The organism is Nonlabens ponticola (assembly GCF_003966335.1).
Taxonomy (GTDB): domain Bacteria; phylum Bacteroidota; class Bacteroidia; order Flavobacteriales; family Flavobacteriaceae; genus Nonlabens; species Nonlabens ponticola.
On the sequence record NZ_CP034549.1, the window covers coordinates 726887 to 957572 of the forward strand.

The window sequence follows — 230686 nt, forward strand, 5'->3', positions numbered from 1 at the left end:
CATTTAACATCCTGCTTGAAAGGCTATGAATTGCTTTGCTACAAAGTCGTTGTAGGGTATCTTTACAACCCGTTAAAAACGACACATTTGAGTGAAGTGCAAGCCATAGAAAAATCTCCTGGAATACTGGCAAATTATGTGGAAATCACAAAGCCTAGGTTATCCATCGTGGTGGTTTTTTCATCGATCGCTGGATACTTTCTAGGTGCCGAAAACTATAGCTGGATCACTATTTTACTCCTATGTATAGGTGGCTATTTTCTGGTAGGTTCTTCAAACGTTTTCAATCAAATCATCGAGCGCGATCGTGATGCATTGATGAAGCGCACCATGAATCGGCCTATTCCTACGGGTAGAATTGCGGCGAATCATGCATGGATTTATGGTCTTGTCATGGCGCTGACTGGTGTGTATCTATTATTCTTGATCAATGCTGCTACTGCATTTTTTGGTGCATTAAGTATTGTGTTGTACGCAGCAGTGTACACGCCATTAAAAACTAGAACTCCGTTATGCGTGTTTGTTGGTGCCTTTCCTGGAGCGATTCCTTATATGTTGGGTTGGGTTGCGGCGAGTGGTGATTTTGGCATTGAGCCAGGCACATTATTTATGCTACAGTTTTTCTGGCAGTTTCCGCATTTCTGGGCGATAGGATGGATGCTTGAGAACGACTATAAAGCTGGTGGTTTCAAGATGTTGCCCACTGGTGCGACAGATAGAGGAACGGCCATTCAAATTGTTCTTTACACGATCTGGACGATTATGGTGTCGTTGATACCAGCCTTTGGCGTAACGGGTGATTTATTCATGACGCCTTGGAGCGCGGCATTAATTTTATTGTTGGGGCTTTGGTTCTTGTACTATGCGATCAAATTATATAAAGAACGATCCAATGAGGTAGCGCGCAAATTGATGCTGGTGAGTGTGAGTTATATAACGTTGATTCAAATCATCTACGTGGTAGATAAATTTTTAAGATAATGAGTGAGGTTGCAGATTTACCTATGAAACAGCGCATCGCGCGATCCAAAAAGCAAATGATGTGGTTTGCCATTGCAAGTCTGGTCATGATGTTTGCGGGTTTGACTAGTGCCTATGTAGTAAGTAGTGCCAGACGTGACTGGGTTGATATAGATCTACCACAGGAATTTTATTACAGCACTGGTGTTATTTTATTAAGCAGCTTGACATTGTTTCTAGCAAAGCGCTTGATCCTTAAGGGTGATCGTGCGGCTGGAATGATTTTTACCGTGGTGACTTTTGTTCTGGGTACCACGTTTGTGGTAATGCAGTTTGCTGGATTTCAAAGCATTATTGATATGGGTTATCGCTTTACTGGTGCAGCAAGTAATGTAAATGCATCCTTTATATACGTGATTGTTGCGGCTCACCTGGCGCACATCGTTGCTGGACTCATTGCGCTTCTTGTGATGACTGTTCAAACATTGAGAAGTAAATACACGCCTGATAATATTTTAGGATTTGAGCTAGGCTCCATGTTTTGGCACTTTGTAGACGTATTGTGGATATACTTGCTGCTATTTTTAGCCTTTGCGAAAGATATTTTTTAAACCTATTTTTGCCACTTATTACTACTAATTAAGAATTATGGAGACTACAGTAGCTGCTACTGGTACAGAAGGCCAAAAATGGGGTGGCGGCACAAAGCCGCTAGGAGTGAGTTATGGTAAGATGATGATGTGGTTCTTCATCCTGTCAGATGCACTTACATTCTCAGGTTTTCTAGCCGCATATGGTTTCTCTCGTTTTAAGTTTATCGAGGAATGGCCTATCGCAGATGAAGTTTTTAACCACTTTCCATTTTTACATGGTGTCGATGCACCTATGTTTTATGTGGCATTAATGACCTTTATTCTTATTGGTTCATCGGTTACGATGGTACTAGCTGTTGATGCAGGTCACCACATGAATCGCAAGAAAGTTGCTCTTTATTTATTACTTACTGTCATTGGTGGTTTGATCTTCGTTGGCTCACAGGCCTGGGAATGGGCAAACTTTATTTCAGGAGAATATGGTGCTGTAAAAACTCGCGGTGGTAGAATTCTACAATTTGTTGATGCAGATGGCAAACGTGTGGCGCTGGATGAGTTTGTGTCTGTAGGCGATAGAGATTTTGAGGCTTATGGAGAAAGTGAAGGTATATGGTATGAGACATCTGGCGATATAGGTAGTACTTATACTATTGATGAGGTACGTGAAGGTTTCATGGCAAATCCAGATTTATTAATCCGTACCACGCAGATTGTGGTCAATGAAGAAACGGGAGCGTCTGAGAAACTCATACTTTCTCGTGACGAGTCCATGTTCAAGCTTCAAAAGCAAGCAGTAAGCGTGGTGGAAGGTGCTAATCTAGAAGAGAATGAATATGGCGCGCCACTATTTGCAGATTTCTTTTTCTTCATCACTGGATTTCACGGTTTCCACGTATTCTCTGGAGTTGTATTTAACTTGATTATTTTCTTCAATGTTTTATTAGGCACTTATGAGCGCCGTGGACATTATGAGATGGTAGAGAAAGTGGGATTGTACTGGCACTTTGTCGATCTAGTTTGGGTATTTGTATTTACCTTCTTCTACCTAGTTTAATTTTTTAAGATATCACGATGGCAGATCACGCATCACATACAGAACATAAGCTAGAAATCTTTAGAGGTCTAGTGAAATTTAAATCAAACATCCAGAAAATTTGGGGTGTTTTGATATTCCTATCTATAGTTACCATCATTGAGGTAGCTTTAGGTTATATCAAACCAGACTTCTTGAATGCAGAGTTTCTGGCGCTTAAATATCTTAACTGGATATTCATCATTCTGACATTGGTAAAGGCTTATTATATCACTTGGGATTTCATGCACATGCGTGATGAGGTAAGTGGTCTGCGCAAAGCAGTAGTATGGACAGCGGTATTCCTGATCATCTATCTTATTGCCATCCTACTTGTAGAAGGTGAATATATCTATCAAGTTTACAAGAATGCAGCTGTAAGTTTTGACTTCTAGAAGCCACTAATACACTAACATTACAGGACGGATTTTCCGTCCTTTTTTATACCATCGATGTCAGCAAGTAACGATCCTAATAGCATCAAAAAGGTCAACCCGATTGCCAAGTATTTTGTGCTCATTGTATTGTTTGCCTTACCGCTGGTCGCTTATCTATTTTTTCTACAAGGCAAGCATCATTTTGATACATTACCAGTTGTAAACGATCAAGTTGCGGAGCTTAATGACTTCAAGACCATCGAGGGTAATGCAGTACAGCTAGCAGATAGCGTTACCATCATTACCTTTTTAGGAAATAAGCCTTATGAGCGACTGGGCTACGTTTCAAATCTTAATGAGAAAATCTATAAAGAATTTCACGAGTTTGACACATTCCAGATGATCTCTATCGTACCGCAAAGTGGGCTAGAAGACATTGCCGAGATTAAATATCAAATGGCAACTAATACCGATGTTGAAGACTGGCACTTTATCACAGCGACTGATGAGCAGATTAATAATTTCGTCAACTCACTAGAAGTACAGAAAGAATTGAATACTGATTTATCATCAGATTTTGCCTATGTGATCGATAAAAATGCAGCACAACGTGGCAGACCTAAAGATGATGAGGAAGACGCCGTCTATGGTTATGATACCAGCTCCATCAATGATTTACAAAAGGTCATGATTGACGATGTGCGCGTTTTGTTAGCCGAATATAGATTTGCCTTCAAAGAAAATCGGGACAATAAATTAAAGGACGATGAGTAAAAAAAGCGATACGCCTTATTATGTAGGATTGGGAATTGTCATATTGATATTTGGATACTTTGCAGTGACTAACGTGATCGATTACATAGAGAAAGACAAAGTAGTGGATAGTAATCGTAGCGTCGATAGAGATCCAGTCGCAGATAAATTTCTCGTCAAATTCAACAAGGTTCCAGACTTTGAATTTATAAACCAAAATGGTGATACCGTCACGAATGAAACGCTTTTAGGTAAGGTCTATATCGTGGATTTTTTCTTCACCACTTGTCCTACTATCTGTACGCCCATGAGTCGCAATCTCTCGCAGGTTACCGATAAGCTTTCTAAATATGATGACTACAGGTCTGTATCCATAACTATCGATCCACAAAATGATACGCCAGCCGTGCTTAAAGAATATGCTGATAGGTATCAGGCAAATGACACTACTTGGTATTTTTTGACAGGTGATAAAGCGGCCACCTATGAGCTGGTCCAGAAAGGTTTCAATTCTTATGTTGGTGAAAGCGATGACCCAGCTATACGATTTGAGCACAGTGGTAATTTTGCACTGGTAGATCGCGATGGATACATAAGATCACGCAAGGATGCTCAGGGAAATCCTATTTATGTTTATAGCGGTATTACAGAGCAATACAGCGAGGCTCAATTAGAAGAAATCATGGATGATGCAGAAACACTTTTAAATAAATAAGATGCTAGAAAAACGTGGCCCAGCGATCATCATCGCTATTTCTATCATAGTCCCAATCGTCGTGGTAATCCTCATGTTTTTGCCAGAGCGATATAATTTTCTAGGTATTGAAAGTGGCATGTTTCCCTTGTTTCATGCGATACTCAACGCCATGACTGGTTTACTGCTCATCACAGGTTTTAGTTTAATCAAGTCTGGTAACAAGACAGCTCACCGTGCCGTGATGACGACTGCATTTGTACTTAGTGCCGTTTTTCTAGTCAGTTATGTTATTTCAAAAATTAGCAATGAGCCGGTACCGTATCCGGACGACGCACCGCTCAAGTGGTTGTATTTATTCATCTTGTTGACACACATCGTACTTTCGGGAATCATTTTGCCGCTTGTTTTATATACCATGTATTTTGCCTGGAACAAGAAATTTGAAAAACACAAGATGATCGCCCGATGGACTTTTCCCATCTGGTTGTATGTGGCGATTACGGGCGTTCTGGTGTATGTTTTCATGCAACCTTACTACTAATCTAGTCCTATGAAAAAGTGGTTGTTTCTGTCAGTAATTTTTTTCTATTCCGCTTTCGCGAAAGCGCAATGCGCCATGTGCCGCGCCGTTATTGAAAGTCAAGGTGACACCGCACAGGCAGAAGGCCTCAATAACGGAATCACTTATCTTATGATTTTCCCATACCTGCTAGTGGGCGCGATCATCTACATGATCTACCGCAGCACGAGCAAGCGAGAGACGAATTAACGGTTTCTTAACAGGCTAACTGTAACTATTCCTGCTTTTTAAGGTCTATTATTTTAGAGATTTGCAACACTAGACCTAACCATCCATGATCGAAATCAAAGATTTACACAAATCTTATAAAACGGGTAACAACTCGTTGCACGTATTAAAGGGCATTGACTTTTCAGTAAAGGAAGGTGAGTTGGTTTCTATTATGGGTTCATCAGGTTCTGGTAAATCTACCTTACTCAACATTCTAGGAATGCTTGACGAGGCTGATGAGGGTTCTTATACGCTGGACAATACACCTATCAAAAACTTGAACGAGAAAATTGCGGCGCAATACCGCAACAAATTTTTAGGTTTCATCTTTCAGTCATTCAATCTTATAGGTTATAAAACTGCGGTGGACAATGTTTCATTGCCATTATACTATCAGAAGGTAAGCCGTAAGGAACGCGATGAGAAATCCATGTATTATCTAGAGAAAGTAGGACTTGCTGACTGGGCAGACCATTTACCCAACCAACTTTCTGGTGGTCAAAAACAACGTGTCGCTATAGCAAGAGCACTCGCGAGTGACCCTAAAGTTCTACTTGCCGATGAGCCTACTGGAGCACTAGATACCAAAACTTCATACGAAGTAATGGATCTTATTCAAGGCATAAATGATGAAGGTCGTACCATTCTTATTGTGACTCACGAGCCAGACATTGCAGAGATGACCAAGCGCATTGTCAACCTCAAAGACGGACGCATCATTGACGATACTCTAGTGAACCAGGTAAAAGCTGCAGCCCATGTTTAACATCGAGCGCTGGCAGGAAATATTTGAAACCATACGCAAGAATAAATTGCGCACCTTTCTCACGAGCTTATCAGTAGCTTCTGGGATCTTTATTCTAGTGATACTATTGGGTTTTTCAACAGGAATCGAGACTGGCGTGCGTACTGAATTTGAACAAGACGCCACCAATAGGATTTCCATCAATGTACGTACGACTACCAAAGGTTACAACGGCTTAAACCCAGGAAGAAGATTACAACTGCGCGATGCAGATTATGACAATCTCAACGCCAAATATGAGAATCAGATTGAGTACAAGACAAGCGTCTATTCTATCTGGCAATCACAAGTGAATTACAAAACCCAACAAGGTAATTATCGAGTGCAAGGTGTCTCACAAGATCAGCAATGGATTGAAAATGCTACATTATCTGACGGGCGATTTATAAGCCCAGATGACATTGCAGAATCCCGTAAGGTAGCTGCAATAGGTTATCAAATGAAGCAAGATCTTTTTAAGGATGAAGATGCCATCGGGAAAACGGTGTTGATCAATAACAATGTGAACTTTACCGTGGTAGGTGTTTACACAGATCCAGGTGGAACTCGTGAGGAGACACGCATGTTCATGCCTATCACCACAGCACAGCGAGTTTTTAATGCTGGTAGTAATATTGATCAAATTGCTTACACCGTTCAACCTGCAGCAACCTTTGATGAGACGGTTGAGCTTAGTGCCGCAATGAAAGAATCCATAGAACAAGACTTAAGGACCAGATTTCAGGTCGCACCTGATGATCGTGTCGCCATACGTGTGGACGATACACTAGAAGAGGCTCAGCAGATATTTGGCTTGATTGCCACCATCAGATCTGTGTTTTGGTTCATAGGTATAGGTACAATCATCGCTGGTGTGGTAGGCGTCGGTAATATTATGCTTATCGTTGTTAAGGAACGCACCAAAGAAATTGGGATACGTAAAGCGCTAGGTGCCTTGCCTAGTGAGATAATATGGATGGTGCTTCATGAATCTATTTTTATTACCAGCATTGCAGGATTGATAGGTTTGTTTCTAGGTGTTGGTTTGTTAGAACTTATATCACCACTGGTAGAGACAGATTTCATCAAATACCCTAAGGTAGATTTCACCACTTCAATCACCACAGTAGTAATTCTGGTAGTTGCTGGTGCGCTAGCAGGATTTTTTCCCGCGCGACGTGCTGCAAACATAAAACCTATTGAAGCTTTAAGAGACGAATAATATGTTTAGTAGAGATAGATGGAATGAGATACTGGAAGCCCTTAACTCAAATAAGTTAAGGACGATACTAACAGCATTCGGTGTTTTCTGGGGAATTTTTATTCTAGTAGCACTGCTTGCGTTGACAAACGGTTTGCGCAATGGGGTTTCATCAGATTTTGGTGATCGAGCGACAAACACCATGTTTATGTGGGGCCAATCTACGAGCATGGCTTACAAAGGATTGAACAAAGGCCGTCGCGTACAGTTCAAACTCGCTGATGTTGATGCACTAAAATCCAAAATGCCTGATTTACGCATCGTGTCACCACGATTGCAATTAGGTGGTTATCGTGGTGCAAATAATGTAACGCGTGGCGATAAGACAGGAGCGTTTCAAGTAAACGGCGATTATCCAGAGTTCAAGCAACAGCAACCTATGGATATTCTAAAGGGTCGTTGGATTAATTATTCTGATATTGATAAGTTGTTGAAGACAGCTGTAATCGGTACTGGTGTAGAGAAAGCACTATTTGATATAGGTGAAGAACCTATAGGTCAATACATAAGTTTGCAAGGAGTGAACTTTAAGGTGGTCGGTGTTTTTGATAATCCAAACAGTCAAGGAGATAGCGAGGAAGAAGCCAATAATATATTTATCCCGTTCACAACATTTGGTAAGGCATTCAACTCTGGTGACGATGTAGGCTGGATGGCCATCACGGCAAACGATGATGTGAGCATGACAGATTTGAAGCCGCAAGTGCTTTCCATCATGCGTGAGCAACGCGGCGTTCACCCTAACGATATGCGAGCCATAGGAAACTTTGACCTCGCAGAGCAGTTTGCAAAATTCACAGGGCTATTCGATATTTTGAGTTTTGTGGGCTACTTCGTGGGTGGCTTGGTATTACTTTCTGGTGGTATCGGTATCAGCAATATTATGTTGATTGTAGTTAAGGAACGCACTAATGAAATAGGTGTACGTCGTGCACTAGGCGCCACACCATGGGATATTAAGGCACAAATCTTACAGGAATCAATTGTATTGACTTTGATGTCAGGATTGGCAGGAATTGCTTTTGCCGCTGGTATGATTTGGGTAATGAATTATTTACTGGATCAAGCTGGTGAAGTAGATAATTTTGCAAATCCATCAGTAAATATTACCGTGGTCATCATTGCACTCATCATACTAATTATTGCAGGCTTGCTCGCAGGCTTTATACCATCATCACGCGCCACTACTATGAAACCAGTGGATGCTTTGAGAACCGAATAAAAACAAACAACTAACAAAAGAATGAAACGTACAGGAACCGTCATATTATTAGCCGTGATATTTCTCGCTGCAGCCATAGGAATTTGGTACATCTATGTCAAGGATCTTGAGGATCCAGAGGTGTACACGACTGAAGAGGCAAGTGAGCAAACTATCATCAAAGAGACCGTTGCCACAGGAAACATAGTTCCTATGGAAGAAGTCAATATAAAGCCTAACATCTCAGGAGTGATCGATAAGATACACGTTGAGGCTGGTGATTTTGTAGAAGCTGGTGACCTCATTGCAGAGATCAAAGTGGTACCTAACATCAACTCGCTTACCAGTGCAAAAAATAGTATCGCGCAACAGCGTACTTCTGTTCAAACAGCAAAGCTGGCGCTGGACAATCAGCAAGCGATCTATAATCGCCAGAAAGAGTTGTTTGAAAAAGGCGTGATTTCTGCAAATGATTTTGACCTTGCTCAAAACAGCTATAATAATGCCTTACAGCGCTACAAGCAAGAACAGGTATCATTGCAAGGCGCTAGCCAGAATTTTGATATCATCAAGACAGGAACCACTTCTGGTTTAAGTGAGTATGCAAATACAAACGTACGCGCTACCGTTTCCGGAATGGTGCTCGACGTTCCCGTAAAAGAAGGAAATCAGGTTATCGAAGCAAATAACTTTAATGAAGGAACGCCTATCGCCACGATTGCAGACGTTACCAAAATGATTTTTGAAGGTAAGGTCGATGAGAGCGAGGTAGGAAAAATCAAGGAAGGCCTGCCACTAGAGATCACTGTTGGAGCATACAATAACAAGCGCTATGATGCTATTCTAGATTATATCGCGCCCAAAGGTGTTGCCGAAAATGGTGCCATACAATTTGCCATTAAGGGAACCTTGAAAGAAATTGAGCGCGACAGTAGTTTTGTGCGTGCAGGATTGAGTGCCAACGCCAGTATCATCCTGGATAAGGCAGATAAGGTGCTTGCCATCAAGGAGGCACTGGTACAGTATGATCCAGAGACTAAGAAACCATACGTAGAGATTGCTACAGGAGATCAGACTTTTGAACGTCGCAACATCGAGCTGGGTTTAAGTGATGGAATATACGTTGAGGTCAAGGATGGAATTACTAGCGCGGATAAGCTCAAAGTATGGAACCCACTTAAGGCGCCACAAGGTCGTGGCGGCTATGGCGGCTAATTTTGTAACAAATTAGAAAATCACCACACAAACAACCATAATTAGATCATGAAAAATACATTTATATGCATGTTGATTTTGATGTGTTCCGCTTTCGCGAAAGCGCAATCATCAACAATCACCGCAACACAAAAAAAGTGGACTCTTAGAGAATGTGTCGAGTACGCGCTGGAGAATAATATCAGTATTAAGCAAAGTGAGCTCAATCTAGAAGCGGTAGAAGCAGACAAATTGAGTGCCTTGGGTAATATGTTGCCATCACTTAATGCAAGCAGTAGTATTTCAGAGAATACTGGTTTGAGTTTTAACCCAGTAACCAACAATGCACAAACGACCACCTTTTTATCAGTCACAGGTCGTATCAACGTAGGCTATAACTTATTTGATGGTTTGCGTAATATCAGACAGTTGCAGCGTGCAAAAATTTCTGAGCTGTCTAGTCAGTATCGTCTGGACAAGATGAAAGACGACATCTCATTGTTTGTAGCCAATAACTACCTGCAAATTTTAACCAATAAAGCAAACCTTGAAACGCTTACCGCTCAAAATGAGGTAACTCTTGAACAGGTCGAGCGTACTGAAGAGTTAATCGAGGCTGGTCAATTACCTCGTGGTGACCTACTAGAGATACGTGCTCAAAATGCCACTGAGCAACAGCAGATAATCGTAGCGCAAAACGCGGTAACTATCAGTAAGGTGAGTCTTGCACAATTGCTGTTGATTAAGGACTATGAAAATTTTGATATAGTCGACAGTGATTTTGAAATCACCGACGAGAGTTTTGCTAATAAACCAGTAGGTGAAATCATTGCCGCTGCTGAGGATAACAGATCAGAAGTAAGAATTGCCGAACAAGACGTGGAACTGGCAGAGAAGGATCTTCAAATTGCTCGTGGTGCTTATTACCCGACTATTGGAGCGTTTTTTGGATATGATACCCGTTATACCGATGCAACATCTTTTGATCAACGCATCGATCAAGACAATCCATTTAGAACAGAGCAAATAGGTGTGGTAGAGGAGACCGGTCAAAGTGTAGTAGGTCAATTTCCTAACACTCAGACAGTCATTGTAGGAGCAGATCCTTTCATCGAGCAATTATACCAGAATGATGGTATCGGTTACGGGTTTTCTCTCAGTATCCCAATCTTCAACGGCTTCAGCGTACGTAGCAATGTGCAGCGCAACAAAGTAAATGTCAAGCGAGCGGAGTTTCAACTAGAACAGGCAAGGCTTGATCTTGAAAGCAATGTGTATCAAGCTTATGTGGACGTACAAGGGTCACGTAAATCATACGAGGCTGCGAAAACTGCTCTTGAATCTCAAGAACTGGCCTATGATTATGCAAAGGAGCGATATGATGTAGGGTTGACTAATGCATTTGACTTTAGTCAAAGTAAGCTGCGATTGAACAACGCAAAAATCAATTTGAATCAGGCAAAGTTTGATTATTTATTTAGACTTAAGGTGCTAGAACTTTATTTTGGAATAGAGCCTAACGAGATAAAACTATAGTAATGAAAAAAACAATACTCATAACATTAGGCGTCATAGCATTTCTAATTGTAGCATTTTTTGCCCTGAAGGCTGTTGGTATAATCGGTGGTGGCGATAAAGGTACCCTAGTAGAGACCATGAAGGTAGAGCGATCTACTATCGTGCAAACGGTAAGTGCTACAGGTAAAATAAAACCAGAAATAGAGGTTAGCATATCGCCAGAGGTTCCTGGCGAGATCATCGCATTGCCTATTAAGGAAGGTGAAGCAGTAGAAAAAGGACAGTTGCTAGCTAGAATAAATCCAGATCTTCTCGAGTCAAGTGTTAGCAGAACAAGGGCTGGACTATCAAATGCTAGATCAAACTATGCACAAGCACAGGCAAGCCTTACCGAGGCTGAAGCCAATTATAGACGAAGCGCACAATTATTTGAAAAAGGTGTCATCTCTCAAGCAGAATTTGATAGTGCCAGAGCAAATCTTGATCGAGCCAAAGCATCAGAAAGAGCTGCTTACTTTGGAGTTCAAAGTAGTGCTGCAACTGTTAATGAGGCAAGTGATAACCTAGGTCGTACAAGTATTTTTGCACCAATGTCAGGAACTGTTTCCTTACTAGCAGTAGAATTAGGAGAACGAGTGGTAGGAACACAACAAATGGCAGGTACAGAATTACTGCGCGTTGCAGACCTTTCTCAAATGGAAGTTGAGGTTGACGTGAACGAGAATGACATCGTCAAGATCAATGTTGGCGATAGAGCACTTGTTGAGGTTGACGCTTATGGAACTCGTCAATTTGATGGTGAGGTAACTGAAATTGCAAACACTGCCTCACAGGCATTGAGCGCAGATCAAGTGACCAACTTTAAAGTCAAGGTGAGAATCCTATCTGACAGCTATGCAGATCTAGTTGGCGATAAGGAAAACTATAGTCCATTTAGACCAGGTATGACAGCAGTTGTAGATATCATTACCGATGAAGCAATTGATGCAGTAGCAGTACCAATAAGCTCCATAGTCGTAAAAACAGATACTACTGCGAGCTTGAGAAGAAAAGAAATCACTGTAGATTCTGAGAAATTTGAATGCGTTTTTGTCAATGAGAACGGTAAGTCAGTATTAAAGGTAGTAGAAACTGGAATTCAAGACGATAGGAACATCGTTATAAAAAGTGGTGTAGCATTAGGAGATGAGGTTATCACTGGTCCATATAGAACCGTGACTGATGTCCTTAAACCTGGAAAAACGATTAGGGTAAAAGGTGAAAAAAGCGCCGAAGAAGATACTACTGAAGAATAACGCTACTTCTTGAAACCTATTCTTTGCATAGAAACTACCTCTACTAATTGCTCAGTAGCGCTTGCTGTTGAAGGTAGTCTTCTTCCTAATAATTATGGTTTAAAGGATTGTCTAGATCTACTTGAAGACAATAGCGACAATTATCAGCACGGTGAGCGATTGCACATCTTTATCGATGAGATATTAAAACGTAATTCTATAGATCGATCAGATCTTACAGCAGTAGCTATAAGCTCTGGCCCTGGAAGTTATACCGGATTACGCATAGGTACAGCAGCGGCCAAAGGATTATGTTATGCTCTCGATATACCCTTAATTTCTATCGATACGGTCAACTCTCTATCTGTTATGTTAGAGCCAGATCAACAAGCTAGTTATGTTGTCCCAATGATAGATGCAAGGCGCATGGAAGTTTATACCGCGGTTTTTCAAGATCATAATTTAATTACTCCTGTAAATGCGATGATTCTTGACACCAACTCGTACCAGGACATAAGAAAAGGCAAGGACGCTGTTTTCATAGGATCAGGCGCCACAAAATTTAGGGAGTTTCTACAGGACAATACTAATAAGTACATTGATAGGTTGCCTAGCGCTATAGGAATGTGTTCTTTAGCGATGGCAGCGCATAAAAAAAGCGACTTCGTCAAAGAAGTCGCTTATTATGAACCGCTATACCTTAAAGAATTTAAGGCGGGTTAATTTATTTCTGTAGGCTTAAGTAATATGCAATTACTTCTGCTAGACCTTTTCCTTCATCGTCAAAATCAATATCACGATCCTTTATGAAAGCTTTCAATTGCTTTTCATTTTTCTCATTCAAAGATTTCAAGCTTCTCTTTTTATGATTCTTGATTTCCTTGATCATTCCTTTTTCAATAAAATAGAAATCATCAGTTTCAAGAACACGAGGTCTGGATTGACTAGAGTAACTAGATTTCTGTGCTTCACTCATATCTTGGATAGAACGTTGGTAGCGTCGTACTAAAATTGTTTCTTCGTCAAATGGCTTAATAATTTTGAAAATGCCATCAAGATCGTTGCTTACATCAGCGAAGTTCAAGTATTGAAACCTTTCTTTTCCTAATTGAATCACATAGTTAGGATTGTTAGGAATAGCTCTAATCCCTTTACCATCTGCTGTTTCTGAGAATTCAATACGATCTTCGAGAACATTATACTTCATATAATATTCAGCACCAACACCATCGGGCATAATAACGATTCCTTTAATCCAGTCGTCATATAAATAAGCGCTACCGTCAAAAGTACCGTCATTCATTTCAGAAATTATGGCTTCCTTATTAAGGGCAAAACCCGAACCGCCACTTCCTGCTGCTGATGAGATGGCTATATCGCTCTGCGCTGATCCTGCAAATGAAATCGCCGCTGCAGCAATGAATAGAAATAAATTTTTCATGATAATAATATTTTATTGGTTATAATATTTAGAATCAAGAACCATACCGAAAGTTTAATTAACCTCGAACGTAATTTTTACGTTCACGCGATAATCTGTGATTTTATTATCAGTTACATGGGCACTTTGCTCATTGATATAAACAGATTTAATATTCTTCACGCTCTTTCCTGCGTGTGCAACCGCCTTTTGTGCTGCATCTTCCCAGCTTTTCTCACTGTTTGCTAATACTTCAATTACTTTTAAAACTGCCATAATATTTGTTTTTATGATTATATCCTAAGGTAGGATTTTCAAAATCAAAAAGACTTAGGCAAATCTTAAAGTTACCCATTGAGAGCAACTACGCGCCCTATCTTTCCAGGGATCATCTCTTTGAGCATAGTCTCAATACCATTGCGCAAGGTCATGGTAGAGCTAGGACAACCGCTACACGCACCCTGTAAAATCACTTTTACTTCTTGTGTTTGCTCTTCATAGCTGTCAAAGACTATATTCCCACCATCGCTTGCAACGGCTGGCTTTACATACTCATCGAGAATTTCAACGATCTTTTTAGAGGTGTCGCTCAAATTCTCAAATTTTGGTAGACCAACATCTTCACCTTTTTTGATTCTAGTGCCTGATTGCTGTTTTGATTGACCTATCTCGTCACCGTTTTCTAGTGACTCCTTGATAAAGCCTCTTATTTGATTATTGACTTCTGCCCACTCAACAATATCGTGTTTATGAACCGATAAGAAGTTCTCATCTACATATATTTCCTTTACAAATGGAAACTGGTATAGCTTTCGCGAAAGCGTGCCAGCCACAGTATCCTCAACTGATTTAAATTCTTGTTGCTCCACGACCAGCTTCTTATTAGCTACATATTTCATGACCGAAGGATTGGGTGTTGCCTCTGCATAAATGGTAATAGCTGTTTTCTTGACGCGTTCTAGGTCTTCATTAGGCAATAAAGGTGTGTCGCCATTGAGGTACTCCTCAATCTGAGCTGCTACGGCATCTTGAACATCTTGCCACTGCACGATGTCATAGCGCTCAATGGCAACAAAATTTTGTGCCAGATAGACCGTTTTAACAAATGGCAGATGAAACAACTGCTGCGCTAGTGGCGATGGTTTGGCCTCATCAATGTTATTGAACTCATAGCTATGGTTCTTTACAAGGAACTCATTGCTCTCAAATTTGACTATTGCCTCGTTTGTAGTTTGTGTTACTTTGATAGTGTGTGAACTCATGATAAAGCGTTGAGCTGCAAAGATAATTACTCATCATGCGGTGCAACCACTCATGAGCAATTTATAATCTATGACCTAATCGAATTCTAGTATATACCGTCAATCGTGGATTCTAACTATTATGCAATATATTTGATCTTTAGATTTCATTAAGAAATTAATGGGGTTCAGAGATAACATAACGATTGCATAGTCGTTTGTAGATGACACGTTTTATTGATGAGAAAACTTTTACTTTTATTGTGTTGCGTAGCCATGGGCCATTCACTAACTGCTCAAGAAGGTATACCGGTTTATCAAGATTATTTAATGGATAATCTATACCTGTTGCACCCATCTATGGCTGGTGCTGCAAATTGTGGAAAAGTACGTGGTACCGCAAGACAACAATGGTTTGATCAAGATGATGCACCTAATCTACAAACCTTGAGTTTTAATACTGCTGTAGGTCAAAATAGTGGTATCGGTGCTATATTATTTAACGATCAAAATGGTTATCATTCACAGACTGGTGGTTACCTATCTTATGCCTATCATTTAAATGTAGGTAATGGTTTTGAGAATTTAAGTCGGGTATCTTTTGGGGTCAATGTAGGTCTGGTACAAAGTAGGCTTGACGAGACTTCTTTTGATCAAAGCAACTTTGACCCAGTTATTGCTGGCGTGCTTGTAAGCGATTCTTATTTTAATATTGATGTAGGCGCTTCCTATCTTTTCAATGAATTCTTTATCCACGCTACAGTTAAGAACGCCATTTTTCAAAATCGCGAGATCTATTCAGAAGGATTTGAGAGCACCAATCAACTACGTTTTGTGGCATCCACAGGATATCTTTTTGCACCTCGCGGCTCACAATGGCAGTTTGAACCATCAGTATTATATCAACGCACTGATAGGACCAAAGAACAATTTGTAGACCTCAATGCCAAAGCTTTTTATGACTTCAACGAGTCCACGGTATTGTACATGGGTGCTTCTTACCGTCAAAGTTTTGAAGGTGCAGAATTTAGAGACGGCACTGATATTCAAGAGCAAAACCTTTCCTTACTATCACCTTTCATAGGTGCCAAGTTCAATAACTTTACCATAGGTTATACGTATAGTTACCAGTTTGGTGATGTGACCTTTGATAGCGGTGGTTTTCATCAGATCACTTTAGGTATCGACTTTCTATGTAGAAAAGATCGCTGGAGTTGTAACTGTCCAGCAGTCAACCTATAATTTTTTCTAGATGCGCAAATTGCTCAACGAGGAGCTGGATCGATTAACTAACGATGAATATATCGCCAGCAATAAGACGCCACTTATAATCATACTTGATAATGTACGCAGCCTAAATAATGTGGGTAGTGTCTTCCGTAGTGCAGATTCTTATCGAGTTGAGAAAATCATCTTATGTGGCATAACAGCGCAACCACCACATCGTGAAATACGCAAGACCGCACTAGGCGCGACGGAAACGGTTGCTTGGGAATACATTGAGGATCCTGTACAAGCAGTGAAACAACTCAAGGAAAACGGATATACCACTTGCGCTATTGAACAAGCAGATCGCTCGCAAAATCTTTACAATTACCAACCAGAACGCGGCCAGAAAATAGCCATCGTTCTAGGCAATGAGGTGCAAGGCGTGCAGCAAGAAGTGGTAGATGTTTGCGATCATGTTATTGAATTGGATCAATATGGTACTAAGCATAGTTTGAATATTGCTGTTTGTGCAGGTATTGTCATTTATGACCTGTTTAATAAGATTAGTCGGTTAAGGTAACGCGCTGGTGATTTGCCCGAGCACATTGAGGTAATCTTCTTGATTATTTACAAAATCCAGCTCGCTCACATCAATCACCTTGACATTTAAGCCTTTTTGCGAGCGTATAAATTCGGCATAGCCTTGCTGAATCTGGGATAAATAGGCAGCCTCAATATTTTGCTCATAGTCGCGACCACGTTCTTTGATGTTCTCTAGCAGTCGATCTTCTGTTTGATATAAATAGACGTACAAGTCTGGTTTAATCAATTCCTTGTACATCATGTGAAACAGGCGCTGGTATAAAGAATATTCCTGAGCATTCAACGTGATTTTACTGAAGATGAGTGACTTGATCACATAATAGTCGGCAATCTTAAAGTCTGTAAAGAGGTCTTGCTGTGCGACGTCATCACTCAACTGCTGGTAACGATCTGCAAGGAATGACATCTCTAGCGGGAACGAGTAGCGTTCTTTATCCTCATAAAAAAGCGGCAGGAAAGGATTGTCTGCAAATCGTTCCAGTACTGGTTTACCATTAAAATCGGCGCTTATCTTGTGCGTAAGACTCGTCTTACCAGATCCTATATTTCCTTCAATCGCTATAAAATTAACTTTATGCAAAGGGTAGCGATCTCGAGACAAGGCATTGCTAAAATTTGAGTTAGTTCTCAAATCATTTTTCAACGCTTCAACTTGCTCATTATGTGATTGAAAATCCTTGATCTTTACTCTCGCAATAGGATGCATGGCGTCACCGGCAATCTCCTGCAAGGGCTTCATCACAAAATCACGCTCCAGCATGTGTGGATGCGGTATTTTCAGGTCTGCCTGATCAATAATTAAGTCGTCATACAGCAATATATCGAGATCGATAACTCGGTTCTCATAAGACTTACCTTTCTTGGGCTGGCGACCCGTGTCTCGCTCTATTTGCTGCAGGATTTGCAGACATTCTCTAGGAGATTTATGCGTGTGGGCAAGTAAGCAACTGTTTAAAAAATCGTCACCTACAAATCCTGCTGCTGGCGTCTCATAGACCTGTCCTACCGCGATGATCAATCCCAATCGCTGCTCAATAAAGTCAACGGCATAGCATAGATGCTCAAATCGATCACCTTGATTACTGCCTAATGCTATGAAAATCTTATGGTTATGAATTGTAGAGATGACCGTGACTTTTGCTGCAAATTAACTATAAATGCGCACTCTATTTTTACTTTTATGCCCTTATGAAACAACTGCAGGGAAGTAAGTTGAGATTAGCGCATCGCATCTATCTGGTGCTGGCGGCACTCTTTATTTGCTCCCTTGTTGTCTCAAACTTAATCTTCCAAAAATTTTTTTATTGGAATCCGTTTGGTCTCTTCCGTTTTGAGATTTCTGTTGGATTGTTGCCTTATCCGATTACATTCTTGATAACTGATCTAGTGAGCGAGATTTACGGTAGGCGCAAGGCAAATGATCTTGTTTTGGCAGGAATATTTGCCTCGGTTTTTAGTCTAGGCATTATTTATGTTGCAGATAAAGCACCAGCGATTGAAAGCAGCGCCATTCAAGATGCGTTGTTCACTAAAGTTTTTGGAGCGACCACGCTAGCCGTGATTTCCAGTATGATGGCATATTTGTTTGCACAATTTGTAGATATACAGATCTATCATTTCTGGAAAAGAGTTACTAAAGGCAAGATGTTATGGCTGCGCAACAACCTGAGCACCTTCTTCTCGCAGTTTGTTGATACCATGAGCGTGTTACTGCTGCTGTGTTATGCAGAGTTATTACCGTGGGAAAAATTCTGGCCACTACTGGGTGCAGGTTTTTTATTTAAGGTGCTGGTGGCCTTACTGGATACGCCATTGCTATACGCTGGTGTTTATGCCTTTCAACGCCTGTTCAAACTAGAGCGTGGCGAGGAACTATTAATTGATTAAAAATATTACATGAAAAAGATATTTAAAATTTTAGGTGTTGTATTGCTTGCGGTAGTGGCCTTTGTGATCGCTGCTCCATTTTTTCTACAGGATCAAATTGCTGAAATCCTCAAAAATAAACTCAATGAATCACTCAATGCCCAAATAGAATTTGGCGATGTGGACCTGAGTTTTGTGGCCGCTTTTCCAGATGCGCGACTCAACATTGAGGATATTTCTATTATCAACAAGGAGCCTTTTGCAGGTGACACCTTGTTCTATGCACAAGAGGTAAAACTAGATATGCCGCTTTTTGACGTTTTTCATGACGCCAGTGAACCCATCACGATCAACGAGCTAATTGTCAATCAGGCAGTAGCAAGGTTGCAAGTCAATGAGAATGAGGTGGCTAGTTGGGATATCGCTTTCGCGGAAGCGGAACAACCACAAAAACAGCAAGACACGACATCAGGCTTTAATTTTAATCTCAAGCACTACGAGATCAACGATTCAAAGTTTACCTATGAAGATCTAGTGACCAAAAACTTATTGATCCTCAATGAGATGAACCACAGCGGTAACGGTGATTTCTCGCTTAATTCCAGTACGCTGGAAACGGCGACCACAGCGTTGGTAACCTATGAATTAGAAGATATCGAATATTTAGCAAGTCAACGAATAGAGCTGGATGCAGATATTCTGATGGATCTTGATGAGCAAAAATTCACCTTTAAGGATAACAAGGCGCTGGTTAACGACCTGGAACTAGAAATGGCAGGATATGTTGATATTGAGGATGACTACAATATGATTGATCTCACTTTTAAAACACCATCGTCTGATTTCAAGAACTTTTTTGCGGTGATACCTCAAGAATACAGATCAAATCTCGATGGTATGACGACAACGGGTGATTTTACCGTCGATGGATTTATACGTGGAGAAGTGGACGAGAACCGCATACCAAAAATGAATATCGCGATCAAATCAAACAACGCGAGCTTCCAGTATCCTGATTTGCCACAAAAGGTGACCAACATCTACATTGACGCACAATTGGTCAATGATACAGGCAATGTTGATGATACTTATTTTAATGTAGCAAATACCTCATTCAACATAGGAGCAGATCGATTGCAGGGAAATGCCATGATACGCAATTTAACCAGTAATATGAATGTTGCGTTAAATGCAAAAGGTGACTTGAACCTAGGCAAACTTTCACAATCATTCCCATTGCCAGAAGACCTGGATCTGGATGGTAAGTTGGCTCTAGACATGGCATCGCAGTTTGACATGGAGAGCATTGAGAAAGAACGCTATGAACGCATCAAGACTCAAGGTAAAGCTACTCTTACAGATTTTAAATACATAGGTGCCGCGTTTGAAAATCCGTTCTTAATCAAACTGGCTGCGTTAGACCTTGATACCAGCACTATTAAATTGCTTGCATTTGATGCGCTTACTGGCAATACAGATATCCAGGCAACTGGTAGCATCAACAATTTGATAGGTTTCTTGATTCAAGATCAAGGATTGAAAGGTAACTTCAACCTGCGATCCAGCACATTTGACGTGAGCGATTTCATGGAAGAAACTACTGAAGTTACATCTGCCAATCAAAAATCTACAGCAGCAACCCAAGAAGCCATCAAGATTCCTGCATTTCTCGATGCCAACCTTGATTTTGCCATCAACGAGGTGCTATATGATGGATTAACGCTGAAAAATGTGAGTGGCGTCGCCATCATACGTGACGAGACCATCATGATGAATAATGTGCGCACTAATATTTTTGGCGGTGCGATAGGTGTTGATGGATCAGTAAGTACGCGCGGCGAGCAACCTGTTTTTGACATGAACTTAAACATGAAAGACCTGGATATAGGTCAATCATTTCAAGGATTTGATATGTTCCAGCAGTTCGTGCCTGTCATCCAGGCGCTTGAAGGAAAAATCAATACAGATATTCAGGTTAAAGGAAATTTGACAAATGAATTATCACCCGTACTTACCTCCATTCAAGGTGGCGCTTTTGCGCAGTTGTTGACTAAGGAGTTAAAACCAAGAACTGTGGCGCTGCTGGATCGCCTGGATGAAAAGCTATCTTTTATCAGTCTCAAAGACATTGATATACGCGAGCTGGCGACAAATCTCAAGTTCCAGGATGGTGCGGTGCAGGTCTCGCCATTTGATTTTAAGGTCAAGGATATCGTCGTTACCGCAAGCGGTCGTCATAGCTTGACAAATGAGATGGATTATGTACTCAATCTTAATGTACCGGCGAGATATTTTGGTAAAGAAGGTGCCCAATTACTAGCCCAACTAGAGGACAACGAGATTGATAACATCGCCGTGCCATTACCTGTACGTCTAGGTGGAGCGATAAATAAACCTAGCGTCAATGTTGATCTACAAGCTGCTGTTACAAATCTTACCAACCAGATTGTAGCGATACAGAAGCAAAAATTGAAGGATAAAGGCGAGGCCGCTCTTGGTACCGCAGTAGATGATATTATTAAGGGTAAGAATCCGCTAGATAATGTTAAGGATATTATCAAGGGTAAAAAGCCGGCAGTAAGTAGCGACACCACGGCCGTCTCAAAACCAGCGGATAGTGTGAAGACGGTACCGCCGGCGAGAGATCAAGTCAAAGAAGCGGCTGGTAGCTTGTTGCGCAATTTGATGAAGAAGAAAAAGGATAGTGTTTAATCTACTTTTAATTCCACGACATATCCTTCATGACTGCGCACATTCATGACTTTACCATCTTCAAAGATCAGGTATTGACCCTTGATTCCTTTAAGTTTACCAGCATGTTGAGGTGTTTTTGACAGGTTCACGCTCGTTACTTTTTCAGGATATTGTAGCACGGGAAAATTGATGTGCGTTTCAGCTTTGGGATCCACGATATATTGTTGTGCCTCTTGAGGTATTAGGTCGATTATGCTTTCGCGAAAGCGTAACAAATCAACATCTTCAATACTATTAGTAAGCATCTTGCGCCAGTTGGTCTTGTCTGCCACTTTTTCCTTGAGGGCAACCTCAGTAATCCCAGCGAGATAACGGTTGGGTGCCTCGACAATGGCAACTGCTTCATGTGCGCCCTGATCAATCCATCGAGTAGGCACCTGCGTCTCACGTGTCACGCCTACCTTGACGTTGCTGCTGTTTGCCAGATAAACAATGTGTGGTTTGAGCTGTACGCGTTTTTCATATTCTAGATCACGGTCTTCTTCACCTAGATGAGCTCTACTTAATTCTGGATTCATGATCCACTCGCCAGCTTGTGGTATGCTAGAAAAGCAGTCATAGCAATAACCTTGACGCCATATTTTTTTATCCAGACCACAGTTAAGGCATTCATTAGCAACATGCTTGATGCTTATGTCATGATCCAGTAGCTGATTGACATGCACAAAATCGTCCTTGAAAACAAGGTAATATTGAACTGTATCCTGAAGTTCTGTCTGCATCTTGCGTATGGTGCCGCTTGTAATCATTTTGAGGCTTTTTTAAACTAAAAACTAAGTATATTGCCTCAAAAATACTTTAAAGCTAGAACAGCGTGGCGATTCCGTTAATCAATTCTGTAGTATCCTGGTTTCTCAAGAAGCGTATCCACGATATGGAGCTGTTCATGAAACATCCACAGGAGCTACAAGATAACCTGCTAGGTGAGCTCATAAGTCACGCAAAGAATACCGAGGTTGGCAAAAAGTATGGTTTTGAAAGCATCACCAGTTATGATGACTTTAAAAATCAAGTCCCGATTACAGAGTATGCTGATGTTCAAGATTTACTAGAACGATCTCGTGCTGGTGAGTCCAACATCTTCTGGCCAGAGCCCATAAAATATTTTGCCATGTCTAGTGGTACGACCAGCTCGCGCAGTAAGTATATACCTGTAAGTGAGCAATCATTGCAGGATTGTCACTATGCCGCAGCAAAGGACTTGCTGTGCATGTATTTGAACAACAATCCAGAATCACAGCTTTTTACAGGTAAAGGGCTGCGATTGGGTGGCAGTAAAAAACTGGATAAGGCTGCTGGAACTGCCGCTGGTGATTTGAGTTCGATCTTGATTGACAATATGCCATTCTGGGCAGATTATAGCTCGACACCTAGTAATGAGGTCGCCCTAATGGCAGATTGGGAAACCAAGATGCCAGCGATTGTTCAAGAGACCATTCATGAAAAAGTAACCAGCCTGGCTGGCGTTCCCTCGTGGATGATGGTATTGCTCAACAATGTTCTTGAAACTACTGGCAAGGACAATATCCTAGAGGTATGGCCCGATATGGAAGTGTTTTTTCATGGTGGTGTGAGTTTTGATCCTTATGTGGAGCCATTTAAGAAGTTGCTACCTGATAGTGAGATCAAATATTATGAGACCTATAATGCTAGTGAAGGCTTTTTTGCCATACAGGATCAAAATGATTCAAAGGATCTCTTGTTAATGCTGGACTATGGTATTTTTTATGAATTCCTACCTATGTCCACCTACGGCACGGCTCAAGAAAAGGTCGTGACGCTGGATCAAGTAGAGTTAGGTGAGAATTATGCCATTGTCATTACTACAAATGCTGGATTGTGGCGCTACAAAATAGGTGACACCGTGCGTTTTACCAGTGCGTCGCCCTACCGTATCAAAGTCACTGGTAGGACAAAGCACCACATTAATGTTTTTGGCGAGGAACTAATCATCGAGAATGCCGAAGAAGCCCTGAAAAAAACCATGCAAGAAGTTCCTTGTTCTATTAAAGACTACACGGTCGCACCTATTTTTATGGAAGGAAAAGAAAAGGGCGCGCATGAATGGCTTATTGAGTTTGAACAGCATCCAAAAGATGAGCAACTCTTCAAAGAAGTTCTAGACCAGCAATTGCAGCAAGTCAACAGTGATTATGCGGCCAAAAGATATATGAATACCACTTTATCTGCACCTACTATTCATGTCGCCGCACCGCAGACGTTTTACCACTGGCTCAAGTCCAAAAACAAATTAGGCGGACAGCATAAAATCCCAAGATTATCTAACTCTAGGGATTATCTCGATGAATTGCTCAAGATTCATCAAAGCGCGGCTACTGCGAGCAACAATTAGAGGTAATAAGCTCATATTTAACGGCTATAATTTTTGTATCAAGTCGTAGCATCCTACTTTTGCTTATTCAAATTTATTCTAAATAAGAGTTGGGAAAAACCATTGCACAGTTGAAGCGAGGCGAGATTGCCATCATCAAGGATTTTGAGGAGACAGACGTACCGCTCAAACTACTTGAGATGGGTTGTTTGCCAGGTAATATTGTAACCATGATGCAAAGCGCGCCGTTTCAGGATCCTATCTACTTAAATGTGAACGGCACGCATCTCGCCATACGTAGGGAAACGGCTCAAAAGATTAATGTAGAAACCTATGTCTAGATCCATCAATGTTTCTTTAATCGGCAATCCCAATACTGGTAAAACATCGTTATTTAATAGGCTAACGGGTCTCAATCAAAAAGTAGGTAACTATCCAGGAATTACTGTTGAGAAAAAAGAAGGAATTTGCAAACTGGATCGCGGTTTCAAGGCTCATATACTTGATTTACCGGGAACCTATAGTTTGAACACGTCATCACTGGATGAAAGTGTTGTAGTAGAGACTTTGCTCAATAAACATGATAAGGATTTCCCTGATGTGGCAGTCGTGGTATCTGATATTGAGAACTTGAAGCGAAATCTGTTACTCTTCACCCAAATCAAGGATCTTGAAATACCTACTATACTTGTCATCAACATGGCAGATCGTATGGAGCGCAAGGCCATCTCGCTAGATATTGACTTGATGGAAGAAGAGCTCAATACTAAGGTCGTACTAGTAAGCGCCAGAAAAAATCAAGGTATTGATGATCTTAAACAAGCCATTACAGAATATAAAAACCTCACCGTGGCGCCTTGTCTCAATGCCAGCGTCATTGATGTAGATTATTTCAATAGGCTGCGCAAGACTTATCCCAACCAGCTTACCTACAAGCTATGGTTAGTCATTACACAAGATGTCAATTTTGGTAAAATTGATCGTGGTAGGGATAATGATCTTGATCGGGTTAAGAAAAGCAGCTTTGAGATCAAGTCAGAGGCAGACCTCAAACGTATGCAGCACAAGGAAACGGTGGTGCGCTATCAATTTATCAATGGCCTGCTTAAAAAAGTACTTTCTATTGATACGATAAATGCAAAGGATTTGAGAACAAAATTGGATCGCATATTACTTCACAAGGTTTGGGGTTATGCCATATTCTTTTTGATTCTGTTGATCATATTTCAAGCGATCTATGACTGGTCATCATATCCCATGGACTGGATCGATGAGAGTTTTGCAGCATTGAGCTCGTTAGTAAGCGATAGTCTACCTGCAGGGCCATTCACCAGCCTAATCGCTGAAGGTATTATTCCAGGATTAGGCGGTATTGTGATTTTCATACCGCAAATTGCTTTTCTTTTTTTCTTCATTGCCTTGCTGGAAGAAAGTGGTTACATGAGTCGCGTAGTTTTTCTCATGGATCATATCATGAAAAAATTTGGTTTGAGTGGTAAAAGTGTCGTGCCACTCGTTTCTGGAACAGCTTGCGCCATTCCTGCGGTGATGGCCACGCGTAATATTGAAGATTGGAAAGAGCGATTGATCACTATTCTAGTCGTGCCATTTACAACCTGCAGTGCGCGATTGCCCGTTTACCTCATTATTATTGCCCTGGTTATTCCTGATCGAGATATCTGGTGGATCTTTAATCTGCAAGGGCTTGTGCTTATGCTGTTGTACTTGTTAGGATTTGGTGCGGCGATTTTTAGCGCATGGGTGCTCAATAAAATTTTACCTATTGATCGCAAGAGCTTTTTTGTCATGGAAATGCCTGCCTATAAATTACCCATGCTCAAGAATGTTGGGATTACTGTAGTAGAAAAAACCAAAAGTTTTGTGCTGGGTGCAGGTAAGATTATCATGGCTATATCCATTGTTTTATGGGTACTTGCCAGTTATGGAGTAGGCGATGATTTCAATAATGCTGAGCAAATTGTAATACAACAAACTGCAGGGCAAGATCTATCACAAAAGGAACTAGATCAAAAAATTGCTTCTTACAAGCTAGAGCATAGTTTTATAGGCTACATTGGTAAAGGTATCGAGCCTGCTGTGCGGCCACTAGGTTATGACTGGAAAATAGGTATTGCGATTGTAAGCAGCTTTGCAGCGCGCGAGGTATTTGTAGGTACATTGGCAACGATTTACAGTGTCGAGAGCAGCGAGGAAGAAACAATCAAGAATCGCATGAAAGCAGAGACTAATCCAATTTTGGGCGGTCCGCTATTCAATTTTGCTAGTGGTATCTCGTTGTTGTTGTTCTATGCATTTGCCATGCAGTGTATGAGTACCCTAGCGATCGTAAAACGGGAAACAAATGGCTGGAAATGGCCAGCGGTTCAATTTGGCGCCATGACGATCATTGCCTACTTTGCTAGTCTAGGCGCTTATCAATTGTTGCAATAGGTGAATGATAATTATGCTTTCGCGAAAGCGTAACAACGACAAATTTAAATGCAGATAATACAATACTTATTAGTCATCATCACCGTGCTGGCTGCGCTAGGCTGGTTATTGCGCAAACAATTGTTCCCGTCGCGACATGATAATTCAAATTGTGGTGACGGCGATTGTGGTTGTCACTAGTCAGACTTTTTCATGGTCATAGGTATCAAGTAGTTGTTTTGCGGCCTCATTAGATATCTTCAAATTATTAATGACAACCTCGCATTCTTGACTATTTTTCTCCTTATCATAGGTAATGTTCAGCATAGACAGGTATTGAAAGTCTTCTCTAGCTTCATAATGTATCTCGACGATACTGTAGCTATTTCCTCTACCGGCAGATAGATCTTTAATCTTTTCAACTGGATTTGAGTACAACTCATGAACAAAGTTTTGTGCGCCTGTGACAACTCTAAATTGCTTCTCTAAGCGCAATGTTGGATACCAATGGTTGAACTTATCGCTGTACGGTTTAACCACTTGCTTCATCATAATTAAAACTGGATAGCCAATCAAAATAATTAATTCTAATAACCAGATGATCAGTAAAACAGGTCCATCGACCTTTATCCCGAATAATTCATAATAGCCATCGGTGAACAGTAGTTCTATGTTGGCAAAGAATGATTCTGTATCTACAAGCCATTCAAATGAAATAAGATAATCGGCTGGTGTGAGAAAGCTGTCATTAAAAAGGTACTGCATGGTTCCTAGCCATTGTAGCACCCAAACTATAAATCCAGTTGCTGCAACAAAGGCAACTCTCAAAATCTTACTTCTAATTTTCAAAATCTTGAAAACTTCCATAGTCAATCTATGGATAATCATACCTGAACCTAGAGCTGCTAGAAAATTTAAGTAGATAAAAGGATTGACTGTTGTCACCATTGAATAGAGATACCCTAAAACAAAGGCGATGATGGTATTTAGCGCAATTGCGATAATCAGGTTTGTATTTTCTGTACTATTTGATTCCTGATAAAATTGTGGTGTAGAATTCATGTAATTAGTTAAATCGCTAAAGTAATAATCATTAGAATTGGAACTACAAAAAAAGCTCGTTCTAGTAGAACGAGCTTTTAATTCTTAAGAAAATCTATTTATACTACTGTATAACTCTAACGTTTACAGCGTTCATTCCTTTTTTTCCTTCTTTTTCTTCATACTCTACTTTGTCACCTTCTCTAATCTCATCGATTAGGCCAGTCACGTGTACGAAGCAATCTTGATCTGTTCCATCTTCAACGATAAATCCAAAACCTTTTGACTCGTTGAAAAATTTTACGGTACCTTCTTTCATTGTAATAAATTGTAATAATTAAGTTCCAAATGTAGATAGATTATTTCGGCAAAATTGTTAATAACTTATTTATTTTCAATTTTGTAGGATTTATAAGCGCTAGAAACAACTATTTTGGCTTGCCAGCGATATAGGTGGTAAAGCCTTTGACACTGCGGTCGTACATGACGATACTGCCAGCTACTGATACATTGAGACTCCTAGGCGTATTAAATTTTACCAGATGGTGGGATTTTTCAATAGCCAGATTGCTCAATCCATGATCTTCTGCACCTAGTAAATAAACACAATTGCGTGGATGTTTAAAATCCTGCAGCAGTTGGGCATCGTCCACAAATTCAATGCCTACCAGCATCGCACCTTTAGGTAAATGTTTATAGAAATCTTCAAAAGTCTTATAATGAAAATAGGGTATGGAATCCACTGCATTGTGCGTATCAGACGCTTGTTTTGCATATCGCTTGCCTATGGTGTAGATAAAGCTTGCGCCTAGATTTTGTGCGCTGCGCCACAAGACGCCCAAATTCTCTGGTGTTTTACCGTTCATGATACCTATACCAAAAAAGCCGCTCTCTAGATTATCTGTGTCTTGATTCATACACTGGTAGTTTTTGTACTTACAATGGCGATGCCCAATCGCAATGTGCCATAGTCAATCTTACCATCTAGGTGTTCATATAAAGGTTTGAGTGCGGTATCATTCTCAAATTGTGGATAGGCTTTTTCTATGAGCTCTAGGTCTGCGGTGTCGATCAATTTCTTGATATCAACATCACCGTGTGAGGTAAAACGTTTTGATAAATGCGATAAGATGGTGGTAGGTGCCAGCTCACGTGCAGTCGCTATTTCTTGTACTGTTTTTCCATCCCAGAAAGCTCTTACAGATTCCATGACGGTATCTTTTTTGGGTGACTTCTTTTTCTTCTTGGGTTTGGGCATCATATCGCGATAGATAAATTCGCCGTCACGAGCGTCTTTATAGTCTTCCATTAATTTGAGAAAAGCAGGCCCGTACTGATCATGTTTGTGTGAACCAACACCGGTAACATCTGCAAATTCATTGTCGTCTAGAGGTATTCTGGTGGCAATGTCTGTGAGTGTCGCGTCGCTAAAAATCATGTAGGGCGCGATTTGCTCTTTTTCTGCTAGCTGGGTTCTCAAGCTCTTGAGTGCGAGGAACAATTCCTCGTTGGCCCTAGAAGGGATAGCATTGGCCTGAGCGATTTTTTTATTTGCAATATCGCTAGCTTTAGGTATTACGGCTAGCGAAACCTCTCTACCATCAAATAACACTTCTTTTCCTTGTGCGGTTACTTTCAGATGATTCTGCTCGTGGAAGGCTATTTCCATCAGGCCTTGATTGATCATTTGTATGATGTATTGTTGCCAGTCGTTCCAGCTGGTATCACCACCAGCGCCATAGGTCTTGATTCCTTGAAAGCCGCTTTCCATGACGGTAGCGTTTTGTGCGCCGCGCAGTAGATCGATAAGTAGATTAAGCGAGACGCGCTCGCCTGTGCGCAGCAAGGCACTTAGTGCTTTTTGCGCATTTGTAGTAGCATCAAAAAAGTCTGGCTTGTTAAGGCAAACATCGCAATTGCCGCAGTCTTCTTCTAGATATTCATTAAAATAGGACAGCAGCATGCGTCTGCGGCAAGTAAGTGCCTCGGCAAACTGTTTCATGCGTTCCAGTTTTGCGATTTGTACCTGTGCATTGCCGCTACCATCTGCAAAGCGTCGCAGCTGGATCACATCTGCATAGCTGTGAAACAACAATGCATGACTATCAATGCCATCGCGACCGGCGCGACCTATTTCCTGATAATAGCCTTCAATATTTTTAGGCATATTGTAATGGATCACAAACCGCACGTTTGATTTGTCGATTCCCATTCCAAAAGCGATGGTCGCCACTACGATCTTTATCTCGTCTTCAATAAATTGTTCCTGTATGCTTTCGCGAAAGCTAGCTTCCAATCCGGCATGGTATGCCGCGACAGAGTATCCACTAGCACTCAACTTACCTGCAATGCTCTCACAGGTCTTGCGGCTCAAGCAATAAATAATGCCAGATTGATCTTGATAATTTTTGAGAAATCGCTGTATTTGCGTGAGTCGATTATTGCCAGGACGTACCTCAAGCCTGATGTTGGGCCTGTCAAAAGAAGAGACGTACTCACCAGCATGGGCAATGGCCAGTTGTTTTTTGATGTCTGCACGTGTGGCACGATCTGCGGTAGCGGTAAGTGCGATGAGCGGCGCTTGCGGATAGCTGGTTTTTAAGTAAGCTAGTTGGGTATAAGCTGGTCTAAAATCATGACCCCAAGTGGAAATACAATGAGCTTCATCAATAGCGATGAGTGATACAGTCGCCTGTTGTAAATGATTGTTTAAAAGCGAGATACTTTCTGGCGCCACATAAATCAATTGCAGTGCACCAGCGGCCAGTTGTCGATAAAGATCTTCTTGCTGTGCAGCATCTTGTGTGCTATTGAAAAAGGCAGCGGCTATACCATTAGCCTTTAAGGCGTCCACTTGATCCTTCATTAGCGCGATGAGTGGTGAAATTACCAGCGTGACGCCGTCTAGCATCAGGGATGGCAGCTGGAAACACATGGATTTACCACCACCGGTAGGCATGACGACCATCAGGTCCTTACCGGCTAGGACATCATCGATGATTTCTTCCTGCAGTAGCCTGAAGCTATCATAACCAAAATGTTTCTTGAGAATTTCTAATTTTTGTGTACTCATGATATTTGTCTGTATGGCGTTTATAAAAAGTAGGATATAAATTTACAATGCTTACAGTTAAATGTCATGCTGGGTTTATCACCTTAACATGACTGGATTATAGTAACTTGCTATCTATTATTTCTATCAGTCCAGAATTATGAAATCGTACATACTATTTGTTCTAGCTATAGTAATCCCAACAATAGGTTGTGCCCAGTCTGGTGCAGTTGATGAGTATAAATATGTGGTGGTTGATAATCAGTATGAATGGCAAAATGAAGCCAACCAATATCGTCAAAACGAACTCATGGAGTTCCTGCTTGAAAAGTATGGATTTAATGCGTTGCGCAACAATCAGGTGATGCCAGAAGATCTGAATCGCGGTACCTGTAACGCACTAGCCTTAAAAATGGACAAGTCTGGAACCTTGCGCGTTGATCTAGATGTATGGTTAGAAGATTGCAATGGGAACAAAGTTTTTACCACCAAAACAGGAACTGGTCGCACCAAAGATTATAAGATCGCGTATAACGAGGCGATACGCGAGGCATTTGAGTCTTTTGAAGAATTGGATTATGAGTATACACCTAACTCAAAGGAACCGGCTAAAATAAATCCGCTAACTGCAGAATCGCCAACGCTAATTGCAAATAAGGCAACTGCGGAGAAAAGAAAAGTTATTCAAAAGGAAATTGAGGTCAAGGAAGTCATTGAAGACATCAAGAATGAATTACCCAATGAGAACGATCCTGAAGTGACTAACGAACCAGCTGGTTATTCTAACCGCTTAGGTTATAAGGTGATTTTCAACGACTCAAAAGGCAGTTTTGAAGTGTTCTTAAAAGATCAGAAAATAGGTCGTGGACGCAAATCCACCCATGGCGTTTACCTACTTTACACAAACGATTTTTCAGGAATAGCCTACATGAAAGGTGATGTACTGGTTTTAGAATACGAAGCTACCGCTGGCGTTCCAGAGATAATGCTGCTCACGACCAGTAATTAAACGTGTTTGCCTACTTCAAATCCATGCTTTCCTAAGAACTGGTTACCACTATCAATCGCATCACTTTCTAGTTTGGTCGCCATGCTGTCGTTCCATCTATTTAAATAGCCGAATAGCGAGATGACACCTAACATCTCAACGATCTCGCCATCATCCCAATACTTGTGCAGTCGATCTTGAATTTCTTGATCCACGGCATTAGGCACCTGGCTCGCAGCAAGTGAGAAATCCAGTGCAGCACGCTCCGCATCGCTAAAGGCTGGATGTGTCCTGTATTCCCAGATGTTGTACAGTTGTTCTTGTTCTGCGCCATATCGTTCTGCTGCTCTTATCGCGTGTGCTTGACAGTATCGACAACCTGTAGCATTGCTAGAAACCCACGCAATCATGCGTTTGAGCGCGCTGGTCACACGACCTTCATTTGCCATGACTGCCTTATTCAAGTTGATAAAAGCCTTAGAAATTGCTGGCCTGCGCTGCATGGTAAGCACGCTGTTAGGGCAAAAACCTAGCGTTTCATTGAAAAAGGTTGCTAGCTCCTTGGTTTCTGGATCATGATCTGGATTCAATGGTGTTACTAGTGGCATATAACGGATATTTGTAGCCAAGTTAGTAAATTACCATTCAACATAACTTTGTCAATTACCACATGCGCTGGACACTCAAACCTGCTCCTGATCCTAGTAAAACCACCCAACTTGCTCAAGAGCTTAAAATTGATGAGGTACTGGCTGGTTTGTTGGTGCAACGTGGTGTTGACGCTTTCGCGAAAGCAAAATCATTCTTCAGGCCATCTCTTGACGACCTGCATGATCCACTCTTAATGACAGACATGCAAGCGGCTGTAAAACGTATAGCTAAAGCTGTGGCAAATCAGGAAAATATACTGGTGTATGGCGACTATGACGTGGACGGTACCACCAGTGTAGCGCTGGTTTCATCTTTTTTGCAATCGTATTATCCTAATGTAGCTACCTATATTCCAGATCGTTATGAAGAAGGTTACGGCGTGAGTTATCAGGGAATTGATTATGCCCACGACAATGATTTCTCGTTGATCATAGCTCTAGATTGTGGCGTTAAAGCCGTTGATAAAGTAGCTTATGCAAGTGAGAAGAATATTGATTTTATCATCTGCGATCACCATAGACCTGGCAAGAAATTACCTGAAGCTATAGCGGTTCTAGACCCAAAACGTGATGACTGTGAGTATCCCTATGATGAATTATGCGGTTGTGGTGTCGGTTTCAAATTGTGCCAGGCCATCGTGCAAGCAAACGATTGGGATTTTGATTTACTCATTCCTTATCTAGATCTAGTAGCTACCGCTATCGGTGCAGATATCGTCCCGATTACAGGTGAAAACAGGATTCTTGCGCACCATGGTTTGCATGTGATAAATTCAAGCCCGCGTGCTGGATTCAAAGTGATTATTGAGAATATGAAACTCAAGAACAAATTCACTATTACAGATGTGGTTTTCAAGATCGCACCACGCATCAATGCCGCTGGTCGCATGAAACATGGACAACACGCTGTGAGTCTCATGACTGAAACTGATGAGCTATCTGCTAAAACCATGGCACTGGAGATTGAAGAATTCAATAGCGATAGAAAAAGTGCCGATCAATCAATAACAATAGAGGCGCTTGATCAAATTGAGGCGTTAGGAGAACAAGAACGCTACACAACAGTAGTGTATGATGCGAGCTGGCATAAAGGAGTAATAGGAATAGTTGCCAGCCGCTTGATTGAAAGATATTATCGACCTACTCTAGTATTTACAAAAAGTGGTGACTATCTCGCTGCAAGTGCACGCAGTGTCAAGGGATTTGATGTGTATAATGCTCTAGAGCAATGCGGTGATTTGATCGAGCAATTTGGCGGTCATAAATATGCAGCAGGTTTGACCTTAAAAGCAGAAAACTATGATGCGTTTAAGGCTCGATTTGAGGAAGTGGTTTGTGCCACAATTTTAAATAAGGATCTAGTCGAGGAAATCAAAATAGATAGCATTTTACCGCTAGCAAGTATCAGCCCAAAATTCTACCGTATTCTCAAACAAATGGAACCATATGGGCCCGGAAATATGACGCCTATTTTCATGACGCAACAGGTTCAGGACACTGGCTATGGTAAATGCGTGGGTCATGAAGATGCTCACTTAAAGATACGAGTTACAAAACCTAATGATTCTAAACACGATTACAATGCGATAGGTTTTAATCTAGGTTCAAAATGTGATTTAATTGTAGATAAGAAGAAATTTGATATTGCTTACAGCATCGATGAGAATGAGTGGAACAACGAGGTAAGCCTGCAATTGAGATTGCGAGACATTAGCTAGCTTGCTTTTGATCTACCACTTTCAGAATGTTCGATAAACTTTTAGGTGTTACTGGTTTAACTACAAATTCTTTAACTTCCTTATATAGTTTTGATTTGAGTTTGTCGTTAGGATCAATTGAACTACTTACTAAAAAGATGATTATCTGATCCTTGTGTGGATAGTGAATAAATGAATCCAAAAATTGCCAACCATCCATAACGGGCATGTTGATGTCGAGCAATATCACATCAGGTATGTTGGCAGGCTCTATATTAATTAGCCTATCGATGGCTAGCTTACCATTGCCAAAAGTTTCTAATTGATAAGGCCTTCTAAATTTACCGATCATTTTTTTAACGGTAAACGTAAAGATCTTATCATCGTCAACAAGCCATACCTTACTCGCAATCATACTTATAAGGTAATTCTAAAGGTGGTTCCTAAATTTTTCTTGCTGCGTACTCCTATGGTACCGCCCATGGCTTCTACTTGATTTTTAGTCATATAGAGTCCTATGCCACGAGCATCTTTATTGCCGTGAAAAGTCTTATACATACCAAAGACCTTGTGGCCATTGCGCTTCATATCAATACCGGTACCATTATCTTCAAAAACTATCAGTGATTTTCCATCTTGTTTTGTGGCACTAATTTTTATAAAGCTAGCAATGTCTTTTTTTCTGTATTTAATACTATTAGTCATCAAATTGAGCAAAATACTTTCTAGATAAGCTGGTGAAGCAGATACTACAAAGTCATCATCAATATTGATGTGTACATCTACTTGATTCTCTTTAATCTGTGAGCTTATGTTATCCATGACTTTGACAATATTGTCCTTGAGGTAGATATTGCTCAGTTCAATCCTTTCTGTATTTACCGCAACAACGTCATTAAGGTGACCTATAGTTTCTGTTAATTGTTTACTTGATGAGCTCAGTAGCTGGATGATGTTGTTCTTGTCATCCTCGTTTTCTTCTTTTTGATATAGATGTAACAATACCTCAAAATTACTGGAGTGAGATCTCAGGTTGTGACTCACAATGTGGGCAAAGTTCAACAATCGCTCATTTTGTTGAGCAGTAAATTTGGTAAAAGCCTTTAATTCTTGTTCTTTGTCTTTGAGCGCTGATATATCAAGAGCTTGAATAATCAAGTCAATAGGATCACCATTCTCATCTTCAATCAAGGTTCCTACAATGGAACTAGCAACAAATTTTCCCGTGGATCTCTTTAATTTGATTTCTAATTCAAGATTATTTACCTTTTTATTGAGCAAATCTGTAACAGCATTGAATAAGCGTGGGAATTCATCTTTAGAAACCATTTGTTCTAGAGACATCCTCATGAGCATATCTGCATCATAATTGAGCAACGAGCTTATACTAGGATTTACAGCACCTATTTGTAAGGAGACAGGATCAACTACAAGCATACCAACACCTGAGGCGTTGAATAATTCTTCAAATTTGCGTAGTGCGGCGCCATAAGCCCTGTCTACATAAACCTTTTCTGTAATATCTTCAAAAGTTCCAAATTGACGAACGCATTTACCGTCTACCATTTCAGCCTTCATGACACTGCGCACCCAGCGCTCGTTGCCTTTTGCTGTAATTAGTTGTAACTCTACGTCAAATTCCTCACCAGTAGTATAGGATCGTGTGAATAGATCAGTCACCTTTTCCTGCGATGCGCCAGGTTTGTAAAAGCTTAATCCCGTGGCTACATCTGGAACAAAGTCCACAGCGACCTCATGGATTTTCTTTGTAGTATCAGACCAATATAATTCTCCATTAATATGATTGACTTCCCAGCTCCCTATTTTAGCCTTATCTGCTGCATCAAGTAATAGTTGGTGCTCTTTATTATGTCTAGCTTGTTCTTCAACAAAGTCAGTGATATCCTCGCTGTACATAATCACACCAGCTATCTCTCCATTACTTCTATGAGGCTTGATCGACCACTTAATCCATTGAGTGGTACCATCTTCTCTCAAGAATGATTGACCATCACTGTGTTCTTCGGCTCCATTTAATATGCGTTGATGCTTATCACGCCATTCTTTACCTATTTCAGGGAAAATCTCATAATGTTGAAAGCCGCGCAAGTCTGTTTTGTCTAGATTATAATCGCTGCACCATTTTAAGGAGTGTGCGAGATATTTCAAGTCATTATCTAGGTATGCGATAGCAACAGGAGCTTGATAAAGTTGCTCGTGCAGCGCCTTAAAAGATTGATGAGGGATTTCTTTCATGACATTAAAATAGGTAACTTAATTTGTTAACAAACGTTAATGAAAAACGCATCAACATTTTAATCGATAAAAAACAATTAAATAAGATAAAAAACAATAGTTGTTGTAGGGTAAAGGTATTTCACCGAACCAAAGTTTAGAATTTATCTAATTTTAGATCAATTCCATTGAATACTCCATAGGTGTAATGCGTGATCCAATCACCTAGATTTATATACTTTGAGCTTTCTGATAGTTCAATCTCCAGCGGTAAATGTCTGTGGCCAAAGATGAAGTAGTCATAATGTTCATCTTCTAATTTCTTGCGGGCATATTGAGCCAGCCATTCTTGATCTTCACCTAGAAAAATAGCATCGTCGTCGCCTGAGATCAGTTTATTCTTGACAGATAGATGACGAGCTAGCCGCACACCTATATCGGGATGGATCCATTTAAAGCACCACTGGAAGAATTTATTGGTAAAGATCTTTTTCATGCGTTTGTAACCCTTGTCACCAGGTCCTTTGCCATCGCCGTGGCCTATAAAAAACTTCTTACCGTTGAATTCAAAAACCTGAGGCTCGTGATAAACAGGTATGCTCAGCTCATCCTCAAAGTAACCGAACATCCACAGATCATGATTACCCACAAAAAAATAGATAGGAATACCGCTATCTCTGATCTCGGCCAGTTTTCCCAATACGCGCACTTGACCTTTAGGCACCACCGTATCGTACTCATACCAGAAGTCAAATAGATCGCCCAGCAAAAAAATCGCTGCTGCATCCTTTCTAGCCATTTCCAGCCAATCCAGAAATTTACGTTCACGAGGTTTGCTCAGTTCCTGAGTTGGTGCACCCAGGTGATTATCGCTTGAGAAATAGACTTTTTTTCCTTCGGGAATCTGCATGCAGCAAAGATAGTGTTATGCACTAATTGTTTGATAGCAGTAAGTTTTGATGGGATTACGCTTTCGCGAAAGCGTAATAGTCAAAAATCACACGTACTAAAAGTAAGGGCAGCCTATCTGCAAACAAACTGCCCTAACAAAACAAACCTAACAACTACTACCTGCGCACGGTGCCTCTAGGGAAAGACTGTTGCACATAGTTTTGAAAGTTCTGTGATGCTGGTGCTGTTGCGGCACCTGCTGTAGCAAACAAAGGTTTTAATGTGAATGGTGCTGGAGAATTGTCTGGCACTGGCTCAAGACTGATTACCACGTTACGACCTACCACACTGAATGGTAAACTCTCACCATTTGGCAGATTGTTGAAGAAATCCTCGCCAGGTACTGGTGGTCCTGCATTGTTTTCTGTCCCGCTAAATCCATTATCATCATCTCTATCACCAAAGTCGGTAAAAGTTCCTGTACTCAATGGGCCGCTATCACCTATTACCCAGCCTTCATAAACCCAACCTTCTGGCAATTCAGGTAGGTCTAGATTTGCCGTAGGTGGCATCCCTGGAGAACCGAACCATACGCCAGCCTCATCATTACCATTGTTACCATTAAGTTCATCAGTAGGTGTTCTTAGGAAAAAGCTACCTGCTGCATCAGAAAAATCACCTGGTGCTGGGCCAAAATCTGTCGATAATGTAACAGTATCACCATCAAAGCTACCTGCTAGGTACTTGACATCGCTGGGCGCTGGATCGTTATCTGGCGACGGTTCAATAGTTAGGATAAATGCGGTGGCTGCATCCAGATCATCTTGGGACACCTCAAAGTCTGTGGTGCTCAGGTCACCATTTGCATTTACATTAAAGGTTCCTGTGGTAACGGGCACGCCATCTACCATGACCCAACCTTCATAAGCATAATCAGGTCCTAGATCATCCAGTCCTTGAATGTCCAGTTTAAGATCTGCCGTCTGGTTTGTGGATACATCATCATCGTTGTCAGAACATGCTCCTAGAGCAAGAGCGACAATTGCTAGGGTTAAAAGTGAATTTTTCATTGTTTATATAATTTGTTATTGTTGATGTAAATAACAGGAGATGATGTAACACCAGTGTTGCAAGAAATTAAAAGTATTATCACGGCCTGTGATGCTTTTGTGATATACTTATAGTTCATTTATTCCAGCTTATGAAAACACTGATCATAGAAGACGATAAGGAACTTTCAGACCTGCTTGCCCTGCATGTGGACGATCTGGATACAGAGATCATACAGCGTTATGACGGCCAGTCGGGTCTGGAAGCAGCACTGGAAAACGACGTGGATTTGATCCTGCTGGACATTACTATGCCTAAACTGGATGGTATAGAAGTATGCAAACGCATACGCAAGGAAAAGAATACTCCTATAATAATGGTTACTTCACGCAGCGAGGAAATTGACAAGGTCCTGGGTCTGGAAATAGGAGCAGATGATTACATCACAAAACCATTTTCCATACGTGAACTCAAGGCACGAATCAAGGCTGTTTTAAGAAGAACGGAAAGTGTCAAAAGTACCGAGCAAAAGGATTCACAAGACGTATTGCAATTCACAGATTTAGGCATTGATATTCCCATGAGAAAAGTGATGGTGAGAGGCGAGCGCATAGAATTATCACCTAAAGAATTTGAGCTGCTGGTAGTACTGGCAAGCAACCAAGGTAGGTCCTTCTCGCGCGGCGAGTTGCTCAACATGATTTGGGGTTACAATTTTTCAGGTTATGAGCATACGGTGAACTCTCACATCAATAGATTGCGCATTAAGGTAGAGAAAGACATGAGCGCACCAGAATACATACTGACCACTTGGGGCATAGGCTACCGATTTAATGAAGAGATATGAAAAAGAAGTTTGTTCTTAAACTCTGGTTGATCATAATAGGTCTGGTAGGATTGATGGCGGTGGCTTATGCTGCGATCACCACACATTTTCAGCGTAGTCTACAAACGCAGGTGCAGCAGGAGTTGCACGCGACACTCGCACAAGACCTGGTGGATGAGAAATTTAAAGATGATGTGCCCTTTAATGCAGATGGCAGTGTGAACAAAGCTTTCTTTGGTGATTTGATGCACAACATGATGGCCATAAATAGGACGATTGAGATTTACCTTCTTGATGAGTCGGGTCGCATTTTATACAGCGTTGTTCTCGATCCCAAAGAGAACGATGCCGCTCAATTGGTGCCATTAGAACCTATACAGCAGTTTATTAATCGGGAAAACGGTGAGGTCATCAAAGGTGTCGATCCTACTGATCCAGGTAACAAAAAGATTTTTAGCGCAGCACCTTATTCCACTGATCTAGGCGACGGCTATGTCTATATAATTCTTGAGGGAAATAAACTAGCCAGCGTTAATGCAAGCATCCTTGATACAGAGTTGGCAACCTTTACGCTTTGGCTACTAGTGATTACTTCGCTTTTTATCATGGCAATAGGTCTAGGTGCGGTAACGCTGGTTACCAGAAACCTGCGTCGCATGACAGCAGTCATCACAGATTTTAGAGATGGCGACTTGCAGGCGCGCATCCTTAATCCTAGTGAGAGTGACTTTCCAGTTTATGCACAGGCCTTTAATGAAATGGCCAACACGATTACTTCAAACCTAGAAGAATTAAAAGGCGTTGATGAATTGCGCAGAAACCTAATCGCAAATGTTTCTCACGATCTGCGCACGCCACTCGCCATTATTAGAGGCTATGCCGAAACCGTAAAAGATAGCCTGCAGGATTTACCTCTTGAAAAGCAGCACAAATATTTGAGCATCATAGAAAGCAACAGCCAGAAACTTACGGGATTGGTAGAGCAGCTTTTTGAATATTCAAAACTGGAAGCGAGACAAATTCAGCCGCATAAAGAGCATTTCTCAATTTCAGATCTGGCGCAGGATATCATCGTCAAATATGAATTGCTTGCCAAAGAAAAATCCATTGATCTCAAGCTCAATAAAGCACAAGAAAATATAATGGCTCATGCAGATGTCGCTCTTATGGAGCGCGCCATTGAAAATCTGCTGCAAAACGCTATTAAATACACCCAAGAACATGGCGAGGTCGTCATCGACATCCAACAAATCGGGACTGATTGTAAAGTCTCTGTCATTGACAATGGCGCTGGAATAGAAGAAGAGTTCCAGAAATCCATTTTTGCCAGGTTTCAAACCGCACCATCCAGCCGTGGTCAGGGCACAGGAATTGGTCTAGCCATCGTCCAGAAAATCATGGAACTGCACGACACAACTATTGAGTTGGTAAGCCGCAAACAGCAGGGCAGTACTTTTAGCTTTATGCTACCTGCCTGATTCCCATTTTTAGGTAGTCTTGTTTGTGATAATTACGCTTTTGCGAAAGCGTAACAACCCAACAACATCTTGCATTATATTTAAGCATGATCAATAAACGCCTGCTTATCAAAAACTTGCTAGCTCATCTGGATGAGAATAGTTTTTATGACAAGAAACTGCGCATTGATCTAGGCAACAAAGAGGGCAAGGCAAAATTCCTCAAACACATCTGTGCGCTGAGTAATTCAAACCCGCATAATAACAGTTATATCGTCATCGGGATTGATGACAAGAAAAATGAAATCCTGGGCACTGAATTTTTTGATGATTCTAAACTGCAAAATCTGATCAATGCCTACCTGCAAAATGCGCCGCAGGTCATGTATGAAAATATCGCATTTCCGCACTTGTCGTCTGACAAGGTCGTGGGTTTGGTAACCATAAATGCTCAGGAAAAGGTGACCGCACTGCGCAAGAATATTTGGAAATACTACGGTGGCGCAGTGTTTTATCGAGATGGTAGTATCTCGATGCCCAAGGATTTTGGCGGTATGCCCAGCGTCAATAATCCTGCAATTGTTGAGCAGCTAGAAAAAAAAGCCAGTAACAATATCGAGCTCACGCTGGATCGAGTCATGCAATTCATGGCGCGGGAACAACAAGGCCTGCACACGGCTTATAAAGTTTTTAAAGAGCAGTTTGTCATTTGCTGGAGTGGTAAGGTAAAAGAGCGCAAAAGTCAAGAGTATTTTAATAGGGTAGATATCGAGCTGGTCAACGAGCAAGTGCGCCTGTTTTATAGTGCTCTGGATGAGGTGCAGATATCCTACAACGATGATGAGTTTTCCATTCTAGAATATGTGGAGCTCAGCGTGGGTGACAAATCATCCTATTACCCATTGGAGCGCAAGACTTTAAAGTTTGCACCTAATGGCACCTACAAACTCACGTCTAAAATTTTGTTCAATCCTCCGTATTATGATCGCAAGACCTTGCATCATATCTACAATTCAAACCTATCACTGTTGCACAGCATTGCTTCTGGACATCCTTTAAATGAACGCCAACTACAGGACTTGAGACGCCTTCCAGAAACTATGCTGGTATGCAAATTCAACAATGTAGGCGAGCCTATTGACAAGATGAAAGCCCACAAAAACTTTCTCAAAACTTTCCCAGATACTTATGAAGCCTATAAGGAAGCCCTGCGTATCTTGAGAAAAGTAAAATACAACTCGTGAGAACCATAGTCATAGGCGACATCCACGGTGCACATCGCGCCCTTACCCAATTACTAGATCGATTACAACCACAACCAGACGACTGTCTCATTTTCCTGGGCGATTATGTAGACGGCTGGTCACAGAGCTATGAGGTACTGGAGTTTTTGATCACGCTTTCGCGAAAGCGTAAACAGCAAAATCACACTGCACCGATCTATCTGCGCGGTAATCATGATGAGTTGGTGCTCAATTTTCTCGTTAAAGATGAGCGCAATGAGCAGTGGTTGCATCATGGTGGGACAAGCACAGTCGAAAGCTATGCCAACAGAAGCGATGCAGATCGTGCAAGGCATGTCGCATTCCTAATTGACGAGTTGCTAGATTTTCTAGAGTTGGACGGTAATGGATTTTTCCATGCTGGATTTCACAACTTGCATGGACCGCACTATGAATACTATAAAAACTTGCCCTATTGGGATCGCACCCTTTGGGAAATGGCCTTGTGCATAGATCCCAACATGTCACCAGATAATGACCGCTATCCTAATAGGCTCAAGATGTATAAGGAGATTTTTATAGGCCACACGCCTACCACACGACTAGGTGAAATGAAACCCATTCACGCTGCCAATGTCTGGAATGTGGACACTGGCGCAGCCTTTCTAGGACCGCTAACGGCTATGTGCATAGAAACCAAAGAAATCTGGCAAAGTGATCCAGTCCATACGCTTTACCCTAATGAAGATGGTAGAAATTAAGTGAGCTTTATAATACTTGTCATGCTGAGTTTATCTCAGCATCTCCTTGCTGTTACTTAAAGTATTAATCTACTTATTCACTCTGTCATGCTGAGGCATCTCAGCATCTCTATCCTCAAATCATAAATCAACTTGAGATCCTGAAACCAGTTCAGGATGATATTAGTAAAATCTGACTTGAGCCAAAGACCTCAAAATTTCCTAATTTCAAACCATCAACCTTAAAATCAGATCCCATGGGAATTTTTGATAAGATAAAAGAGAAATTAAGCCACGAGTTTATTGACATTGTCGAGTGGCTGGATTATACAGATGACACCATCGCGCATCGTTTTGAGCGTTATCAGAATGAGATTAAAAATGGCGCAAAACTCATTGTGCGTGAAGGACAGACAGCCGTATTTGTCAACGAGGGCCAGCTGGCAGATGTATTCAAACCTGGAACCTATGATCTGACCACACAGAATCTGCCTATTCTGTCAACACTTAAAGGATGGAAATATGGTTTCAACTCACCTTTCAAGGCTGAGGTCTATTTTGTCAACACGCATTTATTTACCGATGAAAAATGGGGAACCAAAAATCCAATCACACTTAGCGATGAACGATTCGGATTGGTAGAGATCAGAGCATTCGGAACCTATGCCTTTAAGATCGCCGATGCTGGTAAGTTTATCGTGGACATCGTAGGAACAGATAACAACTTCACGAATTTTGAAATCAACGAGCATCTCAAAAGTTTGATCGCCACGAGGTTTACCGATACGGTAGGTGAGGCGAATTTACCTATTGAATTGTACGCCGCAAATACATCTGAATTATCAGAAACCTGTCGTGAGGTGATGATGCCTGAGTTTATGAGTGTAGGTATCTCGCTAGAGAAATTCTACATAGAGAATGTATCCATGCCAGAAGATCTCAAGAAAGAGATTTTTGAATACAGCCGCATCGATAAGATTGATCTGGATAAACTCACAAAATTCAAAACTGCTAAAGCTATCGAGGCTGCAGCAGCTAATGAAGGCGGCACCGCAGGTGCAGGAATGGGAATGGGAATGGGTTTTGTGCTCGCGCAGCAAATGGGCGGTATGATGTCACCACAAATGGGTGGACAACAAAACATGCAGCAACAGCAGCAAGCAGCTGCAATGCCACCACCTATGCCACAAGCAGTCCAATATTACTACGCTAGTAATGGATCGCAGACAGGACCAGTGCCATTTGAACAACTGCGAGCGTTGTTTGCTGGCAGAACTATCAACAGAGATACACTTATCTGGAAAAGTGGTATGGAAACTTGGAAGCCACTGAATGAGGTTGAAGAACTCAAGCAATTCCTAGGAGGTAACACGCCACCGCCGTTGCCGTAGTCGCTGTGCGACAGATTGCCAATTTCTTATTGTCCATTTGTTTTGCAAATCTTCCTTTTTTTAGCGCTTTAGTTAGAAATTGGCAATCAAGTTTTACGAAGTAAAGCGCAAATCAGCAATAGGCAATAGCGTGAACCAACCATGATTTTGTGAATACATCAACCTTAAATTCTGAAAGAAAGAAGTCCTGCATCAATTGTGGTGCAGAGCTTACCTATGAACCTGGAACAGATACCATAACTTGTGATTATTGTGGTCATAAGGAAGAGATTGACCAGACCGTCCAGCCTTTTGAGGAACTGGAATTACATAAGTATTTGGATTCCACGGGCTCGCAATCACATTCGGTCGAATTGTCCATGCTGCAATGTTCCAATTGCGGTGCTACCCAGCATATTGAGGAAAACTACAAATCCGTGCATTGCGTGTATTGCACATCACCACTGATTATTGAGGATCAATATCAAGAAGAATGGATTTTGCCTGGCGCTGTATTGCCATTTCAGTTTAAGGTGGACAAAGCACATCAGATTTTCAAAAAATGGGTTGATAGCTTGTGGTGGGCACCCAACAATTTACAGCGAGCCAGTCTCAATCCAGAATACACCAAAGGTCTCTATGTTCCCTACTGGACGTTTGATGCGCAATTGGTTGCGGACTATAAAGGCCAGCGTGGCGATCATTATTACATCGAGGTTTCTAGAGGTTCTGGTAAAAACCGCAGAACTGAACGAGAACGTCGTACCGATTGGTCACCAGCATCGGGAACGGTTTCAGGCTTGGTAGATGATACCTTAGTCAAAGCCAGCCAAAACAAATCACGACAAATTCCAGCAAAGGTCTCACGATGGAAACTGGAAGCGCTTAAAACTTTTGATACCAACTATTTGGCTGGATATGTTACTGAGAAATATACCATACCACTCAAGGATGGTCATCTTACAGCAAGTGAGAAAGCTAAAGAAATCGCCATTAATTGGATACGCCGTGACATAGGTGGTGACGAGCAGCGCATTACTAAGATGGATATGAAACTATCAGATGAGACTTTTAAACATGTCCTACTGCCGTTGTACATCAGTTCCTACCAGTTTGACGGTAAGCGGTATAACTTTTATATAAATGGGCAAACGGGTGCCATCCATGGCGATAGACCCTATTCATTTTGGAAAATCTTTTTGGCGATTTTGGCAGCAGTCATTGTGATAGGCACTATTGTTTATTTGACCAATTTTTGATTTTGGATAGGTAATTATAGTGATCACGCTGCTTCGACTACGCTCAGCATGTATTTCGCGAAAGCGGTATCTTAAAATTTATCTTCTTTATGAATAACATGTTATGCTATTCCATATGAGTGTTTAATTAAAAAAGCACAGTCAAATGTTATGACTGTGCTTAAATGCTATTACTTGTTTGTCGCTTTACGTACTAAAGCTGGAAATTGTTCGGCTTAACTCACCTGCTTTTTGAAAATATAACGAGTTACATATATACCGTTAGAATCACCGTTGCCGCTAAAGCTTTCTACACCGCTGTTGACAAAGGCCAATTCCCATCCTTCTGAAGCAAGGTCATTGATCTTTGAGGTAACCACAGCATCGTTTGCAGCAATATTCTGAAATCTGATACCTGCAATATTGAAGAAGTTGAGCAACTTAGTTTCTTCAAAATCCTTGACACGTATATCCTTGCGACTGGATTTGTTGCGTTCATCATCTTCCTCGCTGCGCGAACTCGTATAATCTCTAAAGTCACGATCTTCGGTACCAAAAATCATTCTAGATCTACCTATACCACTAGGCACGATGGACTCGATGACAGTCACGGTCTGGTAAACGTAAGTAGGTGCGCTTGTTGCGACTTGTGCTTCTTGAGCATTAACAAACGTACTAGAAATGAGGGCAGCGATTAGAAATATAATTCTGTAAACCATTTTGAAAAATTTAAGTTAGTACAGCTAAATTATTGATTTAAGCTTATTTCTTACAAGTCAAATTTAATTCCTTGCGCTAGCGGTAATTCGGTTGTGTAATTGATGGTATTGGTTTGTCTTCTCATGTAGACTTTCCATGCATCGCTACCTGACTCGCGGCCGCCGCCTGTGTCTTTCTCACCACCAAAGGCGCCACCTATCTCTGCACCGCTGGTTCCTATGTTTACATTGGCAATACCACAATCAGATCCAGCCACACTCAAGAAGCGTTCTGCCTCGCGCAAGTTGTTAGTCATGATGGCACTGGATAATCCTTGCTTTACACCATTTTGAAGTTCTAGTGCATTGTTCACGTCGCCACTGTATTTGAGTAAATACAATACTGGAGCGAAAGTCTCATGCTGTACAATTTCAAAATCGTTTTGTGCCTCTGCAATGGCTGGTTTTACATAGCAACCGCTTTCATAACCATTACCAGATAACATGCCACCTTCCACGATTACTTTACCGCCTTCTTGAACTACTTTTTCAAGAGCATTCTGATAACCTTTAACAGCATCCTTATCAATTAATGGACCTACATGATTGTTCTCATCTAGCGGATTCCCGATTTTCAATTGTTTGTAGGCGTCAACTACTGCATTCTTTACCTGATCATACATGGATTCATGAATAATCAGGCGTCTGGTACTGGTACAGCGCTGTCCAGCAGTTCCTACGGCGCCAAATACCGCACCGATGACCGTCATTTTTACATCGGCGTCTGGTGTGACGATTATAGCATTGTTACCACCTAATTCCAATAAGGATTTACCCAATCGTTCACCTACTTTACTGGCCACAATCTTACCCATGCGAGTTGAACCTGTTGCAGAAATAAGCGGTATGCGAGAATCAGTAGTCATCATCTCACCAACCTTGTAATCACCGTTGATTAAACAAGAGATACCTTCTGGCAGCCCATTTTCTTTAAGGACTGTTGCAATGATATTTTGGCAAGCAACTCCACATAAAGGCGTTTTCTCGCTAGGTTTCCATATACAAACGTCTCCACAAACCCATGCCAGTGCAGTATTCCATGCCCATACAGCTACAGGAAAATTAAAGGCACTGATAATTCCAACTACACCTAGTGGATGGTATTGCTCATACATTCTATGTCCTGGACGTTCAGAGTGCATGGTAAGTCCGTGCAATTGGCGTGATAGACCTACTGCAAAATCGCAGATGTCAATCATTTCTTGAACCTCGCCTAGACCTTCTTGATAGGATTTTCCCATCTCATAGGAAACCAGTTTTCCCAGCGGCTCTTTTAATCGACGTAATTCTTCACCAAACTGTCGCACGATCTCACCACGTTGCGGTGCTGGCATCATGCGCCATTCCTTAAATGTGTCGTGAGCTGTGGTGATGACTTTCTCATAATCTGCAGCGGTGGTGGTGGTCACGCTGGCGATTTTCTTACCGTCAACTGGCGAGTGAGAATGTATCAATTCACCATCACCAAAATGCTTATTTCCTGTTGAGGTACCATGATTGGTATCTTTAATTCCTAATTGTTTGAGAGCTTTTGGGATTCCAAAAGCGCTTGCTATATCTGACATATTGATTTATGTAAAGTGATTAGTCTAGCTTTTCAGCTAGTTTTTTGAATACCTTTTTAGGGTTTTTGTTCTCATAGAGAATATCATAGACCGCATTGAGAATGGGTGTTTTGGCACCATGCTCTTGATTGATTTCGTAGGCACTTTTAGTAGCGTAATAACCTTCGGCAATCATGCTCATTTCCAATTGTGCGCTGCGTACCGTGTAACCTTTGCCTAGCATGTTACCGAATAACCTATTCCTAGAAAAAACGGAATATCCCGTAACCAACAAATCGCCCAAATAGGCGCTATCGTTGATATTGCGTTTCATTTTATGGACTTTCTTGATGTAGCGCTTCATTTCCCTAATAGCGTTAGACATGAGTACACTCTGGAAATTATCGCCATAGCCCAATCCATGCGCGATACCAGCGGCAATTGCATAGATGTTCTTAAGGACTGCAGCATACTCGGTACCTATAATGTCGTCGCTTATTTTACAGTTGATGTAGTCGCTTTGAAATTTCTCAGCCAGCGCGGCTGCTTTCTCTTCGTTTGCAAAAGCAACTGTTAGGTAGGAAAGACGTTCAAGAGCGACCTCTTCTGCATGACATGGGCCTGTGATAACGCCAATATCCTCTAGGTCGATATCATAGTGTTTGCTAAAATGCTCACCAACGATCAATCCAGTTTCTGGTACGATACCCTTTATCGCACTCACCACGGTTTTTCCTTCAAAGGAAACGGTAAGCGGTTCTAATTCCTTGTAGAGAAACGCGCTGGGAATCGCAAAAATGCATACATCAGCATAGCCTACTATTTCATTGATGTTTGATGATAATTTGAGTTTGCTGGTATCAAACTCCACTCCTTGCAAATAGCTGGGATTGTGATCATTGCGTTTAATGTGTTCAATGGCATAATCACTGCGCATGTACCAGCCTACTTCCTGCATGTTCTCGCACAACATTTTGACAATGGCTGTTGCCCAGCTACCACCGCCTAAAACTGCAATTTTCTTGAATTCTTCCATAGAGTTAGTTGTACTCAAAGGTAGCATTTTCAAGAGTAATCTATAACGTTGTAGCGACTGCCCACTTGCCCATGGTTTTTCATGTGTTATGTAGATGGATGTGATTCAGCTTTCGCGAAAGCGGAATTATAAAAACCGGTAAACAACAGAAAAACAGATGTTTATAAAAATGGCATGATTTTCGAAAACGTTATAGTGAATTTAAAAATCAAATATTATGAAGGCAATAACTACTTTTTTGGGCGGTCTCGCACTTGCCGTTACTTTGACTAGCTGTGAGGCAGATGTAGTGATAGGTAATCCAGTAGTGGAGCCTACACTAAATGAAATTATGGAGTCGCACGAGATCTGGTATTTGGATTTGAATAGCTCTCAAGGACCACTAGATGTGCCGTTTATGACGCGTGCGTTTACCCTGAGTTTTGATTATGGGACTTTGTTTGCAAACAATAATATAGCAGGTATAGGTAGAGCTGGTGCAGGATTGGGTATTGATGTAGGTGCTTATGATGGTTTTGGCGATTTGTTGACGATCAATCACGATCTCGATGGTATCCATGAATTTAGAGTGATCGTGAGAGATTTCAATAGATTAGAATTGCGTGATCTGGTCTCTGGAACTCGATACTTTCTAGATGGTTACAGTGTCAATAATTTTGACTATGATCGATTGTTCTACAACAACATCCAGTACTTCTTACAAGAATACCAGACTTGGGAAAAAGTGTATACTAGTAATGAAGGTGCGATCAATGAATTTGACGAGGAAAATTTCTTGAGATTTTTACCAGGAAGCGATGCAGATATTTTTCAAAGTTCTAAGGATAGAAATGGAACCAATGCTGGTAACTTATTCTATGATTATGAAGGTGAATATTGGGTGGAAGATGTCACGCCAGGCTCGCTTAACAAGCATTTAACGCTCGATTATGATTTTATAGGCAATGATTATTTCGATCTTTACGTGATTGATGATGGGACTATTGAACTATTTCATGAATCATCGGGAACTACCTATGAATTCAAGGGTAAAGGTAGGATCGTTATTAAAAATAATACTGGCAGTAAATCTAGGTTGCTAGATGTAAATCGCTCTAGAGAAAAGAAAAAATAAACTCTACGGAGTTTGAAGATTTGGTTGGTTGGAAGCCGCCTGATGACTTACTGGTCACGGGCGGTTTTTTTATTTGTAGAAATTCATTTCTTCTATGTATCGCTGCACATCATCGTGCATGAAATATCGCAAGTCTTTGCTTGCCGCTATCCCATCGCGTATCATGGTAGATGAGATCTCCATAATAGGTGCCTCAATCCTAGTTATGGATGGATGGTTTTTAAGTTCATCAGGCACGTCACCAGGCGATATTCTAGGGTACACGATGATGCTGTACTCATCCAGAAGTGTTTGATAGTTTTTCCACCGTGGTAGGCTTTTCAAATTATCTTCTCCCATGATAAGTGTAAAATCGTAGTCGGGATATTTTTCAGTTAGATGAGCAAGCGTATTTACCGTGTAGTTAGGTTGTGGTAAATTGAATTCAATATCACTAGGCTTGATCTTATCATAATCATCAACGGCTAGATGCACCATGTGAAGACGCTGTCTATCGTCCAGCAAAGTGTTTTTCTTCTTATGTGGATTATGTGGCGTGACTACCATCCATATTTGATCTAGATCACTATGTTCAACCAGATAATTTGCAATGGCAAGATGGCCTATGTGTATAGGGTTAAAGGTGCCAAAATACAATCCTATCTTACTCTTCTTCATGACTAGCTACTGGAGCGTTTATGTAATCTTGCACGACGCGATAAGCCTTATTTTTTGCCTGATCTAGATCATCATTTTCTATAATGACGTCAAATTGAGGTGCAGTTGCCATTTCGGTACTTGCCTTTGCAACGCGCATGGCGATCTTCTCTTGGCTTTCTGTTTTTCTTTTCTTGAGTCTTATTTGCAGCTCATTGATGGACGGTGGCTTTACAAAAATCGCAATCGTGCGATCAGGAAATTTTTTCTTGAGTCGCAAGCCACCTACCACGTCGATGTCAAAAATGACATTTTTACCTTGAGCCCATAACCTTTCTACCTCAGTCTTGAGTGTGCCATAGAATTGATCTTTATAGACCTCTTCAAACTCTAGGAACTTTTCATCACGTATGCGTTGCTTGAACTCTTTTATACCAAGAAAATAATAATGAACACCATCGATTTCACCTTCACGAGCTTCTCTGGACGCAGCACTTATTGAAAAGGCTAGATTGAGTTCCTCTTGTTTGAGTAAATGTCTTACCAGGGTGGTTTTACCTGCACCAGATGGCGCACTGAATACGATAAGCTTAGGTACGTTATTCATTACAGCACGTTGAGTAGTTGTTCTTTTATTTTTTCCAGCTCATCTTTCATTTGAACCACTAGTTGCTGCATGGCAGCATGGTTTGCCTTGCTACCTATGGTATTGATCTCACGACCTATTTCTTGAGAAATAAAAGCTAGTTTTTTTCCTTGAGATTCCGGAGCATTCATAGTTTCCAGAAAATACTTCAAATGATTTTCTAGCCTTACTTTCTCCTCTGTAATGTCGTATTTCTCTAGGTAATAGATTAGTTCTTGTTCAAAACGATTCTCATCTACCTTTTCCTTAAGATCGATCACAGCTTTTTCTAATCTTGATCGAACATCAGCAAGTCGTGTCACATCTTCTGATAAAATTTGATGAAGTAGATTTTGGATGTTTTGAATTCGTTCATTAAAATCACTTTCCAGAACTTTTCCCTCTTGAGTTCTGAAGGATTGCACTTCTTGCAAGCATTGCGACGCTAGATCTAACACTTTTTGTAGATCATCTTTGGATACCTCGTGACTGCCAGAGGCAAAAATATCTGTAAAACCAGATGCGATTTGGAGTAGGGTAGCATCATCGACACTATCAGTTCCAGGCACTTGTTTAAGTTGCTGGATGTAGCTGGCAAGCTTATCGGGATCTAATGCCTCTACATTGCTGCTATCCGTGCTTTCTACATGCAGTGAGAAATCTATCTTACCACGTTTAAGCAGTGATGCGATGAGCTTTCTTATTTCTAGCTCTTTACCGCGGTAGTCTGACGGCATGCGCATATTGAGATCGATATTCTTGCTGTTGAGCGTGCGTATCTCAATAGTGATCTTATGTGATGAGGTTTGAGTGACTGTCTTCCCATAGCCAGTCATAGAGGTAATCATGCAATCTATTTTAGACTGTCAAAGATAATTTAAACTAGCAGCTAGTTAAAATCATATTCCTCGTCTGCAATCTTGTTGCGCAATCTACTTAATGATTGTTGTCTAATGCCTAGATAAGAGGCGATATCCTTGAGAGGTAAGCGCTCCTCAATCTCGCTAAAACGCTCCATGAACTTCAAATATCTTTCAGTCGCGTCACGAGTTATCATCCTTGCTTTTTCATCCAGCATATTGTGATAACGTTGCAGCATCAATTTGTGAAATGCTGGCGAGAGGCCTGGATACAATTTATTCATGTATTCAAAATCTTGATATTTAAAACACATGACTTCACCTGCTTCAACACAAGAAATTTGAAGATTAGAAGGCGTTTGATCTATAAAGCTGTACATCGATGTCATGACATCATTATCTGCCACAAAGCGTATGGTGTGCATTTCTCCTTTTTCATCTATAATACTGCCCTTAAGTATTCCAGATTTAATAAAGTAGATATTGTCGCATACCTCACCTAGATGTAGTAAGATTTGCTTCTTCTTTACTTTAACGACCTCCAGCATACTGAAGATCTCATTTGCATAAGTTAAAGAAGGCCTATCACCATCGCCCGTTAGATCGTGAAGGAATTCTGGTAGTTCCATTTAGTTACTCTTTTCACTGACAAAGATGATAAATCTTAGTTGTATAAACAACATATATTGAGATTAATACAAGATACTGTCCTTAGGCTCAACAGGTTCGGGAAGCTCTTTCTCATCAAGAATGTCACGCAAATCAATCTCTATTGTCCTACATAAAGCCGTCATAGGGACATCATTTATTCTACCTTCAAACGGGTCTTCACTGTTATCACCCACTACTTCCATGGTACTAAAAATCCACATGACCAACACAGAAAATGGAATTTGTAGGAAAATGAACCACGGTTGCATATCAGGATCGAGAATGGAAGTGGTGTGCTCGTCAAAAACGTTGAGCATACCAAAAGGTAGCAGCAGGATGAAAATCCACGTAAAAACCTTGGTAAAATAGCCATATTGTCTAGGGAAAGGTGTGTTTTTAATACGCTCGCATTTACCCTGTAGATTATAGAATTCTTCTAGGCAGCTGTGCATCTGGTCTTCCTGGAACCCATCAAGAACGCCAGCCTTGCGAAGGCGTTGAATAGTTCTCGCTTGATTTTTTACTAGATGCGTGGCTGGATTGACTCTATTCTTAAGATCAGCAAACTCACGCATCGGTACAAAGTTGTAGGCCTCATTACAGGCGATATTACGCTCCGCATGTTTGTCAAACATTTTTTCAATGGCTCTAGTTTCTTTGATCGCCCAGGATTTGGGTTGACGCAATTGTACTCTTAAGGCATTGATCCATGCAATGTGACGGTAGATAAGTTGTTTTTGTTCCTTGTACTGCTGTTCTTCATCGTCCATTTCTATGAAGCTTATTGCTTGTATCGCCCAGGTACGACTATAATTAACGATGCCACCCCAAATTTTACGACCTTCCCAAAATCGATCATAACTCTGACTATTTTTAAAACCTAAGTAAAACGAAACTGCAATACCGATGACGGTTAGTGGCTGGAAAGGAATAGCAAGAAACTTCCATCCTAGGAATTGATAGATGGAGAAAATAACGCCACAATAAACTGTAAAGATTAAAAGATTGAGCCAGCCATATTTGAGAATGATGCTCCACTCAATGTTGCGTTTGATATACATAAGGTCGTGATTGGTTTCGTAAATTTAGCCCATTGATTTTTAATGGCTTCGACACTACTTTCAACGAGATTACTTACCGTAGCGCAACAGGAACTCGTCCTGAATAGTGGTCATGGTCTGGTACATTATGCTTGCCTTGAAATTATAGATCATGAGGTATCGATGATCGATATATCGGCATCTCACATCATAATCACCAGCAGCAATGCAATCACAGCGCTTAAAAAAATCCCTAGAGACCTAATACAACAGGTTTACTGTGTAGGTGAGAAAACTGCAGCGCGAGTAGAGGACATGGGTTTAAAACCAGCTATCGTTTCTAGCAATTCAACACAACTGGCTCACGCCATTTCACAACATCATCCTACACAAGAGTTTCTGTTTCTATGTGGCAAGGATCGACGCGAGGAATTGCCAGCTATTCTCAAGAAGAATAATGTCCTTTTTAAAGAGATAATCGTCTATGAATCGGTGATGGTTCCCAAGAGCTTTGATCGTAAATTTGCAGCAGTTTTGATGTTTAGTCCTCGTGGCGTTTATGCTTTCGCGAAAGCTAATAACGCACAACCAGACAACGTTATATGTATAGGCGAGACGACCGCTCAAGCAGCAAGAGAAATTTATAAGGTCGTGCACGTTGCCACCAAGCATACGGTAGAAAACGTCATAGTAACCGCTATTAAAGTATTGAACAATGATAAAAAATGATTTATTTCTAAGAGCACTGAGAGGTGAAACAGTAGAGCGACCACCAGTGTGGATGATGCGACAGGCCGGACGTTATTTGCCAGATTTCATGAAGCTTAAAGAGAAATATGACTTTTTTACACGTTGCCGCACGCCAGAGCTAGCTACTGAAATTACCGTCATGCCCATTGAACAAATAGGCCCAGATGCTGCGATCTTATTTTCTGATATTCTCGTGATACCACAAGCCATGAATATTGAGGTTGAGATGCGACCTGGTGTAGGTCCATGGTTGCCCAATCCCATAAGAACTGCAGCAGATCTTGACCGTGTGGTCGTGCCAGATGTCAAGGATTCCTTGAGCTATGTGATGCAGGCTATTGATATGACCAAGGATGCTCTCAACGATGAGGTACCGCTCATAGGTTTTGCAGGATCGCCATGGACTATTTTATGTTACTGCGTGCAAGGACAAGGAAGCAAGAATTTTGATAAGGCAAAAGAATTTTGTTTCACCCAGCCGCAAGCAGCGCATGAGTTACTGCAACGCATAACAGATACTACCATAGCTTATTTGATAGAAAAGGTAAATCACGGCGTCAATGCCGTGCAGGTTTTTGATTCTTGGGGTGGCATGTTGTCACCAGTGGATTATCAAGAATTCTCGTGGAAGTACATACAGCAAATCATCAACGCATTGAAACCTTATACTGAGGTGATTGTTTTTGGTAAAGGTTGCTGGTTTGCACTTAACGATATGGCCAAAAGTGGTGCCAGCGCACTAGGCGTCGATTGGACCTGTAGCGCACGCAACGCTCGATATCTTTCGGGTGGTGAAATCACTTTACAAGGAAATTTTGACCCATCACGATTATTCTCACCACCTGCGACCATCAAGAAAATGGTCAAGCAGATGATAGATGAATTTGGTAAGGATAAATTTGTAGCAAACCTAGGTCACGGAATATTGCCCAACATTCCTGTGGAAAATGCGCAAGCCTTTGTGGATGCTGTAAAGGAATATTGATGAGTACGTTCCTGCGCAAATACAACAGGTTCTTGCTGCGCCTATCGCCACAGAGCAATTTGGTGTATGGTTTCTTTATCTATAATCTTATAGGCTTTTTGCTGTTATGTTTGCCTTTTGCGCGCAAAACATCCTTGTCGGTCATTGATGTCTTATTTGCATCTACCAGCGCTATATCTACCACTGGATTGCTGACATTAAGCATGCCAGATGATTTCACCTTTTTTGGGCAGTTTGTGATCATGCTGTTATTTCAAATAGGTGGTATAGGTTACATGACCTTTACCACTTACATACTGCTTAATACTAATAAAAAGGCGAGTGCCTGGCGCCAGCGCATCCTAAGCGCAGCTTTTTCATTGCCGGATTCTTTGAAGCTTAAGCCATTTTTAAAATCTGTAATTGTATTTACTGTGATTTTTGAAGTAATAGGAACTATATTTTTTTACATAGGTTTTGCAGATCAGCCTTGGGGTTTCTGGGAGCGATTGTGGAATAGTTTTTTCCATAGCGTAAGCGCGTTTTGTACTGCTGGTTTTAGTCTGTTCAATTCTGGATTTATTGATTATGTCGGTGATGGCTGGATCAATTTTACCATTAGCTTGCTGGCCATCTCTGGTTCCTTAGGCTTTATCGTGTTTACGGATCTCTGGATGATGGTGAGTAAGAAAAAGCACAAATTAAGCTTCACCTCAAAAATAATCGTCTCGGGTTTTGTGTGCTTATTACTGGCAGGTACCAGTATTATGTATTTTGCAGAGCCTGTCATCGCCAGTCTAAAGGCGCCTGGAAGATTTTATGCGGCTTTCTTTCAATCCATGTCTGCGATGACAACGGTAGGTTTCAATACATTGGATTTTGGATCTTTTGGACTTGCCATTACCATGATCACCATCTTATTAATGTATATAGGCGCGTCACCTTCAGGAACTTCAGGTGGCTTAAAAATCACAACGTTCATAGCTAGTATTGCCTATCTGCGCAGTAGGCTCAAAAACTGCAAGGATGTTTTGTTCCTCAATCGATTCATACCAGAGCAAAGAGTGCATGTGGCAGTTTCAACCTTTATTTTTTATTTGATGATAAGCTTTTTAGGAATTTTGTTGCTCAGTTTCTCAGAAGATTTCCCGTTAGACCGCATTGCGTTTGAGACCTTATCTGCTCTGGGAACCGTAGGATTGAGTACAGGCATCACAGGGGACTTGACGATTTTTGGTAAGATTGTGATCATTATATTGATGTTTATAGGTCGCTTGGGTGTGTTGACCTTTGGTCTGGCCATAAGCCGCACTTATATTGCTACAAATCATGAAACCAAAGAAGACCTAGCTATTTAACAATGATCAAAAACGCCCTTAAAGCTCTAGCAGATTACAGACATAGCTTCTCACTGATGAGTAAACTCAAGCTGTGGCAATACTTTTTGGTGCCTATGTTGATCAGTTTGCTGTTTGGGATATCTATTATCGCAGCGGCTTACGGATTGTCAGATAATCTAGGTAGGCTGATTGCAAGAATGTGGATCTGGGAAAATGGTCGCGAAGTTGTGGAAACCACCGCAGCCATCGTCAGTGCTTTGCTGATTATCCTATTGGGTTTTATCACCTATAAACACGTGATCATGGCTTTGAGTGCACCTTTCATGTCGCCAGTAAGCGAAAAGATGGAGCGTCACCTTTTTACTGAACTTCATGAGGACATTGTACACAGAAAGACTAGTAATACATCTCAACTCATAAGAGGTTTACGTATCAACTTGCGCAATCTACTTTATGAACTTGCTATTACACTGCCGTTATTATTGCTCAGTTTGATACCTGTGATCGGGATTGTATTTGCGCTTTGCTCTTTTTTTATACAGTCCTATTATGCGGGTTTTGGTAACATGGATTATACGCTAGAGCGTCATTTTAATTATAGGGATGGCGTTCGTTTTGTCAAGAATAATAGATGGTATGCAGTAGGTAATGGAATCGTATTTATGGCTGTGTTGCTGATTCCGGTGGTAGGTATTATCCTTGTTTTACCTCTTTCCGTTACCGCTGCAAGCAAGACAACTCTAGAATTGCTTAGAAAACAAAAACAACTTACAGCCACCGCTCATACTTCAAACAACTAAATTATGCAGTCACAAAAAGATGACTTCTATAAATTCATTACAGAACTTCAGGGCACAATTACATCAAAGCTAGAAGCAGTAGATGGATTAGCTGTTTTTAAAGAAGATCTTTGGGACCGTGCAGAAGGTGGTGGTGGCCGCTCCAGAGTAATCGAGAATGGAGCTGTTTTTGAAAAAGGTGGTGTTAATATTAGTGCGGTGCACGGCGCTTTACCAGCTAGTATGCAAACTTACTTCAATGTGCAGGACGCAGATTTTTATGCGACAGGCCTCAGTCTCGTGATACATCCTGAAAACCCTATGGTGCCTACCGTGCATGCCAACTTCAGGTATTTTGAAATGTACGATAGGACAGGTGCGATGGTGGATTCTTGGTTTGGCGGTGGGCTGGACTTGACGCCTTATTATTTGTTTGATGAGGATGCGATACATTTCCATCAGGTCTGCAAGGACGCCTGTGATCGCCATGAAGTTGCCGATTATGAGAAATTCAAAAAGCGTTGTGATGCTTATTTCCATAATGCACACAGGCATGAGGCTAGAGGTATTGGTGGTTTGTTTTATGATTATTGCCGCCCTACGGATGGTCACAATATGAAGGACTGGCTGGAGTTTCAGATGGATATGGCCTCTCATTTTTTAGATGCTTATGTTCCCATTGTTGAACGTAGAAAAGACATGAAATACTCTCAAGAACAACGCGACTGGCAGGAAATACGTCGCGGTAGATACGTTGAGTTTAATCTGGTTCACGATAAGGGAACCTTATTCGGCCTCAAGACAAACGGCCGCATGGAAAGCATCTTGATGAGTTTGCCACCAGTCGTTCAATGGAAATATGATTATCATCCAGAGGCTGGTAGCGAAGAAGCCAGACTTATAGAGGTTTTACAAAACCCTAAAGACTGGATCGCTTAATTATCACTGGCAAACCACTCTGCATAGCTGGTTTCAGTCTCGCGCAGTCTTAAGGAGTGCAACTGGATATTTACAGGTAATCTGTCCTTGATTTTTTGTGCAAAATCCTGAATCATCATCTCGCTGGTAGGCTGGTAGTCTGCCAGGATTACATCGTGACCGCGGCCAGCAAGTTCTTTGGCAAGTTCCACATGTGGCGAATTTTTATTGAAAACGGTTGCATGATCAAAGGGATCAACGATTTCTTCTTTCACGATTTTTTTCAAGTCGCCAAAATCGATCACCATACCATGTTTCACATGCGACGTATCCATGATAGGTTGACCTATCACGGTCACGGCCAGTTTGTAACTGTGCCCATGAACATTGCGACATTTACCATCATAACCGTGTAGGGCATGACCGCTCTCAAACGTGAATTCCTTGGTAATACGTACGTTTCCCATTATCTATTCTTAAAAAATTTCTTGTAGATGAGCACCACGATCAATACAATGGCAATGATTAGAAATATACCGACGCCACCCATGAATCTTGATAACTGTATGAACCAGTTTTCTTCCAGCAATAATGCAATCATGTCTTTAATTTGTGCAAAGATAGTTAGTTTGAATAGTGTTTTTTGAGGTTGTCACGCTTTCGCGAAAGCAAAATATCCATCCATCTATCCTGCAAGAGACTTGATTTGTTTCTTGAATTTAATGTGCAAAATAATGGCACGACCCATCATCCATAGGAAGAATGCGATCCAGATGGCTTTTAATTCCAGGCCGAAATAGTCCAGCGTGTAAATCGCAGGAATAAATAAGGCAACGGTCACGACCAGCAGCAAATTGCGCAGGTAGGACGCCTCGCCCCAACCTTTGAAGATGCCATCATAGACAAAGGCCACGGCATTGATGGGCTGCATCAATAGGATGATGAAAAAGGTTTCTATGAACAGACTTATGACCAGTCGATCATCAGTAAACCAGCCACCAATATAGTTGTACAATATGGTGAGAATCCCAACCAAAACTGTGGCGACCACCACGGCAAACGTATTTGTTTTTCTGGCAAGTTCCCGTAAACCATTTCCATCACGTGCGCCCATGAGCCTACCGCCTATGGCGTTACCGGCATTGGCAAAGCCGTCAATAAAGAAAGAAAAGAACAACCAGATATTCATCAAAATAGCGTGTGTTGCCGCCACTTCTACACCATAATCATTGGCAAACCTGTAGGATAGGTAGATGCAAACGTTGATCGCTACGGTGCGCAGGAAAAAGTTGAGCGTCAAGAGTATGTGACGTTTAAGGTTAGGGTGTGGTTTCCAGTCCAGGCTCAACGAAAAATCGGTTTTCTTGAAAAAGAAATAGATGGCAACCGCAAGCATGGTAGCTTGTGCGATCAGACTGGCTAATGCCGCACCTGTCAGTCCCATAGGATCTAGGATATCTTGAATGCCGTAAACCAGTAGGTAGTCTAGAACAACATTTACCAAAGCTCCAGCTATACTGGCTGTCATGGCCCAGCTAGTATTTTGCAAGCCTCTGAAAATCCCGAAAATCGCAAAAGCACTTAATGTCATAGGAAAACCTATTGCTCTGATTTGGTAATATCCAGCCGTCATTTCAAGTACTTCACCTTGAGCGTTGTAGAGATCAAAGATGAACGTTGCCAGTGGTGCAGTCACTAGATAAATCAGAATACCTAACGAGATATTGATCCAGATCACTTGCGGAATGAGTGCATTGATTTTTTCCAGTTGATTCTCACCCAAAGCTGTTGAGACGATGCTTGAAATAGAGGTTTTGGTCTGTGCGAGCGTCCAGATAATGGCACTTAAAAACGTTCCAGCGAGACCAGCTGCCGCAAGTGCGTTAACCGAGTCGCCATCCATGTTCCCGATCACGGCAATATCTGTGATGCTTATCACAGGCTCTGCAATGCCAGCCAGTATAGCTGGAAACGCAAGTCTTAAGATGTTTTTGGTTGTTACCGTAGGTGCTGTCATGCGTTTACAAACTTACAGCGATTTGAATTTGTATGATGCCGTAAGAATACGGCTGGCAAGACTTATATTTGCGCTTAAATTTTGGGGGATTAGCTCATTTGGCTAGAGCGCTTGCCTGGCAGGCAAGAGGTGACCGGTTCGAATCCGGTATTCTCCACTCTATAAAACGCAATCATTCTGATTGCGTTTTTTTATTCGCGGACCCGTTGGATTCAAAATCCAATGCTTCATAATGTTTTACTTGGGTGATATTTTCTATAAGCACCTTTGAGAAGTGATTTGGATTATGATACTATCAATTCAAAATGCTTTTTTAAAAGCTCAATGGGTGTTCTATGTCCGTTCTCTTCAAAGGTGTGCTTGTAATTGGCATTAGCCTTATTTAAATAGTCAATGGTTTGCGTGGGAATGACGATATCATCTTTTTCGCCTAAAACCACCGTGTGCAGAATTGTAGTGTTAGTTATTCTATCTACTTCTGGCTTTTCTACCTGATTAGGTGCTAGCGATGGATTGAATAGCAGCGTAGGGATACCAAACTTATTACCTAGATGATAGGCGAGATGACCACCCATGGAACTCCCTATGATCAGAGCTACATCATGCTTTTCCAATAAACTTGAAAGCTGCGAAAATATGGTTGATCCTTCTACTTTATAATTTAACGCTGGATGGTAAACATGGTGCCCATTGTCTTTGAGCCAAGAAACCTTGGGTGTCTGATGACTGCTCATGAGTCCATGTAGATAAAGTATGTTCATTTATTGAGTTTTGATCTAATGCTCAAGAATTTTATTTGTTACGCTACTTCTAATTCTCCTTGAGGAAATTAATACTGCACTGCACCGCTAACCGTAAATCTGCTGGTAATAGCTCTGATTGCCATGGGTGTGATGCTCCAAACACATGGTTTGCATTCATAATTAGTGATAACTCAGTCTGGTTGCCAGCTTGATGTAATCGATGTGCATCTTTCACATCAACAGTAGGATCTGCTGTGCCGTGTATGATTAAGTGCGGGACATTAAGTTTACTAGTTGCGTCACGAATATTTAGGTTTTGTTCATTCTCCACAAAGTCCTCATACATCTGATAATTAAATGGCATTTCCTGTTTTGTACGGCCGTTTTTCACGTAGTAGACACCATTTTTTTTCCATTGTTTAAGCTCAGTGCCTTTTGGAAATCGCTCTTGATAATCTGCCACGCCTGCAAGTGTAATGAGTTTTTGAATACGAGAATCGTTAGCTGCTGTGATGGTGGTGATACCACCAGCTCTTGAATGACCCAATAAACTGATTTCCCCTGGATCATATGGCAAATCACTTAATTCCAACCAATTCAAGACGTGCTGTAGATCTTCTAACTCTTTTGAATAGTTGTTCTCGGCAAAAGCTTCCAAGTCTGGAAAGTCAATGGGCTGCTGTGGCGTACCACCGTTATGTGAGAAGTTAAACTTGATGAATAGGAATCCCGCTTTCGCGAAAGCGGAACCCATCAAATCCCATGCGCCCCAATCTTTGAAACCTTTAAGGCCATGACAAAAAATAACGACTGGCAATTGTGATGTAGATTCATGAAATTTATAATCCAATAAAATAGTCTTGCCATCGCTTCCTGCGATCTCAACATTGCTTCTAGTGTTCATCATACTTCTTTTTCTGTAAGTGGTTGGTTCATATCAAACAGTTCTTTGATGAGTGCGATGAGTTGTTGTTCAAACCTGTCCAATACCTCATGGTCGATGGAAGACTTAATCACTGTTCTTCCTTGTTTCTCAGTAAATGAGATCAATCCATCGCTGAATTTTTTAAAACTAATGATGCCACCTGTTGCCGTGTCAAAAACCTCCTTTTTTGAGTAGAGGTATGCGTACATGAGTACTTGGAAGGCTTTGGCGCGTTCATAGTCAGTTATCAGCGCCTCATAATCAGCTGGATCGACTGACACTTGAGTCTTAGTGGCATTACCTGATTTGTAATCAATAATTCTAAGCTCACCATCTACTGTATCAATTCTATCCACTTTACCATGTAGTTTAACTTGTCCTATCTCAGGAATATCTATTACGGTTTCTAGTTGTTGTTCAACACTTTTAATGATCAATTCTTTGCCTTGTTTGACAAGATCTGCATCTGCTGCGACCATCATTTTTATGTAATGATGCGACACTTCATAGATCAATTTATTCTTACCCAGTGGCGTGCCACTCGTGTCATAGCACTCTTTGTATGCCTTGTCAAGTTCATGTTTAATACGCTGGCGTATGGCTTTAAAATCTTCATCGATTAAAATCTTGCCTTGCACGGGTTGATACAATTTGTCCAAAGCCTCATGGATGATGTTACCCATCGTGTTAAAGGCAATATCCTCTTCTACATCATCCATTTGCGAGATGCGCATGATCTTTTGTGCAAAAAAATCAACAGGATTGCGTACATAACTAGTCAGCGCTGATGGTGAGAAACCATTTGCGGCAATCTGCTTGAGTCTTTTTAAGTAAGCTTCCGTTTTAGGTACCTCAATAAGTGATGTCGTTACCGGATTTACCTTGCTATAATAATTGATGGATTTGAGTATGTGAGCGTCTGGTTTATCTACTTCTAGCTGTAGCAAGAATCTGCTTTTCTCGCCGCCACCCAGTGTATCGCTCTCTTGATTATAAATAAAGGTGGCGCTGTTGCATCGATGCAACAATCGATAAAAATGGTAGGCATAAATACTGTCTTTATCACTGTAAGTAGGCATACCAAATTGCCTTTTCATCTCATAAGGAATGTATGATGACTGCGATTTTCCTGCTGGCAGCGTACCTTCATTGACAGATAGCATGATGATGTTTTCATAATCCAGCGCCCTTGTTTCCAATACACCCATGATCTGTAATCCTTGAATAGGCTCGCCAATAAAGTCGAGATTTTTAAGCGGCAAAACTTGACGCAGTAAATAAGTGAGTGTCTTGAGGTTCTCAATGTTTTCATGATCTCTAGTAAGAACGGCCAGTTCTTGAATCACTTCTTTCATAGCAAGTAATTGCTCTAGCTGTAAAGGATCTTTGGTTTTACCAACAATGGATTTTTTTAAGAGCTCAATCAACTCAAAACAACGTTCAATGATTTGTTGTGGTTGGGTTATAGTATTGAGTAGCAAACTAATCGCCGTGTCTTCCTTGAGGTCAAAAGCATCGTTGGTCACATAAATAATGTTCTTTTCTCTGATGACCTTGAGTAGCTTTTGGCTTTCTACTGGCGACAGCAAATTCACAAAGGGACTTTCTAAAACCCTAACAACATTCTTAAAATAGAATCCTTGATCTGTTCTCTCTCGATGTAACTTGAATAAATCCTTGAATAGTGTCGCGATAGGCAACTTGTCAAGGCTCAAGCCCATTGTGACATTATAGTTGCTAACATTCTTGGGTAATGCCTGTAAAAATGGTAGGAGCAACTGCTCGTCAGCTAATATGATAGCCGTTTTTTTGAGTTCATCTGGCTCGTAATGTGATATCAATTCACTTGCCGCTTGTACCATACCTAAGTTGCCGGTAGCTCCAATAACTTTTAGATTCTTAGATCCAGAGTAATTTTGCCTGATTTGCTCAAATGGATGTGATTCATAAAACTTCCAGTTGGATTTGAACTCACGCATAAATTTGCTCGCCTCATGGTAGTTGCGATCTATGAAATAGGCATCTGCATCCCAGAATATGGAGGCTTGTTTATCTTCTAGCAGCTGCTGTACGATTTGCGACTCTGCGGTGTTGAGTGCATTGAGACCTAGAAAAATGTAATTGTTTTGTAAAGTTGTTTTTGAGGATTTTGCTTTCGCGAAAGCTAACCTATAAGCCAGCCCTTGATAAGCAATATCATTTTGTTTACAAACGTCTACCATTGCGCGATAGTAGCGGTGTAGTTTCTTCCAAAAGTCAAGATAGTTAGTGACCATAGGAGTTTTGGTAGCGTCTAGTGACCAGTGGCTTGTGGTGTCTAGCGCCTTGTAATTTCCTAGGTAATTGAAAAATCCTTCTGGATCGACCAGGTAGCGATCTATCTCGTTGAAGTCTTTTAAAATAGTAGGTGCCCAGCCTATAAATGCCTCAAAGCTATCTTGTTTCTCTTTGGGTTCCACGTCTAGGTAAGCTTTGTAGAAATAAGGTAGTATCTCTAAATCGGGTAGTATTTGAACTTGAGATAATTGCTCTACAAATTCCTGGATACTAAGCGTGGTAGGTTCAAAAATAGGTGGGTCAACCCTACTTATGATAGATCTATTGATCATGAGACCTACACGTCTACTGGGAACTACATAGGACTGTTCTAGCAAATTGTTTCCAGCAGCAGTCAAGTCATCAAGCACTTGATCTATAAAAGTGATCATAAACGTAATGTTATATTCCTAAAAATAGGGCATAAAAAAACGCCATCCAGCTGGATGGCGTTTAATTAAATGTTCAACTACTAATTAGTTATCCTTAACTAGGTTGATTTCTGTTCTTCTGTTTTGCTGTCTTCCAGCAGCAGTTTTGTTAGTTGCAATAGGTTGCTCCTCACCAAAACCTTTAGCGGTCAATCTGTCTGGGTCAATACCACCGTTCACTAGGTATCTCATTACAGAGTTTGCTCTCTCATTAGATAATTTAAGGTTGTAAGCGTTAGAACCTGAACTATCTGTGTGTCCTTCAATGAAGAATTCTGAATCTGGATACTTCTCAAGGATATCAATGATATCTTGTAGTGTCTCTGCAGACTCTTGCTTGATTGAAGACTTGTTCAATTCAAACAAGATAGTACGTGCATAAGCGTTTAATTGCTCTTGCTCTTTTACAGTTGGTTCCGCTGGACGTGGGCAACCGTTAAGTTCTGCCACACCAGCCTCATTAGGACATGCGTCATCTTTATCAGCAATACCATCGCCGTCAGTATCAGGACATCCATTGAATTTAGCTAGACCAGCTTCATTAGGACATTCATCATCTTTGTCTGCGATACCATCACCATCAGCATCTGGACAACCATTAAGTGCTGCAAGACCAGCCTCATTAGGACATTCATCGTCTTTGTCTAGGACGCCATCACCATCAGTATCAGGACAACCGTTAGTTTCAGCAGGACCAGCAACTAGAGGACACTCATCCTCGCTGTCTTTGATACCATCACCATCAGTGTCAGGACACCCGTTGAATTCAGGAAGACCTGGAGTCTCTGGACATTCATCCTTGTTGTCAGGAATACCATCACCATCAGTATCTACAGCGCCCCATGCAAACTTCACACCAGCAAAGTGCTGGAAGTGCTTAGGATTTGTATCTTCAAATGCATGCTTATAAGTGGTTTGTAGATTGAAGAAAATGTTGTCAATCAATTTGATATCAAAACCTACAGAACCATTAAAAGTTCCAAAGCTTGATTCGTCACCTAAGAACTGGTAAGAACCACCAACACCTAAATAAGGTCTGAAGATGTCGCCATTCCATAGTTCGTTAAGCTGATATTTCAATCCACCATCAAGACTAACATAAGTTAATTCATCAATTCTCATATCACCTGCACGATCGATCGTGTTAGCAGAAAACGCACCTGTAGCGACAATACCATCACCTACATAGTATCCTACTTCTACACGAGCTGGGATTTCAAGAAAGTTGTAGTGCTCTGTGTTGAAGAATTCATCAAAATATCCTCCTAGTCCTTGATCTTCTTCACCAACTGGGTATAGGTCAATGGCATTAACACCTACGGCTACTGCCCAGCGGTTGCTCTCATCTTGAGCGGTTGCAAAACTAGCAGAGAATAACACTGCAGCTGCAACAAAAATTTGTAATAAGTTTTTCATGTTGGGTTATTTAGGTTTACAAGGCAGCAAAACTAATTATATCACTGCACTTAAAAGTAATATTGATCAAAATTATCCTAATGAGCAAAAATCAGGGGTAATAATTTGTTAATTTTTGATAACATCTAGTGATTTCCCTACCTTTTCAAAGGCTTTTACTGCTTTATCTATATGTTCTTTTGAATGTGCGGCGCTTAGTTGAACGCGTATTCTAGCTTTCTCTTTAGGTACCACAGGATAGAAGAACCCTATGACATAAATACCTTCTTCTAGAAGCATGTCTGCCATATCCTGAGAAAGTTTTGCGTCATACAACATCACAGGTACAATAGCGCTCTCGCCATCAACGATATCAAATCCCAGCTGTTGCATTTCTTTCTTGAAATAAGCTGTATTGTCTTGTACCTTTTTTATCAAGTCGGTGCTACTATCAATAAGTTCTAGTGCTTTAATGCTTGCACCAACGATTGATGGAGCTAATGAATTAGAGAACAAGTATGGACGCGATCGCTGTCTCAGTATTTCAATTACCTCTCTATTGGCACAAGTATAGCCACCCATGGCGCCACCTAGGGCTTTTCCTAGAGTTCCTGTAACAATGTCAATGCGACCTAGAACGTTTTTGGCCTCAAGACTACCGCGACCGGTATCTCCTAAGAATCCAGCGGCGTGACATTCATCTACCATGACAAGAGCGTCATATTTATCTGCCAGATCACAAATTTTGTCAAGCGGTGCAAGAATACCGTCCATACTGAAAACACCATCAGTAACAATTACTTTGTGGCGAGCACCATTTTCATTTGCTGCAATCAATTGCTTCTCAAGATCTGCCATGTCTGCGCTAGCATATCTGTAGCGAGCGGCTTTACATAAACGAACGCCATCAATGATCGACGCATGATTGAGTGAATCAGAGATAATAGCATCTTCCTTAGTCAATAGTGGTTCAAAAACACCAGCGTTGGCATCAAAACAAGCAGCATAAAGTATAGTGTCTTCCATACCATAAAATGCAGCAAGTTTTTGCTCTAATTCTTTATGGATGTCTTGAGTACCACAAATAAAACGCACGCTACTCATCCCAAATCCATGAGTATCAAGTGTATCCTTTGCTGCCTGGATAACCTCTGGATGTGAGGAAAGTCCTAGATAATTATTTGCACAAAAATTAAGAACCTCACTTCCATCATCAAGTGTAATAACTGCGTCTTGAGGTGATGTAATGATGCGCTCTTTCTTAAAAAGACCGTCCTCTTTTATCTGTGCGATTTCCTGTTGTAAGTGCTCTTTTATTTTACCGTACATGGATGTTGTTATTTATTGCAAAGATATAATCTGCAGGCTTGTTAGTCCCATTTCTCCACCTGCATCTTATCGGTGTAAACAAGGATACGATCGCCTGTCTCAAATCCCAATTGCTGCATTAAATTCATGTAGCCATTTACCTGACTCTTATGATCGTTACTGGGTTCACCTGTTTTATAGTCTATTATAGTAGCTTGATTATTATCAAATATGACACGATCTGGAATAGCTTTATGCCCATCTGGCAGTAAAATGGATTTTTCATTTAAAGCATTAATCCCATTGCTATAATAATCGCTTAATTCTGGATGCTGGACAACTGCCGCTATTGCTTTTTTGAATTCTGCTTTTTGATCATGTGATAGACTGTGGTCACGATCGATTCGAGAAGATACGCTATCTAGGTCATCTATGGTATTGATCAAGGACAAGTAAAAGTGTAGCTGTGTTCCTTTATCTATGGCTTCCAGTGCATCGTCTGCCCATAATTTTCCTTTTCTTGTGGATAGTTCTGGTTGTTGATTGCCGTCGCGCACGTTATAAGATTCTACAAGTACGCTGGCTTGCTTTTCTTCCACTTCAGTCTTTCTAGCGGGATTACCCCTAGAATAAATTATGCTTCCGGATTCAGTTTTATTCTGCCAATCATGGCTAGTAATGTATTGCGTCAATAAACTTGAGTATGTTTCTTTTTTACCGTCCTTGTCTGTTGCAAGAATATATAACTGCTCTGCGGCACGAGTAAAAGCAACATATAAGGTGTTTATTTGATCCATTTCTACACGTGCCATGTGTTCGCGATAAAGTAACGGCGCTGGTTCTGGATAGGATTCACACTCTTGTTTCAACGAGATATAAACATGATCAAATCCAGAAAACTCTACTGCGTCAACAGGCAACCAGCCATGTGCGTCACGTGATTCATCGATTTGCTCGTCACAGTATGGCACGATGACTACGGGAAACTCTAATCCTTTTGCCTTATGAATGGTCATTATGGTCACGGCTTCTGGATCTTGAGCCGCTGGGACGCTCAACGATGATTGCTTGAACTCCCATTGCTCGATAAAGCTTGATAAACTGCTTTCAAATCCTTGTGAGAACTCATAAACATGTTCTAGGAACGCCTGCAGCCTGATGTCGTAATCCTGATTTAATTGCAATCTGGCGACTACTTTTTCTGTGGCTTGAAATAAGTTAGCTTTCGCGAAAGCTGAAAAAACATCATCATCGCCACTAGTCAAAGAGCTGCTAATTTTCTCTAGACTTTTTGACAAATGGGCGTCTATGAAAGAATGAATATCCTCGATCTTTTCAAGCTGCGCATACTGCATCAAAAAATGGAACAACGGCTCTTGCTGTGTTGGGAATTGGCTTACTCGCATGATAGCGATGAGCAACTGGACTTTGGGCGAGGCCGCTACCATAAGACTATCTGCAGATACCACATTCATGCTTTGCGACACAAGATACCTAGCCAGTTCATCGCCCTGTTTTTTCTTGCGTACCAACACACAGATCTCATCAGGTCGATAGCCTTGTTGGCTGGCAGTCGTGATGCAATTTTTAACGTGTGGCGGATACATTGTCGTGAGGTCTGGATCATCAAAATCGTTTGTCTCACTTTCTGGATCCAGCAAATGATATTCTAGGTAACCACCATCTTTGGAGGTAGGTTCTTGATGTAAATAATTTTCATACAAATCCTCGTAAGCGGCGCCAGACAATAGATTGCCGTAGAATTTGAAAAAGCCATTATTGAAATCAATAATGTTTGAATAGCTGCGCCAGTTAGTTCCTAACGACTGGTTTTTCTTTTGCAGCATGAACAGGTCGTCCTTGTTAAGTATATCAAGAAACTGATCTGCATCGCCGCCGCGCCATCTATAGATAGATTGCTTTGCATCACCTACCAGCATTAGCGAACCGCGAGAGCCATCTTCACGTTCCTGTACTAGTGGGTTTTCAATAAGTGGCATGAGATTACTCCACTGCATGCGGCTGGTATCCTGAAACTCGTCTACAAAGTAGTGGCGATAACGCTCGCCCAATCGTTCATAAATAAAGGGCGCTGGTTGATCTTTTATTTGCGCAGATAACAGCCCATTAAATTCATAGATGGGTACGATTTGCTCTTCATCTTTAATCTTGTCCAGCTCTTGTACAATCTCGTTGAGAAGCGATAAAGGCGTCAAGTTGCGCATGATGTTGGTATGCAGTAAAACGGTACCGTAGGCTCTTGCATAAAAAGTAGCTAGCTCCACAAGATCATCTCGCATCCCTTCAATCTCACTAGTGGCTGCTGCGTTTGCAGCCTTATTGGCGAGAGTTGCTGTCGCCATGTCTTTTACATATCCAGTTTCCGGATTTATGCTAAATAAACCATCAGCACACTGCATGATGAATTTATAGACCCGAGATGCTTTATAGAAGAAGTCGTCAGGCTGTAATCCAGCACTTTGAATACGTCTGGTTATTGATTCAGTTCTCGTTTTGAGTTCTTGTGCTAATGATTCATTTTGTTTATTGAGATTTTTTTTGAGTTGGAGAAAATCGTCAACAGATTTGCTTTTTAATTGCTGCAGGAATACATAGTGATTTTCACTCAGAATAAGTTTTGCGATACTGTGTAAATCGTACTCTATATCCCAACTTTTACCATCATCAATTTTGCTTAAGGTAAAATCTACCAGCAACTGTGTGAGTTGTTTGTCTCTGCCGGCTCTGGATAGCAGGTTATGAATTGCTTTGGATAATAATTGATCGCTGTCCAGCTCAATCTCAAATCCATCAGGAAGCTGTATGTCACGCGCAAAAGTTCTTAGAATCCTATGACTAAAACTATCTATAGTCACAATATCAAAAGCAGCATAATCATGCAATAATCGTTGCTGGATCTTGATGGCTTTTTCCTGCAACTGCTTGTCATCAAAGCCACAAGTTTGCTTGATGTGATCAGCGATTCCTTGCAGGTCTTTTGGTACAGGTTGTTTCGTTAAGTCATTAAGGTTGTCGAGGATGCGCTTTTTCATCTCGCCCACGGCCTTATTAGTAAACGTCACCGCTAGAATATTGCGGTATCCTTGATGATGCGGACTTTTAAACAGCAGCGTCAAGAAATCACGTGCTAGAGTATAGGTTTTACCAGATCCTGCACTGGCACTATAAAAGGTGGTAGAAGCTGTGGACATATCTCAAAGGTAGCATGTTTTTCAGTTGGATTATGAGAAGAAAATAAGATGAGTTTTTGTATTCATTTTTCTCATTATAATAATTGATTTATGATCCAATTCATACCGATGTTTATGCGTGCTGTTACATAAATATTTCATGCCTATTAATAGCGCGTGTAAAGATTCAAGTTCAAGTTCAAGTTCAAGTTTTAGCATTAGCGACTAGTGCCAATGTTTAAGTATATTATAACACGCTGGATTTCACAGCATCGCATTCTGGTAGTAACTTTATATAATTAGAATATTAACCTTAAAAACTAAACGACTATGTCATTTGAGTTACCAAAATTAAACTATGCGTACGACGCGCTAGAGCCACATATAGATGCACAAACCATGGAGATTCACCATTCAAAGCATCACCAAGGCTATACTAATAAATTAAACAATGCCATTGAAGGCACAGATCATGAAGGCAAAACGATAGAGAATATCTTGGCGCACCTTGACATGGATAATAAAGCTGTTAGAAATAACGGTGGTGGCTTTTATAACCACAGATTATTTTGGAATGTAATGTCACCTAACGGTGGTGGACATCCATCAGGAGATTTAAAAACAGCTATCGAGTCTGACTTCGGGAGCTACGAGAATTTCAAGGAAAAATTTGCCGAGGCTGCCAAAGGCCAATTCGGTTCTGGATGGGCATTTCTATGCGTACATGAAGGCGGTAAGCTAGAAGTATGTAGCTGCCCTAACCAAGACAATCCATTAATGCCTAAAACAGGATGTGGTGGCACACCAATTCTTGCGCTTGACGTATGGGAACATGCATACTATCTAAAGTATCAAAACAAGCGCCCAGATTATGTAGAAGCATTCTTCAACGTCATCAACTGGGAAGAAGTTGAAAAACTATATGCACAGAATAAGTAATCTGTAGCTTTGTAAAATTTGAAATCCCATCAAGTTGAGTTGATGGGATTTTTTATGCGTAATCTTATTTCAATCAAATGGCTTAGCATAAGCCTGGTTATAAATCACCCGATATAACCCCGAAATAGCTCGCGACTACGCTCGAGCAAGCATTTTCATTAATAACTAATTACTGACAACTAATCAATAAGCCCTTTCATCGTTACCCTCGTAAAAGTTGATAAAGGCGCGATTGACCACTCGATTACCACCATCAGTAGGATAGTCGCCTGTGAAATACCAGTCACCTAGATTTTTAGGGCAAGCCTTGTGCAGATCTTCTACTGTTTGGTAGATGATTTCGACTTTGGCGTTGATGTCGTCGTCCGTAAGTAGTTCACCTATCTTATCGCTTATTTCTTCATCGGTGAACGGGTCGTATAATTCCTTGACATAATTAATAACGTCACGATCTTCAAATTCTAGCTGCGATTTACATTTATTGTAAATTTCTTCCAGCACCTTACTAGTACCGCGATCCTCATGTAAAGCGAGTGCTGCTTGAAATGCCACGAGACCTTCCAATCGCGCCATATCGATACCATAACAATCTGGATAACGTATTTGTGGTGCGCTGGACACGACTACAATTTTTTTAGGATTTAAGCGATCCATCATCTTTAAAATGGATTTTTTAAGTGTGGTACCTCGCACGATGGAATCGTCGATGATGACCAGATTGTCGCTGGATTTTACCACACCATAGGTCACGTCATAAACGTGTGCCACAAGATCATCACGCGATGAGTCTTCTGTGATGAAGGTTCTCAACTTGGCATCCTTGATCGCTATCTTTTCGGTTCTCAGCTTTCGCGAAAGCGTAACTTCCACCTGCTGCGCCGTGAGTTTTCCTTCACCTGCGAGAATGGCATCACGTTTTTGCTCATTAAGCACTTGATGTGCCGCCTCAATCATACCGTAAAACGAAGTCTCGGCCGTGTTAGGTATGTATGAGAATACGCTATTGTCGATATCGTGATCGATCTTTTCCATGATTTTAGGGAACAGTAGTTTCCCTAGCATCTTGCGTTCTTGGTAGATTTCTGCATCGCTACCGCGAGAAAAGTAGATGCGTTCAAAACTACAAGCCTTGCGTTCAAGCGGCTTGCTGATTTGTTCCAAACTTACTTTACCACTTTTCTTGATGATAATCGCCTTGCCTGGATCCAACTCATGTACCTCGTCAAACGGCGCGTTGAAGGCTGTCTGAATTACTGGTCGCTCACTAGCAACAACCACAACTTCATCATCTTGATAATAATAGGCTGGTCGTATGCCTGCAGGATCACGCAGTAAAAAGGCGTCGCCATGTCCCATGAGGCCACCCATAGCATAGCCACCATCCCAATCGCGGGCACTTTTACGCAGCACTTTGGCAACGTCAAGCTGCTCGGCAATTTTTGGAGAGGCATCGATTTTGGTAAGGCCTTCTGCCTTAAATTTCTTGTAGAGTTTGCGCACTTCACGATCTTGAAAGTGACCTACTTTCTCCATGACGGTTACTGTGTCCGCCATGTCTTTAGGATGCTGACCTAATTCTACTAGCTTATTGAATAACTTGAACACATTAGTCATGTTAAAGTTACCAGCCATGATCAGGTTGCGGTGCATCCAGTTGTTTTGACGCAGAAATGGGTGAACTGACTCGATACTATTCTTACCAAAAGTCCCATAACGCACGTGACCCATGAGCAACTCACCTACATAAGGTATATGCTGTTTTTGGGCGGCGACATTATCCTTGAGCTCTGGTCGTGCCTGCATCTCATCATTGATACGCTCATTGATCTGTGCAAAAATATCTTGAATAGGCTGCGCCTGATTGCTGCGCACTCTTGAGATGTATCGCTGGCCTGGCTTCACATCCAGCTTAATGCTGGCAAATCCAGCGCCGTCCTGACCACGGTTGTGCTGCTTCTCCATCATCAGGTACATTTTATTGATACCATAAAAAGCCGTACCGTATTTTTCTTTGTAAAATTCCAGCGGCTTGAGCAGTCGTATCAGGGCGATACCACATTCATGTTTCAATTGATCACTCATATATTTGGGCAGCGATAGGGTTTAAAAAAAGCCCGAGATGATCCCGAGCTTGTTGTATTAATTAGTAATCTCAAATTTTGTGAGCGACTTGAATTGCTCTAGGCGCTTATTGATCTCGTCGTTTGTGACAGTCTGCATTCTCTCGGTTCCAAATTTCTCTACCGCAAAACTGGCAAAGTTTGAACCGTAGATAATGGCTCTCTTCATGTTCTCAAAGCTGTAGTCCTTACTTGCAGCCAGGAATCCTGCAAATCCACCAGCAAAGGTGTCTCCAGCACCAGTAGGATCAAAAACTTCTTCCAGTGGCAATGCTGGCGCAAAGAAGATGTCTCCATCATGAAATAATAATGCACCGTGCTCACCTTTCTTGATGACTACATACTTAGGACCCATCTCGTGGATCTTTTTGGCAGCGGTCACAAGACTATATTCTCCTGATAGTTGTCGTGCCTCTTCATCATTGATGGTTATGACATCAACCTTGGCGATGACTTCTTTAAGCATATCCAGCGCACTATCCATCCAGAAGTTCATGGTGTCCAGAATATGCAGGTCTGCATCTTTGGTCTGCTCGATAACGCCCAGTTGTACTGCTGGATGTAGGTTACCTAGCATCACCACGTTTGCATTTTTGAAATGATCTGGCACCACTGGATTAAAATCTGCAAGTACATTGAGCTCGGTTGCCAGTGTGTCGCGCGTATTCATGTCGTTATGGTACTTACCACTCCAGAAAAAGGTCTTACCATCTGCTACGATCTCAATACCTTCTATATTCATACCTCGATCTGTAAGCATGGTCAAATAATTCTCAGGAAAATCACCACCTACAACACTTACAAGACCTACTTCTGTATTAAAATGGGATGCCGCTAGACCAATAAAAGTTGCTGCACCACCTAGAATTTTATCTGTTTTACCAAAGGGTGTCTCTATCGCGTCAAACGCCACCGTACCTACTACTACTAATTTACTCATCAACGTGTTTTTGTAGCACAAAAATACTCAATTTACATGGCAATATGAGCGATGCCAATCACGGTACATTATAGCGTGATAGACAAGAATTTAAATGGATCTAGGTCTAGTCAAACTTTGAATTATCGTCGAGCGTTTGTTGCAATCTTTTTCAATTCATCGCTCTCAATTCGTGACTTGGGATAGTCAGTATTGCTTATTTCAATCATGGCAACGGCTATTGTTTTAGGTTCAATGGTGCGGTATTTTTTAAGACCTCCAAAAAGCAGCGGATCAAATACTTTCTGCACCTTTTTCCAGGCTGCCTCAAACGGTCGCTTCTCATCGCGATCACCACCTATAAGCGCTGGCTGGACAAAATAGGCGTTCTTAAATCCTAGGTTTTCAATGTCTCGCTCCATTTCACCTTTGCCCTTGTTATAGCGATAGCGGCTATCAGGATCTGCACCCATTGCAGATATTGCGGTAACCGTGTCCATTCCGCTTGCGAGTGCAGTTCTTGCGACTGTAAGTGGCAAGTCGTGCTCAATGCGGTAATACTCATCTGGGTCAGGAGTTTTGGCTTGCGTTGTGCCCGTACATATATACAAATGATCTCCCTTAAGGTGCTGCGCGTATTGCAGTGGCTCAAATAGATCCACTTGATAATTCTCGTGTTTTGGGTGGTTGTTTTGAATTTGCTTTCGCGAAAGCGTAATAACTCCATCATACCTGCTATCATCCAGCAGCATATCTAGTAACGTTGATCCTACTAGTCCTGTTGCGCCGATTACTACGGCTGTTTTTTGCGCATTTTCCATGTTTTAAAAGTAATCAGAGCACAGGTTACATTGTCTTAGTACCATGCTAATTGATACCAAAAGATGCGACGGTTGACTTAATTTTGAGCATGGAATGGGATGGCCGCAAGATAATTCATGTAGATATGGATGCTTTTTATGCGTCTGTAGAGCAGCTGGACAATCCAGAATTGAAAGGTAAACCGCTTGCGGTAGGCGGTAGCAGCAAACGTGGCGTGGTAGCTGCTGCTAGTTATGAAGCCCGCAAATATGGCGTGCGCAGTGCGATGCCCAGCGTGACCGCAGCTAGATTGTGTCCAGATTTGATTTTTGTAAAAGCTAGGTTTGATCGGTATCGAGAGGTCTCGCAGCAAATACGGGACATATTTCTGGATTATACAGATCTGGTAGAGCCATTATCGCTAGATGAAGCCTATCTGGATGTTACCCAAAACAAGCTGGATTATCCCAGCGCGACCATCATTGCCTATGACATAAGGCGCAGGATTTATGAAACGACTGGTTTAACTGCAAGCGCTGGTATCTCCATCAATAAATTTATCGCCAAAGTCGCCAGCGATTACAACAAACCCAATGGCCAAAAAACCATCACGCCAGATGAGGTGTTGCCATTTCTTGAAGCACTGGAAATCCGCAAGTTTCATGGAATCGGTAAAGTCACCGCTCAAAAAATGTATCAACACGGTATTTTCACGGGTGCCGATTTGAAAGGCAAGTCCCTAGAATTCCTAGCCGAACACTATGGCAAGAGTGGCGCACATTATTATAACATCGTGCGTGGTATTCACAAAAGTACCGTCAAGCCAGACCGTATACGCAAGTCACTGGGCGCAGAGCGCACCTTTAGCGACAACATATCCAGTGAGGTTTTCATGATGGAACGCCTGGACCAGATCGCTGAGGAAATCGAGAAACGATCTGCTAAAAGCGATGTCGCTGGAAAAACAGTCACGCTTAAAATCAAATACAGCGATTTTAAAACTCAAACACGCAGTCGCACGGTAGATCATTATGTCAACAAAAAGGATGACATCCTTAAAATCGCCCAAGACCTAGTAGGCCAAGAAAAATTTAGAGAAAGCGTTCGATTATTAGGCTTGTCCTTAAGTAATCTAAATACCGAGGATAAACTCCAAGATGAAGAACCCGTTGAGGTGCAGCTAGAGTTTGAGTTTTAAGATTAGCCGCTCTGATAAATTCTGAATAATCTGTTCTCCAAAAGACAAGTTTCAGAATCATTTTTACAACTTCTAATCTTCTAATCTTCTAATCTTCTAATCTTCTAATCTTCTAATCTTCTAATCTTCTAATCTTCTAATCATCTAATCAACTAATCAACTAATCAATTACTCAATCTCACTCACACGCAATGTATTCACCATTCCTTTATCGGTCACTGGCATGGCTGCGAGGTTGATAAGGAATTCGCCTTTCTCAACGTAACCGTGATCTTTTGCAAACTTGTTCACATCATCAATAGTCTCGTCTGTACTTACAAAACGATCATAATTGAATGCTTGAACACCCCATAAAAGACTCAACTGCGTCAATATCCGTTGGTTGCTAGTAAAGGTCAAGATATGCGCCGCTGGTCTCCACGCACTTATCTGGAAAGCCGTATAACCAGAGTTCGTCATGGTTGTGATAGCTTTTGCGCTTATTTCATCAGCCATTTTGGCGGCGTGATAGCAAATGGATTTTGTGATGTAGCGTTTTGTCTTGATGTGCGGTGCATCGTGAGGGACACTTATCAGCTCGCTATCCTCAACACTGCGACAGATACTTGCCATCTTCTCAATCACCTGCACAGGATATTGTCCAACGGATGTCTCACCAGAAAGCATCACCGCATCAGCGCCATCCATGACGCTGTTGGCCACATCATTCACTTCAGCACGAGTAGGCGTGAGACTCGTAATCATGGTCTCCATCATTTGTGTTGCGATGATTACAGGAATACGAGCTTTCTTTGCTTTGAGTACTAACTGCTTTTGAATCAATGGTACTTCATGTGCAGGAATTTCCACACCTAGATCACCACGTGCCACCATCAAACCATCACAATAGGCAACAATCTTATCGATGTTTTGTACCGCTTCTGGCTTCTCGATTTTTGCAACGATCGGAATCTTATTTTCAGAATGTTCCTTGATTAGGTCTTGCAGTTCGATCAAATCACGGCTGTGACGTACAAAGGATAATGCCATCCAGTCTACCTGTAATTCACAGGCAAACTTTGCATCCACGATGTCTTTTTCAGTCAATGCTGGTAATGAGACATTGGTTTGCGGCAGGTTCACACCTTTTTTGGAACGCAGTGGTCCACCTTGAATGACTTTGGTCAGTACGTTTGACTCACCATCGGACTTTACCACTTCAAAGATCAATTTACCGTCGTCTAACAAGATGCGCTCGCCAGCCTGAACATCCTGCGGGAATTGATCATAATTCATATAAACGCGAGAAGCGGTACCTTTAAAGGGCTCACCAGTTGAGAATGTGATTTCGTCGCCTGGTTGCACAACTACTTCATCCTTCATGACGCCTACACGCAACTTTGGGCCTTGTAGATCACCTAAAATACCTGTAGCAAATCCATGTTCTTTATTCAAATCACGTATCATTTGAACGCGCTCACGCACGGCGTTGTGATCTGCATGAGAGAAGTTGATACGGAAAACGTTGACACCAGCCTTTATCATGTCCAGCAAAACTTCTTTTTTAGAAGTAGCAGGTCCTAGTGTGGCAACGATTTTAGTCTTTTTTGTATTCATTTATTCAAATATTAGGTGGTCAGCATTCTTAATAGACATGGTGTCTAGTTGATAAACTGAAATTACTTGGGGTATTTCTATAAGTCGGTTCAATATATTCTTTACTGGGTACTCTTCTGGATCTTTCTCGATTTTTAAGAGATAATCCACATTACGGTATTCTCTTATAAGCGTTGTCTTGACCTCAGTCGTTTGTTCATTGTCGAACAAACTACCAGTACTAACAATAGCCTTTACAGAAGCTCGCGTCATATTAGGAACAAGATAATGATCTACATGATGTTCTTGATCCTGAAACTTGTACACAGGAAAACTCGCGATGTAATCCTTGAAGTTTACGTCTTGATCACGTTCTTCTCTTGAAAAGTTCATGGTCAAATAGCGATTGATCATGTAGGCCATGCGATAGGATTCAATGGTAGAATGAATACCTATAAGTATAAATTCATCTTCTTCAATTGTCCAATCTGCTAGTTTATATGTAGTCATCGCTAGCTCACAAATGTAGATGACAATCTACAATTTTAGGTTCTGTATCTTTCAGTTATAGGGTCGTATTTTACGAAATCGTTAAAGTAGCTATGGGATCTTGAGAATTCCGCTTTCGCGAAAGCAAAAACAACAACAAACATCCAGTCATTGGATAGATGATCTTTACATCTTATCCTGCAAAGCAAAATAGGCGCGCTTGCTAGCTTTTTCTTCGGCTTTTTTCTTTGAGGTAGCTCTTGCTCTGGCTACAATACGATCATCAATCTTGAGTCGCACTGCAAAATGTCGTACCTCATTCACGCCAGTATCTTCATAGGTATTGAAGTCAAAGATCTTCTTGTTTTTCTGGCACCATTCAATAAAAATACTCTTATAAGAAATAACCTTGCCTTCCAGTTTCTCAATGTCCACGTAGGTATCCACAACACGTTTACATATAAACCGCTTAGTCAATTTATAACCTTTATCTAGGTACAGAGCGCCTACTAGCGCTTCAAATAAATTACCGTGAATGTTGTTCCCAAAATGCTTTTGCGGCACTTGCGTCATCGCAAAACTGAGTAATCCAAAATCTTGTCCCAACTCATTCAAATGCTCACGGCTCACAATTTTTGAACGCATTTTAGTCAGATAGCCTTCATCGCCTTGTGGTACTTCGTTATAAATATATTCTGCAATGACGGCACTTAAGATGGCATCGCCTAAAAATTCCAGACGCTCATAGCTCACCACATGGCCTTTTTCATTTTTAAGACCCATGGATTTATGGGTAAAAGCCGTTTGATATATAGTAAGATCTTTGGGTTTATACCCTGTAAGTCTTTTAATGGCTTGGTCTAGAGATTCAGTCGTTGTAGCTTGTGACTTGCTGGATGTAAAGAAAGACCTGAATCTATTCATAGAATCAGGAGCTATCAGATTTTCTTGAAAGCGATACAGCAGTTATGTCCGCCAAAACCGAAAGTGTTGCTCAAGGCAATATTGACTTCACGTTCTTCAGCCTCATTGAGCACTAATTTGAGAGAAGAGTCAATGTTCTCATCTACGGTAGTATGGTTAATGGTAGGTGGTATCAAATTTTCATTGATGGCCATCACACTTGCAATGGATTCAATGGCTCCAGCGGCACCTAGTAAGTGGCCTGTCATGGATTTTGTAGAATTGATACTTATGTTGGGCGCATGATCGCCAAAGACGGCCTTGATCGCCTTAAGTTCTGCAACGTCACCTAGTGGTGTTGATGTACCGTGAGTATTGATGTGGTCCACATCTTCTGGATTGATACCAGCGTTCTCAAGAGTATTCTTCATCACGGCAATAACTCCTTTTCCTTCAGGATCTGGAGCAGTAATGTGGTAGGCATCGCTAGAGAATCCACCACCTATGACCTCTGCATAGATTTTGGCTCCACGAGCTTTTGCATATTCATAATCTTCTAATACGAGAGCGCCTGCGCCTTCACCCAATACAAATCCATCACGAGTCGCGTCAAATGGGCGACTGGCAGTTTCTGGACTTTCATTGCGAGTTGATAGCGCATGCATGGCGTTAAAACCGCCCATACCCGCTTGTGTGACAGCAGCCTCGCTACCGCCGGTAATAATAACATCGCAGTGGCCTAATCTTATGTAGTTTACAGCATCCAGCATCGCATTGGCGCTTGACGCACAGGCAGAAACTGTTGTATAATTAGGACCCATAAATCCATACTTGATAGAAATGTGGGCTGGTGCAATGTCAGCAATCATTTTTGGGATAAAGAAAGGATTAAATCTAGGTGTGCCGTTGCCATTGGCAAAAGCCTTAACCTCATCCTGAAACGTTTCTATACCGCCTATCCCAGCACCCCAGATTACACCGACTCTATTCTTGTCAATAGAGTCGGTATCTAATCCAGAGTCGGCAATCGCCTCATCACCGGCAACCACAGCGTACTGTGCAAACCTGTCCATGCGACGCGCCTCCTTACGGTCTATAAAATCATTGACATTGAAGTCCTTGATTTCACAAGCGAATTTTGTCTTGAAATGTTCTGTATCAAAATAGGTGATAGGAGCACAACCGCTTTTTCCACTTTTGAGTGCGTCCCAATATTCCTTTAGGTTATTACCTATAGGTGTTAGGGCGCCCATTCCTGTGATGACAACTCGCTTCAATTCCATGTAATCTGTGGTATTAAGCTTTGGCTTCTTCTATATATGAAACAGCTTGACCTACAGTAGCGATGTTTTCTGCTTGATCATCTGGGATCTGGATATCAAATTCCTTCTCAAATTCCATGATAAGCTCAACGGTATCTAGTGAGTCAGCACCTAGGTCGTTTGTGAAGCTAGCCTCAGTAACTACCTCGTTCTCGTCCACTCCTAGTTTATCCACGATAATCGCTTTAACTCTTGATGCAATGTCAGACATAATAATCTAATTTTAATTTTAAATGAATGGCAAAAATAACAAACTTTGCGACATAACCACTTTTCTACTCTTTGAGTTATGAGACTGCCGTTATACAGTCCGTTTTTCTAGTCAAGTAGCTGTGTGTTACATTTATACACGATATGAAAAAAATAGTAGTATTTGCTAGTGGTGGTGGCAGCAATGCACAGGCAATCATGGATCATTTCAAGGATCATAAACAGGTGCAGGTAAGCTTGATACTCTCAAACAATCCACGTGCAGGCGTGCTGGATCGTGCTAGAGCTGCTGGTATTGAGGCGTTAAGTTTTAATAAGTATGCTTTCGCGAAAGCTAACTCCATACACACCTTACTGCAACATCACCAGCCTGATCTAATAGTCCTGGCTGGATTTTTATGGAAAGTCCCACAATTTTTGATAGAAGATTTCCCGAATAAAATAGTCAATATCCATCCTGCATTGCTGCCTAAATATGGCGGTAAAGGCATGTATGGCAAGCATGTGCATGAAGCTGTGGTACAAAATGGAGAGGCGCAAAGCGGTATCACGATCCATTATGTAAACGAGCATTATGATGAGGGCGCGATTATCAAGCAGGCGACTTGTGATCTACAACCAGATGACAACGCGCAAGAAGTAGCGAGCAAAGTGTTGGCGCTAGAGCACAAATATTATCCTCAAGTCATTGAGAACTTATTGAGCGATCATGGCGACCAAAAATAAATTCTACACCGTTTGGGATGGCCACACGCCAGGCGTTTACAGCAGCTGGAAAGATTGCCAGATTCAAATCAAAAATTATCTTGGGGCAAAATACAAAGGCTTTCCAACTAAGGAAGCCGCTACTGAGGCACTGAATGGTAATTATTGGGAACACGTGGGTAAGCAAAAAAAGGCTGCGATCAATAAAGAGCTGCTCAAGAAAGTAGGCGCGCCCATCATGAATTCCATAAGTGTAGATGCGGCTTGCAGCGGTAATCCAGGAACAATGGAATATCGTGGCGTGCTCACGCACAATAAAAAGGAAATCTTTAAAATGGGACCTTATCAGCACAGTACTAATAATATAGGTGAGTTCCTGGCGCTGGTACATATTCTCGCACTGGCAAAACGAAAAGGCGACAAGCGTCCTATATATAGTGATAGCCGTACTGCTATGAGTTGGGTGCGCAATAAAAAGGTAAAGACTACTTTAAAACCCAATGCGCGCAACCAAGATTCCTTTGAGTTGGTGGAACGAGCGCTGGCATGGTTGCAAACCAATAGCTATGAAAATCCAATCCTCAAATGGGAAACCAAAGCTTGGGGCGAGATTCCAGCAGATTTTGGTAGGAAATAAGAAATGTCACTGAAACATTCAGAAATGAAACGCAGATTACACCATTTTCTCAATACCAGAATATTTTCACAATTTATTTATTGGTTGATTGTCAGTAATGTAATAAGCATTATTTTGGAATCATATGCATCCTTGCGAGGTGAGTACGGTGATTTATTTTTTGGGTTTGAAGTTTTTTCCGTCGTTGTTTTTACAATAGAGTATGTGGTCCGCATCTATGTGGCACCTATAGATTATCCATCAGTAAATAATTTACAGGCGCGTATTCGCTTTTTGAAATCTGGATATGGAATTATTGATTTACTAGCGATACTTCCTTTTTATCTTCCATTTGTTTTGATTCTAGATTTAAGAATTCTAAGGATACTGCGCCTCATAAGACTACTTCGTATTTTTAAAATTGGTAGACATTCAAAAGCTTTACGGACTATATTGGAAGTCCTCAAAGAAACACGATCTGAATTGTCAATTACCTTCTTTGTAGCGTTTGTTATGTTATTACTTTCTTCAACGCTCATGTATTATTTTGAGAATGAAGTGCAGCCTGAAAATTTTGCGAGTATTGGTCATGCGTTCTGGTGGGCAATCGCGACGTTAACAACAGTTGGCTATGGCGACGTATATCCCGTTACTCCTATAGGGAAAATTTTGGCAGGAGTAACCGCACTCATTGGTATTGGTTTTCTGGCTTTGCCTACTGGCATTATAAGCTCAGCTTTCGTAGAAAAAATAAAAAGTGATAAAGAGAATGTTCAATGCACCTGTCCTGAATGCGGTCATATTATAGAAGACAAATAAATGATTGAAATAGAGCGTAAATTCCTAGTCAAGAATACTGACTTTTTAAAAGGCCAAAAGGGTGAGCGTATTGTTCAAGGCTATTTGAGTAGCGACCCAGCACGCAACGTGCGCGTGCGTGTCAAAGGCGAGCAAGCATACTTGACCATTAAAGGGATTTCAAACGCATCAGGCACCAGCCGTTATGAATGGGAAAAAGAAATTGATAATGTAGAGGCTCAAGAACTACTCACCATCTGCCTGCCTGGTGTGATCGATAAAACCAGATATGAGATTCCTGTCGGAAAACATGTTTATGAAATTGATGTTTTTCATGAATCAAATGACGGACTCATTATCGCAGAGATCGAGCTGGAAGATGAGCATGAAACCATTGAAAAACCAGAATGGCTAGGTGATGAGGTGACTGGTGATGTGAGGTATTACAATTCTTATTTGGTAAACATGCCTTATAAGTCTTGGTAAGGATCTACTGTAGATCTCTATCTGCAATAATTATCGCTGTAGAGCGAAACCACCTTTTTACCAACGCCTATCTCGTCCGCAAAATGTGGTAAGTCCAATCCTCGTTCTATCGCTACTGTCGTATAATATTCTTCACGCGGCAAATGATCTACGGTAATGACGTGATAGTAATCTAGCTTTTTATTGAGTTCAAGCAATAGCAGTACTTTTTCTATCAAGATGGATTGCTCAGTCAGATTTACGGGTGCTTGTGGATTTTCTAAGTCTTTTTTACCAGCGAGATACTTTATAGGATGGCGTTCATCTCCTATCAATCCACCGGCGCGGATGATGGTAGTATTTGCAAAAGCCATCAATATAACCTGCTCACCAGCGATGATCTTGCGATCCTTTGGGCTGCTGGCATTAGGTGTTGAATTCTCATTATACAAGGGCAAATGAACCATATCTTCAAAAACCGAGGTAGTTGAGATAAAAATCAATCTCTTGATCTGTTCAAATAGATTGATGTTTCTAACCAGTAATTGCAATCTTCCAGCATAGTCGCTTTCAGGATTTGATCGCAAGCCTGGCGGAATATTTACGATCAACGCATCCAGATCCTGCAGGAATTCATCGATACCACCATCAATCGTGGTCTCTTTCAATTCTACCATATAAGGATCAATACCTAGATCACGCAGTTCTTGCAGCTTTTCTAGTCTGGTTGTGCTGCCTTTTACACGATGTCCTTTTTCAATTAATGCAGTTGCTAGTGGCGTTCCCAACCAGCCGCACCCTAAAATGCCTATAGTTTTATTGCTCATCGCGTGCCGTTTCAATTCGTTTCTTGACCACAATGGCGTCATTAAGAACAAAAGGTGCTGGAATCTCGCCTTCAGGTCTTGGATCGACGGCTAATTCTTGCGATTGCAGCAGGTCAAAACTTGCTGCATAGACTTCAAATACTGGATCTTCATCCTTTTCAAAAGTAAGTTCCATCACTAATGGTGAACCGTTAGATACGTAGTAGGAAATCAATCGGTTACCGCGTCTGCGAGCAAATGGCTTACCGGCATCGTTTACGGGTGCGTTGACACCATTAATTTTGGCTGCATTAAATTGGAATCGCTTGTCTGCAAAAACTTCCCATCGATCAACGCGATCCTTACTATTCACCACAAGTTTGATTTGTCGTTGATCGCCTATGATGGTATCTACGGTGATTTTGGAATTGATCGTTTTTAACGATCTGTACTCTGCTGGCGTTGTATGGCTATATCTACTGGCATATTTTGAATCGATGGTGTTGCCGTCATCTTTGCCATCATTTTTTTCAGGATCAATTTTTTCCAGCGTCCAGTCGCTCAAATTGTGGTCATAGGTTGCCCATTGTGCTGTGTTATCATCTGCATTTGCTAGGTAGATCAAGCTTGTTTTTTGTGGCTGTGTTGGTGAGAATTCCGCTTTCGCGAAAGCATAACCAGCAAAAGCAAATCCTACAAACAAGGAGATCAAACCTAATATGTGCTTCTTGCGATAGTGGCCCAAAACAGGCACCAGCAATCCAAAAATGAGTACGCTGAGCACGGCTGCCACAAAGAGAATCTTCATGCCCAGCGCCACGGGAAATCCCTTGATGAATGGAGTGAAAACAAATATCACTGGAGTAGTAAAAATCAAAAGCAACAAATAATTGGGCCTCTTTTTATAGATGTTGAGCCATAGCATGATCAATCCAGCAAACAGCGGCACGATGAAAAAGCCTGCACCAGGCAAGTAAGCCGCTGGAATCAAACCGCTCTCACTAACGGGAAACGCTACAATAAAACAGATGATCCATAGAAAAACGAGTGGTGCTACACTGTGGCTCGCCACTCGATCCTTATGATAAAACGCATGGTATATAAAGAATGTGATGGCAGTACCAATCAATGCCGCCGACGCGATCCAGGCATATCCATTATAGGGAAAAATAGCCGCTTGATCGATGTAGAAATCTGCTGTGGAGATGGCCTGCCAGCCGTAGTTGACTATTAAATAGCCCAAGATCAGACTACCTAAAAATGGTACAAATCCTACCAATAAATCCTTGAAGCGTAAACGGTTTTTTCTAACACCATAAAAAATGAGAAAGATCAGAAGTATGCCAGAAACAATAATCAAAATGGGCATCCATGAAAACGGAAAGCTCACCATGTCAATTATAGGTAAAGGGAAATAAATATCATCTGTTCCTGCGGTAGTTTTGAGACCATCGCTTAAATCTGATTTTGCAAAATAGCTAAGCAGCGCCATCAAATAACTGCCTTGATGCGCTAGCGTATTGCGATCCAGACGCTCATAACTATCAAGCTGTGAGTGGTAGTCAAAATGGTCACCTATAAAAGCAAAATTGAGTCCGTTGATATCACCTTTCTCACGCATCACGGTAAGGTCTGTGTCGTTAGGTAATTTTTTGTAGATGCTGTACGCAAGTGAATTAGCCACTGGATAATTAGTTCCTGCTTCTTTAAAGGCATTGATGATCTCCCGATTTCCACCATTCGTTTCCACGAGCATATAGCTAGGGCCGCCGCTACCGCGCGCCTCAAAATTCAAGATCATTTTTGCATCCTTCGCCCAGCGATGCTTGGTAACAAAAAGATCGGCTCCATTAAGTCCTAGCTCTTCACCATCGGTAATCAGGATGATGATGTCATTTTCTGGCTTGTTGTCGGTGAGATATGCTCTAATTCCCTCGATGATCGTGGCGATGCCTGATGCGGCATCACTTGCGCCCAGACTCGAGTGTGGATCGCTATCATAATGACACATGAGTACGAGAGCTTCATTGTTGTTTGCGGTTCCTTCTATACGTGCCAGGATATTTACTGGCCTAGATAGATTGCCGTATTTATCAAGGGTAAATCCAGATTGGGTTTCGGTTTTTAAACCTAGCTTTTCTAACTGCCTGATGATGTAGGTGCGGTTTTTCTCATGTGCTTTACTGCCTAGATAATGAGGTTCTTGTGATAGCTTTTTTACATGTACCAACGCTCTTTTAGTTGACCATTCTTTCAGATCCTTTTCTTTTTCCAGTTCACCGCTAGGCGTCTGGCTTGAGAAAGCATACCAGACCATCGCAATAAGAACAAGAAATGATAAAGCTGAGGTAAAATGTGATTTAGGTCTCATAAAATGGGTTGGTTTAGGTATCTCTCTTTACGATAAGGAATTTATCATCGTCCATAGCGAGATAGCCTTGATCATAAATGAAGTAATAGACAGCGCCTTTTTTGGTTGTATAAATACTGGTAAAGAAATTAAAGTCAAATCCTTTACTAAGTAGCTTGTTGCGCGTGGTCGTCGTTTTTCCCGATGGATTAATACTTTGCAATGCACGCCAGTTTTTACGCAACCTATTATTGATATTACGCATCAGTGCGCTGCTATCGCGATTGAGTTTGTTGTTTGCGACATTGCGGCAGTAATCACCGCAAAATCGCTTGTCTGCTCGACCTCTTACTTCGTCACCACATTCTGGACACAGGCGCTTGTCTGCCATGAGAGTAGGCTTTGGGATAAAGGTAGTTAACTATTTACAAATGGATAATGAGTATTAAGTATTCAGTACTAAATATTAATATGATGTAAGTAGAGGCAATAAGTTTTAGACAGAATTTACAAATCCATACAATTCCAAGGACAAAGTAATAGAAATCAGGTATCCATTATACTTAAATCTAAATCTAAACTGAGACTGAACACTGCGATTGAAAACTGCGACTATCACCACAACCAACAACCGCAAAAAAACAGGTAATGAACCAGCAACACTACCGACTACAAAACCATTATTTTTACATAAACGCCACTCAATGAAAAAAGGAGTACTTCTCGTTAATTTAGGATCGCCAGACACGCCTAATCCTAAGGATGTTAAACGCTATCTGGATGAGTTTTTAATGGATGAACGCGTGATTGATTTGCCTTATGTTTTACGAGCAATTTTGGTTAAAGGCATTGTTCTCAACACAAGACCTAAAAAAAGTGCAGAGGCCTATTCAAAAATCTGGTGGGAAGAAGGAAGCCCGCTAATCGTACTTTCTGAAAGATTACAGGAGAAAATAGATCAGTTTACCAGCGTGCCCATAGCGCTAGCGATGAGATACGGCAGCATGTCTATTGAGAATGGATTGAAGGAATTAGACGAACAAGGTGTTGATGAGGTATTGTTGATACCGCTATATCCTCAATTTGCCATGGCTACGACTGAAACAATTGTAGTACTCGCAGAGGAGTTGCGCAAGTCTATGTTCCCGCATATGTCATTTACCCAAATGCCACCTTTTTATAATCACCCAGATTATATACGTGTGCTATCAGAGTCGATTAAAGAATCGCTGGAAGGCAAGGATTATGAACACCTGTTGTTTTCTTATCACGGTGTACCCAAAAGACACATACGCAAAAGCGACATCACAAACGGCCATTGTAAGATGAACGGCATATGCTGTGAGACACCATCGCCAGCGCATCAATTTTGCTATAGTCATCAATGTAAAGAAGTCACCAGACTTGTGGGCGAATATCTAGAAATGGAAGATGGTACCTATTCTACCACGTTCCAATCAAGACTAGGGTTTGACCCATGGTTGACGCCATATACAGATCGTACTATCGAGCGTATGGGATTGGGTGGCACTAAAAAATTAGCAATCGCCACACCAGCCTTTGTCAGTGATTGTCTGGAAACGCTGGAAGAAATCGCAATGGAAGGTGAAGAAATCTTCCATGAAGTAGGCGGCAAGGAATTTCACGTTATACCATGTTTGAATACGCGTGAGGATTGGGTCAAAGTCTTGAGTCGCTGGATCGATGAATGGGCACTCGCGACGCCAGTTGCGGTAGAAGCATGACCATCTCAATTGATTTGAATTCCTAATCACAAGCATATCGCAAAGCCTATCACCAACAATAGTAAAAGCACCTTATTAGGAACTAGGAGCATACCGCGACTGCTGGTTCAGCAAGCCTTGCCGGCATCCATAGGTATTCTTGTGATGTCGCTCAATATACTGGTGGATACCATATTTGTTGGTAATTGGATAGGCTCTATTGCTATTGCGGCTATAAACGTGGTATTGCCTATTTCGTTTTTTATTGCTGCCTTAGGTATGGCCATAGGTATCGGTGGTGCTAGTATCATCTCTAGAGCGTTAGGCGCTAACGATACCGCTCGAGCTAAAAGAACCTTTGGAAACCAAATAAGTCTCACCTTAATCATCACTGTGCTGTGTGTAATCGTGGGTCTTACTTTTTTGCAGGATCTTGTTCCGCTTTTTGGTGGTAAAGGCGCGATCTATGAGCCAGCATCAATTTATTACCGTATAGTTTTATATGGTGCTCCCATACTAGCGCTATGTATGATGGGAAACAACGTCATACGAGCAGAAGGCGCGCCTAAACACGCCATGATCGCCATGCTTATTCCTAGTATAGGTAATTTGTTGCTTGATTATATCCTGATCAATCAATTAGAAATGGGAATGACTGGTGCCGCGTGGGCAACCACAGCCAGCTATTGCTGTTGTTTTCTATATATCGCATGGTTTTTTCTATCAGGTCGCAGTGAGCTGATGCCATCCATCAGGCAGTTACTACCTGACTGGAACATTCTCAAGGAAATGGGTGGTTTGGGATTTGTCACTTTGGGTAGACAGGCTACAACAAGTGTGCTCTATTTGATTCTCAATAATATCTTGCTGGATCTAGGTGGTGAGGATAGCGTATCCGTTTTTGGTATCATAGGTCGCATGATGATGTTTGCCTTGTTCCCAGTTCTAGGCGTCACGCAAGGATTTTTACCTATTGCTGGTTACAATTATGGATCAGGACAGCATGATCGCGTGCGCGAGGTAATCTACACATCCATCAAGTATGCTTGCGGTCTAGGCGTGTTGATTTTGGTAGGCTTGTTAGCTTTTAGCCGTAATATCGCAGCGATTTTTACTGATAATACAGCGGTAGTTGATCAGGCGACGGCAGCGCTCAACATAGTATTTCTAGCGGTGCCCATTATCGCTGTGCAACTTATAGGTGCGGCTTATTATCAAGCCATAGGCAAGGCCTTACCAGCGTTGATTCTCACCATCCTGCGCACAGGTATTATCTTGATACCACTATTATTAATCTTGAGCCAATTATATGGAGAGACAGGTGTGTGGATTAGTTTTCCTATAGCAGATTTCTTGAGTACGTTAATTACCGGGTACTTTTTATATCGTGCATTAAACCGTTTGAAAGATCCAGTAGTCTCATAATTTGTTAACACGTTTGATGGTATTACGCTTTCGCGAAAGCAAAATCACCACCACCATCCAACCATAATAAGAAGCCCATCGTATATTTGAGAGTATAAGATATGTATTACAAACAATTTGATGTAAGATGGAGTGATCTGGATGCCAACAGGCATATGGCAAACAGCGCCTACCAGAATTTCATGAGTCACACAAGAATGGCTTACTTGATTGATAATGGATTTGGTCAACGTGAGATGCAACAGTATCAAACTGGACCGGTAATCTTCAATGAAAACGTTTATTACTTCAAAGAGATACATCAAGGAAAGCCTATAACGGTAACTTGTGAATTAACAGGGCTAAGTGATGATGGTTCCCTCTTTAGTTTCAAGCATAATTTTTATGATCACCGCGGCGAGAATCTCGCTCGTGGTATCATGACTGGTGCATGGATGAATCTTGTAGAACGTAAGATCATGGCGTTACATCCAGATTTAAAGAAGAAGATTAACGATATGGTAAGGTCACAGGATTTTACCGAACTAAGTTTTAAGGCCACGAGATCACACGGTCAAAAACCGGTTGCCGTAAATATGGATAATTTGATTACCCGATGATCAGCGTTTCAGAAAGTGTTTTTAAAGACGATATCCTAGAGGTGCTAACCTTTCCATTTGGTAAATTTTACCTATTTAGAAACTTCATAGTTTCAGAAGTTAATGAGGACGTCGTTTTTAGCAGTAAGCAAGCACAGCTGGTATTAGATGCTTCTTTAGAATTTTATGAAAAGTTGGGTGATCTGAGCAAGAAGGTGTACATAGCTAATAGGATAAATGCTTATTCTGTAAAGCCATTGGGCTGGCTTAAATTTACTTTTTTGACTGAAAGGCTATACGGCTATGCCGTGGTGACAAATACTTCAGGCGGTTTTACAAACGCAATTCTAGAATCAACCTTTGTGCCTGTAGAATTTAAATCTTTTACTGAGTTGGTAGACGCTATTCAATGGGTGGCGATAGTAAACGAAGCGGGTAAATTTATCAATAATGACACAAATAATTAACATATGTTAATTATATTTGCCACTTGAAAAAGTGAGCAACCCATGATAGTACCATCCATTAAGGATTCCATTTATTATGAAAACGTGATTCGAGAAATTACACTTGAGTGTGGTGATTTTTATTTTTTTGAATCGCATCTAGTGTCTGAAATTCATGAAGGCGTGCTCTTTGGTGGTGAAGAGGCACTCGATATTTTCAGTGAAGCGATAAGCTTTTACAACGGCACTGATCGTCCCAAACATTTTGTTTATATATCAAATCGTGTAAACGATTACTCTCTCAGGCCCGTTGATTGGTTACAATTCAAATTCATGAATCGATTCATGAAGGGATTTGCTACTGTCGATAACCGTCCACGAGCTGCACAAAATGCCATGCTGCTGGAAAAATTCGTTCCCAGTAAGTTTAAGTTATTTGCAAATATGTCTGATGCTATGATATGGGCCATTGATATTTATAAATCCTATCATGATTGATAACAGAATAATTTCTTTTCTAAAAAGTTAAATACTAGCTAATCTATATAGACGTTTGTAAATTCAACTCCTGATCAACCCTATGATTTCTATTCTAGATACGCCCTATAAGTCTTTAATCTTGCACACTATATACCTACCCATCGGTAAGCTCTATTTATTAAAAGATTGCGTTGTCTCAGAGCTCTATTTTGAAGTCATCGGTACAGCGCAGCACGCCAGCGAGGCATTACAGTTATGTCTTGATTATTATGGCACTTATGATGTGATCAAGAAACGCATCTGGATTGCAAACCGCACTCAAAAGTATTCTATACAGCCAGTAGCATGGATACGCCTCAAGAAAGAAGCTACACAGTATTTAAAGGGTTATTGTGTCGTTGATACCACTAAATACGGTATCATGAATGCGATTCTAGAGTCAAAATTTGTCCCAATCAATTTCAAGAATGCGACTACCCTAGACGAGGCTATGCAATGGACGCAGGAAATAATGAGTGATCAGGAAAGCGCCTAATTTATAACTGTTTCCTCTTTTACAGTTCTTTGTGATTTACGACCAGTCAAATAAACTCCTAAAAAGATCATCACGCCTATTCCAGCCTTAGTCCATGACAATGTATCAGTCCCTAAACCAACAGCAATCAATGCGGCAAGCAACGGCTGCAAGTAAACAAAGACGGCAACCACGCTAGGCTTCAAGGTTTTTATAGCAATGATGTTGAGCATATATGTACCAAAGGTTGCAAACAACACTACATAAGCAATATTCAATACAATAGTTGTGCTTGCTGTACTCCACTCAAAGGCGAGTCCTTGCTCTATACCAAACGGCGTAATGAACAACAATCCAAATAGATACAACCACTTCATCAATGTAAATACATCATATTTTGCTGTGAGTCTTTTGGCCAGCAAAATGTAAAAAGCATAACTCACGCTATTGATAAACACAAGAAAATTTCCTGTCATTGGATCTGCTGCTATTTGATTGGGTGCACTTGATAAGATAATGAGTAAGGTGGCTCCGGTAAAACCAAGCATGATACCAGCGATCTTATAGCCGGTGAGTTTCTCCTTGAGAAATACGGCACTTAATACGGCAACAATAATTGGTGTTGTGACCATCAGCACTGATGCGCTGATAGGTGTGGTCAAACTAAGACCCCACATAAATGTGATCATATTAAATCCTACACCACAAAACGCAGCAAGAGCAATAAGCGGTAGATCTTTAAGTGGTACTGTTTGTTTCGTTTTCACGAAAAGTGATATCACCCAAAATATTGTACAAGTCCCTAATACTCGATACCACGTCAAGCCGAACGGACCTATATGATCTGGTGTGACTTCTTTAGCAGCAGAAAAGTTGTATGCATAAAACAATGCCACAAGAGTCGCGCACATAAGCGCGACCTGTCTCTTAGTCATTGTCTAGGGCTTCAATTGCGGCGGCGACTGTTTTCTTTGAGTTACCTATGTAAGCCTTGTCGTCATAGATAAGTATAGGTCTCTTGATAAATGTATAATGATCTAATAGTAGTTCTTTATAATCAACCTCACTCAAATCCTGCTCATGCAAACCACGTTTGCGATACAATTGTGCTCGTCTATTAAATAGGGATTCATAGCTACCTGATTGCTTTTTGAGGTATTCTAGTTGCTTTACATTTACAGGCTGCTCTTTAGTGTTTTGCAACTGTATGCTATTTGGTAAATTGAGTTCGTCCTTTATGCGCTGGCACGTATTACAACTGTCTAAGTATATAAAGCTATTCTCCATGAAGCAAAACTACAAATGACTTGACGTTTCTGGTATCTTTATGCAAATCATTTACCATGGATAGTAGATTTTCTCATAATTTGAGAACCAGAGAGTTTTTCATCTCCTTCATCGACAAGTTAACAACTGAACAGCTTAATGAAATACCACAAGGCTTTTCTAACAATATTATCTGGAATATATGTCACAGCATGACGAGTCAACAGGGTCTTGTCTATGGATTGTCATTAGTCGATCAACAAATCCCTAAGGAACTGGCACTGCGATTTAGAAACGGCACAAAGCCAGAAGGCTTTATACAGGAAAAGGAAATTAACGAGTTTAAGGAAATGCTGGTACCGCTGATAAAGAAAACCAGCGATGATTATGATCAAGGTGTTTTTAAGGAGTTTAAACCCTATACTACAAGCACAGGATACACCATGAATGATATTGAAGATGCGATCCAAATGAATAATATTCATGAAGGTCTACATCTGGGATATGCTATGGCGATATTAAAAGCTATTCATTAAATTTTATTTTCTTATACCTATAATCTTCTCAATTAATGATTATGAAATTCAATACCAAGGCCATTCACGGCGGTCAAGAAAATATTGATCCTGGATACAATGCAGTAATGCCTCCTATTTATCAAACCTCGACATTCAAGCAGCATTCGCCTGGTAGTCACAAAGGTTATGAGTATGCTCGCAGTGCAAACCCAACAAGAAATGCCTTAGAAAAGAACATCGCGAGTATTGAAAATGGCAAGTACGGTCTCGCCTTTGGTTCAGGATTAGCGGCTATCGATGCCGTCTTAAAATTGCTAAAGCCTGGCGACGAGGTGATTGCAACAAATGATTTATACGGCGGCTCTTATCGCTTGTTTACAAGAATCTATGAAGATTTAGGCATCAAGTTTCAATTTGTGGCGATGGATGATCCTGTATCTATCGAGAAACATATCAGCACAGCGACTAGAATCATTTGGGTAGAAACGCCCACTAATCCTATGATGAATATCATTGACATTAAAGCGGTCGCACAGGTTACTAAAAAGCACAACCTGCTACTGGCAGTTGACAATACATTTGCCACCGCTTACCTGCAACAGCCTCTTGATCGAGGAGCAGATATTGTCATGCATAGTGCCACTAAATATCTAGGTGGCCACAGCGATGTGATTATGGGTTCACTAGTTGTAAACGACAAATCTCTGGCTGACAAACTTTACTTTATTCAAAATGCCAGTGGTGCAATTCCAGGCCCGCAAGATTGCTTTCTCGTGTTGCGTGGCATCAAAACGTTACATGTACGCATGCAACGTCATTGTGAGAATGGACGAGCCGTTGCGGAATTTTTAAAAGGTAATAGCAAAGTTAAAAACGTGTATTATCCTGGTTTTGAGGATCATCCCAATTATGATATCGCTACTAGTCAAATGAGCGATTATGGTGGTATGGTATCATTTTCTACTGTTGATGGAACTAAGGAAAGTGCGATTAAAATACTAGAAAGCTTAAGAGTATTTACATTAGCTGAATCACTTGGTGGCGTAGAATCTCTTGCTGGTCATCCAGCAACTATGACACACGCTAGTATTCCTAAAACGGAACGTGAAAAGATAGGTATCGTTGATTCACTTATAAGATTGAGTGTTGGGATTGAAGATATTCATGACTTGTTGCAAGATCTAGAACAAGCTATCAGATAGCGGTCGATATATTATTCTATAAACAAAAAGCTCGATCATTTAACGATCGAGCTTTTTGTTTATAATTTGATTAAGGATTTATAGATAGTAAATAAAGCCTACATTGAACCACCAAACCCAGTCGTTGGCGCGGTTATTCACATTTCTTGGGCTTAATCCATCAACATAATTACTGTCATAGTAATGCCATGCAGATGAGATCAATATGTCACTTAGGTTATTGAGTTTATACCTAACACCGACATCAGCGACATAGGCAAGAGTGCTACCACGATCAGTATCAATTCGGTCAAGAAAAGTGATATATGTTGTTTCTGGATTTCCAAGTGGTCCTAGACTGCTTTCCGCTTCTGGCTTATAGTTTACATAGTGTACACCTAATCCAAAGTAAGGAGCCCATTTATATCCATTATTTTGAAAATCTCTTACACTTAGAGGATAAAATTCTAGATGTGAACCTAGTTCCAGTACGCGAGCTTTACCTTCCATGGATCTAAGACGCAATCCATCAATACTGTTACGCTCTGCTAATTCACCTAGATGGTTTAATGTGGTAGTATGAAATGATAATTGGGAACGTATTTTAAAGTGATCATTCCAGTAAGTATCACGGCTACGGCAATTACAGTCTGCACGATAGGCAAAATTGATGTAATGTACTACACCTAGCCCTATACCTACATTACCTTTATTAGTATCAAAGTCATATCGCTCACCATAGTCACTTTGAAAAGCAACTGGACCGGCGATAACACCTACTTCATGTGAGAATCCTAGTTGTGCGTCGGCAACGAGACTTGCTAAAGCTAGGGATAATATTAAAAGGTAAGATTTACATCCAGTAATCATGAGGTATAGTCTTTGCAAACGCTCCAAATATAAGAAAATCACGTCCAGTGCATTACCTCAACGCGTTTTTATCACATTTAGTTTAGATAAAAGTGCGCAGGAACTAAATAAGTTTAACAATTACCACGATGATCCTTAAAATAATCGCAAAGAAATAACCGCGTGCTAGCTATAATTATATATTTGTATCCTTAACGAAAACGTTTTCACAGACGTAATTATTACAAATAATGGAAAAAAACATCCAAGATTTTATTGATTTAATAAAAAAGCGCAATCCTAACGAGCCAGAATTTATTCAGGCAGTGACAGAAGTTGCAGAAGTTGTAATTCCTTTTATTGAGGATAATCCTAAATATGCTGGAGACAAGCTTCTTGAGCGCATGGCAGAGTCTGAGCGTGTAACCATGTTCCGTGTGCCATGGACTGATGATAACAACGAGGTTCACGTTAATCGTGGCTACCGCATTCAAATGAATAGTGCGATTGGGCCTTATAAAGGTGGTTTGAGATTTCACCCATCGGTAAACTTGAGTATTCTAAAGTTCCTTGCCTTTGAACAAGTATTTAAAAACAGCTTGACCACATTGCCTATGGGTGGTGGTAAAGGTGGATCTGACTTTGACCCAAAAGGTAAGTCAGACCGTGAGGTAATGCGTTTTTGCCAGAGCTTCATGACAGAGCTGCAACGCGTGATAGGTCCTGATACAGACGTTCCAGCTGGTGATATAGGTGTAGGCGCGCGTGAGATAGGCTATATGTTTGGTCAATACAAGAAGATAAGAAATGAATTTACAGGTATTCTTACTGGTAAAGGCCGTTCCTACGGCGGTTCATTGATGCGCCCAGAAGCTACAGGGTACGGTAATGTGTATTTTGCCGAAAATATGTTGAACACACGCGGCGAGAAGATTGAAGGTAAGCGCGTGACCATTTCAGGATCTGGTAATGTAGCACAATATGCTGCAGAAAAGATAATACAACTAGGAGGTAAAGTAGTCACCATGTCAGATAGTGATGGATTTATTTATGATGAAGAAGGTATCGATGCAGAAAAGCTCGATCACATCATGTACATCAAGAACGAGAAGCGTGGTCGTATCAAGGAATATCTAGAGAAATATCCAGATGCAAAATTTCATGCAGACGAGCGTCCATGGGGCATCGAGTGTGAGATCGCATTACCATGTGCCACTCAAAACGAACTTAATGGTGAAGAAGCTAAAACACTCGTGGACAACGGCTGTATTTGTGTGGGTGAAGGCGCAAACATGCCTTGTACACCAGACGCCGTTGAGGTTTTCAAGGACAAGAAAATATTATTTAGTCCTGGTAAGGCGAGTAATGCTGGAGGCGTTGCGACCAGTGGTCTTGAGATGTCACAAAATTCCCTGCGCTACAGCTGGACTGCCGAAGAGGTGGACAACAAACTACATGGTATCATGAATGATATTCACGAGGCTTGCGTCAAGTACGGTAAGGAAGATGATGGCTACATTGATTATGTCAAGGGCGCTAACATTGCAGGCTTTGTAAAGGTGGCAGATGCTATGCTCGCACAAGGCATCGTGTAACGTTTACATATTTATATCTGTTACGCTTTCGCGAAAGCGTAATCATCAACAAACCCTTGATCACCATCAAGGGTTTTTTTATACCATTATAGAAAGAGTATTTTTGCCACTGCTCAAATCATATAATTGATGCAGCAGCGTTACCCTAACATGAGATTAACCATATTGTTTATCATCGCCAGTAGTTTGCTGGTCACCGCACAGGATTTCACAGACTCGTGGGTAGGCTATTTTAGCTTTACAGAGATCGTAGATATAGAATCGAGCGATTCACAGATATATGCGGCCAGTGAAAATGCCGTTTTTATCTATGATATTGCCAGTCGTAAGTTTACAACGCTCACGACCGTTAATGGATTGAGCGGTGATCGCATATCCCAAATTCATTACAATGAGTTGAGCGATCAACTAGTAATAGGGTATGAGAATGGCCTGATACAAGTGCAAGAGGATGATGTGATTTTTGATGTGGTCGCTATTAGGGATAAGCAAATTATCGATCCAGATCGCAAGAGAATCAACGAGTTTCTACAAGTAGATCAATTGCTGTACCTCGCTACAGATTTTGGGATTGCAATTTACAATCTAGAGCTTCTTGAGTTTGACGACACTTATTTTATAGGTAGCAATGGCGCTCAATTACAAGTGCAGTCCATCGATATTTTTGAAGGGTTTCTATATGCAGCTACATTAGATAGCGGCATACGACGCGCACCTATAGATGACCCATTTCTCATTGACTTTATGAATTGGACGCGCATCAATACTGGCGATTATGATGAGGTGATTGCAGTAAATAATCAGCTCTATGCGACTGACGATGACAGGAACCTATGGCGCTTGTCTGGAGATCAATTTGTGACAACAGACACGAGATTGCCCAATCGCGCGCTAGATGCACATCTCTCAAATGGCGAGATACTTTTTACGGGAATCAATTATGCCAGTATTATTAATGAGGCTGGTGCAGTGGTAAGTACCGTAACTGATTTTGAAGATATTGCTACTCAATTTACTAGCGGTGTCCGAGTAAACGGCAACTTGTTTATTGGATCCAGTGATACTGGTCTTATAAGATCTGGAAACGGCTCTACAGAGATAATCTTAGCTGATGGCCCATCACGCAATGATTCATTTACCTTAACAACCTTGCCCAATGAGCTTTGGGTAGGCTATGGAGATTATGATGTTTTTTACAATCCTTTCCCGCTGGATCGGGTAGGTGTAAGTCACTTGATTGAAGGTGCTTGGGAAAATTTTACCAGCGACGACGTGCAAAATATTGCTAGCATTTCAAGGATTACCATCAATCCAGTGGCGCCTGATGAGTTGTACCTCAATTCAATGAATGAAGGCGTGTTGCAGTTTGTTGATGGAGAAGCAACCACGTTATTCAATAGCAGTAATAGTAGTTTAAGCATCATTAACGGCAGTGGTTCAGGTAGGATACGTGTGCCAGCTAGTAAGTTTGATTCACAGGGTAATCTATGGGCAATTGCCTCACAGGTTGATGACCCATTAAATAGAAGAACTTCATCCGGGCAATGGACATCTTTTGATTTAAGTGATGACTTTCCATCAGTAGCTGGATCATCAACGACTAAGATTGATATCAATAACAATGACAATATATTTTTTGGTACCACAGGCGCAGGCCTTGTAGGTTTTAACTCCAATGAGAATCGTTATGCTCAATTGACAGAAGGTATTCAGCAAGGTGGCTTGAGAAATAATTATGTTGGCGCGCTAAGGATCGATCAAAGTGGCCAGTTATGGATAGGATCAAATCGTGGTCTAAGAGTATTATTTAATCCTAATTCCATGTTTACCGATAACCCGGATGATGCACGACCTATCATCATAGAAGATGTCAATGGAATACCACGAGAGCTGCTCGCAGATGAAGCTCTTGTAGATATTGAAGTGGACGGCAGCAATAGAAAATGGGTTGCAACGGCCGATTCTGGAGTATTTTTATTCTCACCTACAGGTCAGGAAACCATATTCCAATTCACTAAAAACAACTCGCCACTTCCATCTAATAGTGTGAACGATATTGCCATTGACGACACTACAGGGTTGGTATATTTTGCGACAGATAATGGATTGGTCGCTTTTAAGGGTGAGCGCAATAGTCCACCAGCAGACGATCTAGAGAATGTATTTGCTTTCCCTAATCCAGTAAGACCCAACTTTGACGGCAATGTAACCATCGATGGACTTACAGAAAGAGCACGTGTCAAGATTACAGATATCGAGGGTAATTTGGTCTTTGAAATCGTTTCTCAAGGTGGTAGCGTGCAATGGGATACCACTAGTTTTGACGGTCGCAAGGTTGCATCTGGTGTGTATATGTTACTTATAAGCGCACGTGATAATGTAGAGACAACAGTCTCAAAACTTATGATTATTAGATAAATGCTCATAAGCACGCCTGCCATTGTATTATCATCGATCAAGTATGGCGAGTCAGATCTTATCGCCAGGCTTTATACAAGAGAACTAGGTAGTCAGAGTTATATGCTCAAGGGCATACGCAAATCGCGCAAAGGAAAATTGCGCGTATCATATTTCCAGCCACTCACACAATTACATATTGAGACCCAGCATAAGGATAAGGGCAATCTTGAGTACATTAAGGAATGCCGTATAGCAGTTCATTATGAAAACATCTCGACCGCTATTGCCAAAAGCAGTGTCGCCCTTTTCTTTGGCGAGATTTTATCGCAGTTATTGACTGAGCAACAACCAGATGAACAGTTATTTGATTACTTGAGTAATGCTTTTGAATTTCTAGATCAAACCGACCATGTTTCAAACTTTACGATCAAAGTATTGCTAGACATGACAGATATCATGGGATTCGGGATTGATAGATCAACACTACAGTTTGAATATCTTAATATGCTCAACGGCACCTTTGATAATAATGGCATGCAACCACATCATTTAACTGATGTTGAAAGTAGTTTGATAAAACAGTTCCTTGGTACAGATTTTGAGCGGTTGGAAGAGATCAAGATTCATCGCAAACAGCGATCAGAATTATTGAACCTTGTGGTCGAGTATTTTCAAATTCACCTAGAGGTATTTAAAAAACCGGCATCGCTAACCATACTTAAACAACTCTTTGACAGTTGAGATATAATTTTACTTGCCTTTTCCTATTTCTTTTTGCCTTTATTTCCCAAGCACAGCAAGTGCAGGTGGTGAATAATGAGACTGGCGAGCCTATTCCCAATGTAGCTGTTTACAATAAAGAGAAAACAAAGTCTGCCATTGCAGACTTTGATGGATTTGTAGATCTCATAAAATTTGATGATAAAGAGACGATCTTTTTCCAGACCATGTCTTTCAAAACCTTAAAAAGTAGTAAGCGAGATATTCTTGCTCATGGTGATCTGGTCAAGCTCACTCCGGTGTCACAAGGCATGAATCCAGTGGTGATATCAGTCTCTAAGTTTGAGCAGCGCAAACAGGACATACCGCAAAAAATAATTTCTACCAGCGCTCAAGAAATTAAATTTAACAACCCACAAACCAGTGCAGATTTACTGCAGCAAACAGGTCAGGTGTATGTGCAAAAATCACAGCAAGGTGGTGGTAGCCCATTGATACGTGGTTTTTCAACAAATAGATTGCTCATTACGGTAGATGGTGTGCGCATGAATAATGCGACCTTTAGAGGTGGTAATTTGCAAAATGTCATAAGCATCGATCCACTATGTGTCGAACGTACTGAGATTATTCTAGGTCCAGGCAGCGTTGTATATGGTAGTGATGCTATAGGTGGCGTCATGAATTTTTACACGCAGTCGCCAGTCTTTGCGACTGATAGCATCACAAACTTTGCAGGTAACGCCTTGTTACGATATGCCACCGCAAATAATGAGAATACCGCACACCTAGATTTTAAATATGGAACGCAGCGATTTGCCAGTGCGACAAGCATCAGTTTTAATTCCTATGGCGATCTACATATGGGATCAAATGGACCTGATGAATATTTGAGAAATCAATATGTCGTGCGCCGCGATGATGAGGATTTACTAGTAGATAATAGCGACCCACAACGCCAGATTCCTACTGGTTTTGATCAGCTCAACCTGTTGCAAAAATTCTCTTACAAGCCCAGCAGCGACTGGCAACTGGACGCAGGATTGATTTACACGCAAACCTCTGATTATAGCAGGTATGATGCGTTGATACGCTTTCGCGAAAGCGGAAACCCCATAAGTGCCCAATGGTATTATGGACCTCAACGCTGGTTAATGCTTAATGCAAGAGCCACCCATCGTGGTAATGGTAGATTATATGATAAAGCGATCATCACACAGGCTTATCAAAAATTCAATGAGAGCCGCAACAATCGTGATTTTCAAGATGTAGAGTTATTTGAGAATGATGAGCAGGTAGATGCTCTTACAACGGCTATAGATTTTGAACGACGCAATCGAGAGAATAATGTCCTATTCTATGGAGCAGAATACGTGTATAACAAGGTAGGCAGTGAAGGCAGTATTTTTGACATAGAAACAGGTAATAGACGCGCAGCTGCCAGTAGATATCCAGATGGATCAACATGGGAATCGCTAGCTGCTTATGTGAGTTATCAATGGAGAATCGAGGAAAATCTCACCTTACAATCTGGAGCACGATACAACCACATCTGGATTGACGCTCAATTTGATGATGAATTCTTTGACTTTCCTTTTAGTGAAGCGACTGTAAATACAGGCGCACTTACCGGTGCGATAGGTGCAACTTATCTGCCTGATCCATCATGGGAACTGCGAGCAAATTTGAGTACAGCCTTTCGTGCGCCTAATATTGATGATATAGGTAAAATCTTTGATCCTAGTCCTGGCACGGTAGTCGTTCCCAATCCAGATGTGGATTCTGAGTATTCTTATAATACAGAGCTAGGTGTTAAAAAACGAGTAGGCGATCAATTGACTATTGAGGTCGCGGGATATTATACGTTGCTAGATGATGCATTGGTGGCTCGTGATTTTGAGCTCAATGGTGAGGATCAAATCATCTATCAAGGAGAATTGAGTCAGGTGCAAGCCATTCAAAATGCAGAGCGTGCGATGATCTACGGCGTTGAGATAGGAATGGATTACAAACTCAATGATGAGTGGAATCTGTACGGTCATTACACTTGGCTGGATGGCGAGCAGGAAGAAGAAGACGGCACCACGGTTGCCGTGCGTCACGTGGCACCAGCTTTTGGCGATTTTCATGTAGTTTATGATCACGATAGATTTAAGGCAGATGCCTTTGTTTTATTCAACGGTCAGTTTGATTTTAATGAATTGGCGCCTAGCCAGCAGGATAGGCCGTATTTGTATGCGCAGGATGAGAATGGCAATCCATTCTCGCCATCATGGTACACGCTTAATTTGCGATCTAGATATGAGATTAACAAGGCATTGAGTGTTAATGCTACCCTTGAAAATATCACAGACCAGCGCTATCGCACCTATTCATCTGGAATAGCAGCGGCTGGTAGAAACTTAATTTTGGCACTTGATTATTCTTTTTAAGAACCGTGAGTCTAGACGTCGTTCTACATAATCAACATTTTAAACTACACCCATCAGGAGCTTGTTATTGGGTAGAGCAAGATGTTGTTCTTTTGGCAGATGTTCATCTGGGAAAAAGCGCTCACTTCCGTAAGAATGGGATGGCCATACCATCTACCGCAGACGACGCAGAGTATGACAAGCTCAATGAGGTTATTGATTACTTCAAGCCATCGCGACTATTTTTTCTGGGCGACTTGTTTCATTCCTACATCAATGCAGAGTGGCACTTTTTTGAACAATGGGTGCGTATGCAATCCATCGAGATCGTGCTAGTAATGGGTAATCACGATGTCATCTCGCGTGAAAAATTTAATCAAATAGGAATAGCAACCCACGACGTGTTACAAATGGGGTCCATCTATTTAACACACCATCCAGAGGAGCAAGACGGGTATTTTAATATTGCAGGACACGTACATCCAGCGGTAAAACTTACAGGAGTAGGCAGGCAGCGTATGAAGATACCATGCTTTTTCACTACAGATACAGGCATGATTATACCAGCATTTGGTGATTTTACAGGCACACATGTGCTCAAACCACAAAAGGGAAATCGCATATTTGGTTGTGTGCCAGACGATGTCATCGAGTTGTCATAAATTGCAGCGATTATTCTTACCCAACCATCATGTTAAAAAAGATCGCGAGTATTCTCAATTTGATCAGCATCATTGTGCTGATTGCTTGGAACGGATATGCCAATTCTGGAAATTTCAACGGTAATACGGTAGGCGATCTAAGTGCAGAATATAGCAACCTGTTCACGCCAGCGAGTTATGCCTTTGCAATATGGGGTTTGATTTTCTTGATGCTATTGGTTTTTGGGGTGTATGGTGTGTATTACGCTTTCGCGAAAGCTACCTCACTCAAACCGAGAGCCTATCGCACCAACTTTGTGGTATCAACAGCGCCGTGGTTCTTACTGGCAAATATCTGTTGTACGGCATGGGTAGGCTTCTGGCTGGAAGAAATGATAGGAATATCGGTACTACTCATGGTCGGTATACTGGTTTTCTTGCTTTTGTGTGTGCGCAGCATTGATATGGAATTATGGGATGCGCCGTTTCCACTAATCGCATTTGTGTGGTGGCCGCTGTGCCTTTATACAGGCTGGATAAGTGTCGCAATTATTGCAAACGTCGCGAGTTACCTTAATGAAATCATGGAATTTACTAGAGATCAGGAAATTTATATCACCATCGCGATGGTAGTGGTTGCTGCTGTAATTAATATTCTCATGGTGTGGTATCGCAACATGCGCGAGTACGCTAGTGTAGGCGTGTGGGCACTTGTCGCCATTTATGTCCGTCACAAAGATGAGGTAGAATTGATAAGCTATGTAGCGATAGCGGCAGCCGCGATTCTATTAGTGAATATCATGTGGCATGGATACCTCAATCGTCACACAAATCCATTTATCAAATACAAACAGTATAGAGCGAGTAAAGCTTAAAAGCTCTTAATATCATTAGCCCAACTAGGATAGGTGTAGATGGTTCTTTTTATTTGCGTAAAAGTCAAGTCGTTGTTCATGGCAACAGCAAAAATGTTGATCGTCTCGGCCGCTTCATGAGAGATAATGTGCGCACCTAGGATCTTATCAGTTTTATTATCGACGATTACTTTATAGGCATAATATTTTGCATTTAATCGCCTGGTATTGAACCAGCTACTAGCATCTTGATGATGTACGGTAATGTCTAGGTTTTGATCTGCGGCTTGCTTTTCAGTCAATCCTATTCCTGCTACTTGAGGTATGGTAAAAGTGACGCTAGGTATATCAACCGGCTTGAATTTTTTCTTTTCTCCTGTTAGGTTAGCCGCAACAACGTCTGCTTCAAGACCGCTTAATGGTGTAAGCGGTAAATTCTTGCTCGATACATCACCACAGGCATAAAAATTTGATTGCGATGTACTGCATAGGTATTCATCCACCATGACTCCATCACGTCCAGTGACTACTCCAGCATTTTCTAGCTGTAAGGATTTGACACTAGGTTCACGACCTGCGGTGTTGAAAGCTAGATCAGTTGTTTGCTGGTGCTGACTACTATCTTTGGAATAATGCAATAAAAGTCGGTCATCCTTTTTCTCTACACTAGAAACTTGAGCATTGAGAATCACATCTATTCCTAGATCTCTGGACGCATCCAGTAAAAAGCCTGCGGTAAATTCTTCAAATGGTGATAATAATTGATCACCTTGTTCTATCACAGTCACTTTGACACCAGCACGAGCCAACATATGACTAAATTCCATACCAATATATCCACCACCAATAAAGGTCACCTTTTCAGGTAATTCTTTCAATGTGAAAAAATCTGGGCTTTCCAGTAGATGTTCCTCACCAGGTATTCCCAACTCTATTGGCTTCATACCTGTGGCAATGACAAACTTTTTTGATTTGATGGTGGTGCCGTCAAAAGTAAAAGTGTGCGCATCCTCAAAATGGCCGTCGCCGTGATAGCAATCCACTCCTTTACTCTTGAGCATTTGCTCTGTGTTTTCTGGAATATTGCTAGTGTAACGTCGAGCGTAGTCTTGTACCTCTTTCCAGTCGATGCGAATTTCTCCAGCAATTCCATCACCTTTCATATTGGTGGCTAGCTCATAAGCCTCGCTACTGGCCAGCATCAATTTTTTAGGATCGCAACCGCGCTGCGAGCAAGTACCGCCATACTCGCGATTGTCAATGATTCCTACCTTCATACCGTGGCTACAGCAGCGATCTGCTACCAGTTTGCCAGCGGTTCCTGTTCCTAAAATAAATACATCGTATTGCTCCATTTTCTAAATGTAAAGGAGCATCGCTCTTGATGCTGTGAAAGAATTGACAATATTTGGGAAGACTTGCGGCATGAGTATATCTTTACGGTCAATACATTGCTTTGGCTTACACAGATATTCTCCAGTCATATTCTCATTTACCACAAACCCAACAATTGCTGGATCATCTAGCGCAGGATCACGGTGCGATTCAAGTAGCTGGTCTCACTGGTAGTGCGTTATCGATTGAGTTGCAAACCTTATTTGAGCAAAGCGACAAGCCTTTTTTACTTATATGCAACGACAAGGAAGAAGCCGCCTATTATCTCAACGATCTAGAAAAAATGATAGGCGAGGAACGTGTGCTGTTTTATCCAGGAAGCTATCGACGACCTTACCAGATTGAGGAAACAGATAATGCCAATGTCCTTTTAAGGGCTGAGGTGCTCAACCGAATCAATTCAAAACGCAAGCCAGCGGTTATTGTTACATATCCAGACGCATTGTTTGAAAAGGTAGTCACGCGCAAGGAATTGGAGAAAAACACGCTCAAGATTGCCGTTGGTGATCAAATAAGCATTGATTTTGCAAACGAGGTGCTGTTTGAATATGCCTTCAAGCGCGTCGATTTTGTGACAGAACCTGGTGAATTCTCATTGCGCGGTGGTATCCTCGATGTGTTCTCATTTTCTAATGAAGAGCCTTATCGTATAGAGTTTTTTGGCAACGAGATTGATAGCATACGCATCTTTGATGTGGAGACACAACTGTCTAAAGATCAGATTAAAAAGATATCCATAATTCCTAATGTGGAGAACAAGAAGTCTGATGAGCGACGTGAGAGTTTCTTGAAATACTTGTCAAGTAAGACGGTTGTATTTGCCCAACATCTTGATTTGATGTATGCTCGTGTTGATTCGCTTTTCGCGAAAGCGGAACAAGCCTACCAAAAACTTGATGGTGGCATTAAGCAATTAACTCCAGACGAGATTTTCTGCAAGTCGGCCTTGCTTAAGAAGCAATTGGAGAAATACACGACAGTTGAATTTACCGGTAGCGACCCAGCTGTGCGATTCAGCACCAGCCCGCAACCATCTTTCAATAAGCAGTTTGATATATTGGTGGACACGCTGCGAGAAAATGAGAAACGTGGATTCAAGACTTATCTGCTGTGCGGTACTGCACAGCAAGCAAAGCGTTTCAAGGACATTTTTGACGACATGAATGCGCAGGTTTCCTATGAAACGGTGACCATGACATTGTATAAAGGATTTGTAGATGCAGATTTAAAAATCGCTTGTTACACAGATCATGAGATTTTTGATCGTTATCATAAGTTCCACTTGAAGAATGGCTATGCCAAAAAGCAAGCCATCACGCTCAAGGAACTCAATACGCTGGTCATAGGTGATTATGTTACGCATATTGATCACGGTATAGGGAAATTTGGTGGACTCCAAAAGATCGATGTCAACGGCAAGATGCAGGAAGCTATCAAGCTGTTTTATGGCGAGCGCGATATTTTATATGTCTCGATTCACTCGCTACATAAGATCACGAGATATGCTGGTAAAGACGGCAAGACGCCTAAGATCTACAAGCTAGGTAGTCCAGCCTGGAAAAAACTAAAAGCCAAAACCAAGACTAAGGTCAAGCAAATTGCTTTTGACCTGATCAAATTATATGCAAAGCGACGCGCTCGCAAAGGGTTTCAATACGAGCCAGATGGTTATTTGCAAAATGAGCTAGAGGCTAGTTTTATTTATGAGGATACACCAGATCAAAGTGCAGCGACACAAGATGTAAAAAATGACATGGAAAGCGATCGTCCCATGGATCGATTGGTCTGTGGTGATGTAGGATTCGGTAAGACTGAAGTTGCCATACGTGCTGCGTTTAAGGCTGCGGTGAGTGGCAAACAAGTTGCTGTGCTCGTGCCAACAACTGTTCTAGCTTTTCAGCATGCCAAGACTTTTAAGGAGCGCCTTGCCGACATGCCAGTTACGGTAGATTATTTGAATCGTTTCCGTACGGCAAAGGAGCGTCGCACGGTACTTGAAGGACTTGAAAACGGAACCATCGATATCGTGATAGGCACTCACCAGCTGGTCAATAAGTCGGTTAAGTTTAAAGACATAGGACTGTTGATTATCGATGAGGAGCAAAAATTTGGAGTTGCAGTAAAAGATAAGCTCAAAACCTTAAAGGAAAACATTGACACGCTCACGCTTACTGCTACGCCTATACCGCGTACGCTGCAATTCTCATTAATGGCCGCACGTGATTTGAGCGTTATAAAAACGCCACCACCCAATCGTCACCCTATTGAGTCTCGCGTGGTACGATTTTCTGAAGAAGTGATACGTGACGCGGTAAGCTATGAGATTTCCCGTGGTGGTCAGGTATTTTTTGTCCACAATCGTATTGAGAACATTAAGGAAGTAGCAGGTATGATCCAGCGATCTGTTCCAGATGCTAAGGTAGGTATAGGTCACGGTCAGATGGATGGAAAAAAGCTGGAAGAATTGATGCTGGCTTTTATGAATAATGAGTTTGACGTACTGGTAAGTACCACCATCATTGAGAGTGGTCTTGACGTGCCTAATGCGAATACCATCTTCATCAATAACGCCAATAACTTTGGACTATCAGACCTGCATCAAATGCGTGGTCGAGTGGGCCGCAGTAATAAAAAGGCCTTTTGTTATTTCATCACGCCACCATATGATATGATGACTGATGATGCTCGCAAAAGAATCCAAGCAATTGAGAATTTCTCTGAGTTGGGTAGTGGTTTCAACATCGCCATGAAAGATCTTGAGATACGTGGTGCTGGAGATATTTTGGGTGGCGAGCAAAGTGGTTTCATGAATGAGATAGGATTTGATACCTATCAAAAAATCCTGAGCGAAGCCATAGAAGAGCTCAAGGAAAATGAGTTCAAAGAACTCTATCCTACGGATGAGATCAAGACCAAACATGTAAGCGATGTCACGATTGATACAGATTTTGAATTATTGTTCCCAGATGATTACATCAACAGTGTTACAGAGCGTCTTGCATTGTACTCAAAACTCAATGAGGTAGATGATCAGCTGCAATTAACGCAGTACCGCAAGGAATTGGTAGACCGTTTTGGTGAACTGCCAGACCAGGCGGAAGATCTGTTGACCAGCATCAAGATCAAGTGGATCGCCAGTCGCATAGGTCTGGAAAAGATCGTGATGAAGCAAGGCAAGTTCATAGGTTACTTTATCGCAGATCAGTCGAGCAGTTTTTACCAGACAGAGACCTTCAGCTATCTATTGCAAGCAGTGAACAGCAGTGGCAAAACTATGCAGCTAAAAGAAAAGCAAACCAGGTCAGGATTGCGATTGTTACTCAAGATGGAGCAATGTAAAAGTGTAGATCAAGCATTAGCAAACCTAGATAAGATATTGCCTGTTGAAGAGATCGTAAGCACTTAGTAGATGGCTATGAAGCCACTTGCAGTAATCTTATTATTCCTATGGGCTGTTATAAAAGATAAAGTCGTTTGAGTTTTTGCTTTCGCGAAAGCGTAACAATCAACATTTACATTGCAAACCACTGACTCCACGGTAGTCTAGAAAGGACAAGAACAAGAGCGATAGTATAAAAGATACTGAGCATCTTGAGTTTGCCGTTGCTGGTAATCTTCTTTTTATGTTTCGAATAGCCAATGGTAAGGATAGTAGTAGCGATAATCATGGTCAATGGATGTTCCAGCGCGAGTAATCTTGCTCCACGACCTTCTGGAGTCATAAGAAAGCTGAAGTTTGAGAACAACATATTAGAATAAGGTGATAGTGCCCACAAAGCTAGTCCTAATAATAATTGAATATGTGTCACGATCAAACCACCTAAGGCTAGGCTAAAATCACGATTACCAAATTCCTTTTTGGAAAAGAAACCTATCAGCGCATTAAGTGTTGCTAGAACTAGAACGGTAACCACAAGGTACGCCCATCCAGAGTGAGCTGATTTTAAAATAGAATAGGCATTCATAAAAAGGAGGTTTAAAGTTTCAAAAATAGCCTAAAAACAAAGAACCCAACTCAGTTGAATTGGGTTCTTAAATATGATAATAAGTGCTTAATTCTAGTTGAATATATATCTCAATCCAACTTGCATTTGCCATCTTGAAGATCTAACACCACCGTCGTCAAAACGCTCTAAACCATCTTCAAAATCTGGATCAAAAGTAAATTCTGGATCTGGACCATCTTCTTCAACGTTCAATATTTGTATGTTACCAAATCGGTTGTTGATGAACTTCTGGCGACCCCAATCCTTGTTTAAGAAGTTGAAGAAGTTGAAAATATCAACCGTTGCTTGAAGCGTATGTTCCTTCTCATTCACGTTAATTGTGAAATCTTGAAGTAACTTGAAGTCAACAATATGATTCCATGGTCCTCTAAATCCGTTACGCTCTGCATATGAACCTCTTCGGTCATTTAAATAGTCATTGCTCTCTATATATGCATCAAGTGCTTCCCATTGCTCATCTGCGCTTACATCTCCATCATCTACAAGATTAATTTCACTCTGGTTGCGTGGAATATAGATTAAGGCATTATCACCAGTATCGTCACCTAGCAAACTGAAGCTTCTAGGATCATTATAGGTAAAGCTTAATGGAGCACCTTCTTGACCATTATAGAAGAAGCTGAAGGTCGTCTTGATGTTATCATTCCACGTCAAACGGTACGAAGCATTTGCGGAAACTCTATGTCCAAATGCAAACTGTGAAGGCTGTAGTTGAGGAGCATTCTTACCATTCACCGTTGGATTAAATCTCCACTGTGAACTGTTTTGAGAAGATGTTGCGTCAAATATAGATTCTCCGTCACTGTATGCGTAAGAAACCTGAGCGGCAAACCCTTTGTCAAAAGGCTTCGTTAACGTGAAAGAAGCGCTCTGTGAATAACCTTCATTAGTATTGGTGGCCAGATAAATACCAGTATAATCTCCATCAATTCTCGCTCTAGAGTAAAATGGTCTTTCATCTGCACCATTAAGGTTTCCTATAGGTCCTCTAATATTTAGATTCTCATAGGATATATTATTGATATTGTCATTATAGATATAATCTACTGTAGCTGTAAGACCCCAAATATTCAGTTTCTGATCTATACCTATGCTGTATTTTGCCACTTGTGGCAACATGAAATCTGGCGCAAATATGTTGATATCACCACCCAATTGACCACTTCCAGGTGCAGCACCTGTACCAATCGGCTGGTTCGTTGGATCTGGATTGAATCGTACGCCACCTTCAAAATCATCTTCATTTACACCACCAATGGCAAGACCATTATTATTGTAAGCACCACCTGGCCATACTAGCGGCATTCTAGAAGTAAAGATACCTATACCACCACGTATTTGCGTTTGACGCTCTCCACCTACATTCCAGTTAAAACCTAATCTAGGAGAAACGTGTATCTGACTTTTTATTTGTCTACCTACTCTTGCACCTTGCAAGTCTTTACCTTCTGCTTCTAGAAGGGCAACTGTGTTGGTGTTGAACGATTCGTTAACGGTTCCTTGCTCAAAGAATGGAATGTCAAATCTAACACCATAAGTCAATCTGAAGTTGTCAGTTAAACTCCAGTTGTCTTGAGCATAAACACCTAGTTGCGATAAGTTGAATTTTGCAGCAGCATCAGTAATGTCATCACCTGAAGTTCCAGCAGGATCTAATAACGAATAAGAGTAGCTGTAATCTTGTGACAATACATCATCGTCAAGGTCATCATTGAAATACGTATTGAAGTCTTCTAATGAATCAAAACCATAGTTACCAAAGTTTTCTCTCACAAATACATTTCGTACACTGTAGTTTTCAAAATTTGCTCCTAAGGTAATGTTGTGTGCTCCTGATTGTATCTCAAAATTGTTTGTAACAGTAAATACGTCTTGATCAAGAATATTACCCGTAGAAAAACGCTCAGAACCAAACGTGATATTACCATCACCATCTTCAATGCTTACTCTAGGAAACGGATTTCCTATAGGATCACGGTCATCTCTAACAATTGTATTAGTAACAATGAGGTTATTAGAAAGGTTTGAACCGTTTGTAGTATTCCATTCAAGTGTGCTAGAATTTGTAGTTGAGGGAAAAAATTGTCCACCATTAGAGAAATTGATGTTTCCAGCATTACTCGTTGAAGGATCAACAGATTCACCATTTACATAATTGTGCTTAAAGATGATGGTATTCTTCTCATTAAGGTTGTAGTCAAGTTTAATAGTAAAACGCTCTGTTTCACGAGTACGATCAACATTACCAAAAGATCCAGGATCATAACCAAATCTGTCGATAAGATTATTCCTTAGTGTCGTAATATCTTCTAAAGAACTATCACCAACATATAATGCTGGGTCAAAAATTCTTGGAGTGTTTTCTCTCTCAACTTCAGCATTCAAGAAGAAAAACAATTTGTTTTTAATGATGGGCCCACCTATTCGCGCACCATACAAATTATTAGAGAATTCATCTAGGCGTTCGCGATCTGGAGCAGGATCATCACCATTTCGATCATCAATTTGGTCTATGATTGCTTGTGGCGTTTTACCAGCTAATTTTTCATTCCTATGAAAGTAATAAGCACTACCACTAAATTCATTAGTTCCTGAACGAGTGATAGCATTGATCGCACCACCAGTAAAACCTGATTGACGTACATCATAAGGTGCAATGTTTACAGAGAATGACTCAATGGCATCAAGTGATATTGGGTTGATACCTATTTGACCACCGTTAGTACCTGAGTCAGATAGTCCAAAAACGTCATTATTTACAGCACCATCAATAAGAAGGCTGTTATACCTGTTATTTTGACCAGCAATCGAGATAGATCCATCCTCGCCAACTGTAGCTTGTGGTGTCTTTCTTAAAATGTCTGCAATACTTCGGGTAACTGTAGGTAGAGTGTTTATCTCTCTTGTTGAGATATTAGTTTCTGATCCAGTTTTACCACTATCAAAAATCCCATCACGAGTAGCTCTGATAACTATCTCATCCAGCGCATTGGTAGATTCTAGAAGTGTAGCGTCAATTTGTTCTGATTGACCCAAGTCTAGATTGATATTAGACAATTCTAGGGTCTCTTTCCCAACATAAGAAATGTTGATAGTATAAGGACCACCTACACGCATGTTGTTGATACGGTAGTAACCTTCAATGTCAGTTACAGATGCGTAGCGCGTACCTGTTGGTGTGTGTACTGCGATAATCGTTGCGCCCAGTAGTGGCTCATTATCGGCTTCTAAGACACGACCGTTGATGGAAGATGTGGTTACACCTTGTCCCAACATAGTCATGGAGCTTGAGAGAATTCCTATAAATAAGAATAGCTGTAAAAGTTTGTTCATCGTTAAAATGATTTGAGTTTTGATGCTGCAAAAGTACTCGCTTAAAAAGCATCCCAACATTAAGCTATCATTAATTAACGCTTAACTTTTCAACTATAACTATTTGATAAATAAGATATTACCTATTAACGGAATAAAACTTGTTTAACAGCGCGGTGGTTGACGCATCATGACCGTCAGACTTACTTGTCTCAATGTCATTTAAAATGGTATCTGCTAGTTTTTTTCCCAGCTCCACGCCCCATTGATCATAGCTGTAAACGTTCCAAATAATACCTTCAACAAATATCTTGTGCTCGTACATGGCCACCAATTTTCCTAGACTCGCAGGAGTAAGCTCATCAATCATGATGGTGGTAGTAGGCCTGTTACCTGGGAACACCTTAAACGGTAACAGTTTACTTATCTCATCAGCTGTTTTGCCAGATTCTTTTAAATCTTCACGGGCTTCCTCTCTGGTCTTTCCGTTCATGAGCGCCTCAGTCTGCGCGATAAAGTTTGCGATGAGTTTATTATGGTGATCAGGTTGTTGGTATTTTGCTTTCGCGAAAGCTATAAAATGAGCCGGTATCAACTTTGTTCCCTGATGTATCAATTGGAAAAAAGCATGTTGCGAGTTGGTTCCTGGTTCACCCCAAACAATGTTGCCTGTTTCATAATTTATAGGAATACCATCACGAGAAATGCTCTTACCATTACTCTCCATTATAGCTTGTTGCAAGTAGGCCGGTAATTCCTTTAAGTACTGGGTGTAAGGTATGATGGCCTCGCTCTGGGCTTTAAAGAAATTGTTATACCAGATGGTGAGTAGTGCCAGTTGCACCGGTATATTATCGCGGAATTCCGCATCTTTAAAATGCTCATCCATGGCATGTGCGCCATTCAATAAATGCTGGAAATTGCTGGTGCCAACGCCCAACGCGACAGACATTCCTACTGTGCTCCACAAGGAGAAACGGCCGCCTACCCAATCAAACATCGGGAAAATATTGTCCTGTGCCACGCCAAATTCTACCGCACGATCCACATTACTGCTCACGGCGATAAAATGCTTGCCTACTGCATCTTCATTCACTTGTTCTTTAAACCAGTTGCGTATTGTAGTAGCATTAGTCAACGTTTCCTGCGTGCCAAAAGATTTTGAAACAATCACAAACAGCGTTGTTGCTGGATCGATTTTTTTAAGGGTTTCCATCACGTGGTCACCTTCTACATTTGACACAAAGTGCAGTTTAAGATCGTTGTGATATGCCTCAAGTGCCTGGTATATCATCACGGGTCCTAGATCGCTGCCTCCTATACCTATATTGACAATAGTGTCAAACTTTTCACCATTGGCAGCGGTTATTTCACCTGTAAGTACTTGATCTACATAAGTGAACATTTTCTCACGACTGGCTTGTGCGTCTTTTACATAAGACTTAATGTTAGAATCTGCCTTTTCCAATGGCGTGCGCAATGCGGTATGCAGCACTTCACGACCTTCAGTCGAATTAATTTTTTCTCCATCAAAATATGATTGGATAGCCTCATCGAGCTTGCACTCATTTGCAAGGTCAATCAGTACCTCACGCGTAGCTGGCGTGATGAGGTTTTTAGAAAGATCTACATAAAAATCCTCAAACTCAATGGTAAATTCCTGAGCTCTATCGGGACTATTTTTAAAGGCTTCTTTTAGATCAAACTTCTTAAGATTGTCATAGTGCGCCTTTAGGCTGTTCCATGCGTTGGTGGTAGTTGGGTCTATATTTTTCATAAAGTTGCTGCGCCGGTTTGATAAGGCACCTCGTCTATTTCTTCCTTGAGAGGCATGATAAAGTTCTGGTAGTCTGCCATTTTTGCTTGTGGTAATGGCTCTGCACTTGGTAAATTTTGTTTGTAGGGATCTACCTGCTTTCCATTGACCCAAAACCTGTAGCATACATGTGGTCCAGTAGCGAGTCCTGTGCTACCTACAGTTCCTATCACTTGACCCTGATCCACACGTTGACCAACACTTACTTTTCTTTTAGTCATGTGCAGATACTGCGTTTCATAAGTGCCGTTGTGTCTAATTTTTACATAATTACCGTTACCGCGAGTGTAACCAGACTTTGTCACTATTCCATTTGCCGTGGCAACAATTGGCGTTCCATAGCCAGCAGCATAGTCAGTACCCTTATGTGCTTTCCATCTTTTTTGTACTGGGTGAAATCTGCGTTTTGTATATCTACTAGAGATGCGCGTGTAGTTCACAGGCGCTTTCAAGAAAAAGTTGCGCAGTGTGGCGCCTTCTTCATTATAATATTCATGAACGGCCTCAGTAGAATCTACTACATAATCAAATGCATAATAGGGCTTGTTGCCAGTTTCAAAAACAGCAACCTCAATCCTGTCAATACCTGCATAAATGCTGTCATTGATGTAGCGTTCTTGAAAGATCATCTTGAAACGATCGCCTTTTTGTAATTTAAAGAAGTCGATAGTCCATTTATATATGTCTGAGAGTTCATAGATCGCACTCATGCCCAGACCTTGATCTTCCATGGCTTCAGATAGAGTAGTTTCTATGGTTCCAGCGGCAATCCTGCGTGAGTAGGTGATAGGATGTTTGTCCTGTGTCGCTTCAAGGTTCTCGTTAAGCGTCAACTTTACATAATCCATACGGCTAGGCTCATAGATAAAAGCCTCTGGTGTGTGGACACTGTCCTTGCGTTTTAAAATTTTGAAAGGTTTTCCTGCCTGGATCTTACGCAAATCATAAATCTCATTGAGCTCTACGGCTGCTTGATAGGCGCTTTGACCTTCTACTAGGTGTGGTGCAATGAGGTCATTAAAGGTATCACCGCTTTGCACGGTGTCCTCGACAATTTCATAATTATTCAAGTCATAACCGTACTGCATTACCGGTATTACTGGTTTGACCTCGGCGATTTGAACTTCTTGTTTCTCATCGCAGGAAGCTAGCACAAGCAAACTGCATACGGCAATTAAAAATCTATTCATTCTTTAATCTGTATTATAAATGTGTTCTACCCATTGCTTGCCCCAATCCTCTTTTTCTTGATCGCTCCACAAACCAGGGAAAAAGGACACTCGCTGAAAATGCGGTGGTAGGAATTCCTTCCAGTTGGTACCACCAGTAGCTTCAACAGCTTTTCCTTCCTTGCGCAAATATCTGTGTGCCGCGCCCATGTGCATCAATAACCAGTTGATATTGACATTTTGATCCATTGCGCGCAGTGCATCCTTGAGCGGCTGTGTTTGCTCACTTTCTGGCAACGATAAGTAACGCTGGTACAGGTTACTATGTTGTACTTGATGTGCGATTCTCAAGAATCTAGGCGTGTACCTTTTTTCAAATTGCTTCAGTGTGAGCGTTTTCTCGCCAGTAGTCTTGTCAATACCGCCTTTTTTCCAGTAAATATGGTTGTATAAAGTTGGGATGTCTGTGGTTGTTCCGCTTTCGCGAAAGCGTAATCTATCCTGATAATTAACAAGATTGATGACATCTGTATTATAGAATTCAATCATGCGGAATTGTGCACTCTGGAAACCACTGGCTGGCAACAACGACATACGGAATTTCAAGAATTGATCACGTTCCATGCCCTTGATCATCACCTCAAAACTGTTGATGAGCATGGTAAAATACCTGTTGATGCGCGTCACTTTCTCAGTAAAGAAGCTTGCGGTGAGGTGTTCCTCTTCAATAATTTGTAGCTGCTCGTGGATGGCTAGCTTGAAGTAAAGCTCTGTGATTTGATGATAACCTATGAAGATCATCTCATCTGGAAATGGCGTGGATGGCACCTGTAAACTGAGTAAGGTGTCTAGCCTGATGTAATCCCAATAGGTGATGTACTGGTCATAGAGCAGTCCATCGAGGTAGGAAAGCATGTCCTGTCCAGAGTTCTTAAACTTTTTCTCTAGAAGTTTGATGCGTTGAGCAATTTCAGGAGTAATCTGGTCGTCTGCCATGTAGTGATTTAAACGCTTTGCAAAAGTAATGAACCACAGCCAACTGCCTTTATTTTAATCAAAAAATGCTGCCGATTTTTAAGTCAGCAGCATTATGATTATTCCACAATTTTCATGAATTGATGCGAGAGTCCTTTGAAGGCATCAAGATCTGCAGTGAGTGATCCTACCGCAAGTTTTGCCTTGATCCTGAGCGGTATTTTATTCTTGTCATCGCTTATCCATACCGACAAACTTTCTTCTTCTTCAAACACACGACCTGATTGCACATACGGTCTAAATTCCAATGCATTGATCTTACCGAATTTAGTTTTAATCACCTCACGCTTCAAGAACTTCATTTTAAAGTCATAGTTCTCCTGATCAAAAAACATAGGGAGAATAAATTCATCACCTGGATTGAGATTATCAGTATCTACTGTGTTGCGCAAATGATAAAAGGCACTGACCATATCCTGAGTCCCAGGTTTGATAGCTTCCGTACTTACCTTTTTGCGCTTTTTATTATTGATAGTAGCTGTGAGTGCCTCGTGGTCAAAGTCGATCACAATATCCTTAGTATGACCGCCTTCATCGATATCTCTTATAAAGCGGTACGGTGCTCCGGTCTCTTTATCTATATAGGTCTCATATTTATCATCAACCTCAAAAAAGAGATCCAGCAACCCAGTGGATTTACCACGACCTTTAATGTGGTATACTGGTTTGCCCTTATATCGGGCATTTGTAACATTAAGTGTTGCATAGCTGGCGTTGAACATCCCATAATGTATACGGAATTTGAACCACTCACCAGTATCAAATGCCTTGATAGGATCTGAATCATGCGGTGGTGTGAAACCAACTGTGGTTACCATTACAGCCGCTAATAAGAGTATAAGTTTTTTCATAGGTAGCTTTTTGACCGTTTGCTCGCGGTTACTACTCAAATTACAAGATCTGTTCCAAATTTACAATGTGCCGCGCAAAGCTTGTTCTCGCTCTATTGCTTCAAACAATGCCTTGAAATTACCTACCCCAAACGACTGTGCACCCTTGCGTTGAATTACTTCAAAAAACATGGTAGGTCGATCTACGATAGTTTTGGTAAAAAGCTGTAATAGATAGCCTTCTTCATCGCGATCTATAAGAATACCATGTTTCTTGAGCACTTCTACATCTTCATCAATCTCACCAACTCGCTCTAGTAGATCATCATAATATTCATCGGGCACGTATAAAAATTCTACACCGCGATCACGCATAGCACTTACAGTTGCCACAATATCATCTGTAGCGACTGCGATGTGCTGCACGCCTGGCCCATTGTAAAAATCAAGGTATTCCTCAATTTGTGATTTCTTCTTTCCTTTGGCCGGCTCGTTGATTGGGAACTTCACACGGCCGTTACCGTTACTCATCACTTTACTCATGAGTGCGGTATAATCTGTACTAATATCATCATCTGCAAAGGAGATGATTTGTGCAAAGCCCATAACTTCACCATAGAATTTACACCAGGTATTCATCTCGTCCCAACCCACGTTACCTACCATGTGGTCGATGAACTTGAGACCTACTGGCTCTGGATTGTAGTGTGATTCCCATTTTTTATAACCAGGTAGGAATGTGCCTTGGTAATTTTTGCGTTCTACAAATAAATGAACGGTCTCACCGTATGTATAAATACCAGAAGTTACCACGCTGCCGTGCTCATCTTCACTTTTGGTAGGTTCTTGATAGGCTTTTGCGCCACGTTTGGTGGTTTCCTTAAAGGCACTTGTTGCATCATCTACCCATAACGCTACAATCTTGACGGCATCGCCATGCTCGTCGATGTGTCTATTTATTTCACCACCTTTTTGCAATGGCGATGTAAGTACCAGCGTGATTTTATCCTGTTTCAACACATAAGAAACCCGATCCTTTAAGCCAGTTTCTAGCCCAGCATAAGCATGCGATTGAAAACCAAAAGCAGTCTTATAAAAGTGCGCTGCTTGTTTGGCATTTCCTACATACAATTCCACGTGGTCGGTGCCTAGTAGCGGTAGAAAATCCTCAGCTTCCTTGAATAACTTCTTAAGCGAGTACTCTGTGTTTTTAAGATCTTTGAGTTTTTTTATTTCTGCAGGCATGATGTCTTTATTTAAAAGATGAATGTGGATGAACGATCAAGTAATGAAAGAATCACCACATAGCTCTTGTTTGAAATAATGTAAATGCGCGCATGTAATGCTTATTGAATGCTGTCTAATTCTCGTGATTCTACATTCTCAATAACGGTATCGTTGGTGCCTTCATACTTCCATTCATCTACCTCGCTGGCAGAATCACTCTCATAGTCATACATATCGTCTGTGTCTTCAAAATCATCGACTTGAGAATCAAACTCGCCTGATTCCAGTCGCTCTAGGAAATTATCGACATTAAATAAGTTTGCTCCTTCAAATATCAATCCTATAAACAAAAGAACGGCCACAATAATGGTACAGATCATATTGATGATTAGTCCTGTTTTTACATTAGAATAAGATTTTGCCGTGTATGCACCAGGATTCTGGTTGTAGGCTTTCTTGCTTTTTGCAGCCCATATCCATCCTATACTTGTCAAGATAAGAATAGGTATGGCTAGTAAAGAGCAACAACAGCCTGTAAGTATAACCACAATACCTATGATTCCTATGACGAGCGCTCCAGGATCTGCGGATAATTTTTCTTTTATTTCGTTCACGTTTTTCGGTTGTTTTTAAATTTCTCTATTCTCTATTCTCTATTCTCTATTCTCTATTCTCTATTCTCTATTCTAGCCAACTCTTGTGATAGGAATCGTCTGCTATTTCTAGACCTTCTTTAGTCACTTTGAGTGGTTTAAAAGTATCTACCATTACGGCCAGTTCTTCGGTTTCAGTTTGTCCTATGCTACGTTCTACAGCTCCTGGATGAGGACCGTGAGGTATTCCTGCAGGATGTAGCGATATATGTCCAGCCTTGATGTCGTTACGGCTCATAAAGTCACCATCTACATAATACAAGACTTCATCACTATCGATGTTGCTGTGATTGTACGGTGCTGGTATGCTATCTGGATGATAGTCATACTTGCGCGGTACAAAACTACATACTACAAAAGCATCAGTCTCAAAGGTTTGATGTACCGGTGGTGGCTGGTGTATGCGACCAGTGATAGGTTCAAAATCGTGGATAGAAAATGCATACGGGTAATTATACCCATCATATCCAACCACGTCAAATGGATGCGAGGCATAAACCATTTCAAAAATCTCGTCCTGTTTCTTAATCTTGATAAGGAACTCACCTTTTTCATCATGAGTATCTAGTGACTCTGGCCTGCGCAGGTCACGCTCACAAAATGGTGAGTGTTCCAGCAGTTGACCAAACCAGTTGCGGTAGCGCTTGGGCGTGTAGATAGGTTTGCGACTTTCAACAATAAAAAGTCTGTTGACAGCGGTATCAAATTCTATTTGATAGATGATACCTCGAGGTATCAACAGGTAATCACCGTACTTGAATTCCAGATTACCTAGATGTGTGCGCAATACGCCACTACCTTTGTGTACAAACAATAACTCATCACTATCAGAATTTTTATACCAGTAACCGGTCAGTGACTCTTGCGGCGATGCAAGGATAATATTGACATCTGCATTTGTGAGGACTGTCTTGCGGCTATCCAAGTAATCGGGTTGCGGCTTGATTTGAAAGCCCTTGAGCCGGTAACTTTTAATATGGTTTTCCAGCGCGATCTCTGGCTTTACAGAGTAACTGTTACGTATTTCCTTGACCATCGTTGGTCGGTGCTCATGATAGCTGTTGGTGTACATGCCATCAAATCCTATCGTGCCAAACAATTGCTCGTGATACAGCGAGCCATCTGGTTTTCTAAAAACCGTATGACGCTTGTGCGGTATCTTTCCTAGCTTGTGGTAAAAAGGCATGATTGCTATTTATATTCGTAAATTTCGTGAATTCTCTAGACCATTCCATGCAATAGGCTAATTTATTGATGCGGTGTCTATAAAAATGACGTGAAATTTTTTGGCATGTTACGCTTTCGCGAAAGCGTAATCCCAAAAAATTTAAAACGCAAATCCCAGTTTTACATAGAATTCACCATCATCCTGCTGTGGGCTAAAGCTATATTTGAGTTCAATAGGACCAAGAAATGTATCAAGTCCATATCCCAAAGCAAATCCAGAATAACGAGCCTTGCTGAACCAATCGTCCTGTTCAAAGAGATCGTCGTCAACGCTGGCGAAATTTGCACTAAAAATGACATGGTTCTTACTGAATATCTCATAATCAATTTCAAACAGACTGCGTATCATGGTATTGCCGCCCAACGCTATAAAATCATATCCATAAAATGGTATGATATTATTGATGCGTCTTGCGCCATAACCACCTAGGAAAAAATCTAGCGCGCTGGTGTCTGGATTACCTATGGCGATACCCACATGAGCTTCTCCTCGCAGGCTCAAATTACCAAATGATCTCGCGTGCCCGACCTTTAACTGAGCGATACTATATTCATTGTAATCATCTCGCTGTTCATCGTTATAGACATAGAGGTGAAAATCACCATCAACTTCCCAGCCGCTGGATGGAAAAAAAGCATTGTCATAAGTGTCCAGCAGCAGCTTACCGTACAGACTACCGGTAAGACTGCTCTCTATATCTGTGCGACCTACGTCGGGATCGTTAGTAAGTAAAGTATTGGTGAAAACGTCCAGCGATTTGAGCTCAAGTCCTGTCTGCACATTGAATCCTCGATCCAGGCGTGTTTGCAAATAAACCTGCTGTGTCCAGTCGCTGTATTCTACATCCAGGCGATTGACGCCTAGTGGTTCTTGACCGGTAGTTTCCTCGGCAAAGCTGGCTGGTATATCCTTTTCAAATTGCACAAACTCGCTGTGCAATCCTATAGACCAATAGTTGCCCTTATCGATATAGTAATCAAAGTTGTAACGCAGGTTGTCGCCCAGTATCACATCTGCAGATATGATGTCATTATTAAACAAGATATTCTTGCGAGTAAGGTTGACAAGAGCGGCACTGCGCAGTAACTCGTCATAGTGCAGGCCCAAACGCAAGTAGTTGCGCACGGTACTTTCCTCTACCGTGATGGATAGTTCGCGGCGACCATCGTCTTCTAGGATCTCATAATTGATCTTGGTAAAGTTGTTTGTGGCCTGCAAATTATTGACGCCATTCCTTATGTCTTCATAACTAACAAGTCCTGGCGCATTGATCTTGAATTTACCTAGAATATAAGCGCGTGTGTAGCGCATGTTGCCATTTACATAGATGTGGTCTAGATAAAAACTGTCTGCTTGATCCACTTTTAATTTGGGCTTGCGATATCCAGGCGTGGCCACTTGCTTTAGGGCGTCCATTTTCTTTCTGGTGGCGATAACACCTTCATTGATTATTTTCCTACCATCGTCAAACGATATGACCGAGAATTTTGTGATGTCTGGAGTGATGTAAATATCTGTTTTGGGAGCTTTGACCTTCATGGCGTCAATCGTACGGAAGTTATTGATCTGCGCCAGGATTCCTGTTGCGCTCTCTAGCTCCTTGCGATCCTTGAGATCATCTTGAACGTCAACGCCTATGATGATGTCCATACCTTTGGCTCGTAGCTTCTCTACAGGATAATTGTCTGTCACGCCACCATCTGTAAGTAGGCGATCACCTATTTGTACTGGTGCAAATAAGGATGGCAAGGCACCACTGGCATTAACTGCACGAGGCAAATAACCACTATCCAGTACTACTTCTTCACCTGTGGTAATGTCTGTAGCCACGCAAAAAAACGGTATGGGCAATTTTTCAAAATCCTCTACATCACTTACATGTATCAATAATTGTGAGAGTAGGTTATAAACATTTTGACCTTTGCTCAAGGAACTGGGCAACCGCAATTGAAAATCCTCAAAAGGTAGTGTCAAGGCATACCGCTCATTCTCGCGCCGTTCATACAGTGTGGTCGCGCCACGCGGTATTTGATCAGAAATGATGTTCTCAAACTTGGTAATCTTGAAGACAGAATCAATTTGCTCGCCTGTGTAGCCGGCCGCATAAATCGATCCTATGATCGCGCCCATGCTCGTGCCAGCGATGTAATCCACCTTGATTCCTAGAGAGTCGATAACCTTGAGCGTTCCTATATGTGCGAGACCTTTAGCGCCGCCACCAGATAGCACGAGACCTATTTTAGGTGATTTTTTATCCTGAGTTTGTTGCGCTGTCAGGTATTCCGCTTTCGCGAAAGCTAAAACCAATAACAACCCAATAACACTATTCCTGCTCACCGCTATAATAATCGATTATTTTTCTTGCCTTGCTCAATCCTACAACGCCAATAAGTTCTTTTTCTGTTGCTTCCTTGACTCTTTTTACAGATCTAAAATGCTGCAACAAACTCACGACGGTTTTACCACCTATTCCTGGGATCACGTCCAGCTCTGTCTCGATGGCCTGCTTGCTGCGCTTGTTCCTATGATGATTGATGCCAAAACGGTGCGCCTCGTTCCTCATATGCTGGATTACCTTGAGCGACTCAGACCGTTTGTCCAGATATAAAGGTACAGGATCGTTGGGATAGAATAGTTCTTCCAGCCTCTTGGCGATACCAATTATTGGAATCGTGCCACGCAATCCTAGTCGTTCCAGCGCCTTGACGCCGCTGGACAATTGTCCTTTACCACCATCCACAATGACCAATTGTGGTAATGGCTGGTCTTCTTCTTGCAGTCTGCGATAGCGCCTATAAACAACTTCTTCCATGCTGGCAAAATCATCTGGACCGTCCACGGTCTTAATGTTGAAGTGACGATATTCACTCTTGCTGGGTTTACCATTCTTGAAAACCACACAAGCCGCAACCGGATTGGTACCCTGAATGTTGGAGTTGTCAAAACATTCCATATGTCTAGGTTCCTCGTCCAGTCTCAAGTCGGCTTTCATCTGGATCATCAATCTATTGACGTGACGATCTGGATCTACGATCTTGATTGTTTTGAACTGCTCTTGTCTAAAGAATTTTGCATTGCGCTCTGATAACTCGACGACACGTTTTTTATCACCTAGCTTAGGTACGGTTACCTTGATTTCCTCACCTAGATCTAGTGGAAATTGCGTGTAAATCTCACGAGATTGAGAGTCAAATCTAGTGCGCAGTTCAACGATGGCTAGTTTGAGTAATTCTTTATCGCTCTCATCCAGCTGCTTTTTAAGTTCCATGGTGTGCGATCTGGTGATGGAACCGTGATTGATCTGCAAATAATTTACATAACCAGCTGCCTCGTCACTAACAATCGTGAAAATATCCACGTTTGAAATGTTGGGATTGACAATGGTTGATTTTGTCTGGTAACGCGTCAAGATATCCAGCTTGTCCTTGATGCGTTGGGCATCCTCAAACTCCATATTTGCAGCATGTTCCTGCATGAGCGTATTAAAATGCTTGACGGCTTCTTTAAAATCACCTTTTACAATACCGCGCAGGGCGTCAATATTGTTATTGTAAGAGGTCTCGTTTTGTAATCCTGTGCATGGGCCTTTACAGTTACCTATGTGGTATTCAAGGCATAGTTTATACTTGCCAGCCTGTATCTTTTCTTCTTGTAAATCATAATTACAAGTGCGTATGGGATAAAGAGATTTTACCAACTCTAGCAAAGTCCTAACGGTACGAACGCTGGTGTACGGTCCATAATATTCGCTACCATCCTTAATCATTTTACGCGTCAGGAAAACGCGTGGGAACCGCTCATTCTTAATACACAACCATGGATAGGTCTTGTCATCGCGCAGCATAATGTTATACTTGGGCGACCTGGATTTTATCAGGCTGTTTTCCAGCAGCAGTGCATCGGTTTCGGTTTGTACCACGATGTGCTCGATACGCACGATCTTCTTGACCATGGTCGATATGCGATAGCTATCGTGATTTTTGGTAAAGTAGGATGAGACGCGTTTTTTGATCTTTTTGGCCTTACCCACATAGAGCAATCGATCTGTCTTGTCATAATACAGATACACTCCTGGCGATAAGGGCAGCGTCTTGATTTGTACCTCTAGTGGCGGTAATTCCATAGCACAGTAAAGGTAGGATTTATGATGAGTTTGCTTTCGCGAAAGCGTAATAAAAAACAATCAACTGCAATTAAATAGCTATGATCGTTGTTCCAACCACTTACTATGATTGATCTTGAAAATATTCTCATAGTCCTGTAATAGCGATGTTTTCCTGAGTGTTCTGCAATCCTATTTCCTAAAGAAATATTATAACTGCTTTGAAAAAGTGATGGTTTTGTAACTTGAAAATAAAAGCGATGGCAAAATTTAGCGAAATCATCAACGATCAAGTTCCAGTACTTGTTGATTTTTATGCGACCTGGTGTGGTCCTTGTCAAACCATGATGCCGGTATTAGAACAACTCAAAGACGATCTTAAGGATGGCATCAAGATCATCAAAGTTGATGTGGACAAGAATAAAGCACTCGCTACTAAGTTTGCCGTGCGTGGTGTTCCTGCTTTCATGATTTTTAAAAATGGTAAGCAAGTATGGCGCGGCGCTGGTGTGCAACCCTTACATTCACTCAAAGCTGAAATAGTAAAATATGCGTGATATGAATGGTAAGAGAAATGTATTAGGTGAGCAATTAATAGGCTGTTGTACTGATCCCATGACAGGATTCTATAGAGACGGTTATTGCCGCACCTCAAATGCGGATACTGGAACCCATGTAGTTTGTGCTGTGATGACTAATGAGTTTCTAGAATTCACAAAATCCAAAGGCAATGATTTATCCACGCCTATACCACAGTTCAATTTTCCAGGTTTGAAAGCTGGCGATAAATGGTGTTTATGTATATCTAGATGGCTGGAAGCAGAAAAGGCTGGTTGTGCACCCTATGTTGATCTCAAAGCGACCGATCAAAAAGCATTGGAATACACCAACATCAATGTGCTTAAAACCTATGCAGAATGAGCCGTGGTTTTGTCAAAGAAGGCGATCAAGAAGAACCAGTCGTTATTCCTAAAAGAGCTATTTTACCTGATGGCACCATCAACTATGTCACGCAGCGCGGTTATGAATTGCTACAGGAAGAATTGGGAGCATTAGAAAACGAGCTAGGCACAATTGATCACGAGAATGAAACAGATAGACGCAGAGCCAACACGCTTATTCACGGTAAAATAAAATTGCTCAAAGAACGTATCGCAAGTGCCAGAAAGCTAAATGTCAATGCAGAAAAGAAAAACGAGGTACGTTTTGGCGCTGTTGTAACCTTCAAAAACCTTACAAATAACTCGACCCAAATGGTCAGTATCGTAGGCGTCGATGAGGCAGACGTTGCTCAAGGTAAAATATCATTTACTACACCAATCGCTAAAGCACTTACCGGATCGCAAGTAGGTGAGGTAATCGATTTCAAGCTAGGTAGTGAAGTTAGAAAGCTCAAAATTTTAAATATTGATTACTAGGCAAATCAATTGAATCTTGAGATTTAGAACTTAGAACCAAGGAATTTTCTAGTGCCAGTGATCCTTTTTAAGATTAGTTGCTGCAATAATCACATCCATTCTACTTATTTGACCTATGAGCTTTCCTTGCTCAGTAACTGGAAACCTGCGGTGACCAGACTTTAAAAACCTACCAGCAGCATCAAAAATATCGGCCTCGGCATCAATTGTGGCTACTTCTTTGCTCATATAATCTGATACGGTACGATCGCCCACTGGCAAATTATGATACCTGCTATCACCTATCACTTGCATGAGATCTGTGTCACTAATGATTCCTACCAGATTGTCTTGATCATCGACCACAGGACCACCAGTAATGCGTTGCTTTAGTAGCGTCTCCATCACAGCATTAATGTTTTGGTCGGGTTTGAAAGTGATGAGTTTGCGCTTCATATAATCTTTAACCCTTATAGCTTCTCTTGTATCTGTTTTTTGCTCGGACCTGCGGCCCATAAAACTTTTAATTCCCATAACGATTTTTTTAATTGATCAGACCTTTAAGTTACAAATTTTTAAAGTATTAGTTAAATCGGTTATGTATGTTGAAAGAATCAACTCTCCAATTGATTATGACCCCTATGATTCTAACTTCAGATATTATTTAGAATGATTTTCAATACAGATGGCTGGCGCGTATCTTTGTGTTAATCAGTTTGACTTATGAAAATAGAGAAGAAAGAAGTTCTCAAAGCCCTAGAAACTATATCAGTTCCAGGTGAAGGACAGAATATGGTAGAGAGTGGTGCGGTAAAGAATGTGTTGGTTTTTGGTGATGAGGTAATTGTTGACATTACCATAAATAATCCCAGCTTACAGGCCAAAAAGAAGACAGAAGTTTCTATACTCCAAGCCATTCATAAAGAAGTACATCAAAAGGCTCAAGTAAAAGTAAATTTAAAGGTTGAGGCACCAGTAAAAGAAAACAATGCTCCCGAAATCAAGGGAAAACCTATTCCTGGAATCGATAATATCATCGCGGTAGCTTCTGGAAAAGGTGGTGTCGGTAAATCAACAGTAACAGCAAACCTGGCAGTAACACTTGCAGAAATGGGATTCAAAGTAGGCTTGCTAGATGCAGATATTTATGGACCATCTGCAACCATTATGTTTGACGTGGTCAATGAACGACCACTTTCAGTAACCGTAGATGGTAAGTCAAAAATGAAGCCCGTAGAAAGCTACGGCGTGAAGGTCTTGTCCATAGGATTCTTCACAAAATTAGATCAAGCCGTCGTTTGGCGTGGTCCTATGGCTAGCAAAGCACTCAATCAAATGATTTTTGACGCAGATTGGGGTGAGCTTGATTTCCTATTAGTAGATCTACCACCAGGAACTGGTGATATCCATTTGAGTATCATGCAAGCATTGCCACTAACGGGTGCCGTAGTAGTAAGTACACCACAAACCGTTGCACTAGCAGATGCTCGCAAGGGCGTTGCCATGTTCCAGCAGGAAAGTATTAATGTTCCCGTGCTAGGTGTTATTGAAAATATGTCCTATTTCACGCCACCAGAATTGCCTGATAACAAATACCACATCTTTGGTAAGGACGGTGCCCGCAATCTTGCGGAGGATTTGGGCATTCCGTTTTTGGGTGAATTACCGCTGGTACAATCTATACGTGAAGCTGGTGATGTAGGTAGACCTGCTGCGTTGCAAGAAAATACGCCGGTCTCAAATAGTTTTGTTGATATTACTAGAAACGTAGTTACAGAAACGGTAAGAAGAAACGAAAACATCGCACCAACCGAAGCTGTCAAAATCACAACAATGGCAGGTTGTAGTCCAGCAAAAAAGTCATGATGAAAGGCGAGAAACTTAAACAAGCCGTAGAAGCTGGACTAGAAGAGATCAGACCATTTTTGCAACGTGATGGTGGCGACATTGAATTAGTCTCCATTGATCAAGAAAAGTTCGTCAAAGTACGATTGCTAGGCACCTGTGTAGGATGTCATGTTAATCAAATGACCCTTAAATCTGGAGTGGAATTGACCATCAAGAAACACGCGCCACAAATAGAATCTGTGGTTGATGTCTCTAACATGACAGAGAAAGAAGATTATCGAGATCAATTAGATTCCTAATTCAGGCTCTCAAGAATACCATCAAATAATTGATAACGGCTATCAAGACTAGCATTGCTCACTTTGATGGCCTCATCCCATTTTTCTTCATCATCACCGCACAGCATACTTACCATACGATGCGCCATCGGTCCATGCTCATCGCCGTCTAGTTCAATATGACGATCAAAGTAATACTTGATTTTTGATAAATCCATGTTTATGGATTGATGATCTAGACCCTTGATTATTTTAGTAAACATGTCTGGAATAAGGTCCTCACGACCGTAAGTAAATGCTGCCGCAATCTCGTGTGGCTTTCCACCTTCAATAATATCAAATGTGTTGATCAAGAATTGCGCAATATGCGGTTCTAGGGATGCTGCTCCCGATTTTACTGACTTTATGCTGTTAAAGGAATGGATAATCTTTTCAATAGCCGTGGTCTCAATTCCTGCGGCTTGCATGGCATCCAGATACATCTCATAATGGCTATTGCGATGACCGTCGATGTCAAGATCGGTTTCCTCTGCAAGGACAATCTCATTGATTAGATATCTCAATTGTGGATCGCCTACCGGTTGCCAGGGCACGCTGGTGCAAGTCAATTCTTGTTGCAAGGCCTTGAGTAGAGACATGAAATCCCACACGGCGTACACATGGGATTGCATGAATGTATGTAAATGCTCAACGGTTTTTATAGAGGTGTAGAGTGGATGGTTGAGTAACCGCTTTCGCGAAAGCGTAATCCTATCATTCAACAGCGATTGCATAGACTTTTTTACAAAAATAATGGCTACCTGCAAGATGTAAGTAGCCATTCAATGAATTATGAGAAATTTAAAAGGTGTAACCCACTTTAAAAATGAGCTGCGCAGCTAGATTATTGTTTTCGAAATCATAGCCTCGTGATATTTATCGGGTGAGATCTTTTTCTACTTAAATGTTAGAGCTATGTCAATCGATCTGGTAGATAGTTTCATCAACAGGATCACGCTAATTTTGATCTCACGCCTCATATTGTCCACGGATAGTTTGAAATAACATCATAGCTATCATGGCGAGTAATATTGTTCTATTATAGTTGATCTTTAACAGACAGTCACTCAAAGTATAGCGATAACGAGATGATGCGTCAATTAAAGAGTAAAACCTATCTGCACACCTATATATAAGCTTACATCTGAATCCTCTAAGTCATAAGATGGTCCTGCCTCAAAAGTAAAGTTCAAAAAATCCTGATAGGTTCTTTGCAATCCATAAGTGGCAGAAAGCACGGTCTGATCGTCTACTCGAGAAATATCTCCTTCTACGCCTATCACCTGGGTGAGATTAAGGCCAATAAAGTTACCACTGTTGTATTGAATGTTTCTGCCTTTCTCCAGCCTTCTATTGAAATTGGTATAGTATCTTCCTGAACCTTCTAGGATTAAGGGAAACAAAAAATCAGACTCCGTTTCATTATTGATTTCTTCTACGGTGATGGACAGTCCAACTCCTACGTTAGCGAGTAGCGAGAAGTTCTCTGTTATATCATGTTCGACTTCGGCACTAGGTGTGAGAACATTAAGTCTAAAAATCGTCTCATCTGCATAATCTAGTTTGTTTTGATCTTGCGAGAGTCCAGTTGATGTAGCTAGGAGTAGCAAAACTAGAGCGTAAACGTGTTTCATAAAATGTGTGTCATTGAAAGTATGTGTTGATTGAATTATTGTCGCACCAATGTATAAGTTCCTTGTGCTTGAAAGCTGTAGTCGTCCTCAATGTCATTAATCTCAAAGAGTAAATCAAATCCTTCACTGGAAAAATTGTCAATCGTGGTGATTGCACCATCATTTTCAGAAAGTATTAGTGAATTCCCGTCTAAAGAATATCTACCATCTAGATCTAGCGTATTTGTCTCTACCTCTGTATATTCAAAGCCTTCATCTTTATAATCAGTAGTAGTGGTAAAGCTTCCAGTAGTCGACACGCGACCGTTATCAGTAAAAGTAAAAGTCACATTATTAAAGTCACTACCTACTTGTGTAAAAGTCTCTGTCCTGGTCATTCCATCAAAAGTATCAGTTTCTGATCCGCTAGTATTGACAGCAATAACATCATAGGTTCCCACAAAATTAGCCATGGTCAATTCATTAGGATCTGTTGTACCGTTATCATCATCTTCCTCAGTGCACGAGAATAGAAATAAAGACATAATGGCAAAACTTAACAGGGTAATCTTTTTCATAGGGTATAATTTAAATGGAGATTTCTATCCAATTTTATGATCACGGTAGATCTAACGAATTTAGATGAGACTATTGGAGATGTAAGAATTTATTTAAGCTGAATCATACAAACGCATTCTCGCCTGTAATATCTAGTCCAGTAATCAGCAAGTGGATATCGTGTGTTCCTTCATAGGTGATCACGCTCTCTAGGTTCATGCTATGACGCATGATACTGTATTCTCCAGTTATTCCCATGCCGCCTAGAATCTGGCGTGCCTCGCGTGCGATATTGATGGCGATTTCTACATTATTACGTTTAGCCATGGAGATTTGTGCACTGGTAGCGCGACCTTCTTCACGCAATACGCCTAGTCGCCATGCAAGCAATTGAGCTTTTGTGATTTCAGTAATCATCTCTGCCAGTTTCTTTTGTTGCAACTGGAATCCCGCAATCGGTTTGCCAAATTGTTTGCGCTGTTTTGCATATCTCAATGCTGTATCATAACAATCCATGGCAGCACCTATCGCGCCCCATGCAATCCCAAATCGTGCGGAATCCAGGCAGCTCAGCGGTGCGCCCAATCCAGATCTACCAGGTAGAATGTTGCTTTTAGGGATTTTTACATCCTGAAAAATGAGTTCACCAGTCGCGCTTGCTCTCAAGGACCATTTGTTGTGAGTCTCTGGTGTGGTAAATCCTTCCATACCACGTTCTACTATTACACCGTGTATGCGGTCGTTTTCATCCTTGGCCCAGACAACTGCCACATCACAAAACGGACTATTAGAGATCCATAATTTGGCGCCATTTAATATGATGTGATCGCCATCTTTTTTGAATCTGGTAATCATGCCGCCAGGATTTGATCCATGATCAGGTTCAGTCAAACCAAAGGATCCCATAAACTCACCACTGGCAAGCTTAGGCAAGAATTTTTTCTTCTGTTCCTCGGTACCGTATTTCCAGATGGGATACATCACCAGCGAGGATTGTACTGATGCCGTTGACCGCACACCGCTATCGCCACGCTCTAGTTCCTGCATGATCAAGCCGTAGGAAATTTGGTCTAATCCTGCACCACCATATTCTTCTGGAATGTAAGGGCCAAAACCACCTATCGACGCTAGTCCAGGAATGATACTTTTAGGAAAAGTCGCTGATTGTGCGGCCTCTTCAATGATAGGCGACACGTCACGCTTGACCCACGATCTTGCTGCATCGCGTATCATCTTGTGTTCTTCACTCAACAAATCATCTAGCTGATAATAATCTGGCGCCTCAAACAGGTCTGGTTTCATAATCAAGAATTAGGATTGCAAAATACCCATTTATCAATAATCGATGTTGTATTCTGCACTTTTAATAATGGTCGCGATTATGGCGACGACCTTGTACTTACATGTTGAGATAAAAATCACGAGTTAATTGAATGTAGTCCTCAGTATAATCGTGACGTCCTTTCTCTATGGTTAAATGATTGATTGTTATTTCGCTTTCCTGCCTCGCCGGCAGGCAGGCGCGAAAGCTAACTTCTAACAAGCATCTTTTTACCTCACTCGATTCTGCACCTCGCACGTACATCTTACGCTTTGTGTAAAGCTGAAAATGATTTGCGATTTTAACGAACTCCTCTTCTCTATCTGCTGGAATAATACAAGCAAACCTTCCATTGCTAGCAAGTAATTTGTAAACTCCATAGATCAGTTCTTCAAAAGGTAGCGCATTATCAAATCTGGCTTGCTGTCTAGCTTGGTCCATTCCTGTATCAACTGTAGCAGCTTGAAAAAACGGTGGATTGCTGATGATCAAATCATAACGATCATCTACTTCTTCATAAAATTCTTGAAACGACGCGTGGTAGCAGTACAGTCGATCTGCCCAAATGCTGTTTTCAAAATTTGAGGTACATTGTTCAAAGGCTTCGGTATCCAGCTCTACTGCATCAATCTGTGCATGGTGATTGCGTTGCGCCATCATCAAACTAATCAACCCAGTACCAGCACCTATATCCAGTATAGAGTTTGCCTCGTTAGCATTTACCCATGCACCTAAAAGGACACCATCGGTACCTACTTTTTGTGCGCAGCGATCCTGCTCGATGGTAAATTGTTTGAACTTGAAAGTGGACATGGTTATGACAGATAAAGATCTATCAAACCGTCCGGTGTATTGACCTCAATTACTTTATTCTCTCGATCTACTTTATTGATAAATTCATCATTGATTGGTATCAATACCTCATCACCATTATTGTCAATCTCGAACAAAGCCTGTGATGTGGTGTCGTTAACGCCTGTTATAGTGCCTACCTCACCATAATTTTCATCAATAATGGTAAAGCCAATGATCTCGTGAAAGTAAAACTTGTCGCCATCTAGGGCTGGTAATGCAGTAAGCGGTAGGTACAACTCGCGCTTCATCATACTGTCGGCCGCTGGCTCATCATCTATGTCCTCAAACTTGACGCGCAGCAGCATAGATTTATGCAACTGGCTGCGTTCAACAAAAAATGGAACCAAATCTTTACCTATCTCGATAAAGACTGATTCCATTTCTAGAAAAAGTTCTGGCTCGTCTGTGTCTAGTTTGACAAGCAGCTCACCTTTAAAACTAAATTTATTGACAATTGTACCTACGTAAAAACAATCTTCCTTACGCATGGTTCAATATGATTTACTCTTCTTCGCTTGATGCGTCAGTAGCTGCATCTTGAGCAGCTGGCTCTTCTACAGCAGGCTCTGGAGTATTTGCAGCGATACGTGCTTCATTTACTGCTTTCTCAGCTTCAAGAGCTTTGGCAGCTTCTTTCTCTTCGGCAGCTTGCAGTCCAGATGCTTTGTCAGCAATCTTTCCTTCTTTTTCACTTACCCAAGAATTGAATTTTTCTTCCATTTGCTCTTCAGTAAATGCTCCTTTTTTCACACCACCTTTAAGGTGTCTTTTAAGCATCACACCTTTGTAGCTCAAGATTCCTCTTGCAGTGTCAGTAGGTTGTGCACCGTTTTCTAACCACTTTACAGATCCATCAACGTCTAGGTTGATAGTTGCTGGGTTTGTATTAGGGTTGTAAGTTCCTAGTTTCTCTAGGTATTTACCATCTCTCTTTGAGCGAGAGTCTGCAGCGACGATCCAGTAAAATGGTTTTCCTTTTTTACCGTGTCTTTGAAGTCTGATTTTTACAGGCATAACATTAAATTTGTGGGTTCCCGACCCTGATTATTAATTTGAGGTTGCAAAAGTATCATTATTTTAATTATCAACAAGGTGTCTTTTTAAATAATTACTTTTGGCTCTTAAAATTCTAACTGCATGACTTTCAAAAAAGTACTCCTTATTATGCTTGCCACGATAGCCTTTTATTCTTGTGAGGATAACTTGGACGTGGACAACAAGCCAGCGATACAGGCATTGCGCAATAACGAGTTCTTTGATGCTAGAGAGATGAGTGCCACCACTAATAGTGATGGTACCGTGACTATTGTTGGTCAAAGCGTACAGGATCGATTGGAAATAAATATCTCTTCATCAAATCCCAGTATCTATGTACTGGGACAAGGAAGTCCTAATGAGGCAAAATATACCGTTAACAACAGTATAGTTTTTTCAACTCGTACAGGAGACAGCAACGGTGTCGTTGAGGTTGAGCCTAGTCTTGAGGACGGCACTATCTCGGGAACTTTTAACTTTATAAGCTTTTTGCCTAATGCTACAGACACGTTGGTTATGCGTCGTGGTGTGTTCTATCAGGTGCCATTCGGTTCTCAGGTTGGATCTAGTGTAGTTAACAATTTATCCGCAAGAATTGCTGGCGAGAACTTTAGACCTACTAGTGTGAACCCGCAAAATAATAATGACCTTGTAACCGTCACAGCAACAGGTAGTACGCGACAAGTGGTATTGAGTTTTCCTGATAACATTGCCGTAGGATCCTATGATATCAATGGAGATGGAGATATCGCCGCAGCGCTAGTAGTAGATGGCAACCAGAATGCCGCAGTGTCAGGTAGGCTAGAGGTAACATCAGTAAATAGGGTCAACGGCCAGGTGAGCGGTACATTTGAGTTCCTTACAGAGCCGCCAACGAGCATCAATGTCACCAACGGTACTTTTACCGTTACCCTATAATTTAAGGTACATAAATTTACCGCTGTAATCGATGACAGCCTTGCTCGCTACCAGGAAATCTGCGCCCAGCAGTCCTTGAATAGAACGCATGCCTTCGGCCTTGAGTGCGGTGTTGATAAAGGTCATGTCCATGGAGAGTAGCGTGGTATCCTCATCATTCCAATCGCCTAATTCCAGCATGTTGTTATGAGAGATTCTAGGACGCAGCGAGCCACTTGCGGTCCCTATTTCTTTACCCATAAACTCTGTCGTGAGGTCAAAATCCTTGTATAACGCTTGATCGACGCATGTTGCACTCGCGCCAGTGTCAATAATAAACCTGCCTTGATGTCCATTTATGCTTGCTTTGGTCACGATATGACCACTCTTTTTGGATAGGCGTATGCGATGTTGCACATAGCCTTTATCAAGTAACAGTTTTTTTAAAGAGGTCATGTGACTTTTGAGAATTACGCTTTCGCGAAAGCAAAATTATAACAACCCAATCTAACAAGGCACTATTTTATAAACACTACATGATGTGGTTGACAAGTGAGCCGAATATCTTTGCACCATGATATTGACAGATACACACACGCATTTATATAGCGAGCAATTTGACGAGGATAAACAGGAAATGATTCAGCGTGCGATGGATCGAGGCGTACAGCGTTTTTTCCTACCAGCAATTGATGCGAGTTATACAGATAGTATGCGTGAATTGAAAAAGGCTTTTCCCGAGAATTTTTTCCTCATGAGCGGTTTGCATCCTACACATGTGAAAGATGAGGATATGAATGAGCAATTAGACCATGTCTATGCCCAACTGCAAACTGGTGATTATGTAGCGGTAGGTGAGATAGGCATTGATTTATATTGGGATAAAAGCACGCTGGATGTACAGGTAGCAGCTTTCAAGAAACAGATAGAATGGTCACTTGAGTTTGAGTTACCCATAGTAATTCACTGTCGTGATGCATTTGATGAGGTGTTTGATGTGCTGGAACAATACAAGAACACAAAATTGCACGGTATTTTTCACTGTTTTACAGGAACTCAAGAGCAAGCACAGCAAGCGATAGGTTATAATATGAAATTGGGAATAGGTGGCGTAGTAACTTTTAAAAATGGTAAGATTGATAAGTTTTTAGAAGAAGTGCCGATCGAGCATATTGTACTAGAGACTGATGCACCTTACTTATCACCTACACCGCACCGCGGCAAACGCAACGAGAGTGCTTATCTTAAAATTGTGGCTCAAAAGGTGGCTGACATCTATGGTTTAAGCCTTGAAGAAACAGCGCGCGTTACCACCTTAAATTCTCGTGAAGTCTTCGGTTGCTAGATGATGGTTTGCTTACTTTTGAAGACACTGTAAAATCCCCTAGTTTGTCTTCTTACAACGATATTAGATTCTTTAATGATCCAGAAGTGATTGTCGCGCTCAAGAGTGCCGTGCGTCACCCGATGATTAAGGAATTGTTCAAATACACTTTTCCTGATAAAGATCAAGAAGAGATCAAAAAGATCGTGTTGAAGTGCGAGAGTATTGATGATTTTCAGCGTGAAGTCATTAGCAAAACGGTAGAGCGTATTCTTGAAGACACGTCGGCTGGATTGACGACGAGCGGTTTTGATGATCTTGACTCTAACACATCCTATTTATACATCTCCAATCATAGGGATATAGTTTTGGATACCTGTTTGCTCAATTACAAGTTGTTTGAATATGACTTGATACGCACGGCAAATGCCATCGGCGATAACCTTGTGACTAGACCATTTGTAAATGCATTGAGTAAATTGACGCGCAATTTTACCGTCAAGCGCGGTGGCACACCTCGAGAGACGCTAGTAAGTAGTAAAAAGCTGAGTCAATACATCGAGAAATTATTGAAAGAAGATAAGCGCAGTGTCTGGATCGCGCAGCGACAAGGAAGAACTAAAGATGGTAATGATCTTACTGAACAAGGCGTGCTCAAAATGATCGCGCTAGCTGCTGGCAAACGGCCGGTTGCTGATTACTTGAACAGCTTGCGCATTATTCCTGTATCGATTTCCTATGAATATGATCCTACAGATTTGCTCAAGGTGCCAGAATTGCTTGCCAAACAAGCTGATGAGGAATACATCAAATCAGAAAATGAGGATTTCAACTCCATACTTAAAGGTGCGCTGGGTCAAAAGAAACATATCCATATCCATGCTGGCAAGCCGCTAGATATAAAGGATACTGGTGAGCCAACTAACGCATTGCTTCAAGATGTGGTGGACCACTTAGACACCACTATCCAGAAAAATTACCATTTGTGGCCTACCAATTACATCGCGCACGATTTGTTGAATGATGCCAAAGAACACCGTACACATTACACAGATAAAGACCTAGCTCAATTTGAACGCAGGTTGCGACTGCGCGTTGATGTGAGTGACAAGGATGCTGTCAACAGTTATTTATCAATGTACGCACGACCAGTCACTAATAAACTATTTATAGAACAGCCGCATGAAGCCTAGGATTTTACTCATCTATACCGGAGGTACGATAGGTATGATCAAGGATCCAGAAACGCAGGCGCTCAAATCTTTCAATTTTGATGAGTTGCTGTTGCATATTCCAGAGATCAAATTGCTGGATTGTGAGATAAGTACGACCTCGTTCAAGCAACCTATCGATTCGTCAGACATGAACATTCATCACTGGCGCCACATAGGCGATGTGATCCATGATGCATACGATGATTATGAGGGTTTTGTGGTATTGCACGGTAGCGATACGATGTCCTATACGGGTAGTGCGCTTAGTTTCATGTTTGAAAACCTTACCAAGCCCATCATTTTCACAGGTTCCCAATTACCTATTGGTGACTTGAGGACAGATGCCAAAGAAAATTTGATCACCAGCCTGCAGCTCGCTATCCAGCAAGAGCGTGGCAAGCCAGTGATTCAAGAAGTCTGCATTTATTTTGAATATCAATTATATCGAGCCAACCGCACGGTCAAGGCAAATGCTGAGCATTTTGAGGCTTTCAAGTCGCCCAACTATCCGCCGCTTGCGATAAGTGGTGTGATGCTCAATATTGATAAGTCATTGTTGTGGCAAGGTGATTATGATTATTTAGCTTTCGCGAAAGCTGACAAACCCAAAACACCTAAACAAAAAGAAAGGATGTTCTACCGTCCAGAATTTGTGGACAAAGTAGTGGTACTCAAAATATTCCCTGGAATAACGCAAGCTGTGGTAAGTGCCATTTGCAACATAGAAGGCATCAAGGGAATCATTCTTGAATCCTATGGCAGTGGCAACGCGCCAACTGAGGATTGGTTCCTAAATACAATTGTGAGCGCTATAAAAAAAGGAATTAAAGTAGTGAATGTTACCCAATGTCATGGCGGTAGCGTGATGATGGGTAAGTATGAGACCAGTGTACAGTTGTTGTCTATGGGCGTCATATCAGGCAAGGATATCACCACCGAGGCTGCGCTTGCCAAAATGATGTATCTACTTAATTATGCGACAGATAAAGAGACATTCTCTAGCTATTTTACCAAGTCCTTGAGAGGTGAGCTTACCGAATAGGATATTGCTTGCTCAACAGTTTATAAAATTGTAATCTTGCACCATCTAGTGAGGTGGCCGAGCGGTCGAAGGCGCACGCCTGGAAAGCGTGTAAACGGCAACGTTTCGAGGGTTCGAATCCCTTCCTCACTGCAACGTGATAAATCCCAATTCTTAGTTTAGAATCGGGATTTTTTGTTTTTGGTTGCAATTGGGAGTTGAGGATGCCTCAGGAAAAATCTTTGTTTTATTACAAGTATTATTCTGATATCTGAAAATTATTTCCAATGAAATAGCTTGTCAAGATCTGGAAATGGGCAATTAATTGCTTCTATAGGTTTAATGTTTAGGGTGATTTTGTTTTCGCGAAAGCGTAATTACAACGATCCATACCTCTATATGATACGTATGTAAACGATAGAAAGATATTCATTAGGCGTTACTAAAGTCAGGCCTCGCTCATAAGGGTAAAATAATTCAATACCTAATGCTTAATAATTCGGTTTGTAAGGAAGAAATTATATATTTAGCCCTTTGTTAGAAAATTACATAAATCAATAAATTTTAAAATGAAACGATCACTTTCAATTTTGTTCATGGCAGTCGTTATGGTATTAGGTATGTCAACTACTGCGACGGCAACTACAACAACTACAACCGCTGCGGTTACTACTATGGTAACAACGCAGGATGAGCCAGCTACTACAGAGAATGTAAGCTTTCACCAGGAACTCAAGAAGAGATTCATTGAAGGTGGCCCAATCTTTATGTCTATCGTACTGGTTTGTTTGATTCTAGGTCTTGCAATCGCTATTGAACGCATTATTTATTTGAACCTATCCACTACGAATTCAAAGAAGCTAGCTGCTGATGTTGAGGAAGCATTGAAATCTGGTGGTATCGAGGCTGCTAAGGATGTGTGTCGCAACACAAAAGGTCCTGTTGCTTCTATCTACTATCAAGGTCTTGACAGAGCCGATGAGAGTGTTGAGGCTGCTGAGAAAGCTGTCGTGGCTTACGGTGGTGTTCAAATGGGACAACTTGAAAAGAACGTATCATGGGTATCCTTGTTTATTGCTCTTGCACCTATGCTTGGGTTTATGGGTACGGTAATAGGTATGATCAAGTCATTTGATAGTATTGCCGAGGCTGGTACTATGGAGCCTGCACTTGTTGCAACAGGTATCAAGGTAGCACTTCTTACAACCGTATTTGGTCTTATCGTAGCGATCATCCTTCAAATCTTTTACAACTATATCGTTGCAAAGATTGATAGTATCGTGAACGACATGGAAGATGCTTCTATTACTCTTATCGACATCCTTGTAGACTACAAGAACGGTAAGCTGTAAGTAACCCTTTAATTTATAACTCATTATGCTTTTACATAAAGTTTTAAAATATCTATCGCTAGTCTTATGTCTAGTAGCGGCAGGTTTCTTTATTTACACCTTGAGTGTAGGTGATGAGCCTATCCAGATGGACGATACTGGTAGCGTTCAAAACGCGACCATCGCACCTATGATGTACATTGCTTACATCACTATGGCAATTATTCTTTTAGTAGTATTATTCTTTGTTTTTGTTAATCTATTCAGTAGTCCCGAGGCTCTTAAAAAGTCGCTATTATCAGTTGGTATACTTGTTGCGATAATTGCTATTGCATACTTTGTTTTTGCAACGGGTGATGATGTGAGCAACTACACGCTTGCAGATGGTGAGACACTATCCGCTGGAGAATCAAAGGCAATAGGAGCGGCCATATGGACGTTCTATATAATAGCAATCCTTGCCGTAGGATCCATCCTATTTGCTGGGGCTACTAAATTGATAAAAAGATAAATTATGGCTAGAAGATCTGCACCCGAAGTAAATGCTGGATCTATGGCAGATATAGCATTTCTGCTATTGATATTTTTCCTGGTAACTACAACTATTGAAGTTGATAGTGGTATTCCTAGTAAGTTGCCACCACCGCTTCCAGATAACGTAGAGCCACCTAAGATCAAGCAAAAGAACATTTTTCAGGTTCTTGTGAATCAGAATAATCAACTGCTTGTTGAGGATGATGTAATGGAAGTAAAGGATTTGACCGAAGCTGCTGTTGCATTCCTAGACAATGGTGGTGGTGAAGGTCGTGATGCATGTGCCTACTGTCAAGGTGATCGTGATCCAGAAAGCTCAGACAATCCTAAGAAAGCCGTAATTTCTCTAGTAAATGATAGGCAAGCTACCTATGCGATGTACACGACCGTTTTCAACGAGTTGGTAAAAGCATACACCACCTTGCGTAATCGTGAGTCTAGTCGTCGTTATAACGAGACCTATGAGTCTATGTATATGCGTTATAAGGAATGGCCAGAAACAGAAAAGGAAACTCCAGAATACGAGAAGCTACAAGAACAGATTGATGAGATACAGGAATTGTATCCTCGTAACCTGTCTGAAGCAGAACCTCAAAATATTTAATCAATGTCAAAGTTTAAAAAGCAAAAGAGCGGCGATTTACCAGCTATTTCTACAGCGTCTTTACCAGATATTGTATTTATGCTTCTGTTCTTTTTCATGGTTGCTACCGTGATGAGAGAAGATGAATTGCAGATTGAGAATAACTTGCCTTTAGCAAATCAAGTTGAAAAACTTGCCGCTAAAAACAAGCTAGTTTACATCTACATAGGGAAGCCTAGCGCACAGTATCAAGCGAGATATGGTACTAATGATGTCATCCAGTTGGGTGATAAAATATCAACTGTTAGCGAGGTACAGACTTATGTGAACACGCGCAGGAACGACATGCCAGAAGATATACAAGACGAGATGATGGTATCTCTTAAGGTAGATCGCAATTCTAAGGTAGGTCAACTTACTGATGTCAAGCAGGAACTGCGTGATGCGATGGCTCTTAAGATTAACTATACGGCAAAACAAGGTGACCCAATGCGCAACGTGCGTAACAGGTAAAACCTGACAATTTATAATTTACAGGAACCACCTCAAGTTGAGGTGGTTTTTTATTGTTATCTATCTAGATCAACTATCTTTATTTTATGAAAAAGGCGCTCCTTAGCTTTTTGTTTTTACTCACTTGTTTTCTATCGCATGCACAGCCGCCTAACCTGCCACGCGATGAGAATGCTATACCTGATGTGGTGGATAGCTTATATAGAGAAGATCAGTTTTATATAGGACTGTCCTTCAATCTTATAAATAATGAACCTGACGATTTTTCCCAAAATGGTTTCTCTGGTGGTCTTCATGTAGGGTTTATACGTGACATGCCTATTAATAAGCGTCGCAACGTTGCTATAGGTTTAGGCTTGGGTCTTTCTACTAATACGTATAACTCCAACCTGTTTATAGGCGAAGTTGCTGGTGAGCAATCTGTTTTTTCTATTCTTGACGAGAGCGAGATCGATTTTAATACAAATCGTTTCAATACCAATCTGGTAGAAGTTCCCATACAGTTGCGCTGGCGCACGAGTACGCCTACCACTTTCAATTTTTGGCGTATCTATTCTGGTATAAAGCTAGGATACATTTACTACTTCAAATCCTCGTATAGATCCGATACGCAACGATTCACGCAAACGCGCGTTGATGAGCTCAATAGAATACGTTATGCCGCCACTTTATCAGTTGGTAATGGTAGTTTCAATGCTTTTGTACACTATAATCTCAACACCTTGTTTAACGATAGCGCCAGGATTGATGGAGCGGCAATTAATTTGCAGCCTATCAAGTTTGGGATAGAGTTCTACTTACTCTAGTAGATATAATAGATCGACACGATAACTTGTGGTATAATCCCTAAAGCTGTTCCTATTGCAAGTTCATAGCCATCGTGAGCCTTCATGGATAATCTTGAAGTGGCGGTTAATCCTGCTATAAGAATTAGTGACGTGATCAAATAAATTAAATTGAGTTCCAGTACGATTGCTAGCATAATGATAAAAGTTGTGGCACCAGCTACAGCCATCATGTGTAAACTACACTTGAAGTGAACGATACCTAGTACAAGCGCGGCTACGCTGCTCATTAGAATCCCTACATAAAAATAATAGAGAGCGAAATCTGTATCGTCGTCAAGAATTCCTTTAAGTAAAAAGATGATGAGAATACAGTAAACCACTAAAGGTATAAGCCTATCTTTTACATTAGGCAAGTGAATACTATCCACCTTTTTCAAGATTTTTAGAGCAGTGTAAGCAAGCAATGGCAGTACCATTGTAACCACTACAATCATATACATTTTAAAGTCCAGCGACGGCTCTTGATTTATACCTTGATAACTCAAGTACCATATGGACACCGCAGCAGGCACAAAAAGCGGGTTCACAACATAGCTCCACGCTTTTAGAAACCACTTCATAGGCTATATTTCCTTACGTAGTCTAGCTACTGGTATGTCTAGCTGCTCACGATACTTGGCAACTGTACGTCGTGCGATGGGATAACCTTTTTCTTTGAGGATTTCGGCTAGCTTCTGGTCAGTGAGTGGTTTTTTCTTGCTTTCCTCACTGATGACTGTCTCAAGAATCTTCTTGATCTCTCGCGTAGATACCTCTTCTCCATCAGTATTTGTCATGGATTCAGAAAAGAATTCTTTGATCAATTTAGTACCGTAAGGTGTGTCAACATATTTTGAATTTGCTACACGTGATACGGTAGAAACATCCATATGGATCTCGTCTGCAATATCCTTGAGAATCATGGGTCTCAAGTTGCGTTCATCTCCTGTTAGGAAATATTCTTTTTGATAGTTCATGATGGATGACATGGTCATAAACAATGTCTCTTGGCGCTGTTTGATGGCTTCTATGAACCATTTGGCACCATCAAGCTTTTGCTTGATGAACATCACCGCATCTTTTTGCGATTTGGTTTTTTCCTTGGCTTCCTTGTAGCCTTTCAGCATGTTGGAATAGTCACGAGACACGTGCAACTGTGGTGTGTTGCGACCATTAAGTGTTAATTCTAGCTCACCATCTTTTATACGTATAGCAAAATCTGGAACCACTTGCTCCACAATGCGTGTGCTGCCGCCAGCATAGGAGCTACCAGGCTTAGGGTTTAAGTGGCTTATCTCATCAATGGCATCGCGCAATTGAATCTCGTCAATGTTATACTTTGCGAGTAACTTCTTGTAATGCTTCTTGCTAAATGCATCAAAGGATTCACTCACCATCTTCAAGGCAAGATCTGTTGTTGGATTGTTACGCTTTCGCGAAAGCTGAATCACTAAACACTCCTTCAAATCTCTAGCGCCTACACCAGCTGGATCCAGATCGTGCACGACTTTAAGAACGCGCTCCACGGTCTCAACATCAGTATAGATGTTCATGGTGAAGGCAAGATCATCTGTAATATCCTCGAGCGATCGTCGTATGTAACCACTACTGTCGATACTGCCCACAAGAAACTCTGCGATGGCACGATCGTTATCACTCAACCTGCGCGTGTTTAATTGATCTTTAAGCGTTTGGGTAAAGGATTTGCCGGATGCATACGGTATGCTGGTTTCCTCATCGTCCGCGCTGTAATTATTGGCTCTGGTGCGATATTCTGGTATCTCATCGTCACTCAGGTAGTCATCGACATTGATTTCAGGCTCTGGTGCCTCGTCATAATCATTCTCGTTTGAGAACTCGTCATACTCATCATCACTTTTTTCCTTGCCGTTATCCAGCGCTGGATTTTCCTCAAGCTCTGACTTAACGCGCTGTTCAAAAGCCTGTGTAGGCAGCTGTATCAACTTCATGAGTTGTATTTGCTGCGGCGATAGCTTTTGACTGAGCTTGAAATTTAAGGACTGTTTAAGCATGTTGGTTTACTTGGACTGCTAAAAATAGAGAAAGCGATCAGGAATTAGGGTAACGAAATTATAAATTAATCCTTTCAGCTTTTTTTCTACCATCATGATATGAATTCGTTGAAATTTTATTTTTACCAAAAAGCCCAATCGCTTGAGATTGGGCTTTTGTTATTTAAGACGTGACAGTAACCAGCTTTTAAAAAGCCGCATTACCAGGTGTGCGAGGATAAGGAATTACATCTCGTACATTGCCCATGCCTGTAACAAACATCACTAGACGCTCAAATCCTAGTCCAAAACCGCTGTGCGTCACACTACCAAATTTGCGCATTTCCAGATACCACCATAGTTCTTCTTCTGGGATGCCCATGGTATCCATTTTTTGCTTGAGCACATCATAACGTTCCTCACGCTGTGATCCACCTACAATCTCACCAATTCCTGGGAACAAGATGTCCATCGCTCGCACGGTCTCGCGACCTTCGTTATCCTTATCATTAAGCCGCATGTAAAATGCCTTGATTTTAGCAGGATAATCAAACAGAATTACAGGGCATTTAAAGTGCTTCTCTACTAGAAAACGTTCATGTTCTGATTGTAGATCTGCGCCCCATTCTTCAATCAGGTATTGGAATTTCTTCTTTTTGTTAGGCTTCGAGTTTTTGAGAATGTCAATCGCCTCAGTATAACTCACACGCTTAAAGTTGTTCTTAAGAACGAACTCCAGTTTTTCCTTGAGTGGCATCGGGCTACGCTCTGCTTGCGGCTTTGACTTCTCTTCTTGTGTGAGTCTGTTTTCTAAAAAGTCAATATCATCAGCACAGTTCTCCATGACATACTGGATCACATCCTTGATAAAATCCTCAGCAAGATCCATGTTGTCCTGCAGGTCATTAAAGGCCACCTCGGGCTCAATCATCCAGAATTCTGCTAGGTGGCGTGAGGTGTTTGAATTCTCTGCCCTAAAAGTTGGACCAAAGGTGTACACCTGACCCAAGCCCATCGCATATGTTTCGGCTTCCAGTTGCCCAGAAACTGTGAGATTAGATTCCTTACCAAAAAAATCCTTCTTATAATCAATAGCGCCATCATCAGTAAGCGGTGGATTTTTAGGATCCAGCGTCGAGATACGGAACATCTCGCCAGCGCCTTCTGCATCGCTACCAGTAATGATTGGCGTGTGCGCTTGATAAAAACCTTGTTCTTGAAAATAGCGGTGTATCGCAAACGATAATGCGGCACGCACTCTCATCACCGCGCCAAAGGTATTGGTACGCACCCTCAAATGCGCCTGTTCTCTAAGCGTTTCAAGATTGTGACGTTTAGGCGAGAGTACCGTTTTCTTCACATCTTCAGGATCAGCTGGTGCGAGAACCTTTACCTCACTAGCCTGCAATTCTACTCGTTGACCTTTTCCTTCACTTTCTACCAGTGTTCCTTTAACAGCAACGGCTGCGGCGATGTTGATTTGATCCAGTAACTCACGATCCATAGTTTCTGGATCAACCACACACTGTAAGTTATGGATGGTCGAGCCATCATTAACGGCAATAAATCGGTCATTTCTAAAACTGCGCACCCAACCCTTTACAGTTATTTCCTGCATGCTAGGATCAGATTTAAGTAGAGCGGCTATTCGTTTCATATAGGTTGCTTGTGAGTGCGGCAAATATAAATTTAATGACCGCCATTGTCAATCAATCAACCCATAAATAGCGGTTGATGTGTTTGTAGGGTAGTTGTTGCGGTTACGCTTTCGCGAAAGCAAAATTATCACCATCTCAAAAGGCTCGAGATAGTCACTGTTCATATCTCAAAATCATTCAAACAAACTTGATGACTGGTAAGTAACATAGCAAAGAAACTAGAATTATGAAAATCGAACTTGAACTTGAACTTGAATTTGAACCCGAATTTGAAAATCCCGGAAAATCATTCTCGAAAAATGCCTAATACCTCTAATAATATTGCCTGCTTCAATTTAAAACAGAGCCTGAGGTTACGCCTGCAGATTAAATACTATTCTTCCTCATCAGCATCCTTAGCGATAATTTGCATTGCTGGTTTTTTGAACGTCTTTTTATTAGCGATATTCCTTTCTAGGGATAACAGCATACTAGGCAGCAACAGTAAATTAGCAAGCATGGCAAACAACAGTGTTGCACTTACCAAAGCACCTAGAGCCACCGTGCCACCAAAACTTGAAATCGTAAACGTACTGAATCCAAAAAACAGCACTATCGAGGTATAAAACATACTCACACCAGTCTCACGCAGCGCACCATAGACAGACTTTTTGATGGCCCATTTATTGGCGATGAGCTCTTGACGATATTTTGCCAAAAAGTGAATCGTATCATCCACTGAAATTCCAAAGGCAATAGAAAACACGAGAATCGTTGATGGTTTGATAGGCACACCTATGTAACCCATAAGTCCAGCGGTAATCAACAGTGGTAGTAAATTAGGAACCAGCGACACCAATATCATCCTAAAACTGCGGAACATCCACGCCATAAATAGCGCGATCAACACGATCGCAAGTGATAAAGACAATACCAGATTATTGATCAGGTAATTAGTTCCTTTTTGGAAAACAAGTGCCTTACCTGTAAGTAGAACGTCGTATTTGTCCGCTGGAAAAACCTTTTCAATTTCTTCCTGTAAATTTTCCTCGACGCGTACCATGCGATCGGTGCCCATGTCTTTCATAAACGTTGTGATCCTAGCATAGCGACCGGTGCTATCAACATAGCTATTCATGAGTCCTATATCACCGCTATTATTTTCAAGCAGCGGCGCAATGAATAAACGCTCATTGCTACTAGGTAAATCATAGAATTCTGGGTCGCCGCCGTAGAAAGCCTGTTTAGTATACTTGACCAGACTAACAATCGATAACGGTCTTGAAAGTTCGGGTGTTTCAATAATGTGTTCCTCAAGTTTGTTGAGTTTCTTGAGATTTTTGGCTTGGGTGACACCTTCTTTTCTGCGAGTGTCGACAAGTATTTCTAGTGGCATGATACCGTTATAGCTTTCCTCAAAAAACTTGATGTCTTTGTAGAATTGCTTGCCTTTGGGCATGTCCTCAATAAGACTTCCCGAAACGCGTATTTGATAAATACCTATGATGCTGGCGATTAATACCAGCAAACTAGAAATGTAAATGGCAATACGATAATTGCGCACCATGCGTTCCATCCAGTCAACAAATCCACCTATCCATTGCTTTCTCAAGTGCTCTAAGTGGCGATCCTTAGGTAACGGCAGGTAGCTGTAAATAATGGGTATGACCATCAAACTAATAAGGAAAATACTGATAATACAAATTGAGGCGACCGTACCAAATTCTGCTAGTAGTGTACTATCGGTAAAAATGAACGTTGCAAAACCACTAGCCGTGGTAATGTTTGTCATGAGTGTGGCATTCCCAACTTTGGTAATGACGCGTTGCAGCGATTTTGCTTGATTACCATGCTTCTTTATTTCTTGCTGGTACTTATTGATCAGGAAAATGCAGTTGGGAATCCCAATGACAATGATTAATGGCGGAATCAAAGCTGTCAAAACTGTGATCTCATACCGCAATAATCCTAGTATCCCAAAAGCCCACATCACGCCAATGACTACGGTGACTATAGAGATAAATGTCGCACGCCACGACCTAAAGAAAAAGAAGAATATACCTGAAGTAATTAACAATGCTGCAAGCAAGAAGATACCTATCTCATCTACAATGTTCTGGGCATTGAGTGTACGTATGTAAGGCATACCAGAAACCTTGATATCTATTCCTTGTTCCTCGCTAATGCGCTGGATCATAGGCTCTAGATCATCCAGAACAAATTCCTTGCGTTCAATGGTATTAACGACATCTTTTTTAAGGTAGATCGCTGTGCGCAGCACGCTATCCTTTTCTGAATAGATTAGGTTTTTATAGAACGGTAAATCGGTAAACAGTTTTGTCTTGAACTTGTCAAATTGCTCATCGCTGGTGAGCGGCTCGCTGATAAGGTTGCGTATCTCAAACTTAGTTGCCTCTTCATTCTTAACGAGTTCAGGCAGGTCTGCAGTAGAGAGCGTGAAATCTACTTCATTGAAAGTTGCTAGACTATCAGCAATGGCATTCCATGTATTGAAGTCTTTATAGCTCTTGAGTTCGCTTTGTTCTACACCTAGAATGATCAAGTTTCCTTCTTCACCAAAAAGCGACAGGAACTCATTATATTCTTGATTAACTGGATGATCGTCTGGTAAAAGGTTAGCCTCGGTATGCGAGAACTGCATGTATTTCCATTGCGTGGCAAGCGCGATGGTGATAAGAATTACAGCACTCAAAATGGTGATTCTATTGCGCAGGATCAATCGTGCTACATAATTCCAAAAACCAAAACTGAATAATTTATGCATGTAGAAATAACTGGCTGCAAAGGTACAGGATAATTGCAGCTTCTACCAGTTTGCTTGAATAGGCAAGTGGTTGAATTGCGGTCTTATTCTTCTGTTTGATTGAGCTTAAATAATACTGAACCAAAATAAAGCGTTGCGGCAGTTATCATTATGCTGGGTACTGCAAGTTTCAACGTGATTCCAGATAAACGAAAATTGATCAGTATTATGATCATGAAAATAAAGCATCCTGAACCAAATTTCAAGAGGCGTTCAAGTCCAGACATAAATCGACTGTTATAAACGATAAACGCAGGAATGAGAAATGACAGAAGGATTGAGGCTATGTAAGAATTAACACTAGCACCATGGTCAAAATTCATATAGGAAATGAGAGTTATGTAACTCATATTGAAAACAGTTAGGAAGAAGATGTTGGCAATACGTTTTCCTATAGGTACAGAAGTGCCGTCATCTACGGTTCTCAAATCTTCAACATCTAGATCCAGCGCATCACATATTAATTGAAGCGTCTGACCTCGTGGCTCGTTTTTGGAATTTTCAATGCGCTGTATGGTTCTTAAGTTCACACCAGCAAGTTCTGCTAGTTTGTGTTGTGTTAGACCTTTAAGTTTGCGTTGCTTGATGATTTTTTGCGATGCCATGTTCATTGAATTTTGTTGACCACAATCTAGGAAACTCATGGCTCAATCCTAGAACAAAAAGACGACACTTTTGCGACATTTCAATTGCCGTAGCTGACAATCAATCGTTTGTCAAAGTATTAGCAGGTGTTTACAGTTCTAGGTAGAAAGTAAACTTAACCGAAATATTATCCTCAAAGTTAGGCAAGTGATAAGCGCCATAACGATAAGAGGTGCTTAGTCCAAATCCAAAAAGTAATTTATTGAGCTCAAAACCACTTTCTAGATAACCATGTTCCAGCGTGTCAAATTCTACATTGATATGCTGTTGTTGATCGTCCAGATTTCCAATCGCAAATCTTGAAATCAACACTAACTCTGGTTGTAGATAAGAGGCAATTTTAAATGGAGCAAAGGAGTGCTTTCCTTGAAATATGGCAATCCTATCAGAGAAAAATTCATTGAAATACATGGTCTCAAAACTGCGACGACCAGCCACTGAAAATCGCTGTAAAATAGTTTCCTTATTAGGTGCATTAGGGTAGGCATGAAATAAGTGTGTTAGTGGCACTTCACCGCTGGCATAGTGACCTTCTACCATAAACTGCGTGCGTGATTTGTCCTCGTTGAGCAACTCATAAGAAGCCTTGGCAGATACTTTCACATAATTAAAGTCAGAATCAATAACGTCCTTGAAACCTTTGGTAAGCTGCGCGCTCAATACAGGAAAACCATTGGTGCGCTCCTGATAGCCATTTGGCGATCGCATATACGTGCTGTAAGGGCTCCAGCGCGCGCCTATCTTCAATTCTGACAGTGCATACTCTGATAACTGGATGTCACCAGGCTGGAATCGGTACGCGGTGGTTTGTGCAATACGCTTTCGCGAAAGCGAGACCTCACTAAGCACCGATGGTAGCAATCGTTGTTGTAAGGATGTCCCGTATTCTCTATACAAGTAGAATGTTGGGATGTTGACTAGGCGCGGTTCAAATAGCGAGTACACTCGTGCATCAGTCAAGAAAGATTCTGCAGCAAACTCTTGAATGTCGTCGGTATGATAAACGTTGATCCAGGTATTTTTTTCACGACTCAATCGATAGCCAGCATTCACATTATATTTGATGGCCTTATCCTTAGTTCCATAAGCGATGTAACCGCCTAGCCTGAATTTTTCTGAAAACTTCTCGTTCGTCGTACCACCTATACCTAACCTAAATGCCTCGTAATCATTGAATTTGACCAAGTACTTGAGGTCAATATCAAAGAAGCCAATAGGGTAGTAGCCTACCTTGAATTTATCAAGTGTTTCCAATTTTTTAGTGACATTGGTAGCTGCAACTACGCTGTCGATTTGCTGATAGCTTTCAAATTGAGCATTATCTGCATCTACTTTGTCTCTGTAATCATCCCAGTAATTTACAGGTTTGTTGATGGCCTTATCGAGTACTTCAATCACTAGCCCTTTACGGCCGTAATCTGTATCAAGTGAGTTTTGGAAGTCATTATTTGCCGCCTTCAAGAAAACATACAAATCTTCATTGGTGTTTTTCTTTTTCTCCGTTTTTTCAGTTCCTACCTGTAAACGCGCGCCAAATAGCTCAAACTCCTTTTTGTCCTTTTCTTTTTTAATAAAAAGTTGCCTGCTGGTATTGAACCATAGATTTAAGTCCTGATTGTATTTAAAATCATGTCGTGCGTCCACTTGAAGATCACCTGACTTAGAAAAATGAGCGCTAGCGATGGCTAGACTTTGCTTGTCTAGATAAAAATGGCCTTGAATAGTTGATGGATTGCGATCGTTGATAGGGTCAAAACGCACCTTTTGAACCGCTCTACCATTGATAGTGGAATCTTTGACAATACTATAGATATAGGTTTTGAGGCCTTTATTGCTTATTGGGTTGACAAACTTTCTATCAAAGATGATGTAGTGCTTATCATAAATACTGGTTGACTGGAAGTTTATGTTGTAGATAGGGTAGACAGGTTCTTCAAAACCTGGCATGTCAGCGCCTATGATTTGTTCTTTGAAACCGTATTTCTCATCATATATATAAGTCGATGTTTTTTCTGCAAAGAATACTCGAGTTTGTTTGAGTGTTTTTCTAAGCTCCGTTTTTTTGTAACCTGGACCTGTGATTGCTTCTGGATCGCCTGTAATTTTCAAATTTTCATAGCTATCATAAGAAAATTGATTCAGAGCATGCAAAGGATCATTGTCGTTGACAGCGTTGAGAACCTGTTTCATCAAGATAATATCTTCAGGAAAATCAGTTTGTTGTGCGCTGACATTTAAAATTGTCAAAAGCGCTAACACTAGCAACGCTAACCGCAAGTAGTGCTTGCGTCCTGAAGGAATAATGGCGATACGTTGAGAGATGCTCATGATTAATCTAAGTAGGTAATAGTAAAAACGCCAGCCGATAGGCTGGCGTCGTGTAATCTGGACATGACTTAAACGGTCATGATTTCCTTTTCTTTGACGGCAAACATTTCATCCACCTTAGCTATATATTTATCAGTGAGCTGCTGTACGTCATCTTCAGCATTCTTGAGCATGTCCTCGCTTATATCTAACTTTTTCAAGTCATTCATGGCGACCTTGCGGTCGTTGCGTATTCCTATTTTTGTTTCTTCGCCTTCGGCTTTAGCCTGTTTGGCAAGTTGCTGTCTGCGTTCCTCAGTCAAAACAGGAACGTTGATGATGACGCTTTCACCATTATTCATTGGGTTCAAACCGAGGTTTGCGACCATAATTCCCTTTTCAATTTCAGGAATAAGATTTTTTTCCCATGGTTGTACGCTTATGGTACGTGCGTCAGGTGTGTTGACGTTTGCTACTCTAGAAAGTGGTGTTTGACTACCATAGTAATCAACCATCACGCCACCTAGCATGGCTGGGTTCGCTTTACCAGCACGTATGTTAAGCAAGGCTTTTCCTAGGTGTTTTATAGCGTTGTCCATATTTTCTTTGGCGCTATCTATGACAAAATCTACTTCTTCATTCATGGTAATAAATTTATAATAAACTCGAGCGAGGCTCTTTTACAATTGTACTTTGGTTCCTATGGATTCTCCTTGAATCAATTTGATCAAGTTACCCGGAGTATTCATATCAAACACGATGATTGGCAACTCATTTTCCTGACTTAATGTAAATGCAGTGGTGTCCATTACCTTGAGACCCTTTGTCAACACATCGTCAAAACTGATAAAATCAAATTTTGTTGCGTTCTTATCTTTCTCAGGATCTGCTGTGTAAATTCCATCCACGCGTGTTCCTTTTAGGATCACATCTGCCTCTATTTCAATTGCTCTTAGCACAGCGGCACTATCAGTTGTGAAATAAGGATTACCAGTACCACCACCAAAAATGACCACACGGCCTTTCTCCAGATGGCGCATGGCTTTACGTCTTATAAACGGCTCTGCGACCTCGTTTATTTGAATGGCGCTTTGTAGTCTGGTAGGTATTCCGGCATCTTCACAAGCACTTTGTAGGGCAAGGCCGTTTATAACGGTGGCCAGCATACCCATGTGATCACCTTGAACGCGATCCATACCATTACTAGCGCCAGCAACACCTCTAAAGATATTACCACCACCTATGACAACAGCCACTTGAGTTCCTTGATCAACAACTTGCTTGATTTCTGCCGCATAATCTGCGAGTCTTTTAGGGTCAATACCGTATTGACGGTCGCCCATAAGAGCCTCTCCAGAAAGTTTGAGCAGTATTCTATTGTATTTCATAGGATCGATGTGTGCTGCAAATATAATTTAATCGCCAGCAACTTATTTGTAGCGTTATTGAGCTTTTAACGTTATACGATAGAGCTGGCCATTTGTTTTGGCTTCATCTTCACCTAATTTCAAATTGATTGCTTCACTCGTCAAATAATAAATCTCATTATCATCAACAGTTTTATAATAAGTTATAGCCTCGATTTGGGCACCACTATCAAGTGGTAGTTCAATGCGCTCGATCATACTCAAATTATTATTTGCATCAACGTTAAGAACCGCAATGAAAGGCACCAGTGCAGAATCATATCCACAAAGTACTATTCTATCAATACCGTTGTAAGTTGCGCCTGTTACCAGGCCATTCACATCAATGGGTTGATTAGTGGATAGTTGTTGTATACGTTCATCAGTCAATCTGTAAACTGAGCTTTCAAAATCTACCCAATTTTTTGAGAATAGAAACAGCTGGTCTTTTGCATAAACGATAGCCTCTGCATCGTGGCGGTGATCTTGATTCTTATAGGTGAAATCGGTTTGCGATGTGTAGGATATTCTGATCTTCTCTGGAAAAATGTTGGGATCTTCAATAGATTCAAGTGGTATCTTGTAAATAGTGGGATCCTCACGATTGCCGTGGTTGTTGCCTATATCTGCAATGTAAAAGTGCGTATTGCTGCGAGCGATATCTTCCCAATCGACATTTTTCATATTCACAAACTGCGTTTGTGATTGAATTTGCCCATTGACATTCAAAAAGTAAATCACTGGCGCAGCGTCACTATCGTTATGAGTAACCAATTGATTGCCTATCGTTTCAAGTCCAGAAGTCTCAGTGATTTCAAGACTCAATGTGGAGATGACCTCGACGGACTGTAATAATTTTTTCTCGCTAATTTCCTTGCTCGATACACAGCTTTGGATGATAACTGCTAAGATTGCAAGGATCTTTAATCTAAATAATAACTTCATTTCTTGTAAAGAGGATTTTGAGGATTACGCTTTCGCGAAAGCTACCTTATTCTATCGCCATCGCAACTTATACAATGCGGCTTCTAGTTCTATAGATTTTCTAAACACGGTCTTTTCAAATCGCTCGCTGGTCAAGTAAAAGGTGTCGATATCATTATCGTCTGTACCGGCATAGGTGATGCCCTCAATTTGCGAGCTGCCCTGCAACAGTTCTGACAGCATGACTTTTTCTTGTAGCTTGAAACCATCATCGGTTATAGATATACGCGCTACGAAAGGTGCGAGTGCAATATTATAGCCGCAAACGATGATTTTCTTAGGGTTTGAAGTATGGGTCGCGCCCGTGACTAGACCGCCCATATTGAGTGTTTCCAAGGGTTGCAATTGCTGCAGGACGTCGGGCGTTGATAAATCCAGCTGGTAAATCGTGCTATTAAGTGTTTGCCAGTCCTTACTCAAGATATATGCTTTATCATCAATGACTGCAAGTGCCTCTGCATCGTGGCTGGTCTCGTTGTACGCGGTACGATCAAAAACCTGCTGATCTGCATATTCATAGGGGAATTTTGTCATATCCACTGCAGTCGTACCATCAAATTTATAGGCGTAAACGGCTAGATCGCGACGTCTGCCTAGATTGTTACCTATATCGCCTACGTATAACGTATCGTTGCTTATCTCAATATCTTCCCAATCTCTCAATCTAGGCAATTGCGGTAATGTAATGCTTTGGACGGAAGATCCAGACTTGTCAATTTCAATAAGATTAAGTTGGTCACGGCTATCTGCATGCGTGAAGATCTTGCCATTGTAAAAAGCAATTCCAGACGATTCTAGAAGATCAGCGTCCAAATCACCGATTTTTTCAATCTCAAAAACTGGCTCTTTGACCTCGTCGCTGCATGAGATGACAAGCAGCGCCAATAATATAATTCTATACATACCGGTAAGTTATTATTAAAGGCGAAGATTAATGTTAATCATCTTAAAAAGCTATGGTCGATAAAAGTTTGAGCAATAAAAAAGCCGCTTGAAAAAGCGGCTTTTGAATTATTGTGCTGTACAGTATTAAGCGATAGAAACTCGCTTAAATCCTACTACTGCTGCATTTTTTGAATCTACGTATTGAGAAACAGTTTTCTTGTCGTCCATGATAAAATCCTGGTCAAGAAGTGCCTGCTCTTTATCTAGAGATACATTATCAGAGATGAAACGCTCTAGCTTTCCTGGGATAATCTTGTCCCAGATTGCTTCTGGCTTACCTTCTTCCTTAAGCTCTGCCTCAAATCGAGTCTTAGCTTCAGCAAGTGCTTCATCAGTTACTTGTGATCTAGAGATAAACAAAGGAATGTTCTTCATAGGCTTGCCCAGACGACCTCTTTCGATGTTATCTTTCTCGATAGCTGCGATGCGAGCTTCAGTTTCTGACTTTACATATTCTGGGTCAAAGTCCTTGTAAGATAAAGTAGTGGCACCCATAGATGCCACTTGCATGCTTACAGATTTTGCTACTTCTTCCTTATTCTCACTTTCAGTAGTTAGACCAGTCAATGCTCCAATCTTGCCACCGTGAACATAAGCACCTATGTAAGGAGCCTCAAATACCTCAAAGCCACCTATTTCTAGTTTCTCACCTATCACACCTGTTTGCTCGATCAGTTTCTCTTCAACGGTCATACCGTCAAGATCTGCTGCAAGAACTTCTTCCTTAGTATTGTGATGTAATGCAACGTCTGCAATCTTGTTTGCTAGCTCTACATAAGAGTCATTCTTTGCAACAAAGTCTGTCTCACAGTTAAGTGAAAGTAAGATCGCTCTTGTGTTATCATCGTTGATTTTTGCAACAACTACACCTTCAGAAGAGTCACGGTCAGCACGCTTTGCAGCGACTTTTTGACCTTTCTTTCTTAGGATCTCAATTGCTTTATCAAAATCGCCATCTGCTTCAACGAGGGCTTTTTTACAGTCCATCATACCAGCACCAGTGGTTTTTCTTAATTTACCTACTTCAGCGGCGGTTATTTTTGCCATGTTATAGTATTTTAAATTCTAGATTTCTAGAGTGAATGTTATTCTTCTTCTTCAGAGCTTGCTGCAACCTTCTTCTTTGCTGCCTTCTTCTCTGGTTTAGATTGATCGTCAGACGATTTCTCGTTCTTACGCTCTTCTAGACCAGCCTTGATAGCATCAGTAGCTGCTTTTACAACAATCTCTATAGATTTTGAAGCATCATCGTTTGATGGGATCACAAAATCAATGTCACGTGGGTTTGCATTAGTATCAACCATTGCAAAAATTGGAATACCCAATTTCAAAGCTTCTTTTACAGCGATGTGCTCACGTACTGTGTCAACGATAAACAATGCTGCAGGCATACGCGTCATGTCACTGATAGAACCTAGGTTCTTCTCAAGCTTTGCACGCATACGATCTACTTGTAAACGTTCTTTCTTAGAAAGTGTCTCGTAGCGACCATCTTTTTTCATGCGGTCAACAAGTGCCATTTTTTTAACAGCTTTACGTATAGTGACAAAGTTTGTCAACATACCACCAGGCCATCTCTCTGTGATGTAAGGCATGTTAGCATCACCAGCTAGTTGAGCCACGATGTCTTTTGCCTGCTTCTTTGTAGCAACAAAAAGAACCTTGCGTCCAGATGCAGCAATCTTGTGTAGTGCATCCTTTGCCTCGTCTAACTTTGCAGTAGTCTTGTAAAGGTTGATAATATGGATCCCGTTGCGCTCCATATAGATGTAAGGAGCCATGTTAGGATCCCATTTGCGGGTAAGGTGACCAAAGTGGACACCGGCGTCAAGTAAATCCTTGACCTCAATTGTATTTGCCATTGTTAATAGTTTACGTTCTGTCAGATAGCAATAATCAAGTGGTCATCCCCACGATGGGAACTCGCCAAGACTATTTAGATGCTAAACTAGCGCCCGACGGCAATCGAGCTGACAGCAAATTAAAAAATAAATAAAGAACAAATCCCACCAGTAAACTGATGGGACATTGTGTTGTTGTATTAACGCTTTGAGAATTGGAATTTCTTTCTCGCTTTCTTTTGACCAAATTTCTTGCGCTCGACCATTCTTGGGTCACGAGTCATAAGACCTTCTGGTTTGAGAAGTGGTTTGTTTTCTTCATCAAGTTCCACCAACGCTCTAGAAATCGCTAGGCGTATAGCTTCTGCCTGGCCAGTAATACCACCACCAAATACATTGACAGTAACGTCAAATGCATTTACATTCTCAGTCAAAGAAAATGGTTGTCTTACTTTATATTGTAGGGTACCTGTAGTAAAGTACTCATCAAGTGGCTTGTTATTGATCGTAATATTTCCTTTACCTTCTGATAAATAGATACGAGCTACGGCAGTTTTTCTTCTACCTATTTTGTGTACTGTCTCCATGGGTTACTTTACCTCGTTAAGATTAATAGTTCTAGGTTGCTGTGCGCCTTGCTCATGCTCTGCACCAGCATATACTTTAAGGTTGCGATAGATAGCAGCACCTAACTTGTTCTTAGGTAACATACCTTTAACGGCATTCTCAACTACTCTCGCAGGATCCTTACCATAAAGTTCTCTTGCAGTAAGACTGCGCTGTCCACCTGGGTAGCCAGTGTGTCTTATGTAAGACTTCTCGTCCCATTTGTTACCGCTCAAGCTTACCTTACTAGCGTTGATAATGATCACGTTATCACCACAGTCAACATGCGGTGTAAAGTTAGTCTTGTATTTACCTCTCAAAAACTTTGCAGCGATAGAGGACATACGTCCTAGCGGTTGATCAGCAGCATCAATCAGTACCCATTCTTTGTTTACTGTGGCGCTATTTGCCGATACGGTTTTGTAACTTAAAGTATTCACCTTGAAATAGTTTTAATTCTATGTACGACTTTACTAACTAAAATCGGGCTGCAAATGTAGTATTTAAAATTTGATTGACAAGCAGCGTTCTAACAATTTTATTGACTTTATTTCCAACCAGCGTGCAGGTAATAATCTGGCAATCGTTACTTTAGTAGTTTGCACGACAATTTTGGGTTGTTACGCTTTCGCGAAAGCATAATCATTAAAAGCATCATCATCTTACCAGCATCTTATATATTAAAGAGCATTCCTGCACGATGGCTGTTAGGGTTGTTCTCTCTTTGTACCATTATGACTAGTTGTATTGCGCAAAACAAAGCAACGACTGCTCGCACTGATTATAAATTAAATGCTGATGTTTTTTACGGCATCGATGATTTTGACAACCTGTTTTATAGTAAGGATAATGTGCTTTACAAGCGACCAGCGGCTGGTAATGCTCAACCCATGGAGTTTTATGATGTCCAGTTGGGTGATCTCACCAGTGTCGATTTAATCAACCCATTGCGTGCATGTTTATTTTATAAAGACTCACAAACAGTGGTGTTGCTGGATAATCGTTTGAATGAAAGCGTGCGCATTTCTTTAAACGAGCTAGAGCCCTATAGATATATTGAACACGCTCGACTAGCTGGTGAGCGCAGGCTATGGCTATATAATCAAGACCAGCAACGACTGGAATTGTATGATTACATACAGGATAAATTAATCGTTGCATCGCCAGTTGTCAAATCACAAGTGAATCAAATGCTGTCAGATTACAATTATTGTCATCTCTTCACTGGCGATCAAGTCATCACTTTTAATAACTATGCCAGTAGGACAGGTGTGTTGTCAACTGGTGCCGCAGTCCTTGCAGACTTTGACTTTGATAAGCTCGTTTTATTGAATGATGATGGCTGGCGTGCGTATAGGTTTAATAAGGACTATATCTTTGAGCCGCTGGACGATTGGTTGCCTGAAAATATGCCACAAGCTGCAGAATCCTTTTACCTAAAGAGCGGAAAACTCTATATTTACCGCCAGAACCAGATCGAGGTTCATACCACTAATCAAGACTAGAGTCACATGCATATTGCCGTCGCCGGAAACATAGGAGCTGGAAAAACAACGCTTACCAAATTACTTGCAAAACACTACCGCTGGACACCTCAATTTGAGGACGTTCTTGAAAATCCTTACCTAGAGGATTTTTATACAGATATGGAACGCTGGTCGTTCAACCTGCAGGTTTATTTCTTGAATTCCCGTTTTAGACAAGTACTCGAGATACGTGAGAGTGGCAAGAAGATCATTCAGGATCGTACGATTTATGAAGATGCCAGCATTTTTGCACCCAACTTGCATGCAATGGGTTTGTTATCACAACGTGATTTTGATAATTACAGCTCGCTTTTTGACTTGATGGAAAAGCTGGTCGCGGCACCTGATTTATTGATTTACTTGCGCAGTTCCATTCCCAATCTTGTGAATCAAATCCACAAGCGCGGTCGTGATTATGAGAACACGATCTCTATAGACTACTTAAGTCGATTGAACGAGCGTTATGAAGCCTGGATTCATGGTTATGATAAAGGTAATTTGTTGATCATCGATGTAGATGATATCGACTTTGTCAACAACCCAGAAGATCTAGGTGCGATCATCAATAAGATCGATGCAGAGATGACCGGGTTGTTTGCATAAGGTAAATTTTCAATTGGCGACGATGTTTTTAGGTTCGAGAATATTTTTACATTTAATTTAAGTTCTTACAAACAATCGAAATGATTAAAAACCTCAATTTCGTGCTCTGCTTTTTTATTCTTTTGACTTCTTGTAGGTCAATACAAAAAGAAGAAAAAACGGACAGTCCAATGTTAGCCTTACGAGATAAAGTTGCTTTTGAGCTCTGTGAGCTATACGGAGCTGATCAATCTGTAAGAAAAACGCCAGGATTTGAAAACAAATTTAACCTAGCCATTTTACCTACGGATACAGTTGTTTTTGATCGATTCATTAAAGTCGTTAAGGAATATGGCTATCCAACGATAGAGCTAGTGGGTGAAAAGAATTGGAAAAATGAATGCGTTGAATCAAGCAGTGTTTCAATTTTACTTCACAATCCTCACCGCTTGATAAACAATGATGAATACATGTCACTCTTTTTGAGCGAGGTGGAAGCTGGGCGTATGAATAGAGAATTTCTTGCAGCAGTTTTAGATAAATACTATTGGGTACGTCGGGATGAACAAGGTAATAAAAAGCTTTTGTACGGTAGCGGCTTTGGCAAGCCATGTCTAAAATATAGAAAAGAATCAGATGCTGCGCGACAAGAAATTGGATTAGAACCTTTAAAAGAATCTGATTTTATCCAGTGCAAATAATGATTTTTTCTTTTAAACAATCCATCCATTCTCTCGAGCATGCTCGAGAGCTTCGCGAGATTCTTCTACAATTAAAATAGGGCAGATGTCAAAGGCATCAGCTAGTGCCTGATTGGCAGCCACTTTTTTAGCATTGCTTACCGCTCGTATGTAGATGGCTTTGATGCGATCAGGATACAGTTTTGCAGCGTTAGTGTAGTACTTGGCATCATGCTCGCCGGCATCACCAATCAGGATGAACTTTTGATCTGGATAATGTTTTAGGATATTGATGAGTTCGTGTTCCTTGTGTGGTCGTTTCAGTTTTTTAGTACGATCCCATGGCGTGGGAAAATCGCGCAGTAGGATAGGACCCTTGGGAAAACCATGAAAATCAATGAATTTCTCCAGATAGCGGTATAAATTCCATGGGCTGTTACTCAAATAGAACATTGGATTTTGATCCTTGCCACTCGCGCCTCGATGGAGTAATTGATAAAAGCTTGCGGCACCTTTAAAAGGGATGCGCTGATCATAATTGCGGAAAAACGTATTAAAAGCAACCCTTAATTTCAAGAAACTGGTCACGCCTGTTTGCATGATGGTGTCATCAATATCGCTGATCACACCGTATGCCGTGGTTTCAGGTGGCACAAGCGTCTCACCGGTAAACGAATTAAGCGCAATGCGGTTTTGGGACTTAGCTTTCGCGTAAGCGGAATCATCCTCATCAAAAGCTATGTTGAGCGAAACATAACCTTCTTCATCTGCGATGTCTTGCAAATCGGTTTTTGTGGTGATGTCAAACAGGAAATAACCTTCTTTATCGGTTATAGTTTTGTGCTTGTCGCCATTAGGTAATGTCAATACTACAGGAATCTCACGTATCTCGTCTGTTTTAAAGGCGCGCCAAGTATTGCGCAACGTTTGATAAAAGGTTTGCTGCTCATAGTGTTTGAGCGGTTGATCCTGCAACGCACGACCTCTTAAATACAAATGATGTTCACCACTATAGGTACGGAAAACATCAATAATCCACGGATCGCGCTGAAATATGCTCATAGGATTGGAAAAATACAAAAGCATGGCCTAAAGCCGTCAATATTGACTCAATAAAAAACCCGCTAGATATTTCTAGCGGGTTGAATTGTAAATAGCAATTAGTTTCTAGCAGCCCAACTCCTCTTGTGGATATATGAATTCTAGATTTTCAGTCAAATCAGCTTCGGTTTCTTCAACCTCAATCTCTATAGTTTCTGCCGTGTCTACGGTTCCTACTTCATCCGTATCGCTATGACCACCTAGTATTGGTGCAATCACAAGACCTATCAAACATGTCAATTTGATCAAAATATTCATCGATGGTCCAGAAGTATCCTTGAATGGATCACCAACCGTATCACCAGTCACGGCTGCTTTGTGAGCATCAGAACCTTTATAGGTCATTTCACCATTGATTTCTACACCAGCTTCAAAGGATTTTTTTGCATTATCCCAGGCGCCACCAGCATTATTCTGGAAAATCGCCCAAAGAACACCACTTACCGTAACACCAGCCATGTAACCACCTAGCATTTCTGCAATGGTTAATGTTTCCATGCCAAATGCCAGCGGAACAAAAGCAATAACTAATGGGAAACCAATGGTTAACAATCCTGGCAACATCATTTGCTTCAAGGAAGCTTGTGTGCTAATTGCGACACATTTATCGTATTCTGGCTTTCCCGTGCCTTCCATAATTCCAGGAATATCACGGAATTGTCTGCGAACTTCTTGCACCATTTCCATAGCTGCTTTACCTACCGCATTCATCGCTAGTGCGCTAAAAACAACAGGCACCATACCACCAACAAATAACATGGCTAGTACTGGCGCTTTAAAAATATTGATACCGTCAATTCCTGTAAACGTTACATAGGCTGCAAATAAGGCAAGAGATGTCAACGCCGCACTCGCAATAGCAAAACCTTTACCAGTTGCTGCTGTAGTGTTACCTACAGAGTCTAGAATATCCGTACGCTCTCGTACTATAGGGTCTTGCTCACTCATTTCTGCAATACCACCGGCATTATCTGCAATAGGACCAAAGGCGTCGATAGCCAGTTGCATGGCAGTCGTTGCCATCATGGCACTAGCGGCAAGCGCTACACCATAAAAGCCTGCAAAAGCATAAGATGCCCAGATCGCACCTGCGAAAAGCAACACTGATGGAAATGTCGAAATCATACCTGTGGCAAGTCCAGCGATGATATTTGTCCCTGCACCAGTAGATGATTGTTGTACTATTTTCAAAATAGGTGCTTTACCTAATCCAGTGTAATATTCAGTAACAGAAGAAATTACGGCACCTACCACAAGACCTACCATGGTCGCAAAGAATACATCCAGATAAGTAACTGTTTTCAAACCTACACCGTAGAAGTCCATGGTCATGGATTCAGGCAGCATATAATAACAAAGTCCGAAACAAGCCGCAGCAACAATAATAATCGATGTCCAGTTACCAACGTTGAGCGCACCCATCACTTGAGCTTCTTTTGCATCGTTACTAGAAATCTTAACTAACATGGTGCCAATGACTGATATAATAATACCAGCGCCAGCAATCGCCATAGGCAATAGAATCGTACCGATACCGCCAAAACCAGCATCAATAATATCGCCACCCATGTCTCGTATCACATAGTTACCCAACACCATGGCCGCAAGAACCGTTGCCACATAAGAACCAAATAAGTCGGCACCCATTCCTGCCACGTCGCCTACATTATCACCCACATTGTCTGCAATAGTTGCAGGATTACGAGGATCATCTTCAGGAATACCAGCTTCTACCTTACCTACAAGATCTGCGCCTACATCGGCAGCCTTAGTATAAATACCACCACCTACACGTGCAAAAAGTGCGATGGATTCTGCACCTAGAGAGAATCCAGCCAGCGTTTCAAGAACAATAGTCATGAGCTCGCCTGGTGATTTAATGCCGCCGCCATATTCTGCCGCAGCCCATTCACCATTCATGAATAGATGGTAGAAAAGAATGAAAAATCCTGTAAGACCCAGCACCGCAAGAACTGCAACACCCAATCCCATTACCGTACCACCGCCAAAACTAATTTTCAATGCCTTAGGCAAACTAGTGCGAGCCGCCTGAGTAGTGCGTACATTGGTTTTGGTAGCGATTTTCATACCTACATTTCCAGCATATGCACTAAACAATGCCCCAAAGATGAAAGCGATAACAATCATCCAGTGCGTGGTAGGCACGATGAACGATACTACTAGGAGCAACGCACTTACTATGACTACAAAAATGGCAAGTAACTTATATTCTGCTTTAAGAAACGCCAGCGCGCCCTCATAAATATGATCAGATATCTCCTTCATTTTTCCATCACCGGCATCCTGTTTCAATACCCAAGATCTTTTGACCAGCATAAACACAAAGCCTAAAATTGCCGCCGCAATAGGCACATAAATCATAATATCTTCCATTTACTTTTTGATTTAAAATTCCGGCTAATGTAATAAAATTATGTTAACAGCAATTTCTCATCCATACGACAAGCCATATGACTCCTTTTTCTAGTGAGTCAATGAAGTTGCGATACCGTTAATCGATAGGTAGGTTAAATAACAAGAGAGTTGATATAATACATAATCCATTTAAATGGCCGTTTATCGATCAATCAAATAACCACCATTAAATGCTGTTAACTCATTAGGTAAGAAGCTTGCTATCATAGAGTTTTGCAACTATTAGATTCAATCATGCAAACGGATCTTATAAATTGTTACAATATGAACATTAGTTATATAAAGTACTTTCTTATTGTCATTCTAGCCGTTCCTACCATCGGTATTGCGCAGGTTGGTATTCAAACTGTCAATCCTCAAGCGACGCTAGACATATCCAGTACCGATAGCGGTATTCTTATTCCACGTGTAGCTTTATCTTCTTACACTGACATTACAACTGTAGTCAATCCAGATGGTGGTGCCTTAGTAGAAAGTACGTTGGTTTACAATAATGGAGTTGGTGCTTTATCACCAGCAGGATTTTACTATTGGTCTGGCACGCAATGGATCGCGGTTCAAACAAGTAATGAACCAGACTGGAAACTCGCTGGTAATTCAGCTGTTGATAGGACTACAGATTTTTTAGGGACGACTGATGCAAATCCAGTAGTAATGCGTACGGACAATACAGAACGTCTCAGACTTAACGAAACGGGACAATTACTTATAGGATTGACAGCGCCTAGATCAACGACAGATCTTTTGCAGGTAGCTAGTGATGTTGAAATGGGCGGTGGTGCGGCAAACTCTGATGGCGAGCGAGAAAATATAAGTATACAGGCGCAGTCTGCGGAGTTTATCCTTGGGGTTCAAAACGAGGCTACATTAGAAGATTCGTATTTCGGACTTTATCAAGATGATCGTGATGTAACCTTATTGACTGTTCAATCCAACGGTTTTGTTTCCATAGGTGAAGATGACATTGATCCTAATGCACTTTTGCATATTACTCGGGATCAAGAAGCGACAACCGCCGTGAGAATTGATAACACTGAGCGCAGCACAGATGTGGTGCATACAGCATTACAGCTTTGGGATGGCTCAACGCAAAAAGGTTTTTTTAGGCATAACAACTTTTCTGATGTTTTAGACCTTGGCCATACTGAAAGTGATGGTATTGTAAACATTTACGCCGGTAGTGCAACATCTACTACCTCAGAGGTTGCTCTGTCCATTGATGCAAGCGGTGATACCAACATTAGTAATGACTTGAAGGTGCTAGGAACCTCGACCAGCCAGCAGTATGTACTCAGTGATCTTAATACCGCACCGGCAAGCGCGACCGCACCTGGAATTAAAGGTGAGATACGTGTTACCACTGATTTTATTTATGTGTGTATCGCAACAAACACATGGGTTAGATCGCCATTATCAACGTGGTAAATCTTACTGTGTGAGAAGGCATTTTTTTAATCACGCTTTCGCGAAAGCAAAATTCTTAAAAGCATCACTCTAAAAAAGAAGAAAGTGTTGCTCTTCAAGCACAATGCACGACGGCTTCTCTATTCTTAAACAAAGCTGCTGCTTTAAAAACTGAAACCAAAACTACCCGTAATCGCAAAATTCCGAGCATCTGGTAAATCGTTGTAGTTACCTCTAAAACTAGCATCGATACGCAGTATACGGAAGATATTCCCGATGCCAAAACTGTATTCGTAGTAGATATCCTCTGGTGCTAGGTAGTCGATGTTGCTGCGATTAATTGCAACGTTATCAGCGCTTATGCTGCCATAAACTGCCTTAAAGCCTATCAATTCTCTTAAGTCAAGGTCACGCAATCCAGGAATGCGTGAGAACAGGCGACCATTGAAGTTGTGATCTAGGTGCAGCGTCACGTATTCATCAGTCACAAATTCATAGAAATTCATAGTATTGAACGATCCTGCAATATTGAACAACGTCTGGTTTCCAGGAACTACATTGAGCAACGCCAGCGGTACCTCGCCAAAAGTTTTTCCAGCCTCGACTCTCGCACGTAATCTACCAAATCCACCTATCTGCAATGGATGCTCATAGTAAATTTGAAACTTGTCATAGTTGAAATCGCTATTGAGAACATCTTCTAGACCGCGCGTATAATTTGCATACAGGATAGGATATTGAAATGGATTGATGATGCTGCGATCCACACCATAATTAGAAGTCTTGCGACCAGGTGTGTAGGTCATGGTGAGGCCTACCTCGCTTTGGTTGACTTGACTTTTTTCAACACCAGAGTCATCCAGATAATTAAGACTAAAAAAGTCAGGATTAGCACTTTTGATCGTTCGATAGCTACCACCTAATCTAAATTCCAAATTATACAACGGCTCAAAACTAAGAGACACTGTAGATAAATTGATTGAGGAAAGCCTACCATTATTTCCCGTGCTTATCAACGCGCTTGAAGCAAGGCTGCGACCCAACACATCATCAGTGTTAGTAAGACTAGCTGCCAGTTGCTCAATATCGCGACGATTTCCAGCTTGAATGGTAAGTCTACTGCGTTTGTCAAGCAGGTACTTTCCAGATAACCCGTATTTAACCTGATCATCCCTAAATCCGTATGCGAGATAACCTTCAATTCTCCATGGGTCGTTAGGACCAAAGTAGGTGCGGCCACCACCGCGCAAGCGCAAACCTTCTACATCATTAAATCCAAAAATTGAAAACACGGGTCCAATGTCAAAGTTGTTCACCTCGTAGTATCCAGAGGAAAGGATGGATCCTATATTGTAGATACGATTGAATTTTTTGTTCTGGCGCAAGGTGTCCAGCATCGTATAGATTTGCTTCTCGTCCTTGTTCAGTTTCTCCAGTCGGTTCTCATCCCAATATTGCTCGCTGCGGTTGTATGTTTCTGGATCATAGTCGTTCACACGACGGCGGTAGAAATCATCAGGTTTCTTGATGTCAAATTGATACTGGTCATACAAGGTCGTACGCTTGCCGTAAACTCCTTTACCTTCTTCCTTTTTATTAAAGGCAAAATCACTTTGGAAGTAATCACGGGTGATCAAGAACAAGCTGTCATTGAGTACTTGATATTCTTGTTCTAGGTAAATGTCCTTGACCCAATTTACGTTGGCACTTTTAGTTGCTTGCAAGTTAATTTCTTTGATAGCAAATGTGGAATCTGCTACCCAGAAATCTCCTTTAAAAGTGAGCTCACCTTTACGTCGCGGATAGTAAACTATATTAAAAGACCGCACACCATCGATGGCTGCGGTATCTCGTAGCACATAATTATAGGAATCAATCCCAGCACGACCTATGGGACTCACAAAACTCTTGTCAAAAAACTTGATATGCCGGTCGTAGATATCGATATCGGTGTACAGATCTTTAACCAGCGCAATAAGCGTTTGATTATTGGAGAATCCAGAATTTTTATTGGCTTTAAGGACGTCCTTTTCTTTGTTCAATTTGTTGTCACCGTATACCGTTGACAAAGCTTCATTAATGAATATAGGTAGGTAGGTTTTACCGCTGGTACTACTGGTGTCGGCATAATTGAAGATAAATTCCATTCCCTCAAAAAGCCTGGAATTAATCATGGTGCTGTCGATTGTGTTGAGATCAAATTCTAGCTTCTCGTATTTCTCATACTGGTATTGATCAAATTGGGACAAACCATTTTTTCTTCGGTTTTCCCAGATCTTTCTCAAGATGTCTAGTGCAGGATTAGTCTTTTTAGAAGTCTTACCAGAGTAAACAACCACCGCATCGAGTTGTGCCTCATCGCTTTCAAGCGTTATCTCAAAATCTAGCGTGACTTGACTTTCTAACTTTACCAGCTTTGTCTTATAACCTATAAACGATACTTCAATGGCATCATAGCTGTTGTCAGACTGTAGGTAGAACCTACCATCATCATTGGTAATGGTTCCTTCGCTAGAATTGGGAAATACAACATTTGCAAATGGCACTGTGACACCATCTGTATCATATACAACGCCACCTACTTTGGTCTGTGCTATCGAGATGGCAGAAATGCAAAAAGCCGCAACTAGCGAAATCGTAAGCGAAAACCTACGGTCAAATTCAATAAAGGATACTATCATGGTGCGGTTGATACAAGTGGCGAATATATAACGACAATAATCAGGAATGGTTTTCTTTTCCATCGCTTTTTTCAATAGTAGAACTAGTGGCTATTCAATCTGACCCTGATAAATAAAAAATCCCAACTCATAAGAATTGGGATTTTCAAATTTTTAAATTCTGTCAACTGTCAACTACTTCCTATACATCACCTTTTTGACGCCATCAATCACATCTTGATGATTAGGCAACCATTCTTCTAGTAATACAGGAGAGTAAGGTGCTGGCGTGTCTGCAGTGTTGATCTTATAAATAGGAGCATCTAGGTAGTCAAAGGCTTCAGCTTGTACCATGTGTGATATTTCTGTAGATACGTTACCAAATGGCCATGCCTCTTCAAGAACCACAAGTCTGTTGGTTTTCTTGACTGATTTCAAAATCGCCTCTTTATCATAAGGACGCACGGTGCGCAGATCAATGATCTCGCATGAGATACCATCTTTTTCAAGTTCATCGGCAGCTTTGTAGGCATCCTTGATGATTTTACCAAAGGATACGATGGTCACATCCGTTCCTTCGCGCTTGATTTCGGCTACACCTATTGGTAATGTGTACTCATCCTCTGGCACTTCACCTTTATCGCCATACATCTGCTCACTTTCCATAAAAATGACAGGATCGTCATCACGTATGGCAGCTTTCAGCAGTCCTTTGGCGTCATAAGGATTTGATGGTACAATTACTTTAAGACCTGGCGTGTTTGCAAACCAGCTTTCAAAAGCTTGTGAGTGCGTCGCTGCTAGTTGTCCAGCACTTGCAGTTGGACCACGGAAAACGATAGGACACTTCAATTGTCCACCAGACATCTGGCGTATTTTTGCAGCGTTATTAATGATCTGGTCAATTCCCACAAGTGAGAAGTTAAAGGTCATGTATTCAACAATAGGTCTGTTCCCGGTCATGGTAGAGCCTATCGCGATACCAGCAAAACCTAACTCTGAAATAGGAGTATCGATTACACGCTTTGCGCCAAATTCATCCAGCATCCCTTTTGATGCCTTATAGGCGCCATTATATTCTGCTACCTCTTCACCCATCAGGTAAACAGATTCATCACGGCGCATTTCTTCACTCATGGCCTCGGCGATCGCCTCACGGAATTGTATAGTCTTCATAAAGTATGTACTTCTTAGAACAGTAGACAAAAATAGGTGATAGGTAGGTAAGCGGTGAAAAAGTCTAACAAAATTTTATTATGCATGCATAGTTTATTTGGACCTTTTTCAGTAACTTCGCAAACGTTTGAAAATTGACTAAAAGCCTATAAAACATGAAGATATTAGTATGCATCAGCCACGTGCCAGATACAACTTCAAAGATTAATTTTACAGATAACGATACTCAGTTTGACACAAATGGAGTTCAATTTGTAATTAATCCTAATGATGAATTTGGTCTGACCAGAGCCATGTGGTTTAAAGAAAAGCAAGGTGCTAGCGTTGAGGTTGTCACAGTAGGTGGCGCTGAGGTAGAGCCTACATTGAGAAAAGCACTTGCAATAGGAGCAGATACAGCTATAAGAGTAGATACACCAGCAGTTGATGGTTATGCCGTTGCCAAAGAGCTTGCAGATGTTGTGAAAAATGGCGGTTATGATTTAGTGATCGCTGGTCGTGAATCCATTGACTACAATGGTGGTATGGTACCAGGAATGGTGGCTGCCATGACTGGAGCTAGTTTTGTGAACACTTGTATTTCACTTGAGATAGATGGTGATAAAGCCACAGCCGTTAGAGAAATCGATGGTGGTAAGGAAACGGTTACTGCAACTTTGCCATTGATCATAGGTGGTCAAAAAGGTCTTGTAGAAGAGAGTGACTTGAGAATTCCTAACATGCGTGGTATCATGATGGCTCGTAAAAAGCAACTGGATGTAAAACCATCAGTCAACGCAACACCAGAAACCACTACGGTAAAGTTTGAAAAGCCAGCGCCTAAAGGTGAGGTAACACTTGTCGATGCAGATAACCTGGACAAGTTGATCGATTTGCTACACAACGAGGCAAAAGCCATCTAGTAGCAGGATTTTTTTAAAAAGTTAGCTTTCGCGAAAGCGTAATAATCAAAAACATCACGGCAACTACCATCATTAAGTAGAGCCAATTAAATTTTAACAACATGTCAGTACTCGTATATACAGAATCAGAACAAGGGACATTTAAAAAGACAGCTTATGAAGTAGCTAGTTATGCAAAAGGCATTGCAGATATGCTAGGTACAGATGTGGCTGCCATTTCATTTCACGCTGCAGATGCAGGTGAGCTAGGAACATATGGAGTAAGCAGACTGCACAATTGTACAGATGCTAAACTTGAGAAATTTCAAGCAGCAGCTTACGCCGATGCTATTGCTCAAGCAGCGCAAGCAGAAGATGCAAAGGTGATCGTGATTTCCAGCAGTGCAGATTCTAAATATTTAGGATCATTGTTGAGTGTACACCTAGATGCAGGTTATGTGAGCAACGTGGTAGAATTGCCATCAAGCGCAGATCCTTTTACAGTTAAGCGCAGTGTTTTCACAAACAAAGCGTTTAGTAACACTCAAATCTCTACAGACCGCAAACTAGTGGGTCTTTCTAAAAACGCTTACGGTTTGAAAGAAAACCCGACCGATTGTGCCGTTCAGGATTTTGCACCAACATTGAAAGATGAAGATTTCAAAGTAAATGTACAGTCAGTTGATAAAGCAACAGATAAGGTTACCATCGCAGATGCTGAGGTAGTTGTGAGCGCAGGTCGTGGTATGAAAGGTCCAGAAAACTGGCACATGATTGAAGAGTTGGCAGATGTTCTGGGAGCCGCAACAGCATGTTCCAAACCTGTGAGTGATATGGGCTGGAGACCACATGGAGAGCACGTAGGTCAAACAGGAAAGCCAGTAGCCTCAAATCTTTATATCGCTATAGGTATATCAGGAGCGATACAGCACCTTGCGGGAATCAATTCTAGTAAGGTAAAAGTGGTTATCAATACTGATCCAGAAGCACCTTTCTTTAAGGCCGCAGACTATGGTGTTGTAGGTGATGCGTTTGAAGTAGTGCCAGCATTGACTGAAAAGCTAAAGGCTTTCAAAGCGGCAAATGCTTAATAGCTAAATAATACTTAAGTTTAAGGCTGTGCAATTTGAGAAAATCACTCATTTTTGCACAGCTTTTTTATTCCTAGCAAATCAATGTTCATGAGTCTAAAAAGACTGCACATAAGAGGTATTTCATACAGCCAGACACAAAATGGTGCTTATGCGCTTATACTTAAAGAATCTGGTGGTGATCGTCAATTACCTATTGTAATTGGCGCATTTGAAGCTCAAAGTATTGCCATTGCTCTTGAAAAAGAGATCAGTCCACCTAGACCGCTAACACATGATTTGTTCAAAAGTTTTGCTCAGCGATACGCAATCGTGGTAAAACAGGTCATTATTCATAAACTGGTAGATGGTGTTTTCTACAGCAGTTTGATTTGTGAAAAAGACAAAATCGAGGAAATTATTGATGCGCGCACCAGCGATGCCATCGCACTTGCCGTTCGATTTAAAGCGCCCGTTTTTACGTATGAAAATATTTTAGACGAGGCTGGAATACAACAACACATCACTGCAGATAAAGAGTTGAGTGATCCAGATGAGGACAGCGATGACATTATTGAGGAATTGATCAACACACCAATCACAGATAAAGAGGACTACTCAAAACTGTCCATGACTGAGCTGCAAAAGATGCTGAAGGAAGCAGTGAATAACGAGAATTATGAACTTGCCGCTGGCATACGAGACGAGATCTCACGTCGATAACCTACTAATTATATGATTTCTAGAAAGACTGTTTGTTATCTATCGCTCATCGCGATGTTTTTATTGACACTAACAGGTCAAGCACAAACAGATCAAGTATCACTCAACGGGTTATGGACGGTCGAACGATCAGGAACCAGCGATGATGCAGTGACCTATCAAGGAACTGCCATCGATTCAGTATCGTTTACCGATTCTAGTTTCACTTACTACCTTGCTAGCGATTCTACTGCAACTGGAAACTATTTCCTAGATGCAGATCAATTGACATTCTACTTTGTAGAACCAGCGATGAGTGCTTCTAGATATACAATTGAAGAGTTGACGCTAGACCTACTCGTTTACGGTAACGATTCAGACCACTTCGGTTTTACTAGAACGACCGCACCACTAGCTGCACCAACGGCAGACGCTGCTGATGGCGATTTTGCCATAGATCCTTCCAAAGGTTTCGGATTCACCTTTACGAGTTTCTACCGTGGTATGATAGGAATCATATTTATTCTAGGTCTTTGCTTTTTATTGAGCTCCAGCCGCAGGAAGATCGACTGGAAACTGGTAGGAACTGGATTGGGACTTCAAATCCTGTTTGCCGTGCTCGTATTGAAAGTTCCAGCGGTCGCTTACGTTTTTGATTTTGCGTCAGATAAAGTGGTGGATTTTTTAAATGTTTCAGAAGCTGGAGCTGAGTTTGTTTTTGGAAACTTAATCGATACCTCATCAAGTTGGGGTTATATTTTTGCCTTTAAAGTATTGCCTACCATTGTATTTTTCAGTGCTTTTACCTCATTGCTTTATTATCTAGGTATCCTGCAAAAAGTGGTTTATGTCTTTGCTTGGGTCATGAGTAAAACCATGCGTTTGAGTGGATCTGAATCACTTGCTGCTGCAGCCAACATTTTCATAGGTCAGACTGAGGCACCACTAGTCGTCAAACCGTATCTGGATAAAATGACAAAGTCAGAGATCTTGTGTCTCATGGTAGGTGGTATGGCTACAATTGCTGGTGGCGTGCTTGCAGCTTTTATAGCATTTTTAGGTGGTGATAGCGATGCCGAGAAAATCATCTTTACCAAACACCTGTTGACCGCATCTATTATGAGTGCGCCGGCAGCGGTAATCATTGCCAAGATGCTTTTTCCGGAAGTCAATAAGGATCAGATCAATCGCAAGCTGGACATTTCTAAAGAAAAAATAGGTTCTAATATCCTCGATGCCGTATCTCGTGGTACCACAGATGGATTGAAACTGGCGGTCAATGTAGGAGCCATGCTACTAGTTTTTACCGCAATTATGGCGGTTCTCAATTGGATGCTGGGCGATTTGATCGGTGCACCTACAGGACTTAATGACCTCATAGCAGAAAACACTGGTGGTCGCTATCAAGCCTTTTCCATGCAGTATATTCTAGGTAATATTTTTGCACCAGTTGCCTGGTTGATTGGTGTGCCGTTGGAAGATATCGTTGCAGTAGGTCAGCTGTTGGGTGAGAAAACTATTCTCAACGAATTCTTTGCCTATGGCTCATTGGCTACTTTAAAAAGTACAGGCGTCTTAGTTAATTATCGTTCCATTGTTATATCCACATACGCTCTTTGCGGTTTTGCAAACTTTGCTTCCATAGGAATCCAGATAGGTGGTATAGGCGTGCTGGCACCATCACAGCGCAAGGTTCTGGCAGGATTTGGTATAAAGGCTTTGATAGGTGGTACTTGCGCTGCACTGCTAACAGCGACTATAGCTGGAATGTTGTTTGGTTAAACTTGTGATATTTTAACAAACGTCTTAACAAAGACTTGTGATTTGAATTATCTTTGTTCAAAAATATCTCTGTAGTTGAACAATGAAGCCTAACAAAACTATTGAATATCATTTTGGAAAGGTCGAGTATTATGACCACTACGTTATAGGTCGAGTCAATCAAGATCATACGGTAGATACAGCAGTTGCCAAAGCAATCCTCACAGATTTAAACAGCCATTATGGTAAAGAGCCATTTGTTTACATATCTAATCGCGCTTTTCATCATGACGTGGATATCTCTGTCTATAAGTTAGTCAATCCTCGCCGTATTATAGGTATTGCCATAATCACGCCTAATAGGCATGAGATCATACCAAAAGCTTCTCAAGAGCAAGCCGCTTATGAGGGTTCTTTTGGGATATTCCCTAATGAGGAAAGTGCAGTTTCCTGGGCTCAATCTTTTTTTGAGGACGACGATTCATAATAGGCATATCTACTCACTGTTCATATTTTTATCTGCATTGTTGATTACATTCTAGCTATAGACCTCACGCATCACCTACTAATCTTTTAAGTTTATGGTATGAAGCAATACCACGACTTACTTAAACTTATACTGGAAGAAGGAAACGATAAGGGCGACCGCACAGGTACTGGTACGCGCAGTATTTTTGGCCATCAAATGCGCTTCAATCTGCAGGATGGTTTCCCGCTGGTCACGACCAAAAAAGTGCATCTCAAGTCCATCATTTATGAGCTGCTGTGGTTGCTCAAGGGCGATACCAATGTCAAGTATTTACAAGAAAATGGCGTGCGCATCTGGAATGAGTGGGCAAATAGTGATGGCGATTTAGGACCCGTTTATGGGCACCAATGGCGCAACTGGAATAGTGAGGAAATTGACCAGATCAAGGATGTGATCCGTACACTCAAGAATAATCCCAACAGCCGTCGCATGATGGTCACCGCGTGGAATCCCAGCGTGATGCCCGACACCAGCCAGAGTTTTGAGGCTAACGTCGCAGCAGGCAAAGCTGCCTTACCGCCATGTCATGCGTTTTTTCAGTTTTATGTAGCAAACAATAAATTGAGCTGCCAGTTATACCAGCGCAGTGCAGATGTTTTCCTGGGCGTGCCATTCAATATTGCCAGCTATGCGCTGCTCACCATGATGATGGCGCAGGTTTGTGGCTATGAGTACGGTGATTTCATTCACTCTTTTGGCGATGTGCATATCTATGCAAACCACCACGAGCAGGTCAAGCTGCAGCTTTCAAGAGAGCCACGCACATTACCTACCATAAAGCTCAATCCAGAGATCAAGGACTTGTTTGATTTTGATTATGAGGATTTCATGCTTGAAAATTACGATCCGCATCCTGCGATAAAGGGTAAGGTAGCTGTTTAAAAATTGGTTGACCTGAGTGCGGCTGGTCATACCTTGTTTTCTTGATAAGAATTCATGAGGCAATCTTGCAGCGCAGTATAATTGTAGCACCGATTTATTTTGTTGTTCTCAAACGGTTTGATGGTTACGCTTTCGCGAAAGCGTAATTACAAAAACCATATTGCATCGTTTAGGTCACGCCTTTAACGCCAGCTTAGCACATCGCCGTTTTTTCTTATAGCTACAATATTCTAACTTTGAGAGGTGAACCGACCAGAATCCTACCTAGACTTTTTCAATCAGACGCGTGCCGCTACTGAAAATCTATGCAAGCCACTAGCTACCGAAGATTATGTGGTGCAGCCCATCGTTGATGTGTCGCCGCCCAAATGGCATCTGGGTCACACGACCTGGTTTTTTGAGGAGTTCTTGCTAGTGCCTTATTTGCCGCATTACGAGCGTTATGATGAGCGCTATGCCTACGTTTTTAATAGTTATTATGAGAGTATGGGCAAGCGTGTGGTGCGCACTGATCGTGGTAATTTATCACGGCCTAGTGTTGCAGATGTTTACAAATATCGAGCGCACGTCAATGAACATATGCAAAAGTTACTGGCGAGCGAGCTGGCTACTGACGCAATACCAGTGATCGAGATAGGCATACACCATGAAAAACAGCATCAGGAATTATTGATGACTGATATCAAGTATATCCTAGGTAACAATCCGCTACTACCAAAATACGGTGAGGTAGATCATGAAGTTTTTGTAGAAAATCATGAGCAGGAATGGATCGAGATGCCAGACGGTATTTATCATATAGGTCATGATACTAAAGAGTTTTGCTATGATAATGAGTTGCCTAGACATCGGATTTTTCTAGAGCCGTATGCGCTGAGCAACAAACTGGTCACAAACGCAGATTGGATGGAATTCATGCAGGCTGGTGGATATACAGAGGTGTTGCTGTGGCACACTGAAGGTTGGGATTGGGTTTCCAAGAACAATATAGCAGCACCCAATTATTGGCATAATGATGAAAACGGTGAGTGGTTCAACTACACACTTAATGGGTATGAAAAGATAAATCTTGAGGCTGCCGTAACGCACATTTCCTATTACGAAGCTTTTGCTTTTGCACAATGGAAAGGCCTGCGCTTACCAACGGAATTTGAATGGGAAGCTGCGCAGGACAAACTAGATTACGGCAAGCGTTGGGAATGGACTGAAAGTGCCTATTTGCCTTATCCCAATTATCAGAAACCAGACGGCGCGCTAGGTGAGTACAACGGTAAGTTCATGGTCAATCAAAAGGTATTGCGAGGATATTCTATCGCGACGCCAGACCATCATGCGCGACCTACTTACAGAAATTTTTTCCATCCTTATCTTAGATGGCAATTTACTGGTCTAAGACTGGCCAAATCAATATGACAAAACAAGAAATATTTAAAAAGGAATTTGAGCAGCACGTACACGATGGTCTCAAAGCTTTTCCTAAGTACCTGAGTTCAAAATACATCTATGACGATAAAGGCGACAAATTATTCCAGCAAATCATGGATTTGCCCGAATACTATCTTACGGGCGCCGAGTATAATATTATTAACAAGCACAAAGCTGATTTAAGAGAAACCTTCTCAAGCGATAACGGTTTTGATCTGATAGAATTGGGTGCTGGCGATGGTAAGAAAACCAAGGTCTTGCTCAAAGAGTTGGTAGATAACAAGGTGGACTTCAAATATATACCTATCGATATAAGTCAAAGTGCTATTGATGAATTGAGTAATTCTTTGACCGATTTGTTTCCATCGCTCGATGTACAAGGCGAGCAAGGAACCTATTTTAAGGTGTTGGAAAAGCTGTCGCAATACACACAGCGACCTAAGGTAATCTTGGTATTGGGTTCTAACATCGGGAATCTAGAACATGAGAATGCCATTGAATTCTTGACGCAACTCAAGGATATCATGAGTGATCACGACAGCTTGTTTATGGGTTTTGACCAGAAGAAAGATCCGTTGACGATACAGAATGCCTACAGCGATTCACAAGGTGTAACACAGGAGTTTAATCGTAATTTACTATATCGCATAAATAAAGAGATGAATGGCAACTTTCCTGTGGAGCAATTTGAACATTGGGAAGCCTATGATCCAGAAACTGGAACCGCAAAAAGCTACCTCATCGCCACAGAACCTTGTGAGGTAGAAATAGCAGATCTCAATCTAGCGGTATCGTTCAAAAAATGGGAAACAATCCATACAGAAATCTCGCAAAAGTATGATGACGATATAGTAGAATGGCTTTCAAAAAAAGCAGGATTAACTATTGCAGAGATTTATGAGGATGACCGAAAATATTTCAAGAATTATCTTCTGAAAAGAGCATAAAAAAATCCCTAGACTTTCATCTAGAGATTTTAAATTACTTTGTCCTTTTCTAGTTTCCAGCAAGAGCTGCTCTTGCACCACCTGGTGTAAATAGAGATCTCATTCTAGCCTTTTGACCGTTAGTAAACATGTACATGCATGCATCGTTTGTGTAATCCATATAGTTCATCGTCATGTCTGCAGATCTACAGTTTGAAGTTGGGTAAGTAGGACAACCGTAGTTAGCTCTATCAGAAGATGGAGTGTCTGACACAAAGTCATCTTGACGACATCTACCATCACCCCAGATATGTCTCAAGTTCAAGTAGTGACCTACTTCATGAGTACCTGTACGACCCTCGTTGAATGGAGCTACCGCAGTACCAGTATTACCAAAGTACTGTGGAGAAATTACTACACCATCAGTTGCTGCAGGTCCACCTGGGAACTGCGCGTATCCTAGAATACCACCGCCTATATTACATACCCAGATGTTTAAAGCGTTAGCGGGATCTACTACATCAACACCACCATTTGCAGAGCTTTTCATGGCATTATTAGTTCCCCAAGAAGTGCGCGTAGATGCGGTTCTTGTAATTCCAGCTAGTGTAAATGAAACTTCTGAATCTGCGGCAGCTCCAGCAAACTGTGTAGGAACTTGACCAGCATCAGAGTTAGTCTTTCTAAAGTCCTCATTCAACACTTGTATTTGAGAGTTGACTTGTGCGTCACTTATATTCTCTTGGTTATTAGAATAAATTACGTGAACATATACAGGAATGTTTACAACGCCTAGGTTATCACCGGGATCGCTACCGCCACCACCATCAGTATCTCCACCACCTCTGGGTTTCTTGCGGGCTTTTTCAAGAGCTTCTGCTATATATTCTTGTGCTTGTTCTTCAATAAGTTCTGTGTTCTTTCTGAAATCTTCATCGAGAAGCATTTTTTCATAGTTCTCAGCAGCGAAACATTTACGCAATTCTGCAGTTTGTACACCATCATTGTTGATGTTAGCCTCTAGCTCCTGATCATTGCTTGAACAAGAAGCTAGAATGGCTGCTACGCTCAAGGATAAAAGAATTTTTTTCATTTGAGTAAGGGTTTTAAATTTTAATGATCGTGGAATATAAATATATCCTTAACCAAAACTTAACAACTAAAAATGTTTTTTATGAATCCTTTGAAATTTTGGCAAAATTGATGTCATTCATCGAGATTTTTAATAGTTCTATTTGTAACTTGAAAACAAAAAGAACATGAAAGCAATTTGGAACGATAAAGTAATTGCAGAAAGCGATGATACTAAAGTGGTTGAAAACAATCATTATTTCCCACAGGATTCTATTAAGAAAGAATTCTTCTCAAAAACAGATCATCATACCAATTGTCCATGGAAAGGCGTGGCTAGTTACTATACCCTAGAAGTTGACGGCGACAAGAATGAAAATGCAGCCTGGTATTATCCTGAACCGAAAGACGCTGCTAAAGAGATTGAGGACCATGTGGCTTTCTGGAAAGGCGTGCAGGTAGTTGATTAGTTGATAGTTGACAGTTGACAGTTGACAGTTTAAAGTTATGGGTTGTCAGGCGTTTAATGTTGAATGCAGCGCGCACTATCGCTTAACTTATGACTCAATCAACTTATACCCATAACCACGTACGTTCACTATTTCTAATGATGGATCGCTGGCCAGTTTTTTGCGCAGTTTTGATATGAACACATCCATACTACGACCAGAGAAAAAATCATCGTTGCCCCATAATTTTTGGAGAATGTACGAGCGATCCAAAACTTGATTTTTATTTTGTATCAAGTGATATAGCAAATGAGATTCTCTGTGGGTGAGCTTAACAGCATCTTGTTCTTGATAAACCAGCTTTTGTTGCGGGAAATTGAATGAATAACCACCCAAACCAAATTCTTGAGAAGACGTTTGTACCTTTTTTCGATCTAGTAAATTATGGATCCGTACTATCAGCTCTTCCATGGAGAAAGGCTTTTTAAGATAATCATTGCCACCTACATCAAATCCTTTAAGTACATCTTCTGTCTGAGATTTTGCTGTAAGGAATACGATAGGTATTGCCTGATTATTGGCTCTTATCCTTTTAGCCAGTTCATAACCATCCATCTTAGGCATCATAACGTCTAGCACGGCAATGTCATAGCTTTCTTTTTCAAAAGCCTTATAAGCTGCGGCGCCATCCAGATGATGATCTACATAGAAGCTGCGGCTTTCCAGGCTTTCTTTAACAATCATAGCTAGTGAGGGTTCATCCTCTGCAAAAAGTATTTTTATGGCTGGATTATTCATATGGTAAGCTTGCTTTAAAGGTGGTAGGATCAAGGCTTAATGTTAATGTACCGCCGTGCTTTTCAATGATGGCTCTTGAATAAAACAATCCTATTCCATGACCTTTGACGTCGTGTTGATTGCCCTTGGATACCCGGTAGAATTTTTCAAAAATCAGTTTTGAATTTTCACGGTTCAGTTTTTTGCCGTTGTCGCTTATAATGAGTTCAACAAGATTGCGATTTTTTTTCAGGCTTACCGTGATAACATTACCACCATATTTTATGGCATTGTCAATCAAATTATTAATAGCATTATCAAGATAAAATTCATCACCATGGATAAGAATTTCTTCTTTGGGCAAATCAACATTTACTTTTTTTTCGGTTTTATTTCTATTCACGGCACTTGATACCGTGGTGGTCATATCAAATCTGGTTTTGCGTAATAACAATTGTTCACTGTCAATGGTTGCTGTTTCAAGTAACTTTTCTACCATGACATTGAGTTTAACCAGCTGCTCGCGACCTATTTCTAAATATTTATCTGATTTTGCACTATCGGTGGTTCCAGTAAAATTTTGCACACCTTCTAGTGCCGCACTTGCGGTGGCAATGGGTGTTTTGAATTCGTGCGTGATATTACTAATCAAATCATTTTTTACTTGGGTAATTTGTTTTTGTCGTTTGATGATTTGAAGAAGGTAGAATAAACAACCCATGACCACGAGTATTAGTATCAGGGACACTGATAATCCAGCAAGATTACGTTTAAGGATAGTACTTGTTTGTCCACCGTAAACCATCTTAAGCTCACTATCTACTTTGATTAATATGTTATTGTTTGTAATCGTGTCTCCAGCAATATTTCTATCTAGAGTAATTAATGAATCATTAAATGTATAGGCAAAATCATAATGAATATCAATCTTCTCATTCTGCAAATCAGTTTGCACAAGGCTGTCTAAAACCTCAAGATCAATTTCATTGTATTTATACGAGAAAACAACACGACTGCTAAATTCTAGTATCTCACCTTCAAGATTATCACTAGAAAATTTGAAAGATGTCGTGCCGCCTGTACTGTTTGCAGATTTCTCATTTTTCTTTTTAATATCGCCAAACAACATTTTCTCAGTTCCGTCTGAATAAAATTTATTAGGAGTCTCGTTAATCGTAGAATTGATTACTTGAATGCTATCTGGATCAACCAGTTCCTTGATACGCTCCTTAAATTGATTTTTGGGCAAATCAATAATCGTGAGAATCTCTTGGAATTTCGTCACTTTCTTAGAGCTGCTATCAGTAAATTGAGTCAGGTCAATTTTATTAGTGGTAGCTTGTAGTGTAAAGTAATCCTCGACGCTGTCATCCAGTATTTGCCTCACGTCTTGATTGAGATCCTGCTCACTTACCTCAAAATCTTTATATAATAAATAGACTTGCACGGCGATTGTAAGTAAGGTAACGATTGCTGCTAGTAATAGTAATCGGCTGTATTTTATTGCGTTCATAATTCAAAGGTGCATGATTTTGAACCGTCAGAAAAATCGGTTAACACTCGTTAACGCTGGTTAACTTTCATATCTTAGAAAGGGTCGCATATTTGACTTGTTAAAACGATAGAAACCATGAAAAAACTAACTTTTTTATTGAGTGTTGTTGTTTATTTAGCTTTCGCGAAAGCTAACACAGCACGAGCACAACAAGAATTTAAAGGCGTTGCTTACTACACGAGCAAGACGACTTTTAAAATGAAAAAAGATACCGCTAGTGTCAAGCAACAGGATCCTGAAAAGGCTGAAATGCAGGCGATGATTAGGGAGGCCTTCAAAAAAGGAAGCACCGCAGACTTTAAACTAGAATTTTCTCAAACAGAGTCCATGTATGAGAAAGAGGTCGAGTTAGTGGCGCCAAAACCGTCAAGCGGCGCGAGCATCACTTTTTCATCTAGTGGACCAACATCCAGCACCATTTATAAAAACTTGCAGGATCAGGAGTTTATCATGAAAGATCAAATCTTTGGTAAGGACTTTCTCATAACCGATAAATTAAAAACCTATCAATGGCAACCTACTCAAGAGACAAAGCAGATAGGAAACTATACCTGCTATAAAGCTACTTACACGCCAGAGCTTACCGAGGAGCAGAAGAAAGCAAAAGAAGAGAAAAAAGAGGATGCCAAAAAAGGCAGCCTGTTTGCCCTAATGGATGATGTCGATCCTACTATCGAAGTATGGTACACTCCAGAAATTCCCATCGCCAACGGTCCTGGTGAATATCATGGATTACCAGGTCTTATCCTTGAGGTCAAAGAGCGCAATACGATCCTTTTATGTACTAAAATCGTTATGAATCCAGAAGAGGATTTTGAAATTGATCAGCCTCGTGGTGGTAAGACAATTACTCAAGAAAAATTTGACGCCCTACAAAAGAAAAAAATGGAAGAGTATCAAAAGAAGAACGGTACTAAGGGCTTTATAGTAAGAGAAGTGCGCACGTCAAATTAAACTTTAAGACTAGTGCATAAGTCTTAAAAAGATAGTGTAACACAAATAGAAAACTTGTTACCTATCTTTAAAAGAAAAACTATGAAAAAGTACATTACTGCACTGGCATTCATTCTTATTACCGCAAGCGCTGTTGCACAAGACCTATACGGTGAGGCTACCTATTTTTCTAAGACCGCTGTTGACAAAAGCTGGATGGAAGGAAATAGGGACATCACACCAGAGCGTCGCAAACGCATCGAGGAGAATCTCAAGAAGATGAATGAGAAAAGCTATACGCTAGCTTTTAATAGGAGCGAGGCACTGTGGAAAGAGAATAAGGAACTTGCAGCACCTGGTCAAAGTCGTGGTTGGGGTAGCTTTATGGGAACTTCCATGGGTGGCGAGAAGTACAAGGATATGACCGCAAATACTTTTATCGAGCAACGTGATATGATGGGTAAAACCTTTTTAATCGTGGACGATCTACCACAGCTGGAATGGAATATCACTGGCGAGATGAAGCAAATAGGTAATTATACTGCTATAAAGGCTACTGCGGTCAAAAAAAATGATGAATTGGACATGAGTGCGTGGAGACGACGTGGTCGTGATGACAAAAAGAAAAAAGAGGAAGAAGAAAAGAAGGAAGATGCAGCAACCGATGAGCCAACTAAACTTACCGACATGTTTGAAAAAGTAGATGAGACTGTTGTTACTGCTTGGTTTACTCCAGAGATTCCTGTACAACATGGTCCTGCTGATTACGGCGGCTTGCCAGGATTGATCCTTGAAGTAAGCGCAAACAAAACAACGCTGTTGTGTACTAAGATTACCATGAACCCTGATGAACGCATGGATATTGAACCAGCGACTAAAGGTGATGAGACGACCCTTGAGGTTTACAACGAGACCTTCCAGAAGAAAATGGAAGAGATGTCACAGCGCTTTCGCGGCGGTCGTGGTGGACGCGGCGGTCGTAGACAATAATAACATATCAAAATATTAATAAGATGCGAGGTTTAAACCAGCCTCGCATTTTTTGTAACTAACAACCAGATCATGAACAAACTCATACTATTACTAGCTGCAATGCTACTCACATCCATTGCGGCACATTCTCAAAATGTCAAAATCACTGGTATAGTAATTGACAGTGCAGGAACTCCATTACAAATGGCAAATGTTATTGCTTACGGGTCCAATAAATCACTAGGCGCATTTGGTATTACTAATCAAGATGGTCGTTACCAATTGTTAGGTCTTAAAAAGGATAGTACCTACACGCTTAAAGTATCTTTCTTAGGCTTGCAGGCTACCGAAGAAAAAGTAGAAAAAATTCAAGAAGATCTAGTCAAAAACTTTGTTTTGCTAGAAGGCACCGACCAGCTGGACGCCGTGCAGATTACCTATGAAATGCCAGTCTCTATCAAAGGCGACACTATCGTCTATAATGCAGATAGTTTTACAAATGGTACAGAGCGTAAACTCGACGATGTCCTAAATAAACTACCTGGCGTTGAGGTCAATGAAGATGGTGATGTGCAAGTAGAAGGAAAGAATGTAGAAAAGATCTATGTGGATGGTAAGGAGTTTTTTGAAGGCGATACCAGATTAGCGACTAAAAATATTCCTGCAGACGCCATCGGTAAGGTTGAGGTACTTAAAAACTTCAACAATGTGAGTCAGCTTAAAGGTCTAGGCAATGATCAAGACCGTGTGGCGATTAATATCAGGCTCAAAGAAGGAAAGGAGAAATTCTGGTTTGGCGAGGCAACAGCAGCTGGCGGTTATGGTGGTGATGATTTTAGATATCAAGCACAGCCAAAGGCCTTTTATTATAGTCCCAATCTATCACTCAACTTCCTGACAGATTTTAATAATCTAGGGATTCCTGCATTTACAGGTCGCGATTACAATAGGTTTACAGGTCAGCGTTTTAGTAACACTAGTGATGCTGGTGTAAATGTAAATACCAATTCAAACGGTGGTAGACTGACCACATTTCAAAACAACCGCGCATTAGAGATAGAGAGTAGATTTGGTGCATTTAATGGCGCATATCAAGTAAATAAAAGTCTTGGAATTAATGCTTTTGCTATTTTCTCCAGTGTAGATACTGATGCACGTACCGATAGTAGAAGATTTTTCACACCAGCTGATGAGAGCTTGGCAGCATCTTCTCGAGCTCCACTAACTGAATTTACTGAAGACCTAACCTTTCAACGTAATGAGCAAGCCATCTTTAAAGTAGGCGCAGACTATAAGCCTAATGACAATTTTACGCTGGATTTCAACGGCCAGGTAAACATTGCCGATAATACAGAGCGGTCTGCGTTAATCTCTGATCGTGTTGAGATCAATAGAGAAACAGGTGATCCAGAAAGAATCATTGAAGACGTGGCACAGCGAGATGCACAAAAGCCAATCGTCATTGATCAAAATTTAAACATGTACTATACTGCGAGCGACCGTAATATTTTTGCATTTGAAGGTCGCTATGTTGATAGCGAGGAAGATCCTTTTTACAACGCGGTAAGAGATTTTAGAGATCAACAAGATCCAGAACCATTTAATGGACGATTGAATCTAGACAATGCAGATCCTTACAACATCAATCAGCGTAATCTTGTGGATACCCGACGTATCAATGCTAAGGTTGATTACTGGTACGTGCTTAACAAAATAAGCAACATCAACTTCACTGTAGGTACGATCCAGTCGCGTCAAGATTATAACAGCAATATTTTTCAAATACTTGATAACGGCGGCGTCAACATTCTTACCGATGATGATCTTGTCAACGATGTGCGATATGATTTTAGCGATATATATGCTGGCGTCCATTACAAAATCATCAAAGGGAAATTTACCATCACCCCAGGATTTAATGTACACCAGATTGAAACAGATACTGATGACCTGTTGAGTGATAATGATCAAACCATTTCTACAACAGAGTTCTTACCCGATTTCAACATACGGTATGACTTTAGATCATCAGAGAGCTTAAGAGCAGACTATCGCCAGGTGATCAATTTTGCAGACGTCAATAGCTATGCAGAAAGTCTTGTCTTTAACAACTACAACTCTTTAAGTAGAGGTAACAATAATTTGTCAGGAGCTAAAACTGATCAGTTCTCATTAAACTATAACAATTTTAATATGTTTAATTATACTAACATATTTGCCTTTGTGACTTACAGCAAGCAGCGCGAGGCCTTGCAGAATAGCGTTGAGTTAGATGGTATCAATCAAGTTAATACAACGATCAATTCGCCATTGGCTAATGAGTCTGTCAATGGTACTGGTAGAATCACAAAAGAATTTGGTAAGATTAGAACAGGTTTGAGAGCAACACTCAGCTACAGTTTGTTCAACAACATTATTAATGATCAGGCTCAAGAGTCAGAAAACTTCAATCAAACCTATGCGGTCGATTTGCGCAGTAATTATCAAGAAGGTGTCAACTTTGATGTCAGCTACAGTTACAATTTGAGCAATAACGATCAAGGCTCGCGCACAACCCAGTTTACCACACACAGGATCAATCTAGGCGCAGATTGGCAAATAGGTGATGCATGGCAATTAACGGCAGACTATGACTTGAACCTCTTTAGAGGTGAAGGACAAGACAATAATTTTGATTTTCTTGAAGCTGCCTTATACTATCAGCAGCCAGATAGTCAGTGGGAATTCAAACTAGCGGGAACTAACCTTTTAGGTACTGAGGCTTTTGTCTCTAATAATTTTGGTCAAATCATCACATCAACTACAGAGCAGTTTGTATTGCCTAGATACGTCTATTTACAAGTACAGTATGAATTATAGATTTTCTTGAAACAGCAAGAAAAAGCAATCCTGGTTGGGTTGCTTTTTTGGTTTTTACGCTTTCCTTCCTGTCCGACAGGCAGGCGCGAAAGCATAATTACCACAAACAGCCTAACACTATAACTTCCTCTTGTTTTCAATAGAAATACGCGAGCCTTGCGCCATCATCACGCTGTCAGGTAGTAAATCGTTAAGAATGGCAAACTCAGCGCCGTAGGTTTGTTCAAAATCCACTTCAATCTTGTAATCATCAATCTTGAAATGTTCCCATGAGGCGTGACGCACCTCATATTCAAAGGTAGTTTCTTTATCATATTCAGAATAGCCAAAATACCTTTCTAGAATAAACTGCTCGTTACTATTTTCAGCGATGGCAAGCGGTTGAGGTTGGTAGGTCACTTGAAATGTTTGCCAGTCCTTAGGTTTCCATTGATACGTTAATCGGTTTTGACTTTCTGCTTCTTGTAAATCAAATTTGACAGGCATGGTTTCATACCGCTCATGGTATAATTTGTTGGCTACCAGCGTGATCATGGGTTTGTCCACGATCTCTTTGATGAAAACCACACCATGCCTGCCAGTAGCTGGATTCTTGACATAAAAGCGCAAGTTGATCTCGCTAAAATTGATATGAAATGGTACAGGCAAATTCAAGATGCGCGTATTCTCAAATCGCAGGCCTACCAGACTAATATCTGCCAGATCACCGCGCATGTCTAGCTCACAGCCTTTAGGTAAATGCGGCTTGAGAATTGATGGATCGATTTTAAAATTGGCAAACGGCAAATAAGACCAGGTAGAAGTAAGAAATGACATAAGCCCAAAGCTACTACCATAATCAAATAGCGGTCGTTAAAGCGTTGCTAACATCTACAGGATCATGCACCAATAGAAGTAAGTTGTATTCTTCAAAACCGTTAGTCGGTAAAAAACGTTTATTTTACCTATGAAGTTTATGAAAAAGAAATTTGTTTTTATCAGTTGTGCGGTGGTACTGATGGTAATAACAGCTTCGGTTATTTCCTGTAGCACTCAAAAGTTTGATGATATAAGCTATCTACAGTCTGCTGAAAAATTAGCAAACGAGCCACAACTCAATGTCTTTACAGAAGATAGTGATCCAGAGAAATTCATGCCTGTACTCATATTTGTACATGGCGGTAACTGGAATAGTGGTGATAAGGATACCTATAATTATTTGGGGCGCAACTTTGCTCGCAATAAAATGGTTACCGTTTTGCCCACTTACACCACGAGTCCACAGGCCAACTATAAGGAAATGACCCAGCAAATCGCACAGTCTATTTTATGGACGCGCGATAACATCAAGAAATACGGTGGCGATCCTGACAGGATTTTCTTGACGGGACACTCTGCCGGTGGGCATCTAGCCGCGCTTGCTACCATGGATCGTGACTATGGGATTCCTCAAGGTTTAATTAAAGGCATTGTTTTGAATGATGCAGCAGGACTTGATATGGCAGGATATTTTGAGAAACAACCACCTACAAGTAGCCAGGATTATTTAACCACATGGACCAATGATCCAGCAGAATGGGAAAAGGCGTCACCCATCAATTTTATAGATAAGAACACGCCACCCATCAAGATGTATGTAGGGACTAAAACCTATAAATCTATCAAGGAAAGCAACCTACGTTTCCATAAGGAGTTGGTTAAAGTGCAACCTGATGTTGAGATTGAATATCTTGACAAAGCTCACGTGCCTATGGTCTCGCACCTTTTCTGGCCATGGAGTTCTAGATTTGAAGAAATCAAGAAGTTTATTGACGCTAACTAGTTGATAATTAGAAGTCTGAACAGCTGTAATTGCTAGTTAAATTATAGCCAATGAATATCTATCCGCACCAATTACACACATACATTTACACCATAACTTAAACGTCATGTACCATGGCACAAAAGCAAAAGAAAGGCCCAAAAAACTTTGGCAAACCTTCTTCTCAGCCTGCTGTAGCAAGCAAGGCAAAGAGACAAGCTCCTAAGAAGTAGCTTGCAGCAGCGGTCTAAGTGACTGCTATTTCAAACACAAACAACCATAACCAGACCCAGCGTCTGGTTTTTTTGTGATAGGAGCTTTCTTAATCGTTTGTTACTTGTTGGTATGATGGTGGTCATTTTGCTTTCGCGAAAGCGTAACACTCAACATTCATTTAAGTATTCTTAAACCTATAAGGGCTTCAAAAATTGGTAACTTGCGTGCTGCTAAATTCACTACTAAGATCGCAACGAAGAAAATCATAGGACGTACCGACAAGGCAGATTTCCCTAAATTGAAACTGTCTGAAATTGATATAAAAATCGACACAGGTGCTTATACATCCAGCATTCATTGTACTGATATAGAAGAAGTTGATGGTGTGCTAATTGCTAATTTTCTTGATCAAGATCATCCTCAATACCACGGTAAAAAAATCGAGTTTCAAGATTATGAGATCACCACGGTGCGCAGCAGTAATGGCAATCAAGAGCAGCGCTATGAGGTGCAGTCCAACATACGCATTTTTAAAAAATTGTATAAGATATCGCTCACGCTTAACAACCGTCAAGAAATGCGATTTCCTGTATTGATTGGGCGCAAGTTTCTCTCAAAAAAATTTATAGTAGATCCTGAATTGCAGGACATTTCATTTTTACAATCACAAGCATGACCATTTACATTCTATCAAGAAGCAAGAACATTTACAGCACTGCCCGCATGGTAGAAGAGGTAGAAAAAGCTGGGCATAAAGTCCAGGTGATCGATCCTTTAAAATGTGATATCAAGCTTGAAAAACAGAAGCCTACTGTAATCTATAAGGGTGAACGACTAGCAAAACCAGACGCAATAATTCCGCGTGTAGGTGCGAGCATTACCTTCTATGGTACTGCCATTGTACGCCAGTTTGAGGCAATGAATTGCTTCACCACGGTTTCCTCTCAAGCATTGGTGCGCAGTCGAGATAAATTACAAAGTCTACAGCGGTTGAGTAGTGCTGGTGTTGGTATGCCTAAGACGGTATTCACCAACTTTGGCAAGCATACCTCAAAGATTCTTGAAATGGTTGATGGACCACCAGCAGTGATAAAGGTGCTGGAAGGAACGCAAGGAATAGGAGTCAACCTAGCTGAGGATTTTGAAAGTGCAGAGACAATTCTAGAAGCCTACAACAATCTAGAAAGTCGCGTAATCATTCAGGAATTTATTGAAGAAGCAGGTGGCGCAGATTTAAGAGCTTTTGTAGTTGGTGATAAAGTGGTAGGTGCCATGAAGCGTCAGGCTCAAAAAGGCGAATTTAGATCTAACCTACACCGTGGTGGTACCGCCAAAAAGATTTCGCTATCAAGAGAAGAAGAGCAAACTGCAATCGCTGCCGCGCGTTCTTTGGGTCTTGGCGTTTGCGGTGTGGACTTGCTACAAAGTAAACGCGGCGCATTAGTTCTAGAAGTCAATAGCTCGCCAGGTCTAGAAGGAATCGAGGCAGCAACTCAACATAATATTGCCAAGGAAATAGTCACCTACATTGAGAAAAACCTCCAATAATGAGTCAAGAACCTGTATTCATTCTTGATACTGAGATTTTACCTGGTACCAGCCACACGCTCAATTTAAACATGGCGAGACTGTACACATCTACCGTGGTAGATGTTCCTGTACTTATCCATAGAGCTAAAAAAGCTGGGCCTACGGTCTTACTTACTGGCGGTATTCATGGCGATGAGATTAATGGTGTCGAGGTTGTGCGACAAATGATCGCCAAAAAAGTGGTGAAACCTAAAATCGGTATGATCATCGCGATGCCTGTGGTGAACATTTTTGGTTTTCTAGATATGAAACGTGAATTTCCTGACGGTCGTGACCTCAATCGAGTCTTTCCAGGAACTAAAAATGGATCACTCGCTAGTAGGTTTGCCTACCAGATGACACACAGTATTTTGCCGCACGTGGATGTGGTTATGGATTTTCATACCGGTGGCGCGCAGCGATTCAATGCACCGCACTTAAGGGTTGATCCTATGGATATTGAATCTACTGCGTTAGCAGAGGTTTTTCATCCACCATTCCTGATGCATTCAAAAAATCTTTCTAGAACTTTCAGGGATACTTGCAGCAAGGCTGGTAAGAGGTATTTGCTGTTTGAAGGCGGTAAGTCTCAAGAGACAGATAAAAAAATCATATCCAGCGCAGTACATGGTGCGCTAAGAGTATTGCACCATTTAAAGATGCTGGTTGATACTAAGCCACTTATTAAGGAGACAGCAGCACCTATTCTTATCAAAGAATCTAAATGGATACGTGCTAAATATTCCGGATTGCTACACCCAAAGACACAATGCGGTCAACATGTTAATAAGGCAGATGTGATCGCTACAATTACAGATCCTTATGGTACCATGCGCCACAAGGTTAAGGCGCCACATTCGGGATACATCATCAATGTAAACCAGACGCCATTGGTATATCAAGGTGATGCTATATTTCATTTAAGCAAACATGAAGACAAAGAGCCGGCTGCGTCAAGTTTATAGAGCAAAACGTGCTGCCTTAACTCTAGATGAAGTTCAGGAAAAAAGTATCGCAATTGCTAATCAATTACTGCGATTAGATATCTGGAATCACGCCAATTACCATCTTTTCCTACCTATTGAAAAAAGTAATGAAGTAGATACTGCTCATATTTTAAATATTCTACAGGGTAGAGATAAGAATGTAATCCTATCGCGATCTAATTTTAATGATGGCACGATGCAACATTATTTATTAACGGATAGTACCAAGCTAGTCGTCAATAAATATGGCATTCCAGAACCAGATGAAAATGCCATTGAATTTCCTGTAGATAAAATCAATGTCGTTTTTATACCATTGTTAGTGGCTGATCTTAATGGTCATCGAGTAGGTTATGGTAAAGGTTTTTACGATCGTTTTTTAATCAATTGTCAACCAAACACGCAATTCATCGGTTTGTCATTTTTTGAACCAATAGAATCGATCGAGGATATCTATACTGGCGACGTGCCTGTCAACCAATTGATTACGCCGGCAAATACCTTTAATTTCTAGATTTCCTTAACAAAAATTATTATTTTTATTAACAGCTTTTAATCGATTGTATAGATTAAAGCCTATTTTTCGCATCCCAAAAAAGTTCAAACTCTTTTCCCCTACGAGAGATGTTAGATAAAAATAAAAATGTTAAGCCAACCCTAGACGATCAGGCCTACTTCTTAAAAGAAGTGGCTCGCGCTACCAAAACGGGTGTTTACAGTGCCTCATTCACAGATAACACAGTCTATTTTGATAATATAGCGCGAGATATTCTAGAAATTCCAGAATCTGTAAATTTTAAAGTAGAGGAATGTCTGTCGTTTTTTCAGAATCATGAAAAAGCTCTTAAGCTTTTCAAGAAATGCTTAAAAGGTAAAACCGTTGCCACAGACATCAAAGTAGTTACTTATACGGGCAAGGTAAAATGGATGCGCTTTACGGCAGATGCAAAGTTTGATCATCAAGACGATATAGTAGGAGCTCGTGGCGTTTTTACAAGTATCGATAGATACGTGCGTCACAGCGAGCAACTAGAAAAACATTCACAAACAATAGAGGCTCAAAATGAACACCTAGTCCATTTCGCACACATTGTTTCGCACAATCTCAGATCTCATAGTAGTAATCTTGAATTGACGCTAGAATTGTTTAAGGAGAATGCACAAGAAGAACGCACCAATGTTTTTTATAGTTACCTACAAGAAATATCAGATAGTTTGAGTGCTACTTTAAAGCATTTGAATCAAGTGGTTACCATCAATTCACAAGTGCGTAACATGGAAGTGGTAAGCGTCCAGCAAATCGCAAATAAAGCAATTAGAAAGTTTGCCCATCATTCCTTGAATAAGAATATCGCCATTTCGACAGATTTTCACCTCTTAGAGTTTGTGGAATACGTGCCTGATTTCTTGGAAAGCATCATAACAACGCTAATTACAAATAGCATTGCCCACAGAAAAACCGGACAGCCCTTACTGATTAAAATTAAGACTAAGGTCAAGAAGTCAAAGCGTTTACTTATTGTAAAGGACAATAGTAGAGGACTTGATGACGACGATGCTGTGCGCGAGGTTTTCAATGTACATCATGATAAGGACAAGCTAGACGATGAGAATAATCTAGGCTTATTTCTCATGAAAAATCAAGTAGAGGCGTTAGGTGGTGATATTGTAGTAAAGAGCGTTCCAGGAAATGGCACTACCTTTACTATCAAACTCTAGGACATCATAATGGCAACACCGCTAGTTCCCAAAGTATGTATTATTGATGATGATCGATTATATGTAAGTCTTATCGGCATGCTTCTAGAGAAGCATCACATCGCTGACCAATTTACAGTTTTTGAAAATGGTGCAGTAGCAATTGATCATTTCAAGGAGATCTTTGAGTCAAACGATACTCAAGAATTACCCGATGTAATCCTGCTTGACTTAAATATGCCCGTCATGAATGGATGGGAATTTCTAGACAATATAGAGCCATATGCGTCGCAATTACTAGAGAGTGGCGTTCGCTTAAATGTCGTAAGTTCTACCATAAATCCTGAAGAAGTTAAGAGAGCGCAGGAACATTCCATCGTGCATCACTTCATCACAAAGCCCATTTCTAAAGAGGCTATCATGCGAGCCGTAAAGGATTAATGGTTTCAATTTATGATTAATAGTTACGCTTTCGCGAAAGCGGAATCATATTCATCATTTAACCTAGATCAAGCACCTTTCTTTTCTGGAAAGGCCTTTTTGCTAAAAAGGATGAGAAGCACTACGCCTACAGATATGGCGCTATCTGCAACATTGAATACCGCGTTGAAGAATGAAAAACTTTGACCACCGACTATTGGAATCCAGCTAGGCCAAATACCGTCAAAAAGCGGAAAGTACAGCATGTCCACTACCTCACCGTAAAACCAGGAACTGTAGCCACCACCTTCAGGCATAAAGGTCGCCACACTGTGTGCGCTATCTGAAAATATGACGCCGTAGAAAACACTGTCTATGATATTTCCCACAGCTCCAGCAAAAATTAACGAGATACACACGATAAGAATCTTGTGACTGTTGTCTCTTACACTCTTCCATAACCAGTAGGCAATACCAAAGCAGGCAAAAATTCTGAACACCGTAAGTATGATTTTACCATAATCACCAGGAATCTCAAAACCCCATGCAGCACCAGCATTTTCATAAAACAATAATTGGAACTTATCCCAATCAACAATAGGATTGCGCGAGTCGCGCAGCATGTAATTAAGTTTGATATAAATCTTACTCGCTTGATCCACAAATAGGACAGCAATAATGATAAGAATGGCTTTGTATAATTTCATAAATGTCCCGCGTTAGCGCCGTGAGTCAAAAAAAGCTCAATTTACAATAATCTCACCTTGTTTGGTTGATGCGACTAGTAGATAGTTGACCTGATCAACATCACGCACGATATTTGGTAGGTGCTTATGGCCAGTCAAACCATAATTATACTGCGGCATCTCTTTTATTTGAATATTTGCATTAACCGTTGTGATAGTAGCATTACCTTGTATCTCATCAATAATGGCGATACCATTTAGCAGGTCGATATCTATCACATCATAATTACCGCTCAGTTTCACATTTGCTGAGGCTGCTTTAAAACTTAGTTTTTTATTTTCTGGCAAGTCAATCAATAACCTAGTGTCAGTAATTTTATGAGCACTTAATTTATCTTGAGGTAGTGTGCCATGTGGCAATGCTACATCTGTAATATATAAGATGCCATCTTGAACGTTGTAGGTAACGGTATTCATATCGTGGTACTCGCCAGCCTGAATTTCATTAACCACCAATTTTCCCGCATCATTTGTACTGATTTCGATAGCAACGTGTTGATCAAAATTCATGATGACTTGATCATAATTTGATGAGTCGATGGTGCTCATCGTTCGCGTTTGATCGGTTTGCGCTAAAACGGAAAAACTCATCAAGCAGGATAGATATAATAATCCTTGCTTGATGAGTTTAATGATGTGCATAGCTCGGTTTCTAGCTCTGCATATTCTTTGCCTCAATGCTCAAAGTAGCGTGAGGTACAAGCTCTAGACGTGCTTTAGAAATAAGATTACCTGTAACGCGACAAACGCCGTATGATTTATTCTCAATACGTATCAATGCATTCTTGAGATCACGAATGAATTTTTCTTGGCGTATGGCAAGCTGGGCGTTTGCCTCTTTGCTCATGACCGCACTACCTTCATCAAAGGCCTTGAATTGAGGTGCTGTGTCCTCGGTTCCGTTGTTTGAATCATTCATGTAGGCACTTTTAATAAGCTCGTATTGCTTAGTGGCTTCCTCAATCTTCTTTTCTACCAAAGCTTTGAAGTGGGCGAGATCTTTATCGCTGTATCTTATTTTTTCGTTTGCGTTTGTACTCATTACTATTTCTTATTAATCGCAAGGATTGTTTCTATATCGTCAAACTCAATTTCTGTACCGTTTTCTATACTGTCAACGATATCAAGTGAATCTGCTAGAGTTTCATCCTTTATATATTGTTCATTTGTTTTAAGAGCGTTGTCCATCGCTGGATGCGACTGCACTGTAATATCTATACGATCGGTCACTTCTAAACCTGTGTCCTTACGTAGGTTTTGTAATCGATTGACGAGTTCTCTAGCGATGCCTTCTTCCTTTAACGCTGGTGAGATTTGTATATCAAGCGCCACCGTTGTTCCAGACTGGTTGGCAACAAGCCATCCTTCAATATCTGATGATGTAATCTCCACATCATCTAGCGTCAAAGAAATGTCATTTCCGTTCAGATTAATGATTTTCTCGCCTGTTTTTTCTAACAATGCGATGTCCTCTTGTTGAAAACCTTTGATCAATCCAGCCACTTTGCCCATATCCTTGCCAAAACGTGGTCCCAAAGTCTTGAAATTAGGTTTGATTTCTTTGACTAGAATACCACTGGTATCATCGATTAACTCAATCTCCTTGACATTTACTTCACTTTTTACAAGATCAGCAATCGCTTCGATTTGTTCTTTTTCCGTTTGATCCAATATTGGTATCATGATGCGCTGCAGTGGTTGGCGCACCTTGATGCTTTCTTTTTTACGCAATGAAAGCGTCAAGCTAGAAATCACTTGAGCCTTATGCATTTTACTTTCCAGCTCTGTATTAATCAAGCTTTCATCAACTTTAGGAAACATAGATAAATGCACACTCTCGCTAGCATCGTTTTCGCAAACACTAGTCAAATCTTTATAAAGCTGATCCATAAAGAAAGGCGCGATAGGTGCTCCCAACTGTGCGACCGTCTTTAAACAAGTATAGAGCGTCTGGTAGGCTGCTATTTTATCTTGCTGATAATCACCTTTCCAGAAACGTCTCCTGCACAATCGCACGTACCAGTTACTCAAGTTTTCCGTCACAAACGTGGTAATAGCTCTGGCTGCTTTGGTAGGTTCATAATCTTCATAGAATTCCGTCGTTTCCTTTATCAGTGTGTTCAGCTCTGATAGAATCCAGCGGTCTATTTCTGGTCGTTCGTCTGTTGGGATTACGCTTTCGCGAAAGCTGAACCCATCAACATTTGCATACAAAGCAAAAAAGCTATAGGTATTGTAAAGTGTTCCAAAAAACTTGCGCTGAACTTCGGTAATGCCATCCAGATCAAACTTGAGATTATCCCAAGGATTTGCATTGCTTACCATATACCATCGTGTGGCATCGGCGCCAAATTTGCCCAACGTATCAAATGGATCAACGGCATTGCCTAATCGCTTGGACATTTTCTGGCCGTTCTTGTCCAACACCAGACCGTTCGAAACCACATTTTTATAGGCCACATCATCACTTATCATGGTAGCAATAGCGTGCAGCGTGTAGAACCAGCCGCGTGTTTGATCAACACCTTCGGCAATGAAGTCTGCCTTGCGCAGTTCATTTTCTACCTTTTCCTTGTTCTCAAATGGGTAGTGCCATTGCGAGTAGGGCATGGAACCACTATCAAACCAGACGTCAATAAGATCTGCCTCACGAGTCAGCTTCTCGCCATTTTGTCCTACTAGGTAGATATCATCCACAACATTTTTGTGCAGATCAACAAGGTCATAGTTTTCCTCGCTCATGTCGCCAGCCTTGAAGCCAGCAAAAGGATTTGATGTCATGAAACCAGCTGCGATGGATTTCTCAATTTCAGCAACCAATTCTTCAATAGAACCTATGATCAGTTCTTCAGTTCCAGTCTCGTTGCGCCAGATAGGTAGCGGAATACCCCAGAATCTAGATCTTGAAAGGTTCCAGTCGTTTGCATTGGCCAGCCAGTTCCCAAAGCGTCCTTCACCAGTAGATTTAGGCTTCCAATTGATTTGCTTGTTCAACTCGTGCATGCGGTCCTTAAACTCGGTCACTTTAATGAACCAACTGTCTAGCGGATAGTACAGTACAGGCTTGTCAGTTCTCCAACAATGCGGGTAACTGTGTACATATTTCTCGACCTTAAAGGCGCGGTCATCTTCTTTCAATTTTATGGCGATGTCTACATCAACAGATCGCTCTGGTGCCTCGCCTGCATTGAAGTATTCGTTTTTCACGTATTTGCCACCTATTTCTGGTAACTCCTCACGGAATTTCCCTTGAAGGTTCACCAGCGGCACTGGATTATTATTCTCATCCAGCACCAACATCGGCGGTATAGGCGGATTTGCCTGTTTAGAAACTAGCGCATCGTCTGCACCAAAAGTTGGCGCCGTATGCACGATTCCAGTTCCGTCTTCAGTCGTCACAAAATCACCAGAAATGACTCTAAACGCATCTTCTGCATTTTGGTAAGGCGTCGCATAGTCGAGTAACTGATCGTAGCGTGTGTTCACGAGATCACTTCCCTTGCAGCTGGCAAGTACGCGATATGGTATTTTCTTGTCAGAAAGTTGGTAGGCTTGTTTTGCTTTCGCGAAAGCGTCACTGTCAACAACATTCTCGTACTTTTTACTAAACTGGTAACTCACCAACTTTTCAGCAATGATCACCTGCATAGGCTGGCCAGTGTATTGATTGAAAGTCTCAACCAGCACGTAATCTATTTTGGGACCCACGGTCAGAGCTGTGTTGGACGGCAGCGTCCATGGTGTGGTCGTCCAGGCAAGGAAGAAGACCTCGCCAGAAGTCTCAAAAGGTAATTGTGATGTATCAGAAACTTTGAATTGTGCCGTCACTGTGGTATCGGTCACATCTTGATAGGTTCCTGGCTGGTTCAACTCATGCGAACTCAAACCAGTTCCTGCAGCAGGTGAGTACGGCTGGATGGTGTAACCTTTATACAGCAAATCCTTAGAATAGATCTGCCTGAGCAACCACCAGACGCTCTCCATGTATTTAGGCTTGTAGGTAATGTATGGATCTTCCATATCTACCCAATAGCCCATGTCGTCAGTGAGTTTGCTCCAGATGTCTGTGTATTTTAACACGGCATCTTTACAGGCCTGATTGTATTCTTCTACACTTATTTTGGTGCCAATGTCTTCTTTGGTAATGCCCAGTGCTTTTTCAACGCCTAATTCTACAGGCAAGCCGTGCGTATCCCAACCAGCCTTGCGGTTTACCTGATAACCTTGCTGTGTTTTAAAACGGCAAAAAAGATCCTTGATCGTACGACCCATCACGTGGTGAATACCAGGCAATCCATTGGCAGACGGTGGTCCTTCAAAGAAAATAAAAGGCTCATTGCCCTCACGAGTCGTCATGGACTTGTTGAAGATGTCGTTCTCCTTCCAGAAAGTCTTGATGCGTTCATCAACTTCTGGTAGGTTTAACCCTTTGTATTCCTTGAATTTAGTACTCATAACCACCATTATATTAAGGTGGGCAAAAATAGTAGATTTAAACGGGACGATAAAGTTTAATGCACTGTGAGAAAGCGCATTTTCTTGTGTCGCATTTAGGACTATGAATTAAGATCTACACCTGCGTTTCCATTTCTCTAACCTGCGCCATTTTATTCTTGAAAATCACAGCAGCGCTGGTATAACCACCTTCAGTTCCATCTACAAAGTGGATATGATTATCCTTTCTGTCTTGCACATAACAACTCATCACGGATGCGTGCGTGCTATGGATGCCATAAACGATCTTTCCTTCACGTTCCAGCAGGTCTAGATAATTTGTCAACGCCTCGATTTGTCCAGCATCACCTTCCATAACTGTATTAAGGGAACCATCAAACATGATGGTGTCAGACAATTGGCTCACTTTATTTAGGTATTCCTTGCCTTCCTTGAAATAGGTGAAATAGAACGTGCCAAAATAGGTGATCAACCAGTGTTTCAATAAATAGTCCAGCTTGCTCTTACCTATGCGCGCAATCATTTCTTTCTTGATTTTGGAAATGGTTGCTTTCAGTTTCAGACGGTTGGTATTGATGGGCTGCCTGCGCTCTAGTGAACCAAATAGCAGGAATATAATATCCATGATATCGGCATAGATCTCGGCTTGTTTTGATTGATCCTCACAATTAACTAGCAGGCAAACCACCTTATGTTTCTGGTCACGTGGCGATATCTCATCCCAACGGCATTCCATACCAGTAAGGTCGATTGCAGGCGAATTATTTTCAAAAATAGATTCCTGCTTAAATTCTGCCTTTATCAAACTCTCTGCATATTTCAAGCCGTTGCCCAAAACGATAGGTATGGTCAAATAACTGTTGATCTTTGCCTTGGCAATTCTCAATAAATGACGCTCATCGTACACCTTTTGCACCTTGATACTACCTATGCGCAAGTTTAGTTTGAGATTGTTCTTGACGTGAGACTTATAATTGTATAAGGCAGACATGACGCGTGCATGCACATCTGCAGGAATCAAAAAGGTCACGCCATCACCGCCAAAAAAATACGGAATCTCATGATTGCGCAATTGACTCTTGACCGTGTTGATCACCGTCACAACGCTACCGGTCGCTGCCAGATTGACCTCATTATGCATGCCTTTTTGAACCGCACGCGTGCTTTGCGCAACGTCTGCTACTACCACATGCCAGTCATGTGGTACCGCGGTAAAATTCTGCGGCTTACGTAAAATCTTACGTATAGGCGCATATTTTGTCTTCAAAGAAGAATAAAAATAACGTGTGTCTTCCATCGTACATTTAAGTACGTAAATGTATCAGCACAGATATTTTACAAAATCCTAATTAACTAATTATTAAATATCTAGAGTATCGATGCACAGATCGTGGTTTTAAGGGCGTTTTTCCCAAAATTTTTGGGGATCGGGCTATACGCTACAACCTGCCTGCTGGCAGGCAGGTCTTTTTTAGGTTTCATTAACCAAAAAAAGGATTTCCGCTACTACCTGCCTGCCGGCAGGCAGGTCCCTAACGCAAGAAAAGTTAAACTCAAACTTGAATTAGAACTTTAATTCGCACTTGAAATGTGAACCTGAATTAGCATGACATGAACTATTAGTCTCTCTGAATTTATTTCAGAGTCTTCCTAATTAATAGAGATCTTTTTAGAGGATGACATTAAACTTAATTTCTGATTCATCTTCAAGTTCGCTTTCAATTTCCTAAAGAGTATCATTAGAAATTTAAGAGACAGCGTTATTTCAATCATTCCCACTTCAGCTGCATGCGCTTGATACGATCTGCTAATTTCTCGCTGCTCAGTTTTTCGCGCAAGCGGTCTGTAATAATAGGGAATGAAAAAGGCGTTGGTTTTTCACAGGCTTTCCAGACAATTTCTTGATTTTGAATGCGCACCAGCGCTTCACGTAGACGATATTCTTCAATAGCTTGCTCAAAAGTTTCCGTATAGGCTTGTTTGAAAAGCAAGTTGTCTGGCTCGTTATCTCTAAAAACTTCAAAAAGAAGCTGACTGCTATTCTGTAAGTGAGCTGTTTTAATAGCCTTGTTTGGATAACCCGTAAATACAAGCCCAGAGATCACCGCAATATCACGGAATTTCCTTCTGGCCATTTCAGTCGCATTCATGCTGGATTGCAAGTCCTCAGTAAGCATGTCTGGTGTTAGCAGGTCATTATCCAGCACCTCTTGCATATCAAACGGCTGATCACTCAATAGTTCAAAACCATAATCATTGAATGCAATCGAGAACGTAATAGGTTTTAATAAACTGATGCGGTAAGCGATGATGCCTGACATAGCCTCGTGAACAAATCTGCCTTCAAAAGGATAGAACACCGCATGATAGCCTTCACGAGTTTTAAAAGTCTCTATCAAAAATTGATGTTTTTGCGGTACGATACTTTCCAATTGCTGCCGCTGGATAATTTCTTTGAGGGCTTTGACTTCTGGTGTGCGTTTCTTTCCCGTCTGGAAGTTTTCCATCTCGTCACGCAGCAGCTCGCCTAGTTGTGCACTCAACGGTAAGCGGCTGCCTTGCCAATTAGATACTGTATTAGTTTTTTTAGTCGAATTGCGCACTTGCGCCACCATGCCTTTGAGTCTAATGAATTCCAGTGTTCTTCCAGCAAAAACAAACACATCGCCACGATCCAGTTTGCTGATGAAATACTCTTCAACTGATCCTATGTAACCACCAGTTTGATATTTCACGGTGACCGTTGTCGCGCCGACTATGGTTCCCATTTGCAAGCGATGGCGCATGGCGATGGCCTTGCTGTCTATGTAATACCTACCATCATCATCAATGCTTACTTTTTTATACTCATCATAAGATTGCAACGAGGCACTACCGTAAACGATAAAATTGAGGCACCATTTCCATTCCTCATCGGTTATACTAGCATAACAAAATGTGTTTTTGACCTCAGGAAAAATATTGTCGGGATAAAAACCTCCTGAAACAGCCAGCGTACATAAGTATTGAATCAGTACATCGTAGCATAGTAAATAGGGCAATCGATCTTCAACCGCCTGACTAGAAACGGCCTTTTGCAAAGCACTTGCTTCAATCAGTTCCAGCGCATGAGTAGGCAGGAAGTGAATCATACTGGTCTCGCCAGGCCTGTGACCTGATCTGCCTGCACGTTGTAAAAATCGCGCAACACCTTTGGGGCCACCTACCTGGATAATGGTTTCCACTGGCGCAAAATCCACACCTAGATCCAGTGATGAGGTACAAACACAGGCTTTTAATGACTCATTTCTTATCGCATTTTCTACCCAAACACGCGTTTCTTTATTGATGGAACCGTGATGCATGGCCACTTCACCCGCAAACTCTGGATGCTTAGACATAAGTGATTGAAACCAAAGCTCACATTGCGCTCTGGTATTTGTAAATATGAGTGTTGACCGACTGGAATTGATGATCTCGACAACATTTTTTAGCAAATGCAACCCTAAATGACCGCGCCATGGGAATTTATCCATGCTTTCAGGTATGATGGATTGCACGGTGATGTCTTTTTTGAGATTGGCTTTTATGAGTACGCTTTCGCGAAAGCGTGACTCGTCAACACCCAATAACACTTGTCTGGCTTGCTCTAGATTACCGATGGTCGCACTAATACCCCAAATCTTGATCTGCGGATTAAGTCCCAAAAGTCGCGAAACGCCCAATTCCATTTGCACGCCGCGTTTGGTTCCTAGCAGTTCATGCCACTCGTCTACCACTATGGTGCTGCAATCCCTGAAGATGCGCTCATGATCTTTGGAACCCAGCATGAGATGCAGACTCTCTGGTGTGGTGATCAGTAAATCAGGCATGGATCGCATCTGTGCGGCGCGTTCTTTTGTTGAAGTGTCGCCACTGCGTATGCCTACTGTAAATGGTAGGCCGATACCATCCACAAATCGCTGGGATGCTTGCGATATTTCCTGAGAAAGCGAGCGCAAAGGTGTGATCCAAATAGCCTTGAGACCTTTTTTGGGCTTCTTCTTGTAGTCAGGATTTTCCTTGATGTATTTAAGAACAATCGCCACCCAGAGCGCATAAGTTTTACCACTACCCGTTGGTGCGTTGAGCAGCCCGTGCTTACCAGCCAACAACGCTTCCCATGTCTTTTTCTGAAACGGAAAACTCGTCCAGCCTTGCTGCTGGAAATAACTTTCGGCTATATGGAAGAGTTCTTTTTTTGTCATCATCGTTCCGCATTAATGGCGGAATCTTTCTTTTCTTTGTCATTCTGAACTTGTTTCAGAATCTACCTTTCAACTTTATTTAAATTATTTAAACTTCCAAACACGTATCTCGACTGTCGCTCGATACTGGACTGATTTTTAAAATTCTATTCTCTAATCTCTTTTTTCCTTTCTTCATTTCGATCTACATAAACTCACCATCAGTAGGAATGAGTGCTTTCAAATCATCCAGCGTGTTGGCTTCTTCAATAGGTTTGTCTTGACGCCAGCGCACGATTCTAGGGAAACGCGTGGCAACGCCAGATTTATGACGCTTGCTGGGTGCGATGCCTTCAAAAGCTATTTCAAAAACATGATGCGGCGTAACAGATCTTACAGGTCCAAAACGTTCCAAGGTGTTTTTCTTGATCCAGGCGTCTACTTTTCTGAATTCGGCATCGGTGAGTCCTGAGTATGCCTTTGCGAAAGTCACTAGTTCACCATCTTGCCATAATCCAAAGGTGTAATCGGTGAATAGATTGGCGCGCCTACCATGACCGCGCATGGCATAAGTTAACACGGCATCCACAGAAAATGGATCAACTTTCCATTTCCACCAGTCGCCTTTTTTGCGTCCTACCAGATACGGACTGTCCTTGCGCTTGATCATTAAGCCTTCCGATCTGCGTTCTTGTGATTTTTCTCGTTCTTCTGCTGCTTCTTTCCAGCTGTTGAACGACATGGTTTCTGAAAGGAGTAGAGGAACTAAATCTGAACTTGAACTTGAAATCGAATTAGAGTTGTCATCCTGAACTGGTTTCAGGATCTTCTGGTCGCTAACATTAGGCTGGTCTGATCCACCATCCGTATCTCGAATGTCGCTCGAAACTGGATTACTTTTGGGATCTTCATAAGGAATACCATCCATGACAGCATCCACCAGTTCCTCCAAAATCTTCCTGCGATCTTGGAAAGCCATGTCTCTAATGTCCTTGCCTTGCCATTCTAACAAGTCATAGGCGACGACTACAACAGGAACATCTGCCAGCAATTTTTTACCGACTGTTTTACGACCTATTCTGGTTTGTAGATCGTTGAAATTCATGATCTCACCATCCTTATAAGGCAAGATTTCACCATCGATCACGGTGCCATCAGGAATCACGTCTAGGAATTTTTGAAATTCTGGATATTTATCGGTTACCAATTCCTCACCGCGTGACCAGACAAACAGCTCACCAGACCTGATGATACTTTGAGATCTAATGCCATCCCATTTATGTTCCATGCTCCAATCCTGGACGTCTCCTAGATCAGCAACATCGCCTTCAATCGCATAAGCCAAATAGAATGGATATGGCTTGCCACGCATGGCAACCTCATTGTCCTCAAAGACCAATTCTTGAAATGTCGTATTCTCGCCAGTCCAGCTACCCATTAATTTGTGAGCCAGTACATCTTGATCGATACCTGTTGATGCAGCCAAGGCGCGCGTCATCAATTTTTGCGAGACGCCTATACGAAAGCTACCTGTCATGATCTTATTGAAAACAAATCGCTCATAGTAATTGAGCTTCAACCAGTTTTCTTGTAGGTATGCTTTCTTTTCTTCATCTGGCTTTTTGCGCAGCTCAATCAACTCACTGACGATGGTAGAAAGTGATTTGTCAGACGGCTCGCTGGTGGTAGGTAGAATCAACGCAATGGTTTCTGCGAGGTCACCAACAATATGGTAGGATTCTTCAAACAACCACATGGGAATACCGCTGATCTCAATCGCCCATTCTCTCATGAGGGTTGTGTTCACTGGTCGTTTAGGTCTGCGATGTGATAGAATGGCGATGGTCCATAGCTTGTCATCTTCAGGCGCTGTGTTAAAGTACTCGGTTAGCGCGGCTACCTTGAGCGTAGTTTTATTGGTGCCATCAATGGTTCTTATGAGTTCTGCGAATTGTTTCACACGATTAAATTTAAACTCAAGTTCAAATCAAAACTCAAATGGTTTTCCTTATTTAATTTGTAAGGCATATTGTTTGAGGAAGAGCTCACTATATTCAAAGAGATCATGACTTTAAATTGATTTTTAAATTTTAGTTTTGATTTAATTTTTGTCGGGTTCCAACTCGGCTTCAGGCTCAGATTCATTGAGTGTTTCGCCTTCATATTGCGTGCGCTCACTGATAGCGTTGAGGCCCTTTTCTTCTCTCAAGTATCTAGCGAAAATCTCTTGATATCCATGTGTGGTAATCACGTTTTCACAGCCGGTGGCATCAATGCTTTGTAGCAAACCATCCCAATCGCAATGGTCTGATAGAACAAAGCCTTTATCTATGGCCCGCCTGCGGCGCGCACCACGAAAGGTCATCCAGCCGCTAGCGCTTGCTGTCGCGTAGGGAACAAATTTGCGCATCCACGCGCTACCGTGTGCACTAGGTGGAGCAACCACGATGTTGCCTATCAAGTCTTTCTTAGGTGTTTCCCTAGTGACTAAATGCGTCTCAGGAAAATCGATGAGTTCGCGCAGTACCTCGGTCATTTTATAAACGGCGCCATGGCAATAGATTTTCATCTTACTGGTGTCTAGATGTTTGATAAGTCGTTGTGCTTTGCCTAGCGAATATGCAAATAGGATAGAGGTCTTGCCTTCGGCGTGGTTTTGTGCGCACCACTCGTTGACATCGCTCATGACCTCAGTCTGTGGTCGCCATTTGAATGCTGGTAATCCAAAGGTGCATTCTGTTATAAAAGTGTTGCATTTGATGGGCTCATAAGGGGTTGAGATACCGTCATCTTCCGTTTTATAATCTCCTGTAAAAACCCAGACTTCGTCTTTGTGTTCTACCCTAATTTGGCAGGATCCTGGAATATGACCAGCAGGATGGAAGCTGAACTTGACGTTGTTGATGTGCAAGCTTTCGCCGTGAGCGATTCCTGAAACATTAATATCACCCAGCCTGTGACTAATGATGGGCACGTTATCGTGATGTGTGATGTATTTCTTGTGACCCCAGCGACTGTGATCTGCATGGCCGTGTGTAATTAATGCTTTGTCCACAGGTTTCCATGGATCTAGGTAAACATCTGCAGCATGGCAATAGATGCCGTGGTCTGTAAATTTAAGTAAGGGCTCGCTCATTGCTTAAAAATAACAAGCGATGCAGGCAGTGACGTGCGGTTTAAGAGAAGTTTATGCGGTAGTCGTGTCAAGCGCTTCATCACTTGCGGCAGGTGGCAAATCATTTTTAAGATCTTCCAAAGCTTGTCGCTGGTTGCGGTCATACTCTTCTTTCTCATTCATGGCCGCGATCAATTGATCTGTGGCTAGAATGATGCCATTGTACCGATCCTGATGCTCACTCGCGGTGCGAGTTGTGTATGATAAGTAGGATTCATAGCTTCTAGAACGAACGAGCAATACCTTGATGCGTGATTTGATACGTTGCTCATCAAAGGCATCGGGAACGTTTTCCAGCATGGATTCAGCATGTGTCGCTAGTCGCGTTGTGGCCGCCTTACTGTGATCATAGTTTTCTAAAGCAGTCTGAAACCTTTCAAATTCTTGCCAGTCGCTGGCGCTTGCCCTCGCATCACCTACTAGCGATATTTGTTGTTGTGCAAACTCAATCTCAGATAGGTTTAGGTCTGTGGTTTCTGTGCTAACATCATCTTCCTGATTATTGCAACTCACTAATGATGTGAGAAAAACGGTCAAAATGAAATAGCAATAGCGCATGTAAAAGATTGTAAGGTTCAAATTTAAGTATAAAAAAACACCGTTTCTAATAACGGTGTTTTATAGTTTGAGGTGTGCAATCAACTAATTACTATCTAGTTCTTCATTATATTCTACTGCTGCGTCTTCATATCGCTGCATGGTAGTTTTTTTATCATCAATGTTATTGATTTCTTCTAGATATTCTTCCATCGCGTCTTCTTGATTATCGACATATTTGGCACGTGCTTGCGCAATTTCTTTGGCTAGATCGTCATATGCTTCTTGGATTTCTTCAAGATTTTCCATGTTTTCTTTGCGCGTGGTTGTTGGGATGGCAACCTCTTTTTCAAATTCAGTAATTTCTTTATTGACGTCTGCGATAGCATCGCGTACATCATCAACCATTAAATATGCAGGTATGGTACTCATGAGAATATTATAGTCGGCACGCAATTGCTGGGTGCTAGTCATGACTTTTTCATCAGGTGTATTTCTCAATTCCTCAAGATCAGCATTAACGGTGCTGTAGACCGTCCAGCCCTTAACTTGCGTGGCGCGATCATTCTCAACGGCTACTGCATTACTAAAATCACTGCGCAACCGTTGTGCATCCTCGTTAGAGTAGCGGCGCACTGGTTCCTGATCGTTAGTTGCAAATTGCTGTGTGTCATTATCATCATTATTCATCACCGCAGTATCCATCGCGTTGTTATCAATGCCATCTGATGGATCCTCGTTTGTTTTACAAGCTGTTAGTGCCATTGCGAGGAGAGCGGTTGTAAGAATATAATTTTTCATGCGTTTAACATTTGAGTCAAAATTATGAACAAAGGTGCCGTTGGTACTGCTTATCTTTTAATAAATGAAAGTTAACTTATGTTATAGTGCGTGTAGGAATTTTTACCATTCATACATATTATCGAGTTTTTGAGTTGTTGGTTTGTTACGCTTTCGCGAAAGCGTAATCATTATCGTCCTATCCACACTAAAGTTACATTATGGTAGTACTAGCACTATATTTGCTCAAAATTTAAAAGATTGGGTAAGAAAATACTAGTCATAGGTGCCTGTGGGCAAATAGGAACGGAGCTGACCATGCGACTGCGCGAGTTATATGGTAATGATGCGGTTATCGCTGGTGACATTAGAGAAGGAAGTGAGGAATTGATGGCGAGCGGTCCATTTGAGATCATGGATGCCATGGATGGAAACCAGGTTGAAGATATATGCTTACACTATGAGATTGAAGAGGTCTATCTTATGGCTGCCATGTTGAGCGCGACTGGCGAGAAATATCCTGACAAAGCGTGGAAACTCAACATGAACAGCTTGTTCAATGTGCTGGATCTGGGTAAGGAGAAGAAAATAGACAAAATATTTTGGCCATCGAGTATTGCGGTTTTTGGCCCGACAACGCCGCAGGAAAACACACCACAACATACCGTTATGGAGCCTACTACTGTTTATGGTATAAGCAAACAGACTGGTGAACGCTGGTGTCAATACTATCACGATAAATATGGTGTTGATGTACGATCCATACGCTACCCTGGATTGATATCCTGGAAAACATTGCCTGGTGGTGGCACAACAGATTATGCCGTAGATATTTTCCATAAGGCAGCCGCTGGCGAGAATTATGAATGCTTTTTAAAGGATGATACGCAGTTGCCTATGATGTATATGGAAGATGCTATACGAGCCACTGTAGAAATAATGGAAGCGCCCGCGGAAGCAGTCAAGGAACGTTCATCTTACAACCTATCAGGAATGAGCTTTACACCAGCGCAAATAGCTAATGCTATTAAGGTCCATAAGCCAGCCTTTGAAGTGAGCTATCAGCCGGATTATCGCCAAGCAATCGCTGACAGCTGGCCAGGTTCTATTAATGATGATGCCGCAAGAAAAGACTGGCAATGGCAGCCACAATTTGAACTGGAAACCATGGTTGCCGAGATGTTAAAACATCTTTCTTAAATCACTTTACCAGCCATAGCAGTTGATTATATTTGTAGCACTTTTAAATTAAGAATATGTCCTTTTCATCATTATTTGAGTCTGGAGAAAGCGCCAGGAATAGAAGTCACTTTGCATCATTAGTAAGCATCGCACAATCGTCTGGATTGAAAGATGAAGAGAGTACTTTATTATCACGATACAAATCAGTTCTTGATATCAATGATTCTGACTATGAAGAGATTATGAAAGATCCTTCAAAGTTTCCTGTTTTTCCACCTAATACGAGCGAAGAGCGCATTCAATGGTTGCATGATCTTTTCAAAATCGTTTTTGCTGACCATGAGATGGATGAAACTGAGCACAAGTTGCTCAAGAAGTACGCCGTAGCTCTAGGGTTTAACGATGAAGACGCTACTTACTTGACGGAGCGTTCCATTGAGATATTTACTGGTCACCTGAGTCTAGAGGACTACCGTTACCTACTCAACAAAAACAGATAGGTTATCTGTATAATTTGAGGTCTACCGTGTTGTAGATAACCTGCAAAAGGTCATCGTCTGTGTAAGGTTTGCCTAGAACCGCATGATAGCCGTTGCGCAAATACTTTTTGTTTTCTTTACCGTCGTTGTTCAAAGAAAGTGCTAGATACTTAAGAGTACGATTACTCATGTTACGTACACTTTTCATCATTTTTAAGAGCTCTATGGCGTCTGTTTGATTGATGCTATTGGCAACTATGATGAGATCTAGATCATCGTCTGTCTCTACCATATCTATTATTTTTCTGGCATCTGTAAGCACGTAGGTGTCAAAATTTTTGGTAGTAGTCAGGATTTTTACAGCTGTCATTTGTGCTGCTGCCTGATCTTCAACAATAAGCGTCTTGATTTTGCGCTTAAGGTTAACTGCTGCAATTTCATTCAAAACAGTGGTCTTGACTGAACCTGATTTCGAAACAGGTGCCTTGAAATTCAGTGCGTAAGAAATGGTGCCAGCGTCAGAGACATCGATACTTAAAGAGGCATTCATCAAGTCCAGCAATTCTCTACAAATGTTAAGCCCTAGGTTTTTAGATGCTTTAAGTCGAATTTCTTCTTTGGACTTTGTAATTATTGTTGAATTGTCAGCTGCAAATATTTGATCTATGGTGATTGATATACTTGAAATATTGGCTCTGCGCTGCAGTTCACTCACCTTAACTTCAATAGTATGATCATGAGATTGATAGATGACAAATCTCAATAAATGATTGATTGACTGCAGTAATTTATCAGGGTCGCCTGAGATGTAAGACGGGACATTTTTATCGATTGACACGTTTAATCGCGATCCCAGTAATCTCAATTGATTTTCAAAACCATCCAAAGCTGTGTCTAAAAGTTCCTTTAAAGAAAATGCTGCCTGATTAAATTTGATAGACAAACCGCTGCTGTGAGAGGCTTGCTGCATGCCTTCTACCAGGCTTAATATTCCAGACACTTGTGACCTAATAGAAGTCATTAATTGTTCTTGCTCAAGGCTTAATGGAGACTTTGCCATCATGCTAGAAAAAGCATGAATTAAAGTTAATGGATTGCGTATCTCACTAGAGAAATTCTCTAGAAATTGGTCTTTAAAAGTATCGCGCTCTTTAAGTAAATCATTCTTGAGCTGTAAGATCTCATTGAATATGAGTGACTCATTCTTGCGCTGGGCAATACTTTGAATCCGGTCATAAATAGTGGTAACATCAGCTAGCTTTAAATTTAATCGTTGGGACGTGTAAAGATGAGCCGTGATATCATAAACCTTATCATCTATGTGAACCCCATTGAAGGTAGTAGCCTCTTGTAAGTTGTTTGAGTCGATAAATAGAGATTCAAAAAACGGATGAACGTTTGTAATGGCCTCACCAACTTGCAGTTCAAAATAATCTTGATTGGATGCTAGAATGATTCCTTTCTCATCACATATGATATTTGCGTATAGATCACTCATAATAGGGTTTTGTATGGGTTGACGATCTAAACAATCATTTTTGCCATTTTTTCAAATAGCCTGTTAACATTACTATCTTCCTTGGCGCTTACCATGAAGTCGGCGAAATCTAACTCGGCAGCTTTTTGTTTAATCGTTCCAGGCGTGAGTAGATCTGTTTTATTAAGGGCAACTAATATGGGCACATTATCAAACTCTTTTTCTAGATATTCTTTGTCTTCTTTTACTCTTGCATAAGAATTAGGTCTGGTAACATCGCCTACATAGATAAAACCGTGAGCACCTTTTAGATAAGAATTTCTAATCTGGTCTATATTTTCAGTTCCTTCAGTATCCCAAAGAATGAGTTTTATTTCCTCATCATTGATGACAACAGTTTTTTTGAGAATATGAACTCCTATCGTGACTTTATAATCTTCTGAGAACAGGCCTTCAACATACTTTCTTAGTAAGGATGTTTTGCCTACACCAAAGAGACCTAAAACAACAATCTTTTTTGTTTTCATGAAGAGATTTGTACTGAGTTTTGTGAATATATCTTAATCAAGATAGAATCTAGATCTTCCTTGTTGTCTTTACTTTTTAACTCATTGATCATCGCACTTACTTTCAATGCTAGATCGTCAATTTCACTCTCTAATCTTTCTGTAATAGTGCCGCTTACAGCAGTGGCTATGTAGTAGTTAGGCGTATTGAATAAATGTATTTGATATAGATCGTATTCAATGCTGGTAAGCTTTTGATTATGTTCTAAAAATGCATCCTCTACAAATGATTTTATGGCCGTTAGCATACCGCTCACCATATCTTCATCCATAGTTGATTTCTCAAAAAAGCTGCCTAGTAAAATCCCAGAGTCAGAATCAATAACAAACACTTGATCAATTTTTGCAGACGCCGTCTCTGATAAAATAATCTCATGTTCCTTTACTCCTGTAAACTTTGAGATGATTCGTCTTTTCCAGCTGTCAAACGATAAGTTTTCTTTTGTTTTTTGATCTATTTTTTCTGATAGAATCTTTATTTCTTGAGCGATGTATTTTTTGATCATTTGACCAAGGATTGGGTACAGCGCTTCTACCACTTCATCACGAGATTCTGCTATTTGTTTTTTAAGGGTTTTTGTAATTACAGGACCTAATTCCTGCGGTATATTTCTAGCAAACTCTTTGAGCTCATCCTCGATGATGGGATGTAATTTTTCTTCAAGTTTACTTCTTGTAGAGATGGTATCTTCTAGGATCTCGATCTTTTGCGCAATACTGTCTGCATAGTCGCGCTCATCTGTAAGTAATAGATGCTTTAAAAGTTCGAGTTTATCCGCTTCTTCCATCATTAGAATGCGGTTTTATGCCTTTATTTTTTCGGCAAGTGAGATTAATGCATCACCTAGCATATTGCGATCCACTTTAGCAGCATCCATGTCGCTCAAGTCTTCCTCGATCTTAGTTTCCAGATCGCTAATGCGTATATTAAGATCAGTAGAGAGTGAATCTATAGATTTCATCAACTCATCTCTAGTATCATCAACAAGGTCTTGAAGTTCCTTGCGTTTCTTGAGGATGTCTTTCTTAAGTAAATCAAACTCGCTATCGTATTGTTGGATGTTTTCACCAAAAATAAGATTGCGTATTGCATCTAGCTTTTGGTTATTGTCAACAGCCTGTGAGTTGTTGCTTTGCTCGGTTTTATTTGCCGCCATGATCTATAAATTGTCCTCTAATTTAATGTGAAAAAAATTAATCAGGATCAGCGCGATAAAACTCTTCTGCAGTATCGACCATATTCTTGCTGCCGCAAATAAATGGCACGCGTTGATGCAACTCAGTAGGTTGCAAGTCCATGATGCGTGTGTCTCCATTGATCGCACGACCACCAGCCTGTTCTACAATGAAAGCCATTGGGTTACACTCGTACAAAAGTCGCAATTTACCATTGTTTGCTTTAGAACTTTTAGGATACATATATATACCACCTTTGATCATATTGCGGTGTATATCACTTACTAGACTACCAATATATCGGCTGGTATAAGGTCTGTCACCTTCTTCTTCCTGACAGTATTTGATGTAGTTCTTGATGCCTTTAGGGAAATGGATGTAATTCCCTTCATTAACACTATAGATGTTACCATCTTCAGGAAACTGCATGTTAGGATGCGATAGGTAATAGGTTCCTAGAGCAGGATTTAAAGTAAATCCATTCACGCCATGACCAGTGGTGTAAACAAGCATGGTAGATGTTCCATAAACAATGTAACCAGCGGCTACTTGCAAATTTCCAGGCTGCAAGAAATCCTTTAGTTGCACAGGTGTTCCTACTGGAGTTACCCGTCTATAGACTGAGAAAATCGTACCTACTGATACGTTTACATCAATGTTAGAACTACCATCAAGTGGGTCGATAAGTACAACATATTTATTCTTGTGATCATTGTTAGATCCCTGAATCGTTATAAAATCATCGTTTTCTTCACTTGCGATACCACAAACGATCTCGCGGTTTGTCAAGGTGCGTATAAAGGTGTCATTGGCAAAAACGTCCAACTTCTGCTGGTCTTCACCTTGAGTATTAATCTCACCGGCGCTACCTGTGATATCTACCAGTCCAGCTTTGTTCACCTCATGATTTACAGCCTTGGCAGCAAGTCGTATAGAATTGATAAGTCTGGACAGCTCACCGCTGCTGTATTGAAATTCGCTTTGGTTTTCTATGATAAACTCACCTAGAGTCTGATTGATGCGTGCCATGTGGTTCTTGTGTGTCGCAAATATCCTAAAAATAAAAGCATACTATAACGATATAGTTTAATTGTTTCCTAGTAATTTTCATCACTTACCTTTTATGACTTTTCTTTGTGTCATGATACACATTAGGACTGCCGTCAAAGAGGATTTCCCGCGAGTGCTGGAGTTGATCAACGAGCTTGCCATCTTTGAAAAAGAGCCGGATGCCGTTGAGGTAACCATTCAAGAGCTTGAAGAACATGGTCTAGGCGATCATAAGTTGTTTACCTGTTTTGTGGGTGAGTATAACGGTGTAATAGAAGGTATAGCCTTGTGCTACCCACGTTTTTCAACTTGGAAAGGAAAGTCAATTCACCTAGAAGATCTTATCGTGACGCAAGAAATGCGTGGTAAAGGCCTGGGCAAAGCCTTATATGATCAAGTGCTTAAACACGCGCAATCACAAGGCGTGCGACGAGTAGAATGGGTAGTGCTGGATTGGAATCAAAATGCGATCGATTTTTATGAAAATAGTGGTGCGACCATTCTCAAAGGATGGTATCTAGCTCAAATGGATAATGCGGCGCTCGCAAAATATTTAGGAGAATGAGAATTTACAAATTTGGTGGAGCATCAGTCAAAGATGCCGCTGGCGTGCGCAATGTCAAGAGAGTGTTGCACACCATGGGAACTGATGATTTGGGTATCGTGATTTCGGCAATGGGCAAGACAACTAATGCCCTTGAAGAAATTATCGCTAGATATCAAAATAATGATCCTAGCTACTTGAAACTTATTGATCTACTGCACGACCAGCATGTTCAAATCATTGAGGATTTGCAAGAGGTCACAGATGAGGTTGATGAAGGTTGTGTGTTACGCTTTCGCGAAAGCGGAATAAACAAAACCCTTAAAGCCATCATAGAATCCTTAAAGGGAGAAATGTTGCGCAATCAAAGCAAGAATTACAGTTTCCTGTATGATCAAGTCGTGAGTCATGGAGAGCTTATGTCTACACGCATAGTTGCCACGTTTCTCAATGCTTGCGATATTCCTATCGACTGGAAGGACGCGCGACAGCTCATAAAAACTGATCATAAGTATCGTGATGCAACCGTCGATTGGGATCAAACGACCGCCGCGATCAAGGATGCTTGCAAAGAGAAATTATTTGTGACTCAAGGATTTATAGGTAGCGATGATAACGGTTTTACTACCACGCTGGGTCGTGAAGGTAGTGATTACACGGCAGCGATTTTTGCCTACAGTTTGCAGGCAAGCGAGGTTACCATCTGGAAGGATGTTCCCGGCGTTCTCAACGCAGATCCACGTGTGTTTGACGATACTGTTCTATTAGAGAAAATACCTTACAACGAGGCGATTGAGCTAGCTTTTTATGGAGCCAGTGTTATTCACCCAAAAACGCTGCAACCACTGCAACGCAAGGGCATACCACTTAACGTGAAGTCGTTTTTGAATCCGCTGGAGCCTGGTAGCACCATTACTTCCAGTAAATCGTTGGTTCCTAAAACACCTTGTTTTATTGTACGTAAAAACATGGTCTATCTCACGATCTCGTCACGAGACTTTAGCTTTATAGGTGAACGCAGTATTAGTGATATTTTTCATGAATTAAGCGAGAACAAAATGCAAGTAGGATTACTACAAAATAGCGCAATTAGTTTCTCTTTATGTATCGAGGATAAGTACGCGCGTATAGAAAAGTTGCTTGCTGGACTCAAGGAAAAGTTCAAGGTGTCCCATGTAAAAGGTGTTTCACTTTATACGGTGCGGCATTATGAAGGTGACACGATCCCATCGATGGAAGCAGGAAAAAACGTACTCTTAAAACAGCGTACACAGGAAACGCTTCAACTAGTTACAGCGGTATAGGTAGCCTTGTAAGCATTATATTTGCTGCTTACACCTATTTTATTTTATGAGTCTGGTAAATGCACAAGAGGTAGCAAAAGCCATCAATATTGACAAATACGGATTGCTAGGCAAGCTAGGAGGCTGGTCTATAATGAAGTTGTTGCGCATATCACGACTCAACAAGATATACGATAGGAATAAGCACAAAGAAGGCACTGAATTTCTTGATGCGATTCTCGATGATCTCAACGTAAAGTTTGAAATACCAGAAGAAGACCTGCGACGTATTCCTAAAACGGGTGGTTTTATCACTATATCCAATCATCCACTAGGCGGCGTTGATGGTATATTATTGTTGAAACTATTACTGGATCGACGGCCAGATTTCAAGATCATCGCCAACTTTTTATTGCATCGCATTGAGCCGCTCAAGCCATTTATCATGCCGGTCAATCCGTTTGAGGATCATAAGGAAGCACAGTCTAGTGCCACAGGATTTATAAAGGCCATTAGGCATTTAAAGAACGATTTACCATTGGGGATCTTTCCTGCTGGCGAGGTTTCTACCTATCGTGATGGTAAATTAATTGTAGATCGCGCCTGGGAACCAGCTGCGATGAAACTTATACAAAGGGCTGAGGTTCCTGTCATACCTATCTACTTTCATGCAAAGAACAGCCGACTGTTTTATGGATTAGCCAAGCTGTCAGACACGTTGAGAACGGCAAAATTGCCATCAGAATTACTTACTCAAAAAAAGCGCACCATCATTGTGCGCATAGGTAATGCCGTACCGGTTGCAGCTCAAAAAGAGCATGAAGACCTTAAGGACTTTACAGACTTTTTAAGGCGCAAAACCTATTTACTTTCTAAGGCCTATGACAAGGAAGTTACCAAACTGCGCGATCTGCCTAAAAATATCAAACTGCCCAAATCACCACCAGAAAAGATTATTCAAGGCAGTGACGGCAATGCGCTGGCTGTTGAGGTAGAAAACTTAAGACAAGACGATAAGCGACTGCTTATATCAAAGAATTATGAGGTGTTCCTTACTAAGGCTAATGCGATTCCTAACATATTGCGGGAAATAGGCCGATTGCGGGAAATCACCTTTAGAGAAATAGGAGAAGGCACCAACAAGTCCATCGATCTGGACAAATATGATGACTTCTATCACCAGATGTTTTTATGGGACAAGGATGCTCAATGTATTGCAGGCGCTTATCGCATGGGAATGGGTCAGCATATTTATGAAGAGTACGGCATTAATGGATTCTATCTTAACGAACTTTTTAATATCGACGTTGATGCCCATAAAATGATGTCGCAATCCATAGAAATGGGTCGCGCTTTTATCATTCCAGATTATCAACAAAAACCAATGCCGTTATTCCTATTGTGGAAAGGCATCGTGCACTGTACGTTGAGATTTCCTGAGCACAAGTACCTAATAGGTGGCGTGAGCATTAGTAATAAGTTCTCTAACTTTTCAAAATCTATCATGATTGAGTTCATGAAGAGTAATTATTACGATCCTTATCTGGCGCAGTTTATAAAGCCTAAAAAAGAGTTTAAAGTCAAACTGCAGGATGCAGATAAGGACTTCATTTTTGACAGTTCACAGGCAGATCTCAACAAATTTGATCGCTTGATAGATGAACTGGAGCCCAACGAGCTGCGACTACCGGTATTGATCAAGAAATACGTGAAACAGAATGCACGCGTGATTGCATTTAACGTGGACCCATTGTTCAACAATGCTATTGATGGTTTGATGTACATACGCATTGCCGATCTACCAGAAAGTACGGTGAAACCGGTCATGGAAGAGTTTCAAGCCGAAATGGAAGCCAAGTATTTCAATACTAAAAATGAGGAGTAGCAAACACAAATCCTGGTTGTTGTTTCTGTTTATTTTAGGTTCCGCTTTCGCGAAAGCACAATCTACAACCACCACTATCACAGGAAAGATCATCGATGAGATTACCAGCGAGCCATTAATGGGTGTTGCAGTTTATATTTCAGGAACCTCGATAGGTGTTGTTTCTGGACCAGATGGTGATTTTTCTATTGAATATTCTCAAGAGTATAATTCACCACTAGTTTTTAGTTTTTTAGGATATGAAAAAAAGCAACTTGCAGATCCGGTAAGCTTTGACACGTCAATTATCAAACTATCCATGCAAGAAAATGATCTGGAAGCTGTGGTCATCAATCCAGATCCATGGGATCGCACCACCAAAGAACGTTTATTTAGAGAAACCTTTATTGGTTTAAATAGCCTTGAACATACTAAGATTCTTAACATGAGTCAAGTGCGATTGAGGTTCAATCCAGAGACTAAACAACTAACGGCATGGAGCAACAATCCTATCAGGATTTACAATGAACAATTAGGATACCTGATTGATTACGATTTGGTAGAATTTGAGCTCAACTTTAGAAAAATACCTTCTGACAGTCAAATCCAGCGCTCCTATGATGTTGAACATGCCTATAGGAATTATGTTCAAACTTCCTCATATCGCGCGGGTTCATCATTCTATCAAGACGCGCACGACGTCGATATTACAAAAAGAAAATGGCGTAGGAGACGCAATAAGGCCTTCAGGCAATCATCGCTCAATTTATTTAGGGTGATATCACGAGAGACATGGGAAGAAAGCAAGTTTAAATTGTTCTCCAAAGGTTTTAAAGTAGATCCTGAAAAACATATTAGATCAAAAAAGATTGTGGATGGATATCAGGTAGCTTTTAGAAATAAGCGATATTCCGTCAAGGATAGGTCTGGACATCAAACTGATTTTTCACTATCAACCAATTATCTATACATAGATGATTACGGCAATAATTTGACCTCTAGAGAAATTAGGCTTAGTGGATATATTGCAAAATTAGGAGTAGGCGGCATGATGCCACTTGACTATGAGGTGATAGAAAAATAGTAGAAGCAATAGCCTAGAACCAAGGCTTGCGACCTACTTGATACATTTGGTAAAACTCCTCATCAGACTTTGTGAGATAGATGATACCTTCTATAAAGCCTATGATAACTGGGATATAGATGGTAAATGCTCCTATGACAACGCAAATTAGCACTAACGATAGCAGCGTGGTACCCAACAAAATCAAACCTTCTTGAGTATAACCCAAAACAAACTTGTGAATTCCCAAACCGCCGAAGAAAATCCCCATCAAACCAGCAATCAACTTCTTGTTGTTTTGACCATGCACTAGATCGTCCAGTCCGTCTTTAAACTCATTTGCAGATTGCTTGAAACCTTCTCTGGTACTGTCAAATCTAGAATCATCGTTGGGTCTATTGGTATCACTCATGGTTGTTAGTTTAGAGTTTTAAACATACTATTTTTTTATAAAATAGATTCATCTGCTGGCTGCCAAAGTTCTATCCTGCGTCCATCAATATCTACAACCCAGGCAAAGGATCCGTACTCATAATGCTCTATTGGTTTGATGGATTCAATATCAGCGGCTGCCAGTCTCTGCATAAGAGCGTCAAGATCATCCACACGATAATTGACCATGAATTGTTGATCTCGTTCACCTAGATAATCGGTCTTTTGTTTAAATGGACTCCATGCGGTTGTTTGATTTTCTGCGGCTTTAAAGGTTGCTCCATAATCGCCAGCATCGATGCCCAGATGTTTTTTATACCATGCCTTGGTAGCTTCAACATCTGCACATTTGAAGAAAACGCCTCCTATTCCTGTGACTTTTCCTTTCATGATTCTAGGTCCTTTATCATTTTGTTAGCGATTACCTGTGCAAGCAGCTTTTTTGATTCAACGGTCCATCCAGCAACATGCGGCGATAATATGACTTGATCCATGGCAAGCAGTTTCTTGAAATCTTCAGGCATTTGATGCTCATCAAACATATTTTCAAAAGAGCTTTTTTCATATTCCAGCACGTCCAGACCTGCACCTAGGATCTTACCATTCTCTAACGCGGCAACCAAGTCGGCGGTCACGACAGATTTACCACGAGCGGTATTGATGAGGTGAAAAGGTTTTGCAAAAGCGTTGATGAAGTCTGCATCCACCATGTTTGTGGTAAGCTGGGTTTGCGGTGTGTGTAGGCTCAGTACATCGGCGTCTTGTTGCAGATGTGCTAGCGAGACTTGTTGTGCGTTTTCATCACCTACATTGTCTTTGATATCATAACATAGTACCTCACAATCAAACCCACGCAATTTTCTTGCAAAAGCTTTACCCATGTTGCCATAACCTATCAATCCTACCGTGCGACCATCGAGTTCAATACCACGATTACCTTCTCGATCCCAGATGCCAGAACGCACCTCACGATCTGCCTTATTCAATTTGTTGAACAAGGCTAGCAACATGGCTAGCGCATGCTCGCCTACGGCATTTCTATTTCCTTCTGGTGCGTTGAAACAGGCGATTCCTAATTTTTCAGCAACGGCGAGATCTATATTTTCTAGTCCAGCGCCTACACGTCCTATACATTTGAGATTTGTAGCGTGCGACAAAAACGCTGCGTCGATAGGGAATCTACTGCGCACGACCAGCGCGTCATAATTGGATAATACTTGCTGTATTTGTTCCTTATTACTGGTGAAATCAAAATGATTTTCATGACCAGCATCTTCCAGCATTTGAGCCAGAATTTCATGATTACTATCTAGGTGTAAGATCTTCATAGCTGCGTCTAATGGTAATCGATTTTGTCGAGTTCCTGCTCATAATCGTACTGTAAGTCCTCATGTAAGGTCGAGATACGCACCTTAATAAGGACGATTTGCCGCTGCACAATATCCCTTACAATTTTAAGGCGCAGTAAAGATGGATGCGTCTCTTGCAGACTGTAGCAAAAATGAATCAACAGGCTTACCTCTGTCTCCTTGCTGCCTGAATAGCGCACATATTTTTTGGTTTCCTTGAGTATGCGACGCACTGCTTTTTTTGCATAATAACCATTGCTGGTGTTGATGGCGAGTAGCTTCTCGTCAATTAATTTCTTGACATTCTCAATATATTCTTCCTCATGGTGCGCTTCAAAAAGCAGGTAACTCAGCAGCTCCTTATTCTCCTTTTTGAATCTTGATAGCCGTAAAATGATCGCACGCAACTCATCATCTGTGCGATACTTGAGTTCATCGCGCACCTCTTTGGCCGTGGCAGTTTTCATGTTGTGAAGATAGTGGGAATTACGCTTTCGCGAAAGCTAACAAACCCACCAACTAGATACCAATGATGGCCTTTGCAAGTAGGAAATAAATAAGAATACCAAAGATGTCGTTGCTGGTCGTGATAAAAGGACCTGTCGCGAGTGCAGGATCGATACCGCGCTTATGTAAAAAGAGCGGAACAAAAGTCCCGATAAGGCCAGCGACAATAATAACACAAAACAGTGAGGTAGAAATAGCGATGGATGTAAGGATCTCGCCTTGAGCAAAATAGGTGTAAACCAGTAGCAGTAAGGCCAAAATCACACCGTTGAGCATGGCAAGCAAGACTTCTTTAAGTAAACGGCTAGAAATGCTGCCGCGCAAATCATCATTTGCAATACCTTGAACGATGATTGCACTGGATTGAACGCCCACATTTCCTGCCATCGCGGCGATGAGTGGTGTAAATAAAAACAGCACGGCATACTCTTCAAACAAGGACTCAAACTGGCCCATAATCGCAGCAGCACCTATACCACCGACTAGTCCTAGAACAAGCCAAGGCAATCGCGCTCGTGTCAAATCGAGAATACTGTCATTTGCCTCGACATCCTGCGAGATACCCGATGCGAGTTGGTAGTCCTTTTCAGCTTCTTCAGTAATAAAATCTACTATATCGTCAATGGTAATACGGCCTACAAGTCTGTCTAGCTCATCTACCACGGGTATGGCTTCCAGGTCATATTTACGCATAACGCGAGCAACCTCTTCGCCAGATGTGTTGACATTGACGTAATCCACTTTGGGAATATATACATCCTTGATAGGTGTGGTCTCAGCACTTGTGAGTAAGTCCTTGAGAGAGAGACGACCTTTTAGTTTTTGTTGATTGTCCACCACATAAATGGAATGGACTCTGGTAACGTTTTCCGCCTGTGCGCGCATCTCGCTTACACAACCGGTAACGGTCCAGTTTTCATTCACCTTTACCAATTCTTTTGCCATCAGTCCACCAGCGCTATTTTCATCATAGCGCAATAGATCTACTATGTCTTCTGCATGTTGCTCGTCACCCATATTTGAGATGACTTCTTGAGCGAGAATATCTGGCAGCTCGTTTAGGATATCGGCGGCATCATCGGTATCCATTTCTTCTAGCTCGTCGGCAATTTCCTTAGGTGATAACTCATTGAGAATACGGTCTCGTTGGTCTTCATCAAGTTCCATGAGAGCCTCAGACGTGGTCTCGCTATCCAGCAACTTGATGATGAAAATTGCTCGCTCTAGATTGAGATCGTCAATGATCTCAGCAATGTCAGCAAAGTGCAAATCCTCTAATATCGCCTTGACGCGAGCGCTATCACCTTGATCGATGAGTTGTTCAAGGTCTGTGATAAAGTCTGGTGTTACTTGAAATTGCATGGGCGTGAGGTACTAGCTCACAAATATAACTTTTGACCTGCGATTAAGAACATAAAATGCTGGACAGGATGAGCATTGTACCATTTTGTCCAGCATTATCTAAAATCAAACTGTCTGCGAGTCGCTCTTTAAGACTTATAAATTGCGCCAGCAGCTATTTCACGATGAGCATCGAGATCTGCCTGGACGCTGTCAATTTTCATTTGTATGGTGACTAGTGCTGTTTTACCTAATGGCAATCGTAGTGATGGGTTATCTGAATTAACCAAATTTATTATAGCAAGCGCGGCTTTATTAGGATCGCCTTCTTGCTTACCATCAACACCTTTGAGTTTGTTTCTAAATGCTCCAGCGGTATCGTTATAATCTTCAATAACCTTGTCGGCCTCCATAAGATTGCTGCTAGCAAATCGTGTACGGAATGGTCCTGGCTCGACCATAGTTAACTTAATACCCAGTGGTGCAATTTCTTGCGCCAGCGCTTCACTAAAACCTTCTAATGCAAACTTACTGGCATTATAAATTCCAAAACCTGCAAAGGCCTTCAAACCGCCATGCGATGAGATTTGAATAATGTGTCCCGATTTTCTATCACGCATGTATGGCAATACAGCATTTGTGAGATTGAGTACGCTGTAAAAATTAGTTTCAAATACTTTTCTCGTTTCAGCGATCGAGGTTTCTTCAACTGCGCCAATAATTCCGATTCCAGCGTTGTTAACCAGCACATCAATGTTTCCAAACTGCTCGATGATATTCTTAACGGCTGGTGCTATTTCATTTTCCTGGGTGACGTCAAGGGTGATGGCATGACCTTTATCTTCATATTTTTTATTGAAGGCTGAGGTCTGCGATTCCTTTCTAAAAGTACCTACTACAAAATCTCCAGCGTTCATAACCTGTGTGGCAAGTGCTTCACCCAATCCACTCGATATACCTGTGATAAACCAAATTTTCTTTTCCATGTTTCTATTTTAATGAGTTAATAATATCAGTTGCTTCTACACGATTGCGGTAATCGCCTCCAGTTGATGCTGCAAAGGTTACTTTATGATCCTGATCAATAATAAAAACTGCTGGCACTGGAATCTCACGTGAGTCATCTGCATAATGGCTGTCAAAGTCAAATCCCAAATTTGTCATGGTATCTATTGGTTGATCAGCGTTTTTAAATACCTGGGTAAAATTTCTAGCAACCATATTACCATTGTCACTCAATACATGAAAATCTAGCTCGTTCTTTTCCTTTATGTTCATCGACTCATCTGGTGTTTGTGGAGAAACAGCTACAAGCTGTGCATTATGCTTGGTAAAATTATCCATGTGTTGCCTATAGTGAGATAACTGTAGATTGCAGTAAGGGCACCACGTGCCTCGATAAAAAACCAGGATCACACGACTTTCTTCCAGCAGGTCGTACAAACGCACCGTTTCATTTGCAGCGTTTGATAGTGAAAAGTCAGGAGCTGTATCTCCTGTTTGCAATTTTAAAATGGATTGTTGTGATGCTTGCAATTGGCTCGCATCGTTGTCAAATACCTCAAGTGCGTCAGCCGGTAGCATCTGTGTGAGGTTACCGCGCAAGGTTTTCAAGTCTTCTTTGTAAGAGTTGTGTGTATCGCTCATAATTATAGATTTTTAAACGATACAAATATGCAGGCTGTGCGCAGCCTATAAAATGAACTATACCAGTAAATTGAATTGAACTAGTTCAAGATTCTTGAGCAACGCGCTTGCGTATTTTACTCAAAAACTCAGCTGTCATGCCTAGGTAGGATGCAAGCATATATTGCGGCACGCGCTGGACAATATTGGGGTAGAGTTTTAGAAATTCAAGATAGCGTTCTTGTGCAGTATTATTAAGATTTGACAATACACGGCGCTGGGAATAGGCAAATGACTTTTGGGCAACAAGTCTAAAGAATCGCTCAAATTTATGGTTGCTGGCACACAATTGTTCTGTGTCCTCATAGGATATTTGATGTACAATACAGTCTTCTAGTGCCTCTACAAATAGAGATGCTGGTTCTTGATTTACATAACTATTAAAGTCGCTGATAAACCAGTCTTCTACAGCAAATTGGATGGTGTGTTCCATACCTGCATCGCTTATGAAATAACTGCGCAACGCACCTTTTTTCACATAAGTTTGATGATGACAAACAAAATTGGGCTGCACGATAAACTGCCTTTTTTTTACTCTTGTCGTGCGCAGTAAGCCAGTGAATTCACGCTCATCTCGCTCATCGAGATCAACATACCTTTTGATATTGTTTAATATGTTTTGATAGTCTTGCAAGATAAATCACTGGCTTTTTTCAATTTCCTCAATTTCAGTCGTCAACTTCACAAACTCATCTACTGATATCTGTTCAGGTCGCAGGCTAAATATTTCTTGCTCACGCATCTCGTCTGGCAAATTCATGGATTTGAGCGAATTGCGTAGCGTTTTGCGACGTTGCTGGAATGCCAGTTTTACCACCTGTCGCAGCTTGTCATAAGAGCAGGATAGCTGGTCGTGATTTTGTTTTCGCGTAAGCAATAAAACTCCACTATGCACTCTTGGTGGTGGATCAAAAACCTCTGGGCCAACGGTAAATAGATAATCGGCATCATAATATGCTTGCGTCAAGACAGAAAGAATACCATATGTCTTGGAGCCGTGATCTGCACAAATGCGTTGTGCCACTTCCTTCTGGAACATACCGCCAAATTCTGGAATCTGTTCTCTATTCTCAATGGTCTTAAAAACAATTTGTGTACTGATGTTGTAGGGAAAGTTACCAACGATGGCAAAAGGCTCATCGCCAAAAATCTGGCTCAAATCCTGCTTTAAAAAGTCGGCTTCCAGCACTTCAAAGGTGGCTGGCGAAACGATTTTTTGATGCTCTATAGGAAAGGAGTGTTTCAAGTAAACCACGGACTCACTATCCAGTTCCATCGCGGTGACCTTGATGCCTTTTCTTATCACATGCTTAGTCAACACACCAGTTCCTGGACCTATTTCTAGAACCTGGTCATAGCCATTGTAGGTTAAGCAATCTGCAATGCGCACAGCAATGCTCTCATCCTTAAGAAAATGCTGTCCTAGGTGCTTTTTGGCAGTGACGCCTTTGTCTTGCGAGGTGTATTTTTTGAACTGTTTTTTAGCCAAGGCTTGAAGTTTTCTAGTGGGAAAAACTATAAGGTAATGATTAAATCGCTATAGCAAGAGCAATCGCTAATTCATATTCCCATGAACGCGATACTCGTCGATCATTTCCAACTCGGTTCTAAAGGATAGCACTCGATCGCCAAAACGTCCAGCGGCAATCTGTCGCATCCTGGCATCATGCTTCTCATAAAATAATTCCAACGCCTCGCGACTGGTAGACTTATACTGGATCGAAAAAGTGCTGCTGTCATCTTCTTCTTCAACCAGAACTCTCGTGAGCCTGGCATCCATAAAAAGACCTGTTCCCAATACTTGTGCGATATGTTCTCGCACCCATTCCAGCCATTCATTTTCTAGTGACTTATGCATGTTGCTCGTCACGTTATATATAATCATACTTATGTCTCGTTTGTTTCAAAATCACCTCGCAGCTTGCGATATCGACGTCTTGCATCGATAAAGAAGATGCTATCTGCATGATTATAGATGATTTTCTCATATAATTCCTGCGCTTTTTCTGGCATTATTAATTTGCTCTCAAACAGCAACGCCAGCTCGTATAAAGCATCGTCTGCTAGGATGCCGTCGCCATAAAATTCTATGAGTTTTTCATAGTTTTTTCTCGCCAACTCATTCTCGCCCTGCAATTCAAATAACTGCGCTTGCCTTAATAGGGCTTCATCCTCGATGGGATCGCCTTTGTGGTCTTGCAGTAAACTCGAGTACATGGATAAGGCTTGCTCGTTTTTGTTTTGGTATTGTTTTAGTTCCGCTTTCGCGAAAGCTGACAACGCAACATAGGTCGTGTCATGCATCGAGTGATCACTTATGGTCAAGCTCAACTGCATGGCGTCATTGGCAATCAATTTACTGGCAGCATTACGCAAAACCTTGAGTTGGGTAAGGCTCCATTTAAAGTCGCCCTGATAATAGCTGGTGCGCGCTACCTTAAATTGTGATTCTTGAGCGAGATCAGAGTTGGGTAAATCGTTTGGTATCTGGCTGTACAGTATCAGTGCGCGATTAAACTGTTCTTTGAGCACGAGAATATCTGCCAGCAGCATCTTGACATTGGCTTTTTGAAACTTGCCCTGAGGCTGGTTTTTAAGATCAGTCAATAAATCAATCGCTCTATCTGGCTGGTCTGCCTTAAACGCTAGGAATCTGGCATAGGCCTGTTGTAAACTGAAGGACCGCGCATCTCGACCATAGAGATCTAGTAGCGACTGATAGTCTGCATCAATTTGTGCGTACTCGTCAACGGTTGCTTGATCGGTGCGTATTTGTAAGATGAGTACCTGGGCGACATACTTGATTTGGGCAACCTGGGTTTCCTCGACGACATAGTTCAAGATGTTGCTAGCTGCGTCATAGTCTTTATTGCGATAGGCATCGACCGCAAGATTTTGCAAACGCTGGATGCTTTCCTTATCACGATTGTATAGTGCTTTTTCCTGTACAAAAGCCGCATTGTAATCCTTTTGCTGGACAAAAAGCCAACTCAATAATTCATTGTAGATAGCTCGTGGTTGTTGGCGAACTCTGGTAAGCAGCACTTTTCTTAGCTCTTTATTACTAGTATTGGCAGCATCATCGGTGATATAAATCGAAAAAGTGGCTTGTGCTCGTGGCAGGTAGCCTTCATTTTTCTCGATAAGGTCCACGTAACTAGCAAACATCTTGTCCAGCTTACCTTGCTCGCCATACAATCTCGCCACTTGAAAGCTGTAATTGTACTTCTCGTTTGCCGCCATGGCACGCTCATAGGATTCAATGGCTTGAGGTAGCAGGCTGCGCTTCTCGAACTCTTTGGCGATCATCATACCTGTATTGGGCAGGCTATCAACGCTTTCAAGTGTCTCATTGTAATAGGCAGCGGCAAGTGTGTCCTGACCTTGCAAGGTCAAATTATAACCACGCAATAAAGGGAAAATCGTTTTTGCACGCACAAATTTTTCACCTGCATCCAGTAAACTATCAACAATCGTGTAGTTCTCGAGTTGCTGTTGCATCTCGACCATGCGTTTCAAGAAGTTGATGTTTCTCTTATTCTTTTGGTACGCCTTGCTGTAAATAGCATAGGCTTTGTCGTATTCACCTTGATCTGCATAGTTTTCTGCCAGCTGCAAGTTTTGCCCTGCGAGTGTGTAGCTGGTTGCCAGAAATAATACGATCAACAAGTACTTCATGTATGCTAGTCTATTTTATCAAAGCCGCAATATGGTTTTAGAACCTCAGGAATGTGAATGGAGTTCTCATCCTGATAGTTTTCTAGTATCGCTGCGAGTATGCGAGGTAACGCCAATGCACTACCGTTGAGCGTATGAGCTAATTCTGTGCCATTATCACCATTCCTATAACGCAGCTTGAGCCTGTTTGCTTGGAACGTTTTAAAATTAGAAACGCTACTCACTTCCAGCCATTTTTCTTGTGCTGCGCTGTAAACCTCAAAGTCATAGGTTAGAGTAGAAGTAAAGCCCAAATCGCCACCGCATAATCTCAATATGCGATAGGGCAATTTTAATTCTTCCAAAATTCCCTTGACGTGTACAACCATTGCATCAAGAGCACCATCACTTTTATCCGGATGCTCGATACGCAGTATTTCTACTTTGTCAAATTGGTGTAGCCTATTAAGTCCGCGTACATCGCTACCATAACTACCAGCCTCACGACGGAAACATGGTGTGTAACCTGTCATCGCGATAGGCAGTGCTTTTTCTTCTAGCAAATCGCCACGATATAAGTTGGTGATAGGAACTTCGGCAGTTGGAATCAAGTATAGATCCTCATTGCCTATGTGATACATCTGACCTTCTTTATCTGGTAGTTGACCAGTACCGTAACCACTCGCTTCATTCACCACATGAGGAACCTGCATTTCTTTATAACCAGCGCGAGTATTATAATCTAAAAAATAGTTGATCAAAGCTCGCTGCAATCGTGCACCTTTATCCTTGTAAACAGGAAATCCAGCACCTGTGATTTTATTCCCTAGTTCAAAATCAATGATGTCATACTTTTTTGCTAGTTCCCAATGTGGCAGTGCATTATCATCCAACGATGGTTTTTCACCATGCTCAGAGACGACCTCATTATCTTCATCGCTGTTACCAGCCGGCACCGATTCCTGCGGTATGTTAGGAATGGTAAAAAGAACGTCCTGCAATCTTGAACTTGCCTCGTTGAGCTGGTCGCTTAGGTCTTTTGATTTTGCCTTGAGCGCACCTGTAGTTTCCTTGAGCGCATTTGCTTCATTTGCTTTACCGCTCTTATAAAGCTCACCTATTTGCTTTGATAATTTATTACTTTCTGCTAGCGTCTCGTCAAGTTGTGCCTGCAAGGATCTTCTATTCTCATCGTGCAACAACGCTTCTTCCAGCATAGGAATAGCATCAATATTTCTTTTGGTAAGAGCTTTTGCAAACTCATCCTTATGCTCGCGTATGGCAGCAATCTGTAACATGTTGTGATAATATTATTGAAAAAGTAAAATTAACGATTAACTGTGTAAACCCGGCTCAAGAGCCGTTCTACTTTTAATCGTCTTCTCGGGTATAACCAGGTGATGGTAAAATCCATTCATGATGGTTCCAGTGACTCCATTCAGTATCTGCAAGATCGATATCAGGATCTGTAAAAGGCACAGGCCTGCGACCGTTGATGCCTACTTTTGCTCTTACATAAACAGCAACGTCTTGACCGTTTTTGGCATATTCTTTTTTGAGCTTTTGGGCAAATTGCCACATAAAATCTGGTTTGCTCTGTACGGCTCGTTTCTGCTTATTTGATAAATAGTCTGATAACCTAATACGTGTACGCTCACCAGAATCCTTATCGACTACCGTGTACGTTGCATATCCAGATCTACTGCGCAACATCATGCGCCAGGATAGTCTGTGACCTTCTTCAGTCCAGAAGACGTCGCCTGGGATGGCCCAATGACGTAGTGGTAAGAGCAACATCACCAATAAAAAAGTGGTCGTTCCAGCAATGATCCAGTTGCGCGTTTTGGGAACGATAATCTCACCAGCGGCATAGAATGTCTTTTTCCATACAAACCACTTATGCACATTCTCAACCGAGAAAAAGAACAGTAAAAATGATAACGCCATGTAAGGAAAGATCCCAATCTTAAAGACAATGCTATTGAATAAATGAAAAAATATGGACGCAATAACAGCTGGCCACCGTGTAGGTTTCCATAAAAGCAAAGGCACTATAAGCAGGTCAAATAGCAATCCAAAATATTTGATCGCTTCATGCGCCCAAGTTTCTTGAAGTAGTGACCATTCCTTGCCACGTATGCTCATCAAGTATCTAGGAAAACTACCATCGATCCAGTCTGGGTAAAACTTTGCTATACTCGCATAGGAGTAAATAATCCAGATAAACGTGATGATAAAAATGTAGATCCATCTAGACATGTGTTCTTTTCTCAGGCCTGGATTGACTCTGGCATCTATCGATGCAGACTTGTGTGCCGGCAGGAATATCATGAGATAATTGAGCAGCATCAATAGGTAGCAGTGGTTGTTGTAACTGGATTTTTGCAACAGGTACACATAAGTCCATGTAATGGCATAATAGGTCATTGCCACCCGATACTTGTAGCCTACCATGACTAGTAATCCAGCAACGCCCATGGTACAATACAGCACATACATCCAATAATCGGGTAGTGGTTCTAGAAAGTCAAAGCCTATGAAAGTAAAGGTGTACTTGGGCTCGATAAAGGCGCGTTTTACCATACCAGTGGCAATGGATCCAAAAGCCTCGCAAGCCAATAGCAGTCCAAAAATGACTCTAAAAGCTACCAGTGCAGAATTATCTACCTGCTTGAACAACCATCTATTGAGCCTGTCTTGCATAGTCTCTCGTTTTACGCTCATCATCTTGCATGGCTTTTTTAAGTTCTTCTAGAGAATTAAACTTTTTCTCATCCCTTATTCGCTGATGAAAGAACAATTCCATTTCTTGACCATAAAGATCCTTATCAAGATCCAGATAAAATGTCTCAATGCTGCGTGAACCATCCGCATCCTTGACGGTAGGATTGCTGCCTATATTGGTCATGCCGTAGACTTTCTTTCCATCAATCTCGCTGCTAGTAATGTAAACGCCATTTTTGGGTAGGATCTTATAATTTTCCTCGACATGCAGGTTTGCCGTTGGGTAATTCATCGTGCGGCCTATTTCCTTACCATGAATGATGGTGCCGCAAATGCTAAAAGACCTGCTCAAATATTGAGTAGCTGTTAGTACGTCACCATTGAGTAATGCATTCCTGATTTTGGTACTGCTTACGGCAACTTCTTCTACTTCTTCTTTTGAGATCTCGACCACCTCAAAACCATATAATTGAGCATCTTCTTTGAGCTGATCGATGCTTGCCGTTCTATTGCGACCATATCTATGATCATAGCCTATCACCACTACGGCGGCTTGCAATTTATCTACTAGAATGTTTTTCACATACTCGTGAGCTGTCGTGCGTGAAAACTCTAACGAAAACGGATGAATTATCATATGCTCAATGCCCATGGCGGCAACAAGTTGTTCGCGCTCTTTTATAGTATTGAGCAACTTGAGATCATGATCTGGTTGTAGCACCATTCTGGGATGAGGGAAAAATGTAAGCAGGACGCTCGCTAGATCTTCCTTTGTAGCACGATTGACCACGCGTTTCAAAATTTGTTGGTGGCCATGATGCACACCATCAAAAGTTCCTATTGTAACGACGGCCTTTGCGCTGGCCTGATATTGATCTATGTGATGATACGTTTTCAAATGACTTTTTCTAGCGACTGCAAATTAAGGGATCGTGGTTAGAATTATGAGGTTTGCTATGGTTCCTTTAAATAGTTATAGGGTGTTTTGAGGATTACGCTTTCGCGAAAGCTAACTCGAGAAAAATAACCTGTAATTTACTTACCATTGAACTGGTTCATAGCGTTTGCAAGACCGCCGTGCGTAAATGCCAGCGCTGCCCGTGCTGCCGTCTCGATACGTTCTGGAAGATCCTTGAGCTCTTCATTAGACCATTCACCTAGCACATAATTTACCTGATTGCCCTTAGAAAACTGGTCAGATATACCAAAACGCAATCGAGGATAATTGGGCGTATTGAGTTGTACCTGTGTGTCCTTGAGTCCATTGTGGCCGCCAGGACTGCCTTTTCCTTTCATGCGTATGGTACCAAATTCTAAGTTCAAATCATCTGTCACCACAAGTAGCTGGTCGATAGAAATATTCTCTTGCTTGAGGTAGTATTTGATCGCTTTACCAGATAAGTTCATGAAGGTATTAGGCTTGAGCAAGGTGATTTTTTTACCCTTGTGTGTGGTTTGTGCAACATCGCCCAACTTAAGCGTTTCAAAGCTCACTTCTTTCATACTAGCCAATTCATCCAGTATCTTGAATCCAATGTTATGTCTGGTGTTCTCGTACTTGCTACCAGGATTACCCAATCCTACTATTAAAAATTTCTTCATAGTATCGTCTGTTGACTCTATTGCTGGAGTGTTACCTAGTAAATTTTTAAGCCATTTAATCATCACCCAAAAATAAAAAAGCCGCTCCACAAAATAGGGAACGGCTTGTATAAATAGTCTGTGGAGTGCTTACTCGTCAGTACCTTCTTTAACAGCTGCGACATCATCTGTCTCAGTTGCTGGTACTTCATCAGCTGGTACTTCATCTTCATCATCTTCTTCATCTGCGATGGCAGTTCTAGAAGTTTTGATCATCACGACAACAACGCTGTCTGGATGCATGATTTCGTACTCGTCTACTCGCAGGTCACGTACATAACGCTTGTTACCTATCTTCATGTCAGAGATATCGATCTGGATATAATCTGGCAAGTTTGCAGGTAACGCCTTGACGCGCAGTTTACGGTTGTTTCTTCTCAATACACCACCATTAAGTACACCACGTGAGGTACCGACAGTGATTACTGGAATCTCCATGGTTACTTTCTTGTCATCAAAAATTTGATAAAAGTCTGCATGTAATAGCAATTCTTTTACTGGGTGCCATTGCATGTCCTGTGCGATAACATTGTATTGACCATCTTTTCCTAGGTCAATTACCACGAGGTGTGCATCTGGAGTGTAGATAAGGTTTTTAAATGCTTTCTCTTCTGCTTGAAAGTGAATGG

220 protein-coding genes and 2 tRNA genes (1 of these 222 only partly in view) are annotated in these 230686 nt (G+C 41.2%); 103 read left to right on the forward strand and 119 right to left on the reverse strand.

Annotation, left to right across the window (positions count from 1 at the left end; translation table 11 throughout):
• The first annotated feature begins 87 nt into the window (after positions 1–87).
• From cyoE to tsaB, 15 genes are all read left to right on the forward strand, one after another.
• Positions 88–981 carry a heme o synthase gene (gene cyoE / locus EJ995_RS03270; protein ID WP_126445576.1) on the forward strand — a complete coding sequence of 298 codons (894 nt, stop codon included), beginning with the start codon at positions 88–90 and terminating at the stop codon, positions 979–981.
• Positions 981–1571 (forward strand): cytochrome c oxidase subunit 3, encoded by a 591-nt coding sequence (locus EJ995_RS03275; protein WP_126445578.1) that lies wholly within the window; start codon positions 981–983, stop codon positions 1569–1571. The genes cyoE and EJ995_RS03275 overlap by 1 nt, the downstream gene beginning before the upstream one ends.
• Positions 1572–1608: 37 nt before the next feature.
• Entirely contained in the window at positions 1609–2607 is a 999-nt protein-coding gene (locus EJ995_RS03280; RefSeq protein WP_126445580.1) for a cytochrome c oxidase subunit 3, read from the forward strand.
• Between the two features lie 17 nt (positions 2608–2624).
• Positions 2625–3020: a cytochrome C oxidase subunit IV family protein gene (locus EJ995_RS03285; RefSeq protein WP_126445582.1), complete on the forward strand. Its 396-nt coding sequence runs from the start codon at positions 2625–2627 to the stop codon at positions 3018–3020.
• A gap of 57 nt (positions 3021–3077) precedes the next feature.
• Positions 3078–3776, forward strand: a complete 699-nt coding sequence (locus tag EJ995_RS03290) for a membrane or secreted protein (RefSeq protein ID WP_126445584.1) — start codon at positions 3078–3080, stop codon at positions 3774–3776.
• The gene (locus tag EJ995_RS03295) at positions 3769–4470 is read left to right on the forward strand and encodes an SCO family protein (RefSeq protein WP_126445586.1); all 702 of its coding nucleotides are present in this window, start codon (positions 3769–3771) and stop codon (positions 4468–4470) included. Before EJ995_RS03290 ends, EJ995_RS03295 begins: the two co-directional genes overlap by 8 nt.
• Before the next feature lies 1 nt (position 4471).
• Complete coding sequence (locus EJ995_RS03300) at positions 4472–4993, forward strand: DUF420 domain-containing protein (RefSeq protein ID WP_126445588.1); 522 nt, start codon at positions 4472–4474, stop codon at positions 4991–4993.
• A gap of 9 nt (positions 4994–5002) precedes the next feature.
• Entirely contained in the window at positions 5003–5221 is a 219-nt protein-coding gene (locus EJ995_RS03305) for a hypothetical protein (RefSeq protein ID WP_126445590.1), read from the forward strand.
• 85 nt (positions 5222–5306) lie between these two features.
• On the forward strand, positions 5307–6008 hold the full coding sequence (locus tag EJ995_RS03310; RefSeq protein WP_126445592.1) for an ABC transporter ATP-binding protein: 702 nt from the start codon (positions 5307–5309) through the stop codon (positions 6006–6008).
• Positions 6001–7248, forward strand: coding sequence for an ABC transporter permease (locus tag EJ995_RS03315; protein WP_126445594.1), 1248 nt, complete (start codon positions 6001–6003; stop codon positions 7246–7248). Before EJ995_RS03310 ends, EJ995_RS03315 begins: the two co-directional genes overlap by 8 nt.
• Before the next feature lies 1 nt (position 7249).
• Positions 7250–8509, forward strand: coding sequence for an ABC transporter permease (locus tag EJ995_RS03320; protein WP_126445596.1), 1260 nt, complete (start codon positions 7250–7252; stop codon positions 8507–8509).
• A gap of 21 nt (positions 8510–8530) precedes the next feature.
• Positions 8531–9703, forward strand: a complete 1173-nt coding sequence (locus EJ995_RS03325; RefSeq protein ID WP_126445598.1) for an efflux RND transporter periplasmic adaptor subunit — start codon at positions 8531–8533, stop codon at positions 9701–9703.
• Positions 9704–9751: 48 nt separating this feature from the next.
• A complete protein-coding gene (locus tag EJ995_RS03330; protein ID WP_126445600.1) occupies positions 9752–11218 on the forward strand; it encodes a TolC family protein in 1467 nt (488 codons plus the stop codon).
• Between the two features lie 2 nt (positions 11219–11220).
• Complete coding sequence (locus tag EJ995_RS03335; protein WP_126445602.1) at positions 11221–12495, forward strand: efflux RND transporter periplasmic adaptor subunit; 1275 nt, start codon at positions 11221–11223, stop codon at positions 12493–12495.
• A gap of 9 nt (positions 12496–12504) precedes the next feature.
• Complete coding sequence (tsaB, locus tag EJ995_RS03340) at positions 12505–13197, forward strand: tRNA (adenosine(37)-N6)-threonylcarbamoyltransferase complex dimerization subunit type 1 TsaB (RefSeq protein ID WP_126445604.1); 693 nt, start codon at positions 12505–12507, stop codon at positions 13195–13197.
• A 1-nt stretch (position 13198) separates the two neighbouring features.
• Here tsaB and EJ995_RS03345 read toward each other — a convergent pair whose 3' ends face one another.
• The 3 genes from EJ995_RS03345 to EJ995_RS03355 all read right to left on the reverse strand — a co-directional run bounded on the left by EJ995_RS03345 (position 13199) and on the right by EJ995_RS03355 (position 15156).
• Positions 13199–13915: a hypothetical protein gene (locus EJ995_RS03345; protein WP_126445606.1), complete on the reverse strand. Its 717-nt coding sequence runs from the start codon at positions 13913–13915 to the stop codon at positions 13199–13201.
• A gap of 54 nt (positions 13916–13969) precedes the next feature.
• Positions 13970–14170: a dodecin family protein gene (locus EJ995_RS03350; protein WP_126445608.1), complete on the reverse strand. Its 201-nt coding sequence runs from the start codon at positions 14168–14170 to the stop codon at positions 13970–13972.
• Between the two features lie 71 nt (positions 14171–14241).
• Positions 14242–15156, reverse strand: a complete 915-nt coding sequence (locus EJ995_RS03355) for a NifU family protein (RefSeq protein ID WP_126445610.1) — start codon at positions 15154–15156, stop codon at positions 14242–14244.
• A gap of 219 nt (positions 15157–15375) precedes the next feature.
• On the opposite strand from EJ995_RS03355, the gene EJ995_RS03360 reads away from it, so the two are divergent.
• On the forward strand, positions 15376–16377 hold the full coding sequence (locus EJ995_RS03360; protein ID WP_126445612.1) for a PorP/SprF family type IX secretion system membrane protein: 1002 nt from the start codon (positions 15376–15378) through the stop codon (positions 16375–16377).
• A 10-nt stretch (positions 16378–16387) separates the two neighbouring features.
• Positions 16388–16924: an RNA methyltransferase gene (locus EJ995_RS03365; RefSeq protein WP_126445614.1), complete on the forward strand. Its 537-nt coding sequence runs from the start codon at positions 16388–16390 to the stop codon at positions 16922–16924.
• On the opposite strand, the gene folK is transcribed toward EJ995_RS03365, so the two are convergent.
• Positions 16916–18073 carry a 2-amino-4-hydroxy-6-hydroxymethyldihydropteridine diphosphokinase gene (folK, locus tag EJ995_RS03370; protein ID WP_317126818.1) on the reverse strand — a complete coding sequence of 386 codons (1158 nt, stop codon included), beginning with the start codon at positions 18071–18073 and terminating at the stop codon, positions 16916–16918. The two genes, EJ995_RS03365 and folK, sit on opposite strands and share 9 nt — an antisense overlap.
• 62 nt (positions 18074–18135) lie before the next feature.
• On the opposite strand from folK, the gene EJ995_RS03375 reads away from it, so the two are divergent.
• Together EJ995_RS03375 and EJ995_RS03380 are read left to right on the forward strand one after the other, a co-directional pair.
• A complete protein-coding gene (locus EJ995_RS03375) occupies positions 18136–18834 on the forward strand; it encodes a queuosine precursor transporter (RefSeq protein ID WP_126445618.1) in 699 nt (232 codons plus the stop codon).
• Positions 18835–18843: 9 nt separating this feature from the next.
• Positions 18844–21525: an AsmA-like C-terminal region-containing protein gene (locus tag EJ995_RS03380; protein WP_126445620.1), complete on the forward strand. Its 2682-nt coding sequence runs from the start codon at positions 18844–18846 to the stop codon at positions 21523–21525.
• Here the strand turns inward: EJ995_RS03380 and EJ995_RS03385 are convergent.
• Complete coding sequence (locus EJ995_RS03385; RefSeq protein ID WP_126445622.1) at positions 21522–22316, reverse strand: DUF2797 domain-containing protein; 795 nt, start codon at positions 22314–22316, stop codon at positions 21522–21524. The genes EJ995_RS03380 and EJ995_RS03385 overlap by 4 nt on opposite strands.
• A 65-nt stretch (positions 22317–22381) precedes the next feature.
• On the opposite strand from EJ995_RS03385, the gene EJ995_RS03390 reads away from it, so the two are divergent.
• The 4 genes from EJ995_RS03390 to EJ995_RS03405 all read left to right on the forward strand — a co-directional run bounded on the left by EJ995_RS03390 (position 22382) and on the right by EJ995_RS03405 (position 26530).
• Positions 22382–23920, forward strand: coding sequence for a GH3 auxin-responsive promoter family protein (locus EJ995_RS03390; RefSeq protein WP_126445624.1), 1539 nt, complete (start codon positions 22382–22384; stop codon positions 23918–23920).
• Positions 23921–24009: 89 nt separating this feature from the next.
• Positions 24010–24240 (forward strand): FeoA family protein, encoded by a 231-nt coding sequence (locus EJ995_RS03395; RefSeq protein WP_126445626.1) that lies wholly within the window; start codon positions 24010–24012, stop codon positions 24238–24240.
• Positions 24233–26350 carry a ferrous iron transport protein B gene (gene feoB / locus EJ995_RS03400; protein ID WP_126445628.1) on the forward strand — a complete coding sequence of 706 codons (2118 nt, stop codon included), beginning with the start codon at positions 24233–24235 and terminating at the stop codon, positions 26348–26350. The genes EJ995_RS03395 and feoB overlap by 8 nt, the downstream gene beginning before the upstream one ends.
• Positions 26351–26398: 48 nt before the next feature.
• A complete protein-coding gene (locus tag EJ995_RS03405; RefSeq protein WP_126445630.1) occupies positions 26399–26530 on the forward strand; it encodes a FeoB-associated Cys-rich membrane protein in 132 nt (43 codons plus the stop codon).
• Here the strand turns inward: EJ995_RS03405 and EJ995_RS03410 are convergent, their stop codons facing one another.
• The 4 genes from EJ995_RS03410 to recQ all read right to left on the reverse strand — a co-directional run bounded on the left by EJ995_RS03410 (position 26531) and on the right by recQ (position 30443).
• Positions 26531–27391 (reverse strand): hypothetical protein, encoded by an 861-nt coding sequence (locus EJ995_RS03410; RefSeq protein WP_126445632.1) that lies wholly within the window; start codon positions 27389–27391, stop codon positions 26531–26533.
• Between the two features lie 103 nt (positions 27392–27494).
• On the reverse strand, positions 27495–27689 hold the full coding sequence (locus EJ995_RS03415; protein ID WP_126445634.1) for a cold-shock protein: 195 nt from the start codon (positions 27687–27689) through the stop codon (positions 27495–27497).
• A 109-nt stretch (positions 27690–27798) separates the two neighbouring features.
• On the reverse strand, positions 27799–28287 hold the full coding sequence (locus tag EJ995_RS03420) for an RNA methyltransferase (RefSeq protein ID WP_126445636.1): 489 nt from the start codon (positions 28285–28287) through the stop codon (positions 27799–27801).
• Positions 28284–30443 carry a DNA helicase RecQ gene (gene recQ / locus EJ995_RS03425; protein WP_126445637.1) on the reverse strand — a complete coding sequence of 720 codons (2160 nt, stop codon included), beginning with the start codon at positions 30441–30443 and terminating at the stop codon, positions 28284–28286. Before recQ ends, EJ995_RS03420 begins: the two co-directional genes overlap by 4 nt.
• A gap of 139 nt (positions 30444–30582) precedes the next feature.
• Here recQ and EJ995_RS03430 point away from each other — a divergent pair, with 139 nt between their 5' ends.
• The gene (locus EJ995_RS03430; protein ID WP_126445639.1) at positions 30583–31431 is read left to right on the forward strand and encodes a hypothetical protein; all 849 of its coding nucleotides are present in this window, start codon (positions 30583–30585) and stop codon (positions 31429–31431) included.
• Here EJ995_RS03430 and EJ995_RS03435 read toward each other — a convergent pair.
• Complete coding sequence (locus EJ995_RS03435) at positions 31428–32018, reverse strand: carboxymuconolactone decarboxylase family protein (protein ID WP_126448850.1); 591 nt, start codon at positions 32016–32018, stop codon at positions 31428–31430. The genes EJ995_RS03430 and EJ995_RS03435 overlap by 4 nt on opposite strands.
• A 62-nt stretch (positions 32019–32080) precedes the next feature.
• Between EJ995_RS03435 and recJ the strand changes: the two genes are divergently transcribed.
• A complete protein-coding gene (gene recJ / locus EJ995_RS03440) occupies positions 32081–33778 on the forward strand; it encodes a single-stranded-DNA-specific exonuclease RecJ (RefSeq protein ID WP_126445641.1) in 1698 nt (565 codons plus the stop codon).
• Here the strand turns inward: recJ and EJ995_RS03445 are convergent.
• The 4 genes from EJ995_RS03445 to EJ995_RS03460 form a co-directional block, all read right to left on the reverse strand.
• Positions 33771–34172, reverse strand: a complete 402-nt coding sequence (locus EJ995_RS03445) for a response regulator (protein WP_126445643.1) — start codon at positions 34170–34172, stop codon at positions 33771–33773. The two genes, recJ and EJ995_RS03445, sit on opposite strands and share 8 nt — an antisense overlap.
• A gap of 2 nt (positions 34173–34174) precedes the next feature.
• The gene (locus EJ995_RS03450; RefSeq protein ID WP_126445645.1) at positions 34175–36013 is read right to left on the reverse strand and encodes a PAS domain-containing sensor histidine kinase; all 1839 of its coding nucleotides are present in this window, start codon (positions 36011–36013) and stop codon (positions 34175–34177) included.
• A gap of 136 nt (positions 36014–36149) precedes the next feature.
• Positions 36150–36902, reverse strand: a complete 753-nt coding sequence (locus EJ995_RS03455; RefSeq protein ID WP_126445647.1) for a UDP-2,3-diacylglucosamine diphosphatase — start codon at positions 36900–36902, stop codon at positions 36150–36152.
• 157 nt (positions 36903–37059) lie between these two features.
• Entirely contained in the window at positions 37060–37953 is an 894-nt protein-coding gene (locus EJ995_RS03460) for an anti-sigma factor (RefSeq protein WP_126445649.1), read from the reverse strand.
• A gap of 131 nt (positions 37954–38084) precedes the next feature.
• Here EJ995_RS03460 and EJ995_RS03465 point away from each other — a divergent pair, with 131 nt between their 5' ends.
• From EJ995_RS03465 to EJ995_RS03490, 6 genes are all read left to right on the forward strand, one after another.
• Positions 38085–38780, forward strand: a complete 696-nt coding sequence (locus tag EJ995_RS03465) for a response regulator transcription factor (protein WP_126445651.1) — start codon at positions 38085–38087, stop codon at positions 38778–38780.
• Positions 38777–40237 (forward strand): sensor histidine kinase, encoded by a 1461-nt coding sequence (locus tag EJ995_RS03470; protein ID WP_126445653.1) that lies wholly within the window; start codon positions 38777–38779, stop codon positions 40235–40237. Before EJ995_RS03465 ends, EJ995_RS03470 begins: the two co-directional genes overlap by 4 nt.
• 86 nt (positions 40238–40323) lie before the next feature.
• On the forward strand, positions 40324–41460 hold the full coding sequence (locus tag EJ995_RS03475; RefSeq protein ID WP_126445655.1) for an ATP-binding protein: 1137 nt from the start codon (positions 40324–40326) through the stop codon (positions 41458–41460).
• Positions 41457–42200, forward strand: coding sequence for a metallophosphoesterase family protein (locus EJ995_RS03480; protein ID WP_126445657.1), 744 nt, complete (start codon positions 41457–41459; stop codon positions 42198–42200). Before EJ995_RS03475 ends, EJ995_RS03480 begins: the two co-directional genes overlap by 4 nt.
• A gap of 236 nt (positions 42201–42436) precedes the next feature.
• Positions 42437–43570, forward strand: coding sequence for an SPFH domain-containing protein (locus EJ995_RS03485; protein WP_126445659.1), 1134 nt, complete (start codon positions 42437–42439; stop codon positions 43568–43570).
• 149 nt (positions 43571–43719) lie between these two features.
• Positions 43720–44808 carry a DNA helicase PriA gene (locus tag EJ995_RS03490; protein ID WP_126445661.1) on the forward strand — a complete coding sequence of 363 codons (1089 nt, stop codon included), beginning with the start codon at positions 43720–43722 and terminating at the stop codon, positions 44806–44808.
• A 215-nt stretch (positions 44809–45023) separates the two neighbouring features.
• Here EJ995_RS03490 and EJ995_RS03495 read toward each other — a convergent pair whose 3' ends face one another.
• The 3 genes from EJ995_RS03495 to EJ995_RS03505 are packed head-to-tail and all read right to left on the reverse strand — an operon-like array spanning position 45024 to position 48125.
• Positions 45024–45506, reverse strand: coding sequence for a hypothetical protein (locus EJ995_RS03495; RefSeq protein WP_241234682.1), 483 nt, complete (start codon positions 45504–45506; stop codon positions 45024–45026).
• A gap of 50 nt (positions 45507–45556) precedes the next feature.
• A complete protein-coding gene (gene amaB, locus EJ995_RS03500) occupies positions 45557–47110 on the reverse strand; it encodes an L-piperidine-6-carboxylate dehydrogenase (RefSeq protein WP_126445663.1) in 1554 nt (517 codons plus the stop codon).
• A gap of 19 nt (positions 47111–47129) precedes the next feature.
• On the reverse strand, positions 47130–48125 hold the full coding sequence (locus EJ995_RS03505; protein ID WP_126448852.1) for an NAD(P)H-dependent glycerol-3-phosphate dehydrogenase: 996 nt from the start codon (positions 48123–48125) through the stop codon (positions 47130–47132).
• 217 nt (positions 48126–48342) lie between these two features.
• On the opposite strand from EJ995_RS03505, the gene EJ995_RS03510 reads away from it, so the two are divergent.
• A complete protein-coding gene (locus EJ995_RS03510; RefSeq protein WP_126445665.1) occupies positions 48343–49239 on the forward strand; it encodes a nicotinic acid mononucleotide adenyltransferase in 897 nt (298 codons plus the stop codon).
• 69 nt (positions 49240–49308) lie between these two features.
• Here the strand turns inward: EJ995_RS03510 and nadD are convergent, their stop codons facing one another.
• The 5 genes from nadD to EJ995_RS03535 all read right to left on the reverse strand — a co-directional run bounded on the left by nadD (position 49309) and on the right by EJ995_RS03535 (position 53072).
• A complete protein-coding gene (nadD, locus tag EJ995_RS03515; RefSeq protein WP_126445667.1) occupies positions 49309–49896 on the reverse strand; it encodes a nicotinate (nicotinamide) nucleotide adenylyltransferase in 588 nt (195 codons plus the stop codon).
• On the reverse strand, positions 49883–50482 hold the full coding sequence (gmk, locus tag EJ995_RS03520; protein ID WP_126445669.1) for a guanylate kinase: 600 nt from the start codon (positions 50480–50482) through the stop codon (positions 49883–49885). Before gmk ends, nadD begins: the two co-directional genes overlap by 14 nt.
• Positions 50482–51348 carry a YicC/YloC family endoribonuclease gene (locus EJ995_RS03525; RefSeq protein WP_126445671.1) on the reverse strand — a complete coding sequence of 289 codons (867 nt, stop codon included), beginning with the start codon at positions 51346–51348 and terminating at the stop codon, positions 50482–50484. Before EJ995_RS03525 ends, gmk begins: the two co-directional genes overlap by 1 nt.
• Before the next feature lie 41 nt (positions 51349–51389).
• On the reverse strand, positions 51390–51989 hold the full coding sequence (locus tag EJ995_RS03530) for a Crp/Fnr family transcriptional regulator (RefSeq protein ID WP_126445673.1): 600 nt from the start codon (positions 51987–51989) through the stop codon (positions 51390–51392).
• Positions 51990–52052: 63 nt separating this feature from the next.
• Entirely contained in the window at positions 52053–53072 is a 1020-nt protein-coding gene (locus EJ995_RS03535) for a bestrophin family protein (protein ID WP_126445675.1), read from the reverse strand.
• Between the two features lie 42 nt (positions 53073–53114).
• On the opposite strand from EJ995_RS03535, the gene EJ995_RS03540 reads away from it, so the two are divergent.
• From EJ995_RS03540 to hemF, 5 genes are read left to right on the forward strand one after another with little or no spacing between them, the layout of a single operon-like run.
• Complete coding sequence (locus EJ995_RS03540) at positions 53115–53780, forward strand: uroporphyrinogen-III synthase (RefSeq protein ID WP_126445677.1); 666 nt, start codon at positions 53115–53117, stop codon at positions 53778–53780.
• Entirely contained in the window at positions 53767–54786 is a 1020-nt protein-coding gene (hemE, locus tag EJ995_RS03545) for a uroporphyrinogen decarboxylase (protein ID WP_126445679.1), read from the forward strand. Before EJ995_RS03540 ends, hemE begins: the two co-directional genes overlap by 14 nt.
• Positions 54786–56123: a TrkH family potassium uptake protein gene (locus EJ995_RS03550; RefSeq protein WP_126445681.1), complete on the forward strand. Its 1338-nt coding sequence runs from the start codon at positions 54786–54788 to the stop codon at positions 56121–56123. Before hemE ends, EJ995_RS03550 begins: the two co-directional genes overlap by 1 nt.
• 2 nt (positions 56124–56125) lie before the next feature.
• Positions 56126–56905 (forward strand): EI24 domain-containing protein, encoded by a 780-nt coding sequence (locus tag EJ995_RS03555; RefSeq protein WP_126445683.1) that lies wholly within the window; start codon positions 56126–56128, stop codon positions 56903–56905.
• 3 nt (positions 56906–56908) lie between these two features.
• The gene (hemF, locus tag EJ995_RS03560; RefSeq protein WP_126445685.1) at positions 56909–57823 is read left to right on the forward strand and encodes an oxygen-dependent coproporphyrinogen oxidase; all 915 of its coding nucleotides are present in this window, start codon (positions 56909–56911) and stop codon (positions 57821–57823) included.
• Here hemF and EJ995_RS03565 read toward each other — a convergent pair.
• From EJ995_RS03565 to EJ995_RS03570, 3 genes are all read right to left on the reverse strand, one after another.
• Complete coding sequence (locus EJ995_RS03565; RefSeq protein WP_126445687.1) at positions 57820–58269, reverse strand: 6-pyruvoyl trahydropterin synthase family protein; 450 nt, start codon at positions 58267–58269, stop codon at positions 57820–57822. The genes hemF and EJ995_RS03565 overlap by 4 nt on opposite strands.
• Complete coding sequence (locus tag EJ995_RS13285) at positions 58269–58403, reverse strand: hypothetical protein (protein ID WP_262707152.1); 135 nt, start codon at positions 58401–58403, stop codon at positions 58269–58271. Before EJ995_RS13285 ends, EJ995_RS03565 begins: the two co-directional genes overlap by 1 nt.
• Positions 58404–58487: 84 nt before the next feature.
• Positions 58488–59819, reverse strand: a complete 1332-nt coding sequence (locus tag EJ995_RS03570) for an MATE family efflux transporter (protein ID WP_126445689.1) — start codon at positions 59817–59819, stop codon at positions 58488–58490.
• An 83-nt stretch (positions 59820–59902) separates the two neighbouring features.
• Here EJ995_RS03570 and EJ995_RS03575 point away from each other — a divergent pair.
• Positions 59903–59976: transfer RNA gene (locus EJ995_RS03575), tRNA-Ala, on the forward strand.
• Positions 59977–60103: 127 nt separating this feature from the next.
• Here the strand turns inward: EJ995_RS03575 and EJ995_RS03580 are convergent.
• The 6 genes from EJ995_RS03580 to EJ995_RS03605 all read right to left on the reverse strand — a co-directional run bounded on the left by EJ995_RS03580 (position 60104) and on the right by EJ995_RS03605 (position 70149).
• Positions 60104–60580 carry a YqiA/YcfP family alpha/beta fold hydrolase gene (locus tag EJ995_RS03580; protein WP_126445691.1) on the reverse strand — a complete coding sequence of 159 codons (477 nt, stop codon included), beginning with the start codon at positions 60578–60580 and terminating at the stop codon, positions 60104–60106.
• A gap of 49 nt (positions 60581–60629) precedes the next feature.
• Positions 60630–61466, reverse strand: coding sequence for an alpha/beta hydrolase family protein (locus EJ995_RS03585; protein ID WP_126445693.1), 837 nt, complete (start codon positions 61464–61466; stop codon positions 60630–60632).
• Positions 61466–64195, reverse strand: a complete 2730-nt coding sequence (locus EJ995_RS03590; protein WP_126445695.1) for a PD-(D/E)XK nuclease family protein — start codon at positions 64193–64195, stop codon at positions 61466–61468. The genes EJ995_RS03585 and EJ995_RS03590 overlap by 1 nt, the downstream gene beginning before the upstream one ends.
• Positions 64196–64279: 84 nt before the next feature.
• On the reverse strand, positions 64280–65650 hold the full coding sequence (locus EJ995_RS03595) for an OmpA family protein (protein ID WP_126445697.1): 1371 nt from the start codon (positions 65648–65650) through the stop codon (positions 64280–64282).
• Between the two features lie 108 nt (positions 65651–65758).
• Positions 65759–66958 (reverse strand): glycine C-acetyltransferase, encoded by a 1200-nt coding sequence (kbl, locus tag EJ995_RS03600; RefSeq protein WP_126445699.1) that lies wholly within the window; start codon positions 66956–66958, stop codon positions 65759–65761.
• A gap of 41 nt (positions 66959–66999) precedes the next feature.
• Positions 67000–70149 carry a UvrD-helicase domain-containing protein gene (locus EJ995_RS03605; RefSeq protein ID WP_126445701.1) on the reverse strand — a complete coding sequence of 1050 codons (3150 nt, stop codon included), beginning with the start codon at positions 70147–70149 and terminating at the stop codon, positions 67000–67002.
• Positions 70150–70458: 309 nt separating this feature from the next.
• On the opposite strand from EJ995_RS03605, the gene EJ995_RS03610 reads away from it, so the two are divergent.
• Positions 70459–71067, forward strand: a complete 609-nt coding sequence (locus EJ995_RS03610) for a superoxide dismutase (protein ID WP_126445703.1) — start codon at positions 70459–70461, stop codon at positions 71065–71067.
• 183 nt (positions 71068–71250) lie between these two features.
• Here the strand turns inward: EJ995_RS03610 and EJ995_RS03615 are convergent, their stop codons facing one another.
• The 3 genes from EJ995_RS03615 to EJ995_RS03625 all read right to left on the reverse strand — a co-directional run bounded on the left by EJ995_RS03615 (position 71251) and on the right by EJ995_RS03625 (position 74927).
• A complete protein-coding gene (locus tag EJ995_RS03615; protein ID WP_126445705.1) occupies positions 71251–73149 on the reverse strand; it encodes an amidophosphoribosyltransferase in 1899 nt (632 codons plus the stop codon).
• A gap of 57 nt (positions 73150–73206) precedes the next feature.
• Positions 73207–74127, reverse strand: a complete 921-nt coding sequence (locus tag EJ995_RS03620; protein ID WP_126445707.1) for a PfkB family carbohydrate kinase — start codon at positions 74125–74127, stop codon at positions 73207–73209.
• A 122-nt stretch (positions 74128–74249) separates the two neighbouring features.
• Positions 74250–74927, reverse strand: coding sequence for an NAD-dependent epimerase/dehydratase family protein (locus tag EJ995_RS03625; protein WP_126445709.1), 678 nt, complete (start codon positions 74925–74927; stop codon positions 74250–74252).
• An 89-nt stretch (positions 74928–75016) separates the two neighbouring features.
• Here EJ995_RS03625 and dinB point away from each other — a divergent pair, with 89 nt between their 5' ends.
• On the forward strand, positions 75017–76105 hold the full coding sequence (dinB, locus tag EJ995_RS03630; RefSeq protein ID WP_126448853.1) for a DNA polymerase IV: 1089 nt from the start codon (positions 75017–75019) through the stop codon (positions 76103–76105).
• A gap of 168 nt (positions 76106–76273) precedes the next feature.
• Here the strand turns inward: dinB and pyk are convergent, their stop codons facing one another.
• The 5 genes from pyk to EJ995_RS03655 all read right to left on the reverse strand — a co-directional run bounded on the left by pyk (position 76274) and on the right by EJ995_RS03655 (position 80605).
• Entirely contained in the window at positions 76274–77701 is a 1428-nt protein-coding gene (pyk, locus tag EJ995_RS03635) for a pyruvate kinase (protein WP_126445711.1), read from the reverse strand.
• The gene (locus tag EJ995_RS03640) at positions 77702–78190 is read right to left on the reverse strand and encodes an IPExxxVDY family protein (protein WP_126445713.1); all 489 of its coding nucleotides are present in this window, start codon (positions 78188–78190) and stop codon (positions 77702–77704) included. It lies immediately after the preceding gene.
• Between the two features lie 165 nt (positions 78191–78355).
• A complete protein-coding gene (gene rnc, locus EJ995_RS03645; protein WP_126445715.1) occupies positions 78356–79093 on the reverse strand; it encodes a ribonuclease III in 738 nt (245 codons plus the stop codon).
• 14 nt (positions 79094–79107) lie between these two features.
• Positions 79108–80355, reverse strand: a complete 1248-nt coding sequence (gene fabF / locus EJ995_RS03650; RefSeq protein ID WP_126445716.1) for a beta-ketoacyl-ACP synthase II — start codon at positions 80353–80355, stop codon at positions 79108–79110.
• Positions 80356–80368: 13 nt separating this feature from the next.
• Positions 80369–80605: an acyl carrier protein gene (locus tag EJ995_RS03655; protein WP_015361896.1), complete on the reverse strand. Its 237-nt coding sequence runs from the start codon at positions 80603–80605 to the stop codon at positions 80369–80371.
• Between the two features lie 143 nt (positions 80606–80748).
• Here EJ995_RS03655 and purN point away from each other — a divergent pair, with 143 nt between their 5' ends.
• Genes purN through EJ995_RS03675 form a run of 4 tightly spaced genes read left to right on the forward strand, consistent with a single transcriptional unit; the run spans position 80749 to position 83209 of the window.
• Positions 80749–81330, forward strand: a complete 582-nt coding sequence (gene purN, locus EJ995_RS03660; protein WP_126445718.1) for a phosphoribosylglycinamide formyltransferase — start codon at positions 80749–80751, stop codon at positions 81328–81330.
• Positions 81314–81946, forward strand: a complete 633-nt coding sequence (locus EJ995_RS03665) for a ribonuclease H1 domain-containing protein (RefSeq protein ID WP_126445720.1) — start codon at positions 81314–81316, stop codon at positions 81944–81946. The genes purN and EJ995_RS03665 overlap by 17 nt, the downstream gene beginning before the upstream one ends.
• 24 nt (positions 81947–81970) lie before the next feature.
• Positions 81971–82744 (forward strand): ion transporter, encoded by a 774-nt coding sequence (locus EJ995_RS03670; protein WP_126445722.1) that lies wholly within the window; start codon positions 81971–81973, stop codon positions 82742–82744.
• The gene (locus EJ995_RS03675) at positions 82745–83209 is read left to right on the forward strand and encodes a CYTH domain-containing protein (RefSeq protein WP_126445724.1); all 465 of its coding nucleotides are present in this window, start codon (positions 82745–82747) and stop codon (positions 83207–83209) included.
• A gap of 17 nt (positions 83210–83226) precedes the next feature.
• Here EJ995_RS03675 and EJ995_RS03680 read toward each other — a convergent pair whose 3' ends face one another.
• From EJ995_RS03680 to EJ995_RS03690, 3 genes are read right to left on the reverse strand one after another with little or no spacing between them, the layout of a single operon-like run.
• Complete coding sequence (locus EJ995_RS03680) at positions 83227–84015, reverse strand: Rossmann-fold NAD(P)-binding domain-containing protein (RefSeq protein ID WP_126445726.1); 789 nt, start codon at positions 84013–84015, stop codon at positions 83227–83229.
• On the reverse strand, positions 84005–86365 hold the full coding sequence (locus EJ995_RS03685) for a M28 family peptidase (protein WP_126445728.1): 2361 nt from the start codon (positions 86363–86365) through the stop codon (positions 84005–84007). The genes EJ995_RS03680 and EJ995_RS03685 overlap by 11 nt, the downstream gene beginning before the upstream one ends.
• Positions 86366–86378: 13 nt before the next feature.
• Positions 86379–86735 carry a hypothetical protein gene (locus EJ995_RS03690; RefSeq protein WP_126445730.1) on the reverse strand — a complete coding sequence of 119 codons (357 nt, stop codon included), beginning with the start codon at positions 86733–86735 and terminating at the stop codon, positions 86379–86381.
• A gap of 313 nt (positions 86736–87048) precedes the next feature.
• Between EJ995_RS03690 and hemH the strand changes: the two genes are divergently transcribed.
• The 6 genes from hemH to EJ995_RS03720 all read left to right on the forward strand — a co-directional run bounded on the left by hemH (position 87049) and on the right by EJ995_RS03720 (position 91532).
• Positions 87049–88089 carry a ferrochelatase gene (gene hemH, locus EJ995_RS03695; protein ID WP_126445732.1) on the forward strand — a complete coding sequence of 347 codons (1041 nt, stop codon included), beginning with the start codon at positions 87049–87051 and terminating at the stop codon, positions 88087–88089.
• Between the two features lie 117 nt (positions 88090–88206).
• Positions 88207–89493, forward strand: coding sequence for an MATE family efflux transporter (locus EJ995_RS03700; protein ID WP_394342064.1), 1287 nt, complete (start codon positions 88207–88209; stop codon positions 89491–89493).
• Positions 89494–89594: 101 nt separating this feature from the next.
• Positions 89595–90092: an acyl-CoA thioesterase gene (locus EJ995_RS03705; protein ID WP_126445734.1), complete on the forward strand. Its 498-nt coding sequence runs from the start codon at positions 89595–89597 to the stop codon at positions 90090–90092.
• Positions 90089–90538 (forward strand): hypothetical protein, encoded by a 450-nt coding sequence (locus tag EJ995_RS03710; protein WP_126445736.1) that lies wholly within the window; start codon positions 90089–90091, stop codon positions 90536–90538. The genes EJ995_RS03705 and EJ995_RS03710 overlap by 4 nt, the downstream gene beginning before the upstream one ends.
• Positions 90539–90580: 42 nt before the next feature.
• The gene (locus tag EJ995_RS03715; RefSeq protein ID WP_126445738.1) at positions 90581–91015 is read left to right on the forward strand and encodes a hypothetical protein; all 435 of its coding nucleotides are present in this window, start codon (positions 90581–90583) and stop codon (positions 91013–91015) included.
• Between the two features lie 82 nt (positions 91016–91097).
• The gene (locus tag EJ995_RS03720) at positions 91098–91532 is read left to right on the forward strand and encodes a hypothetical protein (RefSeq protein WP_126445741.1); all 435 of its coding nucleotides are present in this window, start codon (positions 91098–91100) and stop codon (positions 91530–91532) included.
• On the opposite strand, the gene EJ995_RS03725 is transcribed toward EJ995_RS03720, so the two are convergent.
• Together EJ995_RS03725 and EJ995_RS03730 are read right to left on the reverse strand one after the other, a co-directional pair.
• The gene (locus EJ995_RS03725) at positions 91529–92446 is read right to left on the reverse strand and encodes a DMT family transporter (RefSeq protein WP_126445743.1); all 918 of its coding nucleotides are present in this window, start codon (positions 92444–92446) and stop codon (positions 91529–91531) included. The genes EJ995_RS03720 and EJ995_RS03725 overlap by 4 nt on opposite strands.
• Complete coding sequence (locus EJ995_RS03730) at positions 92439–92798, reverse strand: arsenate reductase family protein (RefSeq protein WP_126445745.1); 360 nt, start codon at positions 92796–92798, stop codon at positions 92439–92441. The genes EJ995_RS03725 and EJ995_RS03730 overlap by 8 nt, the downstream gene beginning before the upstream one ends.
• A gap of 56 nt (positions 92799–92854) precedes the next feature.
• On the opposite strand from EJ995_RS03730, the gene EJ995_RS03735 reads away from it, so the two are divergent.
• Both EJ995_RS03735 and EJ995_RS03740 read left to right on the forward strand, forming a co-directional pair.
• Complete coding sequence (locus tag EJ995_RS03735) at positions 92855–93313, forward strand: DinB family protein (protein ID WP_126445747.1); 459 nt, start codon at positions 92855–92857, stop codon at positions 93311–93313.
• Positions 93314–93354: 41 nt separating this feature from the next.
• A complete protein-coding gene (locus EJ995_RS03740) occupies positions 93355–94497 on the forward strand; it encodes a cystathionine gamma-synthase (RefSeq protein ID WP_126445749.1) in 1143 nt (380 codons plus the stop codon).
• Between the two features lie 78 nt (positions 94498–94575).
• Here the strand turns inward: EJ995_RS03740 and EJ995_RS03745 are convergent, their stop codons facing one another.
• Positions 94576–95346 (reverse strand): THC0290_0291 family protein, encoded by a 771-nt coding sequence (locus EJ995_RS03745; protein WP_126448855.1) that lies wholly within the window; start codon positions 95344–95346, stop codon positions 94576–94578.
• Positions 95347–95576: 230 nt separating this feature from the next.
• On the opposite strand from EJ995_RS03745, the gene gdhA reads away from it, so the two are divergent.
• From gdhA to EJ995_RS03775, 6 genes are all read left to right on the forward strand, one after another.
• Positions 95577–96920, forward strand: a complete 1344-nt coding sequence (gene gdhA / locus EJ995_RS03750; RefSeq protein ID WP_126445751.1) for an NADP-specific glutamate dehydrogenase — start codon at positions 95577–95579, stop codon at positions 96918–96920.
• Positions 96921–97070: 150 nt separating this feature from the next.
• Entirely contained in the window at positions 97071–99338 is a 2268-nt protein-coding gene (gene porZ, locus EJ995_RS03755; RefSeq protein WP_126445753.1) for a type IX secretion system anionic LPS delivery protein PorZ, read from the forward strand.
• Complete coding sequence (recO, locus tag EJ995_RS03760; RefSeq protein WP_126445755.1) at positions 99339–100061, forward strand: DNA repair protein RecO; 723 nt, start codon at positions 99339–99341, stop codon at positions 100059–100061. It abuts the gene before it with no gap.
• Positions 100058–102469 carry a TonB-dependent receptor gene (locus tag EJ995_RS03765; RefSeq protein ID WP_241234684.1) on the forward strand — a complete coding sequence of 804 codons (2412 nt, stop codon included), beginning with the start codon at positions 100058–100060 and terminating at the stop codon, positions 102467–102469. Before recO ends, EJ995_RS03765 begins: the two co-directional genes overlap by 4 nt.
• A 5-nt stretch (positions 102470–102474) precedes the next feature.
• Positions 102475–103110, forward strand: coding sequence for a ligase-associated DNA damage response endonuclease PdeM (pdeM, locus tag EJ995_RS03770; RefSeq protein WP_126445757.1), 636 nt, complete (start codon positions 102475–102477; stop codon positions 103108–103110).
• A gap of 29 nt (positions 103111–103139) precedes the next feature.
• Positions 103140–103964, forward strand: a complete 825-nt coding sequence (locus EJ995_RS03775) for a hypothetical protein (RefSeq protein WP_126445759.1) — start codon at positions 103140–103142, stop codon at positions 103962–103964.
• On the opposite strand, the gene EJ995_RS03780 is transcribed toward EJ995_RS03775, so the two are convergent.
• Positions 103961–105298, reverse strand: a complete 1338-nt coding sequence (locus EJ995_RS03780) for a dihydrolipoyl dehydrogenase family protein (RefSeq protein WP_126445761.1) — start codon at positions 105296–105298, stop codon at positions 103961–103963. The two genes, EJ995_RS03775 and EJ995_RS03780, sit on opposite strands and share 4 nt — an antisense overlap.
• A gap of 101 nt (positions 105299–105399) precedes the next feature.
• On the opposite strand from EJ995_RS03780, the gene mfd reads away from it, so the two are divergent.
• A complete protein-coding gene (gene mfd / locus EJ995_RS03785; RefSeq protein WP_126445763.1) occupies positions 105400–108744 on the forward strand; it encodes a transcription-repair coupling factor in 3345 nt (1114 codons plus the stop codon).
• A 106-nt stretch (positions 108745–108850) separates the two neighbouring features.
• Here mfd and EJ995_RS03790 read toward each other — a convergent pair whose 3' ends face one another.
• The 11 genes from EJ995_RS03790 to uvrC form a co-directional block, all read right to left on the reverse strand.
• Complete coding sequence (locus EJ995_RS03790; RefSeq protein WP_126445765.1) at positions 108851–109303, reverse strand: hypothetical protein; 453 nt, start codon at positions 109301–109303, stop codon at positions 108851–108853.
• Positions 109304–109396: 93 nt separating this feature from the next.
• Positions 109397–112678 (reverse strand): TonB-dependent receptor, encoded by a 3282-nt coding sequence (locus tag EJ995_RS03795; RefSeq protein WP_164549866.1) that lies wholly within the window; start codon positions 112676–112678, stop codon positions 109397–109399.
• 118 nt (positions 112679–112796) lie between these two features.
• Complete coding sequence (gene pgi, locus EJ995_RS03800; protein WP_126445767.1) at positions 112797–114434, reverse strand: glucose-6-phosphate isomerase; 1638 nt, start codon at positions 114432–114434, stop codon at positions 112797–112799.
• Positions 114431–115663 carry a peptidoglycan DD-metalloendopeptidase family protein gene (locus EJ995_RS03805; RefSeq protein ID WP_126445769.1) on the reverse strand — a complete coding sequence of 411 codons (1233 nt, stop codon included), beginning with the start codon at positions 115661–115663 and terminating at the stop codon, positions 114431–114433. The genes pgi and EJ995_RS03805 overlap by 4 nt, the downstream gene beginning before the upstream one ends.
• A gap of 3 nt (positions 115664–115666) precedes the next feature.
• Positions 115667–116638, reverse strand: coding sequence for a tryptophan 2,3-dioxygenase family protein (locus EJ995_RS03810; RefSeq protein WP_126445771.1), 972 nt, complete (start codon positions 116636–116638; stop codon positions 115667–115669).
• A gap of 98 nt (positions 116639–116736) precedes the next feature.
• Positions 116737–117528, reverse strand: coding sequence for a DUF3108 domain-containing protein (locus tag EJ995_RS03815; protein WP_126445773.1), 792 nt, complete (start codon positions 117526–117528; stop codon positions 116737–116739).
• A gap of 60 nt (positions 117529–117588) precedes the next feature.
• Positions 117589–118752 carry a 4-hydroxyphenylpyruvate dioxygenase gene (hppD, locus tag EJ995_RS03820; RefSeq protein ID WP_126445775.1) on the reverse strand — a complete coding sequence of 388 codons (1164 nt, stop codon included), beginning with the start codon at positions 118750–118752 and terminating at the stop codon, positions 117589–117591.
• 101 nt (positions 118753–118853) lie between these two features.
• The gene (locus EJ995_RS03825) at positions 118854–119348 is read right to left on the reverse strand and encodes an SGT1 domain-containing protein (protein ID WP_126445777.1); all 495 of its coding nucleotides are present in this window, start codon (positions 119346–119348) and stop codon (positions 118854–118856) included.
• 67 nt (positions 119349–119415) lie between these two features.
• Positions 119416–120573 (reverse strand): homogentisate 1,2-dioxygenase, encoded by a 1158-nt coding sequence (locus tag EJ995_RS03830; protein WP_126445779.1) that lies wholly within the window; start codon positions 120571–120573, stop codon positions 119416–119418.
• A 141-nt stretch (positions 120574–120714) separates the two neighbouring features.
• Entirely contained in the window at positions 120715–122952 is a 2238-nt protein-coding gene (locus EJ995_RS03835; RefSeq protein WP_126445781.1) for a patatin-like phospholipase family protein, read from the reverse strand.
• On the reverse strand, positions 122939–124738 hold the full coding sequence (uvrC, locus tag EJ995_RS03840) for an excinuclease ABC subunit UvrC (protein WP_126448858.1): 1800 nt from the start codon (positions 124736–124738) through the stop codon (positions 122939–122941). Before uvrC ends, EJ995_RS03835 begins: the two co-directional genes overlap by 14 nt.
• 239 nt (positions 124739–124977) lie before the next feature.
• Between uvrC and trxA the strand changes: the two genes are divergently transcribed.
• Genes trxA through EJ995_RS03855 form a run of 3 tightly spaced genes read left to right on the forward strand, consistent with a single transcriptional unit; the run spans position 124978 to position 126135 of the window.
• On the forward strand, positions 124978–125274 hold the full coding sequence (gene trxA / locus EJ995_RS03845; RefSeq protein ID WP_126445783.1) for a thioredoxin: 297 nt from the start codon (positions 124978–124980) through the stop codon (positions 125272–125274).
• A 1-nt stretch (position 125275) separates the two neighbouring features.
• On the forward strand, positions 125276–125638 hold the full coding sequence (locus tag EJ995_RS03850) for a DUF2237 family protein (protein WP_126445785.1): 363 nt from the start codon (positions 125276–125278) through the stop codon (positions 125636–125638).
• Complete coding sequence (locus tag EJ995_RS03855; protein ID WP_126445787.1) at positions 125635–126135, forward strand: GreA/GreB family elongation factor; 501 nt, start codon at positions 125635–125637, stop codon at positions 126133–126135. The genes EJ995_RS03850 and EJ995_RS03855 overlap by 4 nt, the downstream gene beginning before the upstream one ends.
• 48 nt (positions 126136–126183) lie before the next feature.
• On the opposite strand, the gene EJ995_RS03860 is transcribed toward EJ995_RS03855, so the two are convergent.
• The gene (locus EJ995_RS03860) at positions 126184–126648 is read right to left on the reverse strand and encodes a CBS domain-containing protein (RefSeq protein WP_126445789.1); all 465 of its coding nucleotides are present in this window, start codon (positions 126646–126648) and stop codon (positions 126184–126186) included.
• Between the two features lie 189 nt (positions 126649–126837).
• Between EJ995_RS03860 and EJ995_RS03865 the strand changes: the two genes are divergently transcribed.
• Both EJ995_RS03865 and EJ995_RS03870 read left to right on the forward strand, forming a co-directional pair.
• Complete coding sequence (locus tag EJ995_RS03865; RefSeq protein ID WP_126445791.1) at positions 126838–127980, forward strand: Mrp/NBP35 family ATP-binding protein; 1143 nt, start codon at positions 126838–126840, stop codon at positions 127978–127980.
• Positions 127980–128261, forward strand: a complete 282-nt coding sequence (locus EJ995_RS03870) for a NifU family protein (RefSeq protein WP_126445793.1) — start codon at positions 127980–127982, stop codon at positions 128259–128261. The genes EJ995_RS03865 and EJ995_RS03870 overlap by 1 nt, the downstream gene beginning before the upstream one ends.
• On the opposite strand, the gene EJ995_RS03875 is transcribed toward EJ995_RS03870, so the two are convergent.
• From EJ995_RS03875 to EJ995_RS03905, 7 genes are all read right to left on the reverse strand, one after another.
• The gene (locus tag EJ995_RS03875; protein WP_126445795.1) at positions 128258–129061 is read right to left on the reverse strand and encodes a DUF3050 domain-containing protein; all 804 of its coding nucleotides are present in this window, start codon (positions 129059–129061) and stop codon (positions 128258–128260) included. The genes EJ995_RS03870 and EJ995_RS03875 overlap by 4 nt on opposite strands.
• 318 nt (positions 129062–129379) lie before the next feature.
• Entirely contained in the window at positions 129380–129913 is a 534-nt protein-coding gene (locus EJ995_RS03880; RefSeq protein ID WP_126445797.1) for a hypothetical protein, read from the reverse strand.
• A gap of 35 nt (positions 129914–129948) precedes the next feature.
• Positions 129949–130470 (reverse strand): hypothetical protein, encoded by a 522-nt coding sequence (locus EJ995_RS03885; protein ID WP_126445799.1) that lies wholly within the window; start codon positions 130468–130470, stop codon positions 129949–129951.
• A 103-nt stretch (positions 130471–130573) separates the two neighbouring features.
• A complete protein-coding gene (locus EJ995_RS03890; RefSeq protein ID WP_126445801.1) occupies positions 130574–131752 on the reverse strand; it encodes an acyl-CoA dehydrogenase family protein in 1179 nt (392 codons plus the stop codon).
• 97 nt (positions 131753–131849) lie between these two features.
• Entirely contained in the window at positions 131850–132584 is a 735-nt protein-coding gene (locus tag EJ995_RS03895) for a tRNA1(Val) (adenine(37)-N6)-methyltransferase (RefSeq protein ID WP_126445803.1), read from the reverse strand.
• A gap of 2 nt (positions 132585–132586) precedes the next feature.
• Complete coding sequence (gene rimM, locus EJ995_RS03900) at positions 132587–133114, reverse strand: ribosome maturation factor RimM (protein ID WP_126445805.1); 528 nt, start codon at positions 133112–133114, stop codon at positions 132587–132589.
• A gap of 13 nt (positions 133115–133127) precedes the next feature.
• Positions 133128–133640: a 30S ribosomal protein S16 gene (locus EJ995_RS03905; protein WP_126445807.1), complete on the reverse strand. Its 513-nt coding sequence runs from the start codon at positions 133638–133640 to the stop codon at positions 133128–133130.
• Between the two features lie 123 nt (positions 133641–133763).
• Here EJ995_RS03905 and EJ995_RS03910 point away from each other — a divergent pair, with 123 nt between their 5' ends.
• Positions 133764–134579 carry a DUF6252 family protein gene (locus EJ995_RS03910; RefSeq protein ID WP_126445809.1) on the forward strand — a complete coding sequence of 272 codons (816 nt, stop codon included), beginning with the start codon at positions 133764–133766 and terminating at the stop codon, positions 134577–134579.
• Here the strand turns inward: EJ995_RS03910 and EJ995_RS03915 are convergent.
• Positions 134574–135014 carry a retropepsin-like aspartic protease family protein gene (locus EJ995_RS03915; protein WP_126445811.1) on the reverse strand — a complete coding sequence of 147 codons (441 nt, stop codon included), beginning with the start codon at positions 135012–135014 and terminating at the stop codon, positions 134574–134576. The two genes, EJ995_RS03910 and EJ995_RS03915, sit on opposite strands and share 6 nt — an antisense overlap.
• 118 nt (positions 135015–135132) lie before the next feature.
• On the opposite strand from EJ995_RS03915, the gene EJ995_RS03920 reads away from it, so the two are divergent.
• The 9 genes from EJ995_RS03920 (at position 135133) to EJ995_RS03960 (ending at position 141884) form a co-directional block, all read left to right on the forward strand.
• Positions 135133–135903, forward strand: a complete 771-nt coding sequence (locus EJ995_RS03920) for a TatD family hydrolase (RefSeq protein WP_126445813.1) — start codon at positions 135133–135135, stop codon at positions 135901–135903.
• A 44-nt stretch (positions 135904–135947) separates the two neighbouring features.
• Positions 135948–137075 carry a 1-acyl-sn-glycerol-3-phosphate acyltransferase gene (locus tag EJ995_RS03925; RefSeq protein WP_126445814.1) on the forward strand — a complete coding sequence of 376 codons (1128 nt, stop codon included), beginning with the start codon at positions 135948–135950 and terminating at the stop codon, positions 137073–137075.
• Positions 137065–138138, forward strand: a complete 1074-nt coding sequence (locus EJ995_RS03930; RefSeq protein WP_126445816.1) for an asparaginase — start codon at positions 137065–137067, stop codon at positions 138136–138138. The genes EJ995_RS03925 and EJ995_RS03930 overlap by 11 nt, the downstream gene beginning before the upstream one ends.
• A 47-nt stretch (positions 138139–138185) precedes the next feature.
• A tRNA-Ser gene (locus EJ995_RS03935) sits at positions 138186–138270 on the forward strand.
• Between the two features lie 416 nt (positions 138271–138686).
• On the forward strand, positions 138687–139469 hold the full coding sequence (locus EJ995_RS03940) for a MotA/TolQ/ExbB proton channel family protein (RefSeq protein ID WP_126445818.1): 783 nt from the start codon (positions 138687–138689) through the stop codon (positions 139467–139469).
• A gap of 25 nt (positions 139470–139494) precedes the next feature.
• The gene (locus EJ995_RS03945; protein ID WP_126445820.1) at positions 139495–139959 is read left to right on the forward strand and encodes a hypothetical protein; all 465 of its coding nucleotides are present in this window, start codon (positions 139495–139497) and stop codon (positions 139957–139959) included.
• 3 nt (positions 139960–139962) lie between these two features.
• Positions 139963–140586, forward strand: coding sequence for an ExbD/TolR family protein (locus EJ995_RS03950; protein WP_126445822.1), 624 nt, complete (start codon positions 139963–139965; stop codon positions 140584–140586).
• A gap of 3 nt (positions 140587–140589) precedes the next feature.
• Positions 140590–141078 carry an ExbD/TolR family protein gene (locus tag EJ995_RS03955; RefSeq protein ID WP_126445824.1) on the forward strand — a complete coding sequence of 163 codons (489 nt, stop codon included), beginning with the start codon at positions 140590–140592 and terminating at the stop codon, positions 141076–141078.
• Between the two features lie 86 nt (positions 141079–141164).
• On the forward strand, positions 141165–141884 hold the full coding sequence (locus tag EJ995_RS03960; RefSeq protein WP_126445826.1) for a porin family protein: 720 nt from the start codon (positions 141165–141167) through the stop codon (positions 141882–141884).
• Here the strand turns inward: EJ995_RS03960 and EJ995_RS03965 are convergent.
• From EJ995_RS03965 to rplM, 14 genes are all read right to left on the reverse strand, one after another.
• Positions 141881–142486 (reverse strand): hypothetical protein, encoded by a 606-nt coding sequence (locus EJ995_RS03965; RefSeq protein ID WP_126445828.1) that lies wholly within the window; start codon positions 142484–142486, stop codon positions 141881–141883. The two genes, EJ995_RS03960 and EJ995_RS03965, sit on opposite strands and share 4 nt — an antisense overlap.
• A 3-nt stretch (positions 142487–142489) precedes the next feature.
• A complete protein-coding gene (gene rpoN / locus EJ995_RS03970; RefSeq protein WP_126445830.1) occupies positions 142490–143938 on the reverse strand; it encodes an RNA polymerase factor sigma-54 in 1449 nt (482 codons plus the stop codon).
• Between the two features lie 187 nt (positions 143939–144125).
• Positions 144126–145574 carry an asparagine--tRNA ligase gene (asnS, locus tag EJ995_RS03975; RefSeq protein WP_126445832.1) on the reverse strand — a complete coding sequence of 483 codons (1449 nt, stop codon included), beginning with the start codon at positions 145572–145574 and terminating at the stop codon, positions 144126–144128.
• A 374-nt stretch (positions 145575–145948) separates the two neighbouring features.
• Positions 145949–148339: an efflux RND transporter permease subunit gene (locus EJ995_RS03980; protein WP_126445834.1), complete on the reverse strand. Its 2391-nt coding sequence runs from the start codon at positions 148337–148339 to the stop codon at positions 145949–145951.
• A gap of 83 nt (positions 148340–148422) precedes the next feature.
• Entirely contained in the window at positions 148423–148983 is a 561-nt protein-coding gene (locus tag EJ995_RS03985; protein ID WP_241234685.1) for a helix-turn-helix domain-containing protein, read from the reverse strand.
• 130 nt (positions 148984–149113) lie between these two features.
• On the reverse strand, positions 149114–151351 hold the full coding sequence (locus EJ995_RS03990) for a DUF5686 family protein (protein WP_206482265.1): 2238 nt from the start codon (positions 151349–151351) through the stop codon (positions 149114–149116).
• 68 nt (positions 151352–151419) lie between these two features.
• A complete protein-coding gene (gene frr / locus EJ995_RS03995; protein ID WP_126445836.1) occupies positions 151420–151974 on the reverse strand; it encodes a ribosome recycling factor in 555 nt (184 codons plus the stop codon).
• Between the two features lie 36 nt (positions 151975–152010).
• Complete coding sequence (pyrH, locus tag EJ995_RS04000; protein ID WP_126445838.1) at positions 152011–152718, reverse strand: UMP kinase; 708 nt, start codon at positions 152716–152718, stop codon at positions 152011–152013.
• A gap of 54 nt (positions 152719–152772) precedes the next feature.
• Entirely contained in the window at positions 152773–153681 is a 909-nt protein-coding gene (locus EJ995_RS04005; RefSeq protein ID WP_126445840.1) for a hypothetical protein, read from the reverse strand.
• Between the two features lie 51 nt (positions 153682–153732).
• A complete protein-coding gene (locus EJ995_RS04010) occupies positions 153733–154623 on the reverse strand; it encodes a hypothetical protein (RefSeq protein WP_126445842.1) in 891 nt (296 codons plus the stop codon).
• A gap of 126 nt (positions 154624–154749) precedes the next feature.
• A complete protein-coding gene (tsf, locus tag EJ995_RS04015; RefSeq protein WP_126445844.1) occupies positions 154750–155712 on the reverse strand; it encodes a translation elongation factor Ts in 963 nt (320 codons plus the stop codon).
• Between the two features lie 38 nt (positions 155713–155750).
• Positions 155751–156527 (reverse strand): 30S ribosomal protein S2, encoded by a 777-nt coding sequence (rpsB, locus tag EJ995_RS04020; protein WP_126445846.1) that lies wholly within the window; start codon positions 156525–156527, stop codon positions 155751–155753.
• 179 nt (positions 156528–156706) lie between these two features.
• The gene (rpsI, locus tag EJ995_RS04025) at positions 156707–157093 is read right to left on the reverse strand and encodes a 30S ribosomal protein S9 (protein ID WP_126445848.1); all 387 of its coding nucleotides are present in this window, start codon (positions 157091–157093) and stop codon (positions 156707–156709) included.
• Positions 157094–157096: 3 nt separating this feature from the next.
• Positions 157097–157552, reverse strand: a complete 456-nt coding sequence (rplM, locus tag EJ995_RS04030) for a 50S ribosomal protein L13 (RefSeq protein ID WP_126445850.1) — start codon at positions 157550–157552, stop codon at positions 157097–157099.
• 159 nt (positions 157553–157711) lie between these two features.
• Between rplM and EJ995_RS04035 the strand changes: the two genes are divergently transcribed.
• The 3 genes from EJ995_RS04035 to EJ995_RS04045 all read left to right on the forward strand — a co-directional run bounded on the left by EJ995_RS04035 (position 157712) and on the right by EJ995_RS04045 (position 159921).
• Positions 157712–158617, forward strand: a complete 906-nt coding sequence (locus EJ995_RS04035; protein WP_126445852.1) for a hypothetical protein — start codon at positions 157712–157714, stop codon at positions 158615–158617.
• A 6-nt stretch (positions 158618–158623) separates the two neighbouring features.
• On the forward strand, positions 158624–159241 hold the full coding sequence (locus tag EJ995_RS04040; RefSeq protein ID WP_126445853.1) for a deoxynucleoside kinase: 618 nt from the start codon (positions 158624–158626) through the stop codon (positions 159239–159241).
• Between the two features lie 80 nt (positions 159242–159321).
• Positions 159322–159921, forward strand: coding sequence for a hypothetical protein (locus EJ995_RS04045; protein ID WP_126445855.1), 600 nt, complete (start codon positions 159322–159324; stop codon positions 159919–159921).
• Between the two features lie 12 nt (positions 159922–159933).
• Here EJ995_RS04045 and EJ995_RS04050 read toward each other — a convergent pair whose 3' ends face one another.
• Both EJ995_RS04050 and EJ995_RS04055 read right to left on the reverse strand, forming a co-directional pair.
• Positions 159934–160962, reverse strand: coding sequence for an App1 family protein (locus EJ995_RS04050; RefSeq protein WP_126445857.1), 1029 nt, complete (start codon positions 160960–160962; stop codon positions 159934–159936).
• Positions 160963–161067: 105 nt separating this feature from the next.
• Positions 161068–163395: a sodium-translocating pyrophosphatase gene (locus EJ995_RS04055; RefSeq protein ID WP_126445859.1), complete on the reverse strand. Its 2328-nt coding sequence runs from the start codon at positions 163393–163395 to the stop codon at positions 161068–161070.
• A gap of 306 nt (positions 163396–163701) precedes the next feature.
• On the opposite strand from EJ995_RS04055, the gene EJ995_RS04060 reads away from it, so the two are divergent.
• Positions 163702–164862, forward strand: a complete 1161-nt coding sequence (locus EJ995_RS04060; protein ID WP_126445861.1) for a hypothetical protein — start codon at positions 163702–163704, stop codon at positions 164860–164862.
• Positions 164863–165005: 143 nt separating this feature from the next.
• Here the strand turns inward: EJ995_RS04060 and EJ995_RS04065 are convergent, their stop codons facing one another.
• Together EJ995_RS04065 and EJ995_RS04070 are read right to left on the reverse strand one after the other, a co-directional pair.
• Positions 165006–167522 (reverse strand): DUF5686 and carboxypeptidase-like regulatory domain-containing protein, encoded by a 2517-nt coding sequence (locus EJ995_RS04065; protein WP_126445863.1) that lies wholly within the window; start codon positions 167520–167522, stop codon positions 165006–165008.
• 174 nt (positions 167523–167696) lie between these two features.
• Positions 167697–168677: a pyruvate dehydrogenase complex E1 component subunit beta gene (locus EJ995_RS04070; protein WP_126445865.1), complete on the reverse strand. Its 981-nt coding sequence runs from the start codon at positions 168675–168677 to the stop codon at positions 167697–167699.
• Positions 168678–168832: 155 nt separating this feature from the next.
• Between EJ995_RS04070 and EJ995_RS04075 the strand changes: the two genes are divergently transcribed.
• From EJ995_RS04075 to EJ995_RS04110, 8 genes are all read left to right on the forward strand, one after another.
• The gene (locus tag EJ995_RS04075; RefSeq protein WP_126445867.1) at positions 168833–169579 is read left to right on the forward strand and encodes an electron transfer flavoprotein subunit beta/FixA family protein; all 747 of its coding nucleotides are present in this window, start codon (positions 168833–168835) and stop codon (positions 169577–169579) included.
• 101 nt (positions 169580–169680) lie between these two features.
• Positions 169681–170649, forward strand: coding sequence for an electron transfer flavoprotein subunit alpha/FixB family protein (locus EJ995_RS04080; protein WP_126445869.1), 969 nt, complete (start codon positions 169681–169683; stop codon positions 170647–170649).
• A gap of 90 nt (positions 170650–170739) precedes the next feature.
• A complete protein-coding gene (locus EJ995_RS04085; protein ID WP_126445871.1) occupies positions 170740–171351 on the forward strand; it encodes a bifunctional nuclease family protein in 612 nt (203 codons plus the stop codon).
• Between the two features lie 12 nt (positions 171352–171363).
• A complete protein-coding gene (locus EJ995_RS04090) occupies positions 171364–173112 on the forward strand; it encodes a NupC/NupG family nucleoside CNT transporter (protein WP_241234686.1) in 1749 nt (582 codons plus the stop codon).
• Between the two features lie 82 nt (positions 173113–173194).
• Complete coding sequence (locus tag EJ995_RS04095) at positions 173195–173578, forward strand: thymidylate synthase (RefSeq protein ID WP_126445873.1); 384 nt, start codon at positions 173195–173197, stop codon at positions 173576–173578.
• A gap of 99 nt (positions 173579–173677) precedes the next feature.
• On the forward strand, positions 173678–174502 hold the full coding sequence (locus EJ995_RS04100) for a thymidylate synthase (RefSeq protein WP_126445875.1): 825 nt from the start codon (positions 173678–173680) through the stop codon (positions 174500–174502).
• A 243-nt stretch (positions 174503–174745) separates the two neighbouring features.
• Entirely contained in the window at positions 174746–175915 is a 1170-nt protein-coding gene (gene egtB / locus EJ995_RS04105; RefSeq protein ID WP_126445877.1) for an ergothioneine biosynthesis protein EgtB, read from the forward strand.
• The gene (locus EJ995_RS04110) at positions 175912–176874 is read left to right on the forward strand and encodes an L-histidine N(alpha)-methyltransferase (protein WP_126445879.1); all 963 of its coding nucleotides are present in this window, start codon (positions 175912–175914) and stop codon (positions 176872–176874) included. The genes egtB and EJ995_RS04110 overlap by 4 nt, the downstream gene beginning before the upstream one ends.
• A 49-nt stretch (positions 176875–176923) precedes the next feature.
• Here the strand turns inward: EJ995_RS04110 and EJ995_RS04115 are convergent, their stop codons facing one another.
• Positions 176924–177946 carry a zinc metalloprotease gene (locus EJ995_RS04115; protein ID WP_126445881.1) on the reverse strand — a complete coding sequence of 341 codons (1023 nt, stop codon included), beginning with the start codon at positions 177944–177946 and terminating at the stop codon, positions 176924–176926.
• Positions 177947–178112: 166 nt separating this feature from the next.
• On the opposite strand from EJ995_RS04115, the gene EJ995_RS04120 reads away from it, so the two are divergent.
• Positions 178113–178394: a DUF427 domain-containing protein gene (locus EJ995_RS04120; protein ID WP_126445883.1), complete on the forward strand. Its 282-nt coding sequence runs from the start codon at positions 178113–178115 to the stop codon at positions 178392–178394.
• 87 nt (positions 178395–178481) lie between these two features.
• Here EJ995_RS04120 and EJ995_RS04125 read toward each other — a convergent pair whose 3' ends face one another.
• Positions 178482–179171 carry a response regulator transcription factor gene (locus EJ995_RS04125; protein ID WP_126445885.1) on the reverse strand — a complete coding sequence of 230 codons (690 nt, stop codon included), beginning with the start codon at positions 179169–179171 and terminating at the stop codon, positions 178482–178484.
• Positions 179164–180663 carry a sensor histidine kinase gene (locus EJ995_RS04130; RefSeq protein WP_126445887.1) on the reverse strand — a complete coding sequence of 500 codons (1500 nt, stop codon included), beginning with the start codon at positions 180661–180663 and terminating at the stop codon, positions 179164–179166. The genes EJ995_RS04125 and EJ995_RS04130 overlap by 8 nt, the downstream gene beginning before the upstream one ends.
• A gap of 117 nt (positions 180664–180780) precedes the next feature.
• Between EJ995_RS04130 and EJ995_RS04135 the strand changes: the two genes are divergently transcribed.
• The 3 genes from EJ995_RS04135 (at position 180781) to EJ995_RS04145 (ending at position 185469) form a co-directional block, all read left to right on the forward strand.
• Positions 180781–181659, forward strand: a complete 879-nt coding sequence (locus EJ995_RS04135; protein WP_126445889.1) for a GLPGLI family protein — start codon at positions 180781–180783, stop codon at positions 181657–181659.
• Between the two features lie 81 nt (positions 181660–181740).
• Positions 181741–182628, forward strand: coding sequence for a GLPGLI family protein (locus EJ995_RS04140; protein WP_126445891.1), 888 nt, complete (start codon positions 181741–181743; stop codon positions 182626–182628).
• A gap of 72 nt (positions 182629–182700) precedes the next feature.
• Positions 182701–185469 carry an outer membrane beta-barrel protein gene (locus EJ995_RS04145; RefSeq protein WP_126445893.1) on the forward strand — a complete coding sequence of 923 codons (2769 nt, stop codon included), beginning with the start codon at positions 182701–182703 and terminating at the stop codon, positions 185467–185469.
• Between the two features lie 117 nt (positions 185470–185586).
• Here EJ995_RS04145 and EJ995_RS04150 read toward each other — a convergent pair whose 3' ends face one another.
• Positions 185587–186285 carry a YqjF family protein gene (locus tag EJ995_RS04150; RefSeq protein WP_126445895.1) on the reverse strand — a complete coding sequence of 233 codons (699 nt, stop codon included), beginning with the start codon at positions 186283–186285 and terminating at the stop codon, positions 185587–185589.
• Between the two features lie 139 nt (positions 186286–186424).
• Between EJ995_RS04150 and EJ995_RS04155 the strand changes: the two genes are divergently transcribed.
• The 7 genes from EJ995_RS04155 (at position 186425) to EJ995_RS04185 (ending at position 192159) form a co-directional block, all read left to right on the forward strand.
• Positions 186425–187270, forward strand: a complete 846-nt coding sequence (locus tag EJ995_RS04155) for an alpha/beta hydrolase (RefSeq protein ID WP_126445897.1) — start codon at positions 186425–186427, stop codon at positions 187268–187270.
• A 415-nt stretch (positions 187271–187685) separates the two neighbouring features.
• Entirely contained in the window at positions 187686–188141 is a 456-nt protein-coding gene (locus EJ995_RS04160; RefSeq protein WP_241234687.1) for an ATP-dependent zinc protease family protein, read from the forward strand.
• Complete coding sequence (gene rimK / locus EJ995_RS04165) at positions 188138–189013, forward strand: 30S ribosomal protein S6--L-glutamate ligase (protein ID WP_126445899.1); 876 nt, start codon at positions 188138–188140, stop codon at positions 189011–189013. Before EJ995_RS04160 ends, rimK begins: the two co-directional genes overlap by 4 nt.
• Positions 189013–189999, forward strand: coding sequence for a succinylglutamate desuccinylase/aspartoacylase family protein (locus EJ995_RS04170; RefSeq protein ID WP_164549867.1), 987 nt, complete (start codon positions 189013–189015; stop codon positions 189997–189999). The genes rimK and EJ995_RS04170 overlap by 1 nt, the downstream gene beginning before the upstream one ends.
• Complete coding sequence (locus EJ995_RS04175) at positions 189965–190534, forward strand: 5-formyltetrahydrofolate cyclo-ligase (protein ID WP_126445901.1); 570 nt, start codon at positions 189965–189967, stop codon at positions 190532–190534. The genes EJ995_RS04170 and EJ995_RS04175 overlap by 35 nt, the downstream gene beginning before the upstream one ends.
• Before the next feature lie 110 nt (positions 190535–190644).
• Positions 190645–191739: a sensor histidine kinase gene (locus EJ995_RS04180; protein ID WP_126445903.1), complete on the forward strand. Its 1095-nt coding sequence runs from the start codon at positions 190645–190647 to the stop codon at positions 191737–191739.
• A 9-nt stretch (positions 191740–191748) separates the two neighbouring features.
• Positions 191749–192159, forward strand: a complete 411-nt coding sequence (locus tag EJ995_RS04185; protein WP_126445905.1) for a response regulator — start codon at positions 191749–191751, stop codon at positions 192157–192159.
• Between the two features lie 68 nt (positions 192160–192227).
• Here EJ995_RS04185 and EJ995_RS04190 read toward each other — a convergent pair whose 3' ends face one another.
• The 10 genes from EJ995_RS04190 to EJ995_RS04235 all read right to left on the reverse strand — a co-directional run bounded on the left by EJ995_RS04190 (position 192228) and on the right by EJ995_RS04235 (position 206057).
• Entirely contained in the window at positions 192228–192845 is a 618-nt protein-coding gene (locus EJ995_RS04190; RefSeq protein ID WP_126445907.1) for a lipoprotein signal peptidase, read from the reverse strand.
• 36 nt (positions 192846–192881) lie between these two features.
• Positions 192882–193526, reverse strand: coding sequence for a hypothetical protein (locus EJ995_RS04195; protein WP_126445909.1), 645 nt, complete (start codon positions 193524–193526; stop codon positions 192882–192884).
• A gap of 10 nt (positions 193527–193536) precedes the next feature.
• On the reverse strand, positions 193537–193926 hold the full coding sequence (locus EJ995_RS04200) for a TraR/DksA family transcriptional regulator (protein WP_126445911.1): 390 nt from the start codon (positions 193924–193926) through the stop codon (positions 193537–193539).
• Between the two features lie 2 nt (positions 193927–193928).
• On the reverse strand, positions 193929–197339 hold the full coding sequence (gene ileS / locus EJ995_RS04205; RefSeq protein ID WP_126445913.1) for an isoleucine--tRNA ligase: 3411 nt from the start codon (positions 197337–197339) through the stop codon (positions 193929–193931).
• Positions 197340–197454: 115 nt separating this feature from the next.
• A complete protein-coding gene (locus tag EJ995_RS04210; protein WP_126445915.1) occupies positions 197455–198636 on the reverse strand; it encodes a DUF3095 family protein in 1182 nt (393 codons plus the stop codon).
• Positions 198637–199108: 472 nt separating this feature from the next.
• Positions 199109–201565 carry a ligase-associated DNA damage response DEXH box helicase gene (locus EJ995_RS04215; protein WP_126448864.1) on the reverse strand — a complete coding sequence of 819 codons (2457 nt, stop codon included), beginning with the start codon at positions 201563–201565 and terminating at the stop codon, positions 199109–199111.
• A 184-nt stretch (positions 201566–201749) separates the two neighbouring features.
• Complete coding sequence (locus tag EJ995_RS04220) at positions 201750–203504, reverse strand: ATP-dependent DNA ligase (RefSeq protein WP_126445917.1); 1755 nt, start codon at positions 203502–203504, stop codon at positions 201750–201752.
• A gap of 141 nt (positions 203505–203645) precedes the next feature.
• Positions 203646–204680, reverse strand: a complete 1035-nt coding sequence (locus tag EJ995_RS04225) for a ligase-associated DNA damage response exonuclease (protein WP_126445919.1) — start codon at positions 204678–204680, stop codon at positions 203646–203648.
• Between the two features lie 51 nt (positions 204681–204731).
• Positions 204732–205232, reverse strand: coding sequence for a hypothetical protein (locus tag EJ995_RS04230; RefSeq protein WP_126445921.1), 501 nt, complete (start codon positions 205230–205232; stop codon positions 204732–204734).
• Between the two features lie 129 nt (positions 205233–205361).
• A complete protein-coding gene (locus EJ995_RS04235; RefSeq protein WP_126445923.1) occupies positions 205362–206057 on the reverse strand; it encodes a hypothetical protein in 696 nt (231 codons plus the stop codon).
• 240 nt (positions 206058–206297) lie between these two features.
• Here EJ995_RS04235 and EJ995_RS04240 point away from each other — a divergent pair, with 240 nt between their 5' ends.
• Both EJ995_RS04240 and EJ995_RS04245 read left to right on the forward strand, forming a co-directional pair.
• Positions 206298–207236 (forward strand): NAD-dependent epimerase/dehydratase family protein, encoded by a 939-nt coding sequence (locus tag EJ995_RS04240; protein WP_126445925.1) that lies wholly within the window; start codon positions 206298–206300, stop codon positions 207234–207236.
• 56 nt (positions 207237–207292) lie between these two features.
• Positions 207293–207718: a TerB family tellurite resistance protein gene (locus EJ995_RS04245; RefSeq protein WP_126445927.1), complete on the forward strand. Its 426-nt coding sequence runs from the start codon at positions 207293–207295 to the stop codon at positions 207716–207718.
• A gap of 1 nt (position 207719) precedes the next feature.
• Here EJ995_RS04245 and EJ995_RS04250 read toward each other — a convergent pair whose 3' ends face one another.
• From EJ995_RS04250 to fbp, 5 genes are read right to left on the reverse strand one after another with little or no spacing between them, the layout of a single operon-like run.
• On the reverse strand, positions 207720–209195 hold the full coding sequence (locus EJ995_RS04250; RefSeq protein WP_126445929.1) for an ATP-binding response regulator: 1476 nt from the start codon (positions 209193–209195) through the stop codon (positions 207720–207722).
• Between the two features lie 26 nt (positions 209196–209221).
• Positions 209222–209701, reverse strand: coding sequence for a Rab family GTPase (locus tag EJ995_RS04255; RefSeq protein WP_126445931.1), 480 nt, complete (start codon positions 209699–209701; stop codon positions 209222–209224).
• Positions 209698–210531, reverse strand: a complete 834-nt coding sequence (locus EJ995_RS04260) for a cell envelope biogenesis protein OmpA (protein ID WP_126445933.1) — start codon at positions 210529–210531, stop codon at positions 209698–209700. The genes EJ995_RS04255 and EJ995_RS04260 overlap by 4 nt, the downstream gene beginning before the upstream one ends.
• 12 nt (positions 210532–210543) lie before the next feature.
• Positions 210544–210897 (reverse strand): fructose 1,6-bisphosphatase, encoded by a 354-nt coding sequence (locus EJ995_RS04265; protein WP_126445935.1) that lies wholly within the window; start codon positions 210895–210897, stop codon positions 210544–210546.
• Positions 210898–210934: 37 nt separating this feature from the next.
• Entirely contained in the window at positions 210935–211945 is a 1011-nt protein-coding gene (gene fbp, locus EJ995_RS04270; RefSeq protein WP_126445937.1) for a class 1 fructose-bisphosphatase, read from the reverse strand.
• Between the two features lie 112 nt (positions 211946–212057).
• On the opposite strand from fbp, the gene EJ995_RS04275 reads away from it, so the two are divergent.
• The 4 genes from EJ995_RS04275 to EJ995_RS04290 are packed head-to-tail and all read left to right on the forward strand — an operon-like array spanning position 212058 to position 216741.
• Positions 212058–212531 carry a GNAT family N-acetyltransferase gene (locus EJ995_RS04275; protein ID WP_126445939.1) on the forward strand — a complete coding sequence of 158 codons (474 nt, stop codon included), beginning with the start codon at positions 212058–212060 and terminating at the stop codon, positions 212529–212531.
• Positions 212528–213814, forward strand: coding sequence for an aspartate kinase (locus tag EJ995_RS04280; RefSeq protein WP_126445941.1), 1287 nt, complete (start codon positions 212528–212530; stop codon positions 213812–213814). Before EJ995_RS04275 ends, EJ995_RS04280 begins: the two co-directional genes overlap by 4 nt.
• Before the next feature lie 46 nt (positions 213815–213860).
• Positions 213861–215678 carry a GNAT family N-acyltransferase gene (locus tag EJ995_RS04285; protein WP_126445943.1) on the forward strand — a complete coding sequence of 606 codons (1818 nt, stop codon included), beginning with the start codon at positions 213861–213863 and terminating at the stop codon, positions 215676–215678.
• Positions 215668–216741: a carboxypeptidase-like regulatory domain-containing protein gene (locus EJ995_RS04290; protein ID WP_126445945.1), complete on the forward strand. Its 1074-nt coding sequence runs from the start codon at positions 215668–215670 to the stop codon at positions 216739–216741. The genes EJ995_RS04285 and EJ995_RS04290 overlap by 11 nt, the downstream gene beginning before the upstream one ends.
• Before the next feature lie 13 nt (positions 216742–216754).
• Here the strand turns inward: EJ995_RS04290 and EJ995_RS04295 are convergent, their stop codons facing one another.
• From EJ995_RS04295 to EJ995_RS04370, 16 genes are all read right to left on the reverse strand, one after another.
• Entirely contained in the window at positions 216755–217132 is a 378-nt protein-coding gene (locus tag EJ995_RS04295; RefSeq protein ID WP_126445947.1) for a TM2 domain-containing protein, read from the reverse strand.
• A 35-nt stretch (positions 217133–217167) separates the two neighbouring features.
• Positions 217168–217542: a VOC family protein gene (locus EJ995_RS04300; RefSeq protein ID WP_126445949.1), complete on the reverse strand. Its 375-nt coding sequence runs from the start codon at positions 217540–217542 to the stop codon at positions 217168–217170.
• The gene (locus EJ995_RS04305; RefSeq protein ID WP_126445951.1) at positions 217539–218480 is read right to left on the reverse strand and encodes a 2-hydroxyacid dehydrogenase; all 942 of its coding nucleotides are present in this window, start codon (positions 218478–218480) and stop codon (positions 217539–217541) included. The genes EJ995_RS04300 and EJ995_RS04305 overlap by 4 nt, the downstream gene beginning before the upstream one ends.
• 8 nt (positions 218481–218488) lie before the next feature.
• Positions 218489–218968, reverse strand: coding sequence for a hypothetical protein (locus EJ995_RS04310; protein ID WP_126445953.1), 480 nt, complete (start codon positions 218966–218968; stop codon positions 218489–218491).
• 52 nt (positions 218969–219020) lie between these two features.
• Positions 219021–220370, reverse strand: a complete 1350-nt coding sequence (gene mgtE / locus EJ995_RS04315) for a magnesium transporter (protein ID WP_126445955.1) — start codon at positions 220368–220370, stop codon at positions 219021–219023.
• 128 nt (positions 220371–220498) lie between these two features.
• On the reverse strand, positions 220499–221335 hold the full coding sequence (locus tag EJ995_RS04320) for an oxidoreductase (RefSeq protein ID WP_126445957.1): 837 nt from the start codon (positions 221333–221335) through the stop codon (positions 220499–220501).
• 4 nt (positions 221336–221339) lie between these two features.
• Complete coding sequence (locus EJ995_RS04325; RefSeq protein ID WP_126445959.1) at positions 221340–221996, reverse strand: peroxiredoxin family protein; 657 nt, start codon at positions 221994–221996, stop codon at positions 221340–221342.
• Between the two features lie 85 nt (positions 221997–222081).
• Entirely contained in the window at positions 222082–222669 is a 588-nt protein-coding gene (locus EJ995_RS04330; protein WP_126445961.1) for a Crp/Fnr family transcriptional regulator, read from the reverse strand.
• A gap of 6 nt (positions 222670–222675) precedes the next feature.
• Positions 222676–223524 carry a 16S rRNA (adenine(1518)-N(6)/adenine(1519)-N(6))-dimethyltransferase RsmA gene (rsmA, locus tag EJ995_RS04335; protein ID WP_126445963.1) on the reverse strand — a complete coding sequence of 283 codons (849 nt, stop codon included), beginning with the start codon at positions 223522–223524 and terminating at the stop codon, positions 222676–222678.
• Positions 223525–223590: 66 nt separating this feature from the next.
• Complete coding sequence (locus tag EJ995_RS04340; RefSeq protein ID WP_126445965.1) at positions 223591–223920, reverse strand: DUF4286 family protein; 330 nt, start codon at positions 223918–223920, stop codon at positions 223591–223593.
• Positions 223921–223922: 2 nt separating this feature from the next.
• Positions 223923–225713, reverse strand: coding sequence for a tetratricopeptide repeat protein (locus tag EJ995_RS04345; protein ID WP_126445967.1), 1791 nt, complete (start codon positions 225711–225713; stop codon positions 223923–223925).
• 5 nt (positions 225714–225718) lie between these two features.
• Entirely contained in the window at positions 225719–226990 is a 1272-nt protein-coding gene (gene serS / locus EJ995_RS04350) for a serine--tRNA ligase (RefSeq protein ID WP_126445969.1), read from the reverse strand.
• 73 nt (positions 226991–227063) lie between these two features.
• Complete coding sequence (locus tag EJ995_RS04355; RefSeq protein WP_241234688.1) at positions 227064–228419, reverse strand: HTTM domain-containing protein; 1356 nt, start codon at positions 228417–228419, stop codon at positions 227064–227066.
• The gene (locus EJ995_RS04360; RefSeq protein ID WP_126445973.1) at positions 228376–229314 is read right to left on the reverse strand and encodes a bifunctional riboflavin kinase/FAD synthetase; all 939 of its coding nucleotides are present in this window, start codon (positions 229312–229314) and stop codon (positions 228376–228378) included. Before EJ995_RS04360 ends, EJ995_RS04355 begins: the two co-directional genes overlap by 44 nt.
• Positions 229315–229451: 137 nt before the next feature.
• Positions 229452–230081, reverse strand: a complete 630-nt coding sequence (gene pth / locus EJ995_RS04365) for an aminoacyl-tRNA hydrolase (protein WP_126445975.1) — start codon at positions 230079–230081, stop codon at positions 229452–229454.
• 66 nt (positions 230082–230147) lie between these two features.
• Positions 230148–230686, reverse strand: partial view of a 50S ribosomal protein L25/general stress protein Ctc gene (locus EJ995_RS04370; RefSeq protein WP_126445977.1) — the 3' portion only. Its footprint extends 112 nt past the window's final position; only the last 539 of its 651 coding nucleotides appear in the window; the start codon falls outside the window, past its right edge; it ends in the stop codon at positions 230148–230150.

Coding starts and splice junctions, on each gene's coding strand:
- EJ995_RS04070 (WP_126445865.1), bottom strand. CDS start 168,677: ATGAAGACTATACAATTCCGTGAGGCGATCGCCGAGGCCATGAGTGAA.
- EJ995_RS03965 (WP_126445828.1), bottom strand. CDS start 142,486: ATGAAGTGGTTTCTAAAAGCGTGGAGCTATGTTGTGAACCCGCTTTTT.
- EJ995_RS03780 (WP_126445761.1), bottom strand. CDS start 105,298: ATGGAGCAATACGATGTATTTATTTTAGGAACAGGAACCGCTGGCAAA.
- EJ995_RS03985 (WP_241234685.1), bottom strand. CDS start 148,983: ATGGCATCGCAAAAAATCATCAAGCAACGCAAACTTAAAGGTCTAACA.
- recO (WP_126445755.1), top strand. CDS start 99,339: ATGCTCATAAGCACGCCTGCCATTGTATTATCATCGATCAAGTATGGC.
- amaB (WP_126445663.1), bottom strand. CDS start 47,110: ATGTCAGATATAGCAAGCGCTTTTGGAATCCCAAAAGCTCTCAAACAA.
- EJ995_RS03330 (WP_126445600.1), top strand. CDS start 9,752: ATGAAAAATACATTTATATGCATGTTGATTTTGATGTGTTCCGCTTTC.
- EJ995_RS04190 (WP_126445907.1), bottom strand. CDS start 192,845: ATGAAATTATACAAAGCCATTCTTATCATTATTGCTGTCCTATTTGTG.
- EJ995_RS03420 (WP_126445636.1), bottom strand. CDS start 28,287: ATGAATCAAGACACAGATAATCTAGAGAGCGGCTTTTTTGGTATAGGT.
- EJ995_RS04340 (WP_126445965.1), bottom strand. CDS start 223,920: ATGATTATATATAACGTGACGAGCAACATGCATAAGTCACTAGAAAAT.
- fbp (WP_126445937.1), bottom strand. CDS start 211,945: ATGGCACGCATCAATCAGACTCTAGGTGAGTTTATCATAGAAAACCAA.
- EJ995_RS04050 (WP_126445857.1), bottom strand. CDS start 160,962: ATGAGCATATTTCAGCGCGATCCGTGGATTATTGATGTTTTCCGTACC.
- EJ995_RS03795 (WP_164549866.1), bottom strand. CDS start 112,678: ATGAACAAACTTTTACAGCTATTCTTATTTATAGGAATTCTCTCAAGC.
- EJ995_RS03320 (WP_126445596.1), top strand. CDS start 7,250: ATGTTTAGTAGAGATAGATGGAATGAGATACTGGAAGCCCTTAACTCA.
- EJ995_RS03915 (WP_126445811.1), bottom strand. CDS start 135,014: ATGACCTCTTTAAAAAAACTGTTACTTGATAAAGGCTATGTGCAACAT.
- EJ995_RS03530 (WP_126445673.1), bottom strand. CDS start 51,989: ATGGAACTACCAGAATTCCTTCACGATCTAACGGGCGATGGTGATAGG.
- EJ995_RS04110 (WP_126445879.1), top strand. CDS start 175,912: ATGACAAAACAAGAAATATTTAAAAAGGAATTTGAGCAGCACGTACAC.
- EJ995_RS03470 (WP_126445653.1), top strand. CDS start 38,777: ATGAAAAAGAAGTTTGTTCTTAAACTCTGGTTGATCATAATAGGTCTG.
- EJ995_RS03810 (WP_126445771.1), bottom strand. CDS start 116,638: ATGGCAGACGACCAGATTACTCCTGAAATTGCTCAACGCATCAAACTT.
- EJ995_RS03955 (WP_126445824.1), top strand. CDS start 140,590: ATGTCAAAGTTTAAAAAGCAAAAGAGCGGCGATTTACCAGCTATTTCT.
- EJ995_RS04065 (WP_126445863.1), bottom strand. CDS start 167,522: ATGATAGTATCCTTTATTGAATTTGACCGTAGGTTTTCGCTTACGATT.
- EJ995_RS04055 (WP_126445859.1), bottom strand. CDS start 163,395: ATGGAAGATATTATGATTTATGTGCCTATTGCGGCGGCAATTTTAGGC.
- EJ995_RS04305 (WP_126445951.1), bottom strand. CDS start 218,480: ATGAAGATCTTACACCTAGATAGTAATCATGAAATTCTGGCTCAAATG.
- EJ995_RS03790 (WP_126445765.1), bottom strand. CDS start 109,303: ATGAATGCCTATTCTATTTTAAAATCAGCTCACTCTGGATGGGCGTAC.
- EJ995_RS03430 (WP_126445639.1), top strand. CDS start 30,583: ATGAAATCGTACATACTATTTGTTCTAGCTATAGTAATCCCAACAATA.
- EJ995_RS04235 (WP_126445923.1), bottom strand. CDS start 206,057: ATGAAAAATTATATTCTTACAACCGCTCTCCTCGCAATGGCACTAACA.
- rnc (WP_126445715.1), bottom strand. CDS start 79,093: ATGAATAGATTCAGGTCTTTCTTTACATCCAGCAAGTCACAAGCTACA.
- EJ995_RS04290 (WP_126445945.1), top strand. CDS start 215,668: ATGAGGAGTAGCAAACACAAATCCTGGTTGTTGTTTCTGTTTATTTTA.
- EJ995_RS03885 (WP_126445799.1), bottom strand. CDS start 130,470: ATGAAAAAGATTACCCTGTTAAGTTTTGCCATTATGTCTTTATTTCTA.
- pyrH (WP_126445838.1), bottom strand. CDS start 152,718: ATGAAATACAATAGAATACTGCTCAAACTTTCTGGAGAGGCTCTTATG.
- EJ995_RS03335 (WP_126445602.1), top strand. CDS start 11,221: ATGAAAAAAACAATACTCATAACATTAGGCGTCATAGCATTTCTAATT.
- uvrC (WP_126448858.1), bottom strand. CDS start 124,738: ATGGAATTACCGCCACTAGAGGTACAAATCAAGACGCTGCCCTTATCG.
- EJ995_RS04200 (WP_126445911.1), bottom strand. CDS start 193,926: ATGAGTACAAACGCAAACGAAAAAATAAGATACAGCGATAAAGATCTC.
- EJ995_RS03525 (WP_126445671.1), bottom strand. CDS start 51,348: ATGATTACCTCTATGACTGGCTATGGGAAGACAGTCACTCAAACCTCA.
- EJ995_RS04195 (WP_126445909.1), bottom strand. CDS start 193,526: ATGCACATCATTAAACTCATCAAGCAAGGATTATTATATCTATCCTGC.
- EJ995_RS03280 (WP_126445580.1), top strand. CDS start 1,609: ATGGAGACTACAGTAGCTGCTACTGGTACAGAAGGCCAAAAATGGGGT.
- EJ995_RS03360 (WP_126445612.1), top strand. CDS start 15,376: ATGAGAAAACTTTTACTTTTATTGTGTTGCGTAGCCATGGGCCATTCA.
- EJ995_RS03730 (WP_126445745.1), bottom strand. CDS start 92,798: ATGGAGAATAGCTTTATATACTTAGACAGTTGTAATACGTGCCAGCGC.
- hppD (WP_126445775.1), bottom strand. CDS start 118,752: ATGCCTGCAGAAATAAAAAAACTCAAAGATCTTAAAAACACAGAGTAC.
- rimK (WP_126445899.1), top strand. CDS start 188,138: ATGACCATTTACATTCTATCAAGAAGCAAGAACATTTACAGCACTGCC.
- EJ995_RS03655 (WP_015361896.1), bottom strand. CDS start 80,605: ATGTCTGACATTGCATCAAGAGTTAAAGCGATTATCGTGGATAAACTA.
- EJ995_RS03905 (WP_126445807.1), bottom strand. CDS start 133,640: ATGCCTGTAAAAATCAGACTTCAAAGACACGGTAAAAAAGGAAAACCA.
- EJ995_RS03875 (WP_126445795.1), bottom strand. CDS start 129,061: ATGGCTACTTACATCTTGCAGGTAGCCATTATTTTTGTAAAAAAGTCT.
- EJ995_RS04040 (WP_126445853.1), top strand. CDS start 158,624: ATGCATATTGCCGTCGCCGGAAACATAGGAGCTGGAAAAACAACGCTT.
- EJ995_RS03620 (WP_126445707.1), bottom strand. CDS start 74,127: ATGAGTAAATTAGTAGTAGTAGGTACGGTGGCGTTTGACGCGATAGAG.
- EJ995_RS03315 (WP_126445594.1), top strand. CDS start 6,001: ATGTTTAACATCGAGCGCTGGCAGGAAATATTTGAAACCATACGCAAG.
- EJ995_RS03275 (WP_126445578.1), top strand. CDS start 981: ATGAGTGAGGTTGCAGATTTACCTATGAAACAGCGCATCGCGCGATCC.
- frr (WP_126445836.1), bottom strand. CDS start 151,974: ATGAATGAAGAAGTAGATTTTGTCATAGATAGCGCCAAAGAAAATATG.
- EJ995_RS03950 (WP_126445822.1), top strand. CDS start 139,963: ATGGCTAGAAGATCTGCACCCGAAGTAAATGCTGGATCTATGGCAGAT.
- EJ995_RS03735 (WP_126445747.1), top strand. CDS start 92,855: ATGGATAGTAGATTTTCTCATAATTTGAGAACCAGAGAGTTTTTCATC.
- hemE (WP_126445679.1), top strand. CDS start 53,767: ATGATAAAAAATGATTTATTTCTAAGAGCACTGAGAGGTGAAACAGTA.
- EJ995_RS03350 (WP_126445608.1), bottom strand. CDS start 14,170: ATGGCAGTTTTAAAAGTAATTGAAGTATTAGCAAACAGTGAGAAAAGC.
- EJ995_RS13285 (WP_262707152.1), bottom strand. CDS start 58,403: ATGATTGCATTATTGCTGGAAGAAAACTGGTTCATACAGTTATCAAGA.
- EJ995_RS03475 (WP_126445655.1), top strand. CDS start 40,324: ATGATCAATAAACGCCTGCTTATCAAAAACTTGCTAGCTCATCTGGAT.
- EJ995_RS04255 (WP_126445931.1), bottom strand. CDS start 209,701: ATGAAAACAAAAAAGATTGTTGTTTTAGGTCTCTTTGGTGTAGGCAAA.
- EJ995_RS04005 (WP_126445840.1), bottom strand. CDS start 153,681: ATGAAGTTATTATTTAGATTAAAGATCCTTGCAATCTTAGCAGTTATC.
- EJ995_RS03895 (WP_126445803.1), bottom strand. CDS start 132,584: ATGTCCACTTTCAAGTTCAAACAATTTACCATCGAGCAGGATCGCTGC.
- rpsB (WP_126445846.1), bottom strand. CDS start 156,527: ATGGCAAATACAATTGAGGTCAAGGATTTACTTGACGCCGGTGTCCAC.
- kbl (WP_126445699.1), bottom strand. CDS start 66,958: ATGTACGGTAAAATAAAAGAGCACTTACAACAGGAAATCGCACAGATA.
- EJ995_RS04135 (WP_126445889.1), top strand. CDS start 180,781: ATGAAAAAACTAACTTTTTTATTGAGTGTTGTTGTTTATTTAGCTTTC.
- trxA (WP_126445783.1), top strand. CDS start 124,978: ATGGCAAAATTTAGCGAAATCATCAACGATCAAGTTCCAGTACTTGTT.
- EJ995_RS03495 (WP_241234682.1), bottom strand. CDS start 45,506: ATGGTTTACAGAATTATATTTCTAATCGCTGCCCTCATTTCTAGTACG.
- EJ995_RS04090 (WP_241234686.1), top strand. CDS start 171,364: ATGATTTCTAGAAAGACTGTTTGTTATCTATCGCTCATCGCGATGTTT.
- EJ995_RS03675 (WP_126445724.1), top strand. CDS start 82,745: ATGATTGAAATAGAGCGTAAATTCCTAGTCAAGAATACTGACTTTTTA.
- EJ995_RS03455 (WP_126445647.1), bottom strand. CDS start 36,902: ATGCAGATTCCCGAAGGAAAAAAAGTCTATTTCTCAAGCGATAATCAC.
- tsf (WP_126445844.1), bottom strand. CDS start 155,712: ATGGCAAAAATAACCGCCGCTGAAGTAGGTAAATTAAGAAAAACCACT.
- EJ995_RS03550 (WP_126445681.1), top strand. CDS start 54,786: ATGAGTACGTTCCTGCGCAAATACAACAGGTTCTTGCTGCGCCTATCG.
- EJ995_RS03920 (WP_126445813.1), top strand. CDS start 135,133: ATGATATTGACAGATACACACACGCATTTATATAGCGAGCAATTTGAC.
- EJ995_RS03285 (WP_126445582.1), top strand. CDS start 2,625: ATGGCAGATCACGCATCACATACAGAACATAAGCTAGAAATCTTTAGA.
- EJ995_RS04325 (WP_126445959.1), bottom strand. CDS start 221,996: ATGAGCGATACACACAACTCTTACAAAGAAGACTTGAAAACCTTGCGC.
- EJ995_RS03705 (WP_126445734.1), top strand. CDS start 89,595: ATGTATTACAAACAATTTGATGTAAGATGGAGTGATCTGGATGCCAAC.
- EJ995_RS03720 (WP_126445741.1), top strand. CDS start 91,098: ATGATTTCTATTCTAGATACGCCCTATAAGTCTTTAATCTTGCACACT.
- EJ995_RS03460 (WP_126445649.1), bottom strand. CDS start 37,953: ATGAAAAATTCACTTTTAACCCTAGCAATTGTCGCTCTTGCTCTAGGA.
- EJ995_RS03745 (WP_126448855.1), bottom strand. CDS start 95,346: ATGATTACTGGATGTAAATCTTACCTTTTAATATTATCCCTAGCTTTA.
- EJ995_RS03830 (WP_126445779.1), bottom strand. CDS start 120,573: ATGCCTTTTTACCACAAGCTAGGAAAGATACCGCACAAGCGTCATACG.
- EJ995_RS03580 (WP_126445691.1), bottom strand. CDS start 60,580: ATGAACATACTTTATCTACATGGACTCATGAGCAGTCATCAGACACCC.
- EJ995_RS03410 (WP_126445632.1), bottom strand. CDS start 27,391: ATGAATTCTACACCACAATTTTATCAGGAATCAAATAGTACAGAAAAT.
- EJ995_RS03855 (WP_126445787.1), top strand. CDS start 125,635: ATGAGCCGTGGTTTTGTCAAAGAAGGCGATCAAGAAGAACCAGTCGTT.
- EJ995_RS03385 (WP_126445622.1), bottom strand. CDS start 22,316: ATGATTACAAGCGGCACCATACGCAAGATGCAGACAGAACTTCAGGAT.
- porZ (WP_126445753.1), top strand. CDS start 97,071: ATGAGATTAACCATATTGTTTATCATCGCCAGTAGTTTGCTGGTCACC.
- EJ995_RS04265 (WP_126445935.1), bottom strand. CDS start 210,897: ATGGCGGCAAATAAAACCGAGCAAAGCAACAACTCACAGGCTGTTGAC.
- asnS (WP_126445832.1), bottom strand. CDS start 145,574: ATGAAACGAATAGCCGCTCTACTTAAATCTGATCCTAGCATGCAGGAA.
- EJ995_RS04355 (WP_241234688.1), bottom strand. CDS start 228,419: ATGATGAGCGTAAAACGAGAGACTATGCAAGACAGGCTCAATAGATGG.
- EJ995_RS03365 (WP_126445614.1), top strand. CDS start 16,388: ATGCGCAAATTGCTCAACGAGGAGCTGGATCGATTAACTAACGATGAA.
- EJ995_RS04300 (WP_126445949.1), bottom strand. CDS start 217,542: ATGAAAGGAAAAGTCACAGGAATAGGAGGCGTTTTCTTCAAATGTGCA.
- EJ995_RS03870 (WP_126445793.1), top strand. CDS start 127,980: ATGAAAGGCGAGAAACTTAAACAAGCCGTAGAAGCTGGACTAGAAGAG.
- EJ995_RS03485 (WP_126445659.1), top strand. CDS start 42,437: ATGGGAATTTTTGATAAGATAAAAGAGAAATTAAGCCACGAGTTTATT.
- feoB (WP_126445628.1), top strand. CDS start 24,233: ATGTCTAGATCCATCAATGTTTCTTTAATCGGCAATCCCAATACTGGT.
- mgtE (WP_126445955.1), bottom strand. CDS start 220,370: ATGCAATTTCAAGTAACACCAGACTTTATCACAGACCTTGAACAACTC.
- hemH (WP_126445732.1), top strand. CDS start 87,049: ATGAAAAAAGGAGTACTTCTCGTTAATTTAGGATCGCCAGACACGCCT.
- EJ995_RS03555 (WP_126445683.1), top strand. CDS start 56,126: ATGATCAAAAACGCCCTTAAAGCTCTAGCAGATTACAGACATAGCTTC.
- EJ995_RS04120 (WP_126445883.1), top strand. CDS start 178,113: ATGAAAGCAATTTGGAACGATAAAGTAATTGCAGAAAGCGATGATACT.
- EJ995_RS03305 (WP_126445590.1), top strand. CDS start 5,003: ATGAAAAAGTGGTTGTTTCTGTCAGTAATTTTTTTCTATTCCGCTTTC.
- EJ995_RS03310 (WP_126445592.1), top strand. CDS start 5,307: ATGATCGAAATCAAAGATTTACACAAATCTTATAAAACGGGTAACAAC.
- EJ995_RS03595 (WP_126445697.1), bottom strand. CDS start 65,650: ATGAAAAACTTATTACAAATTTTTGTTGCAGCTGCAGTGTTATTCTCT.
- EJ995_RS03740 (WP_126445749.1), top strand. CDS start 93,355: ATGAAATTCAATACCAAGGCCATTCACGGCGGTCAAGAAAATATTGAT.
- EJ995_RS04275 (WP_126445939.1), top strand. CDS start 212,058: ATGATACACATTAGGACTGCCGTCAAAGAGGATTTCCCGCGAGTGCTG.
- EJ995_RS03585 (WP_126445693.1), bottom strand. CDS start 61,466: ATGAACACTAGAAGCAATGTTGAGATCGCAGGAAGCGATGGCAAGACT.
- gmk (WP_126445669.1), bottom strand. CDS start 50,482: ATGAATAACGTACCTAAGCTTATCGTATTCAGTGCGCCATCTGGTGCA.
- EJ995_RS04010 (WP_126445842.1), bottom strand. CDS start 154,623: ATGTATAGAATTATATTATTGGCGCTGCTTGTCATCTCATGCAGCGAC.
- EJ995_RS04170 (WP_164549867.1), top strand. CDS start 189,013: ATGAGTCAAGAACCTGTATTCATTCTTGATACTGAGATTTTACCTGGT.
- EJ995_RS03445 (WP_126445643.1), bottom strand. CDS start 34,172: ATGATTGCGAGTAAGGTATGGCTTGTTGACGATGATAAGATCTTTACG.
- EJ995_RS03505 (WP_126448852.1), bottom strand. CDS start 48,125: ATGGAAGAATTCAAGAAAATTGCAGTTTTAGGCGGTGGTAGCTGGGCA.
- EJ995_RS03860 (WP_126445789.1), bottom strand. CDS start 126,648: ATGGGAATTAAAAGTTTTATGGGCCGCAGGTCCGAGCAAAAAACAGAT.
- EJ995_RS04080 (WP_126445869.1), top strand. CDS start 169,681: ATGTCAGTACTCGTATATACAGAATCAGAACAAGGGACATTTAAAAAG.
- EJ995_RS03960 (WP_126445826.1), top strand. CDS start 141,165: ATGAAAAAGGCGCTCCTTAGCTTTTTGTTTTTACTCACTTGTTTTCTA.
- EJ995_RS03540 (WP_126445677.1), top strand. CDS start 53,115: ATGGCTTCGACACTACTTTCAACGAGATTACTTACCGTAGCGCAACAG.
- EJ995_RS03890 (WP_126445801.1), bottom strand. CDS start 131,752: ATGAAACCAGACCTGTTTGAGGCGCCAGATTATTATCAGCTAGATGAT.
- EJ995_RS03665 (WP_126445720.1), top strand. CDS start 81,314: ATGGCGACCAAAAATAAATTCTACACCGTTTGGGATGGCCACACGCCA.
- EJ995_RS03590 (WP_126445695.1), bottom strand. CDS start 64,195: ATGATCACTTTTATAGATCAAGTGCTTGATGACTTGACTGCTGCTGGA.
- EJ995_RS03325 (WP_126445598.1), top strand. CDS start 8,531: ATGAAACGTACAGGAACCGTCATATTATTAGCCGTGATATTTCTCGCT.
- EJ995_RS03945 (WP_126445820.1), top strand. CDS start 139,495: ATGCTTTTACATAAAGTTTTAAAATATCTATCGCTAGTCTTATGTCTA.
- EJ995_RS04125 (WP_126445885.1), bottom strand. CDS start 179,171: ATGAATAATCCAGCCATAAAAATACTTTTTGCAGAGGATGAACCCTCA.
- EJ995_RS03535 (WP_126445675.1), bottom strand. CDS start 53,072: ATGTATATCAAACGCAACATTGAGTGGAGCATCATTCTCAAATATGGC.
- pgi (WP_126445767.1), bottom strand. CDS start 114,434: ATGAAAAATATAGACCCAACTACCACCAACGCATGGAACAGCCTAAAG.
- EJ995_RS03570 (WP_126445689.1), bottom strand. CDS start 59,819: ATGACAGCACCTACGGTAACAACCAAAAACATCTTAAGACTTGCGTTT.
- EJ995_RS03670 (WP_126445722.1), top strand. CDS start 81,971: ATGAAACGCAGATTACACCATTTTCTCAATACCAGAATATTTTCACAA.
- EJ995_RS03865 (WP_126445791.1), top strand. CDS start 126,838: ATGAAAATAGAGAAGAAAGAAGTTCTCAAAGCCCTAGAAACTATATCA.
- EJ995_RS03940 (WP_126445818.1), top strand. CDS start 138,687: ATGAAACGATCACTTTCAATTTTGTTCATGGCAGTCGTTATGGTATTA.
- pth (WP_126445975.1), bottom strand. CDS start 230,081: ATGATTAAATGGCTTAAAAATTTACTAGGTAACACTCCAGCAATAGAG.
- EJ995_RS04185 (WP_126445905.1), top strand. CDS start 191,749: ATGGCAACACCGCTAGTTCCCAAAGTATGTATTATTGATGATGATCGA.
- EJ995_RS03415 (WP_126445634.1), bottom strand. CDS start 27,689: ATGAAAGAAGGTACCGTAAAATTTTTCAACGAGTCAAAAGGTTTTGGA.
- recQ (WP_126445637.1), bottom strand. CDS start 30,443: ATGAGTACACAAAAATTAGAAATTCTCAAGAAACATTTTGGTTATGAT.
- EJ995_RS04210 (WP_126445915.1), bottom strand. CDS start 198,636: ATGGAAGACACACGTTATTTTTATTCTTCTTTGAAGACAAAATATGCG.
- purN (WP_126445718.1), top strand. CDS start 80,749: ATGAAAAAAATAGTAGTATTTGCTAGTGGTGGTGGCAGCAATGCACAG.
- EJ995_RS03715 (WP_126445738.1), top strand. CDS start 90,581: ATGATAGTACCATCCATTAAGGATTCCATTTATTATGAAAACGTGATT.
- EJ995_RS03510 (WP_126445665.1), top strand. CDS start 48,343: ATGAAGGCAATAACTACTTTTTTGGGCGGTCTCGCACTTGCCGTTACT.
- EJ995_RS04150 (WP_126445895.1), bottom strand. CDS start 186,285: ATGTCATTTCTTACTTCTACCTGGTCTTATTTGCCGTTTGCCAATTTT.
- EJ995_RS04215 (WP_126448864.1), bottom strand. CDS start 201,565: ATGACAAAAAAAGAACTCTTCCATATAGCCGAAAGTTATTTCCAGCAG.
- EJ995_RS04245 (WP_126445927.1), top strand. CDS start 207,293: ATGTCCTTTTCATCATTATTTGAGTCTGGAGAAAGCGCCAGGAATAGA.
- EJ995_RS03465 (WP_126445651.1), top strand. CDS start 38,085: ATGAAAACACTGATCATAGAAGACGATAAGGAACTTTCAGACCTGCTT.
- EJ995_RS04225 (WP_126445919.1), bottom strand. CDS start 204,680: ATGAGCGAGCCCTTACTTAAATTTACAGACCACGGCATCTATTGCCAT.
- EJ995_RS04075 (WP_126445867.1), top strand. CDS start 168,833: ATGAAGATATTAGTATGCATCAGCCACGTGCCAGATACAACTTCAAAG.
- EJ995_RS04130 (WP_126445887.1), bottom strand. CDS start 180,663: ATGAACGCAATAAAATACAGCCGATTACTATTACTAGCAGCAATCGTT.
- nadD (WP_126445667.1), bottom strand. CDS start 49,896: ATGAAGAAGAGTAAGATAGGATTGTATTTTGGCACCTTTAACCCTATA.
- EJ995_RS04060 (WP_126445861.1), top strand. CDS start 163,702: ATGAACATTAGTTATATAAAGTACTTTCTTATTGTCATTCTAGCCGTT.
- EJ995_RS04045 (WP_126445855.1), top strand. CDS start 159,322: ATGATTAAAAACCTCAATTTCGTGCTCTGCTTTTTTATTCTTTTGACT.
- EJ995_RS04280 (WP_126445941.1), top strand. CDS start 212,528: ATGAGAATTTACAAATTTGGTGGAGCATCAGTCAAAGATGCCGCTGGC.
- EJ995_RS03640 (WP_126445713.1), bottom strand. CDS start 78,190: ATGACTACATATAAACTAGCAGATTGGACAATTGAAGAAGATGAATTT.
- EJ995_RS03850 (WP_126445785.1), top strand. CDS start 125,276: ATGAATGGTAAGAGAAATGTATTAGGTGAGCAATTAATAGGCTGTTGT.
- EJ995_RS03375 (WP_126445618.1), top strand. CDS start 18,136: ATGAAACAACTGCAGGGAAGTAAGTTGAGATTAGCGCATCGCATCTAT.
- rpsI (WP_126445848.1), bottom strand. CDS start 157,093: ATGGAGACAGTACACAAAATAGGTAGAAGAAAAACTGCCGTAGCTCGT.
- EJ995_RS04155 (WP_126445897.1), top strand. CDS start 186,425: ATGAAAAAGAAATTTGTTTTTATCAGTTGTGCGGTGGTACTGATGGTA.
- EJ995_RS03725 (WP_126445743.1), bottom strand. CDS start 92,446: ATGACTAAGAGACAGGTCGCGCTTATGTGCGCGACTCTTGTGGCATTG.
- rimM (WP_126445805.1), bottom strand. CDS start 133,114: ATGCGTAAGGAAGATTGTTTTTACGTAGGTACAATTGTCAATAAATTT.
- EJ995_RS03405 (WP_126445630.1), top strand. CDS start 26,399: ATGCAGATAATACAATACTTATTAGTCATCATCACCGTGCTGGCTGCG.
- EJ995_RS03680 (WP_126445726.1), bottom strand. CDS start 84,015: ATGAGCAATAAAACTATAGGCATTTTAGGGTGCGGCTGGTTGGGAACG.
- EJ995_RS03710 (WP_126445736.1), top strand. CDS start 90,089: ATGATCAGCGTTTCAGAAAGTGTTTTTAAAGACGATATCCTAGAGGTG.
- EJ995_RS03880 (WP_126445797.1), bottom strand. CDS start 129,913: ATGAAACACGTTTACGCTCTAGTTTTGCTACTCCTAGCTACATCAACT.
- EJ995_RS03565 (WP_126445687.1), bottom strand. CDS start 58,269: ATGGGAAACGTACGTATTACCAAGGAATTCACGTTTGAGAGCGGTCAT.
- EJ995_RS04310 (WP_126445953.1), bottom strand. CDS start 218,968: ATGAAAACTGCCACGGCCAAAGAGGTGCGCGATGAACTCAAGTATCGC.
- EJ995_RS03690 (WP_126445730.1), bottom strand. CDS start 86,735: ATGGCAGACAAGCGCCTGTGTCCAGAATGTGGTGACGAAGTAAGAGGT.
- EJ995_RS03615 (WP_126445705.1), bottom strand. CDS start 73,149: ATGAGTGATCAATTGAAACATGAATGTGGTATCGCCCTGATACGACTG.
- EJ995_RS03450 (WP_126445645.1), bottom strand. CDS start 36,013: ATGAAAGAAATCCCTCATCAATCTTTTAAGGCGCTGCACGAGCAACTT.
- recJ (WP_126445641.1), top strand. CDS start 32,081: ATGCGCTGGACACTCAAACCTGCTCCTGATCCTAGTAAAACCACCCAA.
- EJ995_RS03910 (WP_126445809.1), top strand. CDS start 133,764: ATGACTTTCAAAAAAGTACTCCTTATTATGCTTGCCACGATAGCCTTT.
- EJ995_RS04295 (WP_126445947.1), bottom strand. CDS start 217,132: ATGAGTGATACCAATAGACCCAACGATGATTCTAGATTTGACAGTACC.
- EJ995_RS03435 (WP_126448850.1), bottom strand. CDS start 32,018: ATGCCACTAGTAACACCATTGAATCCAGATCATGATCCAGAAACCAAG.
- ileS (WP_126445913.1), bottom strand. CDS start 197,339: ATGAGTACTAAATTCAAGGAATACAAAGGGTTAAACCTACCAGAAGTT.
- EJ995_RS04285 (WP_126445943.1), top strand. CDS start 213,861: ATGAGTCTGGTAAATGCACAAGAGGTAGCAAAAGCCATCAATATTGAC.
- EJ995_RS03980 (WP_126445834.1), bottom strand. CDS start 148,339: ATGCATAAATTATTCAGTTTTGGTTTTTGGAATTATGTAGCACGATTG.
- EJ995_RS04140 (WP_126445891.1), top strand. CDS start 181,741: ATGAAAAAGTACATTACTGCACTGGCATTCATTCTTATTACCGCAAGC.
- EJ995_RS03605 (WP_126445701.1), bottom strand. CDS start 70,149: ATGTCCACAGCTTCTACCACCTTTTATAGTGCCAGTGCAGGATCTGGT.
- hemF (WP_126445685.1), top strand. CDS start 56,909: ATGCAGTCACAAAAAGATGACTTCTATAAATTCATTACAGAACTTCAG.
- EJ995_RS04260 (WP_126445933.1), bottom strand. CDS start 210,531: ATGATGGAAGAAGCGGATAAACTCGAACTTTTAAAGCATCTATTACTT.
- EJ995_RS03345 (WP_126445606.1), bottom strand. CDS start 13,915: ATGAAAAATTTATTTCTATTCATTGCTGCAGCGGCGATTTCATTTGCA.
- EJ995_RS04115 (WP_126445881.1), bottom strand. CDS start 177,946: ATGAAAAAAATTCTTTTATCCTTGAGCGTAGCAGCCATTCTAGCTTCT.
- EJ995_RS03300 (WP_126445588.1), top strand. CDS start 4,472: ATGCTAGAAAAACGTGGCCCAGCGATCATCATCGCTATTTCTATCATA.
- EJ995_RS04345 (WP_126445967.1), bottom strand. CDS start 225,713: ATGAAGTACTTGTTGATCGTATTATTTCTGGCAACCAGCTACACACTC.
- EJ995_RS04145 (WP_126445893.1), top strand. CDS start 182,701: ATGAACAAACTCATACTATTACTAGCTGCAATGCTACTCACATCCATT.
- EJ995_RS03380 (WP_126445620.1), top strand. CDS start 18,844: ATGAAAAAGATATTTAAAATTTTAGGTGTTGTATTGCTTGCGGTAGTG.
- EJ995_RS04180 (WP_126445903.1), top strand. CDS start 190,645: ATGTTAGATAAAAATAAAAATGTTAAGCCAACCCTAGACGATCAGGCC.
- EJ995_RS03805 (WP_126445769.1), bottom strand. CDS start 115,663: ATGAATAGATTTTTAATTGCCGTATGCAGTTTGCTTGTGCTAGCTTCC.
- EJ995_RS03685 (WP_126445728.1), bottom strand. CDS start 86,365: ATGAGACCTAAATCACATTTTACCTCAGCTTTATCATTTCTTGTTCTT.
- pyk (WP_126445711.1), bottom strand. CDS start 77,701: ATGAATACAAAAAAGACTAAAATCGTTGCCACACTAGGACCTGCTACT.
- EJ995_RS03610 (WP_126445703.1), top strand. CDS start 70,459: ATGTCATTTGAGTTACCAAAATTAAACTATGCGTACGACGCGCTAGAG.
- EJ995_RS04100 (WP_126445875.1), top strand. CDS start 173,678: ATGAAGCAATACCACGACTTACTTAAACTTATACTGGAAGAAGGAAAC.
- EJ995_RS03990 (WP_206482265.1), bottom strand. CDS start 151,351: ATGAGCATCTCTCAACGTATCGCCATTATTCCTTCAGGACGCAAGCAC.
- rpoN (WP_126445830.1), bottom strand. CDS start 143,938: ATGCTTAAACAGTCCTTAAATTTCAAGCTCAGTCAAAAGCTATCGCCG.
- EJ995_RS03290 (WP_126445584.1), top strand. CDS start 3,078: ATGTCAGCAAGTAACGATCCTAATAGCATCAAAAAGGTCAACCCGATT.
- EJ995_RS03930 (WP_126445816.1), top strand. CDS start 137,065: ATGAAGCCTAGGATTTTACTCATCTATACCGGAGGTACGATAGGTATG.
- EJ995_RS03625 (WP_126445709.1), bottom strand. CDS start 74,927: ATGGAAAATGCGCAAAAAACAGCCGTAGTAATCGGCGCAACAGGACTA.
- EJ995_RS03295 (WP_126445586.1), top strand. CDS start 3,769: ATGAGTAAAAAAAGCGATACGCCTTATTATGTAGGATTGGGAATTGTC.
- dinB (WP_126448853.1), top strand. CDS start 75,017: ATGGAATGGGATGGCCGCAAGATAATTCATGTAGATATGGATGCTTTT.
- EJ995_RS04095 (WP_126445873.1), top strand. CDS start 173,195: ATGAAGCCTAACAAAACTATTGAATATCATTTTGGAAAGGTCGAGTAT.
- EJ995_RS03815 (WP_126445773.1), bottom strand. CDS start 117,528: ATGAAAAAACTTATACTCTTATTAGCGGCTGTAATGGTAACCACAGTT.
- EJ995_RS04250 (WP_126445929.1), bottom strand. CDS start 209,195: ATGAGTGATCTATACGCAAATATCATATGTGATGAGAAAGGAATCATT.
- fabF (WP_126445716.1), bottom strand. CDS start 80,355: ATGGAATTGAAGCGAGTTGTCATCACAGGAATGGGCGCCCTAACACCT.
- serS (WP_126445969.1), bottom strand. CDS start 226,990: ATGTTACAGATTGCTGCCATACGCGAGCATAAGGATGAGTTTGCAAAA.
- EJ995_RS04175 (WP_126445901.1), top strand. CDS start 189,965: ATGAAGACAAAGAGCCGGCTGCGTCAAGTTTATAGAGCAAAACGTGCT.
- EJ995_RS04320 (WP_126445957.1), bottom strand. CDS start 221,335: ATGGAAAAGAAAATTTGGTTTATCACAGGTATATCGAGTGGATTGGGT.
- gdhA (WP_126445751.1), top strand. CDS start 95,577: ATGGAAAAAAACATCCAAGATTTTATTGATTTAATAAAAAAGCGCAAT.
- EJ995_RS03775 (WP_126445759.1), top strand. CDS start 103,140: ATGTTAAAAAAGATCGCGAGTATTCTCAATTTGATCAGCATCATTGTG.
- EJ995_RS03355 (WP_126445610.1), bottom strand. CDS start 15,156: ATGAGTTCACACACTATCAAAGTAACACAAACTACAAACGAGGCAATA.
- EJ995_RS04085 (WP_126445871.1), top strand. CDS start 170,740: ATGAGTCTAAAAAGACTGCACATAAGAGGTATTTCATACAGCCAGACA.